Source organism: Brevibacillus sp. HB1.3, assembly GCF_013186635.1.
GTDB lineage: Bacteria > Bacillota > Bacilli > Brevibacillales > Brevibacillaceae > Brevibacillus > Brevibacillus brevis_D.
Genome location: NZ_JABMIT010000003.1, coordinates 57,672 through 288,357 on the forward strand (window position 1 = coordinate 57,672; position 230,686 = coordinate 288,357).

Annotated in this window: 196 protein-coding genes, 5 tRNA genes, 2 pseudogenes, 3 riboswitches and 1 other annotated feature (2 of these 207 only partly in view); of the genes and pseudogenes, 151 read left to right on the forward strand and 52 right to left on the reverse strand. The window is 47.6% G+C overall.

Features of this window, described 5'->3' with window-relative positions; translation table 11 throughout:
• From HPY31_RS07965 to HPY31_RS07995, 7 genes are all read left to right on the forward strand, one after another.
• Nucleotides 1-7,869: the final stretch of a non-ribosomal peptide synthetase gene (locus HPY31_RS07965; protein WP_172139958.1), read on the forward strand. Its footprint begins 13,581 nt before the window's first position; 7,869 of the gene's 21,450 nt are visible here — the last part of the coding sequence; its start codon lies off the left edge, out of view; it ends in the stop codon at nt 7,867-7,869.
• A 2-nt stretch (nt 7,870-7,871) separates the two neighbouring features.
• Nucleotides 7,872-19,061 (forward strand): SDR family NAD(P)-dependent oxidoreductase, encoded by an 11,190-nt coding sequence (locus HPY31_RS07970; RefSeq protein ID WP_172139960.1) that lies wholly within the window; start codon nt 7,872-7,874, stop codon nt 19,059-19,061.
• 18 nt (nt 19,062-19,079) lie between these two features.
• Nucleotides 19,080-26,366 (forward strand): beta-ketoacyl synthase N-terminal-like domain-containing protein, encoded by a 7,287-nt coding sequence (locus HPY31_RS07975; RefSeq protein WP_172139962.1) that lies wholly within the window; start codon nt 19,080-19,082, stop codon nt 26,364-26,366.
• Nucleotides 26,367-26,396: 30 nt separating this feature from the next.
• On the forward strand, nt 26,397-32,405 hold the full coding sequence (locus HPY31_RS07980) for a non-ribosomal peptide synthetase (RefSeq protein ID WP_172139964.1): 6,009 nt from the start codon (nt 26,397-26,399) through the stop codon (nt 32,403-32,405).
• Nucleotides 32,406-32,431: 26 nt separating this feature from the next.
• Nucleotides 32,432-34,249, forward strand: a complete 1,818-nt coding sequence (asnB, locus tag HPY31_RS07985; RefSeq protein WP_172139966.1) for an asparagine synthase (glutamine-hydrolyzing) — start codon at nt 32,432-32,434, stop codon at nt 34,247-34,249.
• A gap of 66 nt (nt 34,250-34,315) precedes the next feature.
• Nucleotides 34,316-35,632, forward strand: a complete 1,317-nt coding sequence (locus tag HPY31_RS07990) for a condensation domain-containing protein (protein ID WP_172140636.1) — start codon at nt 34,316-34,318, stop codon at nt 35,630-35,632.
• A gap of 45 nt (nt 35,633-35,677) precedes the next feature.
• On the forward strand, nt 35,678-36,844 hold the full coding sequence (locus HPY31_RS07995; protein ID WP_172139968.1) for a cytochrome P450: 1,167 nt from the start codon (nt 35,678-35,680) through the stop codon (nt 36,842-36,844).
• Nucleotides 36,845-36,976: 132 nt separating this feature from the next.
• Here HPY31_RS07995 and HPY31_RS08000 read toward each other — a convergent pair whose 3' ends face one another.
• Nucleotides 36,977-37,201 carry a PLDc N-terminal domain-containing protein gene (locus HPY31_RS08000; RefSeq protein WP_015892232.1) on the reverse strand — a complete coding sequence of 75 codons (225 nt, stop codon included), beginning with the start codon at nt 37,199-37,201 and terminating at the stop codon, nt 36,977-36,979.
• Nucleotides 37,202-37,397: 196 nt separating this feature from the next.
• On the opposite strand from HPY31_RS08000, the gene HPY31_RS08005 reads away from it, so the two are divergent.
• Nucleotides 37,398-38,471: a hypothetical protein gene (locus tag HPY31_RS08005; protein WP_253901735.1), complete on the forward strand. Its 1,074-nt coding sequence runs from the start codon at nt 37,398-37,400 to the stop codon at nt 38,469-38,471.
• Nucleotides 38,472-38,508: 37 nt separating this feature from the next.
• Here the strand turns inward: HPY31_RS08005 and HPY31_RS08010 are convergent, their stop codons facing one another.
• The gene (locus tag HPY31_RS08010) at nt 38,509-39,399 is read right to left on the reverse strand and encodes a LysR family transcriptional regulator (protein WP_172139972.1); all 891 of its coding nucleotides are present in this window, start codon (nt 39,397-39,399) and stop codon (nt 38,509-38,511) included.
• A gap of 110 nt (nt 39,400-39,509) precedes the next feature.
• On the opposite strand from HPY31_RS08010, the gene hutG reads away from it, so the two are divergent.
• The 3 genes from hutG to HPY31_RS08025 all read left to right on the forward strand — a co-directional run bounded on the left by hutG (nt 39,510) and on the right by HPY31_RS08025 (nt 43,707).
• Nucleotides 39,510-40,475, forward strand: a complete 966-nt coding sequence (gene hutG, locus HPY31_RS08015; protein WP_172139974.1) for a formimidoylglutamase — start codon at nt 39,510-39,512, stop codon at nt 40,473-40,475.
• A gap of 12 nt (nt 40,476-40,487) precedes the next feature.
• Entirely contained in the window at nt 40,488-41,675 is a 1,188-nt protein-coding gene (gene gltS, locus HPY31_RS08020) for a sodium/glutamate symporter (RefSeq protein WP_087348204.1), read from the forward strand.
• Nucleotides 41,676-42,132: 457 nt separating this feature from the next.
• A complete protein-coding gene (locus HPY31_RS08025) occupies nt 42,133-43,707 on the forward strand; it encodes an FAD-dependent oxidoreductase (protein WP_172139976.1) in 1,575 nt (524 codons plus the stop codon).
• A 21-nt stretch (nt 43,708-43,728) separates the two neighbouring features.
• On the opposite strand, the gene HPY31_RS08030 is transcribed toward HPY31_RS08025, so the two are convergent.
• Nucleotides 43,729-44,322, reverse strand: coding sequence for an AAA family ATPase (locus HPY31_RS08030; protein ID WP_172139978.1), 594 nt, complete (start codon nt 44,320-44,322; stop codon nt 43,729-43,731).
• A 294-nt stretch (nt 44,323-44,616) separates the two neighbouring features.
• Here HPY31_RS08030 and HPY31_RS28620 point away from each other — a divergent pair, with 294 nt between their 5' ends.
• From HPY31_RS28620 to HPY31_RS08045, 3 genes are all read left to right on the forward strand, one after another.
• Nucleotides 44,617-45,051 (forward strand): DUF4198 domain-containing protein, encoded by a 435-nt coding sequence (locus HPY31_RS28620; protein ID WP_216675542.1) that lies wholly within the window; start codon nt 44,617-44,619, stop codon nt 45,049-45,051.
• 344 nt (nt 45,052-45,395) lie between these two features.
• Nucleotides 45,396-45,983: a DUF3238 domain-containing protein gene (locus HPY31_RS08040; RefSeq protein WP_172139982.1), complete on the forward strand. Its 588-nt coding sequence runs from the start codon at nt 45,396-45,398 to the stop codon at nt 45,981-45,983.
• Between the two features lie 51 nt (nt 45,984-46,034).
• Entirely contained in the window at nt 46,035-46,604 is a 570-nt protein-coding gene (locus HPY31_RS08045; RefSeq protein WP_172139984.1) for a GNAT family N-acetyltransferase, read from the forward strand.
• Between the two features lie 62 nt (nt 46,605-46,666).
• Here the strand turns inward: HPY31_RS08045 and HPY31_RS08050 are convergent, their stop codons facing one another.
• On the reverse strand, nt 46,667-48,127 hold the full coding sequence (locus tag HPY31_RS08050) for a flavin monoamine oxidase family protein (RefSeq protein WP_172139986.1): 1,461 nt from the start codon (nt 48,125-48,127) through the stop codon (nt 46,667-46,669).
• 155 nt (nt 48,128-48,282) lie between these two features.
• Here HPY31_RS08050 and HPY31_RS08055 point away from each other — a divergent pair, with 155 nt between their 5' ends.
• From HPY31_RS08055 to HPY31_RS08070, 4 genes are all read left to right on the forward strand, one after another.
• The gene (locus tag HPY31_RS08055) at nt 48,283-48,846 is read left to right on the forward strand and encodes a putative glycolipid-binding domain-containing protein (protein ID WP_172139988.1); all 564 of its coding nucleotides are present in this window, start codon (nt 48,283-48,285) and stop codon (nt 48,844-48,846) included.
• 22 nt (nt 48,847-48,868) lie between these two features.
• Nucleotides 48,869-49,255: a hypothetical protein gene (locus HPY31_RS08060; protein WP_172139990.1), complete on the forward strand. Its 387-nt coding sequence runs from the start codon at nt 48,869-48,871 to the stop codon at nt 49,253-49,255.
• A 17-nt stretch (nt 49,256-49,272) separates the two neighbouring features.
• Entirely contained in the window at nt 49,273-49,743 is a 471-nt protein-coding gene (locus HPY31_RS08065; protein ID WP_172139992.1) for a macro domain-containing protein, read from the forward strand.
• Between the two features lie 362 nt (nt 49,744-50,105).
• Complete coding sequence (locus HPY31_RS08070) at nt 50,106-52,121, forward strand: endonuclease MutS2 (protein WP_172139994.1); 2,016 nt, start codon at nt 50,106-50,108, stop codon at nt 52,119-52,121.
• 80 nt (nt 52,122-52,201) lie between these two features.
• Here the strand turns inward: HPY31_RS08070 and HPY31_RS08075 are convergent, their stop codons facing one another.
• The 3 genes from HPY31_RS08075 to HPY31_RS08085 all read right to left on the reverse strand — a co-directional run bounded on the left by HPY31_RS08075 (nt 52,202) and on the right by HPY31_RS08085 (nt 54,123).
• Nucleotides 52,202-53,392 (reverse strand): multidrug effflux MFS transporter, encoded by a 1,191-nt coding sequence (locus HPY31_RS08075; RefSeq protein ID WP_172139996.1) that lies wholly within the window; start codon nt 53,390-53,392, stop codon nt 52,202-52,204.
• 187 nt (nt 53,393-53,579) lie between these two features.
• Nucleotides 53,580-53,801 carry a HesB/IscA family protein gene (locus HPY31_RS08080; protein ID WP_253901736.1) on the reverse strand — a complete coding sequence of 74 codons (222 nt, stop codon included), beginning with the start codon at nt 53,799-53,801 and terminating at the stop codon, nt 53,580-53,582.
• A 16-nt stretch (nt 53,802-53,817) separates the two neighbouring features.
• On the reverse strand, nt 53,818-54,123 hold the full coding sequence (locus HPY31_RS08085) for a hypothetical protein (protein ID WP_253901737.1): 306 nt from the start codon (nt 54,121-54,123) through the stop codon (nt 53,818-53,820).
• 212 nt (nt 54,124-54,335) lie between these two features.
• On the opposite strand from HPY31_RS08085, the gene HPY31_RS08090 reads away from it, so the two are divergent.
• Both HPY31_RS08090 and HPY31_RS08095 read left to right on the forward strand, forming a co-directional pair.
• Nucleotides 54,336-54,971 (forward strand): helix-turn-helix transcriptional regulator, encoded by a 636-nt coding sequence (locus HPY31_RS08090; RefSeq protein ID WP_172139998.1) that lies wholly within the window; start codon nt 54,336-54,338, stop codon nt 54,969-54,971.
• Nucleotides 54,972-55,022: 51 nt separating this feature from the next.
• Complete coding sequence (locus tag HPY31_RS08095) at nt 55,023-55,940, forward strand: phosphotransferase (RefSeq protein WP_172139999.1); 918 nt, start codon at nt 55,023-55,025, stop codon at nt 55,938-55,940.
• A 55-nt stretch (nt 55,941-55,995) separates the two neighbouring features.
• On the opposite strand, the gene HPY31_RS08100 is transcribed toward HPY31_RS08095, so the two are convergent.
• On the reverse strand, nt 55,996-57,273 hold the full coding sequence (locus tag HPY31_RS08100) for a sigma-54 interaction domain-containing protein (RefSeq protein ID WP_172140001.1): 1,278 nt from the start codon (nt 57,271-57,273) through the stop codon (nt 55,996-55,998).
• 326 nt (nt 57,274-57,599) lie between these two features.
• Between HPY31_RS08100 and fmdA the strand changes: the two genes are divergently transcribed.
• Both fmdA and HPY31_RS08110 read left to right on the forward strand, forming a co-directional pair.
• Nucleotides 57,600-58,781, forward strand: a complete 1,182-nt coding sequence (fmdA, locus tag HPY31_RS08105; RefSeq protein ID WP_087348179.1) for a formamidase — start codon at nt 57,600-57,602, stop codon at nt 58,779-58,781.
• Nucleotides 58,782-58,818: 37 nt separating this feature from the next.
• Nucleotides 58,819-59,130, forward strand: a complete 312-nt coding sequence (locus HPY31_RS08110) for an FmdB family zinc ribbon protein (protein ID WP_172140003.1) — start codon at nt 58,819-58,821, stop codon at nt 59,128-59,130.
• Between the two features lie 534 nt (nt 59,131-59,664).
• Here HPY31_RS08110 and HPY31_RS08115 read toward each other — a convergent pair.
• A complete protein-coding gene (locus HPY31_RS08115; RefSeq protein ID WP_172140005.1) occupies nt 59,665-60,435 on the reverse strand; it encodes a metallophosphoesterase family protein in 771 nt (256 codons plus the stop codon).
• Between the two features lie 143 nt (nt 60,436-60,578).
• On the opposite strand from HPY31_RS08115, the gene HPY31_RS08120 reads away from it, so the two are divergent.
• Nucleotides 60,579-61,511: a manganese-dependent inorganic pyrophosphatase gene (locus HPY31_RS08120; protein ID WP_172140638.1), complete on the forward strand. Its 933-nt coding sequence runs from the start codon at nt 60,579-60,581 to the stop codon at nt 61,509-61,511.
• Between the two features lie 49 nt (nt 61,512-61,560).
• Here HPY31_RS08120 and HPY31_RS08125 read toward each other — a convergent pair whose 3' ends face one another.
• On the reverse strand, nt 61,561-61,731 hold the full coding sequence (locus HPY31_RS08125) for a hypothetical protein (protein WP_016738742.1): 171 nt from the start codon (nt 61,729-61,731) through the stop codon (nt 61,561-61,563).
• Nucleotides 61,732-61,867: 136 nt separating this feature from the next.
• Here HPY31_RS08125 and HPY31_RS08130 point away from each other — a divergent pair.
• Nucleotides 61,868-62,626: pseudogene (locus tag HPY31_RS08130) on the forward strand (MerR family transcriptional regulator).
• 47 nt (nt 62,627-62,673) lie between these two features.
• Here HPY31_RS08130 and HPY31_RS08135 read toward each other — a convergent pair.
• A complete protein-coding gene (locus tag HPY31_RS08135) occupies nt 62,674-63,258 on the reverse strand; it encodes a pyridoxamine 5'-phosphate oxidase family protein (protein WP_172140007.1) in 585 nt (194 codons plus the stop codon).
• 156 nt (nt 63,259-63,414) lie between these two features.
• On the opposite strand from HPY31_RS08135, the gene HPY31_RS08140 reads away from it, so the two are divergent.
• The 7 genes from HPY31_RS08140 to HPY31_RS08170 all read left to right on the forward strand — a co-directional run bounded on the left by HPY31_RS08140 (nt 63,415) and on the right by HPY31_RS08170 (nt 69,796).
• Nucleotides 63,415-64,359 carry an MBL fold metallo-hydrolase gene (locus HPY31_RS08140; protein ID WP_172140009.1) on the forward strand — a complete coding sequence of 315 codons (945 nt, stop codon included), beginning with the start codon at nt 63,415-63,417 and terminating at the stop codon, nt 64,357-64,359.
• Between the two features lie 152 nt (nt 64,360-64,511).
• Nucleotides 64,512-64,659, forward strand: a riboswitch (cobalamin riboswitch).
• Between the two features lie 156 nt (nt 64,660-64,815).
• Nucleotides 64,816-65,811, forward strand: coding sequence for an ABC transporter substrate-binding protein (locus tag HPY31_RS08145; protein WP_172140011.1), 996 nt, complete (start codon nt 64,816-64,818; stop codon nt 65,809-65,811).
• Nucleotide 65,812: 1 nt separating this feature from the next.
• The gene (locus HPY31_RS08150; RefSeq protein ID WP_172140013.1) at nt 65,813-66,850 is read left to right on the forward strand and encodes a FecCD family ABC transporter permease; all 1,038 of its coding nucleotides are present in this window, start codon (nt 65,813-65,815) and stop codon (nt 66,848-66,850) included.
• Nucleotides 66,851-66,858: 8 nt separating this feature from the next.
• Complete coding sequence (locus HPY31_RS08155; protein ID WP_015892190.1) at nt 66,859-67,635, forward strand: ABC transporter ATP-binding protein; 777 nt, start codon at nt 66,859-66,861, stop codon at nt 67,633-67,635.
• A gap of 12 nt (nt 67,636-67,647) precedes the next feature.
• Nucleotides 67,648-68,214, forward strand: coding sequence for a bifunctional adenosylcobinamide kinase/adenosylcobinamide-phosphate guanylyltransferase (gene cobU, locus HPY31_RS08160; protein ID WP_172140015.1), 567 nt, complete (start codon nt 67,648-67,650; stop codon nt 68,212-68,214).
• Between the two features lie 278 nt (nt 68,215-68,492).
• A complete protein-coding gene (locus HPY31_RS08165; protein WP_015892187.1) occupies nt 68,493-69,149 on the forward strand; it encodes a YitT family protein in 657 nt (218 codons plus the stop codon).
• Nucleotides 69,150-69,319: 170 nt separating this feature from the next.
• Nucleotides 69,320-69,796, forward strand: coding sequence for a hypothetical protein (locus tag HPY31_RS08170; protein ID WP_172140017.1), 477 nt, complete (start codon nt 69,320-69,322; stop codon nt 69,794-69,796).
• Here HPY31_RS08170 and HPY31_RS08175 read toward each other — a convergent pair.
• The 3 genes from HPY31_RS08175 to HPY31_RS08185 all read right to left on the reverse strand — a co-directional run bounded on the left by HPY31_RS08175 (nt 69,781) and on the right by HPY31_RS08185 (nt 73,086).
• Nucleotides 69,781-70,893: an N-acetylmuramoyl-L-alanine amidase family protein gene (locus HPY31_RS08175; RefSeq protein ID WP_172140640.1), complete on the reverse strand. Its 1,113-nt coding sequence runs from the start codon at nt 70,891-70,893 to the stop codon at nt 69,781-69,783. The genes HPY31_RS08170 and HPY31_RS08175 overlap by 16 nt on opposite strands.
• Nucleotides 70,894-70,994: 101 nt before the next feature.
• Nucleotides 70,995-71,804 carry a WYL domain-containing protein gene (locus HPY31_RS08180; RefSeq protein WP_172140019.1) on the reverse strand — a complete coding sequence of 270 codons (810 nt, stop codon included), beginning with the start codon at nt 71,802-71,804 and terminating at the stop codon, nt 70,995-70,997.
• Nucleotides 71,791-73,086, reverse strand: a complete 1,296-nt coding sequence (locus HPY31_RS08185; protein ID WP_172140021.1) for a helix-turn-helix transcriptional regulator — start codon at nt 73,084-73,086, stop codon at nt 71,791-71,793. The genes HPY31_RS08180 and HPY31_RS08185 overlap by 14 nt, the downstream gene beginning before the upstream one ends.
• A gap of 182 nt (nt 73,087-73,268) precedes the next feature.
• Here HPY31_RS08185 and HPY31_RS08190 point away from each other — a divergent pair, with 182 nt between their 5' ends.
• The 8 genes from HPY31_RS08190 (at nt 73,269) to HPY31_RS08225 (ending at nt 77,662) form a co-directional block, all read left to right on the forward strand.
• Nucleotides 73,269-74,705 (forward strand): RtcB family protein, encoded by a 1,437-nt coding sequence (locus HPY31_RS08190; RefSeq protein WP_172140023.1) that lies wholly within the window; start codon nt 73,269-73,271, stop codon nt 74,703-74,705.
• A gap of 280 nt (nt 74,706-74,985) precedes the next feature.
• Nucleotides 74,986-75,528, forward strand: coding sequence for a hypothetical protein (locus tag HPY31_RS08195; RefSeq protein ID WP_253901738.1), 543 nt, complete (start codon nt 74,986-74,988; stop codon nt 75,526-75,528).
• Nucleotides 75,494-76,303: a hydroxyethylthiazole kinase gene (thiM, locus tag HPY31_RS08200; RefSeq protein WP_172140027.1), complete on the forward strand. Its 810-nt coding sequence runs from the start codon at nt 75,494-75,496 to the stop codon at nt 76,301-76,303. Before HPY31_RS08195 ends, thiM begins: the two co-directional genes overlap by 35 nt.
• An 886-nt stretch (nt 76,304-77,189) precedes the next feature.
• Nucleotides 77,190-77,282: transfer RNA gene (locus tag HPY31_RS08205), tRNA-Ser, on the forward strand.
• Nucleotides 77,283-77,290: 8 nt separating this feature from the next.
• Nucleotides 77,291-77,364 (forward strand) — tRNA-Glu (locus HPY31_RS08210).
• A gap of 33 nt (nt 77,365-77,397) precedes the next feature.
• Nucleotides 77,398-77,473 (forward strand) — tRNA-Val (locus HPY31_RS08215).
• 9 nt (nt 77,474-77,482) lie between these two features.
• A tRNA-Leu gene (locus HPY31_RS08220) sits at nt 77,483-77,569 on the forward strand.
• Between the two features lie 17 nt (nt 77,570-77,586).
• Nucleotides 77,587-77,662, forward strand: a tRNA-His gene (locus tag HPY31_RS08225).
• 84 nt (nt 77,663-77,746) lie between these two features.
• Here HPY31_RS08225 and HPY31_RS08230 read toward each other — a convergent pair.
• The 3 genes from HPY31_RS08230 to HPY31_RS08240 form a co-directional block, all read right to left on the reverse strand.
• Nucleotides 77,747-78,112: a glyoxalase superfamily protein gene (locus tag HPY31_RS08230; RefSeq protein WP_172140029.1), complete on the reverse strand. Its 366-nt coding sequence runs from the start codon at nt 78,110-78,112 to the stop codon at nt 77,747-77,749.
• Entirely contained in the window at nt 78,109-78,573 is a 465-nt protein-coding gene (locus HPY31_RS08235) for a DinB family protein (protein ID WP_172140031.1), read from the reverse strand. Before HPY31_RS08235 ends, HPY31_RS08230 begins: the two co-directional genes overlap by 4 nt.
• A gap of 148 nt (nt 78,574-78,721) precedes the next feature.
• Nucleotides 78,722-79,630 (reverse strand): EamA family transporter, encoded by a 909-nt coding sequence (locus tag HPY31_RS08240; protein WP_172140033.1) that lies wholly within the window; start codon nt 79,628-79,630, stop codon nt 78,722-78,724.
• 286 nt (nt 79,631-79,916) lie between these two features.
• Between HPY31_RS08240 and rarD the strand changes: the two genes are divergently transcribed.
• Complete coding sequence (gene rarD, locus HPY31_RS08245; RefSeq protein WP_172140035.1) at nt 79,917-80,825, forward strand: EamA family transporter RarD; 909 nt, start codon at nt 79,917-79,919, stop codon at nt 80,823-80,825.
• A gap of 71 nt (nt 80,826-80,896) precedes the next feature.
• Here rarD and pdxK read toward each other — a convergent pair whose 3' ends face one another.
• Nucleotides 80,897-81,724, reverse strand: coding sequence for a pyridoxine/pyridoxal/pyridoxamine kinase (gene pdxK, locus HPY31_RS08250; protein ID WP_064201936.1), 828 nt, complete (start codon nt 81,722-81,724; stop codon nt 80,897-80,899).
• A gap of 170 nt (nt 81,725-81,894) precedes the next feature.
• Nucleotides 81,895-82,068, reverse strand: a complete 174-nt coding sequence (locus HPY31_RS08255) for a hypothetical protein (RefSeq protein ID WP_007723176.1) — start codon at nt 82,066-82,068, stop codon at nt 81,895-81,897.
• Nucleotides 82,069-82,287: 219 nt separating this feature from the next.
• On the opposite strand from HPY31_RS08255, the gene HPY31_RS08260 reads away from it, so the two are divergent.
• Genes HPY31_RS08260 through HPY31_RS08270 form a run of 3 tightly spaced genes read left to right on the forward strand, consistent with a single transcriptional unit; the run spans nt 82,288 to nt 86,013 of the window.
• The gene (locus HPY31_RS08260) at nt 82,288-82,989 is read left to right on the forward strand and encodes an ABC transporter ATP-binding protein (RefSeq protein WP_172140037.1); all 702 of its coding nucleotides are present in this window, start codon (nt 82,288-82,290) and stop codon (nt 82,987-82,989) included.
• A 24-nt stretch (nt 82,990-83,013) separates the two neighbouring features.
• The gene (locus HPY31_RS08265; protein WP_172140039.1) at nt 83,014-84,471 is read left to right on the forward strand and encodes an ABC transporter permease; all 1,458 of its coding nucleotides are present in this window, start codon (nt 83,014-83,016) and stop codon (nt 84,469-84,471) included.
• 24 nt (nt 84,472-84,495) lie between these two features.
• The gene (locus HPY31_RS08270) at nt 84,496-86,013 is read left to right on the forward strand and encodes an efflux RND transporter periplasmic adaptor subunit (protein WP_172140041.1); all 1,518 of its coding nucleotides are present in this window, start codon (nt 84,496-84,498) and stop codon (nt 86,011-86,013) included.
• Between the two features lie 90 nt (nt 86,014-86,103).
• On the opposite strand, the gene HPY31_RS08275 is transcribed toward HPY31_RS08270, so the two are convergent.
• Together HPY31_RS08275 and HPY31_RS08280 are read right to left on the reverse strand one after the other, a co-directional pair.
• On the reverse strand, nt 86,104-86,778 hold the full coding sequence (locus tag HPY31_RS08275) for a hypothetical protein (protein WP_172140043.1): 675 nt from the start codon (nt 86,776-86,778) through the stop codon (nt 86,104-86,106).
• Nucleotides 86,775-87,563 (reverse strand): class I SAM-dependent methyltransferase, encoded by a 789-nt coding sequence (locus HPY31_RS08280; protein ID WP_172140045.1) that lies wholly within the window; start codon nt 87,561-87,563, stop codon nt 86,775-86,777. Before HPY31_RS08280 ends, HPY31_RS08275 begins: the two co-directional genes overlap by 4 nt.
• Before the next feature lie 191 nt (nt 87,564-87,754).
• On the opposite strand from HPY31_RS08280, the gene HPY31_RS08285 reads away from it, so the two are divergent.
• From HPY31_RS08285 to HPY31_RS08295, 3 genes are all read left to right on the forward strand, one after another.
• The gene (locus tag HPY31_RS08285; RefSeq protein WP_172140047.1) at nt 87,755-89,794 is read left to right on the forward strand and encodes a hypothetical protein; all 2,040 of its coding nucleotides are present in this window, start codon (nt 87,755-87,757) and stop codon (nt 89,792-89,794) included.
• Between the two features lie 63 nt (nt 89,795-89,857).
• The gene (locus tag HPY31_RS08290) at nt 89,858-90,049 is read left to right on the forward strand and encodes a hypothetical protein (protein WP_371811695.1); all 192 of its coding nucleotides are present in this window, start codon (nt 89,858-89,860) and stop codon (nt 90,047-90,049) included.
• A gap of 13 nt (nt 90,050-90,062) precedes the next feature.
• The gene (locus tag HPY31_RS08295; protein WP_172140051.1) at nt 90,063-90,917 is read left to right on the forward strand and encodes an EcsC family protein; all 855 of its coding nucleotides are present in this window, start codon (nt 90,063-90,065) and stop codon (nt 90,915-90,917) included.
• On the opposite strand, the gene HPY31_RS08300 is transcribed toward HPY31_RS08295, so the two are convergent.
• Together HPY31_RS08300 and HPY31_RS08305 are read right to left on the reverse strand one after the other, a co-directional pair.
• Entirely contained in the window at nt 90,892-91,440 is a 549-nt protein-coding gene (locus HPY31_RS08300; protein ID WP_172140053.1) for a GNAT family N-acetyltransferase, read from the reverse strand. The two genes, HPY31_RS08295 and HPY31_RS08300, sit on opposite strands and share 26 nt — an antisense overlap.
• 68 nt (nt 91,441-91,508) lie before the next feature.
• On the reverse strand, nt 91,509-91,949 hold the full coding sequence (locus tag HPY31_RS08305) for a flavodoxin (RefSeq protein ID WP_172140055.1): 441 nt from the start codon (nt 91,947-91,949) through the stop codon (nt 91,509-91,511).
• Nucleotides 91,950-92,089: 140 nt separating this feature from the next.
• Nucleotides 92,090-92,279, forward strand: a riboswitch (Lysine riboswitch).
• A gap of 91 nt (nt 92,280-92,370) precedes the next feature.
• Between HPY31_RS08305 and dapD the strand changes: the two genes are divergently transcribed.
• The 5 genes from dapD to HPY31_RS08330 all read left to right on the forward strand — a co-directional run bounded on the left by dapD (nt 92,371) and on the right by HPY31_RS08330 (nt 96,791).
• Nucleotides 92,371-93,081 carry a 2,3,4,5-tetrahydropyridine-2,6-dicarboxylate N-acetyltransferase gene (gene dapD / locus HPY31_RS08310; protein WP_007723196.1) on the forward strand — a complete coding sequence of 237 codons (711 nt, stop codon included), beginning with the start codon at nt 92,371-92,373 and terminating at the stop codon, nt 93,079-93,081.
• A gap of 14 nt (nt 93,082-93,095) precedes the next feature.
• Nucleotides 93,096-94,310, forward strand: coding sequence for an aspartate aminotransferase family protein (locus tag HPY31_RS08315; RefSeq protein WP_172140057.1), 1,215 nt, complete (start codon nt 93,096-93,098; stop codon nt 94,308-94,310).
• A gap of 3 nt (nt 94,311-94,313) precedes the next feature.
• Nucleotides 94,314-95,447: an N-acetyldiaminopimelate deacetylase gene (locus HPY31_RS08320; protein ID WP_172140059.1), complete on the forward strand. Its 1,134-nt coding sequence runs from the start codon at nt 94,314-94,316 to the stop codon at nt 95,445-95,447.
• Nucleotides 95,448-95,720: 273 nt separating this feature from the next.
• Nucleotides 95,721-96,320, forward strand: coding sequence for a hypothetical protein (locus tag HPY31_RS08325; RefSeq protein ID WP_016740669.1), 600 nt, complete (start codon nt 95,721-95,723; stop codon nt 96,318-96,320).
• A gap of 108 nt (nt 96,321-96,428) precedes the next feature.
• Nucleotides 96,429-96,791, forward strand: coding sequence for a DUF4912 domain-containing protein (locus HPY31_RS08330; RefSeq protein WP_007723202.1), 363 nt, complete (start codon nt 96,429-96,431; stop codon nt 96,789-96,791).
• 112 nt (nt 96,792-96,903) lie between these two features.
• On the opposite strand, the gene HPY31_RS08335 is transcribed toward HPY31_RS08330, so the two are convergent.
• Together HPY31_RS08335 and HPY31_RS08340 are read right to left on the reverse strand one after the other, a co-directional pair.
• A complete protein-coding gene (locus HPY31_RS08335; RefSeq protein WP_172140061.1) occupies nt 96,904-97,542 on the reverse strand; it encodes a glycoside hydrolase family 73 protein in 639 nt (212 codons plus the stop codon).
• A 109-nt stretch (nt 97,543-97,651) separates the two neighbouring features.
• On the reverse strand, nt 97,652-98,080 hold the full coding sequence (locus tag HPY31_RS08340) for a DUF1885 family protein (protein WP_016740671.1): 429 nt from the start codon (nt 98,078-98,080) through the stop codon (nt 97,652-97,654).
• A 180-nt stretch (nt 98,081-98,260) separates the two neighbouring features.
• Here HPY31_RS08340 and HPY31_RS08345 point away from each other — a divergent pair, with 180 nt between their 5' ends.
• The 5 genes from HPY31_RS08345 (at nt 98,261) to HPY31_RS08365 (ending at nt 102,342) form a co-directional block, all read left to right on the forward strand.
• Nucleotides 98,261-98,809: a MarR family winged helix-turn-helix transcriptional regulator gene (locus HPY31_RS08345; protein WP_026134060.1), complete on the forward strand. Its 549-nt coding sequence runs from the start codon at nt 98,261-98,263 to the stop codon at nt 98,807-98,809.
• Between the two features lie 78 nt (nt 98,810-98,887).
• The gene (locus HPY31_RS08350) at nt 98,888-99,187 is read left to right on the forward strand and encodes a DUF3055 domain-containing protein (protein ID WP_015892160.1); all 300 of its coding nucleotides are present in this window, start codon (nt 98,888-98,890) and stop codon (nt 99,185-99,187) included.
• A 109-nt stretch (nt 99,188-99,296) separates the two neighbouring features.
• A complete protein-coding gene (locus HPY31_RS08355; RefSeq protein ID WP_172140063.1) occupies nt 99,297-100,094 on the forward strand; it encodes an alpha/beta hydrolase in 798 nt (265 codons plus the stop codon).
• 118 nt (nt 100,095-100,212) lie between these two features.
• Nucleotides 100,213-100,338 carry a GapA-binding peptide SR1P gene (locus tag HPY31_RS08360; RefSeq protein ID WP_007723214.1) on the forward strand — a complete coding sequence of 42 codons (126 nt, stop codon included), beginning with the start codon at nt 100,213-100,215 and terminating at the stop codon, nt 100,336-100,338.
• 105 nt (nt 100,339-100,443) lie between these two features.
• Nucleotides 100,444-102,342 carry a TolB-like translocation protein gene (locus HPY31_RS08365; protein WP_172140065.1) on the forward strand — a complete coding sequence of 633 codons (1,899 nt, stop codon included), beginning with the start codon at nt 100,444-100,446 and terminating at the stop codon, nt 102,340-102,342.
• A 68-nt stretch (nt 102,343-102,410) separates the two neighbouring features.
• On the opposite strand, the gene HPY31_RS08370 is transcribed toward HPY31_RS08365, so the two are convergent.
• On the reverse strand, nt 102,411-104,348 hold the full coding sequence (locus tag HPY31_RS08370) for a beta/alpha barrel domain-containing protein (protein WP_172140067.1): 1,938 nt from the start codon (nt 104,346-104,348) through the stop codon (nt 102,411-102,413).
• 120 nt (nt 104,349-104,468) lie between these two features.
• Nucleotides 104,469-105,941 (reverse strand): aminotransferase class I/II-fold pyridoxal phosphate-dependent enzyme, encoded by a 1,473-nt coding sequence (locus tag HPY31_RS08375; RefSeq protein ID WP_087348096.1) that lies wholly within the window; start codon nt 105,939-105,941, stop codon nt 104,469-104,471.
• 163 nt (nt 105,942-106,104) lie between these two features.
• On the opposite strand from HPY31_RS08375, the pseudogene HPY31_RS08380 reads away from it, so the two are divergent.
• Nucleotides 106,105-107,067, forward strand: a pseudogene (locus tag HPY31_RS08380) (NAD(P)H-dependent flavin oxidoreductase); the annotation flags it as partial.
• A gap of 84 nt (nt 107,068-107,151) precedes the next feature.
• Here the strand turns inward: HPY31_RS08380 and HPY31_RS08385 are convergent.
• On the reverse strand, nt 107,152-107,787 hold the full coding sequence (locus tag HPY31_RS08385; protein ID WP_172140071.1) for a YktB family protein: 636 nt from the start codon (nt 107,785-107,787) through the stop codon (nt 107,152-107,154).
• Nucleotides 107,788-108,017: 230 nt separating this feature from the next.
• Between HPY31_RS08385 and HPY31_RS08390 the strand changes: the two genes are divergently transcribed.
• The 3 genes from HPY31_RS08390 (at nt 108,018) to HPY31_RS08400 (ending at nt 110,294) form a co-directional block, all read left to right on the forward strand.
• Nucleotides 108,018-108,617, forward strand: coding sequence for a hypothetical protein (locus HPY31_RS08390; protein ID WP_016740680.1), 600 nt, complete (start codon nt 108,018-108,020; stop codon nt 108,615-108,617).
• A 227-nt stretch (nt 108,618-108,844) separates the two neighbouring features.
• On the forward strand, nt 108,845-109,351 hold the full coding sequence (locus HPY31_RS08395; RefSeq protein WP_172140073.1) for a DUF4446 family protein: 507 nt from the start codon (nt 108,845-108,847) through the stop codon (nt 109,349-109,351).
• Between the two features lie 346 nt (nt 109,352-109,697).
• Nucleotides 109,698-110,294, forward strand: coding sequence for a hypothetical protein (locus HPY31_RS08400; protein ID WP_007723238.1), 597 nt, complete (start codon nt 109,698-109,700; stop codon nt 110,292-110,294).
• Between the two features lie 114 nt (nt 110,295-110,408).
• Here the strand turns inward: HPY31_RS08400 and HPY31_RS08405 are convergent, their stop codons facing one another.
• A complete protein-coding gene (locus tag HPY31_RS08405) occupies nt 110,409-110,903 on the reverse strand; it encodes a GNAT family N-acetyltransferase (RefSeq protein ID WP_172140075.1) in 495 nt (164 codons plus the stop codon).
• 320 nt (nt 110,904-111,223) lie between these two features.
• Between HPY31_RS08405 and speD the strand changes: the two genes are divergently transcribed.
• Nucleotides 111,224-111,625, forward strand: a complete 402-nt coding sequence (gene speD / locus HPY31_RS08410; protein ID WP_007723244.1) for an adenosylmethionine decarboxylase — start codon at nt 111,224-111,226, stop codon at nt 111,623-111,625.
• A gap of 79 nt (nt 111,626-111,704) precedes the next feature.
• On the opposite strand, the gene HPY31_RS08415 is transcribed toward speD, so the two are convergent.
• Nucleotides 111,705-112,316, reverse strand: a complete 612-nt coding sequence (locus tag HPY31_RS08415) for a YhcN/YlaJ family sporulation lipoprotein (RefSeq protein WP_172140077.1) — start codon at nt 112,314-112,316, stop codon at nt 111,705-111,707.
• A gap of 139 nt (nt 112,317-112,455) precedes the next feature.
• Between HPY31_RS08415 and typA the strand changes: the two genes are divergently transcribed.
• Nucleotides 112,456-114,297: a translational GTPase TypA gene (gene typA, locus HPY31_RS08420; RefSeq protein ID WP_172140079.1), complete on the forward strand. Its 1,842-nt coding sequence runs from the start codon at nt 112,456-112,458 to the stop codon at nt 114,295-114,297.
• 69 nt (nt 114,298-114,366) lie between these two features.
• Here the strand turns inward: typA and HPY31_RS08425 are convergent, their stop codons facing one another.
• Nucleotides 114,367-114,840, reverse strand: coding sequence for a glutathione peroxidase (locus tag HPY31_RS08425; protein WP_172140081.1), 474 nt, complete (start codon nt 114,838-114,840; stop codon nt 114,367-114,369).
• Nucleotides 114,841-115,071: 231 nt separating this feature from the next.
• Between HPY31_RS08425 and HPY31_RS08430 the strand changes: the two genes are divergently transcribed.
• From HPY31_RS08430 to HPY31_RS08440, 3 genes are all read left to right on the forward strand, one after another.
• A complete protein-coding gene (locus tag HPY31_RS08430) occupies nt 115,072-115,398 on the forward strand; it encodes a YlaH-like family protein (protein ID WP_016740687.1) in 327 nt (108 codons plus the stop codon).
• Nucleotides 115,399-115,408: 10 nt separating this feature from the next.
• Nucleotides 115,409-115,684, forward strand: a complete 276-nt coding sequence (locus HPY31_RS08435) for a hypothetical protein (RefSeq protein WP_172140083.1) — start codon at nt 115,409-115,411, stop codon at nt 115,682-115,684.
• 191 nt (nt 115,685-115,875) lie between these two features.
• On the forward strand, nt 115,876-117,264 hold the full coding sequence (locus HPY31_RS08440; protein ID WP_172140085.1) for a hypothetical protein: 1,389 nt from the start codon (nt 115,876-115,878) through the stop codon (nt 117,262-117,264).
• A gap of 9 nt (nt 117,265-117,273) precedes the next feature.
• Here HPY31_RS08440 and HPY31_RS08445 read toward each other — a convergent pair whose 3' ends face one another.
• A complete protein-coding gene (locus HPY31_RS08445) occupies nt 117,274-117,585 on the reverse strand; it encodes a DUF5665 domain-containing protein (protein ID WP_015892138.1) in 312 nt (103 codons plus the stop codon).
• Nucleotides 117,586-117,753: 168 nt separating this feature from the next.
• Between HPY31_RS08445 and HPY31_RS08450 the strand changes: the two genes are divergently transcribed.
• The 3 genes from HPY31_RS08450 (at nt 117,754) to HPY31_RS08460 (ending at nt 120,848) form a co-directional block, all read left to right on the forward strand.
• Nucleotides 117,754-118,212, forward strand: coding sequence for a pyridoxamine 5'-phosphate oxidase family protein (locus tag HPY31_RS08450; RefSeq protein WP_016740691.1), 459 nt, complete (start codon nt 117,754-117,756; stop codon nt 118,210-118,212).
• Between the two features lie 74 nt (nt 118,213-118,286).
• Nucleotides 118,287-118,406, forward strand: a riboswitch (SAM riboswitch).
• Between the two features lie 94 nt (nt 118,407-118,500).
• Complete coding sequence (locus tag HPY31_RS08455; protein ID WP_172140087.1) at nt 118,501-119,664, forward strand: aminotransferase class I/II-fold pyridoxal phosphate-dependent enzyme; 1,164 nt, start codon at nt 118,501-118,503, stop codon at nt 119,662-119,664.
• Entirely contained in the window at nt 119,661-120,848 is a 1,188-nt protein-coding gene (locus tag HPY31_RS08460) for a trans-sulfuration enzyme family protein (RefSeq protein ID WP_172140089.1), read from the forward strand. The genes HPY31_RS08455 and HPY31_RS08460 overlap by 4 nt, the downstream gene beginning before the upstream one ends.
• A gap of 24 nt (nt 120,849-120,872) precedes the next feature.
• On the opposite strand, the gene HPY31_RS08465 is transcribed toward HPY31_RS08460, so the two are convergent.
• On the reverse strand, nt 120,873-121,478 hold the full coding sequence (locus HPY31_RS08465) for a YhcN/YlaJ family sporulation lipoprotein (protein WP_253901753.1): 606 nt from the start codon (nt 121,476-121,478) through the stop codon (nt 120,873-120,875).
• A 202-nt stretch (nt 121,479-121,680) separates the two neighbouring features.
• On the opposite strand from HPY31_RS08465, the gene HPY31_RS08470 reads away from it, so the two are divergent.
• Nucleotides 121,681-123,015 carry a PhoH family protein gene (locus tag HPY31_RS08470; protein ID WP_016740695.1) on the forward strand — a complete coding sequence of 445 codons (1,335 nt, stop codon included), beginning with the start codon at nt 121,681-121,683 and terminating at the stop codon, nt 123,013-123,015.
• Between the two features lie 336 nt (nt 123,016-123,351).
• On the opposite strand, the gene HPY31_RS08475 is transcribed toward HPY31_RS08470, so the two are convergent.
• The gene (locus HPY31_RS08475; RefSeq protein WP_172140093.1) at nt 123,352-123,828 is read right to left on the reverse strand and encodes a DinB family protein; all 477 of its coding nucleotides are present in this window, start codon (nt 123,826-123,828) and stop codon (nt 123,352-123,354) included.
• Between the two features lie 139 nt (nt 123,829-123,967).
• Here HPY31_RS08475 and HPY31_RS08480 point away from each other — a divergent pair, with 139 nt between their 5' ends.
• Together HPY31_RS08480 and HPY31_RS08485 are read left to right on the forward strand one after the other, a co-directional pair.
• Complete coding sequence (locus HPY31_RS08480; protein ID WP_172140642.1) at nt 123,968-124,414, forward strand: hypothetical protein; 447 nt, start codon at nt 123,968-123,970, stop codon at nt 124,412-124,414.
• Between the two features lie 82 nt (nt 124,415-124,496).
• Nucleotides 124,497-125,039, forward strand: a complete 543-nt coding sequence (locus tag HPY31_RS08485) for a hypothetical protein (protein WP_172140095.1) — start codon at nt 124,497-124,499, stop codon at nt 125,037-125,039.
• Between the two features lie 50 nt (nt 125,040-125,089).
• Here the strand turns inward: HPY31_RS08485 and HPY31_RS08490 are convergent, their stop codons facing one another.
• Entirely contained in the window at nt 125,090-125,590 is a 501-nt protein-coding gene (locus tag HPY31_RS08490) for a hypothetical protein (RefSeq protein WP_172140097.1), read from the reverse strand.
• A 67-nt stretch (nt 125,591-125,657) separates the two neighbouring features.
• On the opposite strand from HPY31_RS08490, the gene HPY31_RS08495 reads away from it, so the two are divergent.
• Nucleotides 125,658-126,302, forward strand: coding sequence for an MBL fold metallo-hydrolase (locus tag HPY31_RS08495; RefSeq protein ID WP_172140100.1), 645 nt, complete (start codon nt 125,658-125,660; stop codon nt 126,300-126,302).
• 92 nt (nt 126,303-126,394) lie between these two features.
• Complete coding sequence (locus HPY31_RS08500) at nt 126,395-127,651, forward strand: CapA family protein (RefSeq protein ID WP_172140102.1); 1,257 nt, start codon at nt 126,395-126,397, stop codon at nt 127,649-127,651.
• Nucleotides 127,652-127,664: 13 nt separating this feature from the next.
• Here HPY31_RS08500 and HPY31_RS08505 read toward each other — a convergent pair whose 3' ends face one another.
• Nucleotides 127,665-128,738, reverse strand: coding sequence for a coiled-coil domain-containing protein (locus HPY31_RS08505; protein ID WP_172140104.1), 1,074 nt, complete (start codon nt 128,736-128,738; stop codon nt 127,665-127,667).
• 93 nt (nt 128,739-128,831) lie between these two features.
• On the opposite strand from HPY31_RS08505, the gene HPY31_RS08510 reads away from it, so the two are divergent.
• A complete protein-coding gene (locus HPY31_RS08510) occupies nt 128,832-129,929 on the forward strand; it encodes a class I SAM-dependent methyltransferase (RefSeq protein WP_172140106.1) in 1,098 nt (365 codons plus the stop codon).
• Between the two features lie 47 nt (nt 129,930-129,976).
• Here HPY31_RS08510 and HPY31_RS08515 read toward each other — a convergent pair whose 3' ends face one another.
• Nucleotides 129,977-130,243 carry a DUF2626 domain-containing protein gene (locus HPY31_RS08515; protein WP_015892123.1) on the reverse strand — a complete coding sequence of 89 codons (267 nt, stop codon included), beginning with the start codon at nt 130,241-130,243 and terminating at the stop codon, nt 129,977-129,979.
• Between the two features lie 137 nt (nt 130,244-130,380).
• The gene (locus tag HPY31_RS08520) at nt 130,381-131,079 is read right to left on the reverse strand and encodes a helix-turn-helix transcriptional regulator (protein WP_172140108.1); all 699 of its coding nucleotides are present in this window, start codon (nt 131,077-131,079) and stop codon (nt 130,381-130,383) included.
• A gap of 463 nt (nt 131,080-131,542) precedes the next feature.
• Here HPY31_RS08520 and HPY31_RS08525 point away from each other — a divergent pair, with 463 nt between their 5' ends.
• The 3 genes from HPY31_RS08525 (at nt 131,543) to HPY31_RS08535 (ending at nt 133,551) form a co-directional block, all read left to right on the forward strand.
• Nucleotides 131,543-131,920 carry a Spx/MgsR family RNA polymerase-binding regulatory protein gene (locus HPY31_RS08525; protein WP_016740704.1) on the forward strand — a complete coding sequence of 126 codons (378 nt, stop codon included), beginning with the start codon at nt 131,543-131,545 and terminating at the stop codon, nt 131,918-131,920.
• A gap of 87 nt (nt 131,921-132,007) precedes the next feature.
• Nucleotides 132,008-132,775 (forward strand): enoyl-CoA hydratase/isomerase family protein, encoded by a 768-nt coding sequence (locus HPY31_RS08530; protein WP_172140110.1) that lies wholly within the window; start codon nt 132,008-132,010, stop codon nt 132,773-132,775.
• A 134-nt stretch (nt 132,776-132,909) separates the two neighbouring features.
• Complete coding sequence (locus tag HPY31_RS08535) at nt 132,910-133,551, forward strand: RsfA family transcriptional regulator (protein WP_172140112.1); 642 nt, start codon at nt 132,910-132,912, stop codon at nt 133,549-133,551.
• A 72-nt stretch (nt 133,552-133,623) separates the two neighbouring features.
• Here HPY31_RS08535 and HPY31_RS08540 read toward each other — a convergent pair whose 3' ends face one another.
• Nucleotides 133,624-134,091 (reverse strand): N-acetyltransferase, encoded by a 468-nt coding sequence (locus tag HPY31_RS08540; RefSeq protein ID WP_015892118.1) that lies wholly within the window; start codon nt 134,089-134,091, stop codon nt 133,624-133,626.
• 276 nt (nt 134,092-134,367) lie between these two features.
• Here HPY31_RS08540 and HPY31_RS08545 point away from each other — a divergent pair, with 276 nt between their 5' ends.
• The 10 genes from HPY31_RS08545 (at nt 134,368) to HPY31_RS08590 (ending at nt 144,388) form a co-directional block, all read left to right on the forward strand.
• A complete protein-coding gene (locus HPY31_RS08545) occupies nt 134,368-135,723 on the forward strand; it encodes an acetyl-CoA carboxylase biotin carboxylase subunit (protein WP_172140114.1) in 1,356 nt (451 codons plus the stop codon).
• 30 nt (nt 135,724-135,753) lie between these two features.
• Nucleotides 135,754-135,966, forward strand: coding sequence for a biotin/lipoyl-containing protein (locus tag HPY31_RS08550; RefSeq protein ID WP_015892116.1), 213 nt, complete (start codon nt 135,754-135,756; stop codon nt 135,964-135,966).
• Between the two features lie 52 nt (nt 135,967-136,018).
• Nucleotides 136,019-136,918: a hydroxymethylglutaryl-CoA lyase gene (locus HPY31_RS08555; RefSeq protein WP_172140116.1), complete on the forward strand. Its 900-nt coding sequence runs from the start codon at nt 136,019-136,021 to the stop codon at nt 136,916-136,918.
• 38 nt (nt 136,919-136,956) lie between these two features.
• Complete coding sequence (locus tag HPY31_RS08560) at nt 136,957-137,730, forward strand: enoyl-CoA hydratase-related protein (RefSeq protein ID WP_172140118.1); 774 nt, start codon at nt 136,957-136,959, stop codon at nt 137,728-137,730.
• Nucleotides 137,731-137,747: 17 nt separating this feature from the next.
• On the forward strand, nt 137,748-139,286 hold the full coding sequence (locus HPY31_RS08565; RefSeq protein ID WP_172140120.1) for an acyl-CoA carboxylase subunit beta: 1,539 nt from the start codon (nt 137,748-137,750) through the stop codon (nt 139,284-139,286).
• 171 nt (nt 139,287-139,457) lie between these two features.
• Nucleotides 139,458-140,423: a ketopantoate reductase family protein gene (locus HPY31_RS08570; protein WP_172140122.1), complete on the forward strand. Its 966-nt coding sequence runs from the start codon at nt 139,458-139,460 to the stop codon at nt 140,421-140,423.
• Nucleotides 140,420-140,818, forward strand: a complete 399-nt coding sequence (locus HPY31_RS08575; protein WP_172140124.1) for a DUF3397 domain-containing protein — start codon at nt 140,420-140,422, stop codon at nt 140,816-140,818. The genes HPY31_RS08570 and HPY31_RS08575 overlap by 4 nt, the downstream gene beginning before the upstream one ends.
• A 52-nt stretch (nt 140,819-140,870) precedes the next feature.
• Nucleotides 140,871-141,428, forward strand: coding sequence for a helix-turn-helix domain-containing protein (locus HPY31_RS08580; protein ID WP_172140126.1), 558 nt, complete (start codon nt 140,871-140,873; stop codon nt 141,426-141,428).
• Nucleotides 141,429-141,551: 123 nt separating this feature from the next.
• Nucleotides 141,552-143,174 carry a bacillithiol biosynthesis cysteine-adding enzyme BshC gene (gene bshC, locus HPY31_RS08585; protein WP_172140128.1) on the forward strand — a complete coding sequence of 541 codons (1,623 nt, stop codon included), beginning with the start codon at nt 141,552-141,554 and terminating at the stop codon, nt 143,172-143,174.
• A gap of 161 nt (nt 143,175-143,335) precedes the next feature.
• Nucleotides 143,336-144,388 (forward strand): S-layer homology domain-containing protein, encoded by a 1,053-nt coding sequence (locus tag HPY31_RS08590; protein ID WP_172140130.1) that lies wholly within the window; start codon nt 143,336-143,338, stop codon nt 144,386-144,388.
• A 39-nt stretch (nt 144,389-144,427) separates the two neighbouring features.
• Here HPY31_RS08590 and HPY31_RS08595 read toward each other — a convergent pair whose 3' ends face one another.
• Nucleotides 144,428-145,690, reverse strand: a complete 1,263-nt coding sequence (locus tag HPY31_RS08595; RefSeq protein WP_172140132.1) for an APC family permease — start codon at nt 145,688-145,690, stop codon at nt 144,428-144,430.
• A gap of 143 nt (nt 145,691-145,833) precedes the next feature.
• Between HPY31_RS08595 and HPY31_RS08600 the strand changes: the two genes are divergently transcribed.
• From HPY31_RS08600 to HPY31_RS08765, 34 genes are all read left to right on the forward strand, one after another.
• Entirely contained in the window at nt 145,834-146,730 is an 897-nt protein-coding gene (locus HPY31_RS08600) for a LysR family transcriptional regulator (protein ID WP_253901739.1), read from the forward strand.
• 83 nt (nt 146,731-146,813) lie between these two features.
• Entirely contained in the window at nt 146,814-148,073 is a 1,260-nt protein-coding gene (locus HPY31_RS08605) for an adenosylhomocysteinase (protein WP_016740718.1), read from the forward strand.
• 151 nt (nt 148,074-148,224) lie between these two features.
• The gene (gene mraZ / locus HPY31_RS08610) at nt 148,225-148,656 is read left to right on the forward strand and encodes a division/cell wall cluster transcriptional repressor MraZ (protein WP_007717680.1); all 432 of its coding nucleotides are present in this window, start codon (nt 148,225-148,227) and stop codon (nt 148,654-148,656) included.
• Nucleotides 148,657-148,673: 17 nt separating this feature from the next.
• Nucleotides 148,674-149,618, forward strand: a complete 945-nt coding sequence (gene rsmH / locus HPY31_RS08615) for a 16S rRNA (cytosine(1402)-N(4))-methyltransferase RsmH (protein WP_172140134.1) — start codon at nt 148,674-148,676, stop codon at nt 149,616-149,618.
• Nucleotides 149,619-149,651: 33 nt separating this feature from the next.
• Entirely contained in the window at nt 149,652-150,065 is a 414-nt protein-coding gene (gene ftsL2, locus HPY31_RS08620) for a cell division protein FtsL (protein WP_016740720.1), read from the forward strand.
• Nucleotides 150,066-150,160: 95 nt separating this feature from the next.
• On the forward strand, nt 150,161-152,626 hold the full coding sequence (locus HPY31_RS08625) for a penicillin-binding protein (RefSeq protein ID WP_172140136.1): 2,466 nt from the start codon (nt 150,161-150,163) through the stop codon (nt 152,624-152,626).
• A 64-nt stretch (nt 152,627-152,690) separates the two neighbouring features.
• Entirely contained in the window at nt 152,691-154,619 is a 1,929-nt protein-coding gene (locus tag HPY31_RS08630) for a stage V sporulation protein D (protein WP_172140138.1), read from the forward strand.
• Between the two features lie 152 nt (nt 154,620-154,771).
• Nucleotides 154,772-156,250: a UDP-N-acetylmuramoyl-L-alanyl-D-glutamate--2,6-diaminopimelate ligase gene (locus tag HPY31_RS08635; RefSeq protein ID WP_172140140.1), complete on the forward strand. Its 1,479-nt coding sequence runs from the start codon at nt 154,772-154,774 to the stop codon at nt 156,248-156,250.
• A gap of 42 nt (nt 156,251-156,292) precedes the next feature.
• Nucleotides 156,293-157,264: a phospho-N-acetylmuramoyl-pentapeptide-transferase gene (mraY, locus tag HPY31_RS08640; RefSeq protein ID WP_016740724.1), complete on the forward strand. Its 972-nt coding sequence runs from the start codon at nt 156,293-156,295 to the stop codon at nt 157,262-157,264.
• Nucleotides 157,261-158,625 (forward strand): UDP-N-acetylmuramoyl-L-alanine--D-glutamate ligase, encoded by a 1,365-nt coding sequence (murD, locus tag HPY31_RS08645; RefSeq protein ID WP_172140142.1) that lies wholly within the window; start codon nt 157,261-157,263, stop codon nt 158,623-158,625. Before mraY ends, murD begins: the two co-directional genes overlap by 4 nt.
• A gap of 66 nt (nt 158,626-158,691) precedes the next feature.
• Nucleotides 158,692-159,786, forward strand: a complete 1,095-nt coding sequence (spoVE, locus tag HPY31_RS08650) for a stage V sporulation protein E (RefSeq protein WP_016740726.1) — start codon at nt 158,692-158,694, stop codon at nt 159,784-159,786.
• Between the two features lie 78 nt (nt 159,787-159,864).
• Nucleotides 159,865-160,968, forward strand: coding sequence for an undecaprenyldiphospho-muramoylpentapeptide beta-N-acetylglucosaminyltransferase (gene murG, locus HPY31_RS08655; RefSeq protein WP_172140144.1), 1,104 nt, complete (start codon nt 159,865-159,867; stop codon nt 160,966-160,968).
• Nucleotides 160,969-161,070: 102 nt separating this feature from the next.
• Nucleotides 161,071-161,976 carry a UDP-N-acetylmuramate dehydrogenase gene (murB, locus tag HPY31_RS08660; protein ID WP_016740728.1) on the forward strand — a complete coding sequence of 302 codons (906 nt, stop codon included), beginning with the start codon at nt 161,071-161,073 and terminating at the stop codon, nt 161,974-161,976.
• Between the two features lie 15 nt (nt 161,977-161,991).
• Nucleotides 161,992-163,248: a UDP-N-acetylglucosamine 1-carboxyvinyltransferase gene (gene murA, locus HPY31_RS08665; protein WP_015892094.1), complete on the forward strand. Its 1,257-nt coding sequence runs from the start codon at nt 161,992-161,994 to the stop codon at nt 163,246-163,248.
• Between the two features lie 131 nt (nt 163,249-163,379).
• Nucleotides 163,380-164,168 (forward strand): cell division protein FtsQ/DivIB, encoded by a 789-nt coding sequence (locus tag HPY31_RS08670; protein WP_016740729.1) that lies wholly within the window; start codon nt 163,380-163,382, stop codon nt 164,166-164,168.
• A gap of 22 nt (nt 164,169-164,190) precedes the next feature.
• A complete protein-coding gene (locus tag HPY31_RS08675) occupies nt 164,191-164,901 on the forward strand; it encodes a DUF881 domain-containing protein (RefSeq protein ID WP_172140146.1) in 711 nt (236 codons plus the stop codon).
• A 20-nt stretch (nt 164,902-164,921) separates the two neighbouring features.
• Nucleotides 164,922-165,668 carry a DUF881 domain-containing protein gene (locus HPY31_RS08680; protein WP_172140646.1) on the forward strand — a complete coding sequence of 249 codons (747 nt, stop codon included), beginning with the start codon at nt 164,922-164,924 and terminating at the stop codon, nt 165,666-165,668.
• A 2-nt stretch (nt 165,669-165,670) separates the two neighbouring features.
• Complete coding sequence (locus tag HPY31_RS08685; RefSeq protein WP_007717721.1) at nt 165,671-166,018, forward strand: small basic family protein; 348 nt, start codon at nt 165,671-165,673, stop codon at nt 166,016-166,018.
• A 142-nt stretch (nt 166,019-166,160) separates the two neighbouring features.
• Complete coding sequence (gene ftsA / locus HPY31_RS08690) at nt 166,161-167,414, forward strand: cell division protein FtsA (protein ID WP_015892089.1); 1,254 nt, start codon at nt 166,161-166,163, stop codon at nt 167,412-167,414.
• A 127-nt stretch (nt 167,415-167,541) separates the two neighbouring features.
• Nucleotides 167,542-168,690, forward strand: coding sequence for a cell division protein FtsZ (ftsZ, locus tag HPY31_RS08695; RefSeq protein WP_015892088.1), 1,149 nt, complete (start codon nt 167,542-167,544; stop codon nt 168,688-168,690).
• Between the two features lie 234 nt (nt 168,691-168,924).
• Nucleotides 168,925-169,878 carry a sigma-E processing peptidase SpoIIGA gene (gene spoIIGA, locus HPY31_RS08700; RefSeq protein ID WP_172140148.1) on the forward strand — a complete coding sequence of 318 codons (954 nt, stop codon included), beginning with the start codon at nt 168,925-168,927 and terminating at the stop codon, nt 169,876-169,878.
• Between the two features lie 193 nt (nt 169,879-170,071).
• Nucleotides 170,072-170,794, forward strand: coding sequence for an RNA polymerase sporulation sigma factor SigE (gene sigE, locus HPY31_RS08705; protein WP_007717727.1), 723 nt, complete (start codon nt 170,072-170,074; stop codon nt 170,792-170,794).
• Between the two features lie 149 nt (nt 170,795-170,943).
• The gene (sigG, locus tag HPY31_RS08710) at nt 170,944-171,723 is read left to right on the forward strand and encodes an RNA polymerase sporulation sigma factor SigG (protein WP_007717728.1); all 780 of its coding nucleotides are present in this window, start codon (nt 170,944-170,946) and stop codon (nt 171,721-171,723) included.
• A 160-nt stretch (nt 171,724-171,883) separates the two neighbouring features.
• Nucleotides 171,884-172,162, forward strand: a complete 279-nt coding sequence (locus HPY31_RS08715; protein WP_015892085.1) for a YlmC/YmxH family sporulation protein — start codon at nt 171,884-171,886, stop codon at nt 172,160-172,162.
• A gap of 80 nt (nt 172,163-172,242) precedes the next feature.
• Nucleotides 172,243-173,073 (forward strand): peptidoglycan editing factor PgeF, encoded by an 831-nt coding sequence (gene pgeF, locus HPY31_RS08720; RefSeq protein ID WP_172140150.1) that lies wholly within the window; start codon nt 172,243-172,245, stop codon nt 173,071-173,073.
• 20 nt (nt 173,074-173,093) lie between these two features.
• Nucleotides 173,094-173,792, forward strand: coding sequence for a YggS family pyridoxal phosphate-dependent enzyme (locus tag HPY31_RS08725; protein WP_016740733.1), 699 nt, complete (start codon nt 173,094-173,096; stop codon nt 173,790-173,792).
• A 42-nt stretch (nt 173,793-173,834) separates the two neighbouring features.
• On the forward strand, nt 173,835-174,263 hold the full coding sequence (locus HPY31_RS08730; protein ID WP_172140152.1) for a cell division protein SepF: 429 nt from the start codon (nt 173,835-173,837) through the stop codon (nt 174,261-174,263).
• A gap of 31 nt (nt 174,264-174,294) precedes the next feature.
• Entirely contained in the window at nt 174,295-174,561 is a 267-nt protein-coding gene (locus HPY31_RS08735; protein ID WP_172140154.1) for a YggT family protein, read from the forward strand.
• A gap of 12 nt (nt 174,562-174,573) precedes the next feature.
• Nucleotides 174,574-175,347: a YlmH family RNA-binding protein gene (locus HPY31_RS08740; RefSeq protein ID WP_172140156.1), complete on the forward strand. Its 774-nt coding sequence runs from the start codon at nt 174,574-174,576 to the stop codon at nt 175,345-175,347.
• Between the two features lie 100 nt (nt 175,348-175,447).
• Nucleotides 175,448-175,939 carry a DivIVA domain-containing protein gene (locus HPY31_RS08745; RefSeq protein ID WP_007717747.1) on the forward strand — a complete coding sequence of 164 codons (492 nt, stop codon included), beginning with the start codon at nt 175,448-175,450 and terminating at the stop codon, nt 175,937-175,939.
• A gap of 65 nt (nt 175,940-176,004) precedes the next feature.
• Nucleotides 176,005-176,271, forward strand: a binding site (T-box leader).
• Between the two features lie 46 nt (nt 176,272-176,317).
• Complete coding sequence (ileS, locus tag HPY31_RS08750) at nt 176,318-179,095, forward strand: isoleucine--tRNA ligase (protein ID WP_172140158.1); 2,778 nt, start codon at nt 176,318-176,320, stop codon at nt 179,093-179,095.
• A gap of 105 nt (nt 179,096-179,200) precedes the next feature.
• Nucleotides 179,201-179,974: a TraR/DksA C4-type zinc finger protein gene (locus HPY31_RS08755; protein WP_015892077.1), complete on the forward strand. Its 774-nt coding sequence runs from the start codon at nt 179,201-179,203 to the stop codon at nt 179,972-179,974.
• Entirely contained in the window at nt 179,961-181,112 is a 1,152-nt protein-coding gene (locus tag HPY31_RS08760; RefSeq protein ID WP_172140648.1) for a mandelate racemase/muconate lactonizing enzyme family protein, read from the forward strand. Before HPY31_RS08755 ends, HPY31_RS08760 begins: the two co-directional genes overlap by 14 nt.
• Nucleotides 181,113-181,127: 15 nt before the next feature.
• Nucleotides 181,128-182,501, forward strand: a complete 1,374-nt coding sequence (locus HPY31_RS08765) for an MFS transporter (protein ID WP_172140160.1) — start codon at nt 181,128-181,130, stop codon at nt 182,499-182,501.
• 73 nt (nt 182,502-182,574) lie between these two features.
• Here HPY31_RS08765 and HPY31_RS08770 read toward each other — a convergent pair whose 3' ends face one another.
• Both HPY31_RS08770 and HPY31_RS08775 read right to left on the reverse strand, forming a co-directional pair.
• Nucleotides 182,575-183,048: an NUDIX domain-containing protein gene (locus HPY31_RS08770; RefSeq protein WP_172140162.1), complete on the reverse strand. Its 474-nt coding sequence runs from the start codon at nt 183,046-183,048 to the stop codon at nt 182,575-182,577.
• A 14-nt stretch (nt 183,049-183,062) separates the two neighbouring features.
• Entirely contained in the window at nt 183,063-183,992 is a 930-nt protein-coding gene (locus tag HPY31_RS08775) for an NAD(P)/FAD-dependent oxidoreductase (RefSeq protein ID WP_172140164.1), read from the reverse strand.
• A 237-nt stretch (nt 183,993-184,229) separates the two neighbouring features.
• On the opposite strand from HPY31_RS08775, the gene HPY31_RS08780 reads away from it, so the two are divergent.
• The 3 genes from HPY31_RS08780 to ppsA all read left to right on the forward strand — a co-directional run bounded on the left by HPY31_RS08780 (nt 184,230) and on the right by ppsA (nt 189,091).
• Nucleotides 184,230-185,585: an LCP family protein gene (locus tag HPY31_RS08780; RefSeq protein WP_172140166.1), complete on the forward strand. Its 1,356-nt coding sequence runs from the start codon at nt 184,230-184,232 to the stop codon at nt 185,583-185,585.
• 85 nt (nt 185,586-185,670) lie between these two features.
• Entirely contained in the window at nt 185,671-186,267 is a 597-nt protein-coding gene (locus tag HPY31_RS08785; protein WP_172140650.1) for an Hsp20/alpha crystallin family protein, read from the forward strand.
• Between the two features lie 208 nt (nt 186,268-186,475).
• Complete coding sequence (gene ppsA, locus HPY31_RS08790; protein ID WP_172140168.1) at nt 186,476-189,091, forward strand: phosphoenolpyruvate synthase; 2,616 nt, start codon at nt 186,476-186,478, stop codon at nt 189,089-189,091.
• Nucleotides 189,092-189,178: 87 nt separating this feature from the next.
• Here ppsA and HPY31_RS08795 read toward each other — a convergent pair whose 3' ends face one another.
• Genes HPY31_RS08795 through HPY31_RS08820 form a run of 6 tightly spaced genes read right to left on the reverse strand, consistent with a single transcriptional unit; the run spans nt 189,179 to nt 191,143 of the window.
• Nucleotides 189,179-189,394 carry a spore germination protein gene (locus tag HPY31_RS08795; RefSeq protein ID WP_007717765.1) on the reverse strand — a complete coding sequence of 72 codons (216 nt, stop codon included), beginning with the start codon at nt 189,392-189,394 and terminating at the stop codon, nt 189,179-189,181.
• A 3-nt stretch (nt 189,395-189,397) separates the two neighbouring features.
• The gene (locus HPY31_RS08800) at nt 189,398-189,790 is read right to left on the reverse strand and encodes a spore germination protein GerPE (RefSeq protein ID WP_172140170.1); all 393 of its coding nucleotides are present in this window, start codon (nt 189,788-189,790) and stop codon (nt 189,398-189,400) included.
• Between the two features lie 13 nt (nt 189,791-189,803).
• A complete protein-coding gene (locus HPY31_RS08805) occupies nt 189,804-189,995 on the reverse strand; it encodes a hypothetical protein (protein WP_016740745.1) in 192 nt (63 codons plus the stop codon).
• Nucleotides 189,992-190,588 carry a spore germination protein GerPC gene (gene gerPC, locus HPY31_RS08810; RefSeq protein WP_253901740.1) on the reverse strand — a complete coding sequence of 199 codons (597 nt, stop codon included), beginning with the start codon at nt 190,586-190,588 and terminating at the stop codon, nt 189,992-189,994. Before gerPC ends, HPY31_RS08805 begins: the two co-directional genes overlap by 4 nt.
• A 52-nt stretch (nt 190,589-190,640) precedes the next feature.
• Nucleotides 190,641-190,895: a spore germination protein GerPB gene (locus HPY31_RS08815; RefSeq protein ID WP_016740747.1), complete on the reverse strand. Its 255-nt coding sequence runs from the start codon at nt 190,893-190,895 to the stop codon at nt 190,641-190,643.
• On the reverse strand, nt 190,892-191,143 hold the full coding sequence (locus tag HPY31_RS08820) for a spore germination protein (RefSeq protein ID WP_016740748.1): 252 nt from the start codon (nt 191,141-191,143) through the stop codon (nt 190,892-190,894). Before HPY31_RS08820 ends, HPY31_RS08815 begins: the two co-directional genes overlap by 4 nt.
• A gap of 146 nt (nt 191,144-191,289) precedes the next feature.
• Here HPY31_RS08820 and HPY31_RS08825 point away from each other — a divergent pair, with 146 nt between their 5' ends.
• A complete protein-coding gene (locus tag HPY31_RS08825) occupies nt 191,290-191,487 on the forward strand; it encodes a hypothetical protein (protein WP_172140172.1) in 198 nt (65 codons plus the stop codon).
• 9 nt (nt 191,488-191,496) lie between these two features.
• Here the strand turns inward: HPY31_RS08825 and shc are convergent, their stop codons facing one another.
• Nucleotides 191,497-193,479 (reverse strand): squalene--hopene cyclase, encoded by a 1,983-nt coding sequence (gene shc / locus HPY31_RS08830; protein ID WP_172140174.1) that lies wholly within the window; start codon nt 193,477-193,479, stop codon nt 191,497-191,499.
• Between shc and HPY31_RS08835 the strand changes: the two genes are divergently transcribed.
• Both HPY31_RS08835 and HPY31_RS08840 read left to right on the forward strand, forming a co-directional pair.
• The gene (locus HPY31_RS08835) at nt 193,452-194,585 is read left to right on the forward strand and encodes a DUF2515 domain-containing protein (RefSeq protein WP_172140176.1); all 1,134 of its coding nucleotides are present in this window, start codon (nt 193,452-193,454) and stop codon (nt 194,583-194,585) included. The genes shc and HPY31_RS08835 overlap by 28 nt on opposite strands.
• Before the next feature lie 85 nt (nt 194,586-194,670).
• On the forward strand, nt 194,671-196,929 hold the full coding sequence (locus tag HPY31_RS08840; RefSeq protein ID WP_172140178.1) for a type IA DNA topoisomerase: 2,259 nt from the start codon (nt 194,671-194,673) through the stop codon (nt 196,927-196,929).
• 196 nt (nt 196,930-197,125) lie between these two features.
• Here the strand turns inward: HPY31_RS08840 and HPY31_RS08845 are convergent, their stop codons facing one another.
• Nucleotides 197,126-197,707, reverse strand: coding sequence for a GNAT family N-acetyltransferase (locus tag HPY31_RS08845; RefSeq protein ID WP_172140180.1), 582 nt, complete (start codon nt 197,705-197,707; stop codon nt 197,126-197,128).
• Nucleotides 197,708-198,001: 294 nt separating this feature from the next.
• Between HPY31_RS08845 and HPY31_RS08850 the strand changes: the two genes are divergently transcribed.
• Nucleotides 198,002-198,634 carry a class I SAM-dependent methyltransferase gene (locus HPY31_RS08850; protein WP_172140182.1) on the forward strand — a complete coding sequence of 211 codons (633 nt, stop codon included), beginning with the start codon at nt 198,002-198,004 and terminating at the stop codon, nt 198,632-198,634.
• Between the two features lie 440 nt (nt 198,635-199,074).
• Here HPY31_RS08850 and HPY31_RS08855 read toward each other — a convergent pair whose 3' ends face one another.
• The gene (locus HPY31_RS08855) at nt 199,075-199,254 is read right to left on the reverse strand and encodes a hypothetical protein (protein ID WP_172140184.1); all 180 of its coding nucleotides are present in this window, start codon (nt 199,252-199,254) and stop codon (nt 199,075-199,077) included.
• Nucleotides 199,255-200,119: 865 nt separating this feature from the next.
• Here HPY31_RS08855 and HPY31_RS08860 point away from each other — a divergent pair.
• The 4 genes from HPY31_RS08860 (at nt 200,120) to HPY31_RS08875 (ending at nt 202,597) form a co-directional block, all read left to right on the forward strand.
• Nucleotides 200,120-200,785: a PspA/IM30 family protein gene (locus HPY31_RS08860; protein WP_172140186.1), complete on the forward strand. Its 666-nt coding sequence runs from the start codon at nt 200,120-200,122 to the stop codon at nt 200,783-200,785.
• 66 nt (nt 200,786-200,851) lie between these two features.
• Nucleotides 200,852-201,256, forward strand: a complete 405-nt coding sequence (locus tag HPY31_RS08865) for a DUF350 domain-containing protein (RefSeq protein WP_016740756.1) — start codon at nt 200,852-200,854, stop codon at nt 201,254-201,256.
• A gap of 25 nt (nt 201,257-201,281) precedes the next feature.
• The gene (locus HPY31_RS08870; RefSeq protein ID WP_172140188.1) at nt 201,282-201,788 is read left to right on the forward strand and encodes a DUF4178 domain-containing protein; all 507 of its coding nucleotides are present in this window, start codon (nt 201,282-201,284) and stop codon (nt 201,786-201,788) included.
• A gap of 17 nt (nt 201,789-201,805) precedes the next feature.
• Complete coding sequence (locus tag HPY31_RS08875; RefSeq protein ID WP_172140190.1) at nt 201,806-202,597, forward strand: DUF4247 domain-containing protein; 792 nt, start codon at nt 201,806-201,808, stop codon at nt 202,595-202,597.
• Between the two features lie 75 nt (nt 202,598-202,672).
• Here HPY31_RS08875 and HPY31_RS08880 read toward each other — a convergent pair whose 3' ends face one another.
• Nucleotides 202,673-205,594 carry a collagenase gene (locus tag HPY31_RS08880; protein ID WP_253901741.1) on the reverse strand — a complete coding sequence of 974 codons (2,922 nt, stop codon included), beginning with the start codon at nt 205,592-205,594 and terminating at the stop codon, nt 202,673-202,675.
• 169 nt (nt 205,595-205,763) lie between these two features.
• On the opposite strand from HPY31_RS08880, the gene HPY31_RS28625 reads away from it, so the two are divergent.
• The 19 genes from HPY31_RS28625 to pyrE form a co-directional block, all read left to right on the forward strand.
• Entirely contained in the window at nt 205,764-205,928 is a 165-nt protein-coding gene (locus HPY31_RS28625; protein WP_216675589.1) for a hypothetical protein, read from the forward strand.
• Nucleotides 205,929-205,931: 3 nt separating this feature from the next.
• Complete coding sequence (locus tag HPY31_RS08885) at nt 205,932-206,552, forward strand: DUF4912 domain-containing protein (RefSeq protein WP_172140194.1); 621 nt, start codon at nt 205,932-205,934, stop codon at nt 206,550-206,552.
• Between the two features lie 10 nt (nt 206,553-206,562).
• The gene (locus HPY31_RS08890; RefSeq protein ID WP_172140196.1) at nt 206,563-209,400 is read left to right on the forward strand and encodes a 1,4-alpha-glucan branching protein domain-containing protein; all 2,838 of its coding nucleotides are present in this window, start codon (nt 206,563-206,565) and stop codon (nt 209,398-209,400) included.
• 30 nt (nt 209,401-209,430) lie between these two features.
• Nucleotides 209,431-211,836, forward strand: a complete 2,406-nt coding sequence (locus HPY31_RS08895; RefSeq protein ID WP_172140198.1) for a sugar phosphate nucleotidyltransferase — start codon at nt 209,431-209,433, stop codon at nt 211,834-211,836.
• A gap of 18 nt (nt 211,837-211,854) precedes the next feature.
• Nucleotides 211,855-213,816: a glycoside hydrolase family 15 protein gene (locus HPY31_RS08900; RefSeq protein WP_172140200.1), complete on the forward strand. Its 1,962-nt coding sequence runs from the start codon at nt 211,855-211,857 to the stop codon at nt 213,814-213,816.
• Nucleotides 213,817-213,835: 19 nt separating this feature from the next.
• On the forward strand, nt 213,836-215,260 hold the full coding sequence (locus HPY31_RS08905; RefSeq protein WP_172140202.1) for a phosphoglucomutase/phosphomannomutase family protein: 1,425 nt from the start codon (nt 213,836-213,838) through the stop codon (nt 215,258-215,260).
• A gap of 1,085 nt (nt 215,261-216,345) precedes the next feature.
• Entirely contained in the window at nt 216,346-216,987 is a 642-nt protein-coding gene (locus HPY31_RS08910) for a serine/threonine protein kinase (RefSeq protein ID WP_172140204.1), read from the forward strand.
• A gap of 77 nt (nt 216,988-217,064) precedes the next feature.
• Nucleotides 217,065-217,514, forward strand: a complete 450-nt coding sequence (lspA, locus tag HPY31_RS08915) for a signal peptidase II (protein WP_172140206.1) — start codon at nt 217,065-217,067, stop codon at nt 217,512-217,514.
• 45 nt (nt 217,515-217,559) lie between these two features.
• Nucleotides 217,560-218,489: an RluA family pseudouridine synthase gene (locus HPY31_RS08920; RefSeq protein WP_172140208.1), complete on the forward strand. Its 930-nt coding sequence runs from the start codon at nt 217,560-217,562 to the stop codon at nt 218,487-218,489.
• Between the two features lie 18 nt (nt 218,490-218,507).
• Entirely contained in the window at nt 218,508-218,909 is a 402-nt protein-coding gene (locus tag HPY31_RS08925; RefSeq protein WP_172140210.1) for a VOC family protein, read from the forward strand.
• Between the two features lie 100 nt (nt 218,910-219,009).
• The gene (locus HPY31_RS08930) at nt 219,010-220,371 is read left to right on the forward strand and encodes a TolB-like translocation protein (RefSeq protein ID WP_172140212.1); all 1,362 of its coding nucleotides are present in this window, start codon (nt 219,010-219,012) and stop codon (nt 220,369-220,371) included.
• Between the two features lie 224 nt (nt 220,372-220,595).
• Complete coding sequence (gene pyrR, locus HPY31_RS08935) at nt 220,596-221,135, forward strand: bifunctional pyr operon transcriptional regulator/uracil phosphoribosyltransferase PyrR (protein ID WP_007728461.1); 540 nt, start codon at nt 220,596-220,598, stop codon at nt 221,133-221,135.
• Nucleotides 221,136-221,314: 179 nt separating this feature from the next.
• Nucleotides 221,315-222,664 carry a solute carrier family 23 protein gene (locus tag HPY31_RS08940; RefSeq protein WP_172140214.1) on the forward strand — a complete coding sequence of 450 codons (1,350 nt, stop codon included), beginning with the start codon at nt 221,315-221,317 and terminating at the stop codon, nt 222,662-222,664.
• Between the two features lie 178 nt (nt 222,665-222,842).
• On the forward strand, nt 222,843-223,784 hold the full coding sequence (locus HPY31_RS08945) for an aspartate carbamoyltransferase catalytic subunit (RefSeq protein WP_048033695.1): 942 nt from the start codon (nt 222,843-222,845) through the stop codon (nt 223,782-223,784).
• Nucleotides 223,751-225,031: a dihydroorotase gene (locus HPY31_RS08950; RefSeq protein ID WP_172140216.1), complete on the forward strand. Its 1,281-nt coding sequence runs from the start codon at nt 223,751-223,753 to the stop codon at nt 225,029-225,031. Before HPY31_RS08945 ends, HPY31_RS08950 begins: the two co-directional genes overlap by 34 nt.
• 55 nt (nt 225,032-225,086) lie before the next feature.
• Complete coding sequence (locus tag HPY31_RS08955; RefSeq protein ID WP_142061874.1) at nt 225,087-226,184, forward strand: carbamoyl phosphate synthase small subunit; 1,098 nt, start codon at nt 225,087-225,089, stop codon at nt 226,182-226,184.
• On the forward strand, nt 226,168-229,380 hold the full coding sequence (gene carB / locus HPY31_RS08960) for a carbamoyl-phosphate synthase large subunit (RefSeq protein ID WP_172140227.1): 3,213 nt from the start codon (nt 226,168-226,170) through the stop codon (nt 229,378-229,380). The genes HPY31_RS08955 and carB overlap by 17 nt, the downstream gene beginning before the upstream one ends.
• A 15-nt stretch (nt 229,381-229,395) precedes the next feature.
• Complete coding sequence (gene pyrF, locus HPY31_RS08965; protein WP_353057234.1) at nt 229,396-230,133, forward strand: orotidine-5'-phosphate decarboxylase; 738 nt, start codon at nt 229,396-229,398, stop codon at nt 230,131-230,133.
• Nucleotides 230,134-230,160: 27 nt separating this feature from the next.
• Nucleotides 230,161-230,686, forward strand: partial view of an orotate phosphoribosyltransferase gene (gene pyrE / locus HPY31_RS08970; RefSeq protein WP_172140229.1) — the 5' portion only. Its footprint extends 113 nt past the window's final position; 526 of the gene's 639 nt are visible here — the first part of the coding sequence; the start codon lies at nt 230,161-230,163; its stop codon lies beyond the right edge, outside the window.

Below are 230,686 nucleotides of genomic sequence, written 5' to 3' on the forward strand. Positions count from 1 at the left end.
CTCTACGGTGAGAAGAAGCCTCGGCGCGTGAGCCTGCCTACGTATCCGTTTGCAAGAGAACGTTATTGGATTCCTCAGATGGATACGCAATTTACGCGCGAAGTGGCAGCGGCATCAGAAGGGGCGCTCTTTCTTCACCCATTGCTCCAGAAAAATACGTCTGAATTGTTGGAACAGCGGTATAGCTCCACCTTCCGTGGACAGGAATTTTTCTTGGCAGATCATGTTGTGAATGGTCAGCAGCTCTTACCGGGTGTTGCCTATCTGGAAATGGCACGCGAGGCAATCGATCAGTCAGCGGGAGCCTTGAAAGCGGGACAGAATAGCTTGAAGCTCACAAATATTGTGTGGGCCAAGCCAATTGCTGTCGATGATCAGCCAGTCGACGTTCACATTGGTCTTCAGCTCGAGGATAGTGGAGAGATTGGCTATCGAATTTACAGTGAGCATGCAGGAAATGAAGCAGAAGAGATTGTGCACAGTCAAGGACGTGCTGGATTCCATACGGTTGCCGAGAAGCCGACGCTTAATCTCGCTGCGTTACAAGCCGCATGCGACCATGGCATCTTGAGAGGCAGCAAATGCTATGACGGTTATAAAAGAATGGGAATCCATTATGGTCCTGCGCTGCAAGGAATCGAGCAAGTGCATAAGGGCGTGGAGCAGGTGTTGGCAAAGCTGTCCCTACCTTTCACTGTTTTGGGGACAGAAGAACAGTTTGTGCTGCACCCCAGTATGCTGGATTCTGCTTTACAGGCGGCGATTGGCTTATTTATGGGTGCGGATGACAGGAGCTTCGATTACCAGCTTGATTCGCTCAAGCCAATCTTGCCTTTTGCGTTGGATGAACTGGAAATCTTTAGTCCATGCACGCCGCAGATGTGGGCGTATATTCGCTACAGTGATGGCAGCAAAGCAACTGATCATGTACAGAAGCTGGATATTGACTTATGTGACGAGCAAGGGAACGTTTGCGTCAGAATGAAGCGATTTTCGTCTCGTAAGCTGGACGGTAAAGAGGTAGACTTCGAAAAAACTGAGGCACAAGAGATGCTGATGGTTCATCCTTGCTGGAAGGAGCAAGCAGCTGTCCAAAAAACGGAGACGCCTGTCTATGCACAGCATATCGTGATGATGGCGGAAGGCTTTGAAGCGTCGCTTGCGAGTATTTCAGCACAGATGAACGAAGTGCGCTTAATTCCTTTACAATCCGAACAGGATGGCATTGCCGACAGATTCGAGGCCTATGCTTCCCAAGTATTTTTGGAACTCCAAAGCATCTTTCAACAAAAGATACTTGGCAAAGTGTTCGTACAGGTCGTCGTTCCCGCCAAAGCGGAGCAATCATACGTAAGCGGACTCTCTGGCTTGCTGAAAACAGCCCAGCAGGAGAACCCAAATGTAATCGGCCAATTCCTTGAATTAAACCCAGGTGAACATGCAGAAGAAATCGTAAACAAGCTGCAGGAAAATGCCTGTCAGCCTATGGATGACCGAATTCGCTATCAAGCGGGCAAACGTTATGTACTGGGCTGGTGCGAAACCAAGCCATTGCAGGATGAGGTCACTATTCCGTGGAGAGAGCAAGGAACCTATCTGATTACGGGTGGAGCAGGCGGTTTAGGGTTGATTTTCGCAAGGGAAATCGCGAGTCAAGCGAAACAGGCAACCTTAATTCTCACAGGACGATCTCCTTTGCGCGAAGATAAGCAAGCGATCCTTCATGATTTGCAAAGGTCAGGGGCAAGGGTTGTCTACCGTCAAGTTGATGTGACGGACAAGCAGGAAGTAAACCAGCTCATCCAAAGCATTCATCAGGAATTCGGAGGGCTTCACGGCATCATCCATAGCGCGGGTGTCGTGCGAGATAACTTCATCCTCAAGAAAACGACAGAAGAATGGAACCAAGTGGTAGCGCCAAAAGTTACAGGTCTTACGAATATAGATGAGGCGAGTAAAGATCAGCCTCTCGATTTCTTCGTCCTCTTTTCTTCGATAGCAGGAAGTATCGGAAATAGTGGTCAGGCAGACTATGCTTGCGCGAATGCCTTTATGGATGGCTATGCGAAAGATCGGAATGAACGAGTGCAGGCAAAGCAACGTCAAGGTCAAACAGTCTCCATCAACTGGCCGCTCTGGAAAGAGGGCGGGATGCAAGTAGATGAAGCAGTTGAGGAAATGGTGAAACAAAGGGTTGGAATGATTGCTTTGCAGACCGCGACGGGTATTCGTGCTTTTTATGAAGCCATAGCTTCTCGAAAAGATCAGGTGATGGTAATGGAAGGAGATCTACAACGCCTCCACGCAGCAGTGGTGGGAAGACCGGAGACAACAGAACAAGAAGTCAAAGCTTCTCCCGTCGTACAACCAACGAGTCATCATTTTCCAAAGGAAAAAGCCATCTATTATTTCAAAAAGCTGGTCTCTTCCGTGATCAAGCTGCCGATAGACCGCATCGAAGCAGACGCTTTGTTGGAAAAGTACGGAATTGACTCGATTATGGTCATGCAATTAACAAATGAATTAGAAAAAACGTTTGGTTCGTTGTCGAAAACGTTATTTTTTGAATATCAAACCATCGAAGAAATTACGAAATACTTCCTGGCAGCGCATCAGGATCAGATGATGAGTATCCTGGGCATGGATGAAAAAGAAGCACCAACGGTATCCCCTGTTAAAAGATCGAGCGTTGTACCGACGATGGTTGCTGCAACGGCAAAACCGATCATCCATAACCGCAGGAGCAAAGGCAATGCGTTGAAGGAAACGACGAGTGAAATTAAACCAGCAAACGACGCCTTAGACATTGCGATTATTGGGGTCGCCGGTCGTTATCCGAAAGCGAGAACCATAAATGAGTTCTGGCGTAACCTGCGTGATGGCAAGGATTGTGTCACAGAAATTCCCGAAGAGCGTTGGGATTACAGCCTGTTCTTTGATGCAGATAAGAAAAAGCAAGGAAAAACCTACAGCAAGTGGGGGGGCTTCCTGGACGGTGTGGATCAATTTGACCCGTTATTTTTCCATATCACACCAAGAGAGGCTGAAATCATGGACCCGCAAGAGCGCTTGTTCTTGGAATGCGTCTATGAAACGTTAGAGGATGCCGGGTATACTCGTGAATCTCTCGGTTCAACATCTGGCATGGGCCTAGGCGGTAATGTCGGGGTTTATGTCGGAGTCATGTACGAGGAATACCAGCTCTATGGAGCACAGGAAACGATGCTCGGTAGACCGATGGCGCTGGCAGGAAGTCCAGCCTCCATTGCGAATCGCGTTTCTTATTTCTGCAACTTCCATGGACCTAGCATGGCGGTCGATACGATGTGTTCCTCTTCCCTGACAACCATTCATTTGGCTTGCCAAAGTCTACAGCAAGGGGAATGTGAAGCCGCGATTGCAGGCGGTGTCAACGTTTCGATTCACCCTAATAAATACTTGATGCTTGGACAGGGAAAATTCGCATCCAGCAAGGGACGATGCGAAAGCTTTGGCATTGGCGGCGACGGGTATGTACCTGGCGAGGGGGTGGGAGCAGTCCTGCTTAAACCTCTGGCGAAAGCGATTGCCGATGGAGATCAAATTTATGGAGTGATAAAAGGAACAGCGGTGAACCATGGAGGAAAAACCAATGGCTACAATGTACCTAGCCCGAATGCCCAAGCTCGGGTTATTGGACGTGCTTTCCAAAAAGCCGGAATCGATCCACGGACGATCAGCTATCTGGAAGCACATGGTACGGGGACCTCTTTAGGCGATCCCATTGAAATGACGGGCTTAACGAAGGCTTTCCAGGCGTATACAAATGACAAACAGTTTTGTGCCATTGGATCGGCGAAATCAAACATCGGGCATTGTGAGAGTGCAGCGGGTATTGCTGGGGTGACGAAGGTTTTATTGCAGCTCAAGCATGGACAATTAGCCCCATCCCTGCATGCTGAAGTACTCAATCCGAATATAGATTTCAGCGTGACACCGTTTGTTGTTCAGCAAGAGCTGGCAGAGTGGAAACGCCCTGTTATTGACGGACGGGAAGTTCCACGCCGTGCCGGTGTGAGTAGCTTTGGTGCGGGTGGATCGAATGCCCATGTCGTGATTGAAGAATACATTCCAAAAACGCAAGAGCAATCTACCCTAATGGCAAGTCCGCAAAATCCTGTATTGATTCTCTTATCGGCCAAAAATGAAGAGCAGCTTCAACAACGGGTACAACGACTACTCGGAGCCATTGCGGAACAGGGATTATCCGATGCGGATTTAGCTGAAATGGCGTATACCCTGCAAGTGGGACGAGAAGCGATGGAAGAACGTTTGGCTGTGATCGCGGGCTCGATGATGGAACTTGAAGAGAAATTAAAGCAATTCATAGGCAGACAGAAGGACATTGAGGACCTGTATCACGGACAGGTAAAACGTCATAAAGAGACCTTGGCAATCTTTGCAGCCGATGATGATCTGCCGCAAATGATTGATTCCTGGATGAGCAAAGGCAAATACGGAAAATTGCTGGATGTTTGGGTGAAAGGGCTGAACATTGACTGGAGCAGCTTGTATGGGGAGAGAAAGCCTCGACGGATTAGTCTTCCAACCTATCCATTTAGCAGAGAAGCTTATTGGGTGCCTGGTGGACATACGTCATTTACAGGTTCAGCATCCCGATCCACCTATGAGCAGATTCCGGTTCAGCCAGACATGCGCATTTTGAAAAAGCAATGGAAGGCTTGCCCAGCGATGCCAGCCAAGGTAGCTCATCGAACGATTGGTATTTTCACAACGGATGAAACGAAGCAATTGGCGCTTCATCTGTCCAACCATTTTGCTAAGTGTGAAATCCTAGAGCTGAACGAGCTTGAATCACGACTCCATCAGGATGAGACGGAGTGGAAAAACTATGATGGTATCGTAGATTTGATCGGTTGTGGACATCAGCATCCAGATTCGCTGGCTTGGATTCCATGGCTGCAACAACTCATTGAGAATGGTCATAAAGAAGGCATAAAGCTAGTGGGTGTGACAAAAGGCGTGGAGGCCTTCCAGAATGACGCCGTCAATTTGGCGGGTGCCTCCCGTGTTGGCTTGTACCGGATGCTGCAAAGTGAATATAAGCATCTGCAATCACGTCATGTGGATCTTGATCCATTAGCTGATGGAGAAGAACTTGCGCAACAGATTGCAGCAGAGTTTTTCACGGATGATCAGGAGGCAGAGGTTTGCTATCGATCGGGTGAGCGTTATAGCGCTTATCTTCAAGAAGAGATGGTAGCCGACAGTCAGGAGCCAGTGCTTGTATTCCCTGAGAACCATGTTTTATTGATTACAGGCGGTACACGAGGGCTTGGGTATTTATGTGCCAAGCATTTTGTAGAGCGTTATGGTGTCAAAAAACTGGTGCTCACAGGGAGAGAAACCCTGCCGCCGCGCGAGCAATGGGGGGATTATCAACTCCAAAGCACTTCCGTAGCAAAGAAAATTCAGGCGGTACAAGCTTTGGAAGCGCAAGGCGTACAGGTTCAAGTCTTATCTGTATCCTTAACTGATGAAGAGGCTTGGAAACAGTATTTATACGAGATGAAACAGACGATGGGGCCTATTGGCGGGGTGATTCATTGCGCAGGTTTTAGCGATGATCAAAATCCTGCGTTTATTCGGAAAACGAAGGCTGGAATTCAGCATGTATTACAACCGAAAGTGGCTGGGCTGCATACGCTCTACCAAATTTGCAAGGACGAGCCTTTACAGTTCTTCGTTCTCTTTTCATCTGCTTCGGCAGTCATTCCGTCCTTGGCAGCGGGACAGAGTGATTACGCGTTAGCCAATGGCTATATGGATTATTTTGCTTATGCACATGCGGATTCTTGCCCGATGATCAGCATTCAGTGGCCGAGCTGGAAGGAAACAGGAATTGGTGCAGTCACGACCAAAGCCTATCAGCAAACTGGACTCGTACACATCACTGACGAGCAAGGACTGCGATTACTCGATCATATTCTTTTCGAGAAAATGGGTCCTGTAGTTTTCCCGGCAGCCATTAACCATGAACTGTGGGAACCCCATCAGCTGATGCAACACAAAAAGCAAGAAGCTTCTGCTGCGAATCTGTCGTCTCGTCGTCCACCAGCAGGTAAGCCGACTCAAAGCTCAGTGGATCTTGTGAAGACAGCGCAAACAAGATTGATTGAGCTGTTTGCGAAGGAGCTAAAAATAGATCCTGCCAGATTGGAGATAGACAAAGCGTTTCCAGACTATGGGATCGATTCGGTGTTACTGGCTCAAGTCATGAATGAGATCAGTAAATGGTTGGGCAAGGATTTGGACCCGACAATTTTATATGAATATCCCACCATCGAAACCCTTGCAGAATGGCTGTCCAGCAATCACGGTGATTCATTCTCTGACGATCTGAAGCTGACACCTCCTGAAATGAACGGCGATCCGAAGAGTCAGCCCATCCGACGGGAGACTGTGAAAAGCCAAACGGCGAGTAGTCAGGCTGCGCAATATCGGGAGGCAACTCCAAATCCGGCAGACATTGCGGTAGTGGGGCTCTCTTGCCGTTTTCCGGGAGCTCGTAACGTGGAAAAATATTGGGAGCTGTTAGCGGAGGGCCGTTCAGCCATTGGTGCTGTACCCAAGGAACGCTGGGGTTATGAAAATTCCTATCACGCGGGACTTCTGGACGATATTACTGCGTTTGATCCTTCTTACTTCCTGATAGCAAAAGAAGATGCCAAGGCGATGGACCCGCAAGCGTTATTGGTTTTGGAGGAAAGTCTTCACCTTTGGCATCAGGCTGGATATACACCGAAGGACATCAAGGGAAAATCGGTAGGTGTCTACATCGGGGCAAGAAGTAATCATCGCCCAAGCGAAGATCGTCTACAGCAAACACAAAACCCGATTATGACCGTGGGACAAAACTATTTGGCTACGAATATTTCCCAATACTTTGACCTTAGAGGTCCGAGTGTGGTCATCGATACGGCATGCTCTTCGGCGCTGGTAGGGATGAATATGGCGATTCATTCCCTTCGAAGTGGAGAGATTAAGGCTGCTATCGTCGGCGGGGTTAACGTATTAAACGGTGATGAAGCGCATCGGATGTTCTACCAAAGAGGAATTTTAAGCGAGGAGCCAGCCTTCCATATTTTTGATAGACGTGCGGGCGGACTCGTATTGGGAGAAGGCGTAGGAATGGTTCTATTGAAGACCGTGGAGCAAGCACTGGCTGATGGGGATGAAATACATGCCGTCATCAAGGGAGTAGCGGTCAACAATGATGGACGAACAGCAGGTCCTGCTACCCCGAATTTGCAAGCCCAAAAAGAGGTGATGCAGTCGGCGCTGGCTAAAGCTGGCGTGAAGCCGGAGCAAATTAGTTATATCGAAGCGAATGGGTCAGGTTCAGAGGTTACCGATTTACTTGAACTCAAAGCCATTCAGTCTGTCTATCGCTCATCTCATACGGAGGCTTGCGGCTTAGGATCGATCAAGCCAAATATCGGTCATCCATTATGTGCAGAAGGGATTGCCAGCTTGATAAAAGTCGTGCTGATGCTCAAACACCGACAATTGGTTCCGTTCCTGTCAGGGCAAGAGCCGATGACTCATTTCCATATGGAGTCAACGCCTTTTTATTTTCAGCGACAGCTTTCTGAATGGAACGATTCGCCCAGAATAGCAGCGATTAATTGTTTTGCAGATGGGGGAACCAACGCCAACGTCGTTTTACAATCCTGGGAGGAGGCAGTCTCACGTCCGAACAAACGACATTCGATTGCACCTCCGACGTTAAACCGATTTGACGTCTACCGTGAAGAGAAACCCAGCCATACGATCAGTATTTGGAAGCGACAAATAGTGGAGGGATAAACGTGCATGATCAGTTTCTCATAACGATCAACCATCCAATCCTCAAAAATCATAAAGTGCACGGTCAGGAACTGTTGCCCGGATTAGCCCATATTGATCTGTTGTATCAAATGTTTCGAGAAAATGGCCATGATTACCGCGAGCTTGAGCTTCGTAATCTAACGATCTATCATCCGATCATGGTCGGACAAGATTATGATGTCATGCTGAGCATTCAGTGCACGCAAGGCAAAGCAGGAGGACAGTGGCAGATTCGGATGGAGGGTCAGACACAGCGCAACGGCATTTTAGGCTCGGAGAAAAAGCTGTATGTCACTGCTGAAATGCATCACCATGCTTCCGCGCCGTTCGATGAAACGCTGGATCTTCCCTTACTAGAGCAAGCAGCAAACAAAAAGATCAATCTGCATGACGTATATGAGCAATGCCGCCGTCAGGAATTGGTGCATACAGGTTTTATGAAGGCAGAAGGAACGATTTACGAAACAGATTCAGCGGCGGTAATGGATATTTCACTCGGTAAACATGCCCTTCCCAGTGCGGAAGGGTTCATGTTTCACCCGACATTGATCGATGGGGCTGCCATCGGCTCGATGCTATTGTTCACTTCGGTAATCCAAGAAGAGCAACGACTATTTTTGCCGCTTTTTTATGAATCTTTTCGCGCCACAGCTCTATTACAGCAGCATTGCTTTGTCAGCGTACAAACCTCATCCATCCAACGAAAAAATGAACTGATGTATATGACGATGGAGTTCTTTGATCGTTCAGGCAAAAAAATTGCGCATTTGCAAAATTATGCGGGCAAGTTAGTTCGTGATCCTGGCCTGATCCAACCATCAAAGCAAACCGCATCTCTGTCAAACGAATCGAGTAAAGCACAGGCTTTTTTACAACAACTGCTGGCAGATCGATTACAAGTTCCAGCCGCGTTGATCGATACGCAGATTGGTTACTATGAAATGGGGCTAAATTCACCGGGCTTGTTGGAAGTGGTGCAGGCTGTCGAAGCGAAAGTAGGAGCGCCGCTGTCTCCTACTTTATTGTTTGAGTATACGAACATCGCTGAGTTGGCCGCCTATTTGACCGAGAATCATGCTCCCGCATTCAGTGGGCTTGATTTGATCAATAAGGAAGGTAGACAAGAATGGCCGCAACCTGTGAGGGTTGTAGATTCATCAGCAAACGCCAAGAGTCATGCAGCGATCAGTGATGAAGTAATTGCGATCATCGGGATGGCGGGGCGTTATCCAGAGGCAAGAAATCTCCAAGAATTTTGGATGAATCTAAAAGAAGGCAAAGACTGCATCAAAGAAGTCCCGAAATCTCGCTGGGATTGGCAGCAGTTTGGAGAACGCAAATCTCCATCTGGAAAGCAGATATCCAAATGGGGAGGGTTTATAGAAGACCCGGATTGCTTTGATTCTCCCTTTTTCAGAATATCGCCGCGGGAAGCAGAGACGATGGACCCCCAGGAGCGTTTGTTTTTGGAAACATGCTGGGAAGCGATGGAGGATGCAGGCTATACACCGAAGACGATTGTGCCGCCTCGTGGGAGCAATAACAGGCGACAGGTGGGTGTCTTTGTTGGCGTGATGCATAAGGATTATTCCCTCATCGGAGCAGAAGCGATGTCCCGAAGCGAAATGTTCCCGTTATCCTTGAACTATGCACCGATTGCCAATCGCGTTTCTTATTTCTGCAATTTTCATGGTCCGAGCATGGCGATTGACACCGTATGCTCCTCCTCGCTGACGGCTGTTCATTTGGCGCTGGAAAGCATCAAGCGCGGCGAATGTGAGGTAGCATTGGCGGGGGGCGTCAATTTATCCTTGCATCCTGGAAAATACTTGTCCTACGGCATGATGGATATGCATTCGAGTGATGGCTATTGTCATACCTTTGGCAAGGATGGCGATGGATATGTTTCTGGAGAAGGCGTCGGTACGGTCGTATTAAAGCCATTGCGAAAAGCGATGGAGGATGGCGATCATATTTATGCCGTGGTCAAAGGAAGCAGTGTGAACCACGTCGGATCGGTGAGCGGGCCATCCGTGCCAAGCCCTGTTGCGCAGGCAGAAGTGATTATAGCCTGCCTGGAGAAGAGCGGTGTGGACGCGAGAACGATCAGTTATGTGGAAGCGCACGGGACCGGAACGTCTTTAGGCGATCCGATTGAAATTCAAGGATTGGTGAAAGCGTTTCGTCAATATACAGAAGATCAGCAATTTTGTTCCATAGGCTCGGTGAAGTCAAATATCGGACATGCAGAATCTGCGGCGGGTATCAGCGGTCTGCAAAAAGCTGTTCTTCAGCTTCACCATAAAACGCTTGTTGCTTCCTTACATGCCAAGGAAGTAAATCCGTTTATTGATTTTGCGCAATCTCCTTTTTATGTACAGCAGCGGACAGAAGAATGGAAATCGATGATCGTGGAAAACGGTCAAGAAGTCACCGTTCCGAGACGGGCAGGGGTAAGTTCGTTTGGAGCTTCGGGGTCGAATGCCCATATTATTTTGGAAGAATACATCCCGGTTGAAACAAAGCCGAAAGTACAAGGAATTGGCCATAAAATTAACCCAGTGTTGATTCCGCTATCTGCCAAGAATAAGGAACGCTTGCAGGCTTATGCACAAAAAGTAGCAGACTTTCTAAAAGGGGTATCATCTGACAATCCCCTTCAAGAAATGCTGGAGAAGAAGCTGCGCAAGATTTTATCCAGTATTATTCATGTGGGAGAAAACAGCATCGAGATCGAACAAGAGTGGCATGAATACGGAGTAGACCTCGTTCAAATTACACAGCTCAAGCAAAAACTGCAAGAGGAGCTGCCTATTCAGCTAGATATCAAGGAGTTTGATCAAAGCAGCTCCATTGCTTCCGTCATCGCTTCGCTCATGGATAACCATCGAGACGAGATAGAGGGGAAAGTTCAGGCTTTTACTGATCGAGAAACGCAAATCGATCTGGAAAATGTGGCGTATACCCTGCAAGTTGGACGAGAAGCGATGAAAGAACGAGTAGCCTTTGTCGTCCAGGCTATACCCGAGCTGATCGGAAAATTGGAAGCTTATTCGAGAGGCGAGAATACGATCGATCATTGTTGGGAAGGAAGCTTGAAGCCCAGCAACGCCCCAGACACTCAACAGCTTATTCAGAGCTGGATTGCTGAAGGCAACATCAGAAAAATAGCTGAATGTTGGGTGACAGGATATGAAATGGAGTGGGAACAGCTTTACGTAAATAACAAACCGAGACGTGTTCCCTTGCCGACGTACCCATTTGCGAAGAATCGTTATTGGATTCCGGAAAGCAAAAGTAAAACGGTAAGCGGCAAGACAGCAGCTCCATTCACTGGCGAAGCTGCCATTCATCCACTGTTGCAGCGAAATACTTCTGATTTTTCCGAACAGAGGTTTAGTTCCACTTTTACAGGTCAGGAGTTTTTCTTAACGGACCATGTCGTGAAGAAGCAGAGAATCTTGCCGGGAGTTGCCTATCTGGAAATGGCGAGAGCCGCAACAGAGCTAGCAACGGCTTCCTTGACAGAAGAACCAGCCAAGATTGAACTCAAAAACGTGGTTTGGACACGGCCAATTGTTGTGGGGGACCTACCTGCACAGATACATATCGGTCTAGTTCCCGAAGAGAATGGTGAGATTACTTTTGAAATCTATAGCGAGTTGGAGGCTATGGATGCAGAAGCAGTCGTACACAGTCAAGGCAGCATCGTGCTTCATTCTGTTGCCGAAAAACATGCCCTGAATCTTCCATCATTACAAGCAGAGTGCAGTCTACTAGCGTTTTCATCCGAACAGTGCTACAGCATTTTTCATGCAATAGGAATGGAGTATGGGTCGGCTCATCAAGGAATTGACACCTTGTATGTAGGGGAGAGGCAAGTTTTAGCCAAGCTGTCCTTGCCAGCCTCCGTCTCCGAAACGGAGAACTCTTTTGTCCTGCACCCAAGCTTAATGGATTCTGCTTTGCAGGCATCTATCGGGCTCATGCTGGTTGGGGAGGATATCCTATCTGCGGATGGTCATTCGAGCCGCAAGCCGTCCTTGCCTTTTGCCATGGAGGAAGTTGAAATTCACAACAAGTGTACAGCCTCTATGTGGGCGTACGTTCGTTACAGTGCCAACAGCAGCGCAGATGACAAGGTACAGAAGCTTGATATTGATTTATGCGATGACCAAGGAAGCGTTTGTGTACGAATAAAGGGATATTCCATGCGAGTGCTGGAGGATGGGAAGCAAGCGAGCCATGTTTCTTCCAGCATTGCTTATTCTGTAACCTCTCAGGAGCCTCCTGTGGGGAATCTCATGCTGTCCGCTGTGTGGGATGTGACTCCAGTTGAGAAGGGGCAGCTTTTCCCTACTGCTGATGAGCAGGTTGTCATTGTGGGCGGAAATGAAGAGAATGTGAGCGCCATTCACCAGTACTATCCACGAGCAAAAGTGTTGTCCATTCAGGCTGAGAATACGATTGAGGAAATCGTACAGCGGCTGGAAGAGCTTGGTTCCATTGATCATCTGGTGTGGATCGCTCCTTTTGATGCGATAGACTCCTTGGCGGATCATCGATTAATCACGGGCCAAGATCAGGGAGTGATTCTATGCTTCCGAACGATTAAAGCCTTGCTTCGCTTGGGATACGGAGGTAAGGAGTTAGGGTGGAGTGTCATCACGGTTCAATCCCAGCCCATTCGCCGTACAGATGTTGTGAATCCCTGCCACGCCAGTATTCATGGGTTAATTGGATCGATGGCGAAGGAATATCCAAATTGGAAGATTCGACTCATGGATGTAGAGGCCGGATCTGAATGGCCGCTGGATGATATGTTGAGGCTGCCAAGAGATCGTCAGGGGCGTCCGTGGGTGTATCGTCAGGGTGAATGGTATCGCCAGCAGCTGCTTGCCGTCGATCATCCTCCGATTGATCAGACACGTATGAAGCAGGGTGGCATTTATGTGGTAATTGGCGGTGCTGGTGGTATCGGTAAAGCATGGACCGAATATATGATTCGTACCTATCAAGCCCAGATCATATGGATTGGTCGTCGTCAAAAAAATGAAGAGATTCAAGCGAAGATAGATAGACTTGCCACTTTTGGACCAGCACCAGCCTATATAGCAGCGGATGCAACGCAGCAGAATGCCTTGCAACAAGCTTATGAACAGATCAAGCAAACGTATACACGGATTGACGGTGTTGTTCATTCTGCCATGGTCTTGGTGGAGGAAAGCTTGGAGCATATGCAAGAGGAAGGTTTCCGAGCAGTGCTTTCGTCTAAGGTTGATGTGAGTGTGAACATCGCAACGGTGTTTGAGAAGGAGCCTTTGGATTTTGTCTTATTCTTCTCTTCGCTCATGGCAGTTACGAAAGCTCCGAAGCAAAGCAACTATGCGGCAGGATGTACCTTTAAGGATGCCTATGCCCATCAATTGACCCAAGCATGGCCAAGTGCGGTGAAACTGATTAATTGGGGCTATTGGAGCAGTGGGCAAGTGGAAGATACCCATCAAGAGATGGTAGAAACCTATCGTCGCTTGGAGCAAATCGGCATTGGCCTTATCCAGCCACAAGAAGCAATGCAAGCCATAGAGACACTTCTCGCAGGAGCCATGGATCACATTGCTTTCATGAAGATCACGAAGCCTGTTGTCATTGAAGGGATGAAGGTAGAGGAATGGGTGGATGTTCATTCTGCACAGTACCCATCCATGCTACAGCTGTCTGCCCATGAAAATGAAGGGCTTGCTGATGTCGTGACTGCCTTTATCAAGGAGCGATTGAAGCAGGATTCATCAGCACGAGTGCGGATTCTCGCACTCGGAGGAGCGGGCACAGAATCTACTAGTTCCTTGCTTTCACAAAAATTACATGTCTATCCATCATTTGTGAGCTTCCACGTTTTTGATCCAGAAGCGGCGTTAGGTGAACAAGGAAGGAATGCTGGTGAATACGACCTGATTATCACAGCTGATAACTTACACACAGCTCAACAAATCCGTCAAACCCTGCGTACCTGCAAGAATCTCTTAAAAAGGAATGGTCTGCTTCTAGTAGAACAGATGACCGATCAAAACACAGCAGGTCTTTCACTACCTCTGGAAGCTTGGCAGAAAGCATTGAGAGATGAGGGCTACCGAGTTGTTTCCTATCCTCAGATGATGATTGCAGAGAGTGACGGCGTTGTCCGAAAGTCCAAACAACAGCAGAAATTAATGAAGACATCTGACTCAACTTTAGCCATTCCTTCTCATTCTGACAGAGGAACAAGCACGGAGGATATGCTCCGGGAGAAAAGCACAGCTTATTTCAAGCAATTGGCCGGAGAAACACTGAAAATTCCATTTGACCAGATCGACTCTTCTGCCGCTCTGGAGGAGTATGGCATTGATTCAATTATGATTGTGCAAATGACGAATGTCCTACGGAAAAAATTACATCAGATCAGTACGACCCTCTTTTTTGAATATCAAACGATTGATGCGCTGGTCGAGCATTTCATGACAACACAAACGGATGAATTACTAGCATTAGTAGGAATAGACGAACAGCAGTCTGTTCAAAAGCAAATAACCGACGCAGCAGCTTCTGCAATGCCAACCAGAGAGCAAGCTGGCTCGGCAGTTCGAAAGGCAAGGTCCCGCCGTTTCCTGCAAGTTCTTGATACGGATGCAGAAAAACCAGCAGCGCCGTCCAGACAGGATGTGGCGATCATTGGTCTTTCAGGCCGTTATCCGCAAGCAGGAGATGTCTGGGAGTTTTGGACTCGCTTGAAAGAAGGGAAGAATTGCATCACGGAAGTGCCGAAGGATCGTTGGAATTGGCAAGAATTTTTTAGCGAAGAAAAAGGAAAAAGAGGATACATGTACACCAAATGGGGCGGTTTCATCGACGATATGGATAAATTCGACCCGCTCTTTTTCCAAATCTCGCCTAACGAAGCAGAGCAGATGGACCCACAAGAGCGTTTATTTTTACAAACGGCATACGCCAGCATGGAAGATGCGGGCTACACGCCTGCGACGTTAGGAGAAAGCAGAAAAATTGGTGTGTTTGTGGGTGTCATGAATGGAAATTACCCAGCAGGAACGAGCTACTGGTCGATTGCGAATCGAATTTCCTACTTGTTCAATTTCCAAGGACCAAGTCTAGCAGTGGATACAGCGTGCTCCTCTTCTTTGACCGCGATTCATTTAGCCTTGGAAAGTTTGTATAGCGGTACAAGTGAATGTGCCATCGCTGGCGGGGTCAATTTAATTGTCGATCCGTTCCACTATATTCGACTGTCTGGAGCGACGATGCTATCTGCTGGTGACCGTTGCAAGTCGTTTGGCGACCAAGCGGACGGCTTTGTAGACGGAGAAGGTGTGGGAGCAATCGTTTTAAAGCCTCTGCAAAAGGCGATTGCAGATGGAGACCATATATACGGTGTGATCAAGGGAAGCATGCTCAATGCAGGCGGCAAAACAAATGGATATACGGTTCCAAACCCCATCGCGCAGTCGCAGGTTATCCACGAGGCATTGCAGCGGGCAGGAGTGGATGCTCGCGCAGTCAGCTACATCGAAGCGCACGGTACAGGTACCGCTTTGGGTGATCCAATCGAGATTGCGGGACTGACTCGCGCATTTGGACAATACACGAAAGACAAACAATTCTGCGCCATCGGCTCGGCGAAGTCAAACATTGGACATACGGAGAGCGCAGCAGGAATTGCAGGATTGACCAAAATATTGCTTCAAATGAAGTATGGTCAAATCGCACCATCCTTGCACGCTGAGGTCAAGAATCCAAACATTGATTTCAGGGATACACCATTTGCGGTTCAACAAAAGCTGACAGAGTGGCAAAGACCAGTCATTGAAATCAACGGAGTAACCAAGGAGTATCCGAGAATCGCTGGGCTATCATCATTTGGGGCGGGAGGAGCTAATGTCCATATCGTCATCGAAGAGTATCGCGAAAAAGATAGACAGCCCGATCGTAACATTCAGCCTGAGCATCCAAAAGTGATTGTGCTCTCGGCGAAGAACGAAGAGCGCCTATTTGCTCAAGTGAATCAATTATTGAAAGCGGTCAAAGAAGAATCATTCACGGATGCCGATTTGGCTGATATCGCTTATACGCTTCAAGTAGGGCGGGAAGCGCTGGAGGAACGCTTGGCTGTTATCGTCAGATCAGTGGATGAGCTTGCGGAAAAACTATCGCATTTTGCAGAAGGCGCAGAGAACATTGCCGAGCTGTATCGTGGGCGAGTGAAACGCAATCATGACACGGTAGCTCTTTTTGCTGATGAAGATATGAAACAAACAGTAGAGACATGGATAGCCAAGGGGAAATTCGCAAAACTGATGAACCTTTGGGTCAAGGGTGTGTCTTTTGATTGGAACAAGCTTTATAGCGACGAAAAGCCGCGTCGCGTCAGCTTGCCTACTTATCCTTTTGCCAAAGAGCGTTACTGGATAGACGTTCAAAAGCCAATAGCAACAGGTATGCCCGACACTCCTTCGGCTAGAGGGGATATCCTCCATCCATTGCTTCACAAGAACACTTCTGACCTCTATGAGCTGAAATACAGCTCAAGTTTTACAGGGCAGGAGCCGTTCTTGGCTGACCATCTAGGAAACGGGCAGCGCTTCTTTCCACTCACTGCTTATCTGGAAATGGCACGGGCGGCAGTGAAACAGGCAGCAGGAGATAGAGCGGGGACTTTATCTGGAATCCGAATGTCTCATGTTGTCACAGACGATCCGTTATTGGTGGGCGACGATCTGGTTCAGGTACACGTAGGTATCTATCCAGAGGATACTGGAGAGCTTGCTTATAAAATCTACAGCGAATCGAATGAAGATAATACCAGGTCAGTGGTACATAGCCATGGTATGGTCGAATTCACTTCGTTCGTTGAAGTACCAACGTTGGATCTACCTGCGTTGCAAGCTGAGAGCAGTGAGATCCGTACTCCCCGCCAATGCTACGAGCTGTTAAAGGAACGTGGAATGGCTGATCATTTGAAATTTGAAGGGATTGACCACGTATACAGGGCGCAGGGACATGTTCTGGTAAAACTCTCCTTGCCTTCGATTACCTTGGAGACAGCAGAACAACTCGTTTTCCATCCTAGCCTGCTGGAGTCTCTGTTGCAGTCATCGCGTTATCTCATCACGGAGGCTACATCATCTGACAGCATCCGCTCCATCCAACTAGACGGTACGTTTACCCTTGAAGAGCTGGAGATCTACGAGAATCATCCTGCTGTCAAGTATGCTCTCATTCGATTCAGTGATAATGTCCAAGCCGAGAATGAGACGACGACACTCGATATCGAACTATGCGATGAGGTAGGCAGAATAGGCGTGAGGATGAGCGGCTTTTCAATGGGGAGTGAAAAACGGGGGGCGACGGTGGGAACCACGATGCTCACTCCAGTATGGAATGCCGTGTCCGTAGAAAAAGGGGAAGTCATTCCAGCAACGAGTGATCAAGTAGTCATCATTTGCGCCGAAGAAAAGGACAGAAGTCTCCTTCAACGTCATTACCCCCAAGCTTTTGTTATCCAGCTTGAGGCAAGTGATTCGATAGAGGTAATTGCAAGTAAGCTGAAAGAGCAGGGTGTGATCGATTACATCATGTGGGTGGCTCCTGACAGTCGTGTGGAATCCGTAAAAGACGAGTCCTTGATGAACGAGCAAGAGCGGGGCGTTATTCAAGTTTTCCGCTTGATCAAGGCTTTGCTTGCGTTGGGGTATCAGACGAGAGACTTGGGCTGGACGATCCTTACTGTGCAAGCGCAGGCTATCTACAAAAAAGATACGGTCCATCCAACACATGCCAGCATCCACGGATTGATCGGATCGATGGCGAAGGAATATCCGAACTGGAAGGTAAGACTCGTCGATTTGGAGGCGCATGCCGAGTGGCCGATACGTGATATTTTTGCTTTGCCTGTCGATGCAAATGGAAACGCTTGGGCATATCGTGGACAGGCGTGGTACCGCCAGCAGCTATTGCCCGTGCAGAGTCCTTCCATTAACCAAACCGTCTACCGACCACATGGCGTCTATGTTGTGATTGGAGGCGCAGGTGGGATTGGACAAGCGTGGAGCGAATACATGATCCGCACCTATCAAGCACAAATCATTTGGATCGGTCGTCGTAAAAAAGAGGAGTCGATTCAGAACAAAATCAATCAACTGGCTACTCTAGGACCGGCACCGCTCTATATCGAAGCCGATGCTACGGATCGCGAGTCGCTGCAATCTGCTTATGAAGAGATCAAGAAGCAATATGGCAAGATTAACGGCGTGATTCATTCTGCCATTGTTCTCCTTGATAGAAGTCTGGCGAATATGGACGAGACGACCTTCCGAGCTGGACTGGTACCAAAAGTGGAGGTAAGTGTGCGGATGAGCCAGGTGTTTGGCGAGGAAGCATTGGATTTCGTCCTGTTTTTCTCTTCGATTAACTCGTTTACGAAATCGCCTGGACAAAGCAATTACGCCTCAGGCTGTGCCTTTAAAGATGCTTTCGCCCATCAGCTTGCCGAGGAATGGACGTGTGCGGTGAAAGTAATGAACTGGGGATATTGGGGCAGTGTCGGAATCGTTGCGTCCAAGGACTACCAGGCACGAATGGAACAGATCGGCATTGGCTCGATTGAACCCTCAGAAGGGATGGAGGCATTGGAAGTCTTGCTTTCAGGTCCGATGAATCAAGTGGCGCTGATGAAAACGACCAAGCCACTCGTGATGGAAGGAATCAATACAAACGAATCTGTTGCAATCGTTTCAAACAAAATTTCCTCAAGCATGGCAAGCATTAAAAACAAGGTAAAAAGAAAAGAGATACCAAAAGCAGCCTACTTTACAGCAGAAATGGATACAGACAGGAACAACTTGTTTGATGACGTACAAGCAACGATCATTCAACTCGCCTCTCTCATTCTAAAGGTAGAGAGCGAAGAAATCGATACGGATATCGAACTAAACGAGTATGGATTCGACCCAGTCAAGCTCACCGAGTTTTCCGCCAAAATCAATCAAAAGTACAAGCTTGAGCTCACACCTGCTGTGATGATGGACTATCCAACGCTTAAGCACATCACTGAATTTCTAGTCAATACCACCCTGAAATCTCAAACAGACAGAGAACAGGACAAACCGGTTCTATACGTGTAAGCCGAAGGAGTGCCTAGAATGAACAAAATGGACGAGCTTCTCTTAAAGTTACTGTGGGGTCAAATGCAGTCGCTTGGCTGCTTTACGGAAAAAAATCAAGCGCTCAGCGATCTCAAAAGAAAAAGCGGTCTGCTTGACTTATATGACATGTGGCTCGAAGAAACGGCTTCTGTTTTGGCCCGGAATGATTATCTCGTTTACGATAGCGCTACGTCCATCGTGATCGATCCTGCTCCCATTTCCAGTACGGCTGTCTGGCAGGAATGGGAGCAAGAAAAAGAAGTCTGGCTAAAAAATCCGGATACGAACGCGCAAGTGAAGCTGGTAGAGGCAACCTTGCGTGCTTTACCGCAAATTCTCACTGGAAAAGTGCGTGCCACAGAGGTCATCTTTCCCCATTCATCGATGGAATTAGTCGAGAAGGTATACAAAAATAACACTGTTTCTGACTACTTCAATGAAGTACTTGCGGATACAGTGGTTGCTTTTGTAGAGGAACGGCTGAGCCAGGATTCTGCGGCCCGAATTCGCATTCTCGAGATTGGCGCAGGTACGGGAGGAACGAGTGCCGTCGTTTTCCAAAAACTAAAGGCGTATGAAGCGCATCTCCAGGAATATTGCTACACAGACCTCTCCAAAGCCTTTTTCATGCATGCAGAAAAAGAGTATGGCCCAAGCAATCCTTATTTGACCTATCAGATTTTTAACGTAGAAGAGCCGGTGATGGGACAAGGAATTGATTTGGGCGGATATGATGTTGTCATTGCAGCAAATGTCTTGCACGCCACCAAAAATATTCGCCAAACCGTGCGTAACGCGAAAGCCGTTCTAAAGAAGAACGGCTTGCTTTTCCTAAATGAAATGAGTAAAAACTCCATCTTCCTCCATCTTACCTTTGGTTTACTGGAGGGATGGTGGCTGTACGAAGACCCAGAGCTGCGCCTTTCAGGCTGCCCTGGGTTATCTTCGGCAACGTGGCAGAGAGTATTGGAGGAAGAAGGATTTCAGTCGGTCTTTTTCCCAACAGAAGAGGCGCACGCGATGGGGCAGCAGATTATTGTGACCGAAAGCGACGGCGTGATCCGCCAGCAGCAAATAAAACAATCGCCTAAACCGAAGATGAGCGTAAATACGGAACAACCAAAAGTAAAGAGACTGAACACACCTTCCGCTCCTAACGGAAAGGCAATCGAGGATGTCCTACGAGAAAAAAGTACGGAATACATCAAACAGCAGATCGCTGAAACTCTGAAAATGCCGAGTAACAAGATGGATGCTTCCGAGCCTTTAGAGGCATATGGTATGGATTCCATTTTATCTGTACAACTGATCAATCAATTTCGGAAAATTTTCGGGGAAACGATCAGCGGTACTTTGTTTTTTGAATATCAGACAGTAGATGATCTAGTCGAGCATTTACTAGAGACACAAAGAGAAGCGCTGATTTTGCTCACAGGATTGGATGATCACAGGCAGACGCAGGAGCCAAATCGAACAGAAGATCATGTTGAGTTTGCTCCATTGCCGAAAGCTGAAGGGAAACGAGACACAAGAAAAACGAGAGCATTTGCGTCATCTACCCATTCGCAAAGGACGACGACCAGACCTGTATCCTCCGGTAAAATAGCGATTATTGGCATGAGTGGGCGTTTTGCTCAAGCGAACCACTTGGACGAGTTTTGGGAGAACTTACTGCATGCGAAAAAGTCTATCTCTGAAATTCCAGCTAAGCGTTGGGATTGGACAGCATATTATCATCCAAATCGAGAGGAAGCCATTTCCCAAGGAAAAAGCTATAGCAAGTGGGGTGCCTTCTTAGAGGAATTTGATCAGTTTGATCCGTTATTCTTTCAGATGACTCCGAGAGAAGCAGAAAATATAGACCCTCAAGAGCGCCTATATTTAGAAGAGTGCTGGAAGGCGTTAGAAGATGCAGGCTATGCTTCATCCAAAATGTCTGCGGAGCTCCGTAAGCGAACAGGGGTTTTTGGTGGCATTACGAAACAAGGCTTTCATTTGTATAGTACGGAAACCACTCATCACTTTCCGACAACCTCGTATTCGTCGATGGTCAATCGGGTTTCGTACTATCTAAACTTACAGGGTCCGAGTATGCCGATCGATACGATGTGCTCCTCCGCTTTTGTAGCGATTCATGAAGCATGCGAATACATCCGAAACGGCAAGGGAAGCATGGCGATTGCTGGTGGAGTGAATTTGTACACACATCCGCTTACCTACTTCGGACTGACTGTGGGGCAGCTCATCTCCCATACTTCTGACAGTGCTGCCTTTGGGAACGGAGGAATTGGTTTTGTGCCAGGCGAGGGAGTAGGGGCTGTTGTTCTCAAGGATTACGATCAGGCTGTACAGGACCGGGATCATATTTATGCCGTGATACGCGGAACCACTGTCAACCATAAGGGTAAAGCCAATAGCTACATGACACCAAGCCCCCTCCCCATTGCCGATGTGATGGAAGAAGCGTTGAAAGAAAGCGGGCTGGACCCTCGTTCCATTAGTTACCTGGAAGCTTCCGCCTATGGATCAGACATCGTTGATGCCGTCGAGATGACAGCGGTAATGAAAGCTTTTCACAATCGTCAAGGAGCAGAAGGGGATTATCGACTCGGTTCGGTCAAACCGAATATCGGGCATTGTGAGTCGGCTTCCGGCATGTCGCAGCTAATGAAAGTGATTTTGTCATTACAGCATCAGACGCTGGTTCCAACCCTGATTCCTGACGAACTCAATCCGAATATTCCATTTGACCAACTTCCCTTTCAATTGCAGCGAGAAGTATCGGAATGGAAGCAGGTCACCGTAGATGGGCAGACAGTCCCCCGACGAGCAGGTATTACCAGCTTTGGCGGCGGTGGAGTGAATGCCCATCTTATCGTGGAGGAATACAACCATAATCCATCATCGAGGAGAGTAAACGATTCAGAACCAGAGCTGTTTGTCTTTTCGGCGAAGAATAAAGAGAGATTGCAAGCATACATTCATCGCTGGATTGGTTATTTGCAAAAGAACCAGCAGTTGGATATAGCGAATACAGCCTACACCCTGCAAATCGGAAGAGAAGAAATGCCTTGCCGTTTGGCTGTCATCACCAATAATCAGACAGAGCTTTTAGAGCAACTGGAACGCTGGTTGGAACATCAGGAAGAGACGGAACAGTGCTTTTTTGGCGATCTCAAGGAAAACAAAGAAATGATGCCTGACCGAGTTGCTCAGGCAGTCAAACCGGGAGATATAAGGGAACTGGCAAAATTGTGGGTTCTCGGCAATCCTATCCCTTGGCAGGAACTGCATGAAGGGAAGGAGTTATCCAGAGTAGCTAAGCTCCCAACCTATCCATTTAAGAGGAGAACGTGCTGGATAGAACACAATCAAACGAATCGCACTAGGAGGGAGACGAGCATGAGATCCGCTCATCCAGAATTCGAAAACAAAGCCGTTGAAATTTACACATATAGCGCCAATAGCAGCGAAGCGGAATTTTCGGAGGATTACTTGACCGTATGTCCATTTGACAGGAAGATTCCAGGCTTTTCCATGAGTCGCGTCATTTTGAACCCGGAAAAATATCCGTTGGAAAGAGAAATGGTAAGAGAGAAGCAAGTAGAGATGCGCCAGGTGCTTTTTTGTAAAGAAAATTTCTCTCGTGTGCAAAAAGTGCTGGATTTCGGATGCGGTCACGGGACAGATGTGATTCAAATAGCAGAGCTCTATCCGCATATCAAAACGCATGGATTTACGATTACGAAGGCGCAAGCGGAGCTAGGCAATCAACGAATCGCGCAGAAAAATCTGGAGGCTCGTGCGAAAATTTTTAATAAAGACAGCTCTAAGGATGCCTTTCCCGATCTCTACGATATTATCGTCGGGATTGAGGTGAGCTTCCATATTCGAAATAAACACGGACTATTTCAAAATATCTCCTCTTCTCTGAACGAAGAAGGAACCGTTCTGTTGATCGATTACATAGCCAATACGCGAGGACCAATCGTAGACCAGAACGTCGAAGTCAGCATTCCCACCGTACAAGAATGGATTGAGCTTTTAGCGGAGCATCAGTTAGTGATCGATGAAATCATTGACGTATCGCCGCAGATTGCTAACGCCTTGCATGATCCTGACGTGGAACAGTACATCAAGCATCTGCCTAAAGCTGTACAAGATTTGTATATCAATACGGTGAATCAATCCATCTCTCTCGAACGAGGGTGGATCAGCTATTGCTTGTTTAAGCTGAAAAAGGCTCCGCATCTTACGTACACGAAGCGTTGTGAATGGAATGCCAGCAAACTATCGAAGAAAAGACCTTATCCAGAAGCGTTAGCGGAAATGATAAACAGCGGTTATATTCCGTATCCGAAACAGCAAGCGCGAACTTTCCCGAATCCAAATCAGCATGGCCACAGCTCTCATTGGAAGCGGGAAACCATCAAAGAATCCTTGGTTGAGGCTTTTGCTGCCGTTTTAGGTCTTCAATCAGAAGAACTGGAAGAACTAGAGTCCTTGAAGGATATGGGAATTGGCTCTCTTAACGCCGTTGCCTTATCCGAAATGATTAACAGCAAATTTAATCTGAAGCTACCGACCAGCGTTGTGTTTGAACATAATACGCTAGATGCACTGGCAAGCTATATTGCTAGCCATTTGCAGCAAGACGAGCCTAGCCAGCTCCATTCAAGTAAGCCATTCGTGTCGGCTGCTCAAAATCAACCAATATCATCTGAATATTCTGCACAAAAACGCAATTTGTCGACAGACCAGTCTATTCCAGACCGGACAAAAATCAAAGCGAGCCTGATGGAGGTCTTTTCTACTGTTTTAGGCTTGAGACAAGAAGAGCTGGAGGAAGTGGAAACCTTAAAGGACTTGGGCATTGGATCGCTGAATGCCGTTGCCTTATCCGAAGCGATCAATAGCAAGTTTCATCTGAAACTACCAACCAGTGTTGTGTTTGAACATAATACCCTAGAAGCATTGGCGAGCTACATCGCGACGCATATACCGGAGCACCAATCAGCGCAGACAATCAGACATTTTGAAGAGATGACTGTATATACAGAGAGAGTCCCAACCCGAGATATTTCCTTCGATCCACCTAGAGCAGCCTCCGATGATATTGCGATCATTGGGATTTCCTGCCGCACAGCAGGTGCTCGGGGGCAAGATGAATTCTGGGAGCTTGTCAGTGAAGGCAGAGATTGCATCAAAGAAGTGACCAACCCGGATTGGCGTGCCTTTTTCAAAGAAAATGCACTCGTCGATATGCCGATCAAATACGGGGCGATGGAGGATATTGAATATTTTGATCCAGCGTTTTTCAAAATTTCTCCGACCGAAGCCCAATCGATGGATGTTACGCAGCGCGTCCTTTTACAAGAAAGCTATAGAGCATTAGAGGACGCAGGTTACACCCCGTCCATGCTGAGGGGACAACCTGTTGGAACGATCATTGGCGCTATGGCGGGAATGACGGTAGAACAAGATTTCTCTCATTTTGGCATGCTTGGATCTGATACGAGTATACTCGCTTCGCGTATCGCTTATTTTCTTGACCTGAAAGGACCAGCTTTGGCTGTAAACACAGCTTGCTCATCCTCATTGGTTGCGATCGATATTGCTTGCCAAAAGCTGAAGACGGAAGAGGTGAATCTTGCTATTACAGGAGGAATTACGATTTACTCCCATCCTGCTCCGTTTATCTCGATGAGTAACGCAAGGATGCTATCTCCTACAGGGGAGTGCCGCCCGTTTGACAATGGTGCGAATGGCATTGTCGTTGGGGATGGGGTTGGTGTTGTGATTTTAAAAAGATTGCAAGATGCATTACGGGATAACGATAGCATCTATGGTGTTATCCGCGGCAGTGGAACGAATCAGGATGGACGGACATTGGGCATTACCGTGCCTAGCTTCCAAGCGCAAAGCGACCTGCAAAAATCCATTTACGCGAAAAAACAGATTGATGTGGAAGACATTCAATATATCGAGGCGCACGGAACCGCGACAAAACTAGGGGACCCTGTTGAGATTCATGCGCTGAGTGAATCATTCCGCCAATTCACGCCGAAGAAACGCTTCTGCGCAATTGGTTCTTTGAAAGCCAATATCGGGCATACCACAGCGGCGGCTGGGGTGTTGAGTGTCATTAAGGTTTTACTCAGCATGAAAAACAGGAAGATGGCTCCTTCGATCCATTTTGTCAAAGAGAATGAACACATTGATTTTGAAAACAGCCCTGTTTATGTGAATACCAAGCTGCAGGATTGGCAGACCAATTCCAAAGGCTCTCGATTGGCTGCAGTCAGCTCTTTTGGCTTCAGCGGCACCAATGCCCATCTAGTGATCGAAGAGTTTGATAAAGCAAAGGTAAGATTCTCTAGTCCTGCTGAGGGTCAAGAGATTGCGACGGGAGTCTTCGTGCTGTCAGCTGAATCACGTGAGCAACTAGTAGCCTATGCCAAGCAAGCAAAGGCATTTGTAGAGAAGCACCCTGATGTGAACCTGGCAGATTTCCTTTTTACCTTTCAGACTGCAAGGGAATCGATGTCTCATCGAGTAGCGGTCGTGGTACACAGTAAAGAACACCTCATTGCGCAGTTAGAGCAATTCATACAAGGGAATGGGGAAAAAACGGCTGATCTGTTTATCGGAGAAAGAAACAAAACGGGCGGCATCAAGATCGGTGATACAGAAGAGGGAAGGGATTTTATCCGCAATCTCGCTCTGAACAAAAAGATCAAAAAACTGGCAGAGCTATGGGTTCATGGGAACGAAATAGAGTGGGAAGCTGTCTATCCAAAAGGAATGGTGAGCCGTCTATCAGGTCTGCCGAGCTACCCATTTGTCAAGGAGAGATACCGTTTACCCAAAGTTGTCGTACGCAACCAAACCCATCAAGAAGCAGCCGCCACCACGGAACTGACAGAAGATAAACAGGGGACTAGAGCAGCAGATATAGCCCAACCAACGGAGGTAACTCGTGTTCAGACTGACGAAGACGACACACAACGTAACGAACTCATGAGAAAAATTGCTGCAGCTTGGGAAGAGGTACTTGGCGTGAAGACGGTTGATATCCATAAAAACTTCCAAGACCTGGGCGGCGATTCGATCATGGCTACTCAGATTATTTCCAGATTGAAAAATAGCTTCCCGGTTGATTTGAATCTGGACAATCTCTTTTCGGCGCCAACCGTTGCAGGAATGGCAGAGCTAATTGAAGAGGAACTGATTGCTGTTATTGATGAACTTCCAGAAGAGGCGATTTTGGAGCTATTAAGTTGATGAATTCAACATGTGGGAAGGAGCAATCCGATGATCAACGATAAGGAATCAGCGAAATCAAGAGATGTGATACTTGCCGAGAGCAGATCGAAGCTTTCTGAGAAGAAACTGGCCTTGCTGGAGAAGCTGAAAGGCTCAAGCCTGGAGACGAAAAAGACGGGGATTCCGCGGCGTTCAAGAGAGGGCTTCGTGCCCCTCTCTTTTGCCCAGCAGAGACTATGGTTTTTAGACCAGTTGGTACCAAACAGTCCTGCTTATAATGTGGTCGCCGCCTTCTATCTATCGGGTGAGCTTCACACAAACATCATGGAGCGGTGCGTGAATGAGATCGTGAAGCGTCATGAAGCCCTGCGAACCACCTTTCAAGTCGCAAACGGAGAGCCGTATCAGCTAATTGCTCCTGCCTTGCAAATTCCTTTTCCCATCGTCGATCTGACAGAACATCCCGAGGCAAAGAGGGAGGATGAGTTTCGCCGACTTGCGAAAGAGGAAAGCTTGTATGTTTTCGATTTAACCAAGGGACCCCTGTTGCGTGTTACGTTATTCAAACTCGGCGAGGATTTGAATATTCTGCTTTTGAACGTTCACCATATCATCATTGACGGTTGGTCAGTTGGGGTGTTCTTTAGAGAAATGGTTCTGCTTTATCAGGCCTATTTGGCGGGTAAGCCTTCCCCATTGCCTGAGCTTCCGATCCAGTATGCGGATTTTTCAAGCTGGCAGCGGGAGTGGCTTCAAGGAGAAGTGTTGGAGAAACAGCTCTCTTACTGGAGAGACACTCTTGGAAAAGAAAGCAGCGTATTAGAGCTGCCAGTAGACCGTACACGACCTCCCATCCAAACGTTTCAAGGTGGGAGCCTAAAACTACAAATTCCCTCTTCCCTTTCTCATGCCATAAAAGCGCTGAGCGAGCAGGAAAATGCCACGCTGTATATGGTCATGATCACTGCGTTAAAAATATTGCTGCACCGTTACAGTGGGCAAAATGATATCCGGGTGGGAGTGCCCGTAGCAAACCGTAACCGAGTGGAAATAGAAAATTTGGTCGGTTTTTTTGTAAATACGTTGGTTCTCAAAACGGATGTTTCCGGCAATCAAAGCTTTAGGGAGCTGTTGTCACGTGTGAGAGAAACAGCGAACAGCGCATACCGACATCAGGACGTACCGTTTGAACGATTGGTGGATGAATTGCAGCCTGAGCGTAATATGAGTCAAAATCCACTATTTGAAGTCTGCTTTGTGTTGCAGAACTTTCCTATGCCGAAAAAATCGGACATGTCTGCATTAGGCTTTTCCTTGGTCAAATTTGAAGAGTTCCGTAACAACACATCCAAGTTTGACCTCTGGATTCAGGTTGTAGAAAAAGGGGATATCCTTGACCTCGACGTTGAGTTCAATTCCGATATTTTTAATGAATCGACAATCAGTCGTCTGCTAGAAAGCTTTACAATCGTGCTGGCAGGTATTGTCGCGAATCCAAACCAGCCGATTGCTGATTTGCCGATTTTGACCGCTGCTGAAGAGCAAAAGCTGTTAGTTGAATGGAACGATACGAAGACGTACTACCCAGAGCAAAATATGTGTCTTCATGAAATAATCGAAGCGCAGGCTGTCAAAACACCAGATGCGCCAGCCGTTATTTTTGAAGAGGCGCAACTCACTTACCGTGAATTGGATCAACTGGCGAATCAACTGGCGAATTTTCTCCGTAAACAGGGTGTAAGAGCGGAAACGCTTGTGGGCATTTATATGGAGCGCTCCTTGGAAATGGTCATTGGGCTATTAGGCATCCTCAAAGCAGGTGGAGCCTACGTTCCCCTAGATCCGAGCTATCCGCAAGATCGGGTGGCCTTTATGATCACGGATACGATTCCTGCTTTCCTCTTGACTGCCGAGGGGCTAAAGAACACGCTCCCTGAATACAGTGGACAACTCATTTGCCTCGATTCAGATTGGGAAACAATCAGCATGGAAAGTCTTGTGGCGCCCGCAAGCGGAGTCAACAGCGACAATTTAGCGTACATGATTTACACCTCAGGCTCTACAGGTAAGCCAAAAGGGGCGATGAATGCCCATCGCGGTATCGTCAACCGACTTTTATGGATGCAGGAACAATATCAACTGAATGAAACCGATCGGGTGATGCAAAAGACGCCTTTCAGCTTTGATGTGTCGGTATGGGAATTTTTCTGGCCGTTAATGACAGGCGCCTGCATGGTAGTAGCTCGTCCAGAAGGACACAAGGATACGACCTATCTGGCACGCCTGATCAAAAAAGAGAAAATCACCACCATGCACTTTGTTCCTTCGATGCTTCAAGTATTCCTGGAGGAGACGGAAATTAGTGGCTGCGATACGCTTCGACGCGTCATTTGCAGTGGGGAAGCCTTATCTTATTCAACGCAGGAGCGCTTTTTCGAGTGTCTCGATGCGGAATTGCACAACCTGTATGGTCCTACCGAAGCGGCGATTGATGTCACGTACTGGGCATGTCAAAAAGGAAGCAAGCTTAGATCCGTGCCGATTGGACGTCCTGTGGCAAACACCCAAATCTATCTGTTAGACGAGCACTTAAAGCCTGTGCCCGTAGGTGTCTCTGGCGAGCTGCACATCGGTGGTGTGCAACTGGCGCGCGGATACTATAACCGACCTGAGCTGACAGAAGAGAAATTCATCCCTGATCCGTTCAGCAAAAAAGAAGGGGCACGCCTTTATAAAACAGGGGACCTGGCGCGTTACCTGCCGGATGGAACCATCGAGTATTTAGGCCGAATTGATTTTATGGTCAAACTCAGAGGGTTCCGTATCGAGCTGGGTGAGATTGAAGCTGTATTAGATGAACATCCACGTGTACAAAAATCGGCTGTGATCGTACATGAATCGGAGCAGAGACCAGGGCATAAGCAGTTGGTATCTTATATCGTGCCAGATTCACAGTCCAAGGAAAAACTGAAAAAGGCAACAGAAGAAGCCCTTCCTGCGGAACAGGTATCAGAATGGCAGGATGTCTTCGATAAAGCCTATGATGATGAAAATAAATATGAGGCCGATTTCAACATCACCAGCTGGAACAGCAGCTATACAGGTGAGCCTCTTTTACCGGAAGAAATGCGTGAATGGGTCGATTCGACGGTGGATCGTATCCTTGCCCTTCAACCGAAAAAGGTACTCGAAATCGGGTGCGGTACAGGGCTGTTGTTATCTCGAATTGCGCCTCATTGTGAACAATATTGGGGAACGGATTTTTCGTCGATGGCATTGGATTATATTACTGCGAATCTGATCAACCAACGAGAGGATTTATCCAATGTCACCCTGCGTAAGAGCTATGCGGATGATTTTAGTGGGCTAAAGGGACAGAAGTTCGATGTGATCGTGCTTAACTCTGTAGTGCAGTATTTCCCGGATGCGGACTACCTGTTGGATGTGCTGAAAAAGGCTATACACACCATGAATGACAAAGGCTCCATTTTTGTCGGTGATGTTCGTAATCTTTCATTACTGCAAACCTTCCTCACTGAGGTAGAGATGGAAAAGTCACCGGCGACGCTGACCATGGATCAATTGCGGCGCCGTGTGCAGAAACGAATGAGACAAGAGCAGGAGCTGGTTATCGATCCTGCCTTTTTCTATGCGCTTCAAGAGCAGCTGCATCAAATCAGCCATGTAGAAATCAAGCTGAAGCGCGGAAGTCATCATAATGAATTAACACGCTATCGCTATGATGTGGTTCTTCATCTCGGCAAAAAAGTGCAGCCGATTGAGGACTTTTCCTGGCTGGATTGGCATGAAGAGGGACTTCAAAATATGGATGGACTTCGTCAAATCATGACCAAGTATAAACCGCAAATCTTAGGTCTTACGAATATTCCTAATCTACGGTTGGACAGGGCGAATCGATACCAGTCGTTGCTTGCTGACAAAGATGTAGCCAAAACGGTGGAAGAGCTGAGAATAGACCAAAACCTTCCAGGCATTGGAATAGACCCTGAGGAGCTTTGGAAGCTGGGTGCTGAGCTTCGATTCAGCGTAGATATCGCTTGGATGGGGGATAGAAAGGATGGCAGCTATGAAGCTGTGCTTCGACCTGAGCATTTACTAGAAAAAAGACAGCGTAACACAGTGGTCACCCCGTGGCATCGTCCAGTGAAAAACTACCAGCCGATCGAATCGTATGCGAACGATCCTTTGATAGACAGAGTTGCTCGCCAGTTCATTCCAGAGCTGCGCAGTTATTTACGGGATAAGCTGCCAGATTACATGGTTCCGTCCATCTTTGAGTTCATCAACGAAATGCCAGTGAACATGAATGGAAAATTGGATCGCAAAGCGCTTCCTACGCCGCTTATGGAAGTGCCAGAGATGGAGGGAGATTTTGTACCACCGACGACGGAGACGGAAAAAATTCTTGCCAATGTCTGGGCTGAAATATTGGGCTTGGACAAGGTTGGCATACATAATAGCTTCTTCGGATTGGGTGGCGACTCCATTCATACCATTCGAGTGGTTGCGAGAGCAAAACAACACGGTTTGGAATTGACTCCACAGCAAATTTTCCAATTCCAGACGATAGCTGAACTGGCAGAGGTTGCAGGTACGGCTTCCACCCAAAGTGCGAAAGGAACGGTAACAGTAGAGTTACCCACGCTTGATAAACATCAGCTGGATCGGATAAAAGCAGACAACCCATATATGGAGGATGTATATCCGCTGACGATCATGCAAGAGAATATGCTCTATCGATACAAACATCATCCAGAGCCCGGTTTGAATGTGGTTCATCATGCTTTTCGGATCGAGGGTGGTCCTTTCCACGTAGCTGCTTTTGAGCAGGCATGGCAGCATCTCATCCAACAATTCCCTGCCTTACGAACCTCCTTCATCTGGGAAGAGCTGGACGAACCGATGCAGATCGTGCATGAGAAAGTAGATATCCACATCAAACAGGCAGATTGGCGCGGCATTCCGGAAGAAAATCAACTGGAACAACTGCAATCCTATATTCAAAAGCTAAGACAACAAGGATTCGAGATGGGGCAAGCACCACATGCGCATCTGGCTTTGCTTCAAGTAGGAGAGGATGTCTACTACTTTATTTACGTCTTCAACCTGATGTTGCAGGACGGCTGGAGCTATACGTTGATCGTGAAGAGACTATTCGAATATTATCAAGCGTTTTCTCAAGGGAAGGCGATTGATATTTTGCCTGTATATCCTTACCGGGACTATGTTGCGTTACAAAAACAGCAGGATTTAACGGATGCCGAGCTGTTTTGGAAGAAAAATTTGAAAGGAATGACCAGCTCCATGCTTGAATGGGCGCAAGCGAGCAGGAAGAATCTTTCTGCTGACGAGCCTCCCTATTCTCAGAAAAGGTTCATCGTATCGCCAGAGGTTTCCGCGGCGCTGTTATCCTTGTCCAAGAAGTACCATCTAACGCCATATACATTGGTACAAGGAGCTTGGGCATTGCTGCTCCACCATTACAGTGGCAAGGAAGACGTTGTATTTGGAACGATTTTCTCCGGTCGTAGCATAGCGATGATGGAAGTCGAGCATTCTGTCGGGCTTTTCTTCAATATTCTGCCCATTCGCGTGAGCATTGAGCAAAACATGAGGTTCTTGTCCTGGCTCCAAAACATGCAGTCCAAGGTAGTAGAGACGAGTCAATACGAATACACGCCGTTGAAAAAAATATATGAGTGGTGCGATATTCCACGGGATCGGCTTTTGTTTGACAGCTATCTGGTAAGCGAACAGCTCCCGGATTTTTCCTCCGTGTTTAGAGGATTTCATGATGTCCTCGGTGCTACCATCTATGATTCGATCGCGCAGACAGAGCATCCATTACGTGTGGAAATCCTTTTCTATGAACAAGTGCTAGTCTTGCATATCAACTACTATCGTCGCTACTTCAACGATCAGGAAATTAGCAGTATGCTGCAGCACTTGAATGCTCTTTTAGAAGGATTGGTAGCGAATCCAGAGCAAAAGGTAAGCGAGTTAGTCCGTGCGATAACGCATCATCCCCAACACTAAATTTGCGAACAAGAGGAGAGGTTACTATGTGTGGAATTGTGGGATGGCTTGATTGGGATGACGATTTGTCATCCCAGCATGCTATTTTGCAGAAAATGGCTCAAGCGATCCAGCATCGCGGGCCAGACGAAGAGGGGTATTGGTTGTCTCCTCGGGCAGCGATTGCGCATCGGCGCCTGATCGTGATTGACCCAGAAGGTGGCAAGCAGCCCATGATCTACCGAGAAGGAGATCAGAGATGTGTCTTATCGTTCAATGGCGAAATCTACAATTATTTAGAGCTGCGCCGCCAGTTAGAGCTGCTTGGACATACTTTTCAAACCAATTCTGACACGGAAGTATTACTGCACGCTTTTTTGGAATGGAGAGAGGAATGTGTCCGTCATCTCAATGGAATTTTTGCATTCGCCATTTGGGACGAAAAAAATCATCGCTTGTTTTTAGCACGTGACCACTTAGGTGTAAAACCATTGTTTTATTGTCAACGTGGGAGCTCGTTCTTGTTTGGCTCCGAACTGAAAGCCTTGCTTGCCCATCCAAAAGTGAAGTCTGAAGTTGAAGCAGATGGGTTAGCAGATATTATTGGACTCGGTCCGGCGAGAACGCCTGGATTTGGCATTTTCCGCAATGTAAATGAGGTTCGAGCTGGACATTGTGTAACAGTCACAAAGGATCAAATCAGGACAAGACCATACTGGAAACTCGAGAGCAAGGTGCATACCGATGATTTGGATACAACGACAGAAAGGATACGTGCCCTGTTACAAGACACGGTACAGCGTCAGTTAATCTCTGACCTGCCATTGGTTAGTATGCTGTCTGGCGGTTTGGACTCTAGTGGCTTGGTCGCTTTAGCCGCTGAAGAGCTCCGTAAAAAAGGGCAGACGTTGCAAACCTATTCGGTAGATTTTGTTGACAATGATCAGCATTTTGAAGAAGGCTTGCTGCACATTAGCTTGGATGCGCCATGGGCGAAATCAGTCTCCGAGCATGTACAAACTAGACATCAAGAGATTACCTTCAACGCTCAAGATCTGATCACTCATTTTCATATGCCGTTGCGAGCGCGTGATCTCCCGGGATTAGGGGAGACAGATACCTCCCTCTATTTGTTCTGCCGGGAAATGAAGAAAAAAGCGACCGTCTCGCTATCGGGAGAATCGGCAGACGAAGTGTTTAACGGGTACCCTTGGTTTCAGAAGGAGAAATTCTTGAATTCAGGCAAATTCCCTTGGATGGAGCATGACGGGTGGAGTTCCTTTTTAAATGAAGAAGCTATCGAGAAGATTCGCCCACAAGAATATCTTCGCAGGCGGTATGAGGAAGGGATTGCAGAGGTACACCCTTTGGAAGGGGAGACAGCTCTGGAAGCTCAACAGCGTAAAATGTCGTACCTTTTTATCACTCGCTTTCTCCCGCTGCTATTGGATCGCAAGGATCGAATGAGCATGTATACGGGGTTTGAAGTACGTGTTCCCTATTGTGATTACCGCTTGGTTGAATATTTATGGAATGTCCCATGGAAAGTAAAAAATATTGATCAAATCGAAAAAGGCTTGCTTCGCAGAGCGTTCAAAGGCTATTTGCCGCAGGAAGTATTGTACCGTAACAAAAGCGCATATCCGATGACCTATCATCCAGAGTATTACCATGCGATTTTGGACCATATGAAGCAAATTCTGGCGAATCCCAATTCGCCTCTATTACCCTTGATTAAAAAGTCTGTGATCCAATTTGTACTGGATGGTAAAGCACCTATGAATCTCGCTCAATCAACCAAACTGATCGAATACCTTGTCCAAATAAATATGTGGTTAGAGGAATACAAGATTTCCATTCGATAGAAGCCCAAGGATCTGCTGATAAAAAGGACAGTCAGGATGTTTTTTAGTTGAAGGGGTGTGAAGGAAATGAATGTCAGTGAGGTAAATCAAAACATGGCAATCCCGCAACGACTGCCTGCAAACGGGAGTGACAGGTTTAATTACATGGTCAGGTATCTTTCCGATTGCCAGCTTCAAATGGTGCTGGAAATGGACGGACAGGTGAATCAACAGCGATTGCTTCAGGCGATGGAGGCAAGCACCATTGCGGAACCGATCATTGGTTGCCGTTTTATAAAAGATCCAGTCCGCCCCTATTGGGAGCGACGTAGCGATTTGGCGTCAAGCGGTTGGTGTTCCTTGCAACTTCTCAGTGAGTCCGATTCCGAAGAAAAAGCCATACAGGAGTGGCTGTCGAGCCCAATAGACATCGATGCTGATGCGATGGTCAAAATTCGCATTCTGCGTACCCCGACCAAAGATATCATTTGCATCAAACTGAATCATCTATGCAGTGATGGTGCAGGGTTGATTGAGTATGTTCACTTGTTAGCATCGCTATATAGTGCGCTTGCACAAAACCCTCGCTACGTTCCCAAATCAAACCCTGAGGGAAGGGATCAGAGCCGGTTGTTCAAGAAGATGGGTATCCCGAATGGCGGGATGCCAGAAGCTCCAGAACCCCAGGGACCAACAATTCCGTTTATGCCTGGAGAACCAGCCAAAAGAAGACAAGCCATTCGCAGAATAACGCGCGAAGAATGGCTGAAGCTGGCGCATGGATTTAAACAAAAAGGTTTTACGGTAAATGATGTGCTATTGGCTGCCTACATGCGAGCTTTATATCAACAAATGGAGGATATTCCGGCTGAGCAAATCAAAGTCATGGTGACAGTTAATGTAAGGAAATTCTTACCTGAAGGCAAGGCAGACGCGATTTACAACTTGTCTGGTGTTGTGCACGCTACTATGAATCAAGCAACAGGGACATTTGCAGATAAGGTAAAAGAAGTGGCCGAATTCATGAAGAATCAACGCGATAATATAGAAATTTTGCATGATGCAGTAAACACGTTTGCCTTTGTGGAAAATTTCGAGTTCGATCACACCTTGAAGATCATTCAGGATGTAAGAAAACAAATTGTAAAAGATGGAAAAAGTACACCAATATTATCAAATTTTGGTATGATTAGTACGAGTCAAATAATATTCGATGATGTGAAAGTCGCAGGGGCGTATATCGTCTCGCCAGCCTATTACGCACCAGGACTGATGCTTGGAGTCAGTACGTATCAAGATTGCATAACCCTCACTATTTCCTTCTTTGAATCGAATACAGATAGTGGGTTAATAGAAAAACTCCTAGATACCATGATAGAGGAAATCAAGTCGTACCGAGTATAGCAGTTTGCAGCAATTCCCTACTTATTTAAATAAGGAGTGATTGAAATGAATAAAATAGTATTCCCTAATGAAATATCTGGTGCCGAGAATCTGCAACAGCAGTTTGAACCATACGGCTGGTATGCAGAAATGAGAAAAAATAGCCCGGTCCATTACGATGAAAAGCAACAGGTTTGGAACGTATTTCTCTATACGGATGTAGAGCGTGTACTGACCGATTTTCATCTCTTTTCAAGCGATACAGGCAAACGAATCGCCGGTTCCCTCGCATTGAAAGAAAAGGGCATCACAGAGATGGACCCGCCTGATCATGGAAAAAGGAGAGCGCTTTATACAAAGGCCTTTTCAACCAGAACACTTCAGGAGTGGGAGCCGCGTATTCAAGAAATTTCACGTCATTTGCTGGAGGAAGTAAAAGAAAAGCAAAGTATCAGAATTTTAGGTGATCTTGCAACCCCGATGCCGGTGATTGTCATTGCCGATTTGCTCGGTGTACCGTCCAGTGATTGGATGCTGTTCAAACAATGGTCCGATGTTCTCATCACTTCCGGGACTCGCGAAACGTATGAGGATATTAACCTTAAAAAAGAGGAAATTATGAAGGAAATGGCTGTTTATCTCTCGCCGATCATTCAAGAAAAAAGAGAGAACCCGGCAAAAGATTTTCTCTCCGATTTAACGCAAACAGAATATAAAGGTCAAAAATTATCAGACCGCGAGATTATTGATATTGCAATTAGCTTGCTGCTCGCAGGAAATGTAACGACAAGTACGCTCTTGTTCAGTGTTTTTTACTGCTTTTTATTGGATCGACCAGGCGTATATCGGGAATTAAGAGACAATCCGGAACTGGTAGATCAAGCGATCGAGGAAGTGTTACGCTTCCGTCCACCAGCACAGGTTTTGATGCGCAAGGTTCAAGAAGATACGGATATGTTCGGAAGTCTGATGAAAAAAGGCGAAATCGTCATGGCATGGCTCGGTTCAGCCAATCGTGATGAAAATACCTTTGCACAGGGAGATCAATTCGATATCCATCGACCGAATAGCAACAAGCATTTATCCTTTGGAAAAGGCTGCCACTTATGCCTGGGAGCACCACTATCCAGACTGGAAGCAAAGGTGATGCTTACAGAAATGCTCAAGTGCTATTCTGACATCTCAATCGGCGGATTTGAGAATGATCTGATCCTCAATGTGACGAGAGACTAATCCTATTTTTTATCAAGCAGTTGAGCGGGAAGGGATTCCTGTTTGACTGCTTTTTTTTTATTTCTAAAAATCAGATGTGGAGGGATGTACGAAGAGAAAAATAAAAAAGTAAGGACAGGGAATTCCTTACTTTCAAAACTTATCTTTCCGAATCAACAAATAAACAATCAACCCAATAATCGGAAAAAACAATAAAGCAATAAGCACGATGATGGAGAACTCCTTGCTATTCCCTCGTCTCCTTGCATCACGGTATGCCCAAATGCTGATGACAATATTAATCACGTTCAAAAATAAGAGAAGAAGGACAGGAAGAAACACAAAAAAGGTAGAAGGAGCATCGCCTACACTCACCAAAGGATCACCTGCTTTTGAATGTTTTCAAGACTTTCCCAATTATATAAAAAGATGATCGAATTGTGAAATCAATTTATTCTATCCGTGTAAAAATTGGTATAATCGGAATGTATTATTTCTACTTCTTACCATTCTTGGGGGCGCTTAACCATTGAGAAAAACTTCGAATAAAAGAAAATGGCTTTCGATGCTCGGCATGATCGTATTGGTAACCGGATGTCAACAGGAACCGACCAAACCGATCACATCGGAAAACACCGGCCAAACAACAGAGACCACAGCAAAACCAAGCCCTACTCCATCCGTTACACCCAATCAAGAAACGGAGAAAGAACCAACACCCGAACCAATTCCATCCTCTAGCCCAAACACAACAGTCCCTACCAACCAACCAGTGGAAGAACAACGAAAAGAACCTCTGTCTCCTTATCAAGTACTCTACAAAATCCGTGAAATAGAAAAGGTGAAAGGGGGAACATATCAGGGGGAGTGGAAGGAGGATGAATACACGTTTTACCTACCCGACAAGGACGAGGAGCGCCGAAACGCCCGCTACTATGAAAGTTCGACTCATCATGTAAAAGTATATGGAAAAGATGGCTTCACGTATTACTATAATCTTGTTGATCCCGCTACTTATCCACAGACAACCTTGGAGGCCGAAAGTATACAGGTGAGTCCGGAAACATGGCAGCAAATGGACAAGATCGAGCAGAAGCTGTATACAGGCGAGGATACCTTTCACGCCAAATGGTCGCCGAACTTTCAAGCAGTTGCCTATTATAAGGGAACGACCGAAGAAGGTCAGGCATACATTTGGAAGGTTGGCAACGATTCACCCTCCCCAATAAAAGAGGCAGTCATTGACCGCTATTTCTTTTCATGGTCTCCCGATTCTGAGTATCTCCTATTGGATACGGGAACGAGCAGACATCGCGGCGGACAAATCTATCAGGTAGCAAACGATAAAATGAGTGAGCCCTTCTCTTATATTTTCCAATTCCGTTTCTCACCAGATTCGAAATGGGCAGCATTTTCTTTATTAAGTGGGAAAGTTGCGAAAGAAAAATACGGGATGGAAGACGAAGAGACAGAAGACATATGGCTGTATGATTTGGCTACCATGAAGCAGAAAAAGCTGCTTCAAGCCGATGATCATACGGACTATTTCCCACTCGAATGGAAGAGTGAAACCGAGCTCCTCTACTGGAAGAAAGATTATCAGAAGAATACAGAAGAAGAGTTAACGGTGACGATTCCTAAGAGTTAGTAACCCAACACCCTCTATGTGATGTAGAGGGTATTGGCTATGTCTTGGATGGAAACTTCCCCCGAACCTCCTCTAGAAAAGCCTGCATCGCCGGGGCCAAATAACGATTTTTCAAGTATGCCAAATAAACCGTCCGCTCCAACGCAGGGGAATCAATCGTTTTCCGAACAAGCGAAGCATCTGTTGATCCAGACAAATAGTTCTCTGGAATAATCGTAACCCCCAGATTCTCTCTCACTAACGTCAACGCAGTTTCAAAGCGCTCAATCTCAAATTTGATTTGCGGGTTGACTTGTTCAAACGAAAAGGCTGTTAAAATATCCTCCCTCGTCTGAAATCCCTCTGTACTAATGATGAATGGCTCATTAGCCAAGTCTTTCAAGCGAACGGATTCCTTTTCCGCCAGCGCATGATCCTTGTGTAGCACCAGCATTAAGCGCTCATCGTACAGAGGAAAGGATTCGATATCGTCTTCATCGATGAATTGGTTGGTTATGAGCAAGTGCGTATGATACTTCCGCAGTGATTCCTTTACAGCTTTCCCGCTCAGCACCTCGATTAGCTTGATGTTAATAGAGGGAAAACGCCCCTGATATCCGCGAATGACTTTTGGAATCCAATGCTTCACGGACTCAATGATGCCGATGATGAGATCGCCGCTCCCAGTCAGCTTCACTTCTTCCATCTCTTTTTTCAGCATGTTCATTTGGGAAAGAAGCAGCAACGATTTCTGATACAAGATTTTACCAGCATCCGTAAGCTCCATTTTTCTCGTGTTTCTCTCGAGCAGCGGAGAGCCCACTTCTTGCTCCAGATTTTTGATCGCATTACTTAAGGAAGGCTGTGAAATATGCAGTTTTTGTGCGGCTTTGGAGTAGCTCAACTGATCGCAAACTGTCACAAAATAGTGCAAATGTTTAATATCCAACTGGATCGCCTACCCTTATTTATAGCTTAAAGCTATCAATTTATTTAAATTATATATTAGAAATAATAAGTTTGTCATTATATAATCAATAAACAAAAGGTTCAGAAAGGGTGAATAGCTTGCCAATGAATGTATCAGCAGATTTGTGGACCGGCCGGACTGACCATACGGAGAGAAGAAGTAGTTTTCGCTACCATCAGATTGTAGAAATAACGGACTTGGATACATTGCAAGCTGCCAAGGATCGTACAGTCGCTATCATTGGGTTTGAATGCGAGGAAGGAGTAAGGCGCAATCAAGGACGATTGGGTGCAGCCAAAGCTCCAAACGCAATTCGGCAAGCGCTTGCAAGCCTTCCTTGGAAGGTGGAGGAAGGAAAACGGATTGTTGATGTGGGGAATGTTGCTTGTCCAAACGAAGAGCTAGAAGCTGCCCAGGAAGAGCTGGGGAATGCCGTCTCTGCGATCTTTTCCAAAGCCATGACACCCATTATTTTAGGCGGAGGCCATGAGACCTTGTATGGACATTACGTTGGTGTCCGGAAGCATATTGGAAAAGAGGCTTCTCTGGGCATTATCAATATTGACGCTCATTTCGATTTGCGTTCCTACGAAGTTCAGCCTTCATCGGGGACGATGTTTCGGCAAATACTAGAGCATGACAAAAATAGCAGCTATTATGTGCTGGGGATTCAGCGCTTCGGAAATACACAGGAGCTATTTGATAAAGCAGATGAGCTTGGTGTGCACTATGTGTATGAAGAAGAGATGACGGACGCACGAATGGATGAAATTTGTTTATCTGTAAGCGAATTCATCGAAAAGCACGATCATGTCATGCTGACGCTGTGTACAGATGTTCTAAACGCAGCTTTTGCACCGGGAGTAAGTGCTCCATCTCCTTTCGGCTTAACACCGATGGTTGTTCGTACTTTGATCCGTACCGTTGCCGCTCATAAGAAAACGCTTTCTTTTGATATTTGTGAAGTCAATCCGGTTTTAGATGAAAACGGAAGAACAGTAAAGTTAGGTGCTTACTTGACGAATGAAGCCATCATGGGATTACTAGAGAACTAAGGGGAGACAACTATGACGTTAGCACTTAATCAAGTAACGACGATTTTTCTCGCAGTCGCACTTCTCGTATTAGGTACATTTCTCGTAAAAAAGGCTAGCTTCTTGCAAAAGTTTTGTATCCCAGCACCAGTGGTTGGGGGCTTATTGTTCGCTATCATTGCAACGGCTTTGAAAGCGACCGGAATTTTACAAATTACATTGGATACTTCCTTGCAAAGCTTGTTCATGCTCACGTTTTTTACTACCGTTGGATTGGGAGCGAGCTTTAAGCTGATCAAGCTTGGTGGTAAGCTGCTGGTTATTTACTGGATCGCCTGTGGATTTCTGGCTTTGGCCCAAAACGTAATCGGTGTGTCTTTAGCTTCTGTGTTCGGTATTCATCCATTGATCGGGATGATGGCTGGGGCTGTCTCGATGGAAGGTGGACATGGAGCGGCTGGCGCTTTTGGACAAACGCTTGAGGATATGGGCATTCAATCTGCGTTGGCGATTGGGATCGCAGCAGCTACCTTTGGTCTTGTAGCAGGGGGCTTGGTTGGCGGACCGACTGTGAAATATTTAATTGCCAAGCATGATCTGAAGCCGACGGAAACGGAAGAAGTAGTAGAGACTGTAGAAGAAAAAGGACAACCGATTCACTCGAATACCTTCTTCATCCAAGTCCTGTTGATTACGTTCTGTATGGCATTGGGAACGTATTTGGGAGAGCTGTTCTCGACTGCAACCGGATTTGTTCTTCCTGGTTATGTGGGAGCGATGTTTGTAGCGGTAATTGTCCGTAATATCGTAGACAAGCTCAATCCAAAGGCAATCGACATGAAGAGCATCAACCTGATCAGTGACGTGACACTCGGAATCTTCCTGTCCATGGCACTGATGAGCATCAAGCTGTGGGAAGTTGCCGATCTAGCGCTTCCAATGCTGGTGATCGTATTTGTTCAAGTAGTTTTCATCGTTTTGTTTGGGATTTTCGTCCTGTTCCGTTTGCTTGGCAAAAACTACGACGCTGCAGTCATGGTCGCAGGCTTTACAGGGCATGGTCTGGGCGCTACTCCAAACGCAATGGCGAATATGGCGGCCGTAACGGGACGATTTGGTCCTTCGCGAAAAGCATACTTGGTGGTTCCGATCGTCGGTGCCTTTCTGATTGACGTGTTCGCAATGCCAATCATTATTACCACGATTAATTTGTTTAAATAAAAACAATTTAAAAATCCCTTCATGCTGGAGAAAGTCGAGCTGGAGGGATTTTTTGTGCTTACAATCACTTTGGCTTACACTCAACCGTCTAGATCTTTACAAATAATAGAGAAAAAAGGAAATGAATTCTTGACTGTTCGCATCGTGTTCGTATATATTTATATAAGAACGTACGTTCCTGTTTTATTTAACTTTGCAAAGGAAATCTCACCCAGCGATACAAGTTTCAGGGTGGAGATGTAGAATGCTGGCTTGGTAAGAGACAGCAGGAAGGGGATGAAAAGGGGCAGCAACTCCTAGGCAAATTTGAGGCACGAATGCAGAGTCAAAGTTTGCACAAGTGGAAGCCGATGAAAAAAATAATTTCGTTTTTTTGCGAAAATTGTAACCTTTTGTCAATTCTTGCGTATTAATTGTCAGAAACAACCAAAAAGTAAAAATTGTGGAGGGAAGTAGAATGAGAGAACTTCATGCTGATGTGGTAATTATTGGGGGAGGTACTGGTGGCTGCGCAGCAGCACTGGCAGCAGCGAAATCAGGAAAATCAGTCATTATGACGGAAGAAACAGATTGGATTGGCGGTCAATTTACGAGCCAAGCGGTACCGCCAGATGAGCATCCATGGATCGAACAGTTTGGTTGCACGCGCAGCTATCGCACATTCCGTGACAGCGTACGTGATTATTATCGCAACTACTATCCAATGACGGCAGAAGCCCGTGTCATCCCGAATCTTGATCCCGGTAACGGTTCGGTAAGTCGCCTTTGCCACGAACCAAAAGTAGCGCTAGCTGTTTTTTATCAGATGCTTGCTCCTTATATTAACAGTGGTAGACTTACTATTCTGACGAATCACAAGCTGCATTCCGTTCGCATGGATGGCGATAACGTACTGTCGATCACAGTAGAAGATCAGAAACATCATGATTTCCATGAACTGGTAGCACCTTATTTCTTGGACGCGACAGAATGTGGAGATGTACTCCCGCAAGCCGGCGTAGAATACGTACTTGGCGCTGAATCAGTGGATCAAACAGGGGAGCCAAATGCTGTTGTCGGGCCGCCGCAGCCAAATGATATTCAGGCATTTACGTATTGCTTTGCCATGGATTATTTGGAGGGAGAAGATCATACAATTGCCAAGCCGGAAACGTATGATTTCTGGAGAAACTACAAAGCAGATTTTTGGCCGGACAAGCTGCTCAGCTGGACAGGCTCCAACCCGCGAAATACTGTTGAATCTGTACGATATGAGCTGTTTCCGGGTACTAAGTATTTTCCGCTCTTCACGTATCGTCAGATTGCTGATCCGAAGAACTTCCAAACAGGATTGTACAAGAGTGGCGTAACGACCGTGAACTGGCCGCAAAATGATTACTGGCTCGGCTCGATCATTGATGTGTCAGAGGAAGAGCGTCAGCGTCATCTTTACGGCGGTAAACAGTTGAGTCTCTCCCTCCTGTATTGGATGCAAACTGAGGCACCTCGCCCAGATGGTGGACAAGGGTATCCAGGACTGCGACTTCGTAAGGATGTAATGGGAACAGAGGATGGACTGGCCATGTATCCTTATATTCGTGAATCCCGCCGGATCAAAGCGGAATTCACCGTGTTGGAGCAACATGTGAGTGCATTTGTCCGCAAAACAGGCAAAGCAGAAGCCTTCCATGATTCCGTTGGTGTCGGTAGCTACCGAATTGACCTGCATCCGAGCACAGCGAACCGCAATTACGTCGATGTATCTACCTATCCGTTCCAAATTCCGTTGGGCAGCCTAATCCCAGTGCGTGTAAATAACCTGCTGCCAGCGTGCAAAAATCTTGGTGTTACGCATATTACAAATGGATGCTTCCGTCTCCACCCAGTAGAGTGGAACGTCGGTGAGGTAGCTGGTTATTTGACAGCTTATTGCTTGCAAAATGGCCTGACTCCTCGCGCTGTCCGTAACACTCCCGATGAGCTGAAAAAGTTCCAAGCGTTCTTGTACGCGGAAGGCGTAGAGTACTTCTGGCCAACCATGTACGCAGTGTAAGAAGTGTAAGAAGTGTAGAAGTTAGACGATCTGGTTGCCTGAGTTCGGGATTTCACCGAACTCAGGTTTTTTCATGGAGAGTAAAATTTCCTCGACAGTTTCTTGAGGCGTTTGCTCGGAAGAATCGATCCACATGCCGAGCTTTGGTGTTTCGGTCTGCAAGATTTTATTGAGGTGAGAAATCGTCCAAGCACCATACCCTGTTTTGGGACGGGAAACTTCTCTCTCTTCAACCACTTTTTCATTTGGTGTGAGTACTACCACATACAACGGACGGTTTTGAATCATTTCAACAAATTCGTCTAAAAAGGGGCCAATCACAACATCCTGTACAACGACATTAAATCCTTCTGCAAAAAAAGTGTCTGCCGTAGAGGCTGTTATTTTGTAGCGCAACCGCAACTGACGAATGGCTTCTTCTGACGGTTCGGGCATATATTCCTCTCTGCCGTTTACAATCATTCGTCGGAACGAATCACCGCGCAGATGGACCCCTCGATTTAGCTTTTCAGCAAGTAACTGAGCTACTGTTGATTTTCCAGAAGCCATAATCCCGGTAACGAGAAAAATACATCTGTCTGGAGCGTGAACTTTGGCATTCTCTTTCATCATCATCCCACCTTACTTAAATGAGGGGAACTTTATCGTGATAGGTCCTATTTTTTTGCGCTTTAACCCTAATATGGACGAAAGGAAAGGCGTTGCAAATAGCGAATCAATAGATGACATTCTGATTAGGTTGGAAACAATGACAAGAGCTGTGGGACTAGGCGAAGCCAAGATGCATCTGCGCTAAGCGGAGAGGGCTAGCATTTCCTGCAAACCTCTCTCCATTCGCACAGACAAACCTCCCCCCATTTTCATATGGTAATGCTGTAATACCATAACTGTTAATGGAGGTGTTGAGGTATGAGTTCAATAAAGGGAACAAAACGAAAAAAAGCTACGATGACCATGATCGCCGTACCAACCATAATCGTAGCAAGGGAAACATCGAATCTCTCGGGACAAGTCAAGGTGAACGGTCGTCCTAAACCAGGGATCGTAGTCGTTTTTGCAACCGAAAATACTTTTGGTGTCGTAATCCCTGCCTTTACTATTACAGACGCCAAAGGGAATTTTACGGCAAAATTTAGATCGTTTATCAACCCTGATCAACCTGGATTCAGAGCAGTTACCGTCACCGCTGCACTCCCTTCTTTTCCTGGAATCTCCGCTTCAAGTGTAATTGCAATCCTTCGAGGGCCGGGGTCTAGGAATAAGGTAAACCGACGGAAGATAGTCCAACGGAATTCAGCAAAGGTAAGATCGGTTGGTAAAACGAAGCTCGTCTTACGAAAATGAAGCTCAATCCATCCAGTCATGTGGAGTGTTGCTCACTGTTAGGGAGTAAGAACAATTAATTCGTAGATGTTTCTGTGGATCCGGAAAGAAAATTAAAATTACCTGGTGATTTAGAAGAGCGGGACCTCTTGCACCATAAGGGGTTCCGGTCTAAAACTCTATACCATTTTGGGACTATCATCTCGCCATACAATATGACGAGGAGAAGAGGACAGCTATCATCTGTGAGTTACTCATGCGTGAACTAAACCAGGGTCATTGTAGAAAAGCGTTGTTCATGGCGTATTAGTTTTTGGTAAACATATTTGTCTTAGAAGAACAATCACACATGGAGGTGCTAAGGTATGGTGAACCTGATCAAAATCAGGGCAAGTGTATTTATCCCCTTATCATGGACGGAACCAAGGACTGATCCGCAAAGAGGAAGAATCATTCAATTCGAAGGAGATTCGCGTGAATTTACCCCGTATGCGGTAAACACCATGCGTTCCAGAGTGGAGCAAGAGGTTGTCGTAGACTTTATGAAAAAAGAAATTTTTACTTATCAGAATACGGGAATCACAACAGAGAAAATCACGAATCCTGATGGCTCGATTCAGCTACGAAAGGGAAAAGCGAGTACGGAGGGCATTTTGTGCAGGAATATGATATGGAAGACGGATGAAGAAGTGAGCTTTGAAATGAGCGCAAGTGCGAGTAATCCCCTGAATGAGCATGCGCCACCGGTTGACTACTTATTGTCGGTAACGGCGAAAAGGGATGGTCTTATCCTGATCGAAGGAGCACATGATGGCTTCCCTTGCTTTGAGTTTTATAAGCAAACGGATTTTGGGCCGTTTGAAACGATTTATACCCATGATTTCCGTAAAACAGGTGATACTCTGGCAGCCTTGGGTGGAGAAATGGAATATCATTTTCGTAAGATACTGTAGTAGGTAGGCACCAAAAATTTCTCATCATACGTTTTCGAGGAGGTTCTTAACGTGAGTAACCCGACGATGTTCGATCAATTCCCTATCATCGAAACAGACAGATTGATCCTTCGCCAACCTGATCAACAAGACATCGAAGATATTTTTGAAGTGTTGTCACATGAGGATGTGGCGAGATATGTAGGGATCGCGAGGTTTCAATCGATCGCAGATGCTGAAAATGAACTTCGATGGTATCGAGACTTATTTGAACAAAAACAGGGACTCAGGTGGGCGGTCACGGATCGTTCTACTGGAAAGTTTCTTGGCAGCTGCGGCTATAAACATTATCATGCGGTACATAACAAAGCAGAGATTGGGTATGATCTGAATTTTTCATGGTGGAATAAGGGGATCATGTCGGAAGCACTGCGGCCCATTATCGCGTACGGGTTTTCGAATATGCATCTAAACAGAATAGAAGCAGAAGCAGATACGCGAAATACGACATCCACCCATTTGCTCCAAAAATTTGGCTTTCAAGTAGAAGGAATCCATCGAGAAACGGAATTTGAAAATGGGATGTACATTGATCTTGTAAAGCTGGCGTTGCTTCGAAAAGAATATGAGTTGAATTCGTAAAAGAATCGTAGTCGATAAGCGGCGGGGGAATGTACGGAATCTTTCATCGTATTGACCCCCGCTCATTTTCTCCCCACTTCTACAGCCACGCGCACAGCAGACTCAATCGCCCCTTGAATCCAGCCATGATGTTCATTAGAGGTGTGCTCCCCCGCAAAATAAATTTTTCCTTCAGGCGCACCAATATAGGGAGTTAATTCCGTCTCCTGCAAAGGTTTGAAAAAGGCAAAGGCACCAGCAGCATAAGGCTGCAACGCCCAATTATGTGTGACCCCCGTAACGAAGGTTTTGTACACCTGCTCCCCATGAATGTCAGCCAAATGCTTTACTGCTTGCAGCACTTGTTCTTCTCTCGACATGCTGATCCATGGCAGAGCGTCATCCTCCCATGTATAACTGACCAATACGACACCTCCGGGCTGATCAAACCCGTGGCTGGGAAAGTAAGAGAGACGAATAGGTGAATCCGTTACGGTTTGTCCGCTCCTTATTCCCTGTGCTTCCCAGAAGCGCTGAGAAAACTGAACACCTATTTTGGAGGAGGAAACATAGTGGAGCTGACGAATAGCTTTCCATTTTTGATAGGAAAACAGGTCGTACGGTTCGACCTGAACATACTGCAAGACAGTAAATGGGATGGTAATAATCGTGATATCACCGGTCATCTGAAATCGTTCTTCTGTGTCGGTACGAACGCCAGAAATCGTTATTTGCTTTCCCGTCTGGACGATTCGCGTCATTTTATGCCGGAAGTATATATGGGCCTGTAATTGTGGAAGAAATGCCTGTGGTAGCTGGTCAAATCCCCCTGTTATTTCGTAAAAACGTGTAGAAGGATCGAACAGGATGAAGTCTCGTAAAATTTCGAGAAAAGCGAGCTCAGGGAAACCCTCGAAGCCAGTCATGACCTTGATCATATCGATAGCGGGGGCGGATAAGGAAGGGCCAACAGGATTGAAGCGCAAGAATTGATCCATGGAGAAACGATCGTATTTTTGGACGACGATGGGCCAGTTCGTCGCTGGATTGAGTTTGATGAAGTCGATGACAGACTTAACGGCCTGACCGGCTAACTCATTGAAAGTACGGCCTTTTTCATGCGGCGCTACAGGGAAGCGGAGGATGTCGGGATTGCGTTCATAAATCCAGCGTCTTGTTTTGATGCCGTTTATAGAGAGGATGTCGTTGGAAGAGCTGTTGACAAACGGATGAAGGGGAAGAGAGAATTTCCTCACGTATGCTAGGGTAAGTTCGTGCGTATGAGGAATACGCATGGCCCCAGCTTCTAGATAATGCCCATGGGTAAAAGGAGAGCGAAGTGTGAAAACTCTCCCGCCTATCCGGTCACCAGCTTCCAAAATCGTTACGTTGTGCCCTGCTGCTTTAAGCAACGAGGCAGAAACAAGACCAGCCATTCCAGCCCCAACGATGATGATATGGAGGGGGGAGTGGGTTTTGGGGAGACCGTTGCGAATAATGGACAGCATGTCAGGTTGTGTTAAGGAGAAGGAGGGATTACCCATTGATTGTCTCCTTTCCATTCTTTTCCGGTACTATGATCCTATTCCATGGATGACGCAGGTATGCGCTGTGTAAGCCGATCATACAGGGCTCTACCATTTTCATCCAAGAAATGATAGGATAGAGAAAAGGGGAACAAATGATCGGAGGGGTTCGCGTGTTACCAACGAATGTTATCTGGAAACCAACGACAGGTGTCGGATATGAGCACGTGAGAATACGGGAGGGTTCGAACAGAATCCACGTAAATAGCATGGTGATCGGGAAGCTGGATGACGCTACCCTTACCAGAATCCAATATGAAATGGTCCTGGATTCAAATTGGGCCACGCGAGAGGTTTCCCTGGCAATTGTGGGTGAAGAAGGAGCTTTGCATCTCTCATCGGATGGCAAGGGAAATTGGACAAACGAGGTGGGCGAGCCCATTCCTGAGCTTGTAGGCTGTATCGATATCGATATTTCTTGTACACCTTTCACAAATACACTGCCAATCCGGCGTTTGTCGTATTCTTTGGGGGAACCACAGTCTATCCAGGTAGTCTATTTCTCAGCCCATGAGCTGACGTATCGACAAGTTCAGCAACAATATACGCTGCTAGAAAGCAAAGACGACTCTTCTGTCTATCAATATCTGGCAGGAACATTCGTGGAAAACATCACGGTTGATACAAACGGGTTGGTTCTAAACTATCCAGACCTGTTTATACGTGAGCAGGTGTAGGAAGAAGGAGGGATGGTTCCGCATGGCTGAAAGGTTTATTGCGGGTATACTGGCCAGCTTTTTATTTACGTTTGGGGCTGCGCTTCTGTATTTTCAGGATCGATCCGCGGTTCTTTTCGTTGCGATGTTTACGTTCCCGACGGTGTTTCTGTTAGGGATTCCGCAATCTATCGTTATAGATTGGATCATGAAGCGATTACCAAGGAACAAGGGGAGTTTCCTTTTCCTACTAGAAGCAATGCTGTACATCGTGGCTGGAATCATCGCAACCATGATGCTTTTCTTCATCGTTATGCATACCTTTACGCTGCTTCCCAAGTTTTATGTCCTGGGCGTAGTAGCATCTTTGCTCTATTTTGTTTGCCTGCGCTTCTTAAGGCGTAAAAGGAAAGCCCTACATGTAGAGTAAGGAAAGGAGTAAGTGTCATGAATGAATGGGTACAAATCGTGTCAGGCAACATTTTGGAAGCTCCGGAAAATATCATCGTGCAACAGGTTAACTGCATGGGTGTGATGGGAGCAGGGCTTGCCAAACAAATAAGAGCCAAATATCCAAGTGTTTATACGGATTACAAGCGGCATTGCGAGCAGTATGCGGATGCACGTGGCGACCTCCTTGGGCAAGTGCTGCTTTGCCAGGTTGGGGAAGGGAAGTACATTGCTAACCTTTTCGCACAGCTGGGTTATGGGAAAAAAGGAGTCTACACGAAATATGACATGCTGCAAAAAGGGTTGGAAGAAGTTCTCTCCCTCGCGAAAAAAGAAAATCTGACTATCGCCATACCATACGGGATCGGCTGCGGATTAGCAGGCGGGGACTGGGATGTGGTGAGTAAGCAGCTTGACGAGATTTTTACTGGTTATGGTGTGAAGCTGTATAAATTCGAAGCGGATTGACGCCAGAGGATCACATGCGCTATAGTGAAAAGAACCATATCTAGGGAGAGATGTTGATGTCGGCGGTCGTTCTTAACTAAAGCAATTCCATACAAAAGGTCTTGATTCAACCTTTGAAATTTTGCCATGTAGCAAAGTTTCTTTGTGCTGGGTGATAATCGGCCTTGGAATTAGTTAAGAACAACGGATATCATACAATGCCTTAGGTGAAAATCCTATCATTGCGCCCAAAATCCGTGCTGTGTTCAGCGCGGTTTTTTATTTGGTTGCGTTTTGTTTAGGTATCCCAAAAAAAGGGCGGAGAATGACATTTGTTCATTCTTCGCCCTTTTTTATTTTCTATGAAAAAGGAGATATTAGCCATGAATGAAAAAGCATTACAGCGTCTCGAATACGACAAAATCAAAGAAAAGGTAATGGAATACGCCTTATCGTACGCAGGGAAAAAGCATGTAGAACAAATGATGCCAATGGACTCCGTCAAAGTAGTGCGTAGTAAGCTGGACGAAACAGCAGAAGCCAAGAACATCCTGCAAAACGGAGCTAGTGTACCAATTCCCGCGCTGGAAGGGATGGAGAAGATCCTTTCCCTCCTGGGGACGGGATATGTCTTTGGCGTAAACGATTTTACAAATCTGTACTTGTTCCTAACGAGCTGCTCACAACTAATGAAGTACATGGCGACAAAAGCACAATTGGCGCCACGGGTAAGCACCTATGCAGCATCGATGTACGATGCCACAAGATTGAGGAACGAAATCGAACAATGCATCCGTCATGGGCAAGTTGTCGACTCAGCCAGCAAAGACTTATTGAAGGTGCGTAAACGCATTGTCGTATTTGAAGAGCGCCTGAAAAGACAACTGGATTCGATCATGAACAAATATCGTTCGATTATGCAAGAAAATGTGATTAGTACACGCAATGGACGTTATGTCATCCCCATCAAAAAAGAACATCGCAAGCAAGTGGCTGGCAGTGTCTTAGATGAGTCGGCGAGCGGTCAAACCGTCTATATGGAACCGACGGAGATCAGCGCAGTACAGTTTGAGCTAACAGCACTCAAGGCAGAGGAAGAACGTGAAGTAACAAAAGTTCTGATGCAATTGTCCGCGTTCGCAGAAGAATACACCCATGAACTCACCGTGAATGTCGAGACTGTTGGAATGTATGACTTCCTTTTCGCAAAAGCGAAGTACGCATTGGCAATCGGAGGCGCGAATGTCGAACTAAACGAAAAAGGGATCCTCGATGTCAAGGAAGCACGGCATCCGCTACTCGGCCCAAAAATGGTGCCGCTGCATATGAAGATGGGTCGAGAGTACAAATCACTGATTATTACAGGTCCCAATACAGGCGGAAAAACATTGACGTTAAAAACGATCGGACTGTTAACCATGATGGTACAGTCGGGTTTGCTCGTACCCGTACAGGAAGGCAGTCACTTCTCCATTTTCCGCAACATCGCGGTAGATATTGGCGATGGGCAGAGCATCGAGCAAGCGTTAAGTACGTTTTCGGCGCATATTCATAACGTCCTGGAAATCTTGAAGATTACCGACGCCTCGACTCTCGTCTTGATTGATGAGATGGCAACGGGTACAGATCCAGGAGAAGGAGTCGCCTTGTCGATTGCGATTTTGGAGGAGCTGCACCGAAGAGGTGCGACGGTAATCGTGAATACACATTTTAACGAAATTAAAAATTTTGCCTCCGCAACTGCCGGGTTTCAAAATGCACGAATGGAATTTGACGAGGAGACCTTGCAGCCCCTATATCGCTTGCGAATCGGAGAAGCTGGCCAGAGCTATGCATTCCTGATCGCATTGAAGCTCGGTATCCCGTCTGAGATGATTCAGCGTTCTCGTGAAATTACTCGAAATGGGTTCCTGACGACGACTACCACTATGGAAAGGCTGGAACAATACGAAGACGTCGAGCAGGAAGCGGATGAGGCTCCAAGCTATGTGGAGACACGAGTAATAGAAAAGTCAGAAGAAGTGGAAGTAAAGGTGGAAGAAGAAAGACGAGAGGAGCTTCCACAGGAGATTTCAGAAGAAGCCGCAGTCACATCAGCCACGCCAAAGCGTGACAAACCATTTGCTATTGGTGATTGTGTATTCATCTCCTATCTGGGGAGAACTGGCATTGTGTTTAGTGCGGAGGATTCCAAAGGTATCGTTGGCGTCATGATTCAAAATCAGAAATATAAAATCAACAAAAAGCGCCTCGTCTTGCATATTGAGGGCAAAGAGCTGTATCCGACCGATTATGACATGGACATCGTTTTCGAGACAAAAGAGAACCGGAAGAAACGTAAAATGATGAGTCGCAAGCATGTCGAAGGATTAGCGATCGAGACGAAGCGGGAGGAGTGATGAGTACAGGAAAAAAGCCGATTTTCTCTAAGAGAGAATCGGCTTTTTTGATGTTGAAGTTGCTGAACAGAGCGAATAGGCTATTTGGCTGTATGGCTAATCGTTATTTGTTTACTTACAAGCACCATCATGCTCGCCAATAGCAAGAAGTAGATAGGCATGGTGACCAGCGAACCGTTATGAAAATAACTCATGCCACTCGTGATAAGACTGACGATGAGGTAGTAAATCAAACCAAAAATAGCGCCAGCAGTTCCGAGTACATCACCGTAGTGGACAAGAGCTAAACTCAGGCAGTTTGGAATCGCGATCCCAATCCCCAGCAAGAGGGTAAAGAGAGAGGCTACCATGATCACCAGCGAGACAAGGGACGGACTCACGCCATACAAAGTGAAGCTTGTGAGGCATACTGCTCCAAACGACGTTACCAGCGAGCCGATTAGAATTATGCTCTCAGCCGGGTATTTCGTTAGCAGCTTTTTCGAGAGCATTGCCCCGATCACAGAGGCCAAAGCTACGAAAATACCCAATAACCCAAACAGACCAGGCGTCATGCCGAAAAAACCAATGAAAATAAATGGCGCTTCGGCATAGTAACTGAACAACATGCCATTTGTCGCCCCGATTAAGAAGCCAAAAGCCCAAATCCTTTTGTCCGTAAAAAGGCGTTTGGCTACAGCTAGCGTGCTTATCTTTGAAGCTGTAGACGTTTTGGTCTCAGGCAACGATACAAAGGCGTAAGCAAAAATCGCTACGCTCATTGCGATCAGCGTGAAGAAGACAGCCTGATAGCCAAACGATTGATCCACCCAACCACCGATTAAAGGGCCAATTGCAGGCGTAAAAGCGAGAGCAGCGGAAATCTGAGCAAAAACAGCATGCCGCGTGGTGGTATCGGTACTCTCTCGTAAGATGGTTTGGGTTACCACTGATCCTGCACTCGCACCGAAAGCTTGGATGAACCGGCTCCATAACAACCAGTCAGCCGAATCGGAGAGGTAGCAACCCAAGCTGCCAAGTCCGTAAACGAAAATTCCCCAGAGCATGGCAGGGCGTCGACCGATAGAGTCAGAGAGGCTTCCCCAGCAAAAAACACCCAAGGCAAAACCGAGGAAGTAAATACTGAGTGTCAGTTGGATCATATTGTTACTTGCATGAAGGCTATTGGCGATATCAGGTAACGAAGGTGTGTAGATGGTTTCGCTAATTTGCGGAAAACCCACCAGGATAATCAACAGTAGTAAAGATGGTGTTGAGATTTTTCTATTCACTTGTCCATTCCCCCTATATTCCGAAAATCTCAAACAACGTAGGAGGGAGATTACGGAATAGGGGGTTTACATTTTATCAATCTGGAAAATGAAAGCATATTGTCACCTTACATAAGGAATAGGGGGAAATTTTTCAATAGAATAGCATTCATTGGGAAGCGGTGACAAGTCATTTTCGTCTGGTGGTTTACTCACACTTTTCTCTTTTTTCCACGCTGTAGGGCTGTGCGGAAGCTGAATTCATATCGATTGTGGTGTCGCCTTCTTGATACGTATCATCAAAACCAAGTCCGTAGGTCATCCCGGAACACCCTCCGTCCTTTACGCCAAAACGAATGAAGAGAGTAGAGCTTTCTTGTACGAGCATATGTTGAAGGCGAGTGACGGCAGCTTCGCTGATGTGAATCATTGTAAGTCCTCCTTTTTTATGCTTCCTGTTCACCTACGATCACAACCTCAGGTACAAGGTGAATGCCAGATTGGCTGTGAACCTTTTCCTGAATCTTCCTTATGAGTAAAAGGTTAGAGCCCTTTCCCATCACCATCCATGGAACATGATGTTCATTCAGGATTTGTAGGACCATGATCAGTTGGGATTTACTGCTAGGTGTAATCAGTAAATCCGCATGTCCGCCAATTTTCCTGGTAGTATATGCCGCCAAAGGCTCTTGATAAGTCACTTCGATCTGTCGTTCACGGAGAAGGGAGAATACAGGTTTCATTCGTTTCACCTATCCTTCTTGGAAAAAAACACCTTGCACTACAATCACAGTATAGGAATGATTTTATATATATTCAAATAAAATGTTTAATAAATTGCAGTTGCGTAGGCTCGGTGATGAACAAAGAACGTCACTTTATAAACATGTTTGTTGAATTAGTTATACAAAGGACATATACTGTGAGCGTATCGTTCTTTTCCAAATAAAGGGGCGAAGAGAAAATGGAGAGATATAGACACCTATCAACACGTGAATACATTCTTTTGCTGCTGAAAAGGGAAGGGGAGCTCAGCACAAAGGATTTGCAAAACAGGCTGGAGCTCACAAAGGTAGCTGTCAGCAGGCAAATGATCTACTTGGAAAAAGACGGTTTTGTTGTGTGCAGAGTAGGTCGTCAAAAAGCAGGCAGACCCATGCATCACTACTCGTTGACACAGCAAGGAAACGAACAATTTCCAAATGATTACGGGCAATTGGCCGTGGATTTGATGGAGCATATCGTGCTGGCAGACGGGGAAGACCGCGTGGATCAATTTTTTGCAAGACAGCAAGAGAAGATTATCCAGAAATACGAGGGACAAATGGAAGGGAAAACGCTATCTGAAAAGGTGGCAGAGATGGCACGCATCCAAGATGACAACGGATTTATGGCGAGATGGGAACAGGTCAGTGATGAGGAATATGTAATTACGCAGTACAACTGTCCCTATTTTAAAGTAGCAGATCGGTATCAGATGATTTGTGCAAGAGAGCTTGCTTGTTACCAAGAGTTACTTCATACGAGCGTAGAAAGGACGGAATGCGTGGCAATCGGCGGAAAGAGATGTGTCTATCAGATCCGTGCTACGCAATCGTAGCTGCAGCATCATCACGGCAGATGAAACGACAAAGGGGAGGGAACGAAAATAATGACCAACGCGAATCTATGGGATGCTGACTGGGAAGTATCTGAACCATTGGTACGCACACTCATCCTCCGTCAGTTTCCGCAGCTATCCTCTATGCCCATCAAGCTGATCGGCTGTGGTTGGGATAACATGGTCTTTCGAGTGGGGGACGATTTTGTTTTTCGTTTTCCCAGGCGGAATGTCGCTGTGGAATTGATCAAAAAGGAAGGGATGCTGCTGCCAATGCTTGCGGCATTCCTGACGATACCGTATCCGAAGCCAGTTTTTTATGGGGAACCAGCCACCGACTACCCATTCCCTTTTTTGGGGTACACGTATCTTCCAGGAAGGTTTCCAAAGGGCTTGACCGACGAGCAGCGTGCTTCATCGGCTGTGGTCCTTGCGACGTTTTTAAAAAGCTTACACGCGTTTCCGCCCCAGCGTGCTCGCGAGAACGGAATCGAGCAAGATCATAGGAACCTCCTAGACATTGAACAAAGAAAAGAAAAAATGCAGACGTTCTTGTCTACCTTGGCTGTGCATGTTTCTGGAGAAGATCGGGATGCGATCGCCAATTATTTAGGACAAGTCGTGATCGACCGAATAAGTCCGCGTGAAGTGCTGCTGCACGGAGACCTCCATGTGAAAAATATGCTGGTAGATGAAGCCGGGCATATATCAGGCATTATTGACTGGGGAGATCTCAATGTGGGGCATCCAGGGGCGGATTTAAATGTGGTCTACAGTTTTTTACCGCCACATGCCCGACAATTGTTTTTCCAGGTGTATGGAGAAGTGGATGAAGAGACAAAAATATTGGCCAGGATGATGGCGGTGTACATTCCGATGCTGCTTTGGATGCAAGCCATTGATCATAAGGATGAGATAGTAGCAGAGGAAGCAAGAATGACGATACGGCGAGCACTCGCTGACGAATAGGGCATCAGTAAACGATTTCGGGGGAAAAGCGGCTTACGCTCATCCCCCGATTTTCTTATCCGATTCCTAACTCTTCCATTTTTCGATACAGGGTACTTCGTGCAATACCTAGCTTTTTGGCAGCGGCGCTGATAGATGGAGCTTCTGTGATGGCTTGCTGAATTGTCTGTCGCTCTAATTCGCGCAATAATGGCAAAGGTTCGCTGGATGCTTCTTGCAGACCATATTGCTGCTGCCATTCGCTCGGGAGATGGTGAGAGGTGACCCACGGATCGCCGTACGCATGTAAAAATGCTCGCTCCACGATATTGCGCAGCTCACGAATATTACCAGGCCATGAATGCTGCTGCAAGATCGCGAGGGCAGATTCACAGATAGCTGTCGGACCGCCAGCGTATTGGGTATGAAGCTGCTGGAGGAACTCGTTAGCCAAGGCTGCAATGTCTTCTTTGCGTTCGCGCAGAGGAGGGATGCGTATTGGCAGGATATTTAGTCGGTAGTAAAGGTCTGCACGAAACAGCCCATTCTGTACATCCTCTTCAATGGAACGATTGGTGGCAGCGATCACACGAATGTCCAATGGCTTTTCTTCGTGGGAACCTAATCTCGTCACTTTTCGTTCTTCGAGTACCCGCAACAAAAGCACTTGAAGCTCCAAGCTCATTTCCCCGATTTCATCGAGAAATAGCGTTCCTCCATTTGCCGCTTCAAATTTTCCTGGTTGTCCTCCTTTTTTTGCTCCCGTAAAAGCTCCTTCAGCGTATCCAAAAAGCTCACTGGCGATCAGTTCGCGTGGAAGTGCTGCGATATTGACGGCAAGAAAAGGGCCGTCTTTTCGCGAACTGGAGGAATGGATGGCACGCGCCAGGACTTCTTTGCCACAGCCTGTTTCTCCGAGCAATAAGGTATTCGATAATGACTGTGCAGCAATACGTGCTGTATGCAGTTGAGCTTGATAGAGGGGGCTATTCGTATGTATCTCTGAAAACGAATAGCTGCTAGTAGTCTTTGAGAAGGTTGACGCACTTGGGCGAATCAAAAAGAGGCGATACCACGTCTTTTCCCCCAGATCGAGTTCCTCTACAGACCAATTGGGTAAGCGATCTTGTTCCCAATCCGCCTCGAGCACAAGGCCTTCCACTAACGAAAAGCGTTCCTGTGCCCGCTTGTTAGCAAAAAGTACGCTGCGCTCGTCACTGAGTGCGATGAGGCATTCTTGGCTAATTTCCGCCCATGCAAAAAGAAGACTCTTCCAATTGGGAACAGAATGAGAGATCGCGCGATGTTGGGAACGCTCGATTACGGAGGAAGAATCGAAAGAAGAGAGCAGCATGCCGGCTTCAAAAATCGTTCTCGCACCCTTTCTTGGTTATAGTTTGTTTGTTCGATCGTGGGACAGGTGTCCGACAAGGAAGCGTGAAACAAACGACACACAAAGACGAAAGCGATACAAGAGAAGAGGGACTTTTCTGGTCAAGGGCAGATCAACTGCATGACCTGTTTTGCGACAAACTCTTTGTCATAAGTATACAGGAGAAAATAAGCAAAAGAATCGGTACGGTTAAATTTTTATCGGGGCTAGCAAGCATTGGCATGTCATTTGCTTCTTTTTGTGAATGTAGGGCATATGCCATTTCGAACAAGTGAGGGGGAAGCAGCATGCCAGAAGTTTTATTTCGAGTTGACTTGAACAAACCGATGGAGGAGCAGGATACACCTGGACACAACAGATGGCATCCAGACATTCCAGCAACCGTTTCCGTGAATCCGGGAGCTGTTTTTCGCATGGAATGTAAGGACTGGACGGACGGGCAGATCGCGAACAACGATGACCCTTCCGACATTCGCGATGTGAACCTCAATCGCGTCCATGTACTTAGTGGACCTGTCTGGGTGAATGGAGCAGAGCCAGGGGACCTCTTGGTTGTCGATATTCTCGATATTGGGGCACTTCCCCAATCGGAATGGGGCTTTAACGGGATTTTCGCTAAAGAAAACGGCGGGAGCTTCCTCGTTGATCATTATTCACAAGCGGCCAAGTCGATCTGGGACTTCCACGGCATTTACACGACCTCCCGCCATTTGCCAGGAGTCAAATTTGCTGGCATTCTTCATCCAGGCTTGATTGGTACCGCACCTTCCCACCAGTTATTGGATCGCTGGAACCGAAGAGAGAGCGACCTGGTAGCGACAAATCCTGAACGAATGCCGCCACTCGCGAATTTGCCGACCCCGCATAGTGCCGTGTTGGGTAGTCTAAAAGGAGCGGAGTTTGATCGGATTGCTAGAGAAGCGGCTCGGACTGTCCCTCCTCGCGAGCATGGCGGAAACTGCGATATCAAAAACTTGTCCAAAGGTACTCGTATTTATTTCCCGGTTTATGTAAATGGGGCAAAGCTGTCCATGGGCGATTTGCATTTTTCACAAGGAGACGGAGAAGTGACCTTCTGTGGCGGAATTGAAATGGCAGGTTGGCTGGATCTTCATGTGGACATCATCAAGGGCGGGATGGCGAAGTATAACATCGTGAACAACCCTGTATTCAAGCCGGGTCCAGTAGAGCCTCGCTATACAGAATACCTCGTTTTCGAAGGGATTTCAGTCCACGAGACGACAGGGCAGCAGCTGTACATGGATGCGCATGTCGCTTACCGCAATGCTTGCCTGAATGCCATCGAGTATTTGAAAACGGCGATGGGCTTCACGGGGGAGCAGGCGTACATGCTGCTGGGGACGGCACCGGTGGAGGGAAGAATTGCAGGAATCGTCGATATTCCGAATGCGTGCTGCACCTTGTCTATCCCTACAAGCATTTTTGATCGAGATATTTTACCGAAGTAGCCAAGACAAAGACCCCCGAAAGAAGGAGCCAAATACGATGCCAAGATACGATTACATGTGCGAGGATTGTGGTCCATTTGTACTGTGGCTGAAGATGAGCGAGCTGACAGAGAGCGTTACTTGCCCCGATTGCCAATTATCGTCAAAACGTTTGTATGCTGCACCAGGCTTGATCATGACCCCGCAAGCGCTGCGCCAACGTATTGAGCGTGGTGTGGAACCGAAGATTGTACGGAAACAATCGCATTCCCATGAAGGAGCAGGGTGCAGTCACAGCCACGGTAGTCAGGTACATCAGGGACATACTCACAACCGTGGAGGTAAACGCCCCTGGATGGTCGGGCATTAAACGCCCCTTTGCTATGTAGGATGAATGATAGAAGAAGCACTCTACAAGATTAGTAGAGTGCCTTTTTTCATTTCCGATTATCTGATTCCGTATAGGCAGAGGAGATAGCTTGTGTTGCTTGTGCCAATTGGATTCGTGCTGGATTTTTCACTTCCAAGGTCATAACGGACATGACGACCGTATGCATCGTTACGAAAAAATAGATTCAAAAAAAGATGTTTTTCAAAAGGGGTGATTCCACGAAAAATCGTTTCTCCTTCTCATATAAGAAAAATAGAAAGTATTTAGAAACGATATGTATTACACTGCCTTCACGCTCTCTTTCCTATGTCATCGAGTCGGCTGTTGTCCTCTCGATTGCTTTTATTATACGGAAAAAAGCGGAAAGCACGCAAAAGCGTGGATGATTCATTTGCATCGATTTACAGCCGGAATGGACCGTTTTTGCCAGTAGAAAACACTCGCTCTTTTTGTTAATCGCTGTGGCTCATCGGCAAACATGAATGCTGTGAGAGGGCTCATCAATCCCTTTAATTAAGTAGAGGGTCGGTTTTTTTGTGCCAGGGCCTCTATAAATTCGATCGCTTCTTGAACCGCAGGTATTTTTCGGACATTCTCTTCGGCAAACTGCTGAGCTTGCGGATAGTTCGTAGAAGCGATTCGTTTTGCAGCAGCTTCTACGTCATAGGGTGTAAAGCGATGCTCATAGCTGTCACCATCAAGCAATAACCAGTATGCCCCGGGTTTGTCGGCATAAGGCATGCCCACACTTCCAGCATTGAGAATACGCAGATCGCTAAGGCGACGTTCAAATTGGATATGTGTATGACCACAGATGACCGTTCGTTGCTGCGTCCCCTCAAAGTAAGCGGCCACAATTGCATCCGGAGTGAGTGGGGTGAAAATATCTTCATCATTGGTGGGAATGGCGTGGCAGAATAGCACGTCCTCGAAATCTTCTCGATTTAATGTATAGGTAAGAGGGAGTTGCGCCAGAAAGTCACGTTCAGAGCGGCTTAATTGCTTCGCAACCCATGACGTGATTTCTCGGACAGAATCGGATATTTCCAAGGTCTGAGCCTCTCCGTCAAATGTGAGAAGTACTTCACGCTCGCCATTACCACGGATGAACTGCACGGGTGTATCCAATTGGAACAGCATTTCAAGTGTTTGGACGGGCATCGGGCCTGAGATCGTATCACCCCCGATGACAATAAGATCAGGCTTCACTGATTCCAGTTCTACCAATATAGCCTGTAGTGCAGGGGCATTCCCGTGAATGTCATACAGAGCTGCCACTTTCATCTCACATCGCCTCCCTTTCATTCCTGATTGATCTTCAAAATCGTATTTCCAATGATCCGATTTGAACCTATAATGTATCTTGGGCATATCCTCTAAGTTGTGGTATAATTTGGAAGCCAAATTACGATTAAGGAGTATGGATGATGGAAAAAAAACTAATCTTCGGTCATAAAAATCCAGACACAGATTCCATTTGTTCAGCACTTGTGTACGCTGACCTGAAAACAAAATTGGGCGCGAATGTAGAGCCTGTACGTCTCGGTGTAATCAGCAGCGAAACAGCGTTTGTGTTAAATTACTTCCAAGTAAAAGAGCCGCGCCTCGTAGAAACAGTGGCGAATGAAGTAAATGAAGTCATCCTTGTAGACCACAATGAGCGCCAACAAAGCGCGAATGACATTGAGCAAGTGCAAGTGGTAGAAGTGATCGACCATCACCGTATTGCGAACTTTGAGACGAGCAATCCTCTCTATTTCCGTGCGGAGCCGGTTGGATGCACGACTACCATTTTGAAAAAAATGTATAAAGAAAACGGCGTAGATATTCCAAAAGAGATGGCGGGCTTGATGCTTTCTGCTATCATTTCGGATACGTTGCTGTTGAAATCCCCAACTTGCACGGAGCAAGATGTAGCGGCTGCTCATGAACTGGCTGAAATCGCAGGTGTCAATCTGGAAGCATACGGTCTGGACATGCTCAAAGCGGGGGCAGACCTGAGCGACAAAACAATCGAACAATTGCTCTCATTGGATGCAAAAGAGTTCCAAATGGGCAGTGCGAAAGTAGAAATCGCACAAGTCAATGCAGTTGATGTCAATGATGTACTTGCACGCCAAGGCGAACTGGAAGCAGCTATGAACGCAAACATCGCTGAAAAAGGTTTAGACCTGTTCGTGTTTGTTGTAACGGATATCTTGAACAACGATTCTGTTGCGATCGCTCTTGGTAGCGCAACACAAGCGGTAGAAAAAGCGTACCAAGTAACATTGGTGGACAACAAAGCTGTTCTGAAGGGCGTTGTCTCCCGCAAGAAGCAAATCGTACCGGTATTGACTGATACATTCCAAGCTCTGTAAAAAGAAAGGTGGCTGCCATGCACATGATGCGGGCAGCCACTTTTCTTTTTTACATTCCTTGGGTAGGGTTGTTATGCATCTGGAACAAGGTTTGCTGGGCATAAGCATCATCAGTGTAATGGGTGATAGCATGTTTATCTCTTGCTTTAAGACTGAGCAACCCTGTTAATCCCCATCCAGCACCGACTATGGCTACAATGAAGCCGATGATATAGAGCATCGAAGTCCCCCCCTTGTATGGCTTTACCTATATTTTAGCAAATAATGAAAATGAAGTAACGCCAATTTTTTGTGAAAATGTGTTTGACATTGACGGTCCGTAAATGTGTACGATCAAGTTGTCAGGAGGAATGAAGATGGAATATACGGTGCAAAAGCTAGGACTCCTGGCGGGTGTCAGCACCCGGACGCTCCGATACTACGATGAAATTGACCTTCTCAAGCCGGCGAGAATCAATTCGTCAGGGTATCGCATTTACGGACAGCTTGAGGTTGATCGATTGCAGCAAATCCTTTTTTACCGCGAGCTGGGTGTGAGCTTGGAGGAGATCAAGGAGATCCTGGATTCACCAACCTTTGATGCTGACCGAGCACTGTGGGAGCACCGCGAGAAGCTCCTGGAAAGGCGAGCGCAATTGGATGCGTTAATCGCCAATGTCGATTTGACACTAGCACAGAGAGAGGGGACAGGTACGATGACGGACAAACAAAAATTTGAAGGCTTCAAGCAAAAGATGATTGATGAGAATGAAGAGAAGTACGGGGCAGAAATTCGAGCAAAATACGGAAATGACCAAATCGAAAAATCGAATCAGATGGTCAAAGGCATGACAGAAGAACAGTATGCCGCGCTGGAGAAATTGAACGCAGAGCTGCACGAGACCTTGGCGCAGGCTTTTTCGACAGGTGATCCTGCCCATGAATTAGCGCAAAAAGCAGCAGATCTTCACCGTCAATGGCTAAGCTTTTATTGGGACAGCTAAAGCAAAGAAGCGCACGCAGGTGTTGCCCAGATGTACGTCGATGACCCGCGCTTTACTGCTTACTATGACAAGGAACAGCCAGGTGTAGCCGCGTTTCTCCGCGATGCAGTGGTCATTTATACCAGCAAGTAAAGAGTTTTCAAGCAAAGAAGCTGCGAGCAAGGCAGCTTCTTTGCGTTTTACGCTTCGTTATCCCCACCTACTGCGGGAAAAAGCTTTTGTCCCAAGGGCGTTGGCAAGCCATCCATGCTTACTACGTTGTTTTCCTTTTGATAAGCAAGCAGTTCCTGTTCGTCTTTAGCCAAGGTCCATTTCTGAAGGGTGTCGCGTTCTTTTGAGTAGGAATAGAAGGGGATAGCCCAGCCGCAAGAAGTCTTTACTTCCTGTACGTTTACGGTAATGATTTGCCGAGCACCAGGCAGAAGCGGGAAGTCCTTTACCAGCTCATCCCACCGAGGTGAATCTGGGAGAATAACCGCTCCTTTGCCAAATAAGCGCATGATGAGAGGGGGGCCTTCAAATGCACAAAACATGAGTGTAATCCTGCCATTTTCCTGTAGATGTGCACTGGTTTCGTTTCCGCTTCCAGTCAGGTCTAAATAGGCCACCTCCGTAGGCGATAGGATGCGAAAGGAATCGTACCCTTTCGGTGAAAGATTCACGTGACCATCTGTGTCCATCGGAGCAGAGGCAACGAAGAACATTCGCTGCTTCTTGATAAACTTCTCATGCTCAGGTCGTAACTCAGAAAAAAGCTGACCCATTTTGCACCCCTCCAGGTAAAGGAATTGTTTTTACTACCCTCATATTACGATGAAAAGATGAAGAATTTGTGTTGTTTTTCCCAGTGCGTGCCAAATAGGTGATAAAGTGTAAATATTCTCGCAACAAAATCACCTTTGAAAAGGAGGAGCATTTACATGCAATCATCACAGCCAATTTCCTTAGGGGAGCGCATCCATTTAATAGACGGTTTCGATATGGGCTGGGCGGAACGCACGGGGACTTATGTCATCGCTGAAGAAGAACTGACTTTGGTCGAAACAGGGCCAAGCCCTTCCGTCCCATACATCAAGGCCGGCCTCGCCAAGCTCGGTTTTACCCCGGAACAAGTAAAATACATCATTGTGACGCACATTCATTTGGATCATGCGGGAGGAGTGGGACTTTTTCTAAGGGATTGCCCAAACGCAAAGATCGTTGTCCATCCAAAAGGTGCACGTCACCTCGTTGATCCAAGCCGACTGATCGCAGGAGCGAGAGCGGTGTATCATGATGATTTTGATAGATTGTTTGATCCGATTGAAGCTGTTCCCGAAGAGCGGATTTTGATTCGTGGAGACGGGGATACACTAAAGATCGGAGCGAATTGTGTGTTGGAGTTTCTGGATTCACCAGGGCATGCCAATCATCACTTCAGCATCTACGATCCCATTAGCCGCGGCATGTTCACAGGTGATACGGCAGGTGTACTTTATCCGCAGCTTAAAAAGGACGGCATGCACCTCGTGCTACCATCTACTTCTCCGAATCAGTTTGATCCGGATGCCATGTTAGCGTCTCTACGTCGATTTGGAGCGCGCAATCTGAATCGCATTTACTTTGGTCATTTTGGGATGTCTGAACAGGTAGACGATGTGTACCGCCAAATACGCGAGTGGCTCCCTGTGTTTGTGGCGGAAGGAGAATCAACACTTGCTGCTGGACAAGCATATGCTGATCTGTCTCGTAAGTTATTGGAACGAGTCTCTGAGCATCTACAGTCACAAGGCATCAGTGATGACCACGAAGTTTTCGAAGTACTCAAGCTCGATTTTCAGGTGTGCGCCATGGGCATTCTGGATTATTTGCACAAACGAGGGTAAAAGCTTTGCCAAAAGCATTCCAGTTGCCTGAACTTTTTGTTCAGGCGTTTTCATTTTTAGCAGGCAAGAAAGTATTGGCTTACGTATTTGTCATTCTTTTTTCATCCAAGGAATGCTATGATGTAGGATGAGTCATGGACTGTGATAATTTCAAAACGTAACAGCAAATAGGTGCCTCGTCTTTCTCAAAAAGATCGGGTGAAAAGGGAAGTCGGTGAAAATCCGACGCGGTCCCGCCACTGTAAATCGGCTCGTTCCACAGCCGTAAGCCAGGAGACCTGCCTGTTTGTTTTCGTGCCTGTTGCCTTCGCGGAAAGGATCGGCCTATTTCAGGAAGCAGACCATCCTGTCTGTTTGCCCTGAGGTGCCGACCCTTTGATTTCCGAATGGAAGCAAGGGTCGCTTTTTTTATTGGAAGGTACAGTCAATCAGACACGCAGAAAGGAAGTTCTACATATGAAACGTTCTTTGCGATTCATGATCCCACTACTAGTTGCGGCGAGCCTCGCAGGTTGTGCGGGTAACGATAACAGCCAGCCAGCACCTGGTGGACAAACAAGTGCACCGCAGACAGCACCGCAAGAGAATACAGCCGAGCAGCCTGCAAAACAAACAACGTATCCGTTGACAGTCAAGGATGCGACAGGAAAAGAAGTAACCTTTGCAAAAGCTCCTGAGCGAATCGTCTCCACATCACCTGCCGAGACAGAGATTTTGTTCGCATTAGGCTTGGAAAATCGGATTGTAGCTGTCTCAGACTATGATGATTATCCAGAAGCGGCGAAGGCAAAACCGAAAATTGGCGGCGTCGTCAAACCGAATGAAGAAGCGATTCTCGCTCAAACGCCAGATATGGTCGTGGGTGGGATTTCGATGGAGAAGCCAGTGGCTGACAAGCTCAAATCTCTCGGGATGCCCGTCTATATTACCCATCCAACAAAGATGGATGACATCCTAAACAATGTGTTGGCGATGGGAGTTATCACTAACAAACAAGAACAAGCCGAAAAAGTCGTCGCGCAAATGAAGAAGGATATCGCGTACGTTCAAGAGGCAGTGAAAAATGTAAAACCGGAAGAGAAGAAAAAGGTATACCTTGAGTTTTCCCCAGGCTGGACAGTCGGAAAGGGTGAATTCATGGACGAACTCATCACACTGGCTGGAGCGACAAACATTGCTTCTGACACACAGGGCTGGAATCCGATCAGTGAAGAAAAGATTTTGCAAAACGATCCAGACGTCATTTTGTATGCGAGCGGAATTACCGATGAAAAGACTGGCGTCAAGCTGGAGGATATGATCGCCAAGCGTAATGGCTGGGATAAAATGAAGGCGATTCGTGAAAAACAAATCTTTGGCATGGACCAAAATATTTTGTCCCGTCCCGGTCCGCGTATTACACAAGGCTTGATCGAAGTAGCGAAGGCGATTTACCCAGACTTGGTGAAATAAAATGAAGAAACGATTGTTCCTATGGGGAGGAGTCAGCTGTCTCGTCCTCCTGGCATCAATAGTCATCAGTATCTCGATGGGGGCGGCACATCTCCCCATTTCGCAAGTATGGCTCATCCTGCTCCATCAAATCCCTGGCTTGTCTGAGTGGACCACCGTAACGTGGCCGGAGTCATCTGAGCAAATTGTCATGAAGGTTCGTTTTCCACGCGTTGTATTGGCTGTTTTGATTGGCGCCTGCTTGTCTCTTGCGGGAGCGGGCTTTCAGGGAGTTTTGCGAAATCCGCTCGCAGATCCGTTTACGATGGGCGTGGCATCAGGTTCTGCTGTCGGAGCAGCCTTTTTGATCCTGTTTGGCTTGCAAATCAGCTTTTTGGGTGCATGGAGCACGCCTGTTGTCGCTTTTCTTACAGGACTCCTCAGTTTATGGATCGTACTCGGACTGGCGAACACCCAAGGAAAGCTGCAAACGGAGACCCTGATTTTGTCTGGTGTTGTGGTGCAGGCTTTTCTCGGCTCACTCGTTTCCTTTATGGTGTCGCTATCCGACCAGACGGTGAATGAGATCGTGTTCTGGCTGATGGGTAGCCTGTCATTTCGGGGCTGGGCCTTTACGTATGTCTTGATTCCTTACTTGGTCATAGGCGGAATCGTGCTGGTAAGCTATGCGCGTTCCTTGAACCTATTTGCGTTAGGAGAGCGGCAGGCTGCGCATCTCGGCGTCCATGTAGATCGAACGAAGCTAGTGGTTCTGGTCGTCTCGACTCTCCTGACGGCAGCGGCGGTTTCTATCGCGGGAATTATCGGGTTCGTTGGCCTGGTGGTACCGCATCTCGTGCGTATGCTGGTTGGTCCCGACCATCGAATTTTACTGCCGATGGCCGCGATCTGTGGTGGTATTTATGTGCTGTGGGCCGACACTCTCGCCAGAATGCTGCTAAGTCCAACGGAAATCCCGCTCGGTGTCGTGACAGCATTTCTGGGTGCACCGTTTTTCGCGTATTTGTTGAAGCAAAATAAACGCTTTAGGAAGAGGTAACGTATGCAATGATCAATGTGCACAGCTTGCAAAAATCGTATCAGGATACGCCAGTTTTGCACGGAATCGATTTTTGCGTGGACAAGGGAGAATTTTTTGGCATTATCGGACCAAATGGAAGCGGTAAATCCACCTTGCTGAAAATGATTTCAGGGGTCATCAAGGCAGATGCAGGAGATATTTTGCTTCAGGAGAAAAAGCTTCATTCCTATCCACGCAAAGAGCTTGCCAAAATACTGGCTGTATTGGAGCAAGAGGGGCTACCGCCAGTCGGCTTTCGTGTTCGAGAGGTGTTGGAGATGGGGCGCTTTCCTTACCAGAATTGGCTGGGGGAAGAAAAGCAGGATGTCGCATCGCTCATTGATGAAATCGTACAAATGCTCGGCCTTGAACATTTGGAGGAGCGCACACTGGATCAGTTGAGTGGTGGGGAAAAGCAGCGCGTAGCTTTGGGGAAGGCATTGATCCAAAGACCTCAGGTGCTGTTGCTCGATGAACCCACGACTTACCTCGATATCGGGTACCAGATTCAGCTTATGGATATCGTGCGAAAATGGCAAAAGACGACACAGGTGACGGTCATTGCTGTGCTGCACGATCTGAATCTGGCCTCCCTCTACTGCGATCGTATTTTGATGCTGCATAAAGGAAAGCAGATAAGCGTCGGCACACCAAAAGACATTTTGCAAAGTGACAGAATAGAGGCTGTATACGGAACCAGACCGATTGTCATGGAGCATCCTGTCCATCATTTGCCGCAAATTATTTTGCAGTCGCAAGTGTAAGGAGACAAAAGCATGATCGTACTGATAACAGGTGGAGCACGCAGCGGAAAAAGCACGTTTGCCGAAAAATACGCGGCACATTTGGGCTCCTCAGGTGTTTACATCGCGACCGCTCCAATCACCGATGAGGAAATGGAAGAGCGGATCATGTACCACCGAGACCGCCGCTTGCAGTCCAACTTTCCTTGGCAAACGATTGAGGAGCCGTATGCTTTGACAGAATGGCTGACGAAGCTCGGAGCACAAAAGGACATACAAGAACAGCAGACAGTGATTTTGATTGATTGCTTGATCCTTTGGCTTTCCAATTGGCTTTTGCATGATGGGGAGGAGCAGTCGTTTGAGGGTGTGCTCCAGCAGGTGGATGTGCTGGTAAACAAGCTAAAAGACTACCCGGTGACCGTTTTGCTGGTGACAAACGAAGTAGGCGATGGACTCGTCCCGCAACATCCATTAGGCCGTATGTTCCGAGACTTGGCGGGGTTGATGAATCAGCGCGTGGCAGCTGTTGCCGATCAAGTTTTTCTTGTCACAGCAGGGATTCCGGTGGAATTAAAAGGACAAGCTTTCCGATTTTAACGTGGTGAAAAGACGGTTTCGAGTCGTCTTTTCACCTTTTTTATGATATAATACAAGAAAAGCCATGGAAGGGATCAGGATACCATGCGTCCCCATAGGACGATCTGGAAACGTTTTGACCTCTCCTACATCTAGCTTCGTAGTAGTCGCTCGTCACTGAAGACGACTAATCTACTACGAAAGCGAGGCCCTTTGTATGAGTAGCGACTTATACTTGCGATGTACCTCGGTAGTCGGTTGGTCGTCTGTGCCTAAACCGACAAAAATGCGAGGAAACCATGATGAGGAGAGCGCTGCAGTTATCTAAGCGTTATAGTATGATTTTGTTTGGAGCTTGTTTACTTGCTTTTGCGTATTATCACATTAACTTTCAGAACCATTTGTCTGAAGGTGGGTTTGTTGGCTTAGGGTTACTGGCGAAATACGCCTTTGACTTGTCGCCAGCGATGGTGATGCTTTTGCTGGATATTCCACTGTTTTTGGTTGCCTGGTTAGTAAGAGGCCGCCAGTTCATTTGGGACACCATTTTTGCATCACTTGCTTTTACCGTGTTTTACGATTTGTTTGAACGATTTTCACCGATTGTCATGGATATGAGCAGAATGATGCCGCTGGCGTCTGTCTTGGCCGGTGTTTTGACCGGGCTGGGTACCGGATTGGTTCTGCGCTATGGAGCTGCGACAGGTGGAGACGATATTTTCTCCCTGTTGATCAGTAAGTACACGGGATTGTCCATTGGTACGGTCTTTCTTTTACTGGACGTCATTGTGCTTTGTATGTCGTTCTGGTTCGTACCGATGAAAGAGATGATGTATACCATTTTGGCCGTTGTCATTTCCAGCCAAGTCATCACCTGGACCGTCAATCATGGTGCAGGAGTGGAGGTCATGGAAGAGGAGCACGGGCATGGAAGCGTCTCGATGACCCACCGGTAATGAGTAGATATTCAGTTGAAAAACATGCCTATACAAAAGCAAGCAAAAGGCCAAGTCGGTTTTCATGTCGACTTGGTCTTTTGAGCGTTTATGACTGTTTTTGTACATAATATCCTGCTTTCCTAGTGGATACTAACCAACACAGATACTATCGATGGAAAGGACCTGCCATGAGCGATCCGTTTTTTAGCAACTACAAAGCATTCGTCGTCGTACCAGCGGATGAGAAGCAAATGGGACCGGAGCCTTTTAGCCCGAACGATTACGCCAGCCATTTCATTCTGACGTTTTCGCTGTACGATGCGGTTATTTCCTCTTGGAGGGAAGCGACAAAGTATAAAGTGCAGGCAAAAAAAGGGCTGTCGAATGTGATCGAGGGTTTCAACGCCAAACGCCGTGGTACAGCCCGTCTGCATCTGTTGGAAATGGAAGAAGACCAGGCATATTTCGTCCTGGCCTTGTCGTTGAAAATCCAAAAGGATAATGAAAAAGCTGTCATGGAGACGATCACCAATCTGCTGGACAAAGATTTCTCTACCGACTTGTTGATCGGCGAGACCTGGTATCAGATCATTGGTGCCAAAGGGAAATTCGAGCGGAAGCTATTCTCCTACAATGTCCAGTCGTACGATTATCGCCCGAAGTAATCTGCCAGAGCTTCCGTAATCGCCTGCGCGGCTTTGTCCTGATAGGACGATGTACGGACGATGCCCTCATCCTTTGGATTCGATAGAAAGCCAAGCTCAATTAAGACGGACGGATCATTGTTTTCGCGCAGGACGTGATAATCGCCGAATGAAATGCCGTTGCTTCTTAAACCGATGCCACCTGCCAAGCGAGACTCAATCGCTCGAGCTAATGGCTCATCCTTGCCTTGCGAATAATAAAACGTGAGGGTACCGGTATTGGGCTTCACAGAAGAATTGTAATGGATGCTAATGAAGGCATCTGCTCCCTTTGATTCGCTAAAAGCGACACGCTGCGCTAGCGAAGGTTTTTCTGTGTCACTTGTCCTCGTCATGAAGACTTGCGCACCCCGTTGTCGCAGCTTGCTGGCGAGCAGCATGGCCGTTTTGTAATTCAACGTTTTTTCCATGCTGTTCCACTTCGTTCCCTGTGTCCCGACATCGGAACCGCCATGTCCCGGGTCGATGACGATGACTTTTCCTTTTAAGCCTGGCGATTTGGTGCTTTTGGTCACCGAAGCTTTGGCGTTGGCCTTGGCATCCCCAATATATGTCGCAGACACCCAGCCTGTCTGTCCATTGGAAGTTCTCGCTTGGATCCAGTCACCTTGCTTTTTCAAAATATCTACACGGGTTCCTCTGGGTAGCGAGAGGACAATCTCATGGCTCGTGCTTGGTCCTTTGCGCATTCGAAGCGAATCGGCCAAAACCGTACCTTGCTGGCTTTTGGCAACGGCTGTATTGGCTGATGAAGAAGCTGAACCTGCACTCGTTACCGCTCCTTTTTGCAAATAATACCCCGCGACCCAGCCTACCTTTTGATTGTATCTAATTTTTGCCCAACCATATGCTTCATCCGTAATGGTCACGACGGCTCCTTGCGGCACGGTAGCGACAACAGAAGCATTGGGGGCAGGTTCACTGCGAACGTTCAGAGAGGTCGCGACCACCTTTGCCTGGATGACACTTGCTGCTTGCGCCGGCTCCGTATGAAACGGCCATGACAGACTAAGCCATAGCCCACATAGGAGGGACGCTTTTTTACATGTTGTTTTCATCATTTCTACCTCTGACTTGGATTAGCTATATCTCACCTGAACTATGATAAGGGAAATGCAGGAAATCGAATAGGGCATGATTTCCTGATTTTTTGGGACAATTAAAGCAGAGTTTCGGTATATCTTGCCAAGGCGTTCGTTGCCGACTCCGCCATTCGCTGTTTGAGTTGATCGTTTTCTACTACTTTTACCCGCAGGCCGAGAAAACGAATGCGCGATAAAATAAACTCCTGTTCGTCGGATAGAAAGTGCAGGGTGATCGTGTACACCTGCGATTCTGGGTCAAAAGCTACCTCTTTGTCAAAGCAGGAAAAGGCGTACAATATGCGCTGGAGCTCAGCGTTGTAACGACGGATGACCACAATTTTTGCTTTCTGCTTTCGCTGTTGGATCTGTTCCAGAATAGCCGGTAAAAAACTGTCATACCATACATCTTCTATGTAAAGCTCATCGACGGAGCGAATGAGATGCAGCGGAGTCGTGATCAGGCGATTGGTAGACATGTTTAGCCATATCAGGTACCAGGCCTTCTTGGCAAGTGAATATTCCAGCTTGTAGGGAACCCCACGTTGATTGCGAAAAACCGGGCCTTTATTCGTGGCTGCGGTTATTTTGATGTGATTCTTGCCAAGAATGATTCGTCGCAGGGGGCGCACGAGCGGGCTCCAGAGCTGTTTGGTCTGTGTTTGCGCTTTTTCTACGAATCGTTCTTGTTCGGTCCATTCATTTTCTGGCGTATGTGTCAAACGGCGAAGCTTATCGAGTGTAGCGGGCTCGAAAATTTCTGGCGCAGACGGATTCGCCAGCATCAGGGAGAGCCACGCTTTTTCGTGTGAGGTGACCGGATAAACCCCCGCTTCATCCAGTCGTGTCACTAGCTGGTAATTATGTATCTTGTCAAACAGATTCATAGTAGGCGAGCAGCTCCTCCCATTCTTTTTGGAATTGCTTGCGAAGAAACAGCGGTTCAAGAACTTCGACGCTCGAACCGAAGCTACGAATCCACGGTGTAATTTCCATTGTGCTGTTCACGTTTATCTCGTACACAAAGCTCTCCCGTGATTCTTCTGTCACAATCCCCCATTGCCCCTGTGCCTCCACTCGCTCTTGGATAAAGGAATGAGGCATGTCGCGAGGCTGAAAAAAGCGAAGGCGTACCGTTACGAGTTTTCCGGTATCAATCAGCCAACTGTGTGCAATGCCCTCATCCGCACTTGCTTGCAAGGAAGTGAAGATTTCCGGCGTAACGGATTTGCCTGTTACGAGCTTGGTCATCCCTTCCACACGGTATTTGCGCAGCGGACCATTGCCGCATCCTTGTGCCAGCAAGTACCATCTGCCGTATTGATGATCAAAAATAACCCGGAGTGGAATTACTTTTTGATGTCGCCCTGATGTATCCCGTTGGAAAGTCGGATTCGTATTTTGAGAATCGTAAAACTTCAGGCGTTTGGGCGTGTAGTAGTGAAATTCAACGATTTTTCGCTGACGAATGGCTTCTGTGAGAAGTAAAGCTTGATATTCATCGAGAATACGTGAGACGAAATGATATTTGTATAAAAACGCAGATGCATCGGTTAGCTTCAAGCGATGCTTGAGATAGCGTTTCACTTTTTCTTGCAGAAGATAACCAGGGACAGCCGGCAGTTGGGTATTGGCCATGAAGTCAATGAAATCGTACAGATCCAAAAGCTCGTCGTCCGTCAGTGAGTCCAGTAGCTCGTCATCGAATTGATAAACGTACGGTCTGACCTCACTAACATTTTTTATCACACCAATTTCTTCGAGGTATTTCATGTCCTGGCGAATTGTTTTTTCATCGGGCTCTATATCCACAAACGTCTCCAGTAATTCTTTAATGGAGAGGGGCTGCTGTTTGAGCTTTTCCAAGATGTGCGACAGTCGCTCTACTTCCGAATCCTTCAATGATTTCGCATGGTACAAAAACATCAAAAAATTGTCCGTCACCTCAAAATAGTTGTAACGAAGCTGCGTGTAATACTCTTTTTTCTCCTCATCGCCGACATGCTGATAAAAGGTCGATTGGATGTCCTTCAGCTTTTTCATCGTTTTATCAAGCGTATGAACGGAGATCCCGAGTCGCTCGGCTAACTGCTGCCGATTGTAGGCACCAGCGGTTAAAAACAGGAGACGGAGCAATTGCAGCTCTTTGTCAAAGCTTTCGCGTGCCATTACACTCATCCTTATTCACTCGTCATTTATTTCCAAATTAGTCCTCATATTACGAAGAGGCGGAAGAGAAGTCAATGAGAAAGTGAGGTTCGTAATACTTTTACCATGTTCAAATCACATGCGCAGATGGAAAATAAGGGTATGAAAAACAGCGCAGCTGTGAGAGACAGGAGAAATAGAGGATGAAAACAATTTTGCATGGAAACAACCATCGTGAAGTGAAGCTGGAGCATGGAAATGTGCACGTTTTTGCGAATGACGAAGTCTTTGCGAGCTTCGGTGAACGCGTATACCAAATGGCAGACAATAATTTGCGTATTCCGCGAAATGTTTATTTTTCGTATACCCCTGATGCGCATGTAGGCGTCGGGACTTGCATTGGGACGACAGCGGTTTGGAATCTTGCCGATGGATTTGTCTCGCCATCCATCGTCGGATCAGACATTGGATGTGGAATGCGTGTGCATCTGACTCCATTGCATCGAGACGATCTCAAAGACAAGAGTCTAAAGCGGGCATTGATCGAAGCGATCGAAGCGTACGTCCCGACAAACGAACGGGGAAATACGCATTTTACGGATATTCGCTTGGAGGAAGTGGTGAAGCATGGCTTACAAGGACTGCCGAGCAACTACATTCCAGACACAGAAGCAGCGCATGACACCTTTAGCCGTTCTTTCTCGCATGTGGAAAAGTACACATTTGAATTCGACCATTCCTTCCTGGAGCAAATACCGCAAAAATCTTGGAGCCGTGCATGGGGCCAGCTGGGAACATTGGGGGGCGGTAACCACTTTATTGAAATCCAGCATATCGAGATCGCGGAGGAGAACAGGGAAATTGCGAAAGCGTGGGGACTGTTCGACGGCCAGGTCGTCATCATGATTCATTCCGGTTCGCGGGCGTGGGGAGCTATGTTAGGGAGGGATTACACCAAAAGCTTCAAGGAAGTTATGTACAAATGGGGGATTCATAATCCCGAGCCAAGCCTGGTATATGCTCCGATCCAAAGCGAGGAAGGGCAACAGTATTTGAATTTGATGTACTCCGCGCTGAACTTTGCGGTAACGAATCGGCATATGATCGGATTTTCAGTAGAGCAGGCGTTTCGCGATATTTTTGGTAGAGAGACGCGTACACCAGTCCTGTATGATCTGATGCATAATTACGCCTTGAAAGAATTCCATCGCAATACGCCGGTGCTCGTCCACCGCAAAGGAGCGACAAAGGCGTTGCCAGCAGGCCATTTCCAAAATCCGAAGGCTTACCGTAAAACGGGCCATCCAGCATTGATTCCAGGTTCTATGGGAACATCGTCCTATATCATGGTTGGATCGGAGGCTGGCTCCAAAAACTTTTATTCGATTTGTCATGGTGCTGGGCGTGTTCGTTCCCGCAAAGCAACCAAGGAGCTTGTGACCATCGATCAATTTGAGCAGGCAATGCGCGTAGGACAGGAAGATGAGATCATGGTGAATCATCGTTCGCTCGCTTCCATCCTTGATGAATGCCCGCAAGCCTATAAAGATGTGGATCAAATCATTGATTCAGTTGTGGGAGCAAATCTTGCCTCTGTCGTCGCAAAATGTAACCCTCTTATTGCCATAAAAGGAGTATAATGAAGAGTGGCTTCCTGAAAATTTTGGGGGAGCCACCTTTTGTGATTTAACTTACACTAAAATACAGAAGTTAAATTGTGAACAAATTGCTGAGAAGTTTCAAAAAATAGGTTCGAATGTAACATAAATTGCATCGCTTCCTCAACCGATACCAAAAGAGAGACAAAATAGGGGAGATAGGGGAACAGATATGCCTACATACTATTACTTCACCTGCCTAAAATGCCGAACCCGGGGGGGAGTTTTCGGCGAACAGGCCTGGGGCTGGGGAAACTTTGATATGATCGAGTCCTTCAAATACCTGGCTCACCACATCCGTACTTGCGGAGAAGATTCGATTCGCGTAATTTCTGAGGATGTAGATGATTATGTAGATCAGCTACACGGAGAGTACAACACCTTCCTTGAGCAAACGAAGCATATATTTCCGCATTCCAAGGATTGGGAGTTTCTTGATCGATGGAAAACACTAAAAGTAGAAGAAATGAAGCTAAAATGGGTCGAGGAAAATCGGATCATGCATCCAGATGATCGGATGAAAATATGCGGTGTGCTTGATTCCGTGGATATCTTGAAAGAAGGGGCGGGAAGAGTCTCGTTTAGTGCTAGTGTGACGGATGATGATGGGAAAGTGTGGAAAATCGTAGCGAATATGCACGAATTACCCCTCTTAAAACACGCGTATATCATCATTGGCGTCATACAAGAGCATTCTATATTAGGAGAAGTCATCGAGGTGTACAAGATGATTCCACGAACCTCTGTTCAGGAGGAAAGGGGTAACGATCATGATTCTGGAGACAATCGGGCAATTACTAATTAAAGTGCGCGAGGAAAATCCACTCGTTCATAACATAACGAACGTAGTTGTCACAAACTTTACAGCGAACGGCTTGTTAGCTCTTGGTGCATCCCCTGTCATGGCGTACGCCAAACAAGAGGTGGCAGATATGGCAAAGATCGCCGGAGCTCTTGTATTGAATATAGGGACATTGAATGAGCATGAGATCGAAGCGATGTTGATCGCAGGAAAATCCGCGAATCAGCATGGAGTGCCTGTTTTGTTTGATCCAGTGGGAGCGGGAGCAACATCGTATCGAACCGAGACAAGTCAACATCTTGCGCAGGAATTAGATATAGCCCTCGTAAGAGGAAATGCTGCCGAGATTGCGAACGTTATCGGGGAGCGGTGGGAAATTAAAGGTGTAGATGCGAAGGAAGCGGGTGGAGATGTCGAGGACCTAGCGAGAGCAGCAGCGAAAAAGCTAAGGACAATTGTTGCGATTACGGGTAAGGTCGACGTTATTTCGGACGGAGAAACGACTTACTCGATCTATAATGGTCACCCAATCTTAACGAAGGTGACTGGAACAGGCTGTTTGTTAACGTCTGTTATGGGAGCGTTTGCAGCCATTGCAAAAGACAAGCTGATCGCAGGAGCTGCGGCATTGGTATGCTACGGTGTTGCTGCTCAGCTGGCAGCCGAGAAAGCAGCAGAAGGAGGCCCAGGCAGTTTCCAAATCGAATTTTTGAATGTCTTGCATAACTTGACCGCAGACGATGTTCGCCGTCTTGGATACATCGAAAAAAGGGAATAAAAATTCCCCTTTTAAAAAGGGGAGGAAAATGGCCGTAGAACGATTAAGCTAGATATGTTAGACAGTAGCTGTAATTTCGTAGTGAATAAGACAGCAGCTTCTTCTGGTGCTCTGAGAGTGATAGGAATATAAATTCAACGTGATCATCATCGTATGGACGGACATAAAAACGGGAAATACCATGACAAATAATTTCTCTCTTTAACGTCAGTGCCACACTGGCGTCTGTTCGTATGTGCAATTCCACGCTGCGTACCCTCCTTGGACATTCAATAGAGTACCAAAAAAATACAAGGAAAAACAAGGTAATTATGTCTGAATCATGTCCAAGTTGTTACCGTTTTTTGGATGAAAACTGACAAGGAGAACGATTCAGAAAAGGCTAGCGAGGATTGCTGGGAAAGCACCCTGTTCGTGAGAAAAAGTTCGAGATGATTCCGGCCATTTTCCCTTTCTCCGTTGTGTTGTTTACTTTATTTCGAAGGCAGCGTACGAGCTCCTGATCGCAGTGACAAGAGAAATAGCCGTGCTTTACATAGCATTCATCATGCCTCTTGCAGCATCTGTCGACATCATCAATGGGCGCAGCCGGCCCGGAGCATCCAGGCCCACACCAGTTTCCGTACAAACAGGGGAAGCCTACTGAACGGCGTTTTCTTTTTGACAACTGACATCACTCCGTCTGGTAAAGGAATACTACTTGTATCATATTGAACAAGAAGGGAAGTTGCTTTAGGCAATCTCCCTTTTTTCGTTTCGATAGATAATCGCCTGACATGAACGGCTTGGAGATGGACAAAGGGAAAAACTTTCAAAATATCACTTGATATCATGTTGTGAATATGATAGATTAATTCTTGCCGAAGCGAATGCTTGCAGGCTCGATGGATGGATGTCCGAGCGGCCGAAGGAGCACGATTGGAAATCGTGTAGGCGGTGTCGAACCGTCTCGTGGGTTCAAATCCCACTCCATCCGCCATCATACTTGGCCCGTTGGTGAAGCGGTTTAACACAGCAGCCTTTCACGCTGTCATACAGGGGTTCGAATCCCCTACGGGTCACTTAGAAAAATCCCTACATCTTGTAGGTGATTTGGAGGCTTAGCTCAGCTGGGAGAGCATCTGCCTTACAAGCAGAGGGTCGGCGGTTCGATCCCGTCAGCCTCCACCATTTTTATATGCGGTCGTGGCGGAATTGGCAGACGCGCTAGATTCAGGTTCTAGTGGTGGCAACACCGTGGAGGTTCAAGTCCTCTCGACCGCACCAAGCAAACCCTATATATGGCGGTCGTGGCGAAGGGGTTAACGCACCGGATTGTGGCTCCGGCACTCGTGGGTTCAAGTCCCATCGATCGCCCCATCTATTTATGTTCAAAATGTAAAACGAAATAGCCCAGCGGTGGCTCCTGTAAAGGAACTCCGGCTGGGCTTTCTTTGTCTTTGTTTACGAGTGATCAGGCTGATAAAAGTGAAGGCGATTGCCAAAAGGATCGGTCACGCTCACTTCACGCGTTCCCCACGGCGTCTCCTCTAAACCAGGACGAGCATACTTGTACTCTTGACTTAACAGGGACTGATGAAAAAGCTCAATGTTCTCTACCTGTACGCGAATCGCTGAGCCAGGACAAGCATCCCCGTGATGCTCGGACAGATGAAGCGTGCACGACGGAGAGGAAATTTGCATGTACAAAGGAAAATGATCTTCGTACCGATGCTCCCAATCAATCTGAAAACCTAGAAACTCCACATAAAACTCTCTTGCCTTCTCAACATCAAACATACGAAAAATCGGCGTGATAATCTGATTCATTTGCCCAGACACCTCCGGATTGAATTGAGGGAGGCGAGGTGCATCCCTTCGTGAAAAATCGTTCGGACAAGCACTTGTGCAATCGTATGCATGCCAGATTCCGTTGCGGGAAACTCTTCTTCTAATCGATCCTTGTAAGCGGCTTGTATCTTCTGAGGTTGTTCTTGTAATAAGGAGACGAGCACGGCGAGTTTCGGTGGCTGCGTATCCCAATCAGCTGGCTTTGTCCCGAAGTTAAACCATTCGTTGAAGCCAGAGGGGATTGGGATCGTTTCTTTTGTTAGGTGAGCGATCCATAAATACTGATCGAGATAGATATGCCCCAGATTCCACAAGATATTGTTGGAGAAACCATCGGGAATGATGTTCACATCTTCCTCCGTCAAGCCATCGATTGCTTTTAATGTCTCCTGTCGATAATCCGCTAGCTGCTGGAATAACACTTTATGCCGTTTTTCCATATCCTTTCCCCCTAGAGTGGCAGTCTTTGTAAATAAATTCGAGTCAAAGATTCTACCTTCCTTCTATAAGAAGAGGGAGCATCGTCAAAAAAAGCGTGCAGAGCCAATTCGTCTGCACGCTTTTTGTATGCGGTTATAAGAAACGGCGCTACATTCTTTCCTGCTCGAGGGCGTGAGAAGGGGAGAATAGTTTCCGCCATTTTACTTGCGGTACGCAGATGGCAGCAAGGATCATGAATACGCCACCCCATTGAGGGAGAGAGACAGTCTCTTGAAGCACGAAGCTCGACAAGAGCACGACGGTGGGCAGCTCGACTGCACTTAAAATGGTAGCCAGTCCATTGCCGATCCGTGGCACACCGACAGCCAAACAGAAGATGGGAATAACCGAACCGAAGATCGCAACCAAAAGACCAAGCGGCAGCAAACCTTGCAGAAGCTGACCATTTACCAGGAAAGTTGGTGGATAAACGATCGAGAGCATCAGGGCAGCCATACTAATCGAAATCGCGCTTCGCAAGTAGGGGTCCATTCCTGGAAGAATTCGCCCGCTAAAGAAAATAACCAAGGCAAAGGTCGCGCCCGACATCAGACCGAAGATCAGTCCGACCATGTCTACACTCTGAATACCGCTTTCGCTAAGTCCACTTGCAAGAACGGTCCCTGCTCCAAGCATAGCCAGAGAAACCCATTTTTCAGCGGCCGGCCATTTGCGATCCACAATCGCCTCCAGCAAAACGCCGATCCAAGTAAACTGAAAGAGAAGAACGATTGCGAGCGAAGCAGAAACCCGGCTAACAGCCTGATGATAAAAAAGACTGGTTGAGGCCATCATGAGGCTGGCTGGTGCCAAAAGCAACAAATACTTGAACGAAAACCGTTGCTTGGAGAAAAAGATGGCCATGACCGTCATGATCAATCCGCCAAAAATCAATTGGCTTCCACTCATTTCAAATGGCGTAAAGCCGAGTTGAAAAGCATGCTTCATGAAGATCGAGAGGACACCGTAGCTACACGCACCGAGTAAAACTAAAAAGATAGATCGCCAGTATGTCATAAGTAAAAGTTCCTTTCGTATGACTAAACTCGGAAGAATAATGACTATTGTACTACAGGTCTAAAAGTGGTACAATAAAATTTTTGTCCATACTTTATTATGCTACTAAGGTAATTAGATAGCTGTATGCATTGGTAATATGGTAACGAATGAAAGTGTAGGGGACACCTTCTTTTACGTGAGAATACATAGCTGTTTTTTCGTATTTCCGTTACACTACTTCATAGAGAAGAAGTTTAAAAGTCGTCGATAGAAAAAGAGAAGGCGAAACACATGGAGGAGCAGGATGAGACAGGGGATTATTTATGCAATTGTGGCGTATTTGGCTTGGGGGTTACTCCCGCTCTATTGGAAGCTGTTTCAGGCAATGGGGGCATGGGAGATACTCGCACATCGAATCGTCTGGTCGATTATTTTTGTCGCAATCATTATTCAGGTAACGAAACGCTGGCGCAGTATGTGGGGAGCGGTTACTGGTTTTAAAATGTTCGGAGCATTAGCGATATGTTCACTGCTAATCAGCGCAAACTGGCTTATTTTTATCTGGGCAGTGAATAACAATCATGTCATGCAAACAAGTCTTGGTTACTACATGAATCCTCTCATCACCGTACTACTTGGAGTCCTTTTCTTAAAAGAAAAAATGCATGCTGGGCAATGGTTCGCGCTTATACTCGCGGCTTTCGGAGTCCTGTTCATCACCTTCCAATACGGTGAGATTCCATGGGTCTCTTTATCACTTGCTCTGACCTTTGCTTTTTACAGCTTGGCGAAAAAACTCGTCCGGTTGGAGGCGATGGTTGGACTGGCGTGGGAGACGCTGTTTGTAGCCCCTATTGCTTTCGCTTATTTGTTGATGCTACAGGTCAATGGGACGGAGACGATGACATCCTTAGCGTGGTGGCAACTTTTGTTGCTGACACTGGCGGGGGTAGCTACTGCCATGCCGCTCTACTGGTTCGCTCAAGCAGCGACGAGACTCCCACTTTCCGTTGTGGGCTTCATTCAATACTTGGCGCCTACAATATCGCTCCTATCAGCTGTTTTCCTGTTCGGTGAGCCTTTCACCCAAACACATTTCATCAGCTTTGGATTCATCTGGTCTGCGCTCATCGTATTTACAGTGTCTTCTGTACGCATAAAACGAAAAGCTGCCCCAATTAATCCCGAGGTCGCTATCAAAAAACAAGCGTAACCATAAGAAAACTCCTGGCCCGCCGAGAAAGACTCGGAGCTGGTCAGGAGTTTTTGTTTACCGAGATGTGATTAGCAAATCGCTTCGCCGTGCTTTTTCATGCGGTACGCGCCGTGATTAGTAGGGCCCACATATTGATTGAGCGCAAACGAGTGACGAATCGCTTCGGTAATAAATTCTTTGGCAACAGCTACTGCGTTGTGTACAGAGCTTCCTTTTGCCAATTCAGCACAGATTGCAGCTGAGAACGTGCAGCCGGCACCATGAGTAAAGCTCGTCTCAAAGCGCTCTGATTCCATTACCTCGATCGTTTTCCCGTCATAGAAAACATCTACGGCATTTCCGCTTTGAAGCTTGCTGCCACCTTTTACCACGACATAAGAGGTGCCGAAGTCGTGAATGCGCTTCGCCGCTTCCTTCATGTCATCTACACTTTTCAGCGCGCCCATTTGGCTAAGAATACCAGCCTCGAACAGGTTAGGAGTCGCAACTGTTGCATGCGGCAGCAAGACTTCGCGCAGGCTGACTGCAATTTCTGGATGGAGTGCTTCATCTGCACCCTTACAGATCATCACAGGGTCAACGACAACATTTTTCAAATCGTATTGTTTTATTTTACGGGTAGCGAGGTCAACCAATTCAGTGGTTCCGAGCATCCCTGTTTTTACAGCATCTACGCCAATTCCTGCGAGTACGGTTTCGATTTGTTTTTCTAGGATCGCAACATCGATGGGAAACACTTCGTGGAACCATTCGTTATGTGGATCTTGGGCTACGATAACGGTGAGGGCGGTCATCCCGAAAACACCAAGCTCCTGAAACGTTTTGAGGTCTGCTTGCTGACCAGCTCCGCCGCTGGTGTCGGAACCTGCAATGGTGAGTGCTTTCTTCATGGTCATTGTGATTATCTCCCTTTGTATACCGCTGCACAATAGAAGCGGATCTATACTGTCATGCGCTGTAATGCCTCTCTCTCTATTAAAGAGGAAGAAATCGGTGCTGTCAATAATATCCCCAAAATATAAAAACCGCCTCCCTTAGCGGGAAAGCGGTTTATGTATGTGTGCATTTATGCTTGAGAAGCAGCGTGGTGAAAAGAGAAGCTGATGGTAGTGGACATGGACTTGGAACGCTTGGTTGCAAGCTGTTTGGCTTGTTTTGCTGCCTCAAACATACTGGGTGCCTTGATGATTTCAACCCATCTGCGTGTTGCTGTTTCAAATAAAAAGCGATAGATAGTCATCTTTTTCGACCTCCATGGTTTGTTGACATCTACATTGTAATACGTAAGAGGATGCAAGAGGTTACATAGCTGTTACATATTTTTGAAGAAAACATGGTTATTTTGTAAATCGTAAAATGTTTCCGAAAGAAGCGTTACGTTTTGCGAAATGCTACGTCTTTAGTATGTGATGTTTACGAAAGCTTCCATTTTTAGAGAACGAATGAGGTGCGACAAACGATGGTCAATTCAACAGGAGAGCTGACGGTGACAGGGGTCAATCACAGCTACGGAACGGGAAAAATCAAAGTGCCCGTGCTGTATGATATCAACCTTCATATCAACCAGGGAGAATTCGTAGCTCTGTGCGGTTCGTCGGGGTCAGGGAAGTCTACGCTCTTGAATTTGCTTGCAGGTTTGACCAAGCCGGAGGAAGGGAGTGTCATGGTTAGCGGAGCAGAGATTTCCAGCTACAGCGAAAACGAACTATGCATGTTTCGCCGTAAAAATATGGGTTTTATCTTCCAGTCATACAATCTGCTCCCGAATCTGACAGCGTTGGAAAACGTAGAACTTCCCTTGATTTTTGCAGGCGAAAGCAAGAAAAAACGTCGGGCGAAAGCAACGGAAATCCTACACCGCGTAGGGCTGGAAGGTCGTATCGACCACAGACCCAATGAGCTTAGTGGTGGACAGCAGCAGCGTGTCAGTATTGCAAGAGCGCTCGTCAATCAGCCTGGCATCATCTTGGCGGATGAGCCGACGGGGAACCTGGACTCAAAGACAGAACAAGAGATTCTCCTACTAATGAGAGAAATGAACAAGGAAAATGGGACTACGTTCATCATCGTTACCCATGAGCAGGAAGTAGCGGAACAGTCCGACCGCGTCATTTATCTCCAGGACGGACGGGTTGTACAAAAAAGGACAAGACCAGCGTAGGCGAGGGTATGAGGTGAACAAACAGTGAAGGTAATGGATTCTTTTCGCATCGTCTGGAGGAATCTGTGGCGAATGAAGCTACGGACAGCCCTCACGTCGGTTGGTGTCATGATCGGGACGGCTGCAATCGTCGCGATGATGGCGCTTAGTTTAGGGCTTAAGGAAAGTGCGGTAAAAAGCTTGGAGAACTTCGGGAACTTGACGGAGATGGACGTCGAGCCATTGCGTTGGTACGAGGAAAATGGCGAATGGATTGATGTTCCAGAGGATAAAGTCAAGAAGCTAAATATGCAAGCGGTGCAGGATTTAAAAAGGATTCCTGGCATTCAGGCAGTTATGCCGATAAAAGAATTACGAGAGCAAGCGAAGCTTAAGGTAGGTAGACGAGAAGGTTACGTAGAGCTGATTGGGGTGGATGTGAATGAATCGGCTGCCTATCGCAAAAATGACATTGAAAAAGGAAGCTATCTGACAGGGGCGCCACAAGAGATAGTGGTTGCTTTCGATGTATCCAGAGAATTGCGTGACGTAGAAAAGGAAAAGCGCGAGGAACGGCGAAGAAAAGCCGGAGCTGGACGGCATGAAATGTCTCAGATGCCACCTCCTGATATAGGGGGCGGAGAAGCGCTGACCTTCAATCTCGTAGACAGAGCAGGGACTCTCATCTTGTCACGCGAATACCGCATCGACGATGAACCGAAATACGAGAAAAAAGAACTGCGTGTGAAGGTTGTCGGTCAATTAAAGAAGTCCGAAGAACGTAGGTCGTCATCCGCGGTTTATGTACCGATTAATGTAGTGAAAGAGCTGAACGATTGGGTCACGCGCAGCCGAGGTAACGAAGTCGAAGAGGGAGCATCGCGCAGATCACGTGATAAAGCCAAAAAGGAAACCTTTGAATTTGACAGAATTACAGTCAAGGTAGAATCTCGTGAAAAAGTCGAGAGTGTTGTCAAAGCGCTGAAGGAAAATGGTTTTGAAGTATGGTCGCCTGCACGCGAGCTGGAAACCATCAATAACTTCTTCTTCGTAATTCAGATGGTCCTCGGAGGAATTGCAGCAATCTCCCTGCTCGTCGCAACTATTGGAATCGTCAATACGATGATCATGTCGATTTTAGAGCGAACCAAAGAGATTGGCATCATGAAAGTAATCGGAGCCACTGTGTTGAATATTCGTTGGCTGTTCTTAATGGAGTCAGGCTTTATTGGCTTAATTGGTGGACTAGCTGGTCTTGGCATGGCGTGGGGAGCGGTTGAGCTCGTGAATTACTTCGGAGCGTCTGGCGGTCTCTTGGATAGTCTGAATATGGGTTACGGCGGTGGTAATCCAGAGGGTGAACCAACAAAATTGGCGGTCATTCCGAGCTGGCTAGCACTCTTTGCAATTGGCTTCTCCTTTGTTATTGGAGTGTTGGCGGGAATCTTCCCGGCGATCCGCGCGTCTCGTTTAAGTGCGCTGCAAGCGATTCGATCAGAATAAGTGATGAAATGTGAGGAACGTAAGATGAACAAGAAAAAATGGATCATTATCGCCACGGTCGTGGCCGTTCTTGGAGGGGGCAGCTATTACGGCTACTCGTACTTCAAGGGCGAAGAGGTTACAGAAGAAAAGCCAGAAGAAAAACCGAATTTCCCGACAGCGGTCGTGGAACGTGGCGAGGTCAAGAAGACGATCAACTCAGCAGGTACAGTGGAAGCGAAGGCGCGTGAGGAAGTCAAGCCCGAGCTCAATGGCAAGGTGCAACGTGTGCTAGTCAAGGAAGGTCAGTCTGTGAAAAAAGGCGATGTCTTGTTCACGATAGACAGCTCTGATGCACAGCTGGAAATTCAAAAGCTGGAGCTGGAAATTTTAAAAGCGAAAAAAGAACTAAGTGAAATTAAACAGAAAAAAGACAAGATCACGGCTACCAAGGAAGGGAAAGTCATCGAAGTCTCAGTGGAAGAAGGGCAAGATGTCAGACCAGAAACGGTAGTCGCCAAACTTGCTAATACCGACTATTTGAAAATTATTGGGCAATTTACCTCTTATGAGTCTGAACGATTTAATGTAGGCACAAAAGTGAAGGTATTCATCCCGACTTCCATGTATTTTGTGGATGGTGTTGTCACGGAAGTGGATAGAATAGGTGAAAAAGTAGAAGGTGCTGGCGGAATTCACAATGTCGAGGTATTGGTCAAGAAGCCTGGGGCCATTTACGTTGGGGACAAGGGTGAGGTACAATTCACGGATGATAAGGGACTCTTATATGTAAGCCGAAATCAGAAAGAATTCCAGTTGCCAGATGAAATGGAGATATTGGCTGGTACTTACGGGAAAATTGGCAAGGTCAATGTGAAAAAGGACGATGTAGTCAAAGTAGGGCAACAATTGTTCAAGATGGATATGGAAGCGTCCGGCATGGAGCTGATGGAAAAAGAACTAGCGCTAAAAAGTTCCTTATTGAACATGGAGCAGAAAAAGCGTGAAATTGCGAAGAACCAAGTAACTGCGCCAATTAGCGGTGTCATCACCAAGCTAGGTGTAAAAGAAGGCGAATCGCCAGGATCAGAGCCTGCGGCCATTATTATGGACACAACTTCTGTTTACTTTATGGCAGCCGTTGGAGAGCTTGATATTCCCGCGATTAAAATCGGACAAAATGTCGATGTTTACGTGTATGCATTTGGTACCGAGCCGTTTAAAGGCAAAGTCGTAGAGCTCCCGAAAGAAGGGAAAAAAGAAGACAAGGAAGTTCGTTTCGCGGTAAAGGTGGAACTACTAGACAAGGCTGAATTTAAGCATGGGATGACGGGAGACAACGATATTATCGTCGCTCAAGCACAGAATGTCCTGCGCTTGCCAAGTAATGCGGTTGAGATTCTGGGGCCAGGTCAGGGGACGGTAATGGTGAAAGATCCGAGCACTGGAGATCCGATGCCGAAGGACGTACAAATCGGGATTGAAGGTTATGATTTTATTGAAATCAAAGGCGGCTTGAATGAGGGAGACGAGGTTCTGGTAACCAACGCCGAAGGCATGTAAAAGCCAATTGAATGTGTTTATAGCGACAGCCCCGTTGCCACTGGTCAAAAACCTTAGGAAACGGGGCTGTTTTTTTACACGCTACGATTTTCAACGATTTAAAAGTAATGGTAACGTTGCGGACACTTTCGACGTCAAACTATGTAAAGGATGGGAAATCTTACAGCCGTTTTCCTTTGCAAACTGATCAGCAACAGGTGCCATGGAGAGCTGTGCTACTGCAATTGGTTGATCCGGAAACGTTTGGCGGAGCTGATACAGGGCGTCTTTTATTGCTTCTCTGTACGCTTCTTGCTTGTTTTCCATGAGCAGGGCAAAAGTATTTTCGACGAGAGATACTTGTACCTCTGGATGAAGGTTGTGGGAATGGGCGAGCTTCGTGAGACGCTCCATCGTAGGTTGGACAGTAGCGGGATTGGAGAACAGCAGAACTTGTGGTTCAGAATGACGGGCAAGCTCATGAAAAAATGGTCCGTCGATCGTGAAGAGTGGGACAGTGGCAGTTGCTTCAATCTCTGGTGTTACCAGTGCGGCATACTGCGTGCAAGTGATCACGATTGCATCGACCGCGCAGTTCTGCATCCAGTTTAGCTGCTCGCGTAATTTGACTTGTGCCTGTTCCGTGGTATGGACAGGAATTCCCGCGTTTTGCAGGAGCAAACCTGGATCAACAAAATGAAGGAGCTCTACTTCAAAGGCTGCGAACGCATCTGATAAGAGGGAAATATTCGAATAATGTCCATGGAGACAGGCAATACGGGTCATCGTGCAGCTCCCCTTTGTAGAGTATCCTTATGGGCAAGGACGCGAATACGCTTGTAATCGAGCACCCAGTGTCCCTCTTGAAGCAGAGCAGGACGCAGTATGTCAGTGATTTCCCTACATACTTGCTGGATTTCATCTGAGGACAGTCCCGCGAAAAAAGGACTGCAAAAAGAATTCAGCCAATGTGACAGGCCAAGGTCTCCATCAGCCATGACTGTCGGTCGATCAAAATGGGAAGCAAGAACGACGTGGAAGCCTTGCTTTTCCAAAAGAGTCGTGTACTCTCCTATGCTGGGAAAATACCAAGGTGAGCGCTCATCGGCAGATATTCCTCTACGTGCTAAAACAGTCCGTAATGCCTTTGTGATTTGTCCACAATTGCCGTGTCCTCCAAATTCGGCGACAAAGCGTCCACCGGGAGCTAGAGCCATCCAAATGGTTTCAATGACTTCAGCAGGACGTTTCATCCAGTGGAGTGCGGCATTGGAAAAGACAGCGTCGTAGCTGACAACTGTACGATACGTATGCGCATCGGCTACTTCAAAAGCAAACTGCGGATATTTTTTGCGAGCAGCCTCAATCATGGTGGCAGAAAAGTCGATTCCTGTCACATATGCTCCTGCAAGCGATAGTTCGGCACACAGGTCGCCTGTTCCACAGCCTAAGTCAAGAATGCTTTCTCCAGGAGCCGGCTGTAGCCAGTCCACTAACCCTTTGCCGTATTCAGAAACGAAATTCATTTTGGCGTCGTACAGTCCGGCATTCCATTGATTGGTTTGTACCATCTGAATCCCCTCCTTTTCATCCATTTTTACCGACTAGGGAGATATAAGTCAAATCTATATAAATTATAAACTGGATAGTATTTAACTATATCTAGCGCGTGAAAAAGCTTTATGATTGTAAAGGATATTTCGCCGTTTTTGTCGAATGATCACAGTTGAAAATTGTAAGGAAGAAAGTAGGAGGACAATTCGTGAAAAAATGGGTTGTAAAAGCACTTCTAGTGTGTTTGGCAACGGGCACCCTTTTATCAGGTGTGTCAGTACCGCCAGCCATGGGGGCCGGGGCAACAGCATCCATGAAAAAAAACAGCCAAGTATCAAAGCCACTCCGGCAGCAGCCTGTTCACGATATGGTTATCTTTAACGATTATCAGGTTGCAGGACTGGATTCAAATGGTTGGAACTGGGTGAAGAATGATGAGTTTATTCTTCCTCCCGAGACACCACTTGATATTGACGTGATACAGACCACTTATGGAACTGGCACCAACATCAATCGGAAGCAAGTTTTATTGGATGGCGTAGAGTTACCGGAGTATCAAGCCGAAAATACCTCGTCACAGACTACTTTCAAATGGCAAGTACCTCGGTTTACCATTCCAGCACAAAAGCTGTCTGCTGGCTCGCATACCTTGACCTTTGTTGTGACAGATGCCAAAGGGAAGAGCAGCACAGTGCATGTGCGATTTCTGGTAGAGGCCATAAATTACCCGAGCATATTTAACGGGGAAAAGGCAGAGGGAGAACCAGTACCAAGTGGCGGGCAAACGGCGATTTTTGGAATGATGGGTTCACACGACTTTACCAGTTCTGTACCAGGTACGTGGAAATTAACAAATAAGTCCACGAGTACAGAGATGAGGTCTGTTCAAGAAACAATATTTTCGACGGGGACATTGTTGACGGGGCAGTATGAGCTCCTCTTTGTTCCAAATGATACATCCATGTCACCTTGGATGACGACGATTCAAGTAGGCGTTGCAGAGCTGTACATGGGAACGGATGCAAGCGGTCAAAAGCTGACGCAAGATCAGAAAATAACAGCTCCAGCAGCACCAGGGAAGGTTCCATTGTATTCGCCAATCCCAGGAAGATGGTCGGTGAACGGGACAGGACAAACCTTGACAGACGCGCAACATTTTGAGGTGGACATTCCTGAGAGACTGGCTGGAATCACCATCGCTGTCACGTTTGAGCCTGTTTCGGGGCAAAAAGAGACATCCTCTTTGTGGGGCGATACTTCGGCGACAACGGTCCAAATACAAATACCAGGTGCACCAAATGCCTGCGGCCCTGCTGATGGAAATGTCACGATGGATGTGTTGATGAAGCAGAACGAAAAATCAACACCGACGGTAGAAAAGATGAACCTGTATTCCTCTGATAATACAGTCAAGCTGTATCAGAATCCTGTTCATGTGATCTGGCTGACCACTGCTGCCGAGCACATTGAAAAGGGAAGTGAAGCAGATGATGATGAGGGGCCGGGTGTATGGGCGATCGATAACGTCATTGTCGATGAGAGCAAATTGAATTGGGATCACACGGGATTGCTGTTGTCCGGCTACAAGCCAGGTCGCTACAAAGTCAACTACTATAGTAAAAGAGACCCAGCGCAAGTATGGTGCGGCTATGTTCAAGTGATAGAAGATTCTCCTCCAATCAAGTCGTATCCGGCATGTGAGCCTGGGGATACAGGGGTAAGTCCGCCAAGTTCGCCACTTCTTCTTCGAAGCGAGAGCGGCAAGGAATACCGGGACGGACAAAAAATTACCGTGAACGCAGGCGATGATCTCGAAATGGAAGACCTAAGGCTGATCGCTACTCATGCTGAGCTAGTCGGATCCAAAAAGATCAGGGATAAGAGCGAAAAGAAGTCCTACTATATGCCGAAATTTGAATGGAAACATGGCGAGATTGGTATTGGTGCCAACCGGAAGCACAGTAACGGTACCATTTCCTCAGAAAATCGGATCGAGATCTTTTTCGGGGACGAAGAGATCGCCAGCATCAAGCCCAGCAAAGGTGATGATGACGATGGCGAGGGACTTGAATCACTGAATTTGAAAAGGTATATCAATACGGATAAGCCCGGAGAATACAAGATCAAGGTAACGAATACGCTTAGCAATAAGACCTGCACGGTTATCAACTCCAAAAGAAAGTACACGAAGAAAAACGATGTAAATGAGCGTAATGAAACATTGACGCTTACAATTGAAGTGAAATAGTAGATAGGAAAACCCCCTTGCATTTTGGCATGGGGGTTTTCGACTACAAGGGGAGGGATTTCTGTGACAAATGAACAGAAGGCGATCTTAGAAAAGTTCGGCTTTCGGATTGAAGGAGAGCAAGTGAAACATTTAAAGCTGGGGATCGTAAGAAATAAAAAAGAATTCGTCTGCCACGCCACGCCAGAAGAGTTGCAGGACTATATCAAGTCCATCTTGCGCAACCAATGTCAGTGGAAGCGAGAATCTGAGTGAGCAGGCAGGGAGGTTGTTGGGGTTGAAAGAGTCTAGGGAAACATTGGTTACGGCCTTACGCGAAGTGGAGGTCTGGGAGAAGGACCAGAACGACTTGTGGTTCTGGGAAAAGCTTGGCAGACTTCCTTTTGTTCTCTTAGATCGGATTACGCCTGCATTTGTTCAGGAGAAGCTGGGAAAAGCCGTAGATGAAATGGCAGCCTTTCTAGAGACAGGTGGGACTTATTTGGTGCAGGATGAACCGATATACAAGCGGTTTGGCAAACGGTTAGAGGGATCCGGTACTTCTGTAATTGGCAAGGAGGAGATTGCTGCTGTACCGCTTACAATCATGAATGATGTCGCAATGGAGCTGAAGGATTCACGGGCGAATTTTGCCACAGTACAAGGTGCGACGACTGGCTTTGGGGGGATATTTACTCTCGCGATCGATATCCCGCTATTGATGGGGACATCCCTAAAAGTATTACAAGAGATGGCGCTTGCCTATGGCTATCGACCGGAAGAGAAGAGGGAACGGCTGTTTGTCGTCAAATGCTTGCAATTTGCTTCATCAGACATCGTAGGGAAAAAAGCGATACTCGCTGAACTCTCCCGCTTTGATGAACCAAATGCGCAGAGAGAGGTAATGGCACAATTACAGGGATGGCGTGAAGTCGTGGTTACGTACACAGAAAACTTCGGGTGGAAAAAGTTATTTCAAATGGTGCCTATCGCGGGTATTTTGTTCGGAGCGTATTTGAATCGCTCAACCGTAAAGGATGTCGCCGAAGCGGGGATGATGCTGTACCGCAAACGGCGCATCCTGGAGCGGCTGCGCGAGATTGAAAAGAGCAAGGAGATTACACAGACCACTCCTCAGCAGTAAGAGCGTAGATGAGATGGTCCTCCCATACACCGTTAATTTGCAAATAGCGTAACGATAGCCCTTCCTGGCGAAAATCGTTTTTTTCCAAGACGCGAATGGAAGCTTGGTTGCGAGGCATGACAGCCGCTTGTACCCTGTGTAGCCCAACATCCGTTAAAGCAAAGCGAAGGGCAAGATTTACAGCTAATGTTGTATAGCCTTTGCCATTGCAGGCCTGATCCATGAAGTAGCCAATCGTCGCATTTTGCCATGCGCCGCGTGCGACATTCGACAACGCTACACGTCCAATCATCTTTTCGGATTCCCGAGAGAATACGCCGAAAGCATAGGCAGTACCACGTTCAAAATCATTCTGTGCTTGCGAAATCTGTTCTTGCTGTGCTGGGAGGGTCAGAAATGAAGCGGGGCGGATCGGTTCAAATGGTTGGAGAAATTCATGATTACGCAGCCGAAGCTCTAGGAGCTCGGCTGCGTCTTGTTGGTGGAGAGGCCGTAACAGAATCTCGTCTGTATGTAGTGACATGTGATCAATCCTCCTTAAAAAGTTGGATTGATAGTATAGCATGTGCCAGAGTATTTAGGAAACATCGATTAGCCGAGCAATTCAGCAAACGATACCCCAAATGCTTTGCAAGTTTCCACTTCTTTTGCCGTAGGAGAAAGCTCGATTTTCAAACCTTCCAGAGGAGTTTCCGCGCCACGCTCACGCGCCTTTTTCAGCAAAATATCAACAGCTGCACCGACATGCTCGTAAGCGGAATCGCAAGAGCCAAAAGCAACAACCTTTTTCCCGCTGAGGTCAATATCGTCCATTTCCTCATAAAAATCCAGGCATTCATCTGGGAGTTCGCCATCGCCCCATGTGTAGGCACCAAGCAAGATTCCGTCGTAAGCCTCGAGTTCTTTTGCATTCGCGTCCATCACTTCTTTTATCTCCAGCTCAGCACCAGTTGAACGAATACCTTCTGCAATTGCTTCAGCAATTTCCTGTGTATTCCCTGTCATGCTCGCGTATACCATCAAAATGCTCATAAAACGTAAACCCTCCAGTTGGATAATGAGTATCATTCTCACAAATAAAATTAATGAAAATGAGAATCGTTGTCAATAACTTTTTTCATCTTGCCACGTTTCATTGATTTTGGTAGAGTTAAATAAAATTAATATAATGTACACTAAATAGAGGTGCGCCGAAGAAGAGTAAGCCTTTTCGCAATCTGCCAGGGGGCAGGAGAAGGAAGAAAGGCTAAAGCGCCGAAGCTTATGCTATGCCCCTACGTAGCACAGGCTGGGGTGTCTCATGAAAAATGGACATCCTGTCACAAGGGACCTGACATCTTTTTGTGGAGCGCTATTTATGATTTGCTTACGTAGTATCAAAAGCAATGAGATAGCGAATGCACTCATTGCTTTTTTTGATTTACCATGCTGTTATTTTGAGGAGGATGTAACAATGAACATGATGGATGCTAACGAAATTATCGCGTTTATTCAAAAAAGCGAAAAGAAAACACCTGTGAAGGTATATGTGAAAGGGAACCTGGAGGGAATCGACTTTGGTGCGAGCTCCAAAGCCTTCATTACTGGTCCGACAGGTGTTGTTTTTGGTGAATGGAAAGAGATTGAGCCAGTTCTCGCTGCTAATGCAGACAAAATTGAAGATTATGTAGTAGAAAGCGATCGTCGCAACTCCGCCATTCCATTGCTGGATACAAAAGGGATTCAAGCGCGTATTGAGCCAGGCGCAATTATCCGTGACCAAGTGACAATCGGTAACAATGCCGTCATCATGATGGGTGCTTCCATTAACATCGGTGCAGTGATCGGTGAAGGTACGATGATCGATATGAATGTTGTAGTAGGTGGACGTGGAACCATCGGGAAAAACTGCCACATCGGCGCTGGATCGGTTATCGCAGGCGTTATCGAGCCGCCGTCTGCACAGCCAGTTGTTGTCGAGGATGATGTTGTCATCGGAGCAAATGCTGTCATTCTGGAAGGTGTACGCGTAGGAAAAGGTGCTGTTGTAGCAGCAGGTGCTGTCGTCATTGAAGATGTACCTCCATACGTAGTCGTTGCGGGAACACCTGCACGTGTGATCAAGCAAATCGATGAAAAAACTCGTTCCAAGACAGAGATCAAGCAGGAGCTACGTCAGCTGTAAGGGAGAGAGTGCACATGGACTGGCGTTCGCTCGATGAACAATATATCGTCTCCTCTTATAAAAGACTTCCGATTGCCATAGAGAAAGGCGAAGGAAATTACTTGTACGATACGAACGGGAAGAGTTATCTCGACTTGTTTACTGGACTCGCGGTAAATGTTTTGGGGCATTCGCATCCGCGCATTGTACAGGCTCTGCGTGAGCAGGGAGAGCGCTTCTTGCATATTTCCAATGTATTTTTAAACAAGCCGGCTATTCGATTAGCGGAGCGTTTGGTTGCGAACAGCATCAGCGGTAAGGTGTTTTTCACCAACTCTGGTGCTGAGGCCACAGAGTCTGCGATCAAGCTGATTCACAAATGGACGAAAAACGAGGGAGCAGGTCGTGAAGGCATCGTTGTTTTACGCAACAGCTTTCACGGGCGAACACTTGGAGCAGTGCGTCTGACGAGGCAGGCTCACGTCTATCAAGACTTTCCTCAGCCAGCTTTTCCTGTTTATGAACTGGATGTGGAGGACACGGCAGGATTGCGAGCGATTTGCCAGGAGGCAAGACCCGCTGCGGTCCTTATGGAGCCAGTATTGGGTTCCGGCGGTGTCGTGCCGCTAACAGAAGCGTTCTTGCGAGAGGTAGCTGCCATCTGTGAACAAGAAGGCATGCTCTTTGTCATGGACGAAATCCAGACAGGAATGGGCAGAACAGGAAAGCTGTTTGCTTATGAGCATGCAGGCGTAACGCCAGACCTTATCCTTTTCGCCAAAGGCATAGGGGGAGGGCTTCCCCTCGGCGGTGTCATCGCTGGTCCAAAGCTGATGAACCAGTTCAAACCGGGGGATCACGGAACGACATTCGCACCATCGCCATTGTCTGCTGCCCTGGGGAATGTCGTGTTGGACGAATTGCTTAATCCAGCCTTCATCGCTCATGTAGAAGAAGTGATTGCGTACCTGTGGTCGGGCTTGGAAGCGTTGCGAACGCGTCTTCCAGATCAACTGCAATCCCTTCGCGGAAAAGGCTTGATGGTTGGAATTCCGCTCTCGTTCACCCCAGAAGAGGTAAGCCACTTGCAGCAAGCATTGCTTGACGAAGGAATCCTCGTAGACGTGACGCAGAAAACGATTGTTCGTCTGCTTCCGCCACTGACGTTGACAAAAGCCGATGTCGACCGTTTCCTTGCTGTGTTTGAGGAGCAATTAACAGCAAGAACGGGTACGAAAAAGGAGGCGTAGACCATGACGACTTCCTTGTTTACACAAATTCGCCGAGATTTGCACCAAATACCGGAGCCAGGCTTCGCTGAAGTGAAGACGCAGCAATACTTGCTCGATTATTTGAAAAAGCTGCCTCAGGAGCGAATCGAGATTAAAACGTGGCGGACAGGCATTTTGGTCAAGCTGGCAGGAACAAAGCCAAAACGACTAATTGCCTGGCGGACGGATATGGATGGCCTACCGATCGTAGAGGAAACGTCCTATCCGTTTCGGTCGCTTCATGAAGGGTATATGCATGCTTGCGGCCATGACATGCATATGGCAATCGCTCTTGGTCTCCTGACGCATTTTACTGAGCATTCGATCACAGATGATTTGCTGTTCCTCTTCCAGCCGGCAGAAGAAGGCCCTGGCGGTGCTTGGCCAATGATGGAAAGTGAAGAGTTTGCAGAGTGGCGACCGGACTGCATTTTTGCCCTGCATATCGCGCCAGAATACCCAGTTGGTCAAATTGCAACAAAGCCAGGAATTTTGTTTGCCAACACTTCTGAGTTGTACATTGATCTGGTCGGCAAAGGGGGACATGCAGCCTTTCCTCACAAGGCGAATGACATGGTGGTTGCAGGAAGCCATCTGGTGACACAGCTTCAATCGATTATTTCGCGCAATATCGATCCATTGGATTCTGCCGTCGTAACGATTGGCAAGCTGGAGAGCGGGACGAAGCAAAACATCATCGCGGAGAAGTCCAGGCTAGAAGGGACGATCCGAACCTTTTCGATGGAATCGATGGCACTTGTCAAGAGCCGCATTGAATCACTCGTAAAGGGAGTGGAAATAGGCTTTGACTGTCAGGCAACGATTGACTATGGCGTTGGCTACTGCCAGGTTTACAACGAGGAGCAGCTAACGACTGACTTCATGCAATGGGTACAGGAACAATGTGAAGATGTAACCCTCATCACCTGCAAGGAAGCCATGACCGGAGAAGACTTCGGGTACTTTTTGAAAGAAATCCCCGGCTTTTTATTCTGGCTGGGTGTGCAAACGCCATACGGCTTGCACCATTCCAAAATTGAGCCTAACGAAGACGCGATCGAGGTTGCCATTCGTCTGGTCTCCCGGTATTTTACTTGGCTTTCGCAACAGGAGTAGCAGGTGTCAGGAGCAAAAAAAGAGTGGCTGGATAGCCGCTCTTTTTGCTGTGTCATTCCCAGCTGTATTTTGGTCAAGAGTAAGAGGTAGTTACTAACATCTCTGTGTATAAGTCTTTCTTCCTAAGGTTTTTGTGCTTGTGGATAATGTGGATATTGTTGAAAAAACTTATCAGGGCAGCACAACTATTTCCTTTTCCAAACGTATAAACTAGGGAGAAGAAATTCCGGAAAAACAAGCGCTGCCGCGCACACATACAGGAGGATTATTGACATGAAAAAAGCATGGTTATCGGCCTTGTTGGCGTTGACTGTAGCAGCAGGGGTGGGGAGCACTACTGCGCTGGGAGAAGGTGCGATGCGCGTATTTTTCGGTGCGGAAACTGTAGCGAGTGAAATGCCAGCATCCAAGGCTGAATCGGTAGAATCAATAGTGAACAAGCTCGGTGGTTTCGTCGATTACGATCAGCAATCGGGCAAATTGCAAGTGATTAAGCCAAACGTAAATATTATTGTGGTCGAAGGGATTCAGCAGACCCGCAATAAAAATGTCGTTTTCAGCAACCCTGTCAAAGGATACAGCGATAAAAATGTGCCTCGTACGTTTAACGTTTTCGTAGAGGTTGATGACGCGCCTATCGCCAAAGACTTGCGCATGCAGCTCGTGTTAGTCGGACCGGACGGTAAAGAAGTGTCTAAAGGGAAAGAGTGGAAATACTCCACACAGAATGCAAACAGTTTTTATTTTTCCGAGCCTTTTGTATCTACGAAACTCGAAGCATACGGCACTTATAAAGTACAAGTTCAAATGAAATCCGAGAAATTCACGTCTTATGTAACCGTCGGTGAAAATACATTTACAGTTGGACGCTAAAAATTATGGCTTGGATGCGTTTCCACTTTACATGTCCCCGTGCTATAATATACGGAAAAGCCAATATACTTGGTAATAGCAAGTAAAAGAAAGGAACGATGGGAGCGAATGGAGACAAATCCCCCGCGATCGTCCACGGATGTAGAAGGCCCGAGTATACGCATTGCCTGGAAAGATGAGCAGTCCATTCAGGCAGAGTGGAGCATGACGAAGGAGTTCGAGCAAGAAATAGAGCGAAAGTTTGCGATTCCATTTGCTGAACTGCCTTTTGTCCTACGCCTTTTTGATGTGACGTACCGCAAAGAGATCCGAAATGATGGCACTGACCTTTACACTGATTTTGATATCAACCACCGTTCTTCCGAATGGATTTTGTACGGAGTGACGCAAGGATTGGAATATTGCGTCGATCTGGGAATTCGGATGGTGGACGGAAGGTTTTATTCGCTGTCCAGGTCTCAAATGATTTGATCAACGTGCTCAAGCAACGTTACGACTGAGGCAACTGCATTTTTATACGAAACAGCCCCATTACCCCAAGATTTGCTTGTGGCAATGGGGCTTTTGATTTTTATTCATGGACTCATGGCTTCTCTCGCTGTTTGTCCAACAGTCGCAGGGCAATTGCTAAAACAGCCCATACTGGCATTGGTTCATCTAGCTTATTTAGCCAATCGGGCGAGGTCAGCAAGCCCTCCTGTAACGCACGATTTCCCAGCTCCCGTTTCCAGGGAGGAATCGCTTGGGGCTCTTCCGGGCCGAATTGATCGTACTGGGTCAGGTTGTACGTCTGAATAAGGCGCGTCAGCTTTTCAGCGTACGCAGGATCGGTAGCGTAGCCGGCTCCCTCTAAAGCCTGTGCGGCTTGTGCGGGAGTCGTGGCTGCAAGCACGTTTTTGTAAGCGGGCTTGCCTAAAAACTGGGCATGGTCCTCCATGGATTGCTGATAATTTTCATAAGCGCGGAACTGGGAAGTACGTGTAACCGTCTTGCCGTTTTCCACCTCTTTGCTTTCGATGGTGACAGAGCCAGCAGGTCCCGTTCCCTTTATTCCAAAGAGGTTGTACGAGGATATCCCAGTGGCAGGGTCAACAGGTACTTTTTGACCCCAACCTGACTCGAGTATGGCTTGCGCTATTGTAATGGAGGGGAATATACGATGATTCTGATAAGACTTTCTGGCGTGGTCAGCAATCAACTGAATAAATGCTTGGGCATCCATAAGCTCCCCCCTTTGCTCTCTTTGTTATTCGTATGAAAAAAAGAGGTCGGGGGGAATAGGCCTGAACATGAAAAACAGTCGACATGACTCGACTGTTTTTCGTTTTTCTTTATGGCTTTCGAGGTTGGAAATATTGAATGCGGTTGTTGAAGAGGTGAAGCTCTGCTTTATAATCACGTGCCAAGTATCGACAGTACTCATTTGCCTTGTTTTTGTCGCCATGTGTGGCTGATTCAGGGAGGGACACTTGTATGTAGTGCTTTTCGGAACCGTTTTCATTTTTGCTCCCGACTCCAACAACGATGGCTTTGTACATATTTGGGTCTTTTCCTTTGAGAAGGAACCACGCGTCCTTTCCTTCAGGGCGTTCTTCTAGGGTGTAAGGGAAAGCGGCGTCAGCATAGGTCCAGCCCAACTGCTTTCCTGTTTTTGTGGTCATGTCAACGTATCGCGTAAACTTGGCTTTCACGTCGTCAATACTTGCAGATGCTGCGGTAGAACCATCAACGAAATAGATGTAGGCCGATTGAAGTTTCACGACTGCACTCACTCCTAGTACCGGTATTCTGTGCGTTAAGTGTAGCATTGTCTTCCACTCTTTGGCAATGAGGCAGTTGGCGACCAAAAACAATTGCGTGTCTTTTCTGAAAAGTGTAAAATATATATCATATTTATATGCCGTTAGATGAACGATAAAGGATCATGGAGGAATATACGCATGCAGGAGGCCTCAATTAGACATGTATTCGAAGCTTTAAACACCATGCGCGCCATCGATGTGGTGAACAAAGAAGACTGGGAGCGGGCAGCGAAGGAAGCTGAATTGGATTCCTCCGTACAGTTAAACATTCTCTGGATCATCTACTGCTATGAAGGTGTACGCGTCACGCAAATTGCAGATTGGACCTTCTGGCATCCCTCTTCGATTGTCATTCATATCAAGAAATTAATGGAGAAAGGCATGGTGACCATCGAAAAGTCGGAGTTGGATGGGCGTGTGGTTCACGTATACCCGACTGAAAAAGGAAAAGAAGTCTTGGAAGCCAGTCGAAGAAGTGTACCAGATATTTTTAGATTGACGTATGCATTGGAGAAAATGGAGGAACGATACAGTACAGCAGTAGTTGAACTGTTCTTTGAATGTCTCTCCTTTGTCGCGCAATCGTTGCATGGAGCAGAAAAAGTAAGATGGATTCAAGAAGGCGAAGACAGGGTCATGAACCCGACACGTCTGGTAAATGATGCCGTTTGGGTAGCAAAAACGTGATTTTTCGCTTATACTAGTAAATAATCCGAATATTTTACGAAATTCGGAGGCCAAAATACTGTTGAGGAGGGATTGCTGATGGAGCACTACGACCACTTATACGACGTATCGGAGAATGCTAATGTACGTTTTCTCGGTTTTATTTCAGAGGGAACACGATACGACTTTGGCATGGTATTTACACACAAGTTTTATGGGAAGCCGTTGGTGATCTGTATGCAGACAGGGCAATCGACTCTTCTCAGTTCTGAAGATGCGGTGAATCCAGGATACCTGCAAAAAATTTTCAGGCTGGATTCAGAGAACGAGGCAGTCGCGCTTGCTGAGTTTTTTCAGGAGCATTTACCATCCATTCCATTTGAAGAAAATCAGTATTAGGTAACGAGCAGAAGTTTATCTTCTGCTCGTTTTGGCTTTTTTTGTAAAATACTACCCTCCGTTTTTTAGTATAATCGAAAGAACTCAAGCAGTAGGAGGAAGAGGGAGAATGGGTGTACATAAATGGTCGGCCAATGATTCTCGGGGAGCGATTGTTCTCGTCCATGGAACGGGAGAGCATCATGGGCGTTATGAGCATGTAGCGGCTTACTTCAATCAGGCAGGCTGGGACGTATATGCGGAAGATTTGCCGGGATGGGGGCGCTCTCCTGGGAGACGGGGGCATATTCAATCATTCGAAGACTATTTGTCCCGTGTACGTGAGTGGACGAGTACCGCTCTTGCCGATGCATCAGGGGAAAAGCCAGTATTTTTAATGGGGCATAGTCTAGGTGGTCTCATCGCGACTCGCTTTATTCAGACGGATGAGCGGAGCAAAGAGTTGGCAGGATTAATTCTCACATCTCCATGCATGAAGCTCAAATTGGCTGTACCGGCGTGGAAGGAGCAATTGGCACAATTTCTCGATCGGGTCTGGCCAACCCTTGTCATGCCGAATGGAATCACTCCCGATATGGTATCGCGTGACGAAGCTGTTCAGGCTGCTTATCGGAACGATCCGCTCAATTATTCCAAGGTAAGTGTCAGATGGTTCACGGAATTAAACCGATCTATGGAAAAGGCGTGGGAGGAAAGGCATCGAATCAAGCATCCTGTCCTAGTTTTGCAGGCTGGTGCTGATACATTGGTTGATGCGGATGCTGTGGAGCAGTTTACAGCCGGCCTTTCAGACAGACAAACATTTGAGCGATTCGCAGGTTTGCGACACGAAATTTTGAATGAGCCTGAAAAGGAAGAAGTCTTGCAAAAAATCGTCACCTGGTTGAATGACAACATTCCGCTTTAATGTGACATACTGATTATCAACAAATGCATCTTGACTCCGATTGGTGTAGCATATTAAGATTAATGTAACATAACATTTAAAGGGATATGTGAATCAATTGAATGCGGAGGGGACATAGATGGGAACTATCGTATGTCAGACTTGCGGAACCATCATCGAGCATTTTGAATGTAACTCAGTGAAAACGCTTTATGCGGTGTGCAACTGTGACTGCCGACCTGGTGAAAGACAGGAAAAAGAATAAAAATAGTCAACAGGCCTACGGTGAGGCCTGTTTTTTTTGACAACCTTTTCCGTATGGAGGATAATGGAGAAGAGTGAAAATCGTTGTAAAAGGAGGAATTGTTTCATGAAGCGAAAACCGATGCAGGGAATGCTGGCCGCTGCACTTTTGGTCACATCTCTGTGGAGCGGGACACCGGCGCTTGCCTACAGTATTGGTGATGAAGAAAAAATCGATGCGAGCAAGCCAGAAGTTTCCGGAGCCGGTTATGACATTTCCAAAAAATATGCCGTGTGGATGGTTGAAGGGGAAGAAACCGTAACCCTTTACAATCTCGATAAAGGTACACAAACGCAAATTGGCGACAAGGAATCTGAAAAGACGAATCCCAAAGTCGATGGTGAGTATGTCGTGTGGATCGACTCCCGTGATGGAGGTTCGGACGTCTACTTGTATGACATCGCAAAGCAAAAAGAAACCCGTTTGTCAGATGGGTCAGCAACTGTCGATGGTGTGGAGATCGGGGATAAAAACGTCGTCTGGACAGATAACGGGGATGTTTATCTGTACAAAATTTCTACAGGTGATACAGAGGTCGTATCTGCGAGTGGAAAAGCAAGCAACCCAGTGGTAAGTGATGCGTATGTCGCATGGGAAGATGAGCGCGATGGCAACAGCGATATTTACTATTACGATATCAAAGCCAAACAAGAGAAAGAGGCTGTCGTCCAAAAAGGCGATCAAGGGCGTCCTACTCTTTCCACAAATAAAATTTTGTATGAGAATCGCTCCTATAATCAAATCTACGTGCATACCATTAGCAATGGCAGAAACAAAGAATTGACGAACGGTTCAAGTGACAAAGAATTTGTACATACGTACAAAGACGATTATGTGTATGCGGAAGGTAATGATCTGATCTATCGTACCGTCGATAAATCGTCCAAAAAGAAGATTGACTCTAACCTTTCTGGAAATGTAGGACCGAAAATTTATGGTGACTACGTTTTGTATGCCAAAAAGGACAGTAATAAAAAGCTCCAGCTTCATCTGTATGATCTGGACGATAAAGAGCAAGTTCCGCTGGGGAATGTAGGTGGCGATCCTATTGATCCAGCTGGCCATGATCGTTATGTCGCTTATGTATCAAAGTCTAAGAATAACAATGCGATCGTTCTTTACGATATGGAAAAAGGAACGAGCAAAGCCATCAGTGGTTCAGATCAAGATGCTGCTCGCCCTGTTGTAAGCTCTCGTTATGTCGTCTGGTATGATCAGCGGGAAGACGCACTCTTCTCCTACGATATTCGTAAAGGTGTCCAAACGCAGATTACAAACGAAGATGATGATCAAAAGCCGAGTGAGAAGTTTTACGAAATCGACGGAGAACGTCTATTGTGGGTTAATGTCGATCGCAGAGCAGAAGTGATCATTACAAATCTGTCCACTGGAAAGCATACTGAGGTAACAAAGCTGAAAAGTGAACCGTTAAGCGTTGATATTTCTCAGGACTATGCAACCTGGGTAGTCGAAGAAGGCAAAAAGAATGCATCGATCATTCTCTACGATATCGAGGCAGATAGAGAAAGAGAAATTCGTAAAAACGTAAAAATAGACAAAGCAGCGATTGGCGATGATTTCGTGGTTTGGAGCGAAGATACTGGCAATTCCAAAGCAGGTTGGGATTTGTACTATTACAACATCGACCGTCAAAAAGTCAATCCGCTGCTACGCTATTCGGATGGCGACCAGAAAAATCCACAGGCTTCACGAAATATGATTTTGTTTGAAGACAATCGTCTGTCCGGAAAAGGCAAGCAGTTCTACTTTGAGCTATATGATTTCGAAGCGGGGTCATTTAGCGATATCGAGTGGGATGATGATGCGGAATTGAAAAGCCCGCGCATGGGTGGGAATCGCATTGTCTGGGTAGATGATCGCGACAAAACTCGTTACGTTTACACGTTGGCGTTCGCTTCGGGTGCTGACGACGAAGACGATGATGATGAAAAAGACGAGGACTGATTCTGAATAAATCGAGTCAGGATCTCTCAGAGAAGACAGACGAAAGGATTTCTTTCGTCTGTTTTCTTTTACGTCCGGCATAAATACGGCTTCAAAAGGACGAGTGCTATGAGAAATAAAAGGACAGCCACATAAGCAGGCAAGAGATGAATAAAATCAACATAGCCAACGGTAAAATGTATGCCGATGCCAGAAACAAAGCCTGGAATGCCTGCTAAAAACAATGTCCACCAAATCCACGCTTCTCCTCGCCTGATCCCCCAAAGACTGATCAGCAAGACGGCTAGGCCATTCGAAACTAATGCCCCGCCAAAGCCAGCACGGTCATGAGCAATGACCGGAATTAATCGCTCGTTGTAAGACTGCAAGGTATCAGCTGACACACAGAGAAAGACGAGGTCGGAAGGAACGAAGACACCTGTGACGCCGATGATCGAAATAATGATACCAGCCCCTGTCAAACCAAATCCGATGATGACAAAGAGCAGCTGTCCCCATAGTGCCATTCGCCAATCTCGATCATTGTGAAGCTGAGGAGGTAGGCGAGTCAAGTGAACCTTCGCTGGTGTCCGTAATGCGAGCAAAAACATGGGGAACAATACGAGCGCTAAAATCGCGTGCAAGTAATCGAAGTACCCATATCCAATAAATAAAAAGATGCTGGAAAATCCAACGGCTCCGGAAACGAGCAAGATGGTCCGCGTCCAGTGAAGCTCTTTACGTAGGCCATGGTAAGCCAGTTGGCTATACAAAATTCCTATGGATATCATCGTTCCTGCCAGACTTACCCGATCGTGCGACATAAAAGGGAGGATTTGCGCATGTAAGAGCGCAAGCTGGTCGGCTGACATCCCGAGAAAGCGTTCGTCGTAGGGGAGGACGACGGTTGTTGCGGCGACCAGCCAGGCAAGTGCCCCGCCGATCATCATGCCCACGCCCAACAAGATGCCCCATACCCAAGAAGGAAATAAAAAAGCAGGTCGTTTTTCTTGAGGAGGGTCAGTGGCTGGTTGTGTTTGCAAGATGGCTTCGTTCATTCGTTTTGGCAAGCCAGGTCCAGAATAGACCAAGCCACTGTGCAACTGCACAAAGTCGGCACCCGCTGCCAGAAAGGTCAGAGCATCTTGTGGCTCCAGAATCCCTCCTGATCCAATGATAAGAGCATCTGACCACTGTTCCCGTGTCCAGGAGACAAAATTGACCGCTTGTTTGTGTGAACTCCTCCCTGTGGTGTAAACAGAGGTGTTCGCGCGTGATGAATCTTCCTGAATGATGCCTCCAGCGACAACTAGACCGTTGAGTCCTGCTTCTTTTGCCGAGGTGAGAATCGGGAGTGCTTCCGTTTCTGAAAGGCTCGGAGGAATAGCCAGCAAGAGAGGTAGATCTGTTTGGCTGCGCAAACAGGCAAAATGTTCCTTGCACGCTGTATGGCTCCATTCTGGCTGTCCCAAATTCGCGCGCGTATCAATTGTGAAAAACGAACAGATGTGCTCCAATTTGCCGATCAGCTCCTGAAGCTCTTCTGTGGCTTCTCTCAGGCTGGTTTCTGGTTGGCAGGCCAATCTGACTCCGATCGGAATTTTGATGCCAGAAGACCCCGTCAGGCGCCTCAGAAGGTTATCTATACCATTATTTACCAAATACCCGGAATAGTGGATATTCATGGCGGTAATGTCACGTTGAACCGTGCCGTGAGAATCGATCGGTTCTTTGGACACAGGTCCTAGCTCTAGAAACCCGAAGCCGAATTTGGACAACGCCTGAATGGCGATGCATTCCGTATCCAATCCTGCACCCAACCCGACTGGGGTAGGGAACGTGACCGCGCCCATTGTTTTGGAGAGCTGCGAGGGCGGCTCCATATGTCCCATCCATTCGATGATGGACGGACCACCCGGAATTTTGGCCAAAGTACCGATTGATTTCAAGGTAATCGATCTGGCCCTTTCGGGTGGCATGAGAAAGAGAAGTGGCCGAAATATCGTTTGATACGACCAGTCTGGCATGTCAGCATCGCACACCTTTCCTGATTTTTCCCAATTTCATCTTATCTCAAAATGCTTGCATAAAAAATAAAAAAAGCTGCTCTCTCGTGAAAGAGGCAGCCGTTTTTCGGTTCGCATCGTTTAGCCAGAAATGGCGGTTTGTCTTTTTACGACTTTGATCGTTTTCAGTGTCTCATCTTCAGGACCCTGTACGGGTAATCCGACTCGAATGTTCTCCTGGATGTATGCGATATTTTCCTCGGTAATTACCTCCCCAGGTAGGAAGATCGGGATGCCTGGAGGATACACCATGATGAACTCAGTGATGACTCGACCTGCTGCTTCCACTAATGGAATCGTCTCTGTTTCTGCATAGAAAGCATCTCGAGGGGTGGTGGACAGCACAGGGATATTCGGCAGGGAGATGGTCGGCTTGTCTTCTGCTTGTACGTGCGAAAATTCAACGGACAGATCACGCAAGCCGTTTACCAGCGCACGGATGGATTCTTCCGTATCTCCGGCCGTAACGAAGCAGAGGATGTTATACAGATCGCTCATCTCTACCTCAATGTTATACTTGTCACGCAGCCAGTTCTCGACTTCCCATCCAGTGATTCCGAGATCGCGTACATGGATGAGGAGCTTGGTTGGGTCCATCGCAAAAGTCGCAGGCTTTCCAAGAATCTCCTTGCCAACGCAGTAAATACGCGGGATTTCGTTAATCATATCGCGTGCTTTTGTTGCCAGCTCCATCGCTTGATCCGCGAGCATTTTCCCGTTGAGGGCCAAGTGCTGACGCGCCATGTCCAACGACGCGAGGAAGATGTATGAAGTCGAGGTCGTCGTGAGCATACTCATGACCGTTTTCACCCGATCCACATCGACGAGCCCTTCCCTTACATTCAAGATCGACGTTTGGGTTAAAGAGCCACCCAACTTGTGTACGCTAGTCGCAGCCATGTCGGCACCTGCTTGCATGGCTGAAATCGGGAGTTCCTCGTGAAAATGAATATGCACACCATGCGCTTCGTCGACCAATACTGGAATTTCATAGTTATGGGCTGCTCGTACGATCTCACGCAGGTCACCTGCAATACCGAAGTACGTTGGGTTAATCACCAACAGTGCAGCAGCATCAGGGTGGGCTTCCAGTGCTTTTTGTACAGCCTTCACTGTGATCCCGTGAGAAATACCCAGACGCTCGTCCATGGCAGGGTGAATAAAGATGGGGATTGCTCCAGCAAAAATAATCGCCGACATAATCGATTTGTGCACGTTACGCGGTACGATAATTTTGTCGCCAGGACTGCAGGTCGCCATAATCATCGCCATGATGGCACCGCTTGTACCTTGTACGGAAAAGAATGTATGGTCAGCGCCGAATGCCTCGGCTGCCAAATCTTGTGCTTCTTTAATCATTGCCTTCGGGTGATGCAAATCATCCAATGGCGCAATGTTGATGAGGTCTATCGAAAGAGCGTTGTCCCCGATGAACTCGCGAAATGCCGGATGCATACCCATACCCTTCTTATGGCCCGGAATGTGAAATTGAATCGGGTTCCGGTTGGCGTGCTCCAACAACCCGCTGAACAAAGGAGTTTTCATTTGTCTCACTACGATCGCCTCACTTTACTAATCAAGAATAATAAGGGGAAAAACAAACAAATTGAGTATAGCAAAATAGGGGGGGAAAGCAAGCGAATTTTTATTCAGGTTTACGTGTGGTGGCAGGAGTTTAGCCTGTAAGCCGAGAAGGTCATTTACACGAGGTGATAAAAGGATGAAAACGAGAGTAACGGAGCTACTTCAAATAGCATACCCAGTCGTTCAAGGCGGCTTGGCTTATTTAGCTTACGCTGACTTGGCTGCGGCTGTGTCAAACGCGGGGGGACTCGGTCAAATTACGGCGATGTCCTTGCCATCGGCTAAAGCGCTGCGAGAGGAGATTCGCAAGGTTCGTGCATTGACCGATAAACCATTTGGTGTGAATTACGCAATTGGTCAACACGGTCGGCCGTATGAAGAAATGCTGGATGTGGCGATTGAAGAAGGAGTGACAGCTGTTTCGGTAACAGGAGGAAATCCAGAGCCGCTGCTGCGCAGACTCGATGGTCATCCCATCAAAAAGCTTGTCTTGGTTGCGTCTGCCCGCCAAGCACAAAAAGCTGAATCAATCGGCGCAGATGCTGTGATGGCTGTCGGTCAAGAAGGTGGGGGTCACCTGGGACGAGATGATATCGGGACGTTTGTCCTGATTCCGCGTGTGGTGGATTCCGTGAATATCCCGGTATTGGCTAGCGGCGGCATCGGCGATGGTCGAGGAATTTTGGCAGCGCTTGCACTTGGTGCAGAAGGTGTGGAGATGGGAACGCGATTTATTGCGACGAAAGAATGTGTCCATGCCCATTCTGCCTACAAAGAGGCGTTAGTTACTGGAACCGAGCACGATACCGCAGTTATCAAGCGCACGCTGGGGACACCTGCGAGGGTCGTTCGTACACCAGGCTCTGATCATATTCTTCAATTGGAAAAAGAAGGGGCGGGCTACGAGCAGTTAAAGAGCTTCATCAGTGGAGAGAGCAATTGCACATTTATTTACGAGGGCGACAGCCAGCGAGGCTTTGGGTGGGCTGGTCAGGTTATTGGATTGATTGATGATGTACCAAGTGTCCAACAATTGTTTGACCGCTTGTTTGGCGATGTGAACAAGTCTTTGGATCGACTGCGGTCTTTTTCCTAAAACAAAAGAACAGGCCTGCGTTTTTCAAATGAAAGCGGACCTGTTCTTTTGCATATAACTTAACTAAAGAAAGCGGGAGGCAGTCTATCCACGAGAATTTCCTAATGTATAGAGCTTACTCAACACGCTAAATGTTTCTTCGAGACGACTCACCAATGCTTCTCCGTCTGCCAGAATTGGATCATGACGATCAATGGTAATTCCGCAGAGCAACTCCGCTTTTTTTACCTGTGCCAGCCTGTCCACCAGCTTTTTTACGCCAGCCTTGCCTAATTCTTTGTGAGACGTGCTTGCTGGTTGCATATGATCTGGAGACCAGTGAAAGTGCTCCGGAACCATCGCAATGACCTCATCCAGATGCTTGTTAAATGCATGGCTGATGATCTCTTTGGAAGGAGACTCGTAGATTACCGCGTACCAAACGAACAAATGTGTTCCCCACAAGCCGATTTGAAAGTGCGGATGTTTTTTGTAACCGCGTTTATCATTAGCCCAGGCAACCCACGTATCAGCTGGTGGGTTCACCGTACGGCGTGCATGTTTTGCTATGTGCGTAAACATTTCATCCCCGGTTGCTACGGAGAGAAAAGGCGCAAAGTGTTGGCTGAGTACTTCGAATTTGGGACGGATATTGGTTTTGATCGCGTCCATCCGAGCATCCAGTCCATCAATGGCAAAAACATCAAAATCTTCTTGACGAAAACCTGGAAACGTTGGCATGTAACAAACACCTCTTTTAAGCATCATCAAACCCCACTGGAAAGAAAAGGGCGATCGTCCCCGTCAAGGGAGCTTGGAATCCTCCATATGATATCATACCATCCAGGAAAAAAATACATGCCGAGTTTATGAATAGCAAAACCAAAGCCTGAATAATATGATATACCACTCACTCCCTTACGGCGAAAACGATATCTGAGTATTCTGTCAACGGGAGGGGCCTGTAGAAAATGAATCTCGGCATGGAGTTGGAGTATTTTCATTTGGCAGTTTGGTTTGACCGCAAAACATTGCACGCGATGGTGCAGGCCCTGGTGGAAGCAGGGGTGAGCGTCACGTGGAAAGAATCTCCCGAGCAGTTTCACCTCCTCGTGAACACCACAGATGGCCGATCCGACTGGAAAATGCAGCGATTAAACGGGTCCTATAAGCTGCACATTGCAGGCATTCCTGTCAATGATTCTCGGGTGGCACTCGTACTGTACCACTTCGTAGAGCGGGCAAAAGGGCATGCCATGATCAAGGTCACTTTTGAAGAGTGCGTCTTGCTGAAGCAAATCCAGTACGGGGAAGTTATCAGAATAGTGGAATTAAAAGGAGCTGAGAAAAAAGTGATCTATGAAAAATTTTGCAATGTAACGATGGATCAGGTTATTGCCGCGATGAAACGACGTGACTCAGAAGAACGCATCCCGGTACTGCGTCTGGAGCTGGATTATGAACTGGCGACGTTGTATGACGCGATGCAAGCCAAAGACCAAAGTCAGATGAAACACTCCACCGAGCGATTAAAACAGCTCCGTCGGGAAATGTTGCTTTTGGAAGTGTAGGCAGACTGGAGGATAGCCAAAGGACGATGAGTTTGACACAAACCAATACGGAATGAAAAAGCGACATCTCAAACAAATGAGGGTGTCGCTTTTTTTGGTGGAAAAGTCGCTCAGTTAGTAATTGTTGTTTTTATAAAAGACTTGTTTGAATGGGAGGCCCGACGGTTGTACAATAAAGAAGGTTTTTAACAGCATATTTACGTACACGCCGGAAAGGAAGAAAAGTTTTGGAAGCATTCCTATCACAAATCCCCAATGTAGCGATCCTGCTTTTAGCCGTCATCGCATTGACACTGATCCTGTTATGGATCGTGATTATGCAGTCTGTTCGGACCAGTCGATTGAGGAAATCGATCAACCGGATTATGACAGGGACGGGAGGAGCCAATCTCGAGGAAGGCTTGCACAATCTGCTGGATCAGGTAGAGGAAATGAAAAAGCAGCATAGCGATCAGCAGTTTGCCATCAATCGTCTGTCACAACGAATGGCAGCGCAATGCGGCAAAGTAGCGATTATCCGTTACAATGCCTTCGGGGATGTCGGCAGTGATCTTAGCTTTTCGCTGGCGGTAACAGACGACGCTGGGAACGGTGTCGTGATCACCAGCATTTTTGGACGAGAAGAATCTCGCGTGTACGCCAAGCCGCTTGAGCAGGGAACATCGAGCTACCATTTGTCTGAAGAAGAACAGGCTGCGATCAAAAAAGCGATGACCTCAACCGTAGGGATATAAGTCGCTTTAAATTTCAATGAAACAGCAAGCATTTGAGTGAATCAGGGAGTTCTTTTCATTTCCCTGCTTCTGATTGCGGATATTCCGGTTTTTTGCTAAAATTCATCGTCATTTTGCTCAAGACTTTTGAGGGCACCTGAGGTATAATAAAGATGTCAAAAATGGCTTTTTTGCGAAAAACAAAAAGTAGGTGATCCGCCTTCATTACCCAATTCGATTTTCGATGCGGAGGGCAAGGCCAGGTTCTACAGCGTTCTTTTGTTGATACTTAGCGTATCTCCTCTGTTTTGGATAACTGTTCGGTCATACTCGACCCATGCAAACCAAAAGAATTGAGGAGATATTTATGGCACAGCGTTTAGCAACTAATTACGCCAAGGCCTATTTTACGGTGAATGAAGAAGAGCTGAACCAGTTCGTTTCGCTTTTCACCAATGAACACATTTCAGTCCAAGTCAAAGTGTGTGACAATGGCGATCGTGACGTAATCTTGAATGACAAGAACGGCGAAATTCAATTGAGTTTCTGTCGGGTTGGCAGCCGCTACTCATGCGACAGCTCGTATCTGATCCGAGATCGGCAGCTGGCAAATGCTATGAGAAAAGCAATGAAAGCGTTCCGAGGCTATGGAATTGTCCACCGGATTTACGACGGCTTCACAATGGTGTATCACTACGATCAAGGATCGGTTGTGAGCATTCAGGAGCTAACCGGAGACGAAGAAGTGTCCATCTTTGAAAATAACTCTCTGCACATGGCCAATGAGCTGGAGGCTTTGTTCCAGCAGGATGGTAGCGAGCAGGAGATTGAGTCCTTACGTCAAGAAACGGACCGATGGCTGGATTTGCGTAATTGGGCAAAGAGAACTGCCCCAGAAAAACTTCCAGCAATTGATGTTCGACTGGTAACGTTATCACGACGTCTATTTGAATTAGAAGTTTAGTGAAAGAAGGGTGCCCGGGGCGCCCTTTTTTATTTATGTGATCAGGTAGCGAGTAAGAAAAAGCGGGTTTCCTCCTAACAAGAGGGGCCCGCTTTTACTATTTGTTCTTCACATTTAGCGCAATGGTAATGGCTTGCTCATATTGTACCAAATTTCTCCGGCGTGATCTGAGCTGGAAACACCGTTGTTGAGGTATCCATGTCTTTCGTAGTAGCCAATCAAATTAGCTTTACACGTAAGAGTGATCGTCTCGCGACCGGACACTTTTGCGGATGCTTCCAGATGTGCTAGGAGCATGGAGGCAATGCCGCGATTTTGAAAAGTGGGAGAAACCGCTAAGCCTAAAATCGTTTGATGTCCGCCAGATGCCGGATTTTCTTTAATCGTTTGAAAAAGATCATCGGTAATGAAGGGGGATTCGATGACAGGTCCATTAATCAAACCCGCAATGATCCCATCCACTTCTGCTACAAAAAAACTGTCAGGAATCAATCGAATACGTTTCTCAAATGCTTCCTTTGTTGCAGCCTCTTCTGGTGAGAAGCAAAGGTGTTCGATAGCGAGTAGTGCTGGCAAATCTTCTGGTTTGGCATTACGGATAGTAATCATGGGTTGTGATCCTCTCCATTCAGGTTCCTTTCTAAAAGTTTAGCATATATCATAATAGGTGAAAGCCACTTGTTGCAGGCGTCGGCTCTTCATTCTGTAGAGACAGCCGTCATGCCTATTTGTAATGTTCTTATAGATTATTGAAAAAGGGTATTGTCAAACTAGGCCGATGCATGGTATTGTTGTTTTCGTTGGAAACAGGATTAGGAACCAGGATTCACTTTAAAGGGTGGATAACAACGGAAACCGCCCCCGTTAGTGAATGACGCAGGTCCTAGCGATGTTTAACATTACACTCGTTAGGAAGGGGGAACCGAAAGATGGAATATTCGACTTTCGGAAGACACGTTGCTGTTGACACATGGGGAGTTCAGTTTGATTTGTTGAACGACGCAGAATTTTTGAAAAAGGAAATGATTGAGGCTGCTGAGGCATGCGGTGCTACGGTACTGAGTGTGCAAGCGAAGCAGTTTTCTCCTCAGGGTGCTACCGTACTGGTTCTTCTCTCGGAAAGCCACCTGTCCATTCATACGTATCCTGAGCGTGGCTTTGCTGCTCTGGATTGCTACACGTGTGGGGAAACCGTTGATCCGCAAATCGCCATCGACTACTTGGTATCCGTGCTGAAGCCGGAAAAAACTTACGCGAAGAAATTAGTTCGTGGTTTGGGTGAACTGCAAGTTGTTGAGCCAGAAATGAAACTGGTTGAAGCGGCAAAGTAAGTAACAAATGGAAAAGTTTTCAAGAGGTGCGGACTGATTCCGCACCTCTTTTATATGGATCTTCGATTCAGATTTGTCATCATGGAGTGACAGTAGGAATTCTGAGACCCATATCGTGGAGCAAAGAACGAAATTCCGTGGATGTATTGGTGATTTGACTGTTCATGTCGGGTCTCACATCAACTTGATTGGTCCGATGCGTCGCTTCTTCATAAATATCTGCATGGATGGCACGAATTCGATCAAATGTGGCTGCGTCGGAGGCTACTTGGATGGAGAAGTTGGGAACACGCGAACGAACGGCTGAGTGGACTTGCTGTTCGATTATGCGCGTTTGCTCAGGGCCAAAATTTTTTCGAACACGAATTCCTATGACAGCATCTGTTCCACTCACGAGAACAGTAGCTCGCTCCACGCCAGGTACTTCATCTGCGACCAAGGTGAGCTGTTCAGCCAAATCCTGATTGAAACCATTGACCGTATAGCCTTTGTGATAATTGCGGGCATTGATTCCGCCAGTGTAGGCATGATAATCATGAGCGAGGCTTGTCCTGGCACCCGGGGCTTGCTGATAGGTGGTACTTTGTGTGTGCGCTTGATTTTTTGGATGGCTGCTCGAGCTTGCGCATCCGGTCAACATGGTTGCGATCGTTAGCAAGCCAACCAAATATTTCGGGCAGTACCGATTCATACGTATGCCACCTCCATTTTCCTTAGTATGACGAAAATAAAGTTCCCTACTCTGGAAGTGGCTCCCGTAAAAAACTGCCCATTGTGCCGCGTTTCACTACCTGTTAATATGGAAGGTATGCATAATAGAGGAGGTTCACATGAAGCGTCTTGACATACGCAACATTGCAATTATTGCCCACGTTGACCACGGAAAAACCACGCTGGTTGACAAACTTTTGATCCAATCGGGCACATTCCGCTCGAACCAACAGGTAGAAGAGAGAATGATGGACTCTAACGACCTGGAGCGCGAGCGTGGAATCACGATCCTGGCGAAAACTACTTCTGTCAAATACAATGATTTCACGATTAACATCTTGGATACACCAGGCCATGCTGACTTCGGTGGCGAGGTTGAGCGTATCATGAGCATGGTGGATGGCGTTCTGTTAATCGTCGACGCCTTCGAAGGCTGTATGCCACAAACGCGCTTTGTATTGAAAAAAGCGCTGGAAGCAAAAGTTACCCCTATCGTTGTCGTGAACAAAGTAGACCGCGACAATGCACGTCCTCAAGAAGTTATCAACGAAGTGTACGACCTGTTCATTGATCTGGATGCGACGGAAGACCAACTGGAATTCCCAATCGTATATGCTTCCGGTCTGCAAGGGATTGCAGGACTTGAGCCAGATAAGCTGGAAGGCGACCTTCGCCCACTGTTTGACACCATCGTAGAGCATATGCCTGCTCCTGACGCAGATGAATCTGCTCCACTCCAAATGCAAGTAACCATGCTGGATTACAACGACTTTTTGGGTCGTATCGGTATTGGCCGCATCTATCGCGGAACCATGAACCTGAATGAAATGGTATCTGTCACTACACGCGACGGCGAAGTGAAAAAAGCACGGATTCAAAAGCTGTTCGGTTTCTCCGGTTTGCAACGTGTTGAGCAAAAAACAGCAAGAGCAGGAGATATCGTAGCGATTTCTGGTATTGACGATATCAACGTAGGGGAAACGGTTTGCCACGTTGATCATCCAGAGGCATTGCCACTCTTGAAAATTGACGAGCCAACGCTGCAAATGACGTTCCTTGTGAATAACAGCCCGTTTGCTGGTCGCGAAGGTAAGCACGTGACTTCTCGCAAGCTGCGTGATCGTCTAATGTCTGAGCTGGAGACAGATGTATCTCTGCGTGTAGATGAAACAGATTCGCCAGATGCGTATGTGGTTTCTGGACGCGGTGAATTGCACTTGTCCATCCTGGTAGAGAACATGCGTCGTGAAGGCTTTGAGCTGGGTGTGTCCAAGCCTGAGGTTATCATTCGTATGATCGATGGACAAAAAATGGAACCGGCAGAGCTGTTGATCATTGATGTGCCTGAGGAGTACACAGGGGCGGTTATGGAGACATTGGGTCAACGTAAAGCCGAGATGGTTAACATGATCAACAACGGCTTCGGACAAGTTCGCCTGGAATTCATTATTCCATCCCGCGGTTTGATCGGATATCGTACAGAGTTCTTGACGATTACACGCGGTTACGGTATTCTCAACCACTCCTTCGACAGCTATCGTCCACTTGTACCAGGAGCGGTAGGAGGACGTCACGCAGGGGTACTTATTTCCCATGAGACAGGAACAGCTACCACGTATGGCTTGATGTCCGTAGAAGATCGCGGAACCATGTTCATTCACCCAGGTACAGAAGTATACGAAGGTATGATCGTGGGCGAGCACAACCGTGACAACGATCTTGTTGTTAACGTATGTAAAGAAAAGCATGCGACAAACGTACGTTCTGCGACCAAGGATGAGACTGTCAAAATGAAGGCTCCTCGCATGTTGTCTTTGGAAGAAGCATTGGAATATCTGAACGACGATGAGCTGTGCGAAGTAACACCTCAATCCGTTCGTCTGCGCAAAAAATATCTGAACAAATCAGATCGTGAGCGCTATGAGAAGCAAAGACGCTATGAAGCACAACCGCAAGCGTAAGATTGATTAGAAAAGAACGCCACTTGATCCTGTTTGGGGATGAAGTGGCGTTTTTATTTGGGTTTGTCCTTACAACAGACTCTCGATATCTGAGCTGAGTTCTTCGGGTTGAGTACGAGCACTGATGCGTTTCACGACACGACCGTCTTTATCCACGAGGAATTTGGCGAAGTTCCATTCGATATCTGGATTTTCTTCGCTCGGAGCATGTTCCTTCAAGTACTGATACAACGGGTGGGTACCAGGACCGTTGACGTCGATCTTCGCAAAAAGCGGGAACGTCACGCCGTAATTACGATCGCAGAACGTTGCGATTTCTTCTTCTGTTCCAGGCTCTTGCCCAGCGAACTGGTTGCAAGGAAAGCCGAGAACGACGAGACCCTTATCTTGATAACGCTTATACAGCTCCTGTAGCCCTTTGTATTGAGGGGTAAGTCCGCATTGGCTGGCGACGTTCACGATTAGCAGTACATGGCCTTTGAAGGCGGCCAATGTCTTTTCTTCACCGGAAATCGTTTTGACGGCAATATCATACAAGCTCATCTTATTCCCACCTTTTTCTACTGACATATCCTCATCATAGCATGTACGGGGAAAATCATGCCAGCCACATGGAAGGACCTACCGTTTTTTGACACAGAATCCACCACCTGATAAAGTAAGAAAGATAGCGTTTTCCTAAGAAAAAAGGAGTGACTATTCGTTTCATTCCGCCTATGAGGTGGCATGTGAAGCGGTAGGGGTTTCACCGCTTGAAGACAGGAGAGATAAGTGATGGACTGGATACAAATCGCATCAACCTATGTGCCAACGAATCCAGATCAGCTCACAGCATATGACAGCTTTCGCATGTGGGCTGATAAATATCGCGCTTGGATTTTGTTTGCGGAATTAATTATTGTCTATTATCTTGGCTTTGCTACCCGTATCCGTATGCCTATTTTGAAAAATGTGCTCTTGTACATCCTTTTATTTGTTGGAGCTCTCATTTTCGCTATTTTGGATGTGCAGCTTCCTGTGAAAAGTGCAATGCTGGTGGCGATCGCGATTCTCGTGATTGTAAAGGTACGGATCAAACCGGAGCAAACTGGGCGAAAGTGAGGAGAACCGCGTGAAGCGTGAAGATGCACTTTTTAATTGGCTCCAAATTCAAGTGGTTGCCGATGCGCGACCAGAGGACCGCTCTGCTTTGGATACAGCTGCTTTTTTCTTGCAGTTGCTACATGAGGATCATCAAATGAGCGATATCGGCTATCGTCAGGAAGGTAGCTGGTACGTGTTATCGGGGAACGCTGATTCACAGTCCGTTGAAGTGCGATACCCTGCTGAATCAGTCGAAGCTTTAAAGGTCGCGATTGAAAGCGAGCCCAAGTACAACTGCAACTAAATGGGACAAAGACTCCTCTCCACTTGCCGAAATGATTCGGAAGTTGGGGGGAGTTTTTTTGTATCAAGTGTTTTTCATAGGTAATAAGATGCGGTTTCCTGGATGCTGCAACTTTTGAAAATGATTTCCCGTCAATATGCATGACCCAAGCAAGCAGGGGGATTTTAGCAGACTAGAAGGGGGAACTACCATTGAAGAAGTACATGACCAAGCCCGTATTAGCAGTCGTGACAGCGGCAGGTATTCTTGGCTGTTTGACGCCAATTTTTGCCAACGCAAGCTCGATTGCTAGTCCAAGTGCCACAAAGGTAGTCATGAATGACGAGGGGAAGCAAGTCACGCGCTACAATTTAAAAGAACTGGCCAAAAATGATCCAACCACGTTGAACATGCTCTTGAAAAATCAAGCGGATCACTTGTACATCATTGTAGATGAAATCAACTTGAATACGAAGCTCCAAACGTATATGGAAGAAAACAAAGCGGAGTGGGAGCGTATTTACAACGAGTACTACAGCGATATTTGGCTGGAAGTGCGCCTGACAGAGAATGCTGAAGAAATCGTGAGCGTAAATGCCAAGACTGAAAATAACAAGGTGTACATAAAGGGAATTGTGACTTCGGATGTCACCAAGGTGGTTGTGAAAAAGCCGAATTCTGACATCATTGAAGTTGTTCCGACCAACGAGCACTCTTTTACGGTCAGCTTTGAAGCTCCAGATGCATCCTATGAGCCGTATGTAACCGTAAGTGCCTATGCAGGCAGCAAGCTGGTCGATAGCGAACAGGTAAAGATCGTTCCAAAAGCAGAAGAAGATCAGGAAATGATCATCCATACCATGTCTGTATTGGATGCGAAGAAAAAGGAATTAAAGGTAAAAGGAATTGTCAAGCAGGGGGCAGACAAAGTAACTGTCACCTATAATGGCGTGAAAAAAGACGCAAGCGTGAAGAAGCTGTGGGATGGCGTAGGCAGCTTTACCGTTTCACTAAAGGATGTACAAGCAGCAAAAGATCAAAAAGCCTTGATCGAGGTTTACGAGGATGGCAAGAAGGTTGATTCCGAATCCGTTCAGGTAGAAATCGTTAACGCTCCTGACAAGGATCAAGCAACCGCATATGTCATCAAGGCGACTGCTGTAAACAATCCTGCCGCCAAGTCCATTCAGGTGAAAGGGACAGTAAGCGGCTGGAACAAAAAGGACGATACTGAGCTGGTTGTGATCGCTCCTGACGGGAAGAAAAAAGAGATCAAACCGAATGACAAAGGTGAGTTCTCTTTGACGTTGTCTTACAAGAATCATTCCTTTAGTGCCAAATCGATTCAATTCGCATTGTATGAAGACGATAAGCTGATTAAGAAAGCTGACGTTGCATTAAGCACAAAGGTCATTGTCGAGCCTGTGAAGCCAACAAACGGCGATGAAGACGATGATGATGACAAAAAGAAAAAAGAAAAAGGGAAGCAGAAAGATAAGCATCCCAACGGCAATGCGTATGGCTATTGGAAAAAGCACGACAAACATCATGATGACGATAATGACCAGGACGATGAAGATCATGACGACGACAGAGACTAGTCAGCATCGTTAAGGCCGCTGCTTGTAAGTCTCAACGTACTCCACCAATTGTCTGATGTAATCCCCCAGAATGGGGATCGAAAGAAATTGCGTCAAGAGGGAACCGAGGAAAGCCAAAACGATAGCAGTACCAATCGTCAATCCCAGACCCCGGGCAAGACCTGCGAGGAAATTGATCCAGAGCAGCTTGCGCGGGGCTGTGTAATTTTGGATCACATCTGCTAGTCGGATATCTTCTAAGAACATCGCAATTTTGTGCATCCGCTCATTTACCTTCCGAACTTCCTGAAGCTCTTCAAGTACTTGGTCAATTTGCTGCATGAGGCGATCTGTAGGCGACAAGCTGTCCATCCCCTTCCATTACTCGGTATCGTTACCTACCAGTCTAGGGAAAAAGACAACCAGAATCAAGGTGGAGAGGAAACGTTTGCCTATCAGCAATGCGAAGGGTAAAATGGACGTACTAAACGTTTGATAGGAGGCTTTGAAATGGCTGAAACTGTTTCCCAAACTCTTTCCGAAGATTTATTCAAGCTCTTGCAAAAAGAGCGTTTTGTTACCTTGGGCACAGTAGACCATGAGTCAGGAGCACCATCGCTCAGTTCCTTGTCCTGGACGTATGCTGTCAGCGCCGATACGATTCGTTTTGCCGTGGATAATCGCTCACGTATTTTGGCTAATATTGCGAAGGAACCGCAGGTTGTTCTGCATTTGATCGGTGCCGGCTCGTCTTTCGCCATTAATGGTCGTGCTGTCGTTAAAACAGACCGCCTCGAAGGTGTTCCGCTCAAGCTGGCCATGGTAGAGATCAAAATTGAGGCTGTTCGCGATATTATGTTTTACGGTTCCCGTATTTCCGCAGAACCACAATATGAAAAGACGTATGACAAAAACGCAGCAGCGAAGCTGGACAATCAAGTGATGACCGCCTTGAAAGATGCAAATTAACGGGTGGAAATAAATTGTTGACAAGAATCCAGCCGATCCATTAGTATTAGGGTCAATCGAATTGAATAGCAATCTTCTTATCCAGAGCGGCGGAGGGACTGGCCCGATGATGCCCGGCAACCAATCACCTGTATTTTAACAGGGAGATAATGGTGCTAATTCCTGCAGAGTTATCAAACTCTGAAAGATGAGAAGGATTTGCTTACGGTGACGTAAACAAAGCCTTCTTTCAGAGGAAAGAGGGCTTTTTTGATGCCCTCGTACACTAGTGGAGGGAGAGAAACAGACATGAAATTGGAAACAAAATTGATTCAGGCGGGAGTAGGCAGAGATGAAAAAACAGGGGCGGTGAGCTTTCCTGTTTACTATGCAACGGCTTATCGTCATCCTGCTTTGGGCCAGAGCACTGGCTATGATTATACGCGCACAGCTAATCCTACTCGCACCATTTTGGAGGAGACCATCGCTATAGCGGAATCAGGAGATGCAGGATTCGCCTGCGCCTCGGGAATGGCTGCTGTTCATACCGTCATGGGCTTGTTTTCCCAAGGAGATCATCTGATTGTTTCGCTCGATCTGTACGGGGGAACCTATCGATTGTTCGAGCAAGTGCTCTCTCGTTACGGTCTGACGTTTTCGTACGTGGATTTGCGTGACATTGGAGCACTGAAAAATGCGATTCGCCCAGATACAAAGGCCATTTTCGTCGAGACACCAACCAATCCGCTCATGCAGATTACCGATATTCGAGCAGTAACACAATTGGCGAAGCAGCACAGTCTCTTGACGATTGTAGACAACACATTCTTAACCCCGTATTGTCAACGCCCACTAGAGCTTGGTGCAGATATCGTCTTACATAGTGCGACCAAGTATTTGGCAGGACATAACGATGTGTTGGCTGGACTCATCGTAACAAAAGGAGAAGAGTTGTCGGAAAAAATCCGGTTTTTGCACAATTCAATCGGCGCTGTACTCGGACCGCAAGATTGCTGGCTTCTCATTCGCGGGATGAAAACATTGGCATTGCGGATGGAGCGCCATCAATCCAATGCCTTGATTGTAGCGGAAAAGCTGCGTGAGCATCCGGCAGTAGCGGAGGTATTTTATCCGGGTCTGTCAGAGCATCCGGGACATGAGATCCAGGTGAATCAAGCGACAGGGCATAGTGGGATGGTATCGTTCCGAGTCCGCGATGTGGAGCAGGTGGGGTTGTTCCTGCAAAATCTGCAAATCGTTTCCTTTGCTGAAAGTCTGGGTGGTGTCGAGTCATTGTGTACGTATCCGGCGACGCAGACTCACGCGGATATCCCGCAAGAAGTCAGAGAGCATGTCGGTGTTTGTGATCGATTGTTGCGGCTGTCGGTTGGCATCGAGCATCCAGATGATGTCGTAGCCGATTTGTTTCAGGCTTTGAATGCTAGTTTGGTCGTAGGGGGGAGTGTACGATGAATTTTGCAACCAAGCTCCTCCACGGCTCCACTTGCATTGACCCGTTCACAGGTGCGTCGTCGGTTCCGATTTATCAAGCTTCTACGTTTCATCAGGCTGATATCGATCAGCCAGGTGCATTCGATTATGCCAGATCAGGCAATCCGACCAGGCAGGCTTTGGAAGAAGCCATTGCGTCTCTGGAGGGAGGCGCACGCGGTTTCGCGTTCTCATCTGGCATGGCTGCCATTTCCAGCGTGTTCATGCTGTTTTCTGCCGGAGATCATGTTGTAGTGGCGGAAGATGTATACGGTGGCACGTTTCGGTTTTTGACCAAGGTATTGTCGAGAATGGGCATCTCTGTAACGTTCGTGGATGCGACAGAGACAGAAGCTGTTCGTGCGGCCATTACACCGGCAACGAAAGGGGTTTACCTGGAGACCCCCTCCAATCCCACCTTAAAGGTGACAGATATTGCAGCGGTTTCTCGTATCGCGAAAGAGCACGGCTTGCTCGTCATCGTCGATAATACCTTCCTTACCCCGTATTACCAGCGACCATTGGAACTTGGCGCAGATGTGGTCATTCATAGTGCAACGAAGTTTATCGGAGGGCATAGCGACGTCGTGGCTGGTCTGGCCGTGACAAGAGAAGCTGCATTAGGGGAGCAGCTTTACTTTATCCAGAATGGCATGGGAGCGATTTTGGGTGTGCAGGACTGCTGGCTCGTGATGCGTGGGCTCAAAACATTGAAAGCCCGACTGGATGTGAGCACGAAGACAGCCGCGAGCTTGGCAGATTGGTTGTCTACGCATCCACAAGTAAGCCAAGTTTACTATACGGGACTGGCGCATCACCCCGGTCATCTGATTCAAACACAACAAGCGACTGGTCATGGGGCTGTTCTTTCCTTTGATGTAGGGAGCCGCGAGCGAGCAAAAGCGCTATTTGATCGCGTGAAATTGCCGATTGTGGCAGTCAGCCTCGGGGCAGTGGAAACGATTCTCTCGTATCCAGCTACCATGTCTCATGCAGCGATGCCTGCTGAAGAAAGAGCTGCAAGAGGAATCACAGATGGTTTGATCAGATTGTCAGCTGGTTTAGAGGATTTCGATGACTTGGTGGCAGATTTGAAGCAAGCACTGGATCATTTGCCATCTGAAGCACCACCCTATATAAAAAAAGAGGTATTCTCCCGGGCTTAAATCCGGGGGGATACCTCTTTTTCTTTAAGGTGTTCCTGTACGATTTGCGTTGATTTTGTTTTGTCCTTGTGGCTCTTTGTGCATGCGTTTTTCTTTTACTTGGGAAGGGGTTTCTTCACGAGGCTGCACACTGCGTGGCAGTTGGGGAATGATCCGGCCTACGATATCCGCCAACTCCTCTGTAATTCCGGCAACAGGATGGCCGCGACGAATATCGTCTCTCATTTCCCGTAACCGCTGTACGATGGCAGGGTCGGCAGTTACGACAGCATTCGCTCCTTGGGGGTCTTCTTTTAGAGCTTCCGCAACCGTATACTTAATGACGCCAACCTCTGGACGATCCAGATTCGGATCCACAGTAATACCGACTACCGCATATTTGCCCATGACCACAGCCGTAGCGCTGTGCACCCTTTTCACACGTGTTGCTAGTTGGGTGAGACGATCAGCGGTGGCTTGGGAAGATTGATTATAAGCAGGCTGAGGAGCTGTTTGCTGAACACGCTGAGTATGAGTGGCATGCTTCGGCTGTTGTGCAGCCTGATTCGTCGGGGGTTTATTGCCTGACGTACATGCTGTAAGCAACAAGCTAAAACCGAGACAGTAGATCATGATCCGTTTCACAGGCATTCTCCCTTTCCCAGTATTGCCTTCCTTCGTTAGGAGGGCAGGGTTACAAGTATTTTGTTCTGGGCTGTCCGTTTTCATTCTGCCAATGGGTCGTCTATCTCTGTCTACCTGAACATAGACTGTAGTACATCACGTCGCCGCACTTGAGCATCCCTCCAAAAATTGCATAGGGTATATAAGAAGGGTAATAGGAGGCGAGATTTTGAAGAAAATCTACGTACTGGACACCAACGTACTCCTGCAAGATCCAAGGGCGATGTTTTCTTTCGCTGACAACGAAATCGTCATACCAGCTGTCGTATTGGAAGAAATCGATTCCAAAAAGCGGTACATGGATGAAATTGGCCGCAATGCTCGGTACGTATCTCGGCTCTTTGACAGCTTTCGTGAGCTGGGGCAATTACACACTGGCATTACCCTTGAAACAGGTGGATTGTTTCGAGTGGAACTGAATCATTCCTCTTTCCACCGCCTTCAAAAACAATTCACGGAAATGAGTAATGACAACCGGATTTTAGCGGTTGCACTAAACTTACAAGAGGAGGAAAACGGAAAGCCACAGCCAAGACCAGTCATTCTGGTAAGTAAGGATGCGCTCATGAGAGTCAAGGCTGATGCATTGAATATTTCCGCAGAGGATTTTCTTTCGGATCGGGTTGTGGGGGAGTTCTCCAGTATTTACCCGGGGTATCAGAAGATGATGGTAGCGTCCGATATCATCAAGACTTACTATGCGACAAAAAAGCTGCAGCTGGCCTCCTGTTTTCCGCGCTATCGCTTTTACCCTCATCAATTTTTAGTGCTGAAGGACGAATGCAACCCATCCATTTCAGCGATTGGAAAGGTCGACCCAGACGGAAAGATGTTAGAGATGCTTGTATCAGATGATGATCCGATTTGGGGCATCCGAGCCCGTAACGTGCAGCAACGGATGGCAACCGAATTGCTGCTACGAGATGATATTCCTTTAGTAACCATGACCGGTAAGGCCGGTACAGGAAAAACCTTGCTGGCATTAGCAGCGGGCCTGCTGCAAATTGAAGACCAGCAAAAATACAAAAAACTGTTAGTGGCAAGACCTATCGTTCCACTTGGAAAAGACATCGGTTATTTGCCCGGCGAAAAAGAAGAAAAGCTTCGACCGTGGATGCAACCGATTTATGATAATTTGGAATATTTATTCAACACGAAACGCCCAGGTGATCTGGATAAAATTTTGGCAGGCATGGGGAGTTTGCAGGTGGAAGCTTTGACGTATATTCGGGGGCGCTCCATCCCTGAACAATTTATTATCATTGATGAAGCACAGAATTTGACAAAGCATGAAGTAAAGACGATCCTGACGAGGGTGGGGGACGGCTCGAAAATTGTACTAATGGGTGATCCTGAGCAGATCGATCATCCGTATCTGGATGAGAGCAACAACGGTTTAACCTACGTGGTAGAGGTATTTAAAGACCAAAAGCTGGCTGGACATATCCAGTTGGAAAAAGGCGAACGGAGTGTGCTTGCACAGTTGGCCGCAGATTTATTGTAAAGAGGAGGTATGAAAAACGACGAGGAGGTCATACTATATTTGTCGAGCCCGATGATTCATGTGAGTAAACGGCGAAATGCCTTGCAGGAGGCGAAGATCCGTGGATAATCATGATCAAGCAATCGACGAAAGTCGTATGGAAATACACCGATTCCTTTAGCTACTTTTCTCTACGATGGAGGTTGAAGAGCCAAAGAGAATAACCGGTAGAACCCCATAAGCAATTCGGGCTCGACAAGGACCGCTCCTCATTGGAGCGGTTTTCATTTTTTTGAGCATTTGGCAGGCAAAAAGAAAAACGCGGATAAACAACCCCGCGTTTTTGTCTGGTTTTCTTTATTTGGCAGCTGCGATCGCTTTTCGTAATGACGAAATACATCCGATGTGCATTCCTTCATGGAAAAGAGTGAAGACCATCATTTCCCCATAAGTATGCATCGTGCCTTTGTCTCCTAGTTCAAACGGCTTTGGTAATGGATCATTCAAGCGGGAGTGAAATTCTTCTTTGATACGTACATGCTGTTCCTTTAGCTCGGCAGCAAAGGCTTCGAGGGAAGGTGCTTCTTTTTGCCAATCAGCAGGTTTGGTTCCTGGAGCGAACATGGCTGCGTAATGCGGAGGACATTTCATTCCTTCTGGTCCGAAGAGCAAGTAATCTTGTGTCAGGAGAATATGACCAATATTCCAGCGAATGTTGTTTTGAAAGCCATTTGGAACCACATCTGCTTCTTCCTCGGTTATTTCCGTCAATCTCGCCAAAAACATTCCGCGAATCAAGTCGTACTGATTCCATACAAAAGAAAAGTCCTGCATAGCAACCCCTGCCCTTCCTTATATTTACATACACTTCACATCTTACCGCATAAACAACAAAGGGGAAATATACAAACTGCAAAAAAATCTGCAAGTTGTCCTTCCAATTCCATACATATGTAAAAAGGAGGGAAGCATGATGGTTACGTTGGATTCATCGATTTCTTTTTTGATTTATATAACTGCGGTGTCCAGCGCGGCAGCAGGGGTTACAGAAGCTTTTAAATCAGTCATTCCCTTTTTGGCGACGGATTATGAGGCGAAAGAAAATTGCTGGGAGGATCAGTATCACGCCGCTCGATTGATGCACTACAAGCGATTTTTTAATCTGCTTATATCCGTATTGGCTGCTGGTGTCATTTTTGGCATGCTAGGTCTGGACCCAGCCCTTATTTTAACGGGGGCGGAATCGGCTTATGTAAAAAATTCGTGGCAGTTAGGAACATGGATGTGGGGGATTGTTGCGGTGTTTGGCTCGCCTTTTTTTGCATCACTCCTCAAAATACTAGAGAGCTTCAAACAATCGGTAGACAACAATCTGCCGCCTAATCGACCACGCCGCAAAGTCAGCGGAACACGAGAATAAGCTCGTCTCTCCATAGTTGCCCGATGCTTGCTGGATACGCTAAGATAACCAAAAGAGCGGTAGCAAAGGTGGGCACAGGTGGATGATAGGGAAATGCTTGCGAAGGACTGTGTTTTGGGTGTTGACAGTAGTTGTCTTGGTGGCATGTTCGGCCCAGTCGGAACCAACTGCTACATTTGACCCCGAAAATCAAAGGGAATACGGAGTAAACGGCATTTATCTCGGGCAGAACGTAAAAGAAGCAATGGATATTTTGAAGCCGACAAAAGCTGATTTTATGGATATGGTGACAAGGCAAAGCTACACGGTAGAGCAGATGGCGCAGGGTGCGGGAGATGCAGTGATGGGGATGCTGCTGGTTGATCAGACCCAGATGATGATCAAAGTTCACAAAGGTGAATTGGCATCGATTATGCTGGGGGGAGTTCCCCGTGAGGACGCGCAAAAATTCAAAACATATCGAGGACTCGCTATGTTTGACAGTGCTCGACAGCTAGAAAAGCTGTACGGCAAAGGAAAAGGCGAACAAGAAGTGGTGTACGAAGGCAGCAAATACACCGCCAATTTTGGTCTTGTGAATAATCAAGTGGCATGGTTCCGGTTTGATTGTAAATCGTCGTCATAAGGAAAAGGGAGTTCGCTTATCAGGCGCTCCCTTTTTTACATGGAAAGGATTTATGTAGTCGGATGGAGCCAAACGAGCTTCACTTGATAAGCCTTCGCGATACCCTCTGCCAGTGGAATCAAGCTTTGATCGATCAGGTAGGCTTCGGGTTGGTCTGTATTTTCAGGTATCACGCCTAGAACATGCTCGCGGAGCTGTTCTAAGGCAGCCCACTGATCCTTTGATTGGGATGGAGTCGCCAGCGTTACGATGGCAACTTGATCTGCATATACATACAAATGTTCATTTTGGGAGACAAAACCGATATCATCGAGTGACTCGATTGTGGTTGCTGACGGGAGCAGCAAAAGAGAAAAGGCATCGCCTAACATGTTGGACTTCTCCAAAATGGTTTCCAGCTTCTCCTGTTCGGCTTGATTCTCGACAATAAAAAGCAGTTTGTCCCGATCAAAGACATTGACATGATCTCCGATTTTATGTATGACTTGAGCATAGAAGCCAGGGAGCTTCCCAGCTGGTACATTCAGTTCAATTCCGTACATATGGCGCATGTCATACCCCCATGTTTGCAAACGTGTTTTTTTCTATCGTATCAAAAAATCAAGGAGGTTTCCTGTGATGAATCAAAATCTTGCCATTGAATCCTATGCGTTGGGAGCATTTCAAACCAATGCGTATGTGGTGACAAACACTGTTACCAACCAAACCATTGTGATTGACCCGGGCATGGAGCCAGATCAGTTGCTCAGCGCCCTCGCAAATAAAAACGTCGTCGCCATTCTTTTGACACATGCCCACTTGGATCATATTGGTGGACTCAACCAAGTAAGAGAATTAACAAAAGCACCCGTTTACATTCATCCACTGGAGCAGGAATGGCTCACAAACCCTGATCTCAACGGATCGCGACGTTGGAATCTGCCGGAGCTCATCATATGTGAGCGGGCCGAGTACGAGCTGGAGGATGGTCAGACTCTGGAACTGGCAGGTTTTCATATTCAGGTGCTGCATACGCCAGGTCATTCTCCAGGCAGTTGTTCATTCGTAATTGGCCAACACTGCTTCGGTGGGGACGTTCTGTTTAACCAGAGCATCGGGCGTACTGATCTCTTCGGAGGAGATTTTGAGACACTGATGATCAGCATCCAGGACAAACTGTTTGAGCTCGATGATGAAACGATTGTTTATCCAGGACATGGACCGAAGACGACAATCGACTACGAGAAAACGTACAATCCGTTTGTCACTGGCATGCTTCGTTAGTCATTTCATCATTCTTTATAAGTCTGGGAGAGGATTTTGTCAGGTGGTGGAGAAAAGGAAGGGGGTCACCATTTACCAAAGGAGCTATTCATATGAAGCGAACATGGAAATGGGCACTCCTTCTCGTTATCGCCTGCACGAGTCTGGTTGGGTGTGCGGCACCCGTCGTCCAAACAGATAAGACGAGCCAAGCTCCCAACGTGAAAGTGCCTGATCCCGAAACACCACCGCAGACAGCGACCAATCAACACGAGACACAACCTCCGACTTTACCATCAAGATTTCCGGAACAGCGTATCTCCCTTCTCGCTGTTGGGGATATCATGATGCATCAGGAGCAGTTGGATGCCGTCTGGGACCCAGCGACGAAAAGCTATGATTTTAAACGTTTCTTCCCGAATGTCATCCCGATGTTCCGCGAGGCAGACTGGGTCATCGGCAATCTTGAGACAACGATGAGCGGCAGCGAGGCCAAATACTCAGGCTATCCGATGTTTAATTCTCCTGAGTCGCTTGCACATACGTTGAAGGAAATTGGATTTACTGCGGTAACGACAGCGAATAACCATTCGATGGACCGCAAAGAACGAGGGGTTCTGCAAACCATCAAATATCTCGATGAAGCCGGTCTACCGCACACGGGAACGTTTGCAAATCCCGAGGATCGAGATGAGCCCTTGCTTTTGACCAAGGACGGATTCACACTAGCCGTGCTATCGTATACGTACGGTACAAATGGAATTGCGATTCCAGAGGGCAAGCCGTATCTGATCAATCTGATTTCGCCTGAGCTGATGAAGAAAGACATCGCACGGGCAAGAGAAAAAGGAGCCGATCTGGTTGCAGTGGCGCTTCATTTTGGAAATGAGTATCAACGGATGCCTAGTCCTGAACAAATCAAGACCGCCGAGCAAGCTCTGACATTTGGAGCGGATATCATACTGGGCGCGCATCCACATGTGGTACAACCTTACGAATGGAAGACGGTTACCCTCGAAGATGGACGTCAACACAAAGGGCTGATCACCTACTCGTTAGGCAATTTCATCTCGGCGCAGCGATGGGACTACAAGGATGTCGGGGCAATTCTGAAGCTTGTGCTGTACAAGAATGAGTCAGGAGAGGCCAGCATCGAAAGTGCTGAAATGATTCCGACCTACGTTCATTTTTATCGGAAAAATAACAAGCGCAACTATGTCATTTACCCAGTGTCAGAAACCTTGGATAAGCTAAAGCAAGGGCAAAAATACCCGACGCTGACGAAGGAAGCGATCCAGTACATGACAAAATTGCAGCAGGAAATGCCGGCTCATATCAATAAGGTTGTCTCCCAGAAAAAAGCCAGCTAACGAATAGCTGGCTTTACTTCTTTCCAAATCCAAATGGAAGATTAAATTGTAGCTGGAGCTTTAATTCTTCGTCCATCAGCGTGATGCCCTGCACTTGGATATTGGGGGAGATCAGCTCCGGATAAAATCCGAGATCGTACGCTTTCTCCATTTCTTCCACGGTTGAAGGAGGCAAGGCAAAGCCGTCAAAGTACAGCTCGGTTATGTGGAATTTGAGATGAGTGGGAGAAACCAGCTCATAGTTACCAACGAGCTTGAGCTCCATCTGATCATACGTGCCTTCCACGGTCAGCTTGTTATCCTCAAAGGAGAAATGGGATTGTTTAAACAAGGCGTCTTTTTCTATCAAAAAATTGTTGAAGTCAGTTTGGTTGATGGTTAGCGTATGCTTGAGGAGACCTTCCGACGAAATTCGATCCGGCGTCGCCAACTCGGGAACTTGAACCATGACCTGCGCGAGCATTCCGAAGAAGGTCTGGAAGGCGGGCAAACCACGTTTTTCCCAGTCTAAAATCAAGTGATTCATCATGGATTCCACAACTGTTGGGTCATCCAGTTTTTGTACATTCTTTTCTTTTTCAGCGGCAACAGCGAGCATCTCTGACAATTGAAGCTCGTATTTTTTTCGCAGTGCTTGAAGTTGTTCCAATCGATTCTTTTTGTCGGTTTGCATCGCGGTGAGCTTCGTGCGCTCAGTATGATAGGATTCTAGTCGAGACATGTCACGCTCGTACAAGATCTCGTAGAAATCGTACATCAATAAGAACTGATTGAAATTTTCCGCATTTAATAGTAACGTCAGAAGATTAGTACGCTCGCCCATGTAATAGGCCCGCGCTACTTCACCGGCACGACGTTGTGTCGCTTCCATCACCAGCTTTTGCCGTTGCAAGTCGAGATCCATTTGAGCGATTTCCCCGTATGTCCGCGTCTCTTCTTCCTTAAGTAAGGTGAGGGTTCGCTCCAGCTCTTTTTGTGTAAAATGCTGCTGCAGGATGAGCTGTTCCAAAGAGGTAGCGGGCTCTTCCTGGGCGAACACCGTCAGTGGACATACAAGCAGGAATAAGACGAGTAGAATTTTGCGCATGATTTCACCTTTTGCTTTTGCCTTTCCATATTGTATGCTTCTTTTCGTATTATAGCCTTATCTAGTTGAATTTGGATAGCAGGAGAAGAGCTGATGACGATGATCGAACTGATTCGTGAGGAAATAGAAAGCCAACCAGAGAAAGCCATTACGTTCGCGCGCTTTATGGAGTTGGCCCTCTACCATGACACACATGGCTATTATATGGTCGAACAACCCAAAGTAGGAAAAGCGGGAGATTTTTATACGAGTGCATCGGTGCATCCTGTCTTTGCGGAAACAATCGCAGATGCTGTCTTGGCATTATGGGAGGAGGCGGATATCACTTCGCCTGTTCTCGTGGAGATTGGTGGTGGAACCGGGGCTGTCTGCCGTCACATGCTGGAGCGCATCCGTGAGTGCAAGCCAGAGATTTACAAAGAATTGACGGTCATTTTGATAGAGGCGAGTCCGTATCACCGGAAAATGCAGCAGGAGGCGCTCCAGTGGCACGAGGGTCCGAAGCGTTGGTATTCTTCCGTGAATGAAGCTGCTAAACACGAAGAAATAGAAGGGGTTATTTTCTCGAATGAATGGCTGGACGCATTTCCGGTACATATTGTGGAAAAAACCAAATCCGGCTGGCAGGAAGTGTGGGTGCGTGTTGGCCAGGACGGGTTGGAAGAGTGTCTGGGGGAGATGACACCAGCGCTAGGAGAATATTTGTGTGGGCTGAACTTGAAGCTGCCAATCGGCATGCGGATCGAGATAAATTTGGCGTTGGAGCAAGCCGCACAAGATGTTTCCTGCCTATTGAAAAAAGGATTCGTCATCACGATTGATTACGGTGACCTGCAAGAGGAGCTCTACCATCCCAGTCGAAAAAACGGAACACTGATGTGCTATCATCGCCATCAGGCTCATACGAATCCTTATATCAACATAGGTGAACAAGACTTGACGACACATGTGAATTTTTCTGCGTGGAAAGAGTATGGAGAAAAGGCTGGTTTACAGGAAATAGACTATATGAGGCAGGATCGATTTTTAATGCGAAATGGCTTGCTTCATAAAGCGGTCGCGCATATGGATAGAGACCCTTTCACGAGTGTTGCGATGAAACGGAATCGGGCTATTCAGCAGTTGATCGATCCTGCTGGCTTGGGTGGGCGTTTTTGGGTTATGGTCCAAGGAAAAAGCATCCGGGAGTAAAAGAAGAAGTGAACACAAAAAAAGATGCTCATGGCGAGCATCTTTTTTTACATAATCAATTGTAGCAAAGCGTGTTCTTGTGGGCCAACAGGCATCACGAAGAACGTGTAATACGTGAATCCAACAAAAGACAGGAACATGAAGCCGAAGAAAATGTTTAAGTATACTCGTTCAGTCAGGTTCATGTAGCTCAACGCTACGAAGAAAGCAGTCAAACTGAAGAAGATGAGCGCCATCGGGTACAATTCACCCCAAAACGCCATCAACGCGATCACAATGGTCCAGAAACCAAGAACGCGATACATACGATCCATTTTTGTCCCCCCTTTTTGCCTCCAACGGTAAGATTTACAAGATTCCTCCCCCATTATATAGGAGAGGCGAACACGTGTAAACGATAAAGGTATGACGGATTATTGTCACCCGAGAAGGAGAGACAGGACTTGCGGTGCTAATACTGAATCACCGTATAGTTGCAGGATTGGCAACCGCGAATTTTGGAATCATCCTCACGTAATTCAATGTTCCCTAAGTACGTTTCGAATATTCCCATCAAGAGAGCGTTGTGCATCTGGCATACGGCATTCGGGTATTTTTTTGCGCTGTCAGAGAAGGTGCAATTATTCACGCGAAAACGCAGCTTTCCTTCAGCCATTGCTTCGATGTCTGGTTTCAATCCCTGAGCCACGACAATCCGATGGACCAGGTCCAATTTTTCTTCCATAGAGGCTGTTTCTAAATGGATTCCGCTTTGGACAACCGCCCGTTTTGCCATTTCTGTTCCAATGCGATGTCCCATTTTAATGAGAGCGGCTTCGCCAGCTTCGCCGAGCGATAGCAGGCTTTCAATCGCGATATCGGCCAACAGCTGATAGTCACGAGGTGGGAATTGCAGACTCACAACCTGTTCAGATAGTGAGTACAACCGACTGGGACGTCCTCCCTTACCGCTTTTGTCTGTAACAGCAGTGAGTAAATTCACGTCCTCTAACTTCGTCAAGTGCAAGCGTGCCACATTTGGGTGGATAGAGAAGTGATCAGCTATATCCTGAACCGTAATGGGATCTTTACTGTAGGCGACAAATTGGTAAATGGAAAAACGGGTGGGGTCAGCTAAAGCACTGGTTAACTTTTGTGCATCGTGGTCCATGCCGATACCCCCTTTCTCAAAACAATCTTCATAAGATCAAATTCAAAAAGTCGTCTTTTCAGCACCGAGAAAGTGGTGAGAACCTGAAAAAGGAGGCGCGGAGTGTAGGGGACCTACATGAGCACCGGACTTTGAAGGTGAACGCCTCTTTCGATGTTGCCCAAGCTTTCAGGGCTCCTTCGTGATTAAAAGACGACTTTTTGAAGATCTTCATAAGTGTATCCCATTTTGTGTTACTTGTTAAGGTAGCAGTGTGCTACAACAGCATATCACACGAATTTTCATCTAGTTTTTAAATTAACTACTATTGACATAGTGTTAATGAAGCAGTAAAATCCAAAGTAAGGAAGGAAAATTTATTGACTAACCTTTCGTAAGAGATTAAACGAAACATCAAGAACTGCAAATCGCAAGACTTTTATAGATGAAATCATTCGTGATAGTTGAGATGGAGGGGTAACCAATGGCCGTTGCTGAACGTACACAAACACAAAAATTAACGTTTTTTACTTATCCGAGCTGCACATCCTGTCGCAAAGCGAAGGCATGGCTGGCAGAAAACGGAGTAAACTATGAAGAGCGTCACTTGTTCAAAAATCCACCGACAGCAGAAGAACTGCTGGATATTATTAAAATGACTTCAAATGGCTTGGACGAAATCTTGTCCACGAGAAGTCAGCGTTTTAAAAACCTGGATGTCGATATTAATGATATGTCGGTGAAGGAACTGCTCGAAATGCTTAGCGAAGAGCCTCAGCTTTTGAAGCGTCCGATCCTGACTGACGGTGAAAACCTGATCGTCGGATTCAATTCTTCCGCCATGAAAAATCTGTTGTCTTAATGAAGAGGGGGTAAAGGCCTCCTCTTTTTTGTTTGTCCATTGAAAGGTAAAATAAAGCCACTAGCTGATAAAAAGGTGGGAGTTCATATGGAGACCTTGCTTTTGCAAAAACAGGACGGTATTGCCACAATCACGTTAAATCGGCCGCATGTACATAATGCCATCAGCGTGGAGCTGGTCGACGAGCTGCATCAGGTTCTGCAAGAATGCCAAGCCGATCCTCGGGTGAAGGTTCTGATTGTGACGGGGACGGGCAGAAGCTTTGTTTCCGGAGGCGATTTGAATCAGTTTATTGCTGCGCGCGGCTTTGAACAGGCACATCCTTTGCTCAGCAAAGTGACGGGGCTTTTGTCGGCCATTGATCAGTATTCCAAACCGGTGATAGCCATGATAAACGGTGCTGCGGTCGGAGGTGGCTGTGAGTTTGCGGGTGCGTGTCATTTTCGTTTTGCCAGTGACCGGGCGACCTTCGGGTTTGTACAAATCAGCATGCATATTACGACAGGCTGGGGTGGAGGAAGTCGGCTGTTGGACTTGCTGCCAGAATCAAAAGCACTCGCTCTCCTGCTGACTGGAGACAGATTGCGTGCAGAGGAATCCAAGTCCTACGGTTTTGTTGACGAGGTATATCCGGAAGAGGTGCTGCATGAGGAAGTATATCGTTTCGCTCGAAAAATCGCTGCCCAGCCGCTAGCTGGCATTGAGGCGTACATGCAGATCCTGAAGTGGAAGCGTATGGGTCTTCCGCAAGAAGAACGAATCCGGCGCGAAGTGAGTCAATGTGCGCATCTATGGGGCAGCCCCGAACACGTCGCCGTAGTGGAAAGCTTCCTGACAAAGCGCCCAACATCCTGATCGATGTAGTCCTTTTCGTTTAAACATTTATTTGCTTGGACATACTTTTTCTAGTAGAAAGCGATTCTACAAGAGTAGGGAAAAGCATAGGATGAATTACATCATCCTTTTTAAAGGTAACGGGAGGGACTCATATGGTAGCTTCCAGACAAGACGCATGGACCGAAGATGACGATCTAGTGTTGGCGGAAGTCACCTTGCGCCACATACGCGAAGGCGGCACACAGCTTGCTGCATTTGAAGAAGTGGGTCAAAGGTTGGGAAGGACAGCAGCTGCGTGCGGCTTCCGCTGGAACAGTTGCGTGCGCAAACGGTACGATGCGGCTATTTCGATTGCGAAAAGCCAAAGGCAGCAGTTGAAAAAGCTCGGGAGGATTCAAGCACCACCCCCTGTGGTGGCTGAGGTCGAGGTCGTCACGTTGCATACAAAACGTGCTGAGACACCAGTAGCAGAGGTGCAAATGTACACCGATGTGGAGGAGCAGCAGATTGAAGCAGTCATTCGCATGCTCGTCAATCAAAAGGAAATGAATCGTCGCTTGCGACAATTGGAACAAGAGTTGGAAGGAAAAGAGTTGGAGTTAAAAGAATTGAAAGAAGCCCACGAACGCGCTAGAAAAGAGCTGGATCAGGTTCAGGGTGTCAATGATGACTACCGTGCACTAGTACAGATCATGGAACGTGCACGCAAGCTTGCTTTTTTACAAGAAGAGGATTCCAACAAAGCGATCTTCAAAATGGATGAAAACGGAAATTTAGAGCGCGTGGAAAAATAAGCGCAAGGCATGAAAAAAGAAGCGGTGCTGATCCGCTTCTTTTTGTTTACGCATTCATTGATAAAGAGGGAGCTAGTCTTGCAGCTCTACGCTCTCTGGCAACCATACGTACGGGTTTTCGCCACGGTCACGCATGAGGTTGTACTTTACAGGTGTGAAGCCCATTTTCAACCAAAAATCGTCTGCGCGACAGCGGGAGTTGGTTTTAATAGGAGCCCCAAAGCTCTTCGCGTGGTTAACCAAAGCAGTTCCGTAATCTTTGGAGCGGTAATCAGGCAGGACCTCGAGCTTCCACAGCTCGTAATAGTCTTGCGCAGGTTGGAAGTAACGGTCGTATTTCCCGTCAATTTTATAGAGGCTCATACGTGCTACCAGAAGATCGTTGTCATAAATACCGTAAAATGGAGATTCCGAATCGTTTTCCACGATGTTCGCCTCCAGGTCTTCCTTCATAGAAAGCTCCTCCAGGCCAAATTCGCGAAACTTCTGGAATTCCTCCAGTGTCTTATAGTTGATTTGCAAACGTCTTACTTCAAACATGGTTAGCCACTCCTCTCACAGCTCTTTGCCTTGGCCACCTTTTGGCCCCGCCCCTTTATTATACACGATGATTGGCTTTTCCGAAGTGTTTTTCTTTTTTTCTTGGAGGGATTGGCAGGAAATGATTTCGCTATCTTGGAAAAATTTAAAATTTCATCCTAGAACTATGATCGTTCTCGTGGCAAAATAGAAAGTAGCATCACATGATACAAACCAGGCAAACAATTTGGAAGCGCTTACGGTTGTAGTCGGTTTGTCAAAGAGGGGAGCGTTGCCATGAATAAGGTATTAATCGCAAACCGTGGTGAGATTGCCAGACGAATTATCCGTACATGCAAGGCAAGAGGAGTGGCTACGGTTGCTGTCTATTCGGATGCAGACAAGGATCTGCCGTTTGTACGTGAAGCAGATGAGTCCGTCCATATTGGTCCACCGCCCGTTCCACACAGTTATCTGAACGTAGAGGCCATTCTTGCAGCAGCGAAAAGCACCGGTGCCGATGCTATTCATCCAGGCTACGGTCTTTTGTCAGAAAACGAAGCTTTTGCTCGCTGCGTTCTGGAGGCAGGTCTCTTATTCATTGGGCCTACCCCCGAGGTCATCGGTCAAATGGGTGACAAGTTGACTGCCCGACGTATGATGGAGGCTGCGGGAGTACCAGTCGTTCCAGGGTGCGAACAGGCTATCGATTCTCCAGATGAAGCAGCTGTCATCGCGATGTCCATCGGATATCCCGTGATGCTCAAGGCCAGTGCTGGCGGCGGAGGAATCGGGATGCACATTTGTCGAGACGAGGCAGAGCTGCGTCAAGCGTACCAATCGGCGAAAGGTCGCGCAAAAGCGTATTTTGGAAACGATGCGATGTACATGGAGAAATACGTAGAACGCCCGCACCACATCGAAGTGCAAGTTGTCGCCGACCAGCATGGAAACGTCATCCACTTATTAGAACGGGAATGCTCCATACAGCGCAGACATCAAAAGGTGCTCGAGGAAAGCCCTTCGCCCTTTTTGAACACAGCAACGCGAGAGCTTCTGTGCGATGCAGCGGTTACAGCAGCGAAAGCAGTGGGCTACTCGGGTGTAGGAACAGTCGAATTTATCGTAGATGAGCAGAAAAACTTTTACTTCTTGGAAATGAATACACGCTTGCAAGTAGAGCATCCCGTGACAGAAGAAATGACGGGCATTGACCTCGTGTCGCTCCAACTGGACATTGCTGATGGTCATCCGCTGTCGATCAAGCAAGAGGACGTCAAAGCTCTGCGCCACGCGATTGAACTGCGTGTCTATGCGGAAGACCCTGTCACCTTCCTGCCATCGCCAGGGACGATTACGTTGTACCAGCCACCAGCATTTGAAGATGTACGAATTGATGATGGAGTAGAGACAGGTACACAAGTGACTCCTTTTTACGACCCGATGATTGCCAAGGTCATTGTATCTGGGGTGACAAGAGAAGAGGCTGTGCAACAGGCGCAGAAGGCTATGGATCATTTTCTGATTACTGGCATTAAAACAAACATTCCGTTTTTACAAGAAGTATTACAGGACGAACAATTCCGAGCAGGAAACTATACGACATGGTTCGTTACTGAGCGTAGAGCTGCGTCAAACACGGAAAAACGCTAATATCATGATATGTAAGGGAGAGAACCATCCATGAAGCAAGTAGCAGCCAATATGGCAGGAACCGTTATTAACGTCCTGGTGCAGCCAGGTGACGAGATCAATGAAGGACAAGACGTTCTTGTACTGGAATCGATGAAAATGGAAGTTCCTGTACAGGCTCAAGCCTCAGGCAAGGTTGTGGAAGTTAAAGCGAATATTGGCGATTTTGTCAACGATGGCGATATCATCGTCGTTTTGGAATAGGATTAGAATGCTTCTAAACTGAGCGACCGCTAGGCAAGGGAGGTGACTTGTTGTGCGTGTACAAATCGTGGAGGTCGGTCCTCGTGATGGGCTGCAAAATGAGAGCGCGATCGTTTCGGCAGCAGCAAAAATCACGCTGATTCAAAAGCTAATGGCAGCAGGCTTGAAGCGGATAGAAGCAAGTTCGTTTGTGAATCCGAAATGGATACCGCAATTAGCGGATGCTGACGAGGTCTTGCAGGGAATCAATCGCAGCCAAGGGGTAACGCTTAGTGCGTTGGTTCCTAATATTCGCGGTCTGGAGCGGGCGCGCCAAAGCGGACTGACAGAGATTGCCCTGTTCATGTCTGCTTCTGAAACGCATAATCAAAAAAATATCAATAAACCGATAGCAGACACGTATCCGATCCTGCGGGAGGTTGCCCAGGAAGCGCTGGCTCTCGGGATGAAAGTTCGCGGATATATCTCAACGGTATTCGGTTGTCCGTACGAGGGAAACGTTCCGCTAGAAAATAGCCGCAGGGTGACTGAGGCTCTGTTGGAAATGGGAGTGTACGAGATTTCTCTCGGGGATACGATTGGGGTTGCAACACCGAAGCAGGTTCATGAGGTCTTTGGAGAACTTGTGAAAGATGTTACGAACGAGCGCTTAGCCGCCCATTTCCATGATACGAGAGGAACGGGATTGGCGAACGTAGCAGCAGCGCTAGAGGAAGGAATCCGCATCTTTGACAGCTCAATCGGTGGCCTCGGCGGATGTCCGTATGCGCCAGGAGCTGCTGGCAACATTTCGACTGAAGATTTGGTCTACATGTTGCATGGAATGGACTATGAAACGGGCGTCGATCTCGAGAAGTTGATTGAAGCTGGTACGTATATTGGGCAGCAGTTGGGCAAAGAGCTCCCCTCAAAAGTGCTGCGGGCATCGCTCGCGAGCAAACCAGCTGGATGATCTGTATTTTCCACACATTCGCAAAGAGGGGATAAAAGATGACGGTTTCCCTGCAAAGAGAGGGCGCGATCGGCGTACTAACGCTTCAACGGCCAGAAGTTTTTAATTGCCTCAATCTTGAAACACTTGTGACTCTGCGCGGCTTGATCAGTGAAATCAGCCATGATCGTGACATCCGGACAGTCATTGTGACAGGTGCTGGTGACAAGGCGTTTTGCTCCGGGGCGGATTTGAGAGAGCGGCGCTCCATGTCACCACAGCAGGTCGATGTCTATATCCAAACGATTCGAGATACGTTCACAGAGCTGGAAAAGCTACCGAAACCAGTCATCGCGGCGATTAACGGGCTAGCACTGGGAGGCGGTACAGAATTGGCGCTGGCGTGCGATCTGCGAATCATGAGTGAACAGGCTCAGTTGGGATTAACGGAGACCTCGCTCGGGATCATCCCGGGTGCTGGTGGAACACAACGTTTACCTCGGCTAGTTGGAAAAGGCGTCGCCAAGGAACTGATTTTTACGGCAAGACGTGTATTTTCGGAGGAGGCACTGTCCATCGGGTTAGTCAATCGGATAGTTCCCGCTGATCAACTCATGGCGACAGCCATTTCTTTGGCCGAGCAAATTTCAGCGAATGCTCCACTTGCCCTAGCCCAAGCCAAGTTTGCCATCGATTGTGGAGGAGAGGTTGAGCTAGCAAGCGGACTTCAGATTGAAAGCAACGCGTACAAGCTGCTCGTCCCAACGAAAGACCGCCTAGAAGGACTCGCAGCTTTTCAAGAAAAACGAAAACCGATATACCGCGGAGAGTGACGAGGGGGATTACGCTGATGACCAAACATTTGGAAGACACATTGCACGAAAAAATCGCCCAAGTAGTGCAAGGGGGCGATGCCAAGTATCATGACAAGCTCAAGGAGCAAAACAAGCTGTTCGTTCGCGATCGCCTCAAGCTATTGTTCGATGACGAGTTCATGGTCGAGGATGGATTGTTCGCGAATGTCATGGCGGGCGATCTGCCGGCGGATGGAGTTGTGACCGCAATTGGCAAGGTTAATGGTCAAACTGTCTGCGTGATGGCCAATGATTCAACAGTGAAAGCTGGGTCCTGGGGATCGCGGACCGTCGAAAAAATTATTCGAATTCAAGAGACAGCCGAAAAAATGCGTGTTCCACTTCTCTACCTCGTCGATTCAGCAGGAGCGCGTATCACGGACCAATTGGAGATGTTCCCAGGCCGCCGGGGGGCTGGGCGAATCTTTTACAACCAAGTGAAGCTATCCGGCAAAATTCCACAAGTGTGCATTTTGTTTGGACCTTCTGCCGCTGGTGGCGCTTATATTCCGGCTTTTTGTGACATTGTCATCATGGTCGATAAAAACGCGAGCATGTACTTGGGCTCTCCGCGTATGGCGGAAATGGTGATCGGAGAAAAAGTGAGCTTGGAAGAGTTGGGCGGTGCACGCATGCATTGCTCCGTCAGCGGATGCGGCGACGTACTAGCGGCCAATGAGGAAGAAGCGATTCAAGCAGCGCGTAGCTATCTGCGTTTCTTCCCTGCGAACTATACATTGACGCCACCGACTGCACTGGCAAAAGCCCCTGTATCAACAGCGAAAGAAATCACGAGCATCGTGCCGGAGAACCAAAATGCAGCTTTCAATATGCATGATGTCATTACAGCATTGGTCGACGAGGATTCGTTCTTTGAGATTAAAAAATTATTTGCTCAAGAGCTGATTACCGGATTGGCACGTCTGGATGGCAAGCCTGTCGGAATCATTGCCAACCAGCCGCGTGTGAAGGGAGGAGTCTTGTTTGTCGATTCGGCTGACAAGGCGGCTCGATTCATCACACTGTGCGATGCGTTTTCCATTCCACTGTTGTTCTTGGCGGATGTTCCTGGCTTTATGATTGGGACAGCCGTAGAGCGGGCAGGCATTATCAGACACGGGGCAAAAATGATCTCTGCCATGGCGGAAGCAACGGTACCGAAAATATCCGTCATTGTACGCAAAGCGTATGGTGCCGGCTTGTATGCAATGGCCAGCTCTGCATTTGAACCAGATGCTTGCCTCGCACTGCCCGGTGCCCAAATCGCCGTAATGGGACCAGAAGCAGCCGTTAATGCCGTCTACAGTAACAAAATACAGGCGATTGAGGACTCGGCAGAGCGTCAAGCATTTATTCAGGAAAAACGTAGAGAATATCAGGAAGACATCGATCTGTACTTACTGGCTTCGAACTTGATTGTAGATGCTGTTATACCTCCAAGCGAACTGAGACGCGAATTAATCCAACGCTACGAGGTTTACAAGGAAAAGCGTCACGTTTTTTCGGACAGAAAGCATGCAGTTTATCCCGTATAAATCAGGGGTCAGGCTATCGTCAAAGGGCGATAGCCTTATTTTTTTACAAAGAATGTGTAAGGGCCTAGGAATATTTCGATAATTTCGATCTTTTTTTGTGGCAATCAATTGAACAATCCCGAAAACTCTGTTATTCTTGAAAAATAAGCATTGATTAATGTGGGTGAACAAATGCTGCTAGAACCAATGATGTGTCAGGTGGTAGTGGTAGGTGGCGGGTCTGTCGGGTTGCTGTATGCAGCGAGGCTCGCACTTGCTGGACAACCTGTCACGATTGTCACACGCAGTTCACTCCAGGCGAATCAGCTAAATGAACGCGGGCTCAGCTTTCAAAAGCTGAATGGCGAGACAGTCACTGTTTCCGTCACCGCGAGCCCCATTGAAGAAGGCTTGCCTGAAGGGAATCTGTATCTGTTAACTGTAAAGCAGCCGGATTTGCATAGCGTGCTTCCAGCCTTACGCGGGTTAGATCCCAAGGCAAGAGTGATCGCTTTGCAAAATGGCATGGGTCATTACGAATTGCTTCGAACCGTTTTAACGGAGACACAGTGCTTCTTTGCGATTAATACGGAAGGGGCAAGGAGATTGTCGCCTACAGAAGTCGTGCATACCGGTACAGGTACTTTGCGCGTAGGCTCTTGGGAGACTTCTGATTGCAATGATCCACTGATTCGCACATTTGTTGAGTGGGCAATATCAACAGGCATGGAGGCTGTCTATGAAAAGGCAATACAGCCCTTCGCTTGGCGCAAGCTCATCGCAAATGCTCTGATCAATCCGTTAACCGCGCTTTTTGAAATCCCAAATGGTGCTCTCCTCGAAAATTCACATACGCAACAGCTCATGCGTGCTTTATTTGTAGAAGCAGCTACAGTGGCTGCGTATGCCGGACAAAAAATCGAGGATGCAGACTTGCAGGAAATTGTCTCCATTTGCCGAAATACTTCCCGTAATCTTTCCTCCATGCTGCAGGATATTAAGAAGCGCAGACCGACTGAAGTGCAGTCTATCAACGGCTATCTCGTCCAAGTAGGACAAAAGGCCGGGATTCCGACACCGCTGCACGAAACCTTGCTTCGCGTTATCCTTCTTAAGTCAGACATGGGAATACGGAAGGAGGGAGGCGACAGTAGATGACCTTTTTGGCGAATGTCTGGGCCTATTTGTGGGGGACGCTGACGGTTGTGCCGTTTCTCGGATTTCCGATCGTTTATTTCATCTTGTATGGGATGACGCGGAACAAGAAATTGGCAGGCCGCTTCGCGATAAATATCACGAATCTTTTGGTGATTCGTTCTGCCGTTTCCACTTACGAACTGATTTGGCCCGAGGCATTTTCCGCTTGGTGGTGGGTATTCTGCTTTTACCTGGTGGTAACCATACTCCTTGGGTGGGTACAGATGAAGTTGAAGGGGCGGCTCTCTCTCAAAAAGGTAGGATTTTCAGCCTGGCGATTGTCGTTTCTCTGGTTTGGAATCGTCTACATAGTGCTGTTTACGACCGGAATTATCAAAACGATGGGTGTCGTGTAAAGCACTGTTGATACATATCGTATTTATTCCGATAAGAAAGAAGGTTGGAACTATGCGACTTCCCATCGAGACCATCGGTCATAAGATTCGAATGATTCGGAAAGAACGCGGCTTTACCTTGGAAATTATGGCTGGCAAGACAGGGTTAAGCAAAGGTTTGCTGAGCCAAGTAGAGCGTGGAATTTCGCAGCCGTCACTGGATTCGCTGTGGAAAATCACCAAAGCTCTGGAGTCACCCATCATTCATTTTTTCGAAGATATTGATCAAAAGCAGGTGCATGTGACTCGCTTGCAAAAACGCAGACAACTGGTCTTTCCTGAATCGACGGGCACTTATTCGCTACTGTCGATGGGAGGTAGTGCCAAGCTGGGGATGCTGGAAGTGCGACTGATGCCTGGAGAAATGGCTGTTGACAAGTTCGTGCAGTCAGAGGGAGAAGAGTGCTTCACGGTCATCACTGGAAGTGTGACAGCACGCTTCAACGATGAAGAGCATGTATTGGAAGCAGGAGACAGTATTTCATTTGACAGCAGCAAAACACACGCAATCGAAAATACAGGAGAGACGGAAGCGGTGTTAATCTGGTCCGTCAACCCTCCGCAATTTTAATGCAAGCGCAAACAAGCTTGTATTACACTTTGACAACCCATTAGAGTGGGTTGTCTTGTTTTTTGTGGCTGTGGAGCATGTTATAATTTGGGGTGACCATGGCCCGAAGAAAGGTGAGCTTGCATGAATGTTGAATGTCTCGCGCTTCCATTGGCGAATCCGCTGGCACAGGAGTACCAGCAGCAAAATGCCTCTGCATTACAGTTTTTTGCGCATAATCCCTACCGTGAACAGTCCTACCGAGATCGCGTGGAATGGCTTCAAAGTCAATCCTATCCTCACCGGAACCAGCTCGTGGAAGGCTTATATCATTTTAATAAAGAGATGGGTACCCACCCTGAAGCACTGAAAAATATCGAGTTGCTCAAACAGCCGGACACCTATGTGGTCATCGGCGGTCAGCAAGCGGGAGTTCTGGGGGGACCACTCTATACGGTCAACAAAGCTGTTCATCTGATCCAGGCAGCGAAGAGGTTGTCTGATGAGCTTCAGGCGAACGTCATTCCGGTGTTCTGGATTGCTGGCGAAGACCATGACATCGATGAGATCGATCATGTGTACTGGGGAGCGGACGATGGAAAGCGCCTGCATAAAGAGCGACTGGCTCTGAACAAAAAGGGCCGCCAATCGGTAAGTACGCTATCCTTGGACCCTGAGCTGTGTACGCAGTTCCTGGAGAAATTTTTCCAGGGACAAACAGAGACTACCGAAACCGAACAGATTCGTGAGTTGCTGACGCAGACTGCGGCAGATTCGCGTACAGTCGCAGAGTGGTTTGCTCGTTTGATGGCAAAATTGTTTGGCAAGCACGGTCTTGTTCTGGTTGAATCCTCGTTGCCGTTCGTTCGTGAGCTACAGCAACCCATTTTTTCACAGATCATTGAAAATAATGAGCAATTGACGAAGGTGTTGTTGCGGGCAGCGGATCGGATTTCAAGTGCTGGCTATCCGCTTCAATTGCAAGTGGAAGAGCATCAGGCCAATCTGTTCGTCTATGAGGGCGATGATCGCTTGCTGCTGGAACGTCACGGAGAGCGCTTCATTAATCGGAGACGTGCTTACAGTCGCGATGAATTGCTCAAGCAGGTCGCAGATTCCCCTGAGCGTTTTAGTACAAATGTTGTAACCCGTGGGTTAATGCAGGAGCATCTGTTTCCTACGCTTGCCTTCGTTGGAGGTCCGGGCGAGATTTCGTATTGGGCGTTTTATCGGGAGGTATTCGAGCTATTCGGGATGCAGATGCCGATCGTATTGCCTCGTATGTCCATTACCCTTGTGGAAGGTGCTCAACTGAGACTGCTAGATAGCTTGGGGCTTTCTGTTGAACGAGTATTGACTGATTTCACCGCTTGGAAAACCGAGTGGTCCAAAAACCAGGCGCCACATCCACTGGAGCAGCAATTCGCTTTGGCACGGGAGTCGATGATGTCGATCTATCGTCCGTTGGTAGAGGAAGTCGTTTCTTTGGATGGCGGATTACGTGGTCTGGCTGAGAAAAATAGTAAGCTGCTGTTAGAGCAAGTCTCCTTTTTGGAAGAGCGTCTGATTCGTTCGCTACAGCAAAAGGATGACGTAGAGCATGTGCGCGTCCAACGAATTGAGACCGCTTTGTTGCCCGAAGGTGGACTGCAAGAAAGAAAGCATTCGTTTTTCCCGTTTGCAAATAAGTATGGTCTTGGTTTGATTGATCGATTAGTAGATGCGCCATTCGTGCATGATGGTACTCATCAACTTTATTACCTGTAAAATACAGCGCAAAATAGCCGGATCGTCCAAGAAGTGGACCCGGCTATTTTTTTATTGTTAAAGTTGATGGAAAACTTTTCTATATATTATGCCGAAACTTTTCCGACAAATTCTGCGTATTAGTAGTAATGGATTGTTTTTGGGGAAAGGTGGTACTCGGGATGCAGATTACATTAAAACAAATCGGGAAAAAAGCCACTCTATTAGTTGTTAGCTTGTCGGTTTTACTGACGGGCATAGCAACCGTAGGAATGAAAAAGGCCGACGCACGGGAAGAATACGTGGCCAATTCCCCTGCATTTATCGACACAAATGGACATTGGGCGGCAAAGGAAATAGGGATTGCTACCAAAAAAGGATTGATCAAAGGTTTTCCCGACGGAACCTTTAAGCCAGAGCAAACGGTGTCGCAAGAACAGTTTTTATCCCTGATTGAACGCGTCATACCTTCCTTCACAGGCCATGAGCCTGAAAGCTATATCAAAGAGACCTACTTGCAGGCTGCTGCGGGACGTTGGTCGGAAAAAACCTATCACCATTTAGCTTCAGCGGGTATTATGCCATCAGGGAAACCGACGGATAGCATGACGCGGTTGGAAGCGGCAAGAACCTTGCTGGCAGCCATCGGACATCAATCAGAAGGGGAAAAATATCGAGGAACGACTGCGAAATTTTTCGCGGATCTTTCGGTCGAAAATGAAACACAGGTGATGACGGTCTACCCTGCCTACAAAATGGGAATTTTGGCAGGCTTTCCAGATGGAAGCTTCCGTCCTGATGACAAAATCAACAGAGCACAGGCAGTCGTCCTGTTAAATCGTTTGGAAACAAAAATCGACGAGCTGTACCCTGGCAATGTATCGGAGAGCGAGAAAAAGGCAATGACACAAGCAGTCTCGTCATTTGTAGGTGACGTGATGGATAAGCAAAAGATTCGTCGCTATGATGACTTGGTCGCATATGTAAAGAAAAACAATCTGGCTGTGAGCGAATCGTTTTTACGCGAGCATTTTTCGTTTATGCAGTATGAAGTGTATGATTATGTCCGGTTTCCGCAGTTTAATGAGCTGATGTACTTTGCCAAAATCGGAATGAATAAATATAGAATGACCGTTCAATATTACGCAGGAGATTTGGGCGGAAGTGTTGATCGTACGTTTTACCTCTTCTCGAGTGATGGCAAAACGTTTCGACTGATTGGAAAAGATGAATAAGAAAAGAAGGCTGGGACATGACCCCAGCCTTCTTTTATTTCAGGTATGACGTTTTTGGCAGATAAAAAGAACGAGTGCAATCACAAGCGGATAGAGAGCGGACCACCCCAAAAAAGGATAGAGTCCTACTGTACAGACGAGAGAAGTCCAGGAAGCGATTCTGCCTACGCGACTATTGCGCAAGAGCCGGACCCCTGCTAGACACCCGCCGATGTAAGTCGCAAAAAAGGTAGCATTGGGCAGCTCGATGAGTCTCGACAAGTCGATCACGTCGAAATAGAGTACGCCAAGAACGACGACAAAACAAAGGGAGAGAAATAGAAGTCCGCCGGTTGGTGTCCGGTATTTGGCGTGGAGAGTGCCAAACCAGAGAGGAGCGATCTTTTCTTGGGCCAACGAATAGGCGATACGCGACGCAGCTCCAATGTAAGCGTTGGCTGTTGCGATACAAATGAACAAGGCGGTTACAGCTACAATCCACCCGCCGATCGGTCCTAAGGAGAGTTGAACCATGACACTGAGCGAGGCAGCCGAGATACCGCCTCCGTAGCTATGCGTAGCCACAGTCATAAAGGCTACGGCAAAATACAACAGAGCGACGATTCCCGCACTCCACAAAACACCGCGGATCGCGTTTTTTGCAGGATCGACGAATTCCTCTGAGAGATGCGTCACGGCTTCCCACCCAATGAAGCACCAGAACATCAGACCTGCTGCTTGCACGACACTGAACCAACCATTTGGCAAAAAAGGGGTAAAGTGAGTGACAGAGGCATGCGGAATGCTGGCGACAACGGCCAAAATCAGAATCGTGATAATCAGCGAGACAACAATGGTTTGGACACGTGCAGCTACATGCAAGCCTACAACATTCATCATAAGGACAGCGAGAAGAAGCAGACCAGCCGCCACATAAACTTGCGACTCACTCCAGTTCAGCAGGATCGCCATGTAGTTAGCCCCTGTCACACTCAGAATCGGTGCGCCAATCGGGACAGACAAGAGAAAGAACCAGCCAACCATGTTTCCGAATCGATCTCCGTACGCTGTCCGTACAAATGTAGAGACTCCGCCTGAGCTCGGATAACGAGCAGATAACAGCCCCATCGTAATGGCCATGGGCAGGACGAGAATAGACATGACGAGCCAAGCTAAAATGGAAGCAGGACCAGCCTTCTCAGCTGCGAGTCCAGGGATGAGCAATACGCCGGAACCGATCACCGCCCCGATGTATAAGGCGACGATCTGCGGAAGTCGCAGTGTTTTAGCTAGACCGGGGGCTTGCGTGGATAATTTCCCCATAGGTTGATCCCTCCCTTTTTTACTTACCTTGTCGTTGATAACTGAAGTGTAGCATAGACATAATTATCGGAGTTATCTATAATATTAGATGATTCAAATCGATTTTTCCGATGAAATGAGGGGGGAATCTGGACACTCGTTATTTGCAAACCTTCCGTGAAGTAGCAAAATGCCAAAGCTTTACTCGTGCAGCAGAAGTGTTGGGCTACGCGCAGTCGAGTGTGACGACCCAAATTCAAAATCTGGAGTCGGAGTTCGGTGTCAGCCTATTCGAGCGTTGGGGCAAAAAGATCAGGCTTACCCATGCAGGCGAAGTGCTTCTCGGCTACAGCGAACAGCTACAAGCCGTATTAGATGAGGCAAAAGCGAATCTGTCAGAGCAAGCGCAACTGGCAGGAACGTTGCGTATCGGAACAGTCGAGTCATTGGCAGCCTTTTATTTACCCCCTTATTTGCAAAAGTTTCGCTTGGAGCAGCCGCGTATGCGGATCATGCTTGCACCGGGCATCTGCCAAGACTTGAGGCAGGGAGTAAAGGAAGGGAAGTTCGATTTCGCTTTTGTGCTCGATTGGTTACAAGATCAATCTGAGCTGGAAAATGTCGTTTTAGGTGAGGAAAAACTAGTTGTTGTTGCTGCCCCTACCCATCCGCTTGTGAAAAAAGAGAAGGTAGAAACCCATGATTTTACCGGGGAAACGTGGATTTTTACAGAAAAGGGATGCAGCTACCGAGGGATGATGGAATCGGTGTTGCGTGAAGCCGGGGCCACCGTAGAATCTTCTTTTGAATTTGGCAGTCTGGAAGCGATTAAACAATGTGTGGCCTATGGTTTAGGAATTGCGTTACTTCCGAAAATTGTCGTACAAGAAGAAGTAAAAAATGGTACACTAGTAATACTCTCGTTTTCCCATCCGAATATCCGTGTTTTCCGACAGTTGGTCTACCATAAAAAGAAATGGATGCCGCAGGCTTTGTTGCGCTTTTTGGAGCTACTTACAGTAGAAAATACAGAGCGTAGACTGCCGCTATTAGGAAAATAATTGGAAAAACTGATGATGGTTGAACTTGCGTATGATATGATAGACAAGGTTGCTTTATGAGATAAAAGGAGGTCCATCCGTACATGAACACAGTATCTGAAAGCATCGTAAAAGATATGGCGTTGGCGCACAACGGCCATCTGAAAATTGATTGGGTAAAAGAACACATGCCTGTCTTAAACCGCATTCGTGAGCGCTTTGAAAAAGAGCAGCCGTTTGCAGGCCTGAAAGTTGCGATCTCCTTGCACTTGGAAGCAAAAACAGCTTATCTGGCAAAAGTAGTTCAAGCTGGTGGAGCTGAAGTAACCATTACCGGTTCCAACCCGCTGTCCACGCAAGATGATATTTGCGCAGCATTGGTGGAAGACGGTATCCGCGTATTTGCGAAATACAATCCAGATCCTGCTGAGTACAAAGAGCATCTGATTAAAACGCTGGAAACTCGTCCTGACCTGATCATTGATGACGGTGGCGACCTGATCACGATTTTGCACAGCGAGCGCCGTGATCTGCTGTCTCAAGTGCGCGGTGGTGCAGAAGAAACGACAACAGGTATTTTGCGCCTGAAAGCGTTGGAGAAAGAAGGCAAGCTGGAGTTCCCGATGGTTGCCGTAAACGATGCATTCTGCAAATACTTGTTCGACAACCGCTATGGTACGGGTCAATCCGTATGGGATGGTATCAACCGTACAACAAACCTCGTAGTTGCTGGTAAAACAGTTGTGGTAGCTGGCTATGGCTGGTGCGGTAAAGGTGTAGCAATGCGTGCAAAAGGTTTGGGCGCAAAAGTAATCGTAACCGAAATCGACCCAATCAAAGCGGTAGAAGCTTACATGGATGGATTTGAAGTAATGCCAATGCTCGAAGCTGCGAAGCATGGTGACTACTTCGTAACAGTGACAGGTAACCGCGATATCATCAGCAAAGAGCATTTTGCTGTGATGAAAGATGGCGCAATCTTGTCCAATGCGGGTCACTTTGATGTCGAAGTAAACAAGGTCGATCTGAATGCGATGTCGACTTCTTCCCGTATTGTGCGTAAAGATATTGAAGAATTTGTCTTGACTGATGGTCGAAAAGTGTATCTGCTCGCAGAAGGCCGCCTCGTAAACCTGGCTGCTGGCGACGGACATCCGGCTGAAATCATGGATATGACCTTTGCTTTGCAAGCGGTATCCTTGGCTTATGTCAATGAACAGTACAAAAACATTGGCAAAAAAGTGCTGAACGTACCATTCGAGCTGGATCAAATGGTGGCTCAGTACAAGCTGGAAGCTCTGAACATCGGAATCGACAAATTGACAGATGAGCAAAAATCCTACCTGGAAAGCTGGGTCGAATAGTTCCTCGAATCCCGTCTTTTCCCGGCAAAAAAATATGCGAAAAAATCCTGCTTACAAACGCAGGATTTTTTTTTATAATAACAAATAGGTATTAGGTGGGGAAAAGTGGGGGAAAGTGGAGCCAACCGACAGGAAAGTGGGGGACCAGGGCGTGTTCATGGGGGAATATCAGCACAGCATCGACGAAAAAGGCCGCCTGACGATCCCAGCCAAATTCCGTGAAGGGCTCGGTACTTCCTTTGTTATAACCCGCGGCCTAGACCAATGTTTGTTTGCTTATCCGCAAGATGAGTGGAAACAACTAGAGGAAAGACTCAAGTCTCTCCCATTTACAAAAGCAGATGCTCGCGCATTTACACGATTTTTCTTTTCAGGTGCCACCGAATGCGAGTGGGACAAGCAGGGAAGGGTAAACATACCACCCAATTTACGTGAGCATGCAGGCATGCAAAAAGAATGTGTGATCATCGGGGTATCAAACCGTGTAGAGGTATGGAGCAAGGAACGCTGGGAAGATTATTTTGCCCAGTCAGAAGGCTCTTTTGGAGAAATTGCCGAAAAACTGGTTGATTTTAATTTGTAGCAGCGAGAAGAACAGGAGTGACGACATTGTCGTTTCATCACGTAACCGTTTTGATGGATGAAGCTGTCCAAGGGCTAAATATTCGTCCTGGAGGCATTTATGTAGACTGTACACTCGGCGGAGCTGGGCATAGCAGTTTGATTGCTTCCAAGCTGACGGAGGGCGGTCGACTTATCGCCATCGATCAGGACGACTGGGCACTGGATAATGCCCGTGAAAGACTCGCTTCCTATATGGACAGAGTCACGCTGGTAAAGAGCAACTTCCGCCATATCAAAGACATTGTGAAAGATTTAGGCTTGTCTGGTGTAGACGGGGTGTTATTTGACCTCGGGGTATCCTCTCCACAATTGGACGAGGGAGAGCGCGGCTTCAGCTACAATGCCGATGCGCCCTTGGATATGAGAATGGACCAGCAAGCGCCATTGTCCGCCTATGACATTATCAATGAGTGGGATGAAGAAGAGATTGCCAAGATCATTTGGTTGTACGGAGAAGAGAAATTTTCCCGCCGAATTGCCCGGCAAATCGTTCAACAACGGAAGAAACAGCCGATCCAAACAACAGGTGAACTCGTTGAGTTGATTAAGGAAGGAATTCCTGCAGCTGCGCGTCGTACCGGACCCCATCCGGCGAAGCGTACCTTTCAGGCAATTCGGATCGCTGTCAATGATGAATTGGATGCATTCAAAGAGGCCGTCGTCGATGCAATTGAGGTTTTGAATCCAGAGGGTCGCGTAAGTGTCATTACGTTTCATTCCTTAGAGGACAGAATCTGCAAGCAAATTTATCAAGACTTTTCAAAAGGGTGCACGTGCCCGCCAGCTTTTCCGATTTGCACATGCGGAAATCAAGCGGTAGTAAAAGTCATTACAAGAAAGCCGATTTTGCCATCAGAAGAAGAATTAGAAGCAAACAAACGTGCACGATCAGCTAAACTACGGGTAGCGGAGAAGCTGTAGACCGGGATCGACGAGAAAGGGGAGGGAGAAGCGATGAGTTATTACTACCGAGGGAATTTAGCTATGGAGCTGGAACAACAATCCCGCTCTGTAACGAAAACAACAAAGCGCACGGTCCGAATCAAGCCAACGATTCCGACCGGAGAAAAATTGCTGTATCTCTTATTTATCTCGTTAACCGTCGTCGGCTTGGGTCTAGTGGGTGTCCGCTACTCGCAAATTTCCCAGTTGAATTACGAAATCCAGAGCACGAAACATGATAACCGTGTGACTGCTGAAAAAAATGCAACGTTGAAATTGCAAATTGAACAAATGACCAACCGGGATCGCCTGCAAAAAGAAGCAGAGAAGCAGGGGATGGTATACAATCCAGCAGCTGTACATACGATCGGGAATCCAGAAGTACAGGCGAGTTCTCTGCCAAAACCACAACCTAAAAAACCTTAAATGTTACTGCGCCTTATGTGCGGTAACATTTTTTCTTAGCTGGGCCAGTTGGCTTAGGGAGCGGGCGATCTTTGATGCGATGGAGTTGAATGGAGATGGAATGGAAGCGAAAAGTAAATTGGCGAATTCTCATGGTAGCCTTATGTACGATTTTGATTTTTTCGACGTTGAGTTTTCGAATCTACTGGCTTCAGACCGTCAAAGCTACCGATATCATGGGGACGGCTCAAGAGCAGTGGGACAGGCAGCAAGTCTTACAGCCGAAGCGCGGGGCGATCTATGATCGAAACGGCGAGATTTTGGCGTATAACGGGAAGGCATACACGGTAAACGCAAAACTGAAGCCGCGCAATGATAAAGACGAAGATTTTGTGAAAGATCCATACTACACAGCGAATATGCTGGCTCCTATTTTGAATGCACCGGTTCCAGAATTAGTGAGGAATTTGACAAAGCCGAACAAAGTCGTGGAATTGGGACGCTACGGGCAAAAGATCAGTGAAGAGCAAAAGAACCGAATTCTAAATTTGCAATATCCGACACTGCCAAGTGGTGAGAAGCTCAAAAAGAATCAGCTCCCAGGAATCTATTTGACTGAAACGACTCGCCGGGTTTATCCGAATAACGCCTTCGCTTCCCATGTGATCGGTTACCTTGACTTGTATGATGAACCGAAAATGGGGATCGAGCTGCAATTTAACGAAAAATTGGCTGGCCAAAAGGGACATATTGCCTACCAAAAGGATCGCGCAGGCTACCAGCTGCCAGACGGAGAAGGGGAGTACACTCCAGCAATAGACGGCGTAGATGTATATCTCACCATTGATCGCCAGATACAGGATTATGTAGAACAAGCCCTTGATAAGGTGGAACAGCAGTACAAGCCGCAGGGCATGACGGTCATTGTAGCCGACCCGCAAACGGGCGAGGTATTGGCGATGGGCAACCGCTCGACGTTTAATCCGAATACATACTACAACGGGATTGAAAACTACAACAACCATGCGGTCACCACGATGTTTGAGCCGGGCTCTACGTTTAAGATTATTACGCTAGCGGCAGCGATTGAAGAAAAAATGTTTAATCAGAATGAAACCTATCAATCAGGTGCTTACACCATCAAGGGGCAGATTCCGATCCGTGACCACAACAATGGTGCCGGATGGGGAACAATCAGCTTTTTAGAAGGGGTTCAGCGATCTAGTAACGTATTGTTCGTTAAGTTGGGTTATGAACGGTTGAAGCTGGAGGGTCTAAAGAAATACTTCAAAAAATTCGGGATGGGTCAAAAAACCGGAATTGAGCTTCCTTACGAAAAAGAAGGGAATTTAATCAACCTGTATAAACCTCGGTCACCACGTGACTGGGCTGCAACAACGTATGGTCAAGCAGCGACGGTTACGGCGATCCAGCAGGTTGCCGCTGTGGGGGCGATCGCGAATGGAGGAGAGCTTCTAAAACCTCATATTTTAAAAGAAATGCGTGATCCTCACACAGGAGCCGTTGTCGAACGCACGAAACGTGAGGTTGTGGATCGGGTCGTAAGCGAAGCGACTGCAAAACAGACACGCGACATTTTGGGCAAGGTTGTCTCAGAAAGACCTGGAACTGGTACACTATATCAAATCGAAGGGTATCAAGTCGCAGGAAAGACGGGAACTGCACAAAAATATAATCCTAACAATGGGAAAATTTTGGAAGGTCGTTACGTGGTTTCCTTCATCGGTTTTGCGCCAAAAGACAATCCGAAGCTGTTGGTTTATGTTGTCATTGACGATCCGAAAACAGATGCATGGTATGCATTGTGGGGCCAAATGATGCTTGCGCCGATGTTTACAACGATCATGGAGCGCAGCCTGCAATATTTGCAGCAGCAGCCTGATCTGTCGGTAGTTAAGAGTACTGAGAAACAGACGCCGAAAAAAGAAGTACAGGCAGCGCTGGCATCCTCACCAGCTACACAGAAGACATTGCCTAAGTTTGAAGGGATGTCCACCACAGCTGCACAATTGCGGGCGAAGCAGGACGATTTGAAGGTTACGGTAGCCGGAACAGGTACGAAAATCGTCAAACAGTATCCCGAAGCTTATAATCAGGTCGTTCCAGGTGAACAGATCATCCTTGTAACGGACAGGGTAAAAGGAACGAAGATGCCTGACTTCAAAGGAAAATCATTACGGGACGTCATGGAGTTCACCTCTTTGATCAATCTCGCAGTGAAATCGACTGGAACTGGCTTCGTCGCCCAACAAAGTATTCCTCCGGGAACGGTGCTCCAGGGTACAGAGCTGCTTCAGGTGACGTTGCAATCTGTGTCGGAACCACCTGTACCGGCAACACCTCCTTCTAGTCAGGAGGGCAGCACAGTGCCTGCTACAACAACGCCGAACAATACAGGAGCGAATCCTCCTACAAATCCAACAGGAGGAAATAATCCGGCTCCACCATCTTCCGGTCAGCAAACCGGGCAAGGTGGAGCAGCACAGCCGCCAGCTTCTGGACAGGCACCACCTCCTGACAAACCAGGAGACCAATCAACGCAAACACCGACAACTCCATAGTTCTAACTAGTCCCCCCTGCGAATAAGGTTAAGAAGAGACAACCTATTTGAGGGGGGACTCGCTTTGCGGGTATCCAATGCTACTGTACGCCGTCGCATTTTTATCATCTTGATTGTAGGAGTCGTTTTGTATTCGGCACTTGTCACCCGTTTGGGTTATGTTCAATTGATAGAAGGACCGAAACTCTCGCAGATGTCAGATGAACTTCTTAAACGGGAGATTAAATTTCAACCCAATCGCGGTCGCATTTTAGACAGAAGCGGTAATGAGCTCGTGACGAATATGACAGTACCCACGCTGGTATCGGTAGGGGCGCAAATCAAAGACCCGAAAGAAACAGCGAGACAGCTCGCAGTCATTTTGGAGCAAAAAGAAGAAGATGTATTTCGTGCCATTACGAAAAAAGTAATGAGCAACAACCAGATTCCAGGTGGAAGAAAACTGTCTGTTGAAAAGGCGAGGAAAATACAAGAATTGAATTTGCCAGGGATATACTTGGCAGGGGATACGAAGCGTTTTTACCCGAACGGAACGATGGCAGCCCATATACTTGGTTTCACAGGCGTTGACAATCAAGGCTTGACAGGGCTTGAAAAAATTTATGATCCCTTCTTGAAGGGGACAGAGGGACATATCTCATTTCCGTCAGATGCCAAAGGGCGCGTACTGCCGGGTGGAACCGAAGACTACGTAGCACCCGTGAATGGGATGGACATGTATTTAACCCTCGACAGTGCCATCCAATCGTTTATCGAACGCGAGCTGGATCAAGCGGTGGTCGCTTATCAGCCAGATGATGTTCTGGCGATCGCGATGAATCCAAAGACAGGAGAAATATTGGGTATGGGGAGTCGCCCGACTTTTCAACCGGATGCGTACAGGGACTATCCTTCTGAGGTGTACAATAGAAATCTCCCTATCTGGAAAACATACGAGCCTGGTTCCACATTCAAAATTGTGACACTGGCTGCTGCTTTAAACGAAGGCGTTATCAATCTGAACGAAGGCTTCTACGATCCGGGATTCATCAACGTGGCAGGGAAGCGATTGCGTTGCTGGAAGCGTCAGGGACATGGGCAGGAAACGATGCTGGAAGTGGTAGAGAATTCTTGTAACCCTGGCTTCGTGACGATGGGCCAGCGTTTGCAAAAAGAACGACTTTTTGACTACATCAAAAAATTTGGCTTCGGACAAAAGACAGGGATCGATTTGATTGGAGAAGAAAATGGGCTGTTATTCAACTTGAATAAAGTGGGACCGGTAGAGCTGGGGACGACTTCTTTCGGTCAAGGGGTTTCGGTAACGCCGATCCAACAAATGGCCGCGGTCTCAGCCGCCATTAATGGTGGCAAACTTATGAAGCCGTTTGTCGCCAAAGAATGGCGGGATAGTGTGACACACGATGTCGTTGCCAGGACTTTGCCGACAGAGGTTCGACAGGTGATTACTGAGGAGACCTCGGCTAAAGTTCGGCATGCGCTGGAAAGTGTGGTCGCGCAAGGAACGGGAAATAAGGCATTTATTGAAGGGTATCGGGTAGGAGGTAAGACGGGAACCGCGCAAAAAGTAAAAAATGGCCGTTACGTCGATGGCGAATACATCGTGTCGTTTATCGGGTTTGCGCCGGCTGATGATCCACAGCTCGTCGTATATTTCGCTGTAGATAATCCGAAAGCACTGGCGTTTGGTGGATTGATTGCTGCCCCGAGTGTAAAAAGTATCATGGAATCCTCCCTACAGCATTTGAATGTACCCAAACGAAAAGATGGCATTCCCAAGGAAATTAACAAAGCACAGGGAGAAAGGGCGCCAATCGAAGTACCAAACATGGTCGGACAATCCATGAGAGACGTAGTGACAACGTATGATACTCTGCCGCTAGTCGTTTCAGGTAAAGGTCAGTACGTCATCCAGCAGTCCCCAGCACCTGGAGTGAAAATTGATGAGGGCGGAAAAATTCGCATATACCTTGGTGACAAATCGACCAATTAGCTATAAAATGAGATTTCGAAGGCGGAGGGGAGTAGGCTTGTCTACGTTCGCTCTGCCTTTGTTCATCAAGACTGCGCCTAAATGATCGGCGTAGCCAAGTACAAATGTTCAAATTTCTGTCTATACTAGTTGGAGAATGGGGTGCCTGTTTCATGTTTCTACGGGATCTGCTCATGCCTTTGTTGCCAGTAACGGTTTCGGGGGATGACAGCATGGAGATTACGGGTTTGACAGCAGACTCGCGCCAGGTAAAGCCCGGCTACTTGTTTGTCTGTCTAACTGGATATACCGTGGATGGACATACGTTCGCGGCCCAGGCGGTGAAGAATGGTGCCGTCGCCGTGTTATCCGAACAAGATCTGGACGTGCCAGCGACTATTGTCAAAGTACCGGATACCCGGCGGGCAATGGCTATGCTGGCTGATCGTATTTTCGGATCTCCCACGAAAGAAGTAAAAGTCATTGGCGTAACCGGGACAAATGGAAAGACGACCACAACGCATCTGATCGACAAAATTTTGCGCGATCAAAGCAAGCAAACAGGCTTAATCGGAACGATCCATATGAGAATTGGAGACGTTACGGAGGAAGTCAAAAATACGACTCCTGATGCCATAGATTTGCAAAGAAGCTTTCGTCGCATGTGCGATGTAAACACAGACTATGCGATTATTGAGGTTTCCTCTCATGCATTGGAGCTGGGAAGAGTCCGCGGTTGCGAAATCCATACAGCGGTTTTTACCAACCTGACGCAGGATCACCTCGACTACCATAAAACGATGGAAAACTATCGCTACGCCAAATCATTGTTGTTTTCCCAGCTAGGCAACGGCTATGACACAGACCGACTAAAAACAGCTGTACTGAATGCCGATGATGAGGCGTCCGAATTATATGCCACCGTTACACCGGCGCGAGTCATTACATACGGCATCGATCAACCAGCAGATGTAAGGGCAAAACAAATCGAAATCACAAGTAAAGGAACTTCTTTTACAGTCGAAAGCTTCGCTGGCAGTGCGCGTCTGAACTTGAAGCTAATGGGAAAGTTCAATGTGTATAACGCTTTGGCAGCCATCGCGGTTACACTCGCAGAAGGTATTCCACTCGAAGAGATCAAGGCGAGCCTGGAAGAGGTAGCGGGCGTTAATGGGCGATTTGAGTCAGTAGATGCTGGTCAGCCGTTTGCGGTGCTCGTCGACTACTCCCACACACCAGACAGCTTGGAAAATGCATTGATGACTGTTAAGGAATTTGCCCGTGGCAACGTATTTTGCATTGTAGGCTGCGGAGGCGACAGGGATCGAACCAAACGCCCAATCATGGCGCAAATTGCAACGAAATATGCTGATCTGACCGTCTTAACATCAGATAATCCACGCTCGGAGGAGCCACAGGCGATTCTCGATGACATGCTGGCTGGTTTGTCAGAAGTGGCACCTGATCGTTATACGGCACTGACAGACCGGCGTGAAGCCATTGCCCACGCAGTTTCGCTTGCAAAGCCGGACGATGTGATCTTGATCGCCGGAAAAGGACACGAAACGTATCAAATTATTAAAGACCAGGTGTTGCCCTTCGATGACCGTGAAGTTGCGCGCGAAGCGATTGCCCGGTACAACCAAGAATAGAACAGATGCCACACACTGCATCGAAAGAAAGGAGGCTCGGGCATGTTCGTTGACAACGTCCTAATCGTCACGATCGTCGCTGCGTTTCTCATCGCCGTACTCATTGGCCCATTGTTTATTCCCTTCCTTCGCCGCCTGAAATTTGGGCAGGCAATTCGTGAGGAAGGACCGCAATCCCATTTTAAGAAGGCTGGAACTCCCACCATGGGAGGCACCATCATTCTTTTGGCACTCATATTTACCGTGTTGAAGTTTGCCAATGCGAAAATGGAAATTTACTTCCTGTTATTGGTGACCCTCGGATACGGTTTAATCGGGTTTTTGGATGATTTCATCAAAATCAAGAAAAAACGCAACCTCGGGTTGACTGCCAAACAGAAGTTTGCAGGTCAGATTGTCTTGGCCATCGGGGCTTATATTTTGCTGCTTATGATGGGGCATGACACGTCTATCCATCTGCCTGGTACACCTTGGAAGCTGGAGCTTGGCTATTTTTACTTCCCATTCCTGTTGTTCCTCTTGGTAGGTACAACGAATGCCGTTAACATCACAGATGGATTGGATGGACTATTGGCAGGGACGGGAGCGATTGCTTTTGGTGCTTATGCGATCATCGCATGGTTTGGTCAAGATTATGACACGGCTATTTTTAGTGCGGCTGTTGTAGGTGGGGTACTTGGCTTCCTTGTCTTCAATGCGCATCCGGCACGCGTCTTCATGGGTGATACGGGTTCACTTGGACTTGGTGGAGCGCTCGCGGGAATTGCAATCATGACCAAGACGGAATTACTTTTGGCTATTATCGGTGGGGTATTCGTTGTCGAGACGCTCTCTGTTATTATGCAGGTGGTCTCCTTTAAGACACGTGGAAAACGTATTTTCCGTATGAGTCCCCTTCATCATCATTTTGAATTAACAGGCTGGTCAGAGTGGCGCGTGGTTGTCACGTTTTGGCTCGTCGGTATTTTCTTTGCTGGATTGGGTGTATACCTTGAGGTGGTGACAATCAGATGATGCGTTTTCATAATAAGCATGTCGTCGTTATTGGTATGGCAAAGAGCGGTGTCGCAGTGGCAAAACTGCTACACCGCTTTGGTGCTCATGTCGTCGTAAATGATAAAAAGCCACGTGAAGAAGCGGTCGGGGTAGAAGAGCTGGAATCGTTGGGGATTCCGGTCATTTGTGGTTATCATCCCGATGATCTCATTCATGAAGGCGTATCCCTTGTGGTCAAAAATCCGGGGATTCCGTATGAAGCAGCACCCGTTAAGCAGGCGCAGGCACTCGGTATTCCTGTTGTGACGGAGGTGGAGCTGGCCTCCCAGATTGCCAAGGCACCGATTATCGGTATTACAGGCTCCAATGGCAAGACTACGACTACGACGCTCGTCGGACTAATTTTCAAAGAAGCGGGTCTGGATGCGAAGGTAGGAGGAAACATTGGGACCGTATTGTGCGGCCTAGCGGAGGAAGCTGGTCCCGACGAATGGCTCGTTGCCGAATTGAGTAGCTTCCAACTGATGGGGACGAGAGAGTTTCGCCCGCATATCGGTGTTTTGCTCAATCTGTATCCTGCTCATTTGGATTACCATCACACCATGGAAGAGTATTTGGCAGCCAAACTGAAAATGTTTGCCAACCAAACGGCAGATGACGCAGCTATTTTGCCATATGACCAACCAGAGATCGTAGAAAAATGCAAAGACCTCCCTGCATCCATCTACTACTTTAGCAAGAGTCAAGAGGTGCCAAAGGGAGCTTTTGTCAAGGATGGTTTGATCCTGTTTGCGGATGGGAATGGGAATACAGAGCCAATCGTTGCGATCGCGGATATTACCGTTCCTCATTTGGACAACGCACTGGCAGCGATTCTGGTTGCGAAGCTCGCAGGCGCGGACAAGCAATCTATTGTACAAGTTCTTACTACCTTTCCAGGGGTAGAGCACCGGATGGAGTTCGTGGATTCGATTCGCGGTGTCAAATACTTCAATGATTCAAAAGCGACCAACCCGGAAGCGGCATCGCGCGCTTTGCAAGCGTGCAAGGAGCCGGTCGTATGGATTTGCGGTGGGCTGGATCGTGGTGTTGATTTTCGGGAACTGCTGCCCGTGATCCAAGGTCGGGTAAAAGCAGTCATCGCTCTCGGGCAAACGGCTCCGATTTTACTGGAACGTGCGCAGGAAGCAGGGATTAAGGAGCGTATCCATGTCGATACTGTGGAAAAAGCCGTTCTTGCTGCTTCCCAGTTGGCCGAATCAGGTGATGTGGTCTTACTGAGCCCTGCTTGTGCGAGTTGGGACATGTTTCCTTCGTTTGAGACAAGGGGGAGCATGTTTAAGGACGGCGTGCATAGACTTAAAACAAGCCTAGCATAACGTCCCACTGGTACCATCACGAATATGACAAAAGCGGGACGGCATGAGAAAGGATGACCTGGCACAATGAGCAAGGTACGCTCTGCCCCCGACTTCGTAATTATTTTTGCAACACTTTTTTTATTGGGAATTGGCATCGTGATGGTGTATAGCGCCAGCGCGATCGTGGCGCAAAAGCCGCCGTTTTCCGATCCGTATTTTTTCGCCAAGCGGCAACTGATCTTCGCTCTGTTAGGGATTACATCCATGTACATTACGATGAATATCGATTACTGGGTGTGGAAGCAATGGGCCAAGCCAGGGTATTTGGTAAGCATCGGTCTGTTGATTCTGGTTTTGATCATCGGAATCGAAGTAAATGGCTCGAAAAGCTGGCTTGGTTTCGGCGCTTTTGGAATTCAACCAGGGGAATTTGCGAAACTGGGGGTCGTTGCATTCCTGGCGAAGTGGCTCTCAGATAATCAGAAGCAAATTGTCTTGTTCCGAAAAGGTCTTATGCCTGCCTTGGGAATTCCCGTTCTGTGTTTTGGGTTGATCATGCTGCAACCGGATTTGGGAACCGGAACGGTTTTGATGGGAACTGCCGTCGTTATGATTTTTGCGTCAGGTGCCCGGATTAGTCATTTTGTCGGATTGGGAATGATCGGAGTTGTTGGCTTCATCGGCTTGGTTTTGTCAGCACCTTATCGAATCAAAAGGATTACGTCCTTCCTCGATCCGTGGTCTGATCCGCTCAATACGGGCTATCAAATCATCCAATCCCTTTACGCAATAGGTCCCGGCGGTTTGTTGGGTCTTGGCCTTGGACAAAGCAGACAGAAGCATCTGTACTTGCCTGAGCCTTACAATGATTTTATTTTCTCGATTGTCGCGGAGGAGCTGGGCTTTATCGGAGGCACGCTCATTCTCCTGCTATTCCTCCTCTTGTTGTGGAGGGGGATGCGAACGGCAATTACGGCTCCAGATCTGTTCGGAAGCCTGCTTGCACTAGGGATCATTGGCATGATTGCCATCCAGGTTGTCATCAATATTGGTGTTGTGACAGGGATGTTTCCGGTGACAGGAATCACGTTGCCGTTCCTTAGCTACGGTGGTTCATCGCTGACACTGATGCTCACTGGTGTAGGTGTCTTGTTGAACATCTCTCGTTTTTCTCGATAACAGAAACCTCAACAGGAGTACGCAATAAGCATGTAAACAGCCTATTGCTACTCCTTCTCAAAAAAGGGTGTGAACGTAATGCGTGTCGTCTTAACAGGCGGTGGCACAGGTGGACATATTTATCCGGCGCTTGCGGTGGCGAGGGAAGTTTCTCGTCAATATCCGCAGGCTGCCTTTTTGTATATTGGCAGTAAAAAAGGCTTGGAAGCAGGTTTGGTTCCACGATCCAATATTCCTTTCCAATCCGTAGAAATTAGCGGATTGAAACGCAAGCTGTCGTTGGACAACTTGAAGACCTTGTGGAAATTCGTCCGGGCTGTTGGTGATGCCAAGAAAATGCTGCGCGAGTTCAAACCGGATGTTGTAATTGGTACGGGTGGCTACGTATGCGGTCCAGTCGTATATGCAGCTTCGCGCTTGGGGATTCCAACGTTGATCCATGAGCAAAACGTAGTGCCGGGCTTGACCAACAAGTTCCTTTCTCGCTCAGTTACTCGGGTGGCCGTTTCGTTCAAAGAATCGCTTGCCCATTTTCCCCCGTCTAAAACGGTACTGACCGGAAATCCGCGTGCAACGGAAGTCATGCACGGTAATGCAGAGGCGGGCCGTAGCTTTTTGGGCGTGGACAATAGCAAAAAAATCGTGCTGATCTTTGGTGGTAGCAGGGGAGCTCGTGCAATCAATGAGGCGGTGCTTTCGGTTGTTACGCAGTTGGGTAAATACATCGATACTCATTTTGTATATGTGACGGGCGACGTTCATTTCGAGGCGATATCGGCGCAGCTTGGTGAACGAGGAACACTTCCAAGTAACATTTCTGTGCTTCCGTTCGTCCATAATATGCCGGATGTTTTAGCAGCGACGCATGTATTGGTTGGTCGCGCAGGAGCATCTACCTTGGCAGAAATAACGGCACTAGGTGTGCCTTCGATCTTGATTCCGTCCCCGTATGTCACGAACAATCATCAAGAGAAAAATGCAAGGGGATTGGAGCGCGCAGGGGCCGCTCATGTTATCGTAGAGCGGGAGCTTACCGGAGAGAGCTTGCTACTTTCCTTGGAAAATATCCTTGCCAATCCAGCGAAATGGGAAGAGATGAAAGATCGTTCACTTTCCTTGGGGATGCCGCAAGCAGCAACGGAGATCGTTCGTCAATTAGAGGCCATAACACGAGAAAAATGATCAGATAGGCGATTGTCACGCCGATCTGGGCGAAAGCATAGTATGGAGCAAACACGTGAGAAGACTAGGTCCGACCTAGCAAACGTATCAGGAGGTTCACAAATGAAAAAAATCGCAGATGAGCTCATGCAAGCAGGAATCGAAAAAGTGTGGACCGATGAACCCCTTGCTAATCATACAACGTGGCGGATCGGGGGTCCTGCTGATTTGTTAATCCAACCCAAGGATAAAGCATCCTTGCAAAAGGCCTTGCAGATCATCCATCGTCATGAAATTCCTTGGAGTGTAATCGGGCGCGGTTCAAACCTTCTGGTGAGGGACAGAGGGATACGTGGAGCCGTGCTTAAAGTGGCCGAGGGCTTGAGCCACTGTGAGTTCAGGGGCGAAGAGGTGTGTGTGGGTGCCGGATATTCCATGATCCGCCTGGCGGTGGAGACAGGCAAGATGGGATTAACAGGTATGGAGTTTGCAGGAGGGATTCCTGGTACGGTAGGCGGCGCCGTCTATATGAATGCGGGGGCACACGGATCTGATCTTTCACGTATTCTTATTGATGCCGAGATCCTTTTCGAAAACGGCGAAAGTAAAGTGTTGAGTAACGAGGAACTGAGCTTTAGCTACCGGACTTCTCTTTTGCAAAAGCAAAAAGGGATCGTGCTAGAGGCCCGTTTTCAATTGAGGACGGGCGACCGCAAGGAGATTGCGGCCACACTCGCTGTCAATAAGGAACGACGGCGCAATACGCAGCCACTACAGATGCCGTGTGCTGGCAGTGTGTTCCGAAATCCGCCGAATGACCACGCAGGTCGCCTGATTGAAGCAGCTGGGCTGAAGGGCTATCAGATCGGAGGAGCTCAGGTTTCAGAAAAACACTCCAACTTCATCGTGAATTGCGGAGGAGCAACGGCTGCCGACGTCCTCACCTTGATTAATCACGTTCGGAGCACGATTCTCGAGAAAAATGGGATTGACTTGCATCCGGAAGTCCTGGTGGTGGGCGAGGGGTAACACGGAGGTGAAAGTTTGGAGACTTTTGCGATCGAAGGCGGAAGACCTCTGTCCGGTTCGCTTCGGATCCAAGGTGCTAAGAACGCTGCTCTTCCCATTCTTGCCGCTGCTGTGCTCGCGGAAGGGCAATTCTATATCTATGACGTCCCCCATCTAAAAGACATTAAGGTCATGCTCGAAATCTTGACGTTGCTTGGGGCGAATACGAAGCATGAGGACGGATGTGTCGATCTGGATACAACGTCTGTCTGTGTCCCGCAGGTGCCGGATGATTTAATGAGCCAAATGCGATCTTCGATTTTTTTGGCGGGACCACTCCTGGCACGTCTGGGTGAGGTCACGATTTCCAGACCAGGTGGATGTGACATTGGAGAGCGCAGGATTGACTTGCATTTGGCTGGATTGACAGCGCTAGGAGCCAAAATCGAAGAATCAGAAGGCTACATTACATTTCGGGCCAAACAATTGCGTGGGTCCAATATCTTTCTTTCCTTCCCCAGTGTGGGCGCGACGGAAAATATCATGATGGCGGCTGTGCTGGCAAAAGGCACGACCCGAATTTGTAATGCAGCACGAGAGCCGGAAATCATCGACCTCCAGAATTTCCTGAATGCAATGGGAGCAAGGATCAGAGGGGCGGGCACCGATACGATTGAGATCAGTGGTGTACCTCGCTTGCGTTCCGTCAGTTACCGGATCATACCGGATAGGATTGTGACAGGAACATATCTACTGGCTGTCGGTATTTCACAGGGACATATCGAATTGACCAATACACTGCCTGAGCAATTGATGGCATTGATTGAGGTCGCCCGTAGCTGCGGTGTTGAAATCAAGACCCGCCATGATATAATGGAAATCAAAAGCACCTCCCGTCCACGAGCCTACGACCGGATCATCACCTCGCCATATCCCGGGTTTCCGACCGATTTGCAGGCGCAGCTGATGGTGTTTCTGTCACAGGCTAGGGGAACGAGTGTCATTAAAGAGACCATTTTTGAAGGAAGATTTAAACATGTGAATGAATTGGCGCGAATGGGCGCCTCAATATACGTAGATCTTGGCTCCGCAATTATTCGGGGTGTCAATAAATTGACCGCTACGAATGTCGAAGCTACTGATCTTCGAGCAGGTGCTGCCTTAGTCCTCGCAGGGCTTGCTGCAGAAGGTATTACCACGGTGAACCAGATCCATCATATTGATCGTGGATACGATCGGCTGGAAGAGCAGTTGCGTCAATTAGGAGCCGATATATCACGAGTATCGATGTAACCGAGGGAGAGTGGGCGGCATAATGTTATGCCGCTTTCCCTGTTTTGTTCAATGACATTTATTCGAAAGACATCCAGTAATTTACTTTGCTCTGGGCAATGAGCCTAAAAAACAAGAGGAAGGGTACGGCCATGGCGGTATATGAGGAACGCATTCCGCAAGTCAAGCAACAACGCCCCAGAAGAAGGGGCAACCGCAAACTGGTCTTTCTGCTGGTATTGTTTTTTCTTACCATTCTCATCATCGTTTTTATCCGTTCTCCTTACAGTAAGGTGCAAGAGATTCGAGTGATTGGTAATGATATTTATACGACAGAGCAAGTCATTACAGAATCTGGCCTAATGAAGGACATGCAGTTTCTAAACGTATGGGAGAACAGTGTACGAAATAACTTGAAACCATTAGAGGCCATTAAAGATGTGACGGTGAGTCGCTCTTTCCCCGGGTTGATCACGCTACATATAACCGAACAAAAGCGTGTGGCTTTTTGGAGTGGGCAGGACGGAAGCCGCTATGCCTTACTGGACAATGGCTATGTGCTCAAACAGGTTAATTTCGCCAAGCGTGTAGTGGACAGGCCACTGATTAGCTCGTGGGCCTCACCGGAGCTCCTTCCCCATCTCGCCAAGTCGCTATCGAAATTATCGCCAAATGTACTCGCGGAGATTTCAGATATTACATTGACGCCGACGGTTTACGACAAGCAACGCGTAACGCTGTACATGCGCGACGGGAATGAAGTAAGAAGCGTCATCTACAAGCTGGACAAGATGATGAACTGGTACCCGGCGATCATGAAACAATTGCCGCCAGATACAAAAGGGGTGCTCTCTTTGTTTGAGCAACCGTGGTTTATTCCGTACGGGGCTCAAGGGGCTATTCCTATACAGGAAGGGCAAGAGCAGAAGCCACAGCAGTAAATGAAAAAGGGGAAAGTAGACAATGAGTCGTCGTCGCAAATTTCATTTGTATTTAACCATCGTGACGTTATCTACCGGCTTTCTAGTGGCCACTTCCTTCGAAACGAACAAGCTTACCCGCAAAGAACGGATGAATGATCAGCTGTTCCAACAGGAGACACAATTGAATGACCGGATTTTGGCTGAAAAAGAGCAAAATCGGCATCTGGAAAATCAACTGCTCGATTTGCAACGTCAGGTGGGAAAAGTGGAAGAAGCGATGGCGGAGCGCAAATCGGAGGCGGCTGATACACTCAGTCAACTGGATGCAGCGCGGATGTTAGCAGGGGTAGTTGCTGTCGAAGGGCCAGGTATTGTCATAACGATGCAGGATAGTCAGAATGCAGCGAACAGCGCAGACATCGCAAACTACATCGTGCATGAGCAGGACGTACGCCTGGTCGTAAATGAACTGCGTGCAGCAGGAGCAGAGGCCATCAGCATTAACGGGCAGCGTGTGGTTAGCAATTCCGAGATTCGTTGCATTGGACCAACGATCATCGTAAATGGCATCAAATCGGCCGCTCCATTCGTAGTAACAGCGATAGGGAATCCCGACACACTAGACAGTGCTTTAAATTTGCCAGGAGGTGTTTTGCACTCCTTGCAAGATTTTGTACAAATAAGCATAGCCAAAAAAGAGCGGGTCGAGCTACCTGCCTTTGTTGGTGACACGAAAACGAAACACTCCTAAATAAAAGGATGCGTTTACCTATGTTACAAAAAAGCCGTAAAATCACATTTATTCTTGCCATCATTAGTGCTATCATAGGTGTGATGTTGACTGTGCAATTACGAAGCAGTCTTCATCCTGTTCATAAAGAGTCTCGCAGCATCGCGGAACTTCGGACCACGTTGCAAAAAGAACTGGAGAAACACAAAAACCTGCTCGCAGACATTTCAAAGTATAATCAGCTGTACTACCAATACGAAACCTCACTCAGTGAAGATGAAAGTATCTCTGTTATGAAAGAGGAGTTGGCACGGACTCGCCGATTGGCTGGAATGGTAGGGATGGAGGGAGAAGGCATCGTTATTGATGTTGTCGATGCCCATACACCTGCAGAGCCAGTTGGGGATGGACATATGCCTGTGCCTGTTGTAGGAGACTATACGATTGACGATGAAGATTTGCGCTGGTTGGTAAATATCCTGTTTGCAAACGGAGCACAAGCTGTTTCCATTAATGGCCATCGACTGATTGCTACCACTGCGATCCGCAATGTGGGAGACGTCATTCAAATCGATACCAGGACGATCAGGGCTCCGTATGAGATAAAAGCATTGGGGGAGCCTGAAGTATTGTTGTCCGCATTGAAGCTGGAGGGCGTAGAGGAAAATTTCCAGCTTGCGAATAAAAAGGTGCTGGCAGAAAAACGGGACAAGCTGATGATTTCAGCGAATAATGAAACACGTGTCATTCAATTTATGAAACCTGTAAAACAAAAAGGAGATTCGTAACCATGTGGCTCCCGCTTATCGGACTGATTGTCGGTCTTGTTGTCGGCTTCCTGCTGGATTGGCGTGTGCCCCAGGAGTATAGCAGCTATCTATCAATAGCCCTCTTGGCTGGATTGGATACGATCTTTGGGGGGATTCGTTCGTTTTTAGAGCGTACTTTTAACGTTCGTATTTTCATGTCTGGATTCTTTTTCAACACACTTTTTGCAGCAGGCTTGGCCTTCATTGGAGGGTTTTTGGGGATTGATCTGTATTTGGCTGCGATCGTGGCTTTCGGGGTCCGTTTGTTCAACAATCTCGCTGTCATTAGGAGAATTGTTCTATCCAAATGGATCAATCAGCAAGAATAACGTGAAGAAAAATGGGAAGATGGTCATTTTTTTGCAAAAAATCAATAAGAAAAAAAGGGAATGGTTGTCCTGTGTGGAATAATTTATGCAGGTGTTCTCACTTTAGCAAGAAAAAAGACGTAGCAGGGGAGGTGTCACAGGTTTGGTAAGCAATGAACTCATAGTCAGCCTAGACATTGGAACATCCAAAGTACGCGTCATGATCGGCGAGATCAACAATGGTTCCATCAACATCATCGGCGTCGGACAATCACACTCAGAAGGAATCAAGAAGGGCGTGATTGTAGACATCGACCAAACCGTGCATGCCATCCGGGAAGCGGTTGATCATGCGGAACGCATGGTTGGCGTTTCAATCGAAGAAGTGTATGTGGGGATCACTGGAAACCATATCGATCTGCATGAAACCCAAGGGGTTGTCGCTGTATCCAGCGAAGACCGTGAGATACGAGAAGAAGATATTCAACGCGTAATTCAGGCAGCGAAGGTCGTGGCTATTCCTCCAGACCGTGAAATCATCGAGGTAGTCCCAAAGGAATACATCGTTGATGGACAAGGGAGCATAAAGGACCCTCGTGGGATGATTGGTGTCCGACTGGAAATGGAAGGGACCATTGTGACCGGGTTGAAAACGGTCGTACATAACATCGTTCGCTGTGCTCAACGAACCAATCTGCGTGTAGCTGGAATATTCTTGCAACCGCTTGCGGCTAGCACTGTTGCTCTATCCAAAGATGACAAAAATATGGGTGTCGTTCTTGTCGACATCGGTGCGGGTTCTACCACGATCGGTGTATTCGAGCAAGGGAAACTGGCAGCGACCACCGTGATCGGCATCGGTGGCGACCACATTACGAGCGATATTTCACTCGGACTGCGAACGCATACAGATGTTGCAGATCGTGTGAAAACCAAAAACGGCTGTGCCCTTATTGACGAAGCATCCGAAGATGTGAAGTTCAAGGTGAACCGGATTGGCAGTGAAGTTGAAAAGCAATTTACGCAAGTGGATCTGGCCAATATTATCGAGCCGCGCGCTGCGGAAATATTCCAATTAGTCGAGGATGCTGTATACAAATTGGGCTATCGCGACGAAATTGCAGGTGGCTATGTTCTTACGGGTGGTACCGTAGCTATGCCGGGCATGTTGGAATTGGCAAAAGAAGAATTGGACGCACCTGTTCGAATTGCGATTCCTGATTACATCGGAGTGCGAGATCCTGCCTACACCACCGGGGTAGGTTTGATTCAATATGCCTTGCAGTTGATGGAGCGCCGCAGCATTCGCGTCACCCCCTCATTCAAGGGCACTCAGAAGCAAACCGTCTCGTCTAAGCCAAAAGAAGGCGGCGGTTTGATGGAAAAAGTAAAAAACTGGTTTAGCGAATTTATTTAATGGAGTTCGCTTTATCGAGCTTAACTACAAGGACGAAGACGGGCATCGATTCGTTCCATTGTGTTTAGTTGACAGGCTTCTGTAGCCACGAAGTTTTCTTATGTTGAAGTTGGGGAGGACTAGCAATATGCTGGAATTTGATATGGACTTGGAATCCTTTGCACGAATTAAAGTTATTGGTTGCGGGGGCGGAGGTAGCAACGCAGTAAACCGCATGATCGCCGGTGGAGTAAAGGGTGTAGAATTCATCACCTTGAACACCGACGCGCAAGCACTTCAGCTCTCCAGTGCAGATATCAAGCTGCAAATCGGTGAAAAGCTGACACGTGGACTGGGAGCAGGTGCGAATCCTGAGATCGGTAAAAAAGCGGCGGAAGAAAGCCGTGATTTGATTGAGAACGCTTTGCGTGGAGCTGACATGGTATTCGTAACTGCCGGTATGGGTGGAGGTACGGGAACAGGGGCAGCACCTGTTGTTGCAGAGATCGCCAAAGAAATGGGTGCTCTTACAGTTGGTGTAGTAACTCGTCCATTCTCCTTCGAGGGTCGCAGACGTTCCCAGCACGGTGAGATCGGTATCGCTGCTCTGAAAGAAAAAGTAGACACACTGATCGTGATTCCAAACGACCGTCTTTTGGAAATCGTTGATAAAAATACGCCAATGCTCGAAGCGTTCCGTGAAGTTGACAACGTACTGCGACAAGGGGTTCAAGGTATTTCCGACCTGATTGCGGTACCTGGACTGATCAACTTGGACTTCGCTGACGTGAAGACGATCATGACTGAGCGAGGTTCCGCTCTCATGGGTATCGGTGTAAGCAGCGGCGAAAATCGTGCGGCTGAAGCTGCACGTCGGGCTATTTCCAGCCCACTTCTCGAGACTGCGATTGATGGTGCACGCGGTGTTCTCATGAACATCACTGGCGGTACCAACCTGAGCTTGTACGAAGTAAACGAAGCAGCCGACATCGTATCTTCTGCATCTGACCCAGATGTTAACATGATTTTCGGTGCGGTGATTAACGAGGATCTGAAAAATGAATTGGTAGTGACCGTAATTGCTACAGGCTTCGAGCATAGTCAACGCGCGGCGGAAGCTCCTCGCCGTCAACAACAGCCGATCAACACGCCTGGCAATCGTCCGACACCAGTTTCCAATACGAATAACAGCCGTGCGAAGGAAGAAGAGGAAGACAAGTCCTTCTTCTCCATGGGCAACCTGGATAATCTGGATATTCCAGCATTCCTGCGCAATCGCCGCCGCAACAAAAACTAAAGCGAAAAACGACTGTCAAAAGCCTTGTTCCCGTCAGTGGGGACAAGGCTTTTTTTGTTGATTGGATGAAAAATGTTAGACAAAAAAACCAAAAAAACACCGGCAAGAATTGACAGACTTTACATACACATTGATATATACTGCTTTTACTGATAGAAGTCGTCCTACTATTTACCATTTTTGCTAGGACACATACTTGCTGCCAAATCGGTCAAAAGATGAGGGGGAAAGCAAGTGGTTGTGTATCTTGATATCATTCTACTCCTGAATGTGGCTATTGATACCTTGTTACTCTGGTTTACTGCTTATTTTCGCAAAGAGCGCAAGGTGTGGTGGAGAATGATAATCGCCTCTCTGTTTGGCTCCGCGTATCTGGTCTTTTTCTTTTTTCCTGTGTTTTCTTCCATGTATCAATGGTGGGTCAAACTGCTCTTTTCTGTCATCATGCTGTGGATTGCTTTTGGGAACAGGAGGTTGTTGTCCTTTGCGCAAAACTTGATCATTTTTTACTTCGTCGCATTTGTGTTCGGAGGGGGAGTGCTTGGGCTACAGTATTTTTTGGCATCGCAAAGTGAAATTGTCAATGGACTGGTTATCACGCATAATGATGGGTTTGGCGTCGGATTCAAGCCTACTTTGGGGATTGTCCTGATCGGTTTTATCCTGATCTTTTTCCTTGGGAAAAGGAGCTACCGTGCAATCCAGGAGCCACGAAGAATCGAAACCTTTCTCGTCGATGTCGTCGTTACGCTAGCAGGGGAAAAAGTCATTTGCCGTGGACTTGTAGACACAGGAAACCAGCTCCACGAGCCGATTACACGCATACCCGTCATGATTATAGAAAATCGCATGTTCGCACATTTGCTTCCGCCGTCGCTTCTCCGACAAGCCGATGAAAACGGTGGAGTGTGGGAGAAGCTGGACGGATCTTGGGACCATTTGCCGCTGGAATGGCAGTCTCGGGTACGCTTGATCCCGTATCGCAGCGTGTCAAGAGGAATGGATTTTTTGCTCGCAATCAAGCCAGACCGCGTCATGGTCGTGCAAGACGGGATTCGTTTTGAAACAGAACGGGTGCTAATCGGGCTTAACCCGATCCCCTTGGCTGCTGATGGCAAGTATCAGGCTATCGTGCACCCAGCGCTAATGGAAACTTATGAAGCGGAAGTTCAACAAGTCATCTTTTGATCACGAAGAAGTCAAGAGAGTTGAATCGGCATCGAAAGCGACGTTCATCTTCGAAGTCCGGTGCTCATGTAGGTTCCCTACACTCCGCTCCTCCTTCTTCAGATTCTCGCCGCTTTCTCGGTGCTGAAAAGCCGACTTTTGAACAGGAAATAAGAGAGGAATCAACCTTTATTCTCAAACAGGAGGGCTAATCATGTATGTAAAACTTCGCCTACAACTCCAATTGACCTGGTACCGAATCTTGCTCTGGCTTGGTGTACGCGCCGAAGAAGTCTATTATATTGGCGGGAGTGAAGCATTGCCTCCACCGTTGACCAGAGAAGAAGAGGAGCTGTTGCTCGGACGACTGCCGTCCGGTGATCCGGCTGTCCGCGGTATGTTAATTGAACGCAATCTTCGTCTGGTCGTTTACATCGCCCGCAAGTTTGAGAATACGGGGATTAACATTGAGGACTTGGTTAGTATCGGCACCATCGGCTTGATCAAGGCAGTGAATACCTTTGATCCAGACAAGAACATCAAGCTGGCAACGTATGCTTCTCGTTGTATCGAAAACGAAATCCTCATGTATCTTCGCCGAAATAATAAAATTCGTTCTGAGGTATCTTTTGATGAACCGCTTAACATTGACTGGGATGGCAATGAGCTGTTGCTCTCAGATGTTCTCGGTACGGAGAATGACACGATTTATAAAAATATCGAGGACCAAGTGGATCGAAAGCTGCTGAAAAAAGCACTGGATAAACTGTCTGACCGCGAGAGAATTATCATGGAGCTGCGCTTCGGCTTGGCGGGAGAAGAGGAAAAGACTCAAAAGGATGTTGCGGATTTGTTGGGAATCTCACAGTCGTATATTTCACGTTTGGAAAAGCGAATTATAAAACGGTTGCGAAAAGAATTCAACAAGATGGTCTAACGCATATTTTCCCAGCTTGGGGGGATACTGTTCCTAAACCGAAACAGATGGTGGTTTTTGCCACCTTCTTGGTCGGCTACGCGTCAGTTACGCGGCCTTTCAAGACAACCGGGTTAGGGACTTTTTTCTTGCTTCGAGGAGGGAAAGACGTGACGCGCAATAAGGTAGAGATATGCGGGGTAGATACCTCCAAGCTTCCGGTGTTGACAAACAAAGAGATGCGGGAATTGTTTGAGCGCCTGCAAAGTGGAGAGCTGGCGGCCCGCGAGAAGCTGGTCAACGGCAACTTGCGATTGGTGCTAAGCGTAATCCAACGGTTCAACAATCGCGGAGAGTTCGTGGATGACTTGTTTCAAGTGGGCTGCATCGGGTTGATGAAAGCGATCGACAACTTTGATCTCGGGCAAAATGTGAAGTTTTCCACGTATGCCGTACCGATGATCATCGGAGAAATTCGCCGCTATTTACGGGATAACAATCCGATTCGCGTTTCCCGCTCTTTGCGAGACATCGCGTACAAGGCCTTGCAGGTGCGTGACAATTTGACCAACAAACATTCGCGAGAGCCTACCATTATCGAGATTTCTCAGGAATTGAACGTAGCCAAAGAAGATGTCGTGTTTGCACTCGATGCGATCCAAGATCCGGTTTCATTGTTTGAACCGATTTATCAGGATGGTGGCGATCCGATTTACGTCATGGATCAGATTAGTGACGAGAAGAACAAAGATGTCACGTGGGTAGAGGAAATTGCACTTCGTGAGGGAATGCAGCGGCTAGGTGACCGAGAAAAAATGATATTATCCATGCGCTTTTACGAAGGAAAAACGCAGATGGAAGTAGCAGAGGAAATCGGTATCTCACAGGCACAGGTCTCCCGATTAGAAAAAGCGGCAATTGCCCATATGCAAAAGCACGTTCAATCGTAATGAGAAACGACATAGGTGACCCGGCGGTCTTGTACCGTTCGGGTTTTTTGTATGAGCGGAAAGGTTAGATTTCAATCGCCTTACTTTTTGGCAAAGAAGCGGACATATTCCTATTTGGACTCATATACTGAAAGTAACGGAGAAAAGAAGGTGAGGAAGAATGGTAAAAATCTCTGACTTCCAGACCAAAGAAGTGGTAAATATTCTCGATGGGAAACGGCTTGGGCAGATTTCAGATTTGGAGATCGATCTGCGTCACGGGCGTGTAGAGGCTATTGTTGTACCGGGACCAGGAAAATTTCTCGGCTTCTTTTCTGCCGGGAATGATTATGTCATTCCTTGGCGCAATATTGTGAAGATCGGGAAAGATGTGGTTCTTGTTCGGATGGAAGAAGCACTTAAAGTTGAAGTGAAAACTTCAGGCGGAGATGAATACTAACGTGAAAGGGAGAAAGGCACGGATAGCCTTTCTTTTCTTTTCGGCTATGGTATGATTAGCCATATGAGGAAGGTGACAGCATGAGAGAACCATTTGTCAGGGTAGAGGATAAGTCAATCTTATCGTTAACAGAGTGGGAGCAACAATTTCCTGGATTAGTGGCGGGGTTTACCATTCGCTCAGGCGGGGAAAGTGAACAACCGTACGGGTCTTTTAATATGGGGCTGCATGTGGGTGATGAATCTGCGAACGTAGTAGCCAATAGACGCAAGCTGGCAGAGCAAGTCGGGATGTCATTTTCGGCGTGGACATGCGCCGATCAAGTGCATGGGAATCGGGTATGCCAGGTTACAGCAGGCGGGGCGGGAAAAGAAAGTCTGGAGGACGTCATTTCTGCAACAGATGGTTTGTTTACCCTTGAAAAAGGAGTCATGCTGACCTCGTTTTATGCAGATTGTGTGCCTCTCTATTTTCTACACCCTCAATCAGGTGCAATCGGACTTGCCCACGCAGGCTGGAAGGGGACAGTAGGCCGTATTGCCGAGGAAATGGTGCAGGCAATGACGAAGCACTATCAGGCCAAGCCAGCGGACATTTTCGTTGCAATTGGGCCCTCCATTGGCGGCTGTTGCTATGAAGTTGATGAGCGAATCATGACGCAGGTTCGCACTTGTGCAGGCGATTGGGAAAAAGCAGTGATCTCCTCCACTGGGGATCGATATATGCTGGACCTCCGTCAGCTGAACACAGCGATATTGCTCGAAGCAGGAATTTCCTCCGGGAATATTTTATCCACGCATTGGTGTACAAGCTGCAGAACAGACTTGTTTTTCTCTCATCGCAAGGAAGCTGGGATACAAGGAACTACCGGACGCATGGCTTCCTATATCGGCTGGAAGGAAAACCTGTAGAAGAAAGGGAAGGGTTCGTTATGACCAAGGAACAAGAACTGTTAAAAGAACGGCTGCAATCCATCGAGGCAAGAATTCAGGCTGCTTGCGATCGGGCGAACCGCAAGCGTGAGGAAGTAAAAATTATTGCCGTAACCAAGTATGTCGACGCAGATGCCATTGGGGACTTGCTCGCTATTGGCGTTGAGAATATCGGGGAAAATCGCGTGCAGGATGCCCTGCCCAAGCATGTGCTACACGGCGATAAAGGAATCTGGCATTTTATCGGGCACCTCCAGACGAACAAGGCAAAAGAAGTCGTAGGGAAATTCCCGTACATCCATTCTCTGGATCGACTTTCTTTGGCACAAGAGCTGAATCGACGCGGTGAAGCGCTGGATCATGTCGTAAAATGCTTTTTACAGATCAATATATCCGGTGAAGAGACAAAATTTGGGCTTAGTCCCAATGACGTATTGGCTTTTTTGCGCGAAACCAGTAATATGAAACATATAAGTATCGTTGGATTAATGACAATGGCGCCTGTTGTCGAAAACCAAGAGGAAGCCAGACAGGTGTTCCGTGGTCTCTATGAGTGGAAGCAACGGATTAACGAAATGGCATTCCCGCACGCACAGGTGGAAGAACTGTCCATGGGCATGTCTAGTGATTTTGAAGTGGCCATTGAAGAGGGAGCTACATATATTCGTTTAGGATCGGTATTGGTCAAGCCAGAGTAAAGGAAAGCAGACCAAACCACGGAGTAAGAGAGGAGGAAGAGTATGGGTGTTATGAATAAATTGATGGGGTTTCTGGGGTTAGAAAACGAGGAATACATCGAAGAGACAACAACGGTGGAAGAGGAAAGAGAAGAGCAAGAGTCCTCGCACAAACGCCAGCCACCGATCAATCGAGCTAACAACGTAGTACCGTTTCAAGCACGGGAAAAGGAGGGAATCCGTTTGATTCTCTGTGAACCCCGTCATTACAGCGACGCACAGGATATCGCTGACAACCTGCGTCATCGTAGACCTGTTGTGGTCAATCTTCATCGCGTGGAAAAAGACCAAGCCAAGAGAATTATCGACTTTTTGAGCGGAACGGTATATGCATTAAACGGTGATATCCAAAAGGTCGGAGACACGATCTTCGTGTGCACACCTGACCATGTAGATATTCAGGGTACGATCTCCAGTGTGCTGGAAGAGTAGCCTTTTAAGACGAATGTAAAAGGGTGAGCTAATGAAAGTTTTCATTGATGTTTTAGATTTTGCCTTTACGGTATATCAATACATGATTATTGCTTACATTTTGATGTCATGGGTTCCTCAAATGAGAAGTACAGGCATCGGTCAGTTACTGGAAAGACTGGTTGAGCCTTATTTGGCGCCATTTCGCCGGTTTATCCCACCGCTCGGCTTCATCGATATCTCCCCGATTGTCGCATTGATTGCCCTGCGCTTTGCCCAATCCGGACTGTACGCCATTTTGAACCAAATCATGTTCTAGGCGAGTGAAACGATGAGCATATTTGACCATTTTTCAAAAGAAGAACGTCCCTTTGTTGAACGGGCGCTGGAAATGCTGACGCAAGTAGAGCGGAAGCAGGCCATGCGCCTTACTGATTTTGTAGACCCGAGGCAGTTGCTGATTTTTCAGAGTCTATCCTCTCAAGTAAGAGATGTGAAGGTTTCTCCATATGGAGGATACGAGGGTGCTGAGCGAGTTCGTATTATCATCCATCCGGAGTACCTCCCAGTAGAACCTGATGATTATCGCCTTACCCTATTGGCAATCAAGGCAGATCAGCGCTTTCATGTGCTGGAGCATCGAGACGTGATGGGGGCGATGCTGGGTGTCGGGATGAAGCGGGAGAAATTCGGAGATATGCTGACAGATTCAGCGGGCAGCTATGCGATTGTAGCAGAGGAAGTTGCTGATTTTGTCTGTGCGCAGGTGACACAAATTCACCGGACATCTGTTCAGTTTGAGCGGGTAGCATGGGAGGCGTTCACACCTCCTGCACCCAAATTTGTAGAAAAAACAATCACCGTGCCATCAGGTCGAATTGACGCGATCATCGGAGAAGTACACAATATGTCTCGCGCAAAAGCCCTGGTGCCAATCCGAGCGGGAAAAGTAAAAATCAACTGGAAAGTGATCGAAGACCCGTCTTATCAGCTCCAGATGGGGGATATGGTATCTCTTGCAGGTTATGGTCGGTTCAAAATTCTTGACGTAGCAGGTCCAACGCGTAGCGGACGAATTCGAATGATTGTCGGACTGGTTACATAAGATGGACCAAGGCGCAAAAAATTGTAAAATACGGCAGGAAACACTGCTAATCCTGTCGAAATGATTAAAGACGAATTATCGGGAAAAGTGGGGGGTTCATGTGCCATTAACGCCGTTGGATATACACAATAAGGAATTCAGCACAGGCTTTCGTGGGTATAACATTGACGAAGTGAACGAATTTCTCGATCAGGTGATCAAAGATTTTGAGCTCTTGATAAAAGAGAAAAAAGAACAGGAAGAGCGCGTAGCCATTCTAAATGAGCGCGTAGATTACTATAAGAGCTTGGAAGAAAATTTGAGCAAGTCGATTTTGGTGGCGCAGGAGACAGCAGAGGACGTGAAGTCGAATGCCCGCAAGGAAGCGCAGCTCATCTTGAAAGAAGCTGAGAAAAATGCAGACCGAATCGTCAATGAAGCATTGGCGAAGTCGCGCAAAATCGCAATCGAAATCGAAGAATTAAAAAAACGTGCTTCGGTTTACCGTATGCGCTTTCGGACGCTTTTGGAAGCGCAACTGGAAATGCTGGAGAATGGCGACTGGGACAGTATCGAACAGCCACAGGTTGATTCTCCTGTAACAGTTGAATAAATCATTGACGTTCGAGCAATGATGGTATTATAATGAAAGACAACTTTTTCGAAATAAAGCACAAATCATAGACGATGAACGGGAAGAGTACGTGAGCCAGCACTGCCTAGAGAGTCGGGAAAAGGTGAAAACCCGGCCAGTTGCTTTCGCAGAAAATCACCCGGGAGTTCAATATCCGAAAACCGGAGAACCTTGATGGTTGTACAGGTGAGTAAGTGAGCGCGTCATTCCCGTTACGAATGAGTGAGTGGAACGAATCCGATGTAGGCTTTTTTGTCGTACGGGTTTGTTCAATCAGGGTGGTACCACGGGAGCTTTCTCTCGTCCCTTTTAGGGGATGAGTGAAGGCTTTTATTTATTTAAGGAGTGAATCAGGCCATGGATTACAGCAAAACTTTAGCGCTACCAAAAACCGATTTCCCTATGCGTGGAAATTTGCCAAGCCGCGAGCCACAGATGCAAGCGGTATGGGAAGAGCAAAATATTTACCAACAAGTGTTGGATCGTACAAAAGACCGCCCGTCTTTTGTCTTGCATGATGGCCCTCCATATGCGAATGGAGACATTCATATCGGTCACGCACTGAACAAAATCCTCAAGGACTTCATCGTTCGCTATAAATCCATGGCAGGCTTTTATGCGCCGTACATCCCAGGTTGGGATACACATGGTTTGCCGATTGAGCAAGCGATTATCAATGCACAAGGGCTGGATCGTCGTAGCATCGAAGTGAACGATTTCCGCCAGCGCTGTGAAGAATATGCTTGGTCCTATATCGACAAGCAGCGCGACCAATTCAAGCGTCTGGGCGTTCGCGGAGATTGGGAAAACCCTTATGTAACACTTTTGCCTGAGTATGAAGCCAACCAAATTCGTGTATTTGGTGAAATGGCGAAGAAGGGTTATATTTACAAAGGTCTGCGCTGCGTATACTGGTCTCCGTCTTCTGAGACGGCTCTGGCTGACGCAGAAATCGAATACAAAGACAAGCGTTCTCCTTCTATTTACGTTAGCTTCCAAGTAGCAGATGGAAAAGGCAAGCTGGACACAGAAACAGGCGTTGTGATCTGGACAACGACTCCTTGGACATTGCCAGCAAACCTCGCGATCAGCTTGCACCCTGAACTCGAGTACAACGTCGTGAAGGTTGATGGCCGCAAATTCCTGGTAGCTAACGGTCTGATTGAAGCTGCGAGCAAAGAAATTGGCTGGGAAGGCGTAGAGATTCTTGCGACCTTTAAAGGTCAAGAGCTGGAGGGTGTAGAAACTCAGCATCCATTCTACGAGCGTAAGTCCCCACTCATCTTGGGTGAGCACGTAACCTTGGATGCAGGTACTGGTTGCGTTCATACTGCTCCAGGACACGGGGAAGATGACTTTAACGTTGGTCAAAAATACAATTTGGGTGTGCTTTGCCCGGTAGATCACGAAGGTAAAATGACCAATGAAGCACCAGGCCTTGAAGGTCTGTTCTATGAAGATGCCAACAAAGTGGTTACCGAAAAGCTGAAAGAAAACGGAGCACTCTTGAAGCTCAGTTTCTTCACGCACTCTTACCCACATGACTGGCGTACGAAAAAACCGGTTATTTATCGCGCGACAGAGCAATGGTTCGCATCGATTGACGGATTCCGTACGCAAATGCTCGAAGCGATTAAAAATGTAAAATGGATTCCGCATTGGGGAGAAACTCGTCTGGCTAACATGATTGCGGATCGTGGTGACTGGTGCATTTCCCGTCAGCGTGTATGGGGTGTGCCGATTCCAATCTTCTATTGCAAAGCATGTAATGAACCGATCATTAACGACACGACGATTAACCATGTTGCAGATCTGTTCCGCAAAGAAGGATCGAAAGTATGGTTCTCCCGTGAAGCAAATGAGCTCGTTCCAGAAGGGCTTTCTTGCACCAAATGCGATTGCAACGATTTCCGCAAAGAAACGGATATTATGGACGTTTGGTTCGACTCCGGTTCCAGCCACCAGGCTGTTTTGCGCGAAAGAGGCATTGCTTGGCCAGCTGACATGTATCTGGAAGGCTCTGACCAGTATCGTGGCTGGTTCAACTCTTCTCTCTCGACAGGGGTTGCCGTGTATGGCACAGCTCCTTACAAATCCGTCCTGAGCCACGGCTTCGCATTGGATGGAGAAGGACGCAAAATGTCCAAATCCCTTGGGAACGTCATCGTTCCACAACAAGTGATTGACAAGATGGGCGCAGATATCTTGCGTCTGTGGGTAGCTTCTGTTGATTATCAGGCTGATGTGCGCATTTCCGATGCGATTCTGAACCAAATCGCTGAGGTGTACCGCAAAATCCGCAATACGTTCCGCTTCCTGTTGGGTAACCTGGATGGATTTAATCCAGCAACAGACCGCGTAGCGTACGAAGAGCTGGGAGAGCTGGATCGTTATGTTCTGGCGAAAGCAGCAAAAGTTGCGAAGCGTACACGCAAAGCGTACGATGAATATCAGTTCCATACCGTTTTCCATGCGGTTCACAACTTCTGCGTGATTGATTTGTCCGCGTTCTATCTGGATATTTGTAAGGATCGTCTGTATGTAGAAGCACCAGACAGTCTGAAACGTCGTGCTGCACAGACAGTGATGTACGATTGCTTGCTCAGTCTGGTGAAGCTGGTTGCTCCACTCTTGCCGCATACAGCCGACGAGGTGTGGGCGTTCATTCCAGGCGTGGAAGAGAAGAGTGTGCAGTTGACAGATATGCCAGAAGGCGACGAACAACATCTCAGCTTTGCTGCAGAAGCAGAGAGCAAATGGGATGCGTTCCTGGAGATCCGTGACGAGGTTCTCAAAGCCATGGAAGAAGCGCGCCGCAACAAGGTGTTCGGTAACTCCGTTGATGCGAAGCTGGCTCTGTATCCACAAACGGAAGAAGTTGCGAAAACATTGGCAGCAATGGACGATCTCGCTGACCTGTTCATCGTGGCTCACGTGGATGTACACAGCGGGTCTGCTCCGGCAGAAGCGGTACAACTCGAAGGAATTGCTGCTGTGGTCTCTGCCGCAGACGGTGGAAAATGCGAGCGTTGCCGCGTAGTAAAACCTGATGTTGGCACTCGCGAGTCGCACGCGTCGCTCTGCGTACGTTGTGCTGATATCGTCGAACAACATTACGCACATGTAACCGAATAAAATCGGTTGATGAACCTGTCATTCCCTTTGGGGGTGGCAGGTTTTTTGTTGGTCATATTTCCTTCGGGACCAAGACATACTACCTGTTGAGGAAACCAAACAAAGGTGGTGTACAGCGTGGACCAAAAGATGGTGGCCAGCTTCCGGGAAAAGCTGCTGGAACAGAAAAAAGAACTGGAAGACCGCGTACAGGACCATTATGGCATGAGAGAACCGATGACAACTTCTTTGCAGGAGTTCTCCATGTACGATAATCATCCGGCAGATATCGGCAGCGAGATGTTTGAACGGGAAAAAGATTTGGCTCTAGACAGTCTCGATCGAGAGACGTTAAAAGAGATTGATCAAGCGCTACAGCGTATGGAGGAAGGCACCTACGGCCTGTGTACCGTCTGTGGAGAGCAAATACCTGTGGAGCGACTGGAAGCATTGCCACAGTCACAAACGTGCAAGGAGCACGCACCAGCGCCAATAGTCAATGAGTCGCGGCCGATTGAAGAGGAGTTTTTACAGCCACCATTCGGACGTACGTCATTGGATGAAAAAGAAGGACAGAACGGATTCGACGGTGAGGATGCTTGGCAAATTGTCGAGTCATGGGGGACATCCAGCACGCCTTTTTCGTACCAGGGACCCGACAAAACGGATTACGACGAAATGTATATCGAGAGCAATGAGCCAGATGGCTTTGTGGAAGCCGTAGAGGAGATCGGTTATACCGATATTGAGGGCTATCACGGACCGGACAGTGTGCATTTTATGAGAAGCGGGACGTATGAGGAGTACATGAGAAAAGGAGAAGGGAAAGGAAACTTCCTCTCCTATGACGACTATGAGGGAGAGCAAGCAGAGCGAGAGGGCATGGATGACTATTCGTGATCAGGTAGCGATCGCAGACCTGCAAATTGAGCGCGTGGAAACGTACCCGCTTCTTCATCGTCTATCGCAAGCTTACGGTGATGCGAATGGGTATAAGCGTTATCGAACGAGTTATCTCATTCGGATTATCACACGGGCTGGAATAGATGGCTGGGGAGAAATTATCGATTGGCTGCCGACGCTCCACAAGGGTTTTTGTGAGCGCATCATTCCGGACTTGCTGGGAAAGCAGGTGGATGACAGAGTAGCCATTGTCGATGTCATAGGAAAGTGGCATCAGCGATCAGCTTCAGGTGTCAGTATGGCCTTTACGGAAATTTTGGCGAAAGCGGCAGGGGTATCTGTGTGCCAACTGTGGGGAGGGCAGATTCATTCTGGTATCCCGGTATATGCTTCGCTCCAATCCTACCGTGAAACAGAAGACTGGATGCAACAGTCATGGAAGCAAGTCAGCCAGCAAGTTGACAATGGCTTCAAGATGGTGAAAGTGAAAATTGGCGGGCACTCTGTTCAAGAGGATCAGACGCACATTGAAAAACTGATGAATTTGCTTCCCGAAAAAGTTCAAGTAGCAATAGATGCCAATCAGAGCTATGACTTTGCGACTGCAAGGAAGTGGGCAGGGCTTTTTTCCCGTTATGGCAATTGGCTTTGGCTGGAGGAGCCGATGCCTATGGATCGTACAAACGAATATGTCAAGCTTCGTTCGTCATTATCCATTCCGCTTGCTGGCGGAGAAAACTTGATCCGTTGCGCACAGTTTTTGCCCTTGTATAAGGAGGGGGCCATCGATATTGCACAGCCTGACCTGATGCATACGGGAGGCATTGACGATTATCGAACACATTTGCAAATGGCCCGTCAGTTTGGTTATCGCGTGTCTCCGCATTCCTTTGATGGCTCGCTGGCACGATTGTATACGTTATTTGCACAAGCTTGCTTGTTAGCATGGACGAAGATGGATAGCCATCCAATTGAGCCTGTCGAATGGGACGTGATGGAGAACCCCTTTACACAATTGTTTCCACTACGACCCATGAATGGCGAAGTGACGCTACCCACTGGGGTGGGAATAGGCGTTGAACCTGACTGGGAGATTATTAACGCGTTGCGCTGGGACGGTAGCGCTTATGCGTAAGACAAGGAGTTTCGTATGGCACAAAATGCGAAAAACCTAATTGGGCTTGTCGGGGTTCCATTAGTGATGGTGCTGGGCAACTCGATGCTGATCCCTGTACTGCCTACAATGAAAACGGAAATGAAGCTCACGTCCTTACAGTCGAGCTTGTTGATCACGGCTTTTTCGATTGCAGCAGGTATTGTTATCCCTTTTGCCGGCTATTTGTCGGATCGATTTGGGAGAAAAATTGTCATTATCCTCTCCCTTGCCCTGTATGGTTTGGGTGGTTTGGTCGCAGGGCTTGCCGCGTTGTGGATCGATCAACCTTATATGGCCATCATGGGAGGGCGTATCCTGCAGGGAATCGGTGCCGCCGGAACAGCCCCCATCGCGATGGCATTGGTAGGGGATCTGTTCGATGGCGCATCGGAGAGTAGGGCATTGGGGCTCTTGGAGACATCCAATGGAATGGGAAAAGTATTAAGTCCGATTTTTGGCTCCTTGCTAGCTCTCATTTCTTGGTACATGGTCTTTTTAGCTTTTCCGATTATTTGTGGGGTCGTCCTCCTGATGTTTTTATTTCTGACCAAGGAAAAGAAACAGGAGAAGAAGCCGCTCCCCGTCAAGCAGTACATGCATTCGATCGCGCAAGTGTTCAAGCAGCATGGAAAATGGCTTGTCCCCGCGTTTTTTATAGGGAGCATCTGCTTGTTCACGTTGTTTGGTGTACTGTTTTACCTCTCTGATTTATTGGAGGAAAAATACAAGATTGATGGTGTCATCAAAGGCTTCTTTTTGGCGATTCCCTTGCTCGTAATGAGTATAGCGGCATACGTGACAGGAATCATCATTAAAAAGAAGCTGAAGCTGATGCGTCTGTTTGTGATAATCGGCATGTTTTTGTTGGCTACGTCTTACGTTCTGACCAGCTTTGTCCAAGGGGCTTATATCCTGATTGGTATTTTGGTCATCGGCAGCGTGGGGACGGGGATGATTTTACCGTGCTTGAACTCCATGATTGTTGGGGCCGTACAAAAAACAGAGCGGGGCATGATTACTTCCTTGTACAGCGGTGTCCGTTTTATCGGTGTTGCGATTGGCCCGCCTATTTTTACCTGGTTGCTCGGAATTTCCCGAACGGTCATGTTTCTATCAATCGCAGGTTTATCGCTCGTTTTCGCAGTAGTTGCGATCTTTTTCTTGAAGCCAAAGCAGGTCGAGCAGCAAGGACAGGGGACAAAAGACAGCGAGACGAAAGCGTGGCGGCAAGTATCAGAGGTATTGGGAATTGAACCGGAAACGGTACATGAGCAACAGCGTGAGAGAGCCATCGAAAGGTATGGTTTTGATCCAAATGAGCTCGTCAAGCGTGTGTTGTCGGGAAAGAAGGAAAAGGAAAAACAATAAACAGGCTGTCTCTGCCGGTCAGTCTCACCGATACAACGTCGGAGAGCGGTAGGGACAAGCCTGTTTATGATGGCTAGGACTCAGCGAACGGATGGCGCAAAGCTCGTTCGAGTGCGAGCGGATACACATCATCTTGCAAAATGCGACTAAACTCCTGATTGCCTTTTACATCCCGCGGGATATCCGCAAACACAATGGTGGCAAGCACATCTGAGCCGCTTGGCTGGTTTGTATAATGCGCTACCTTGGCGATATAAATGTCTTTTCGCATCGAGTCGTCGATGGTGTACTGTCCGATGCGCTCAATCCCTTCCAGAATGGCGCCAGTTTCTTCATAGACCTCACGCACTGCCGCTGCCAGGCTGCTTTCACCCACTTCTACTTTTCCCCCTGGTAGCTCCACACCCCGTTTACGATGGCGCGTAAATAACAGCTTACCTTGATAAAAAGCAAAGATCAGCACGTGACCGGCTTGGTGGTTACGATATTCTTCTGGGGAAAAGGTTAGCTTGACAGGTAAGCCGAAATCGTCGTTAAAAGCGTACATGCAATGCTCTCCTTCTACAGGCTCATTGATTTGGTGTTTTGGATTTGCAAGGAAAGATGTTTGACCGCCTTCATCGCTTGACCAACTGCTAGAGACAAACTCGCATAAGCGGCTCCGTTGCTCACGTCTCCGATAGCGTATATCCATGGAGAATTGACTCGGTGATACGAATCGGTTTGCAAATACTCATCGCCAAACGTGTCCAAGCCTTTGAGACCAGCTGTGTTTCCATGAACGCCAATTCGTGGCAAAATCCAATCGACTACGATCGTCTCCGGATTACCTTCTCGCGTAGAGGTGAGTGACAAAACAGTCCGTGCCTCTTCGTCCTGATAGTCGCTAACTTGTGTTTCCCACAGGACTTGAATGTTGGGGAGGCCTGTGATTTTCTTTTGCCACTCCGGCCGAGCACGCCACTTATTGCTCCGAACCAGCAGATATACCTGTCGGGCATGCAAACTCAAATTCGCAGCACTCTCTAATGCACGATCTCCTCCGCCAATTACGGCGATATCTTGCCCGGAGATGGTGTGCGCTTGGGCAGTTGTAGAAAACCAAGGCGACAGGACGCTCGGACAACCAGCTAGGGCCGGGATTTCATTCCAGCCAACGCCTGTAGCAATGAGTAAATAGTCGACACGATAAACGGATTTGGAAGTGGTCACCTGTTTCGTTTCCTGATCAATGGAAAGAATGGTCTCGTTCAATCGTATGTTTTGCTGCTGGATGAAAGGATGTTCGATCAGTACCTTTACAAGGGCAGCTCCCTGGTCATATACAAGGGGCGGAAAGTCGGTAATCTCGTTGTAAATGTGATGCAGTTGGCCGCCGAGTCTATCCGTTTTTTCGATAAGAAGACAAGAAAGACCTAATCGTTGGCACCATATTGCTGCGGACAACCCTGCGATGCCGCCACCTGCGATCAGCACCTGTATGTGTTCCACTCTCAAGTCCCTCCGATTCCCTTATTCATCTATCCGATTTTCCTCAGTTTTAGACTACCTGTTTCGATTCGCAAGTGCAAGAACTCAGAGGGAAAACCGCTCGAGTTGAATCGGCAGGATTCTACATTTTCACGGAAGATTGTGGTAAAATGGGACGAAAGTTTTCCAGAATATATTGAAAAATGAAAAGCCCGAAGCACTATGGACCCCGTAATACGAAAAAGGAGTGAACCGAACGTGCAAGCCAAGAATGACAAGCCTCAAGCTCCTGCAAAACAGCCGCGTAAACGGATGAAGCGTGGCCAGCGAAGCAAGCGGATGTATCTGCTCTTGGCGGGTTGCTTATTCCTCTGTTTGTTGGCCGTAGGAGCAGGCCTCACCCTCAACCAGTTAGACAAGACCCTGGACGTCGTAACGGTAGACCCTTACAAGCTGCCGGATCAACCCGCTGTAGAGAAGCCGTACGAGCAAAAGAAATCAATCGCTTTTGTCATCGTCGGGGTGGATACGCGCAAAAACATCGGCATGTTAAACACAGATGTCCTCATCGTTGCTGTCGCCAATCCGGTTACGCAAAAGCTGAGCATGGTTTCGTTGCCACGTGATACCCGCGTTCAAATCCCAGGCTATCCCGGCTATCACAAGGTCAATGAAGTATTTGCATTAGGGGAAAATATCAGGAAAGATGCGGAAATCAAAGGGAAGCCTGTCACAGAAAATGGCATGACGATGCTCAAAAAAACCTTGAATCACATGCTGGGGATCTCGGTTGAACATTATGTGCAGCTTGACTTTGAAGGCTTTACAGCGGTCATTGACAAGTTAGGCGGCATTACAGTTGACGTAGATCGCGATCTCGTATACGAATTGCCGAAGCAAGGGGTATACCGCAATTTGAAAAAAGGGAAGCAAGTATTGAACGGCGAACAGGCACTCGGCTTCGTCCGTCATCGCATCGACAGACGTGGAGACGCTTACAATTCGAGCGACTTCGATCGCAACCGCAGACAGCAGCAGGTGATTCGTGCCGTGGCAGAAAAGAGCATGTCGATGGATGGATTATCGAGTTTGACAGTTGTACTGGATACCGTTGGTCAGCATATCAAAACCGATCTCTCGAAAGACCAAATTAAAGGATTGGCACTCGATTTTGCCAGCTTTTCGTCAAGCAACATGGTTACTTTGAATAATGGGGCGATCTGGAGTTCTCCTTATTCCTTGTGGCCGAGGGAGAACATGCAAGCAGTTAGAACTGCCCTGCAAACAGAAGTGGGTGTAGCCGGACCGGGCGAACAGCTCAGTGATGCAGCTGTAGCAGAAGTAGCAAAAGTCGAAATGAAAGCGGAGAAGAGAACGCCAGCTCCAAATTCTAAGTCTAAAACAGGGACAAAAGAACAGCCAAAAACATCAAAACCAGCGACAACACCAAAACCTAATTCAGAATCGACACAGGAGCCTGCAACACCTCCGACTGTTCCAGATGGCAATGGCGAACTTAATCCTGCGCCGACGGATAGTAATATGCCGCCACCAGATATTTTGGCCCCGCCTGCACCGGCGACAGATAGTGCTGACATCGGGCAAACTGGATGATCTTGAGCACACCCCCCAGGCAAAAGCACATATTCTATCGTACATAGACTGTCTTGCCTCTGCTGGGAAGGAGAGTGTGTACGTGATGAAAAATCTGCAAGAGACCATGAAGCAGTTGCAAAAAGCATCCGAAAGTTTGTCCAAGCTCGGTTTTAACCCAGATCACCCGTGGAAAGCATTGAGCCAGATGGGACAGGTGCTGGATACAAACTTTTGGGAGAATATCGCGACGCTTAATAAGCAAGCTGCACAAAAAACGGCCGCTGATGCCGCGCCAACTGTACCACCCGTGAAAAAGAGAAAAAAAAAGACGAAGGAAAAACCGATGCGATTCGTGCAGGCTGACGATTCGCATTTTTCCCCAGTCTCGGATATCTTCCAGTCAGAGCAAATGGTCATTGTGTCCTGTGAACTGCCGGGCTTTGATCGCGATAGTCTGGAGATTACTCTCTCCGAGCAACGTTGGCTAGAGATCAAGGGGATCATCAAAGGGAATGAGCATCAGGGGCTTCGTACACAAGGGGAAAGAAGCTACGGCCCCGTTTATCGAAAGCTGGCTCTTCCGGTTTCCGTCAGTTCAAAAGGGATGAGGGCCCAATATCAGGACGGATTGTTAGAAATCTATTTGATGCGTGGTAGGGCTGCGAACGAAGGGAAAACAACATTTAAGGCGAGCTTGTAAAAACAGGTGTAGTCGACACATCAAAAAAGAACCTGGATTCTTCCGCCAGGTTCTTTTTATTGCACATAGACAGACGCGATGATATAATCAGTTCACGACTGTTATTATTTTTTAGATCACAATTAACGCATCTTATATCATTATCGTATCATGCTGCTGAACTCTTGTCAAATGTTTTTCTCATTTGAATGGTTAGGGGAGATATTGAATGAGTTCTTTGGTTCTCGGTTTTCAGGAAATGAAAAAGACGCAGCTTTTGCTCGTTGGCGGAAAAGGGTTACATTTAGGGGAATTATCAAAAATTCAAGGAATACAAGTACCAGAGGGTTTTTGCGTGACAACAGTGGGATATCAAAAGATGGTCGAATCAAACGACATGTATCAAGCATTGTTGGATCAACTAACCATGTTAACAGTACAAGACCGAGAACAAGTTGGAGAAATCAGCAGGAAGATTCGAGAAAGTATTATGGAAGCAGAGATTCCTTCCGATGTTGTGAAAGCCGTTACTCACTCTCTCTCCCAATTTGGAGAGGAGCATGCTTATGCAGTGCGCTCTAGTGCGACAGCTGAAGATTTACCACATGCCTCTTTTGCCGGTCAACAAGACACCTATTTAAATATCATTGGCAAAGAAGCAATCTTGCAGCACATCAGCAAATGCTGGGCTTCTCTTTTTACGGATCGCGCGGTCATCTACCGTATGCAAAATGGATTTGAGCACAGTCACGTTTATTTATCCGTTGTCGTTCAAAAGATGGTTTTCCCACAGGCTTCCGGGATTTTATTTACCGCTGATCCCATTACATCCAACCGGAAGTTGCTATCCATCGATGCTAGTTTTGGGCTTGGAGAGGCACTTGTCTCTGGCCTGGTTTCTGCTGATTGTTATAAAGTGCGGGAAGCAGAAATCGTCGATAAGCGGATAGCAACCAAAAAATTGGCTATCTATGGACGAAAAGAAGGCGGAACAGAGACACAGCAAATCGATCCTGTTCAGCAAAAGACGCAAACACTTGCAGATGAACAAATTTTGCAACTGGCACGCATTGGAAGACAGATCGAGGCTTATTTTGGGGCCCCGCAAGATATCGAATGGTGTTTGGTTGATGACACCTTTTATATTGTCCAGAGCCGGCCGATTACAACTTTATACCCGATCCCTGAAGTGAATGATCACGACAATCACGTCTATGTATCTGTTGGCCATCAACAAATGATGACCGACCCTATGAAACCATTAGGACTGTCTCTTTTCCTGCTAACGACTTCTGCACCCATGAGTAAAGCGGGGGGAAGGTTGTTTGTTGATGTTACAAAAATGTTGGCTTCACCTGACAGCAGACAAACCATACTAGATACTCTGGGACAATCCGATCCGCTTATCAAAAACGCACTGATGACCGTCATAGAGCGAGGCGATTTTATACAATCGTCCTCAAATGATAAAAATGAACAGAATCCCGGTAAAAGCAATAATGGTATGTCGGCTTTCGGTTTTCAAGAACAATTCGAAAACGATCCGACAATTGTTTCTGATTTGATTAAGCGGAGTCAAAAATCGATTGAAGAGGTAAAGCATAACATCCAAACGAAATCAGGGTCGGATTTATTTGATTTTATTCGAGAAGACATCCAGCAATTAAAGAAGATTATATTTGATCCACAAAACATCGGTGTGATTACGGCTGCTATGAATGCTTCAAAATGGATCAATGAACACATGAACATGTGGTTGGGGGAAAAAAACGTAGCAGACACGCTTACTCAATCTGTGGCAAACAATATTACTTCGGAAATGGGTCTGGCGCTCATGGAGGTTGCGGATATCGTTCGTCCTTATCCAGAAGTCATTGATTTTTTACAGCATGTAAAAGATGATAACTTTTTACATGAACTGGTTCAGTTTGAAGGTGGACAGGAGACGCAAGACGCAATCTATGCCTATCTCACGAAATACGGGATGCGATGTTCGGGAGAAATCGATATAACGAAAACGCGTTGGAGTGAAAAACCAATCATGCTTGTCCCCATGATTCTAGGTAACATCAAAAACTTTGAACCGAATGCTGGCAAGCGGAAATTCGAACAAGGGCGACAGGAAGCTTTGGAAAAAGAACATGAGCTATTAGCGCGACTCATGCAATTACCGGATGGTGAACAAAAAGTAAAAGAAACCAAACAAATGATCGACCTCCTTCGCAATTTTATCGGCTACCGGGAATATCCAAAATACGGCCTGATAAATCGCTACTTCGTTTATAAGCAGGCTTTACTGAAAGAAGCCGAACAACTCGTACAAACAAAGGTCATTCATGAAAAAGACGATATATACTATCTCACTTTTGAAGAGCTTCATGAGGTCGTACGCACAAATAAATTGGATGATCAGATCATCAATAAACGAAAAGATGAGTACAAGTTTTTTGAAAAACTGACTCCCCCACGTGTAATTACGTCTGATGGTGAAATCATTACAGGTGAGTACAAACGAGAAAATCTGCCAGCCAATGCGATTGTAGGTCTGCCTGTTTCTTCCGGAGTCATAGAGGGACGAGCACGCGTCATCTTAAACATGGAAGCTGCTGATCTAGAAGATGGCGATATATTAGTCACCTCCTTTACTGATCCTGGCTGGACACCGTTGTTTGTATCCATAAAAGGTCTAGTCACCGAAGTTGGAGGACTGATGACCCATGGAGCAGTTATCGCGCGTGAATATGGCTTACCAGCTGTTGTCGGCGTGGAAAAGGCTACAACACTGATAAAAGACGGACAACGAATTCGCGTGCATGGAACAGAAGGGTATATTGAAATATTGTAGTCAGGGAGGCCTCGTGCCTCCTTTTTTGTTTCTTTTTTTGGCCAAAATAAAAACAGTGTCAATGAAAAAACATTAACACTGCAAGGATTAGATGTTCCCAAACATCGGTTGATCGACGACATTGGGGTCCAAAGTATTGGTTGCGTTGACACCATTGAGCGTATTTACGACGTTACCTGTGTTGCCGCCTCCTGAACCGGAGAATGTCTTGGCGGCTGTTTTTGGCGATATGTTGAGGGTGTCTCCGAAGTTAACGGTACCTGAATTGTTATTGATATTGACAGCTCCAATGACAGAAGGCAAAGCTTACTCCCTCCCTCCAGTTTTTGGCTCTTCTCGGAAAATGTGACGAATATTTACGACTCGAGTTTCGAGTTTTATGGATTCGTTCGAACCAACATGGACGACAGAGGATCCTGCGACGAAAGGGACTTCCACTTTTCGAATGAAAATGTACGGGCAGTCGTGGAACGTATCGATGCAAATCGTATCTGAGAGACTAGGGGGAGTTAAAGGAACGGAAAAGGCCGAGTAATTCTCAAACATAAATTCATTTTCATAGAAGATGGCCTGCTCACGTTGGACGGCTAATATGTTCGTGACAGCATCAATCTGCCGGGAATCACCTATTTGCAGAACAGATGAGGTATCGACCGAGAGAACATCCAGCTTATGGACATGACTGGTCCTTCGGTACATGGTGACATCCTCCTTATGAAGCAGGTATGGCAGTATCAATCGGGATCGTGGCTCCGACAATCATTTTTTCGGGTGGCGTTTCATAAATCGCTCTAAGGTCTACTGTCTGTGTGTCCCCAATAAACAAGGAAGCGGTAGAAGTGAGAGCACTGACGGAGACCCTCTTTACACAAATGGTTTCGTTTATCACTTGATACCTCATCATGGTTCGTTCACCTCACGAGGCAAATTTTTCAGGAATGTTTCGCAGGTCTTGTCGATATCCCGTTTCACTTTTTGGACGGTATTTTGTACGAAAACATCGAGCTGCTCTGGTTCTAGTTCATCGGTCGAAAGCTCGCTCAGATAATACTTAATCCGTTGATCGATCTGCTTTTTAATGTCATCCAAGATAAACGCTCGATAATTGTTATCGAGTGGATAATTGCACTCTGTCTCGATTCTTTCAAGAACGAGGTAGGCATCTGACTCTAAGTATTGATAAATTTCTTTCTGGACACGGGCAAAAAGTGGGGTATTGCTTTGATGCGGATTAGGGATATCCATCGACTGATTGATGGAAAAATCACCGATCCCTGCATCATTTCCTTTTGGATTTAAACCGATATTGAGAGTCCCTTCCAGTCGCTCGACCTTTAGCAGATCGAATTTGTACTCGTTTTTGATGACGGAAGGAATCTGTTTTTCCTTGAGATCATTTACATCTTGCTGTAGCTGTTCAATCATTTGCTTCAAATTCTCGATCTTATTGTTTTGCAATTGTATATAGTCATGTAACTGTTGAAGATACTTCATCATTTCGGGATCCATGTACATGACGACCATCCTTCTTCATCTAGCATACAACGAATTAGCCAAGCCGTGAAAAAAACCCTGGGCGTATGAGTGAAGGCTGAACCAATGGAATGAGGGGCACGAATTCTTCCAAACTGGTTCTGGGCAGTGGCCCCACCTGTGGAGCTGGCTCTGTGTATCCGCCGGTGTTGTACAGCTTGGATACGGGCTTAATAATCCCAGCGCTTCCTATTTGGCACACGGAAGAGTTGCTTATGCCTTCGATCTTGAGCGAATTGATTACGATATGTTGCGTCACAAAAAAATTCATGCGAAATCGCGTCCCTTTGCCCTGAAATCGTTCGTTTCTTCTACAAAAAGCGGGATATCATTATCGGATTGTTCATTGACGTAGACGACGCTACGTGGAATTTTAAAGGACAGATTGGTACCAGAATTGAATGATCCTCCACCCGCGAAGGTTTTGGCATAAGTGGTAGGTGCGATTTTACGGACGTCTCCGACATTGAAAACGCCGCCCACGTTGTTTACATTGATGACTCCAACGAATGCTGGCATGTTCGGCACATCCTTTTGGGAGAGATCCTCTCTGTATTGTATGTCGTAGGCCATTGGGTGTTCATACCTGTTTTTGCGACCGAACTCATGTGAGTAGCATACGATGTATGGATAGGCGCGAGTTTAGGAAAAGGAGAAAAAGTTCTATGAATATGAAGGTGACGAATAAAAAAATAGACGTCGGTGATTTCAGCTTTGGAGGAGTAACTAAGTCGTCGATTGTGCTGATTGGGGACACCGATGTACTTTCCTGCTTCTCTATTTTTGATACGCCGCCACATTCCGTGATTTATTCCCCCCAGGTTCCTCTCCAGCCATTAGACCTTGGTTTGCGAAGAGGGTAGCGGCGGTTTTTACGCATTCGCGTATTTGGCCTGATAGTGGCTGAGAGTCAGCAACGGCCAAATCCAACGATAGCTGTGATAAGCAAAGTAAGTGCCTCCAGGGCGTCCCCCGCCAGTCGGGTAGCGAGTCGTCCAGTCATTTGCTTGATTGTGAGTGAGCAAATAGTGAATCCCTCGTTGCAGCTCTGCCGTCGGCTTAGATGACACGGCTATCAGTGCATCGATTGCCCATGCTGTCTGCGAGGGAGTGCTTGCTCCGAGGGGGACGTACGTTTTTTTGAGGTCACTTTGGCAAGATTCCCCCCAGCCGCCGTCGGGATTTTGGTTGGCAACCAGCCACGCAACCGCTTTTTTGATGGCGGGATCAGTAGGGGAAAAGCCAACCGCCATCAGCCCGGTAATGGCAGCCCAAGTACCGTATAGGTAAGCGATTCCCCAACGTCCATACCAGGAGCCGTCTGATTCTTGATGCTTGAGAAGCCAACGGACTCCTTTTTCTACATGCGGGTCAGTCAATGTTCGTCCGGCATAGTTTCCGAGGAACTCTAAGGTCCTCCCTGTCAAATCGGCAGAGGACGGATCTGTACTGACAGTATTGGCCCCTTCGATGGGCAGGTGGCGAATGAAATCAGCATCTGTATTTCGTTCAAAAGCAGGCCAGCCTCCATCGTCGTTTTGCATGGATAATAACCATTCGAGACCGCGTTTCCAAGCGGCTGCTACTGTCACATCCGTACGGGCCAGCAGGCGTAGAGAGCGCAGAGCAGCTGTCGTATCATCAATATCCGGGTTCATGGTGTTGTAATCAGAAAAGCCCCAACCGCCAGGCTTTCCTTTTGGATTGCGAATTTTCCAGTCACCGTACGTATGCTGTTGTTTACGGAGAAGGTAGCGGTTTGCTTTTTGAATCGCGGGATGCGCGGGAGAAAGTCCGCTTTTTTGCAGCGAAGAAGTCAAGAGCGCTGTGTCCCAGACGGCTGAAGTAGCTAGCTGCAAGTGTGCACCGTTTTCATAATCATAGACACTACCCGTAAGCCCTTGCATCGCTTTTTGGATCAGTGGGTCATTCGGAGAAAACCCCCGTGCAAGCAGCGCAAATATCATGAAAAAGGTAGAGGTCGAATAATTGTACAGCGTACCATCCGGCTCGATTCGCGCCAGGATGTATTGTTCTAGGCGACGTAGAGCGAGCTTGTGTAGCTGTCCGGGTAAAAAGGGGAGCTGCTGCAAGGAATCGTGGATGGTGGCGAGAAACGATTGTCCCTCTTTGAGGAAATTCTCTAGAAAGCGATGCGGATATAGACCGCGAGAAATCGGTGTATCTGCGTATAGATCGGACAAATCTGGTGCATTGTCAGGCTTTTTTACATAGTTGCGATCAGCCACAATCATCATGGGGGCAAGATGGACACGTGCGTACCCGACAAAATCGTAAAAGCTGACGGGGAAGCTCGGGGGCAAGAGAGCGATCTCGACGGGAACGAGAAAATGCGGGGGCCACTGGTATTGGCCTGTCAAGGATGTAGCAAATTTGGTCAGCATGTTCGCTTGTGTCAGCCCACCCTTTTCCAAAATAAACGAGCGTGCCAGAGCCATTCTCGGTTCGTTCTTCGTATATTTGCCTGATAACAGCAGAGCGTAATACGAATCAATCGTCGTAGACAGATGGCCTTCCTGCTCGTCGGGATACAGCTTCCATGCCCCATTATCGTGCTGGAGTGACGTGATGTGAGCAGTGAGCTTCTCCATCAAACGTTCATCATGAATACCTAGCGTACGCAATAGGATGATCATGTGAGAATCTGTCATCGGTGAGCTTTCCAGACAAAAGCGCCATGTGCCATCCTCTTGTTGGCGCTGTAACAAAAAGGCTTGAATGCGGTTGATTTCTTGCTGGACTTCACGCAACTCATTCACCTCCCGATAAAATACGGCGCCTAAGGAAGAGAGGGGGAAGGGCATCGATGGGTTTGTCGTGGTACCAATACGCATCACGTCTGCCGCTTGCCATGAATCTGGGGAAAGTCCGTACGGCGACAGCACCATTGCCAGCACAGGATCAAAAAACGGTAGAGCAGATCAAACAGGAGACACACGCCCACAACCGTGACAACATAGACAGAACGCGCGCTTATTTGTCGTTTTATCAAAAGCATCCACAGGTTCACTGGGCGCTATTGGCACATCTCGTATCGCGTAATGCGGGATGGAGTATGACTGATTTGCGGGGAGAATTATTGCCTCGCTTGCTTCGGACAAAAGAGCAGCAGGATTATTTTTCGTTTTTGGAGCGGGGAAACTGGCTGATTTTTCACGATGCGTACCCTCAATTGTTACTGTATGAAGAGAGTGTCAGGCGACAGACCAACCTTTTTTATTTACTGCCCCATCTGGGCGTCTCTACGTTCATGCAGGCGATCTGGAATCATTTTTGGAAGTCTACAGATAAAGAGCTGCTCGCCATTGCTTTGATCATCAATGAACAAAACTATTTGGAAGAACAGGTCATGAAAGACCCGGCCTATCAAAATTCTGTTGTCCGCACAATCCCGTTTGCCCTGCAGGAGCTTTTGCAACTGAACTTGATCTTGTTTCCCCAGCGGAAAGTGGTCGATGAGCAGGGCAGCTCCTTGCAGCTCGCCGGTGAGCGAGTGTTTCATTTTGCCTCCTTACCAGAGAGAATCCGCTTGGGAAAAAGGTTGTACAGTCTGCTGTTCGGTGGTGCGAATAGGCAGGAGGCAGCGTACGCTTGGGCATTGCAACAGCCACACACAGGTTCGCGAAAAGATTATTGGCCGCATCTTTTTCACGATGTGAATGATACAGTTCCAGGTACGTCTTATCAGGTAAAGCTAACGAACTGTCAGCTGCGCCAAGGGGCAAAGCGGCTGTTTTCCCCAACGCTGCGTCAAGTTTGGAGACCTATCCACCATGAGCCGCCAAAGGCGTTAGATTGGTACAAAAACAAGAGCGATGTATGGCATGTGCTGACACGAGTGGAGGAGACAGCATTTGCAGCAGAGATGAGTGAGGCGCATTGCCAGGCGTTGGCAAAAATCGAGTGGGCTGTCGCAGCCAGGACGAGATTACTTGGCTAACTTGTAGTAAAATAGAGAGGAATCCAGAACGTTAGACCGATCCTCGACGCGTTGCTTAGAGAGTTTTAGAAGGAGCGATTATCATTTGAAGACACTAATTATTGCGGAGAAACCTGACATGGGACGAAATATTGCTGCCGCAATAGATCCTAAAGCGAAAAATAACCGCACCTATTTAGAAGGTGAAAAATATATCATTACGTGGGCAATCGGGCACTTAATTGAACTGGCAGAACCGGAGGCGTACGACCAAAAATATAAAAAGTGGAACATCAATGATCTTCCTATCATTCCCGAGCCGTTTAAGCTAGTACCCAATCGGAAAACAATCGATCAGCTAAAAATAATCGGGCAGTTGGCCAAACGAAGCAATTTGCTGATTAATGCATGCGATGCCGGGAGGGAAGGCCAACACATCTTTTCCCTCATTCAGCGACATCTAAAATTGACGCAACCCGTTAAAAGACTGTGGATCTCGGACTTGACCCCTGAAACGATCAGGAAAGGATTCGCAGAGATGAAGGATGCCGCAGCCTATGAAAACTTAACGAGGGCAGCAAAAGCTCGTAGTGAAGCGGATTGGCTAATCGGGATGAATGGCTCACGTGCATTTACGACCAAACATAACGTGCTCCTCTCTGTTGGACGAGTACAGACCCCTGTCCTCGCGCTCATTTATGATCGACAGAAGCAGATTGAGGCTTTCTCATCGGTTACGTTTTTTCAAGTCGAAGGGCATTTTTCGCAGGGGGAGAGGACGTACAAGGGTCTTTGGCAGGGTGATCGCTTAACTGATCCATCGAAAGCAGAAATGTTGGCTCGTAAAGTGAAAGGAAAACAAGGGCGGATCGCCTCCTACGAAGTAAAGGATACCAAGGAGTATCCATTCAAGCTGTATGACCTGACATTGCTGCAACGTGAGGCCAACGGCAAGTACGGTTTTTCCGCCAAGAAAACCTTGGACGTAGCACAGGTTCTCTATGAAAAACACAAGGTCATTTCTTATCCGAGAACGAATTCCAACTATGTGACAGAGCAAAATATTCCCGAAATGCACAACACCCTGTCGTCCTTACAAGGAACTGGATATGACGCTCTGGTAAAGGGTGCAAACCGTAGTTTGGTTCATAAAGGCAATAAATTTATATGTAATCCGGCAAAGGTGGACGACCACCATGCTATCCTGCCGACCAATCGTAAGGCTTCAGGGCTTACGCCAGATGAGCAGAAGTTATATGATTTGATCGTTCGCCGCTTTCTGTCGCAGTTTTATCCGCCAGCGGAATATAAGATGCATACGGTTATAACCGATGTGGAAAATGAATTGTTCAAAACATCGGTGAAAGAACGGAAAAGTCTCGGTTGGAAAATTATTTATGCCGACCAGCAGAAGGAAAAGCCCAAAAATGGAAAAGGTACGGCCAAAGAAGAAGAGGATAAAGAAGAGATTGAAGTGAACGAGCCTTTTCTCATTCAATCTGATGCCAGCGTAGTATGCACGGATGCGATGGCAAAGGAGAAAGAAACACAGCCGCCCAAGCATTTTACGGAAGGAACGCTTCTAAAGGCCATGGAAAGCGCAGGAAAGCAAATTGAGGATGAGGAACTGCGTGATGCGATGAAGGAATCTGGTCTGGGAACCCCGGCAACTCGTGCCGCCACCATCGAACGGCTGAAAAAGGTCGGATACGTTGAGATGCAGGGGAAAAAGGTTCAACTTACGCTAAAAGGCCGTACCGTTATCGAATTGATTAGGGGAGCAGGAATCGAACTTTTAACCTCTCCTGAAATGACGGGGCATTGGGAGCGCCGCTTAAATGAGATCTCCCGAGGGACCGCCGCCGACGGGCAATTTATGGAGAATGTGAAGAAATTCGCTACGATGATCGTAGAAAAGGTTCGCGTACAATCTCGTGCTGAGAAGACCTTGTTTGAAAGTGAGAGTACCACGCAGAAAGGATCATCGAAAACAAGAGGACGAGCTGGCGGGCGAAGTACAGGCAAATCAGGTAGCAGGACTGCCACAACAAAGTCTTCAACTCGAACCGCAGCAAAGACCGCTACTACAACTTCAAGTATCATCACCAAATGTCCACGACCGGGTTGCGGAGGCTCCATTTTCATGGGACGCAAAGGTTACGGATGTTCGAATTACAACGTGGGCTGTAAATTCGTCATATGGAAAGAGAATTACGGGCGTATGCTGACGGATACACAGATTAAAGCCCTCATTGAAAAAGGCAAAACGGGTAAAATGAAGCTTGAGCGTCAGGATGGGACACCATTTCAAGCAAAACTTATTTTGAAAAGTGTAGAATCGGGCGAGCTTAGTTTCGAACAGTAATTTTTTGTGACACGTAAATCACCAATTTGTTTATTGAAAGTAATGTTCTAGACCGACCACAATATATAATACAGCGGCAACCAAAGATGAAGTTACCCCAGTCAAGTGGACAGATAATAAATAGGCAGTTCAAACAACCTTAGTACGGTAGTCGACCGGGCTAAGGTTGTTTAATCTCCTTTGAAAAGGGCATTGTTCACTGGCACGAGCGGCTCGCTGTCGGGCATGACGGTGTGCCCGGGTACCATACGCCGAGCCACTGTTCGGCGCCGTAGTCCTCGAACCGCTCTACCTCAGTGAACCCCAGCTTCGCCGCGACGCGCATCGAGGCCTCGTTGGCGGTCTGGGTGGAGAGCACCACCGGCTCGCCGGGATGCGCGTCGGCGAACCAGGCGAGCACCGCTGCGCTTGCCTCGGTGGCGTACCCCCGTCCCCACGCCTGCGGCAGGAACATGTAGCCGAGCCCAGGCTCCCCGCCTTCTGGAAGGATGTGACCCTTACGCTCCGGGTCGCGCCGATCGAGCGTGATCATGCCGATCGTTGTTCCGTTGAGCTCGACCACGAAAAAGCCGAAGCGCTGCCCGGGCACCTCGGGCAGCGCGCACTCGAGCTCGTCACGCGGTCGGGAGCCGCCGACGTAGGTGCCCACCTCTGGTGAGGCGAACAGGTCGATCAGCGCCGCACGGTCCCGGGCCTCGGACTGGCGGAGCACGAGCCGCTCGGTCTTGATCGGGGCAGGTGGCCAGGCGACGGGGTGAACTGTGATCTCATCCGACATGGTATAATCTCCCTTCTTTATTTAATTCTGTTTGTCCATGTCTTACAACATATATCATTCATGTATTCCTCCTCGAGATCACCTAAGATACTTTCTTACTATTGGGGTACCGCCGACGAAACGCGGTTAACTTAACTAGTTTCAATGTAGAGCTGCCCATTCTTTTTATTTCATTAAATATTAGATATCTATATTCAATTTTATAGTATTCATAGTACATTGAGTTAGGTTTGTCAAAATGATAGTAAGCATCTAATTATTACGCTCTTCTCCGAAGAAAGTGAGGTTCTGACCATGACGAAACGTTCAGAAGCTGAACATTGGAACGAGGTGTTTGCCGATGTGAATCTCGGCAAGCCGCAAGTAGATTTTTGGCTGGAAAAATACGAGCCGATGCTAGCATTGGCCCAAGATGGACCGGTCATTGATCTTGGCTGTGGATATGGCAGCGACTCTTTGTTTTTAACGGAACGAGGTTATCGGGTCATCGCCTGCGACTTCTCCTCTGAGTCCTTGGCGATTATACGCAAATATGTGCCAGGTGCTGAAACAAACCTATTCGATATGACAGGAGGATTGCCTTTTCCGGATGGTAGCGCGAGGGCGGTTGTCGCAGATTTGTCCCTGCATTATTTTCACTGGGACGATACTGTTTCTATCGTTAGCGAAATCGCGAGAGTTGTCGGCACTGGCGGATTGCTGCTAGCCCGCTTGAATTCCACGCGCGATGTTCATTACGGTGCCGGCCAGGGCATCGAATTGGAACCCCGTTATTACGAGCATGAGGGGCGGCGGAAACGTTTTTTTGACGAAGCAGATATGCGTCGGTTATTTGACGGATGGGCGATCAACGTGTTGACGGAAACGGACATGCACCGCTACCGGATGCCGAAAATTTGCTGGGAGATGGCAGCATGCGTCCGCTGATGGCAGCCTCGGGAGGGGGGGTGTGGGTGCCGACGTACGGAGATTAGCTAACTTGCCGATGTGAATCGGACCGTCGGGACAGCTGGTCGAAAACAGCCAGACAAAGAGATTCAAACCTTTTTTGTTCCGCTAACGGGGATCGATAGTGCAATAAACCAAAAAACAATCTAACACTTTATTTTCGTGTTGTTGACTGGTTTTTGGTTTATAAAGCTGGATTAGTCTAAATTTTCCTCGAACAGAGATAATTAAACAACGTTGAATACATGTAAACAAAGTGATAACCATTGATTTAACAATGATTGTCACTTTCGAGTTAAGATAACCGCGTAAAACGTATACTAAGTAGTGTGGTGGTAGGCTAGCACGTTTTGGTCTCCATTATTTTTGTAACAGATGTACGACCACGTAGTACTTCTTCGCAATAAAAATCTGACAAATTAGCCTCCTTCTATTTTCCTTATTTTAACATTTGGTAAGCATTGGAAGGTAGTAGTGAATCGCCTCCCAGAATCTGGTGATGTCCAGTCCGGGAAATCATCTATCATAGCAAAGTAATATCCTTTAACAAGAATCCGTTTATCGGCCTCATACAACGACCAGAGATCAGTCATTTTCATAAAAATAACCCCCTCCCAAGGCTAGTTACTATTAGCTTCACTAGGTTAGGGAGGGGGTGTTACTATTGGGATTGTCCTGAATATATACCGTCAAGAAACGCGATTGAGACGCGTTCTGCTTCCTTCCTAGGTACAATTTCAGAACCTTGTCTAAGTCGTTGGTACATCTTGATCGTATTTTTTAGCGCGTGATAGCAACTTTCAAAGCTGTGGATGGGAATCGTTCCTTTTAGTTCCTCCAGTTCCTTGAGAGCGTATTTCTCGAGCTTTTGAACCCCTCGAGGGGAATGACCGTTGCGAATGAGTACCAACGGCCCTAATACTGCATTGCGCATAAAAGTTAGTGTATCGATTAATTCGAATAATTCGCCTCTCCCTAATTTTGTGGCGCAGTAATGCACCCATACCCAGAAGCGATCTTCAATCCATTGAGGTTGAGGGAGAGAGGGACTTGTATTGTTTCAATACCAGAACCACTCTCCCAAAGAATCAGTGGGTTCTCGACTCGGGATTCGAGCTCTTCCAATTGGACAAATTTAAGGTCGACATGAAGAGGGGCTCTATCGGACGGGTACATTGAAAAAGGCAAAACGGGTAGAATGAAGCTTGAGCATCAGGATGGAACACAATTTCAAGCAAAACTTTTTTGGAAAAGTGTAGAATCGGGCGAACTTACTTTCGAATAGGTATTATTGTAGATGCGTTTTTGAAACGAAATACAGGTCGTGCTCTACGAAAAGCAAAGGTGAGCCAAATAAAAAATAAAATGTTGAAACTTACTTGCGTAACCATCGTAAATACATGTATAACGGGGACGGCAAATTCAGGCCGAACTACCTAGCTCGTACTTAAGGAGGAATAATCCATGTCCATTTTTAAAAGACTACGTGATTTGACCATGTCCAATTTGTACGCTTTGATTGAGAAAGCTGAAGATCCAATCAAAATGACAGACCAGTATTTGCGTGATATGCAAGAAGACTTGAGTGAAGCAGAGAAAGCGGTTGCCGCTCAAATTGCATTGGAAAAGAAATTCAAGGTGCTGTATGAAGAACAGGAAGCCTTGGTGAAAAAGCGCGATGAGCAAGCTCACATTGCAGCACAAGCACAGAACATTGATCTGGCTCGACGGGCTCTGGAAGAAAAGAAAGCTGCCGAGCAAAAAATGAACGAATACAAGGACAGCTACGAGAAAAACAAGCTGGCATCCGATGGATTGCGCGAGAAGCTGGCTGAGATGAAAAAACAGATTACTGAACTGAAAAACAAGCGTGAGACATTGGTTGCCCGCGTCAATGCAGCCAAAGCGCAAAAGACGATTAATCAGGCGATGGGTAGCTTCGATACGAACTCGGCTATGTCTGGCTTGAAGCGCATGGAAGAAAAAGCACTGCAAATGGAAGCAGAAGCAGAAGCCAGCGGCGAGATTTACAAAAAGCAGAGCTCTTTAGATGATGAAATTGCGAAGCTGAATAAGGATCAAGCCGTTGAGGACGAACTGGCTGCTCTGATGAAAAAATATGAGGGGTAAACCGCTTCAAGCGGTTTCCCTTTTTTTCAGACCTTATACACTTTGATGAAAGTGGAGTGATTCGCTTTGACGTGGACAGAAATACTAGGGATGCTGGTTTGGACAGGAGCCGGCGGCATTTTGCTTTTTGTTTTAATGTGGATCGATTCGTTGTTTACGAAATACAAGGACATCACGGAAATTAAAAATGGAAACATCGCGGTCACGACGCGTTTTGTTATGAAGCTGTTTGCGCAAGGATACATCTTATCGCAATCTATCATTACCTCCAACTCTTTGTGGACAGCTCTGCTCTTTTCTGTGGTCTCCTTTATTATTTTATTCCTTTTGGAAAGAATCGTGGAATGGCTGTTAAAGCAAGTAGCCGGACTGGATCTGGAAAAAGGGACGCAGGAAGGAAAGGTGGCACATGCCATGATGGCTGGTTCATTCCATCTTGTGGGTGCCTTGATTTTGGCTGCATGTCTGTAAGACGTGAAAGGGAAGGGAGTACAGCATGAGTTTGATGAAGCGAATCCAAAACATTTTTGCCAAGCATGAGCCTCCTGCACCGGAGAAGAGCATCCTGACGGTGGGACCAGGTGATGTGGTCGATGTATCGCTCGTTACGTATCAAGTAATCGGGAAGGCGAGCAATGCGAGTCGCAAAGCCACGATGCTTACCTTGCAGGATGGAACGACCATTCGCTACCTGTATATCGAGGAACGGGAGAAGATCGTCTATCATCTGTATAGCGTCATTGATGGACGACTGGATTCAATAGACGAGGTACCGACCACGATTGAGATGGATGAGGTCACCTACCATTTGGAGGAGCAATATAATGGCGCCATCCAGACTGTGGGAAAAGCGCCGTTTCACACGTCAGGGGAGCAGTACATTTGGCAATTCCAATCGGATCAACGCCAATTGCTGCGGATCGAGTGGCAGGATGGCCGTTTCATGCTCTATGAGGGAGAAAGTGTTCTACCAGCGGACGTGCAGGTATTGCGCGGCACATAGAGAGGAGGGACAAGTACATGCCAAATCCATGGATGAAATCAATCAAGCTCCTACTGATTCCGGCGTTGTTCCTCCTTACGCTAGCGGGTTGTGGCAGCCCAGGGGTTGGCGAGACATATCCGCTTGAATCTGTCTCCACCAAGGACAATGGACAGTCGTCACGCATCTACCGTGCGGAAGACAAGACTGTACCGGAAGTAGCCTCGGAGCTGGCGGAACAGAATACGCCAGATGAAATCTCCAAAGAAGATCCGCAGCATATGTTCCTCATTTATCCGGATGAGATCTACCATTTGCAGCAAGACGCTGCCAAGCCGACAGATACATTGATCGAGGTCGACAGCAAAGAGTACGTCCGGCAAAACTACGATTCTTCGTTTTTGCAGGGATATATTGTAGCCAGCGTACTGGATGATTTGTTCGACGGACTTAAGAAAAGTACAAAGGGCAGCTATCGTGGCTACTCTAGCAAGGACATATACAAGCCTTCCGGTACGTATCACGTGCCTACAATCGAGGACAAAAAAGTAGCGCCGCCGATTACCAAAGAGGGTACGGGAAGTATTTTCAAACGGGGTAATGCGAAGAACGCGGATGGTACGGTAGGTTCTGACGGCAACATTTTCAAGAAGAAGGCGGATTCGTCTTCTAGCGGTAGTTCAGGCAAAATTATTCGTTCTTCCAGCAGTCAATCGTCGAATTCAAGTGACTCTTTCTCATCCAAACGTTCGAGCTTTTCCCCGCCGAAAAGTAAATCGCCCCCACGAACGAAGGTTGGGGGTTCTGGGCGAATTACAAAGCGTCGATAACTGTAAAAACAAGAGAGAAACGAACACCCCCAAACGAATTTGATAGCTCGTTTGGGGGTGTTTTTGTTTTGCTGATTAACGCTGCTTGGTCTCTACCGTATACACAATATCTTCATTTTGATATTTGTACACATACAAGAAGTAACGGCCTGGCTTTACTTGATAATGGGCACTTTGCAGATTTCCCTCCCGCTCTTGCGGGTACGTTACAGGCTGCTCCAGATTTCCTTCATGGAATAGCATCCAAGTCACACCTTGTCCCTCTTGAGGGTTTAAAGAAATACGTATTTCTTCTGGTTTATCTACTTGGAAGGCAAAGATATCTTGCCAATCGTTTCCTTTCATGTCCCCTGAAATAGTCGTGCCAATTTTTAATGGACCATTTGCTTGTTCGGTAGAATCATTGCTCTCGTTTTCTTGATAGAGCTGCTCTTGTGGGTGATCTTCCCCCGTAACCAATAAGCGAAACGGTTGGTCCTCTTGCCCTGTACGATACGTATAAGCAGTCACATAGTAAGTCCCTGGTTTCGCATCGAATGATCCGATTAGCTTGTTGCCTTCACGCTTGGTGGGGTAGGAGATATAGTTCTCTCTATCGGACTCGTGGAATACAAGCCATGCCACGCTATCTCCTTGCTTCGTTTCCATCTCTACTTGAAGCTGTTGGGCTGATTTCACATCGAGACGGAACTCCTGACTCGGTTTTTGTGCATGAATGATACCTGTGATCGGCTTACCTAATGAGAGGGAAGATTCTTCAGGATTTGGATTTGGCTGTTCCGTTTCGGAGCCATCTTCTTGAGCCAGCTTCCCGTGGAACACGACATCATAGGCAAAGCGTCCATCTTTTGTCGTACGATAATTGGTGAAGTAGCTCGTAACCGTGTCATAACCATTCCAGGAAAGATCGGATAACTCCTTGAGGAATCCATCTGTGAGGCGGTTCATTTCTTGCCAATCTTGATATTCCCCTTGGGAAGCTCCACCCGTATAAACCCCACGCAACGTGAAGCTACGGAACTCTCCAGAGTCTTTTTCATCTGTTTTCACATCGGTCAGAGAAGCAACCTTGGCGATTTGACGATAAACCTCTTCTTTGCTGGTCACGTCTACTTTTTGCAGGTAATCATCTGAAACGAGAGGAACATCCAATTCTTCATACTGGTCGATCAAATCTTCTACTGTTTCTTGATAGCCACGTTCAAGAGCGCGGTCACGGCTGAATTCTTCGATCAAGTCATCATAAGCAGATACATCATTGGAACGGATCGTATCATTGATTTTATCCAGACGAGCAAAATCATTCTTGAACAGATGGTACTGAAGCGCGAAGGAGTAGTCATAGAATGCCAGGGTTCCGTATTTGGCATGCATCATATCGGCCGCAGTGTAATCGAGATAAGGCGCTGCATTTCGAATATTGCCTACAACTGACTGGCGAGGCTTGATTCCTTCTGTTCGGGTAGAACCTGCGAAAAACTCAGCTCCGCCTTCTTCATACCAAGGCAAGCGACTGTTTTCATATATCTTTCCTTGTCCCCACATGCCCGGCACTTCATATCTGCCTTGCAAATAGTGGACGAATTCATGACGGAACAGCTCCTCCAGACTGTAGATGCTTTGTTCTTTTGTCCGATCGTAGGTGAAGAAAGTGCCAGTACCCTCGATGTAGATACCACCATTATCGGTGTCGTATCCGTACAAGAAGCGATTCATTTTATATTCATCAGGCGTATTGTAGATGACAATGGTCAGTACATCATCCGGATTGCCGCTCTCCAGCTCCTTGTCATTACCGATGACACGATGAAATTGTGCCTTCACTTCCTTGGATGCCCAATACAAGCGTTCAACCTGTTCTTCTGTGAGTTTATCTCCCGTTTTGAACACAACGGCTCCGTCATCAAAGGTGAATTGCTGCGGAAGATAATGTTTTTTGCCTTCTTTTACTATTTCTTCGAGGTCGATTTTTTTGCCATTGGCATCCTCGCCATATGCTTCCGCGATTTGTTGCGCCGCAGTGAAGTACGGCTCGCTCATCTTTTTATACGTTTTCATCGCTTTCGTCAATATGTCATTAGCTTTGTCTGGATCACTATAGTAGCTACCTAATTTCCCTGTGTAATACAGGGCATTGTTCGTCAACCATACGTGATCAGCCGAAGTCTCCCCATTTTCTGCCATGTCAAAAATGGGGTCGAGAAATGCGTCGATGTTACCTTTCAGCTCGTCTCTTCCTGAATCATCTACTCCCCAAATCAGAACATAGCCAATACCTTGAAGGACGCTGTAAAAGGCCTCGCTTGCTACGCGATCATCTGACCATTTATCCCGATTGTCGTTAAAGTCTTCCATAACTTTTGACAGAGTACCGATTGTTTCTGAATCAACAGTCGTGTTGCTAATTAATTTTCCCGTTGAACTAATGATTTCATTTTGAGTCTTTGTCCCGAAGGCGAAATTTTGATTGGCAGTAATGGCTTGGAGTGCTGGAATAATCTTTTGCTTATACTTTGGTTCCATCAAATACTTTAATTCATCATGGTAGTACCCCAAGTAATACCCCGAACGCAAAACCTCTACATAGGTATGGATGCCCTGCTCGTCATCCTTGGTGAAGTTCTTGCCACTCTCTTGCAACGCATCGATGATGGCCTGAACCCGCTCCCGATCCTCATAAAAATCCTGGGTGTCGTCGTTGTAAGTAAACAGCTCAGGGATCTGCGTCCAACTGATTTCCTTCAACAATTCAACAAGCTCTGAATTGTCCAATGTTTTCAGATGCGAGATGCTGTACTTCTCCTGTTTGGCTGCTTGGCCTAACTGTGCTTTCGACATGTTTTCCTGAACGGGTGTATGACCAATCTGCGAATCAATGGGCTCTTGGGATAGGGTTTGCTGCGTGCTTTTGGCTTGAGCTGCTAGTGGCAAGCCTGCCGCTACCGTTGAAATGGCAATTGATCCTGCTGTTACCATGCTAATCCATGAACGATTCATCGCTTTTGTTGACTCCTTTTTCATTCATTTTGGAAGTATAAGTGAATATTTTATAGTATCGGTATCCAACATGAAAATACTTACAAATAAAACAAAAGGTGATGGAATATAGAACTTTCTTCCTATTTGGTAAAAAGAAAAGAATGTCTCGAGAAGTAGCTTTGTAAGAATGGAAGGAGAGCGACTTTTGTATGCCTGTGACGAAAACATGATTGTTGATCGACAAAAGAAGAAGGGATGTGCATTCAGCATTCGACAGTCTTTGTTAGCAGCATTGGCTATGATTGACATTGGGAAAGCACAGATAGTCGAAGTTGGCGGAGGGGAGTGCTAGAAGATGCTGGAAAAAATTCTCGAACTGCGTTCACGCTCCATGTCCATTGCACAAATTGCCAAAGAGATCGGCTTAACGATCGGTCAAGTGAAGTATCGCCTGCAAAAAGACCGTGCGAAGCCAGAGGCACCACCTCCCGCTAGAACGGAATTGGAATGGCAATTACCTGCGTTTTATGGTCGGGATCTTGTCAAAGTCATGGTACAAGGACCGACTGTGTTATTCATCTATTGGGAAATCACTTGGCCACGCATGAGAATGGTCGCTTCGTACCTGCAAGCCGATTATCGTCACATTCAGAAGGGATTACGGCTGTATGATGTGACTGAACGTTTATTTGATGGAAAAAATGCGCATTCCGTCCGGGATGTGTTCGTACATGAAGAGGCTCATTCCTGGTACGTGAAGGATGTAGAGCCAGGACGTACATACATGGTTGATTTTGGTTTATATGAACACAATCGATTTTGTCCGATCGTACGCTCGGAAACGGTAGTTACTCCACGCCATTCAAAAGCTAGCTGGGGGGAACCGTTAGTTGAGCCCGCCCGCGACCCAGCTACACCTTCCTGGTTTGAGAACTTTTCCTCCTACTCGCTGTATACCAAAACATCAAATAAGTGAGGTGTCATTTGTGCACAAAGGTTATCTCTCCCTCGTGTTGCATGCCCATCTGCCTTATGTCCGACACGGGGATCGGGACGATCGCCTGGAAGAGCGCTGGGTGTATGAAGCCATGCTGGAATGCTATCTTCCTTTGCTCATGGTTTTCGACAAGCTCCTCGCAGACGGTATCGCTTTTCGTATGACCCTTGCTATTTCACCGACATTACTTTCCATGCTGGATGATGATCTCATCGTGACTCGTTTTCGCGCACATCTAGCGAAGACCGTTGAATTGGCTGGGAAGGAAGTCAAACGAACCGCAGCTCAACCTCAAGAAAACCGTATCGCCAAAATGTATCTGGAGCGTTTTCGAACGATCATTGCCTACTGCCGCAAGTGGGATTTTCAACTGATCAAGGCCTTTAAGCATATCGCCGACAGTGGATGCCTCGAACTCATCACTTGCGCAGCCACGCACTCTTTTTTGCCCTATGTAGAAACAGAAGAGGCGATTCGGGCACAGCTTCTGGTAGGGATCGATACGCATGAGCGGATTCTGGGAAGACGTCCGAAGGGAATTTGGCTGCCAGAGTGCGGGTATACACCTGGACTGGATCGGTTGCTGAAAGAGGCAGGGCTTCGGTATTTCTTTGTAGACAGTCACACGATAGAGCATGCGACGCCTTTACCTCGCAGAGGGTTGCTGGCTCCCTTGTTCACACCACATGAAGTGGCTGCCTTTGCCCGTGATGAAGTGGCCTCCCGTCAGGTATGGAGCTCGATCGATGGTTATCCGGGGGACTATGACTACCGTGAATACTACCGGGATATCGGATTTGACAGGGAGATGAGCTACATCGAGCCGTACATCCATCCTGAAGGCATTCGCGTGCATACTGGTTTGAAATACTATCGGATCACCGGAAAAGAAGGGGATAAAGACTGGTATGAGCCAAGCTGGGCGCGCGAAAAAGCAGCGTCACATGCGGGACATTTCTTGTATCACCGAGAGCGTCAAGTGGAGGAAGCCAGTCACTGGATGGATCGCAAGCCATTGGTCGTCGCCACTTATGATGCGGAGCTGTTTGGGCATTGGTGGTTCGAGGGTCCGCAGTTTTTGGATTTTCTCATGCGCAAAACGGTGTGCGATTCAAAAGAAGTGAAATTAATGACACCATCTGAATATTTGGAGGAGTATCCAGAGCAGGATCGCGGTCACTTGCCGATGTCAACGTGGGGGAGAAATGGCTACGGAGAAGTCTGGCTGAACGAGAACAATGGCTGGATATACAGGCATCTGCATCAAGCGGAGCGGGAATTGATTGGAGCGATTACGACGTTTTATGAAAAAAAAGGTGATCAGCTCGCCTTACGGTGCCTCAAGCAGGCCGCACGCGAATTGATGCTGGCCCAAAGCAGTGATTGGGCGTTTATTTTAGACGGTCAAACGGTCACTCAGTATGCGGTGCAACGCGTTCATGACCATTTGGTTCGCATGCGGGCTCTCTTGGCGATGTATCGGGAGCATCGACTGGATGAAGAGGCAATTACGCAAGCAGAAGCTGACTTTCCGATCTTTCCTGACGTGGATATCACGTTCTATTTGCCTAAACAAACGCATAGAGTGAACGTATCGCGTCAATTGGTAGCGGCTGCGCAAGATCAGTCTTCGACAAAAACTGTTTTGATGCTTGCATGGGAATTTCCCCCTCATGTGGTAGGGGGGCTTGGTCGGGCTGTCTACGATCTCGCCAGGCATCTTGCCCAGCAAGGAATCGTGGTGCATGTGCTGACACGTGCGACAGATTCATGCTACGGAGAGGAGACGATGGAAGGGGTTCACGTACACCGTTTGCCTACGTACCTTCCTTCTGAACAAGCTGACTTTCTGGCATGGGTGTTTCAACTGAATTTAGCGATGGTCGATGCTGCCTATCAGCTCTGGTCACTCGGGGTGCGACCAGATGTCATCCACGCTCACGATTGGCTAGTCAGCTGGGCTGCAATCGAACTGAAACAGAGGTACTCTCTTCCGCTCGTCAGCACGATTCATGCTTTGGAACATGGTCGGCATCAAGGCATTCATACACCGTTGCAGCAAAGGATCCATGAGTGTGAACGTACGCTAACACAAAGCTCTGACGCACTGATCGTTTGCAGCAAATATATGAAGTCGGAAGTCATGCGCCTGTTCGGAACACCCTCATCACAACTACGTGTCATTCACAACGGTGTCGATCTCATCCCCCTCTCGGAGGTAAATCGTGAACAGCTTCGACAGGAGCTGGCGATAGGGGATGGTCCTGTTCTCTTTTTTGTAGGGCGCTTGGTTCAGGAAAAAGGTGTGCACCTCTTGTTAGAAGCTATGGCAAGGCTACGCGCTGAGTTTCCGCATGCGAGGTTGCTCATAGCTGGCAGAGGACCGATGCAAGACGAGTGGAAGCTATTGGTTCATCAGATGGGACTTTCTGAACAGGTCCGCTTCTTGGGCTTTGTAGACGATGGAAGGCGAGATGAGCTGTTCGCCCTGGCTGATGTGGCAGTATTCCCGAGCTTGTATGAGCCTTTTGGAATTGTTGCGCTGGAAGCGATGGCTCTAGGGACTCCTGTTCTGGTTGCGGATACGGGAGGGCTGCGAGAGATCGTTCGTCACGGCGAAAACGGCGCCATGATGTACACAGGCGACCCTGAATCCTTGACGAATCAACTCCGCTGGCTACTGCGCGACCCTGATCAGCGGCATCAACTGGCCCAAACGGCCATGCAAGATGTTAAACAATTTTATAACTGGACACTTCTGGCTAGTCAAACTATCGATCTATACCGTTCACTTGGCGTACCTGCGGAAATCGGCATGACAACCTAGATTGCAACGATGAAGGAGGAAGAAAAGAAGATGAAGGCAGTAATCATGGCTGGGGGAAAAGGTACACGACTACGTCCGTTAACATGCCACACGCCAAAACCAATGGTGCCACTATTAAACCGGCCTTGCATGGAGTACACGATTGATCTATTGAAAAAGCATGGGATTACAGAGATAGCAGTGACACTCCAGTATCTGCCTGACGTCATCCGCGATACGTTTGGTGATGGATCTCGCTACGGTGTTTCGCTTGTCTATTTTGAAGAAGCCATTCCTTTGGGCACGGCAGGCAGCGTGAAAAACTGCGCGGATTTTCTCGATGAGCGTTTTGTCGTGATCAGTGGAGATACGTTGACAGACATCGATTTGTCGGCAGCCATACGTTTTCATGAGCAAAATAATGCACTGGCTACGTTGATTTTGACGCGGGTTGAAACACCGTTGGAATTTGGTGTTGTCATGACAGACGAGGGCGGGCGCATTACCCGTTTTTTAGAAAAGCCGAGCTGGGCGGAAGTTTTTAGCGATACGGTAAATACCGGGATATACGTCTGCGAGCCAGAGATCTTGTCTTATATAGAAGAGGAGCGGGAAGTGGATTTCAGCAAGGAAATTTTTCCGTCGTTTTTACAAGCAGCAAAGCCTCTATATGGCTATGAGGCAAGCGGCTATTGGTCTGATATTGGCTCTTTGGAGGTATACCAGCAAGCCCAGTTTGATTTGCTGGATGGACGCGTACATCTCGAAATAAAAGCACAGGAAATCGCACCGCGTATTTTCTTGGAAAATGATGTTCGCATCGATTCATCGGTCCGTTTGGAAGGCCCTGTTTATATCGGTGAAAATGTACACCTGCAGGCTGGAGTTGCCGTTGGTGCTTATTCCATTCTGGGGAAAAATACGGTAATTTCTTCCGGTACGAAGCTGTCCAGGACGATCATTTGGGAAAACAGTGTCATTGGGAAAAAAGCAGAGATCACAGGAACGACTCTCTGCCGCAACACCCGAATTGCAGATTGCGTACAACTCGGGGAGGGGGCGGTCATTGGAGACCAGTGCCTCATTGGGGCGAAGTCAGTGGTAAAGGCAGGGATCAAAATTTGGCCGGATAAGGAAGTCGGGGAAAATGCGACTGTCACCACCTCGCTTATCTACGGTGCCAAGCAAACCAAAAATTTGTTTGGGACGTACGGAATCAAGGGCATTGGCAATGTAGACATCACGCCCGAATTTGTTACAAGACTTGCTGCCGCCTATGCGTATTTACTACAAGCGGGGGACAAAATTGCGCTCTCGGCATGCGCACACCCTTTTGCTCAGTTATTGAAGCATAGCATCATGACGAGCTTGTGCTCTTCCGGAATTGATACGGTCGATCTCGGAATTGGGAATTCACCCTTGATCCGGTACGGCGTGCGCTCTTTGGCTTGCAAAGGCGGCATACATATTTATATGGCAGAGCCAGTGGATGATAAAGGGATTGTCATCCAATTCATCGATCATGCGGGCTTGCCGATTTCTCGTGATATGGAGCGGAAAATTGAGAATGCCTACTGGCAAGAGACTTATGTTCGCAACCTGAATCGGTTGGGAGCGCTGCAAGTCGAGCATCACGTACAAGAAGCATATCTTCATGCTTTGGTCCAACAGTTGAATGTATCGTCCATCCAGCGTCAACGCTTTCACCTGCTGATCGATTGTGAACAGCGTTTTTTCCCGACTTTTCTTGCGCCTCTTTTGCATGCACTGGGAGTTACTGCCGATTACAGCTCCATACAAGAAGGTATTCGTAAAAAGGGAGCGGATTTAGGCGTTCGTCTTGATAAAAATGGCGAGCAATTTGTCTTGTTTACCGAGTATGGAGAGAAGCTCGCAAACGAACAGATCACGGCGCTGCAGCTACTTTCGTGCAGTGGTCAACATCGGCGTATCGGCCTTCCTGTGAGTGCACCGATTGAATTGGAGCATATGGCCCAGTTGTTGCAAATGGAGGTTGTACGCACCAAGGTTTCGCCGCGATCCATGATGGAGGTATCGAGCGAACAGCGCTTTCATCCGATGTTTGACGCCGTGTACAGCCTCATGAGAATTCTTTCTTATCTGGCTTCTGAGGAAAAGCCGCTCAGCGTTTTGCTGGAATTGTTGCCAGCGTGCCATATGGAGAAAAAGACTGTTTTTTGCCCATGGGCAGTAAAAGGGAAGGTCATGCGCAGAGTGATGGAAGAAAATAAAGGCAAGCTGCTCGAGCTCGTCGATGGAATCAAGGTATACGATTCGAATGGCTGGGTACTGATTTTACCCGATTCAGAGGACTCGCACGTAAAGGTAATTTCGCAAGGGGCTACCGCAGAGACCGCGGCTACACTTGCTTCTTCCTACGCGAGACGAATTGCCGAGTATCAGTTTCACGAAAAGAGAGAGATCGACAGCCTATAACGAAAAGGACGTGAAGGCATGCCGAGACCGCTCGTCGTCGGGAACGGAAAACTGCTGATTAATTTTGATGACAAGCTGCACATGCGGGATCTGTATTTTCCGTATGTTGGTCAGCTGAATCATGTTGGGGGACACTTTAGCAAGCTGGGGATTTGGGTGCAAGGTCGCTTTTCCTGGCTGGATGAAGATGGGTGGACGCGGAGGCTCGGATACGGACAGGAGTCTTTGGTGACAGATGTTCATGCGCATCATGAACATCTGGGCATCTCCTTGCAAATCGCAGATGGGGTGCATCAGCGTGACCCGATTTATTTGAAAAAGGTGTGCGTTCGGAATTTGACGAGCGAGATCCGGGAGGTCAGGCTGTTTTTTCATCACGATTTCAGCTTGAATGAGACAGAGGTCGGGGATACCGCTGTTTTTGATCCCGTTCTGCGTACGATTTATCACTACAAGCGCAATGTATACATCATGGCGAATGGAAGAACGGATACGGGTGGGATCAATCAATATAGCGTCGGGATCAAGCGGTTCAACTATGCGGAGGGGACTTGGAGAGACGCGGAGGATGGTCTTTTGTCCGGCAATCCGATTGCACAAGGCTCCGTAGATAGTACGATTTCTTTTTCGCTCATCCTTCAACCTCAAGAAGAGAAAACGCTCTTTTACTGGATGTGCATTGGTGAATCATATGAGGATGTCAAAGGATTGAACCAATATGTACACGAAAGTGATCCGGAACGTTTGCTCAGTCGGGTCGCAGTGTATTGGCGGCGTTGGGTCAATAAGGAAGAGCGGGACTTTGCTGATCTTCCGGCAGAGGTTGTCAATCTGTACAAGACCAGCCTGCTTCTCGTGCGTACGCAAATCGATCAGAACGGAGCGATTCTCGCAGCGAATGACTCGGATATTCTACAATTCAATCGCGATCATTACAGTTACATGTGGCCAAGGGACGGGGCGTTGATTGCGAGTGCGATGGCGAAAGCAGGCTACACGGGAGTGGTCGCACCATTTTTTCGATTTTGCGCGGACGCTTTGAACAAGGACGGGTATTTGCTGCACAAGTACAATCCAGACGGCTCTGTTGGCTCCAGTTGGCATCCGTATATTGTTGACGGAGAGGTTCAGCTTCCGATTCAGGAGGATGAGACGGCACTCGTGCTGTACGCGCTCTGGGAGCAATACAAGAGCGGCAAGCAAATTGAAGATTGCCAAGCGCTCTATCCCACGCTGGTTCGTCCGGCGGCTCGCTTTTTGCTGGAGTATGTCCATCCAGAGCTGCAACTCCCAAAACCAAGCTACGACTTATGGGAAGAGCGACGGGGCATTTTTACGTTTACCAGTGCTACGGTTTTCGCAGGCTTGATGGCTGCGGCTCGTTTCGCCCAGCTATTTGGGGATGAACGACGCTACAAACGCTACGCAGAAGGGGCAGAGCGCATTCGTGGGGCAATGGAAAAACATCTGTACGACCCTGAAATCGGGCGTTTTCTACGTGGGATTTATGTAAGAGCAGATGGGAGTGTCGAAAAAGATTTCACGGTGGAGAGCAGCTTGTTCGCCTTGTTTGCGCTTGATGTGTTTTCCGTAGACGATCCGAGAGTTGCGCGGACGATGGAAGCTGTCAAAAAGAGTTTGCAGGTAGACACGGTGATCGGTGGAATCGCTCGCTATCAAGGGGATTACTATTTCAAAAAATCACACGACACGGTGAAGGTCCCGGGAAATCCATGGATCATTTGCACCTTATGGGTGGCTGATTGGGAAATTGCCAAGGCAAAATCACTCGATGAACTCCAAGAGCCAAAGAACAGACTGGCCTGGGTCGTACGGTACGCCCTACAAAGCGGCGTGCTATCCGAACAGCTCGATCCGTATACAGGTGCTCCCGTATCCGTTGCACCCCTGACGTGGTCGCATGCTACTTATGTCGCCACTGTTTTGCGTTATTTGGAGAAGGTGAATGAGTTGCGGTAACGAAGGGAGAGAAGAGGAGATGACAACGATCCGTTTCGGTACGGACGGTTGGCGTGACATAATCGCAGATGGCTTTACCGTCGAGAATGTCCGCATTGTCGCACAAGCCATCGCCAGCTATACCAAAGAAATCGGACAACAGGAGCAGCCTGTTTTGGTCGGGCATGACACGCGGTTTCTGGGGAGGCGCTTTGCGGAGGAAGTTGCAGCTGTCCTGACCGCCAATGACATTCGTACCTATTTGGTGAACGAAGCAGCGCCAACACCTGCCGTAGCTTTTGGAGTGAAGCATTTTGCAGCGAGTGGGGCAATCATGATCACGGCTAGCCACAATCCACCCGAATATAACGGCATCAAATACATTCCGGAGTACGCTGGACCTGCAACGCCTGCAATTACGCAAAGATTGGAAGAGTGGATCACCGAAACCTGCCAGACCAACTCAGTGCGTACGATTTCCCTCGCGGAAGCAAAGGCCCGCAAGCTGCTGCAAGTCATTGTGCTGCGTCCTCATTACGAGGCGCATCTGAGACGGATGATAAACATGGACGTTTTGCATAACTCTTCCTTGTCCGTTGTTGTCGATGCCATGCATGGTGCGGGTATGGGTTATGTGAGCGGTTTTTTGTCGGAGGCGGGGGTGAAAAACGTCGGAATCAGAGAAGTCCCGGATGCGGCTTTTGGAGGGGATTTACCTGAGCCAAATGATAAGCATTTGCAGTTATTAAAAAAAGAAGTCGTAGAACGCCAGGCATCTCTTGGTCTTGCCAATGATGGGGATGCAGATCGATTCGGAGTCGTCGACCGCTTCGGACAATATATCACGCCAAATGAAGCACTGGTCCTGCTCACCTATCATTTGCGAAAAAATCGAGGCTTGACCGGACGGATTGTCAGGACAGTGGCAACCACGCATCTACTGGATCGGATGGCTGCGCATTATGGTCTGGAGCTGGTAGAGACGCCGGTCGGTTTCAAGTACATCGGTGAGGAAATGCGCAAAGGCGACGTGCTCATTGGTGGAGAAGAAAGTGGCGGGGCGAGTATTCTCGGTCACATCCCGGAAAAGGACGGCGTACTCATCAATTTGCTGCTCGCCGAGATGTGCGCGTATGAAAACAAAGGAATCGATCAAATACTGCGAGACGTATACGAGCAATTCGGCGAGCTGTTCCACACGCGGCTTGATATGAAATTGCCGGAAAAAGATCAATGGGTCCAGCAAATGATCACAAAGCCACCTGCGCTCATTGGTCCTTATCAGGTTTTGGAGATTCAACGAGTGGATGGGGTCAAGCTATTGCTCGAAGAAGGACATTGGGTCTTAATCCGTCCATCTGGCACGGAACCTTTGGTGCGCATTTATTGTGAAGCAACGAATGCGACGGCCATGCAGAAGCTGCAAGATGCGATTCACGAATGGTTTTTGGAGATTAATGTGTAAAAAGTTGACGAGGAGAGCCTGCATAATGTGCGAGGTTCTTCTTTTTTCGCTGAGGTTTCTGTTATGTGACCGCGGTGAAGAGAAGAATATTTCCAGTCTAGGCTCCAGGCTCCGTCCTGCTGTGGGCTAGACTGTCCGCTCCGAAGGGATTTGCGGGGAAACGCAAAAGTGGTAGCCGCTTCGTCGTACGGGCACGGTTGCGTTTCTTTTGCCCGCAAATCCCTTCTCCGCTTGGTAGGACTCCACAAGTCGCTACGTCTGGAAATATTCTTCTCTGACGTAACTGATGATATTTCTTCATTCTTTTAAAGCTTTAAAACGCGTGGGAAACACAGAAAGCTCGTAGAGGAAACAGGAGAAAAAAGCGAAGATCTTAGGGACACCGACCGAGGCGCAATGAAAAAAAGAGAAACAAGCTTTTAGCGTCCACCTCTGAGTTGCCTCCTGAAAGGACGACTTTGGACGCGGGTTTCGCTTTTTTTCATGGAGCTGGGCAGTCAATCCCACAGGGGGTGGCCCTAGAATCTGAGCGTTTTCTCCTGTTTCCTCCTCGCCACGACAGTAACTGAAGGATTCTTCTCTGCCGAAACAGAGGTTCTTCAATTTTTTTCAAGCATTAAAAAATCGGGATTAAATAGAAAGCTCGTAGAGGAAACAGGAGAAAAAAGCGAAGATCTTAGGGACACCGACCGAGGCGCAATGAAAAAAAGAGAAACAAGCTTTAAGCGTCCACCTCTGAAATGCCTCCTGAATAGACGACTTTGGACGCGGGTTTCGCTTTTTTTCATGGAGCCGTACAGTCAATCCCACAGGGGGTGGCCCTAGAATCTGAGCGTTTTCTCCTGTTTCCTCCCCACCACGACAGCAACGTACAAGGCCCCCATTTACCAAATCAAAAAAATGAGGTATTCTTGTCCATATGCAATCCTTTCATTGGAATCGGACAGGACTTCCTGGCCCCAACCAGTGCAAAGGATTTTTTGCCCCTTATAGGAAATGTCTGAATGATCGTAGTAGATGAATCTTCATTAATTTTGTTTTAACGTAGTTCGAAGTCGGTAACTGATGAGAGATGATGAGAAACGATGCGGATCGATCAGCATATATTACAAGCTTTTTTACAGGAAGTTCAAGTGGAGAGTCTGTCGCCAGATGATCCAGTCGTTGTACACCACACGCCATACCCGTGGGAACTGGTCGGTACCGGCAATTATGCTGCCGTATTTGCCCACCCGGATTACCCGAAGGTAGTGATCAAGCTGTACGCACCTGGACGACCAGGAGCCGAACAGGAAATCGAAGTTTATCGCAAGCTAGGGGAGACTCGTTCCTTCCCCATCTGTTATGATTATGGGGAAGGATACTTGGTCATTTCGCGGATGAACGGCATCCCCCTGTTTGACTGTGTCCGCTTTGGGATTCCGATTCCTCCGCAGGTGATTGAAGACGTGGAGGAAGCGTTAGAAGAGGCCCGCAGGAAGGGCTTGTTTCCGCATGATGTCCATGGGAAAAATGTATTAATGGATCAGGGACGAGGTTATCTGATTGACGTATCGGATTACTATGTTAATGATACAGATACGAAATGGCGTGATTTACGCAAGGCGTATTACAAAGTGTATCTGCCATTTATCAAGGATCGTGGATGGAAAATTCCATTGTGGATGCTGGAAGTCGTACGCAAAGGCTATCGCCTGTACAAAAAAGGAAAGCGCTTGTTCACGTAGGCGGTCTCTGGTAAAATGATCATTTGACATTGTGTTTGTACAGTTGCTGGTCGAAGCAGAATAAGGAGGACATTCCATTGTGGTACTATCTCATTGCGGCAGTAATTATTGCGCTTGATCAGTTTACAAAGTATTTAGTCGTGAAGTATATGGAACTGGGAGAATCCATTCCTTTGATCGCGGACGTCTTTCATCTCACTTCCCATCGAAACATGGGAGCGGCGTTTGGTATCCTACAAAATCGACGTTGGTTTTTTATCGCCATTACCGCTGTGGTTGTGATTGGGATTGTCATTTCCTTGATTCGCTTGGGAAAAAAACAACCTCGTGCATCGTTGGCGCTGTCATTTGTCTTGGGTGGAGCCGTTGGGAATTTCATTGATCGCGCGATGTCCGGTCAAGTCGTAGATTTTCTCGATTTTACGTTGATTCACTTCCCGATCTTTAATGTGGCGGATATGGCCATCACGATTGGTGTGGGGATTTTGCTTCTCGATGTTTTTCTGGATGGGAAGAAAAACAGATAATCATGAGAATAATAGTGGGAAAGCTCGGATAGGTGGAGAACATACATGAATGACACGCAATTGTTTGAACGTTACGATTGGACGGTAGACCCAACGGATGCGAATGAGCGCATCGACAAGTTCATCACACTGCAAAATGAAGATTGGTCCCGTTCACAGGTACAGGCTTGGGTGAAGGAAGGTCGCGTTACTGTAAATGGTGAACCGATCAAAAACAACTACAAGCTACAGGCAGAGGACGAAGTGACCCTCCGTGTTCCGCCGCCAAAGGAAATGGCGATCCAGCCAGAAGAGATGTCGCTTGATATTGTATACGAGGATAGCGATGTCGTGGTCGTGAATAAACCACGTGGTCTCGTCGTGCATCCTGCCCCTGGTCATTACAGTGGGACACTCGTCAATGGGCTTTTGGCACATTGCAAGGATTTGTCCGGAATCAATGGCGTTTTGCGTCCGGGAATTGTCCATCGTATTGACAAGGATACGTCCGGCCTGTTGATGGTAGCCAAAAACGACAAGGCACACATGGGGTTGGCTGAACAGTTGAAAGCACATACGGTCAATCGGAAGTATGTCGCGCTTGTCCATGGGGTCATCCCGCATGAAATGGGAACGATTGAAGCACCGATCGGGCGCGATCCGAAAAATCGCCAACAAATGGCGGTCGTTTTTGAAAACAGCAAGCCGGCTGTTACGCATTTTATCGTGCTGGAGCGCTTCAAAGAGTACACATTGGTGGAATTGAAGCTCGAAACAGGGCGTACCCATCAAATTCGCGTACACATGAAGTACATTGACTATCCACTGGCGGGCGACCCGAAATACGGTCCGAAAAATACATTGGAGCTCGATGGACAAGCTTTGCATGCGAAAACACTGGGCTTTATCCATCCCCGTACAGGAGAGCAGCTCGAGTTCGAAGCGCCAATGCCGAAGGAAATGCTTGACGTCATCGAAGTTCTCAGACAAGCGTAGAGAACAGGAGGAAGAGCCGTGCTAAAAAGATTGGCGCATGTGACGCTGTACGTTCACGACTGTGAAGAGGCATTGCAGTTTTACACGGAAAAACTCGGTTTCGAAAAACGCATGGATTCTCGGATGGATGATGGTTCTCGGTGGCTCACCGTCGGTCTTCCAGAGCAGGAGCTAGAGATTGTATTGCATGACCCTACCCATTGGCATCGGGAAGATGTTGCGCAGGAAATGCTTCGTCAGGTCGGCAAAAACCCAATGTGGGTTTGGCAGACGGATGATTTTTGGTCCACGTACGAAACACTGCTTCAACGCGGCGTGGAGTTTGTGAGTGAACCAAACGAAGTAATGTATGGCATAGAGGTTATTTTCAAGGATCTGTATGGCAATCGTTTCTTGTTGTTGCAGCAAGTCTTCCTATGACACTTACATAATGGCAGTTGGATTGGAAAACGCTAGTAGAGAGCTAATTACTTTCTTCTGGCGTTTTTTTTCATCATTCAATAGAGCGTGTAAGGAGTGAATGTCTGTGATCGGAAAATGGGGGAAGCTGTTCGGTCATTTTGTCCTTTTGGTTGTACTTGTCACAGCAAACGGTGAAGCAAAGGTGGCAGCCCAAAGCCAAGGGCCAGAGCGTGTGAACAAGGAAATAAGCGTTCCGGCAAAAATCGCATTTACGAGCAACCAGCATTTGTTTTTGGTAGATGGCCGGGACGCGACGGGAAAGATCAAGCAAATCACAAAGGATGGCTATGCACAGATCGTGGGCTGGTCGCCAGATGGCAAGTGGCTTCTGTTCGTGAAATACAAAGGCAACGACAATTATTCGACACCAGGCTATGTGTGGATCGTCAGAGCTGACGGCAGCAAAGCTGTGCAGGTAGACGAGCGAGCGATTTTTGAATCACCAAAATGGTCTCCGAAAGCGAACAAGCTCGCGTACACCGTGAATGTCGGCAGTAATGAAGCTCCGAGACAATTGCTGATCGTAAAAGAAGTCAAAGAGCATGGAGAATTAGCTTTGCAAAGTACAACGAAGGCTGACTTCGAAGATTTTGCTTGGATGCCGGATGGGGAAAACATGCTTGTCTCACTACCAGCCGAAAAAAATAAGCCGATGACGCTGGCCTTGCGCACACTTGCAGGTAAACCGTTGGCAGCCTACCCGATTGCAGAACCGCCAAAAGTGGAGGAAGGCATCTACCCATGGGCAGCGACAGGCTTAAAAGTATCGCCGGATGGGAAGGCTGTGGCCTACTTTGTCAGATATAACTCAGGCTCCTTGTCTGCTGATGGCGTACCGATTCAATGGTTTAATTTGACACAGCCTGCCAAAAAGCCAATAGACCTCGGAACAGGATTGGCTTATCCTGATTGGCTTGCCTGGACACCAAATGGCGAACAGCTCGCTTTTGTCGAAGGCACTGACCGGACCGCCACGACTAACAAGCAGTTAAAGCTGGCAGATCGGACAGGAAAGGTTAAAACAGTCAGCCCTGGTCCGGTGGTGGTAGACACTTATCCAGTATGGATTCCAAAAGCTTCGTACACGCTGCTTTTCACCAGGGGCTTGGCTACAGAGTATTCATACGACCCGAAGAAGGTCATGGTACCGGAACAAGGCATCTGGCGGCGGTCCTCAGATGGAGCAGAGCAGCAGGTGACAAAAGGAGAAGCGAATACAGCGGACTACTATCCTGTGCCATCTCCAGATGGAAATCAGCTTCTTTTCTTGCGGTTGGATCGAGCGGAGCATGGCTCCTTGTTTATCCAAGGAATTGGTGAAGATGCGGACAAACAAGTCGAGCTGATCAAAGACATGACAGGGGACATTGGTTATTATGCGAACTATTTGCCACCGTGGGTCAGCGTCTATTGGGAATAGTTAGACTTTTCCGGGCTGCATTGACACCCGTCCAGAATCGTGACATAATTCTACATGACGAATGGAACCTTTTAATCCAGTCCAGTGAGGCTGGCAAGGGCACGGAATGACAAACAGGCGGGACGCTTAAAAGTCCGGTCAGTTTGTCCGAGGGCTTCTTGTCTCCTGACAAGGAGCCTTTTTTCGTAAGGTCCACTGTTCCCGTCGAAAAGGGGGATATTGAGATGATCAACAAAAGCGTTATTATGGATGAAGCGGCGATCCGCCGCGCGCTCACGCGAATCGCGCATGAAATTATTGAGCGAAATAAAGGCGTCGAGGATCTCATTATCGTGGGGATTAAGACCAGAGGGATCTACCTCGCGCAACGCCTTGTGGAAAGAATCGAAATGATTGAAAATGTGAAAGTCCCAGTCGGTGAGCTGGACATTACGTTTTATCGTGACGATCTTCAGCACAAGTCCGAAGATGCCATTTTGCAAGGCTCCAAGCTTCCAGATCAAATCACAGGTAAGACTGTAATTCTGGTCGATGATGTTCTTTACACGGGAAGAACCGTGCGTGCCGCATTGGATGCCCTGATTGACAACGGTCGCCCACGGATGATTCAACTGGCTGTCCTGGTTGATCGTGGTCATCGCGAGCTGCCAATCCGCCCAGATTTCGTCGGAAAGAACCTCCCTACTGCTCGAACGGAAATTGTCGATGTACAATTGGCAGAAGTGGACGTTATGGACATTGTCTCCATCCGACAGCTACTGTAAAAAGAATAGAATTCCTCTTTAAAAACGATCCTGTGAGGTCGGCAAGAGGCAAGATACTTCCCATGACTATGGCGAAGCTAGCCTCTTTGTGTCCGCACAAAGAGGTTTTTTGTATAAAAAGAAGCTTTTTGTATAAAAGAAGTTTTGAATGAATGAAACAAAACAGGGGGCATACAGGCATGAGCCAGAAAAATTACATCGATGTAGACGAAACACCACATATTTCGCGATTGCTGCCACTTAGTATTCAACACTTGTTCGCGATGTTCGGCTCGACTGTATTGGTGCCGATCTTAACGGGGCTGGATGTTGCAACGGCGCTCATGGCAAGTGGGATTGGAACCCTGTTGTTCCTGTGGATCACCAAAGGAAAGCTGCCGAACTACCTCGGTTCTTCCTTCGCTTTCATCGGTCCGATTATCGTCGTGAGTCAATCACATGGAGTAGGGACCGCACTCTTAGGCTGCTTCCTCTCCGGGATTGTGTACATCATCGTCGCCGGTATCGTAAAGAAGGCAGGAGTCAAATGGCTCGATCGGGTACTGCCACCAGTTGTCATCGCATCCGTCATCGTTGTGATCGGTCTAAGCCTGGCTGGCGTAGCAGTAGACATGGCAACAAAAGTCACTGTAGATGGTCAATCGCAAATGTCGCTGACATCGATTGAAATCTCGCTCGTAACTGTGGTCATAACAGTACTTGCAGCAGTTATGCTGCGCGGTTTCCTTGGTCTTATCCCCATCTTGATCGGTATGGTTACAGGTTATGTATACACACTACTGCGTCACCCTGACCTGATTAACTTTCAAAAAGTAGTAGAAGCAGACTGGTTCATCACGCCACAAAAAATGTTTGCGGAGCACTTCAAATTTACCGAAGTCATGAGTGTGATCGGCGACGGCTCTGCATGGATCGCAGCACTCGTCATCGCGCCAGTCGCTTTCGTCACGCTGGCAGAGCATTTGGGTCACTTGCTGGTAACGAGTAAGGTCATGGATCGCGATCTGATGAAAAATCCGGGTCTGCACCGCAGCTTGCTCGGAGACGGGGTGGCAACCTCACTGGCAGCTATCTTGGGAGGACCGCCAGCAACGACATATGGAGAAAACATCGGTGTCCTTGCAATGACTAAGGTATACAGCCGAGTGGTCATCGGTCTGGCTGCTGTACTGGCAATCATGTTCGCCTTCGCTGGAAAGGTTAGCGCCATTTTAATGACGATTCCAACGCCGGTACTTGGCGGTGTCTCCATCATCCTGTTCGGTATCATCGCGGCACAAGGCTTGCGGATGTACGTCGAGCACAAAGTGAATTTTGCAGACAAGCGCAACATGATTCTCGCAGCCGTCATCCTCGTCACGGGAATCGGCGGATACAAAATCAGTTTTGCAAGTACAGGTATCGCTTTCCTGAGCGACCTGACCATCGATAATATCGCACTCTCTACCTTCCTGGGAATTATTCTGCACCTGATCCTTCCAGGAAAAGCGTCCGCGATGGGAGAAGCGCATCTTGAAGAACAAAAATAAATAGCTTATACGTTCCCAATCCTTTAAATCCAGTCCAGAGAGGCTGGCAAGGCAAAGAACGCTGTTTCGGCTGCCCAAAAAGGCACTCAACCAGCTTCTTGTCTCGCTTGCCTCCAGATGCAAAGCGATGCCAAGAAGCTTTTTCTTTGTGAAAAATAAAGAATCGGAGGGATTCATGATGAAAAATGTAGCGCACCTGATTGGCCTCAAAGATTTATCAAAAGAACAGATCATCCAGCTCCTCGAGCGAGCAGAGTATTGGGCTGCCAGACCAACTGAGCAAGCGGATATCCTGCGCGGACGGTTTGTCGCGAATCTGTTCTTCGAGGCCAGCACCAGAACCCGCTTTTCTTTTGAAGTAGCACAAAAGCGACTGGGCGCACATGTTTTGAACTTCATTCCGGAAACCTCCTCTACTGTAAAGGGAGAAACGGTCTATGATACAATCCGCACCTTGGAAGCAATGGGCGTGGAAGCAGCCGTGATCCGCACCAAGAAGGAAGGCCTGCTGCAAGAGCTGGCTGAGAGCGTAGATCTGAAGCTGATCAACGCGGGAGATGGAACGAATGAGCACCCGACCCAATGCCTGCTCGATCTTTTGACCATGAAAAGGCAGTTTGGCAAGCTCTCTGGTCTCACGGTAGCGATCATTGGAGACCTGCGCCACAGCCGCGTGCTCGGTTCTCACCTGCATGCGCTGCCGAAGCTCGGTGTGAATCTGCTACTCTCAGGTCCTGCTACGATGATGCCGGCGCATATCCCGCAAGGTGTGAAAATCGTGGAAATGGAAGAAGCGGTTCAAACCGCAGATGTGGTCATGATGCTGCGCGTGCAGCTGGAGCGCCATGCGGAATCCCTCTATCTATCGAAGGAAGAGTATCACAAGGCACATGGGCTCACACTGGAAAGAGCCAAAATGATGAAGTCCGGCGCAGTTATCATGCATCCGGCACCCGTCAATCGCGGGGTTGAGATTCATACCGATTTGGTAGAATGCGAAACGTCCTTGATTCAAACCCAAGTGACCAACGGAGTCGCAGCAAGAATGGCAGTTCTAGAAACTCTTTTGAAAGGGAGCGAAATGACATGGGAATCATCCTTGGCAACGGCAACGTACTAAATCAGGCGGGGGAACTCACCCCGATGGAAATATTGGTGGAAAAGGGAAGAATCACAGCGATGGGGGAGACACTCGATCGCGAGGGGCATGAATGGATCGATTGCCATGGCGGCATGATTAGTGCGGGTCTTATCGATGTCCACGTACATTTGCGTGAACCAGGCTTTGAACATAAAGAAACGATTGAAACAGGGGCAAAAGCAGCGGTACAAGGCGGATTTACAACGGTAGCATGCATGCCGAACACGCGACCATCCATCGATAGTGTCGAAACAGTGACTTACATTTTGGACAAAGCGAGCGAGGCAGGTATGGCGCGCGTCATCCCGTATGGTGCGATTACGGTTCGCCAATTGGGAAAAGAGCTGACGGATTTCGCTGGGTTAAAAGAAGCGGGGATCTTCGCGCTGACAGATGACGGTGTGGGTGTCCAATCAACAGCCATGATGAAAAAGGCCATGCAAAAAGCAGCAGAGCTCGGTATCGCAATCGTCGCTCACTGTGAGGACGAAGACCTGTTGATCCCGGGAGCAGCTTTGCATGACGGGGTGGTTGCAGCTCGACACGGACTCCCAGGAATTCCTTCTGAATCAGAGTCCATCCACGTTGGCCGCGATATTTTGCTGGCAGAACAGACAGGTGTGCACTACCACGTATGTCACATCAGCGCAAAAGAGTCCGTGCGTCTGGTACGCGACGGAAAACGCGCTGGGGTAAATGTAACGTGTGAAGTAAGTCCGCATCATCTCTTGCTGTGCGACGAGGATATTCCGGACAATCTGGATACAAATTGGAAAATGAACCCGCCGCTGCGCTCTCGTGAAGATCGCGCTGCACTAATTGCGGGATTGAAAGACGGCACCATTGATATGATCGCAACCGACCATGCACCACACACCCAAGAGGAAAAAGCCAACGGGATCAACCGCGCACCATTCGGAATCGTCGGACTGGAGACAGCATTCCCGCTGTTGTACACAAATCTCGTACAAACGGGAGAGCTGACCTTGAAGAAGCTGGTTGAGCTGTTGACTGTGAAGCCAGCAGAAGCATTTAAACTGCCATATGGTCGTCTGGAAGTAGGCGCACCAGCAGACCTGACTGTGATGGATCTGGAAACGGAAAAAACAATTGACCCAAGCACATTCGCAAGTAAAGGAATCAACACACCATTTGCTGGGTGGGCATGCAAAGGCTGGCCGACTCTGACGCTTGTAGATGGAAAGATCGTATATCAAAACGTGTAAAAACGACTGACAGACAAGACAAAAGTTTTTACACGACAATGGAGGAGGAGCATAAATGCGTGCAAGATTGATCTTGGAAGATGGAACAGAATTTATCGGGACGGCATTTGGAGCGACAAAGGAGTCTTACGGGGAAGTGGTTTTTAATACAGGGCTGACTGGCTATCAGGAGGTTTTGTCCGACCCATCCTACTGCGGACAGATCGTCACCATGACATACCCGCTAATCGGAAATTACGGGATCAATCGAGACGACTTTGAGGCTGTTCGTCCATACATCCACGGCTTCGTTGTTCGCGAGCATTGCGAGGCACCGAGCAACTGGCGCAATACGAACACACTCGATGAACTGCTGAAAACATACGACATTCCGGGCATTGCTGGAATCGACACCCGGATGCTGACGAGAAAAATTCGTTACCACGGCACGATGAAGGGCATGATTACAACCAGTGAAGCCCCGTTGGCTGAATTGGTTGCTGCCCTAAACGGCACGACATTGATGACAGACCAAGTATCACGCGTTTCTACGAAAAGCGTCTTCAGCTGCCCAGGCACAGGTCATCGGGTAGTACTGGTAGACTTCGGAGCCAAGCACGGGATTTTGCGCGAGCTGACCAAGCGCAACTGCGACGTAGTCGTTGTGCCTTACAATGTGACAGCAGAAGAGATTCGCCGCATTCAACCGGACGGGATACTTTTGTCCAATGGCCCTGGGGACCCGAAGGACGTACCGCAAGCCGTAGAGATGATACGCGAAATCTTGGGTGAATATCCTCTGTTCGGAATTTGTCTCGGTCACCAACTGTTCGCGCTGGCATCTGGCGCTGACACGACGAAAATGAAATTCGGACACCGTGGCGGCAACCATCCAGTAAAAGAGCTGCCAACCGGACGCACCTATATCACATCCCAGAACCACAGCTATGCAGTCAAAGAAGACTCGCTTGCAGGCACGGAGCTGGAAGTTACACATATCGCCCTGAATGATGGCACCATCGAAGGTGTACGTCATGCCGCGAAGAATGCATTCTCAGTACAATACCATCCAGAAGCAGCTCCAGGACCGTATGATTCCGGCTACCTGTTCGACCAGTTTCTTGCGATGATGGAAACCGCTAAGGAGGAAAAAACTCATGCCAAAACAAGATAATCTGAAAAAAATCCTCGTAATCGGCTCTGGACCAATCGTCATCGGGCAGGCTGCAGAATTTGACTATGCAGGCACGCAAGCATGCGAAGCGTTAAAAGAAGAGGGCATGGAGGTAGTTCTGATCAACTCCAACCCGGCGACCATCATGACTGATACAAACATGGCGGACAAAGTATATATCGAGCCAATCACACCTGAATTCGTAGCGCGCGTCATTCGTCAAGAGAAGCCGGATGGACTGCTGCCTACGCTTGGCGGTCAAACCGGCTTGAACATGGCTGTTGCCCTCTCGGAAGCAGGCGTTCTCGAGCAAGAAAATGTAAAGCTGCTCGGAACCAAGCTGGAATCGATCAAGCAAGCAGAAGACCGCGACCTGTTCCGCTCCCTCATGAATGAACTGGGTGAGCCAGTACCTGAATCAGTCATCGTGAGCACGATAGAAGAAGCCGTCGATTTTGCAAACGAAATCGGTTATCCCATCATCGTTCGTCCTGCCTACACCTTGGGTGGTACAGGCGGCGGAATTTGTGATGATGAAGAAACCCTCCGCGAGATTGTCGCAAGCGGATTGAAATACTCCCCGATTACGCAATGCTTGATCGAGAAAAGCATTGCCGGCATGAAAGAAATCGAGTACGAAGTAATGCGCGATGCCAACGACAACTGCATCGTCGTGTGCAACATGGAAAACATCGACCCAGTCGGCGTGCATACAGGTGACTCCATCGTAGTAGCGCCTAGCCAAACACTGGCTGACCGCGAGTATCAAATGCTGCGCACATCGGCACTAAACATCATCCGGGCGCTCGGTATCGAGGGTGGCTGCAACGTTCAATACGCACTCGACCCGCACAGCTTCCAGTATTACGTGATTGAAGTGAACCCGCGTGTGAGCCGCTCTTCTGCACTGGCTTCCAAGGCAACAGGCTACCCAATCGCAAAGATGGCAGCCAAAATCGCAATCGGCTACACGTTGGACGAACTGAAAAACCCGGTGACAGGTCAAACATATGCGTGCTTCGAGCCAACACTGGACTACATCGTCAGCAAAATCCCACGTTGGCCGTTCGATAAGTTCCAATCCGCCAACCGCAAGCTCGGTACGCAAATGAAAGCGACTGGAGAAGTAATGGCAATCGGTCGGACTTTTGAAGAATCGATCATGAAAGCCATCCGTTCCTTGGAAATCGGCAGCTATCACATTGAGATCAAGGGAGCAGGCGAAATCAGCGAGGACGACCTGAAAGCACGTCTGGTGCACGCGGATGACGAACGTCTCTTCCTGCTGGCAGAAGCACTGCGCCGTGGCTGGACAATCGAACAACTGCACAGCCTGACCAAGATCGATCTGTTCTTCCTGCACAAGTTCCATAAAATGATTGCCTTTGAAGCACAACTGGCAAATGGCTTGACGAGCGAGAAGCTGTACGAAGCAAAACGCATGGGCTTCACGGACCGCAAAATTGCCGAGCTGTGCGGTGAGACAGAAGAAGCGGTACACGCCATGCGCAAAGAAAAAGGCTTTGTACCTGTATATAAAATGGTAGATACGTGCGCGGCAGAATTCGAGGCGCAAACACCGTACTACTACTCCGCTTATGAAGTAGAAGACGAGCGCATCGAGACAGGCAAAAAACGCGTGGTGGTACTGGGCTCCGGACCAATCCGCATTGGTCAAGGAATCGAGTTTGACTACGCAACGGTACACGCCGTCTGGGCACTGAGAGAAGCGGGCTATGAGGCAGTGATCATCAACAACAACCCGGAGACCGTTTCTACAGACTTCAACACTTCTGATCGCCTGTACTTCGAGCCGCTGTACCTTGAAGACGTCATGAACATTCTCGATGTAGAAAAACCAGAGGGTGTCATCGTACAATTCGGCGGACAAACCGCGATCAACCTGGCTGACAAGCTGGCTGCACGCGGAATCAAAATCTTGGGTACGAGTCTGGAAAACATCGACGCAGCGGAAAACCGCGAGAAGTTCGAAGCGCTACTGCGCGAGCTGGAAATCGCCCAACCACCAGGCAAAACGGTTACGTCAGTTGATCAGGCAGTAGTGGCGGCAGAGGGTCTTGGCTTCCCGGTCCTGGTGCGCCCATCCTACGTACTTGGTGGCCGTGCGATGGAAATCGTCTACAACCAGTCCGAACTGTTGGAGTACATGGAAAAAGCGGTGAAGGTAAACCCTGATCACCCTGTACTGGTAGACCGTTACATGGTCGGAATAGAAGCGGAAGTCGATGCGATCTGCGACGGCGAAAACGTTCTGATCCCAGGCATCATGGAGCATATCGAACGCGCAGGGGTGCACTCCGGCGACTCTATCGCTGTATATCCTCCGCAATCCTTGTCCCAAGCGATTAAGGATGAGCTGATCGACATGACGACGAAGCTGGCGCGTGCCCTGCAAATCAAAGGCTTGCTCAACATCCAGTTCGTCATCTATAAAGACCGCCCATACGTAATCGAGGTCAATCCGCGTTCGTCCCGTACAGTGCCATTCCTTTCCAAAGTAACGGGGATTCCAATGGCGAACATCGCGACGAAAGCGATCCTTGGTCACTCTATCATGGAACAAGGCTTTACACCGGGCTACCATCCAGAGGAGTCGATGGTTTCTGTCAAAGTACCAGTCTTCTCCTTCGCAAAGCTGCGCCGCGTCGATATTACGCTCGGCCCTGAAATGAAATCGACCGGAGAAGTCATGGGACGCGAGAGCACTCTGGCAAAAGCGTTGTACAAAGGCTTGGTCGCAGCAGGCATGAATATCCCGACACAAGGCACCTTGCTCGTGACTGTTGCTGACAAAGACAAGGAAGAAGCGCTGGACATCGTGAAACGCTTCCGCCACCTCGGCTTCAAGCTGATGGCAACCGCAGGCACAGCCGATTATTTGGAGCAAGCGGGACTGCAAGTCACACGGGTAAGTAAATTATCGGAAGGCACGCCAAACTTGTTGGATGTCATCCATACAGGCGAAGCGAACATCGTACTCAATACACTGACAAAAGGCAAAACGCCACAACGCGACGGCTTCCGCATTCGTCGGGAAGCGGTAGAGAACGGCGCCGTATGCTTGACTTCACTCGATACAGCTTCCGCTCTCCTGCACGTACTGGAGACGATCACATTCTCTACAGAAGCAATGCCAGCCCAGCGTGCTGGTGCCAAAGTGGCAGTAACCATATAAAAAGGGGAGAGCAGCGTGCAACAACAACTAACCGATATTCGCGAACGCATGATTGTTGCGCTCGACTTTTCCACACTGGATGAAGTCAAGAAGTGCATCGAGCCGCTACAGGGGCATATCCGCTATGTAAAAGTAGGGATGGAGCTCGCTTACGCAGAAGGGCCAGCGATCGTTTCCTTCTTGAAGGAAAAAGGACTCAACGTATTCCTCGACTTGAAGGTTCATGATATTCCCAATACAGCAAAAGGCGCGATGAGAAGCCTGGCTCGTCTGGGAGCAGACATGGTAAACGTTCATGCGGCAGGCGGCGTAGCCATGATGGCGGCAGCGAGAGAAGGCTTGGAGCAAGGGACAGCGGCAGGTGCTGCTCGTCCCCTCCTGATCGGTGTAACGATGCTGACTTCCACTGGTTTGCAAACGATGAATCAAGAATTGGCGATTCCAGGTGCGGTAGAAGATGTTGTCGTGCACTATGCTCTGATGACCAAGCAAGCAGGTTTGGATGGGGTCGTTGCTTCTCCACTAGAAGTACCGATGATCAAAAAAGCTGCTGGAGACGCATTTGTAACCGTAACGCCTGGAATTCGCCCACTGGGAGCAGATCAAGGTGATCAGACGCGTATCACGACACCAGAACAGGCATTCCGCTTGGGCAGTGATTACCTCGTGATCGGACGCGCCATTACGGGTGCTAAAGATCCGGTAGGAGTATGGCAAAGCATCGTCGCAGCAGTGGAAAAAGATCGTTCGTAAAGTAGCCAGCTGGAGGGAATAAGTGAAATGACGACAATGACAACCGCAAAACAAATTGCAGCGAATCTTCTCGAAATCGGGGCAGTTCATCTGCGTCCGGAGCAACCTTTTACATGGACGTCCGGGATTAAATCCCCGATCTACTGCGACAACCGGATCACGATGTCCTATCCGCATGTGCGCCGTGCCGTTGCGAGAGCATTTGCCGATCTGATCAAGGAGCAGTACCCAGATGCGCAGGTTGTTGCGGGAACAGCAACTGCTGGTATTCCACATGCTGCATGGGTTGCAGAGCTGCTTGACCTGCCTATGATCTACGTACGGGACAAGGCAAAAGGCCACGGTCGCCAAAACCAGATCGAGGGCGCATTGGCGGCTGGTCAAAAGGTCGTCGTGATTGAAGACCTGATTTCCACAGGAGGCAGCTCCTTGAAAGCAGCGCAAGCGGTACAGGCAGAGGGTGGAGAGGTACTGGGGGTCGTAGCCATTTTCAGCTATCAATTCCCGGATGCCCAAGCCTTGTTTGAGGAAGCAGGCATTCCTTGCTCCACCA

What these genes read in the sequence shown, in the direction of transcription:
- HPY31_RS08940 (WP_172140214.1), top strand. Translation starts at nt 221,315, where the DNA reads ATGAGCCAGAAAAATTACATCGATGTAGACGAAACACCACATATTTCG.
- HPY31_RS08730 (WP_172140152.1), top strand. Translation starts at nt 173,835, where the DNA reads ATGGGTGTTATGAATAAATTGATGGGGTTTCTGGGGTTAGAAAACGAG.
- HPY31_RS08535 (WP_172140112.1), top strand. Translation starts at nt 132,910, where the DNA reads ATGGTAGCTTCCAGACAAGACGCATGGACCGAAGATGACGATCTAGTG.
- HPY31_RS08855 (WP_172140184.1), bottom strand. Translation starts at nt 199,254, where the DNA reads ATGAAAATGACTGATCTCTGGTCGTTGTATGAGGCCGATAAACGGATT.
- HPY31_RS08305 (WP_172140055.1), bottom strand. Translation starts at nt 91,949, where the DNA reads ATGAGCATTTTGATGGTATACGCGAGCATGACAGGGAATACACAGGAA.
- HPY31_RS08110 (WP_172140003.1), top strand. Translation starts at nt 58,819, where the DNA reads ATGCCAAGATACGATTACATGTGCGAGGATTGTGGTCCATTTGTACTG.
- HPY31_RS08550 (WP_015892116.1), top strand. Translation starts at nt 135,754, where the DNA reads ATGAAGCAAGTAGCAGCCAATATGGCAGGAACCGTTATTAACGTCCTG.
- gltS (WP_087348204.1), top strand. Translation starts at nt 40,488, where the DNA reads ATGACGTTAGCACTTAATCAAGTAACGACGATTTTTCTCGCAGTCGCA.
- HPY31_RS08910 (WP_172140204.1), top strand. Translation starts at nt 216,346, where the DNA reads ATGCGGATCGATCAGCATATATTACAAGCTTTTTTACAGGAAGTTCAA.
- HPY31_RS08880 (WP_253901741.1), bottom strand. Translation starts at nt 205,594, where the DNA reads ATGAATCGTTCATGGATTAGCATGGTAACAGCAGGATCAATTGCCATT.
- HPY31_RS08625 (WP_172140136.1), top strand. Translation starts at nt 150,161, where the DNA reads ATGGAATGGAAGCGAAAAGTAAATTGGCGAATTCTCATGGTAGCCTTA.
- HPY31_RS08190 (WP_172140023.1), top strand. Translation starts at nt 73,269, where the DNA reads ATGAAAACAATTTTGCATGGAAACAACCATCGTGAAGTGAAGCTGGAG.
- HPY31_RS08095 (WP_172139999.1), top strand. Translation starts at nt 55,023, where the DNA reads ATGACCAACGCGAATCTATGGGATGCTGACTGGGAAGTATCTGAACCA.
- HPY31_RS08125 (WP_016738742.1), bottom strand. Translation starts at nt 61,731, where the DNA reads ATGCTCTATATCATCGGCTTCATTGTAGCCATAGTCGGTGCTGGATGG.
- HPY31_RS08050 (WP_172139986.1), bottom strand. Translation starts at nt 48,127, where the DNA reads ATGGGTAATCCCTCCTTCTCCTTAACACAACCTGACATGCTGTCCATT.
- HPY31_RS08905 (WP_172140202.1), top strand. Translation starts at nt 213,836, where the DNA reads ATGACAACGATCCGTTTCGGTACGGACGGTTGGCGTGACATAATCGCA.
- HPY31_RS08255 (WP_007723176.1), bottom strand. Translation starts at nt 82,068, where the DNA reads ATGACTATCTATCGCTTTTTATTTGAAACAGCAACACGCAGATGGGTT.
- pyrR (WP_007728461.1), top strand. Translation starts at nt 220,596, where the DNA reads ATGATCAACAAAAGCGTTATTATGGATGAAGCGGCGATCCGCCGCGCG.
- HPY31_RS08370 (WP_172140067.1), bottom strand. Translation starts at nt 104,348, where the DNA reads ATGCCAGACTGGTCGTATCAAACGATATTTCGGCCACTTCTCTTTCTC.
- ftsL2 (WP_016740720.1), top strand. Translation starts at nt 149,652, where the DNA reads ATGAGTTATTACTACCGAGGGAATTTAGCTATGGAGCTGGAACAACAA.
- cobU (WP_172140015.1), top strand. Translation starts at nt 67,648, where the DNA reads ATGATCGTACTGATAACAGGTGGAGCACGCAGCGGAAAAAGCACGTTT.
- HPY31_RS08525 (WP_016740704.1), top strand. Translation starts at nt 131,543, where the DNA reads ATGGCCGTTGCTGAACGTACACAAACACAAAAATTAACGTTTTTTACT.
- rarD (WP_172140035.1), top strand. Translation starts at nt 79,917, where the DNA reads ATGAGACAGGGGATTATTTATGCAATTGTGGCGTATTTGGCTTGGGGG.
- HPY31_RS08450 (WP_016740691.1), top strand. Translation starts at nt 117,754, where the DNA reads ATGGCTGAAACTGTTTCCCAAACTCTTTCCGAAGATTTATTCAAGCTC.
- HPY31_RS08460 (WP_172140089.1), top strand. Translation starts at nt 119,661, where the DNA reads ATGAATTTTGCAACCAAGCTCCTCCACGGCTCCACTTGCATTGACCCG.
- HPY31_RS08230 (WP_172140029.1), bottom strand. Translation starts at nt 78,112, where the DNA reads ATGAATCAGATTATCACGCCGATTTTTCGTATGTTTGATGTTGAGAAG.
- HPY31_RS08005 (WP_253901735.1), top strand. Translation starts at nt 37,398, where the DNA reads ATGATCGTATTGGTAACCGGATGTCAACAGGAACCGACCAAACCGATC.
- HPY31_RS08500 (WP_172140102.1), top strand. Translation starts at nt 126,395, where the DNA reads ATGAAGCGAACATGGAAATGGGCACTCCTTCTCGTTATCGCCTGCACG.
- HPY31_RS08570 (WP_172140122.1), top strand. Translation starts at nt 139,458, where the DNA reads ATGCTGCTAGAACCAATGATGTGTCAGGTGGTAGTGGTAGGTGGCGGG.
- HPY31_RS08800 (WP_172140170.1), bottom strand. Translation starts at nt 189,790, where the DNA reads ATGTACCGAAGGACCAGTCATGTCCATAAGCTGGATGTTCTCTCGGTC.
- mraY (WP_016740724.1), top strand. Translation starts at nt 156,293, where the DNA reads ATGTTCGTTGACAACGTCCTAATCGTCACGATCGTCGCTGCGTTTCTC.
- HPY31_RS08090 (WP_172139998.1), top strand. Translation starts at nt 54,336, where the DNA reads ATGGAGAGATATAGACACCTATCAACACGTGAATACATTCTTTTGCTG.
- HPY31_RS28625 (WP_216675589.1), top strand. Translation starts at nt 205,764, where the DNA reads ATGGAAGGAGAGCGACTTTTGTATGCCTGTGACGAAAACATGATTGTT.
- HPY31_RS08670 (WP_016740729.1), top strand. Translation starts at nt 163,380, where the DNA reads ATGGCGGTATATGAGGAACGCATTCCGCAAGTCAAGCAACAACGCCCC.
- HPY31_RS08815 (WP_016740747.1), bottom strand. Translation starts at nt 190,895, where the DNA reads ATGAATTTTTTTGTGACGCAACATATCGTAATCAATTCGCTCAAGATC.
- HPY31_RS08170 (WP_172140017.1), top strand. Translation starts at nt 69,320, where the DNA reads ATGAGCGATCCGTTTTTTAGCAACTACAAAGCATTCGTCGTCGTACCA.
- HPY31_RS08845 (WP_172140180.1), bottom strand. Translation starts at nt 197,707, where the DNA reads ATGTCGGATGAGATCACAGTTCACCCCGTCGCCTGGCCACCTGCCCCG.
- HPY31_RS08430 (WP_016740687.1), top strand. Translation starts at nt 115,072, where the DNA reads ATGGACTGGATACAAATCGCATCAACCTATGTGCCAACGAATCCAGAT.
- HPY31_RS08080 (WP_253901736.1), bottom strand. Translation starts at nt 53,801, where the DNA reads ATGATTCACATCAGCGAAGCTGCCGTCACTCGCCTTCAACATATGCTC.
- HPY31_RS08510 (WP_172140106.1), top strand. Translation starts at nt 128,832, where the DNA reads ATGACGATGATCGAACTGATTCGTGAGGAAATAGAAAGCCAACCAGAG.
- HPY31_RS08360 (WP_007723214.1), top strand. Translation starts at nt 100,213, where the DNA reads ATGGGAACTATCGTATGTCAGACTTGCGGAACCATCATCGAGCATTTT.
- HPY31_RS08860 (WP_172140186.1), top strand. Translation starts at nt 200,120, where the DNA reads ATGTCCATTTTTAAAAGACTACGTGATTTGACCATGTCCAATTTGTAC.
- HPY31_RS08405 (WP_172140075.1), bottom strand. Translation starts at nt 110,903, where the DNA reads ATGATTACTATCCGTAATGCCAAACCAGAAGATTTGCCAGCACTACTC.
- HPY31_RS08270 (WP_172140041.1), top strand. Translation starts at nt 84,496, where the DNA reads ATGAACAAGAAAAAATGGATCATTATCGCCACGGTCGTGGCCGTTCTT.
- HPY31_RS08030 (WP_172139978.1), bottom strand. Translation starts at nt 44,322, where the DNA reads ATGATGATGAAAGAGAATGCCAAAGTTCACGCTCCAGACAGATGTATT.
- spoVE (WP_016740726.1), top strand. Translation starts at nt 158,692, where the DNA reads ATGAGCAAGGTACGCTCTGCCCCCGACTTCGTAATTATTTTTGCAACA.
- HPY31_RS08155 (WP_015892190.1), top strand. Translation starts at nt 66,859, where the DNA reads ATGATCAATGTGCACAGCTTGCAAAAATCGTATCAGGATACGCCAGTT.
- carB (WP_172140227.1), top strand. Translation starts at nt 226,168, where the DNA reads ATGCCAAAACAAGATAATCTGAAAAAAATCCTCGTAATCGGCTCTGGA.
- HPY31_RS08635 (WP_172140140.1), top strand. Translation starts at nt 154,772, where the DNA reads ATGTTTCTACGGGATCTGCTCATGCCTTTGTTGCCAGTAACGGTTTCG.
- HPY31_RS08345 (WP_026134060.1), top strand. Translation starts at nt 98,261, where the DNA reads ATGCAGGAGGCCTCAATTAGACATGTATTCGAAGCTTTAAACACCATG.
- HPY31_RS08540 (WP_015892118.1), bottom strand. Translation starts at nt 134,091, where the DNA reads ATGTTTGAAGTAAGACGTTTGCAAATCAACTATAAGACACTGGAGGAA.
- pdxK (WP_064201936.1), bottom strand. Translation starts at nt 81,724, where the DNA reads ATGACCATGAAGAAAGCACTCACCATTGCAGGTTCCGACACCAGCGGC.
- shc (WP_172140174.1), bottom strand. Translation starts at nt 193,479, where the DNA reads ATGCGTATTGGTACCACGACAAACCCATCGATGCCCTTCCCCCTCTCT.
- HPY31_RS08495 (WP_172140100.1), top strand. Translation starts at nt 125,658, where the DNA reads ATGAATCAAAATCTTGCCATTGAATCCTATGCGTTGGGAGCATTTCAA.
- HPY31_RS08835 (WP_172140176.1), top strand. Translation starts at nt 193,452, where the DNA reads ATGGGTTTGTCGTGGTACCAATACGCATCACGTCTGCCGCTTGCCATG.
- HPY31_RS08605 (WP_016740718.1), top strand. Translation starts at nt 146,814, where the DNA reads ATGAACACAGTATCTGAAAGCATCGTAAAAGATATGGCGTTGGCGCAC.
- HPY31_RS08930 (WP_172140212.1), top strand. Translation starts at nt 219,010, where the DNA reads ATGTCTGTGATCGGAAAATGGGGGAAGCTGTTCGGTCATTTTGTCCTT.
- HPY31_RS08060 (WP_172139990.1), top strand. Translation starts at nt 48,869, where the DNA reads ATGGCTGAAAGGTTTATTGCGGGTATACTGGCCAGCTTTTTATTTACG.
- HPY31_RS08335 (WP_172140061.1), bottom strand. Translation starts at nt 97,542, where the DNA reads ATGGATGCCCAAGCATTTATTCAGTTGATTGCTGACCACGCCAGAAAG.
- HPY31_RS08145 (WP_172140011.1), top strand. Translation starts at nt 64,816, where the DNA reads ATGAAACGTTCTTTGCGATTCATGATCCCACTACTAGTTGCGGCGAGC.
- HPY31_RS08725 (WP_016740733.1), top strand. Translation starts at nt 173,094, where the DNA reads ATGACCAAGGAACAAGAACTGTTAAAAGAACGGCTGCAATCCATCGAG.
- HPY31_RS08760 (WP_172140648.1), top strand. Translation starts at nt 179,961, where the DNA reads ATGACTATTCGTGATCAGGTAGCGATCGCAGACCTGCAAATTGAGCGC.
- HPY31_RS08175 (WP_172140640.1), bottom strand. Translation starts at nt 70,893, where the DNA reads ATGAAAACAACATGTAAAAAAGCGTCCCTCCTATGTGGGCTATGGCTT.
- HPY31_RS08515 (WP_015892123.1), bottom strand. Translation starts at nt 130,243, where the DNA reads ATGGATCGTATGTATCGCGTTCTTGGTTTCTGGACCATTGTGATCGCG.
- HPY31_RS08520 (WP_172140108.1), bottom strand. Translation starts at nt 131,079, where the DNA reads ATGGACCACGATGCACAAAAGTTAACCAGTGCTTTAGCTGACCCCACC.
- HPY31_RS08195 (WP_253901738.1), top strand. Translation starts at nt 74,986, where the DNA reads ATGATCGAGTCCTTCAAATACCTGGCTCACCACATCCGTACTTGCGGA.
- HPY31_RS08070 (WP_172139994.1), top strand. Translation starts at nt 50,106, where the DNA reads ATGAATGAAAAAGCATTACAGCGTCTCGAATACGACAAAATCAAAGAA.
- HPY31_RS08530 (WP_172140110.1), top strand. Translation starts at nt 132,008, where the DNA reads ATGGAGACCTTGCTTTTGCAAAAACAGGACGGTATTGCCACAATCACG.
- HPY31_RS08330 (WP_007723202.1), top strand. Translation starts at nt 96,429, where the DNA reads ATGGAGACAAATCCCCCGCGATCGTCCACGGATGTAGAAGGCCCGAGT.
- HPY31_RS08820 (WP_016740748.1), bottom strand. Translation starts at nt 191,143, where the DNA reads ATGCCAGCATTCGTTGGAGTCATCAATGTAAACAACGTGGGCGGCGTT.
- HPY31_RS08100 (WP_172140001.1), bottom strand. Translation starts at nt 57,273, where the DNA reads ATGCTGCTCTCTTCTTTCGATTCTTCCTCCGTAATCGAGCGTTCCCAA.
- fmdA (WP_087348179.1), top strand. Translation starts at nt 57,600, where the DNA reads ATGCCAGAAGTTTTATTTCGAGTTGACTTGAACAAACCGATGGAGGAG.
- HPY31_RS07995 (WP_172139968.1), top strand. Translation starts at nt 35,678, where the DNA reads ATGAATAAAATAGTATTCCCTAATGAAATATCTGGTGCCGAGAATCTG.
- HPY31_RS08590 (WP_172140130.1), top strand. Translation starts at nt 143,336, where the DNA reads ATGCAGATTACATTAAAACAAATCGGGAAAAAAGCCACTCTATTAGTT.
- HPY31_RS08350 (WP_015892160.1), top strand. Translation starts at nt 98,888, where the DNA reads ATGGAGCACTACGACCACTTATACGACGTATCGGAGAATGCTAATGTA.
- HPY31_RS08135 (WP_172140007.1), bottom strand. Translation starts at nt 63,258, where the DNA reads ATGGGTCAGCTTTTTTCTGAGTTACGACCTGAGCATGAGAAGTTTATC.
- HPY31_RS07990 (WP_172140636.1), top strand. Translation starts at nt 34,316, where the DNA reads ATGAATGTCAGTGAGGTAAATCAAAACATGGCAATCCCGCAACGACTG.
- HPY31_RS08955 (WP_142061874.1), top strand. Translation starts at nt 225,087, where the DNA reads ATGCGTGCAAGATTGATCTTGGAAGATGGAACAGAATTTATCGGGACG.
- HPY31_RS08875 (WP_172140190.1), top strand. Translation starts at nt 201,806, where the DNA reads ATGCCAAATCCATGGATGAAATCAATCAAGCTCCTACTGATTCCGGCG.
- HPY31_RS08945 (WP_048033695.1), top strand. Translation starts at nt 222,843, where the DNA reads ATGAAAAATGTAGCGCACCTGATTGGCCTCAAAGATTTATCAAAAGAA.
- HPY31_RS08365 (WP_172140065.1), top strand. Translation starts at nt 100,444, where the DNA reads ATGAAGCGAAAACCGATGCAGGGAATGCTGGCCGCTGCACTTTTGGTC.
- HPY31_RS08140 (WP_172140009.1), top strand. Translation starts at nt 63,415, where the DNA reads ATGCAATCATCACAGCCAATTTCCTTAGGGGAGCGCATCCATTTAATA.
- HPY31_RS08455 (WP_172140087.1), top strand. Translation starts at nt 118,501, where the DNA reads ATGAAATTGGAAACAAAATTGATTCAGGCGGGAGTAGGCAGAGATGAA.
- HPY31_RS08065 (WP_172139992.1), top strand. Translation starts at nt 49,273, where the DNA reads ATGAATGAATGGGTACAAATCGTGTCAGGCAACATTTTGGAAGCTCCG.
- HPY31_RS08785 (WP_172140650.1), top strand. Translation starts at nt 185,671, where the DNA reads ATGAAAAATCTGCAAGAGACCATGAAGCAGTTGCAAAAAGCATCCGAA.
- HPY31_RS08490 (WP_172140097.1), bottom strand. Translation starts at nt 125,590, where the DNA reads ATGCGCCATATGTACGGAATTGAACTGAATGTACCAGCTGGGAAGCTC.
- murG (WP_172140144.1), top strand. Translation starts at nt 159,865, where the DNA reads ATGCGTGTCGTCTTAACAGGCGGTGGCACAGGTGGACATATTTATCCG.
- HPY31_RS08485 (WP_172140095.1), top strand. Translation starts at nt 124,497, where the DNA reads ATGATAGGGAAATGCTTGCGAAGGACTGTGTTTTGGGTGTTGACAGTA.
- HPY31_RS08735 (WP_172140154.1), top strand. Translation starts at nt 174,295, where the DNA reads ATGAAAGTTTTCATTGATGTTTTAGATTTTGCCTTTACGGTATATCAA.
- sigE (WP_007717727.1), top strand. Translation starts at nt 170,072, where the DNA reads ATGTATGTAAAACTTCGCCTACAACTCCAATTGACCTGGTACCGAATC.
- HPY31_RS08325 (WP_016740669.1), top strand. Translation starts at nt 95,721, where the DNA reads ATGAAAAAAGCATGGTTATCGGCCTTGTTGGCGTTGACTGTAGCAGCA.
- HPY31_RS08280 (WP_172140045.1), bottom strand. Translation starts at nt 87,563, where the DNA reads ATGGTACAAACCAATCAATGGAATGCCGGACTGTACGACGCCAAAATG.
- speD (WP_007723244.1), top strand. Translation starts at nt 111,224, where the DNA reads ATGGAATATTCGACTTTCGGAAGACACGTTGCTGTTGACACATGGGGA.
- HPY31_RS08580 (WP_172140126.1), top strand. Translation starts at nt 140,871, where the DNA reads ATGCGACTTCCCATCGAGACCATCGGTCATAAGATTCGAATGATTCGG.
- HPY31_RS08425 (WP_172140081.1), bottom strand. Translation starts at nt 114,840, where the DNA reads ATGAGCTTGTATGATATTGCCGTCAAAACGATTTCCGGTGAAGAAAAG.
- HPY31_RS08115 (WP_172140005.1), bottom strand. Translation starts at nt 60,435, where the DNA reads ATGAAAGTGGCAGCTCTGTATGACATTCACGGGAATGCCCCTGCACTA.
- HPY31_RS08950 (WP_172140216.1), top strand. Translation starts at nt 223,751, where the DNA reads ATGGGAATCATCCTTGGCAACGGCAACGTACTAAATCAGGCGGGGGAA.
- murD (WP_172140142.1), top strand. Translation starts at nt 157,261, where the DNA reads ATGATGCGTTTTCATAATAAGCATGTCGTCGTTATTGGTATGGCAAAG.
- HPY31_RS08415 (WP_172140077.1), bottom strand. Translation starts at nt 112,316, where the DNA reads ATGAATCGGTACTGCCCGAAATATTTGGTTGGCTTGCTAACGATCGCA.
- HPY31_RS08715 (WP_015892085.1), top strand. Translation starts at nt 171,884, where the DNA reads ATGGTAAAAATCTCTGACTTCCAGACCAAAGAAGTGGTAAATATTCTC.
- murB (WP_016740728.1), top strand. Translation starts at nt 161,071, where the DNA reads ATGAAAAAAATCGCAGATGAGCTCATGCAAGCAGGAATCGAAAAAGTG.
- HPY31_RS08545 (WP_172140114.1), top strand. Translation starts at nt 134,368, where the DNA reads ATGAATAAGGTATTAATCGCAAACCGTGGTGAGATTGCCAGACGAATT.
- HPY31_RS08025 (WP_172139976.1), top strand. Translation starts at nt 42,133, where the DNA reads ATGAGAGAACTTCATGCTGATGTGGTAATTATTGGGGGAGGTACTGGT.
- asnB (WP_172139966.1), top strand. Translation starts at nt 32,432, where the DNA reads ATGTGTGGAATTGTGGGATGGCTTGATTGGGATGACGATTTGTCATCC.
- HPY31_RS08300 (WP_172140053.1), bottom strand. Translation starts at nt 91,440, where the DNA reads ATGTCACTACATACAGACGAGATTCTGTTACGGCCTCTCCACCAACAA.
- HPY31_RS08480 (WP_172140642.1), top strand. Translation starts at nt 123,968, where the DNA reads ATGGTTACGTTGGATTCATCGATTTCTTTTTTGATTTATATAACTGCG.
- HPY31_RS08315 (WP_172140057.1), top strand. Translation starts at nt 93,096, where the DNA reads ATGGACTGGCGTTCGCTCGATGAACAATATATCGTCTCCTCTTATAAA.
- HPY31_RS08390 (WP_016740680.1), top strand. Translation starts at nt 108,018, where the DNA reads ATGAATCTCGGCATGGAGTTGGAGTATTTTCATTTGGCAGTTTGGTTT.
- HPY31_RS08595 (WP_172140132.1), bottom strand. Translation starts at nt 145,690, where the DNA reads ATGGGGAAATTATCCACGCAAGCCCCCGGTCTAGCTAAAACACTGCGA.
- HPY31_RS08235 (WP_172140031.1), bottom strand. Translation starts at nt 78,573, where the DNA reads ATGGAAAAACGGCATAAAGTGTTATTCCAGCAGCTAGCGGATTATCGA.
- HPY31_RS07975 (WP_172139962.1), top strand. Translation starts at nt 19,080, where the DNA reads ATGAACAAAATGGACGAGCTTCTCTTAAAGTTACTGTGGGGTCAAATG.
- HPY31_RS08675 (WP_172140146.1), top strand. Translation starts at nt 164,191, where the DNA reads ATGAGTCGTCGTCGCAAATTTCATTTGTATTTAACCATCGTGACGTTA.
- ppsA (WP_172140168.1), top strand. Translation starts at nt 186,476, where the DNA reads ATGAGTTCTTTGGTTCTCGGTTTTCAGGAAATGAAAAAGACGCAGCTT.
- HPY31_RS08895 (WP_172140198.1), top strand. Translation starts at nt 209,431, where the DNA reads ATGAAGGCAGTAATCATGGCTGGGGGAAAAGGTACACGACTACGTCCG.
- HPY31_RS08185 (WP_172140021.1), bottom strand. Translation starts at nt 73,086, where the DNA reads ATGGCACGCGAAAGCTTTGACAAAGAGCTGCAATTGCTCCGTCTCCTG.
- HPY31_RS08165 (WP_015892187.1), top strand. Translation starts at nt 68,493, where the DNA reads ATGATGAGGAGAGCGCTGCAGTTATCTAAGCGTTATAGTATGATTTTG.
- HPY31_RS28620 (WP_216675542.1), top strand. Translation starts at nt 44,617, where the DNA reads ATGAGTTCAATAAAGGGAACAAAACGAAAAAAAGCTACGATGACCATG.
- dapD (WP_007723196.1), top strand. Translation starts at nt 92,371, where the DNA reads ATGAACATGATGGATGCTAACGAAATTATCGCGTTTATTCAAAAAAGC.
- HPY31_RS08765 (WP_172140160.1), top strand. Translation starts at nt 181,128, where the DNA reads ATGGCACAAAATGCGAAAAACCTAATTGGGCTTGTCGGGGTTCCATTA.
- HPY31_RS08565 (WP_172140120.1), top strand. Translation starts at nt 137,748, where the DNA reads ATGACCAAACATTTGGAAGACACATTGCACGAAAAAATCGCCCAAGTA.
- HPY31_RS08885 (WP_172140194.1), top strand. Translation starts at nt 205,932, where the DNA reads ATGCTGGAAAAAATTCTCGAACTGCGTTCACGCTCCATGTCCATTGCA.
- HPY31_RS08040 (WP_172139982.1), top strand. Translation starts at nt 45,396, where the DNA reads ATGGTGAACCTGATCAAAATCAGGGCAAGTGTATTTATCCCCTTATCA.
- HPY31_RS08870 (WP_172140188.1), top strand. Translation starts at nt 201,282, where the DNA reads ATGAGTTTGATGAAGCGAATCCAAAACATTTTTGCCAAGCATGAGCCT.
- HPY31_RS08355 (WP_172140063.1), top strand. Translation starts at nt 99,297, where the DNA reads ATGGGTGTACATAAATGGTCGGCCAATGATTCTCGGGGAGCGATTGTT.
- HPY31_RS08920 (WP_172140208.1), top strand. Translation starts at nt 217,560, where the DNA reads ATGAATGACACGCAATTGTTTGAACGTTACGATTGGACGGTAGACCCA.
- HPY31_RS08850 (WP_172140182.1), top strand. Translation starts at nt 198,002, where the DNA reads ATGACGAAACGTTCAGAAGCTGAACATTGGAACGAGGTGTTTGCCGAT.
- HPY31_RS08560 (WP_172140118.1), top strand. Translation starts at nt 136,957, where the DNA reads ATGACGGTTTCCCTGCAAAGAGAGGGCGCGATCGGCGTACTAACGCTT.
- HPY31_RS08275 (WP_172140043.1), bottom strand. Translation starts at nt 86,778, where the DNA reads ATGACCCGTATTGCCTGTCTCCATGGACATTATTCGAATATTTCCCTC.
- typA (WP_172140079.1), top strand. Translation starts at nt 112,456, where the DNA reads ATGAAGCGTCTTGACATACGCAACATTGCAATTATTGCCCACGTTGAC.
- HPY31_RS08680 (WP_172140646.1), top strand. Translation starts at nt 164,922, where the DNA reads ATGTTACAAAAAAGCCGTAAAATCACATTTATTCTTGCCATCATTAGT.
- HPY31_RS08445 (WP_015892138.1), bottom strand. Translation starts at nt 117,585, where the DNA reads ATGCAGCAAATTGACCAAGTACTTGAAGAGCTTCAGGAAGTTCGGAAG.
- HPY31_RS08900 (WP_172140200.1), top strand. Translation starts at nt 211,855, where the DNA reads ATGCCGAGACCGCTCGTCGTCGGGAACGGAAAACTGCTGATTAATTTT.
- HPY31_RS07980 (WP_172139964.1), top strand. Translation starts at nt 26,397, where the DNA reads ATGATCAACGATAAGGAATCAGCGAAATCAAGAGATGTGATACTTGCC.
- thiM (WP_172140027.1), top strand. Translation starts at nt 75,494, where the DNA reads ATGATTCTGGAGACAATCGGGCAATTACTAATTAAAGTGCGCGAGGAA.
- HPY31_RS08740 (WP_172140156.1), top strand. Translation starts at nt 174,574, where the DNA reads ATGAGCATATTTGACCATTTTTCAAAAGAAGAACGTCCCTTTGTTGAA.
- HPY31_RS08120 (WP_172140638.1), top strand. Translation starts at nt 60,579, where the DNA reads ATGGAAAAAAAACTAATCTTCGGTCATAAAAATCCAGACACAGATTCC.
- ileS (WP_172140158.1), top strand. Translation starts at nt 176,318, where the DNA reads ATGGATTACAGCAAAACTTTAGCGCTACCAAAAACCGATTTCCCTATG.
- HPY31_RS08475 (WP_172140093.1), bottom strand. Translation starts at nt 123,828, where the DNA reads ATGCAGGACTTTTCTTTTGTATGGAATCAGTACGACTTGATTCGCGGA.
- HPY31_RS08505 (WP_172140104.1), bottom strand. Translation starts at nt 128,738, where the DNA reads ATGCGCAAAATTCTACTCGTCTTATTCCTGCTTGTATGTCCACTGACG.
- bshC (WP_172140128.1), top strand. Translation starts at nt 141,552, where the DNA reads ATGAATGTTGAATGTCTCGCGCTTCCATTGGCGAATCCGCTGGCACAG.
- HPY31_RS08320 (WP_172140059.1), top strand. Translation starts at nt 94,314, where the DNA reads ATGACGACTTCCTTGTTTACACAAATTCGCCGAGATTTGCACCAAATA.
- HPY31_RS08465 (WP_253901753.1), bottom strand. Translation starts at nt 121,478, where the DNA reads ATGCCTGTGAAACGGATCATGATCTACTGTCTCGGTTTTAGCTTGTTG.
- gerPC (WP_253901740.1), bottom strand. Translation starts at nt 190,588, where the DNA reads ATGATGAAGTATCTTCAACAGTTACATGACTATATACAATTGCAAAAC.
- HPY31_RS08385 (WP_172140071.1), bottom strand. Translation starts at nt 107,787, where the DNA reads ATGCCAACGTTTCCAGGTTTTCGTCAAGAAGATTTTGATGTTTTTGCC.
- HPY31_RS08260 (WP_172140037.1), top strand. Translation starts at nt 82,288, where the DNA reads ATGGTCAATTCAACAGGAGAGCTGACGGTGACAGGGGTCAATCACAGC.
- ftsZ (WP_015892088.1), top strand. Translation starts at nt 167,542, where the DNA reads ATGCTGGAATTTGATATGGACTTGGAATCCTTTGCACGAATTAAAGTT.
- pgeF (WP_172140150.1), top strand. Translation starts at nt 172,243, where the DNA reads ATGAGAGAACCATTTGTCAGGGTAGAGGATAAGTCAATCTTATCGTTA.
- HPY31_RS08400 (WP_007723238.1), top strand. Translation starts at nt 109,698, where the DNA reads ATGGCACAGCGTTTAGCAACTAATTACGCCAAGGCCTATTTTACGGTG.
- HPY31_RS08150 (WP_172140013.1), top strand. Translation starts at nt 65,813, where the DNA reads ATGAAGAAACGATTGTTCCTATGGGGAGGAGTCAGCTGTCTCGTCCTC.
- HPY31_RS08825 (WP_172140172.1), top strand. Translation starts at nt 191,290, where the DNA reads ATGAATATGAAGGTGACGAATAAAAAAATAGACGTCGGTGATTTCAGC.
- HPY31_RS08180 (WP_172140019.1), bottom strand. Translation starts at nt 71,804, where the DNA reads ATGAATCTGTTTGACAAGATACATAATTACCAGCTAGTGACACGACTG.
- HPY31_RS08575 (WP_172140124.1), top strand. Translation starts at nt 140,420, where the DNA reads ATGACCTTTTTGGCGAATGTCTGGGCCTATTTGTGGGGGACGCTGACG.
- HPY31_RS08240 (WP_172140033.1), bottom strand. Translation starts at nt 79,630, where the DNA reads ATGACATACTGGCGATCTATCTTTTTAGTTTTACTCGGTGCGTGTAGC.
- HPY31_RS08770 (WP_172140162.1), bottom strand. Translation starts at nt 183,048, where the DNA reads ATGTACGCTTTTAACGACGATTTCGGCTTACCTGTCAAGCTAACCTTT.
- HPY31_RS08805 (WP_016740745.1), bottom strand. Translation starts at nt 189,995, where the DNA reads ATGATGAGGTATCAAGTGATAAACGAAACCATTTGTGTAAAGAGGGTC.
- HPY31_RS08685 (WP_007717721.1), top strand. Translation starts at nt 165,671, where the DNA reads ATGTGGCTCCCGCTTATCGGACTGATTGTCGGTCTTGTTGTCGGCTTC.